At 59.9% G+C, this 225478-nt stretch carries 214 protein-coding genes, 1 other RNA gene and 1 riboswitch (1 of these 216 cut by a window edge); of the genes, 119 read left to right on the top strand and 96 right to left on the bottom strand.

Annotation, left to right across the window (positions count from 1 at the left end; all coding sequences use genetic code 11):
- The 4 genes from F8N44_RS01095 to rsd form a co-directional block, all read left to right on the top strand.
- Nucleotides 1-459: the 3' portion of a uroporphyrinogen-III C-methyltransferase gene (locus F8N44_RS01095; protein ID WP_150648994.1), read on the top strand. The gene continues 684 nt to the left of window position 1, outside the view; the window shows 459 of its 1143 coding nt (coding positions 685-1143); its start codon lies beyond the left edge, outside the window; it ends in the stop codon at nt 457-459.
- A complete protein-coding gene (locus F8N44_RS01090) occupies nt 456-1694 on the top strand; it encodes a heme biosynthesis protein HemY (protein WP_150648993.1) in 1239 nt (412 codons plus the stop codon). The genes F8N44_RS01095 and F8N44_RS01090 overlap by 4 nt, the downstream gene beginning before the upstream one ends.
- 218 nt (nt 1695-1912) lie before the next feature.
- Nucleotides 1913-2464: a disulfide bond formation protein B gene (locus F8N44_RS01085; protein ID WP_150648992.1), complete on the top strand. Its 552-nt coding sequence runs from the start codon at nt 1913-1915 to the stop codon at nt 2462-2464.
- A gap of 183 nt (nt 2465-2647) precedes the next feature.
- On the top strand, nt 2648-3106 hold the full coding sequence (rsd, locus tag F8N44_RS01080; protein ID WP_150648991.1) for a sigma D regulator: 459 nt from the start codon (nt 2648-2650) through the stop codon (nt 3104-3106).
- Between the two features lie 59 nt (nt 3107-3165).
- Here rsd and F8N44_RS01075 read toward each other — a convergent pair whose 3' ends face one another.
- The gene (locus F8N44_RS01075; protein ID WP_150648990.1) at nt 3166-3831 is read right to left on the bottom strand and encodes an FKBP-type peptidyl-prolyl cis-trans isomerase; all 666 of its coding nucleotides are present in this window, start codon (nt 3829-3831) and stop codon (nt 3166-3168) included.
- A gap of 192 nt (nt 3832-4023) precedes the next feature.
- On the opposite strand from F8N44_RS01075, the gene F8N44_RS01070 reads away from it, so the two are divergent.
- A complete protein-coding gene (locus tag F8N44_RS01070; protein ID WP_150648989.1) occupies nt 4024-5256 on the top strand; it encodes an AlgP family protein in 1233 nt (410 codons plus the stop codon).
- On the opposite strand, the gene F8N44_RS01065 is transcribed toward F8N44_RS01070, so the two are convergent.
- A complete protein-coding gene (locus F8N44_RS01065; RefSeq protein WP_150648988.1) occupies nt 5253-5714 on the bottom strand; it encodes a TIGR02444 family protein in 462 nt (153 codons plus the stop codon). The genes F8N44_RS01070 and F8N44_RS01065 overlap by 4 nt on opposite strands.
- A 50-nt stretch (nt 5715-5764) precedes the next feature.
- Between F8N44_RS01065 and F8N44_RS01060 the strand changes: the two genes are divergently transcribed.
- The 3 genes from F8N44_RS01060 to rhtB all read left to right on the top strand — a co-directional run bounded on the left by F8N44_RS01060 (nt 5765) and on the right by rhtB (nt 9095).
- Nucleotides 5765-7675 (top strand): ATP-binding cassette domain-containing protein, encoded by a 1911-nt coding sequence (locus F8N44_RS01060; RefSeq protein WP_150648987.1) that lies wholly within the window; start codon nt 5765-5767, stop codon nt 7673-7675.
- Nucleotides 7675-8256, top strand: a complete 582-nt coding sequence (locus F8N44_RS01055) for a mechanosensitive ion channel family protein (RefSeq protein ID WP_016985893.1) — start codon at nt 7675-7677, stop codon at nt 8254-8256. The genes F8N44_RS01060 and F8N44_RS01055 overlap by 1 nt, the downstream gene beginning before the upstream one ends.
- Before the next feature lie 206 nt (nt 8257-8462).
- Complete coding sequence (gene rhtB / locus F8N44_RS01050) at nt 8463-9095, top strand: homoserine/homoserine lactone efflux protein (RefSeq protein ID WP_034152015.1); 633 nt, start codon at nt 8463-8465, stop codon at nt 9093-9095.
- A gap of 80 nt (nt 9096-9175) precedes the next feature.
- Here the strand turns inward: rhtB and F8N44_RS01045 are convergent, their stop codons facing one another.
- The 5 genes from F8N44_RS01045 to F8N44_RS01025 all read right to left on the bottom strand — a co-directional run bounded on the left by F8N44_RS01045 (nt 9176) and on the right by F8N44_RS01025 (nt 13948).
- A complete protein-coding gene (locus tag F8N44_RS01045) occupies nt 9176-9919 on the bottom strand; it encodes a penicillin-binding protein activator LpoB (RefSeq protein WP_150648986.1) in 744 nt (247 codons plus the stop codon).
- Nucleotides 9920-9922: 3 nt separating this feature from the next.
- Nucleotides 9923-10510, bottom strand: a complete 588-nt coding sequence (gene lpoB, locus F8N44_RS01040) for a penicillin-binding protein activator LpoB (RefSeq protein WP_016772610.1) — start codon at nt 10508-10510, stop codon at nt 9923-9925.
- Between the two features lie 36 nt (nt 10511-10546).
- Nucleotides 10547-10921: a YcfL family protein gene (locus F8N44_RS01035; RefSeq protein WP_150648985.1), complete on the bottom strand. Its 375-nt coding sequence runs from the start codon at nt 10919-10921 to the stop codon at nt 10547-10549.
- 15 nt (nt 10922-10936) lie between these two features.
- Nucleotides 10937-12331 (bottom strand): COG3014 family protein, encoded by a 1395-nt coding sequence (locus F8N44_RS01030; protein ID WP_150648984.1) that lies wholly within the window; start codon nt 12329-12331, stop codon nt 10937-10939.
- A gap of 210 nt (nt 12332-12541) precedes the next feature.
- On the bottom strand, nt 12542-13948 hold the full coding sequence (locus tag F8N44_RS01025) for a COG3014 family protein (RefSeq protein ID WP_150648983.1): 1407 nt from the start codon (nt 13946-13948) through the stop codon (nt 12542-12544).
- A gap of 66 nt (nt 13949-14014) precedes the next feature.
- Here F8N44_RS01025 and F8N44_RS31240 point away from each other — a divergent pair, with 66 nt between their 5' ends.
- The 3 genes from F8N44_RS31240 (at nt 14015) to F8N44_RS01015 (ending at nt 16678) form a co-directional block, all read left to right on the top strand.
- Complete coding sequence (locus tag F8N44_RS31240) at nt 14015-14179, top strand: hypothetical protein (protein ID WP_191630838.1); 165 nt, start codon at nt 14015-14017, stop codon at nt 14177-14179.
- 27 nt (nt 14180-14206) lie between these two features.
- Entirely contained in the window at nt 14207-16102 is a 1896-nt protein-coding gene (locus F8N44_RS01020; protein ID WP_150648982.1) for an FTR1 family protein, read from the top strand.
- Nucleotides 16103-16222: 120 nt separating this feature from the next.
- Nucleotides 16223-16678 carry a YaiI/YqxD family protein gene (locus tag F8N44_RS01015; RefSeq protein WP_150648981.1) on the top strand — a complete coding sequence of 152 codons (456 nt, stop codon included), beginning with the start codon at nt 16223-16225 and terminating at the stop codon, nt 16676-16678.
- Nucleotides 16679-16806: 128 nt separating this feature from the next.
- On the opposite strand, the gene elbB is transcribed toward F8N44_RS01015, so the two are convergent.
- Together elbB and F8N44_RS01005 are read right to left on the bottom strand one after the other, a co-directional pair.
- The gene (elbB, locus tag F8N44_RS01010) at nt 16807-17475 is read right to left on the bottom strand and encodes an isoprenoid biosynthesis glyoxalase ElbB (protein WP_016985900.1); all 669 of its coding nucleotides are present in this window, start codon (nt 17473-17475) and stop codon (nt 16807-16809) included.
- A gap of 290 nt (nt 17476-17765) precedes the next feature.
- A complete protein-coding gene (locus tag F8N44_RS01005) occupies nt 17766-18416 on the bottom strand; it encodes a DedA family protein (RefSeq protein ID WP_150648980.1) in 651 nt (216 codons plus the stop codon).
- A gap of 207 nt (nt 18417-18623) precedes the next feature.
- Between F8N44_RS01005 and hemB the strand changes: the two genes are divergently transcribed.
- Nucleotides 18624-19637: a porphobilinogen synthase gene (gene hemB / locus F8N44_RS01000; protein WP_150648979.1), complete on the top strand. Its 1014-nt coding sequence runs from the start codon at nt 18624-18626 to the stop codon at nt 19635-19637.
- An 18-nt stretch (nt 19638-19655) separates the two neighbouring features.
- Complete coding sequence (gene ppk1 / locus F8N44_RS00995; RefSeq protein WP_150648978.1) at nt 19656-21881, top strand: polyphosphate kinase 1; 2226 nt, start codon at nt 19656-19658, stop codon at nt 21879-21881.
- 256 nt (nt 21882-22137) lie between these two features.
- Here ppk1 and ppx read toward each other — a convergent pair whose 3' ends face one another.
- From ppx to F8N44_RS00970, 5 genes are all read right to left on the bottom strand, one after another.
- The gene (gene ppx, locus F8N44_RS00990; RefSeq protein ID WP_150648977.1) at nt 22138-23640 is read right to left on the bottom strand and encodes an exopolyphosphatase; all 1503 of its coding nucleotides are present in this window, start codon (nt 23638-23640) and stop codon (nt 22138-22140) included.
- A gap of 207 nt (nt 23641-23847) precedes the next feature.
- Nucleotides 23848-24585 (bottom strand): amino acid ABC transporter ATP-binding protein, encoded by a 738-nt coding sequence (locus tag F8N44_RS00985; RefSeq protein WP_122594583.1) that lies wholly within the window; start codon nt 24583-24585, stop codon nt 23848-23850.
- Nucleotides 24572-25222, bottom strand: coding sequence for an amino acid ABC transporter permease (locus F8N44_RS00980; RefSeq protein WP_150648976.1), 651 nt, complete (start codon nt 25220-25222; stop codon nt 24572-24574). The genes F8N44_RS00985 and F8N44_RS00980 overlap by 14 nt, the downstream gene beginning before the upstream one ends.
- Complete coding sequence (locus tag F8N44_RS00975) at nt 25219-25887, bottom strand: amino acid ABC transporter permease (RefSeq protein ID WP_007911165.1); 669 nt, start codon at nt 25885-25887, stop codon at nt 25219-25221. Before F8N44_RS00975 ends, F8N44_RS00980 begins: the two co-directional genes overlap by 4 nt.
- Nucleotides 25888-25908: 21 nt before the next feature.
- Nucleotides 25909-26694, bottom strand: coding sequence for a transporter substrate-binding domain-containing protein (locus tag F8N44_RS00970; protein WP_150648975.1), 786 nt, complete (start codon nt 26692-26694; stop codon nt 25909-25911).
- Nucleotides 26695-26950: 256 nt separating this feature from the next.
- Here F8N44_RS00970 and F8N44_RS00965 point away from each other — a divergent pair, with 256 nt between their 5' ends.
- The 7 genes from F8N44_RS00965 to F8N44_RS00935 all read left to right on the top strand — a co-directional run bounded on the left by F8N44_RS00965 (nt 26951) and on the right by F8N44_RS00935 (nt 35087).
- Entirely contained in the window at nt 26951-27658 is a 708-nt protein-coding gene (locus F8N44_RS00965; protein WP_150648974.1) for a FadR/GntR family transcriptional regulator, read from the top strand.
- Between the two features lie 120 nt (nt 27659-27778).
- Nucleotides 27779-28108 carry a thioredoxin TrxA gene (gene trxA / locus F8N44_RS00960; protein ID WP_008150340.1) on the top strand — a complete coding sequence of 110 codons (330 nt, stop codon included), beginning with the start codon at nt 27779-27781 and terminating at the stop codon, nt 28106-28108.
- A gap of 249 nt (nt 28109-28357) precedes the next feature.
- Entirely contained in the window at nt 28358-29617 is a 1260-nt protein-coding gene (rho, locus tag F8N44_RS00955) for a transcription termination factor Rho (protein WP_003229334.1), read from the top strand.
- Between the two features lie 127 nt (nt 29618-29744).
- Nucleotides 29745-31706, top strand: a complete 1962-nt coding sequence (locus F8N44_RS00950) for an acyltransferase family protein (RefSeq protein ID WP_150648973.1) — start codon at nt 29745-29747, stop codon at nt 31704-31706.
- An 80-nt stretch (nt 31707-31786) separates the two neighbouring features.
- A complete protein-coding gene (ubiD, locus tag F8N44_RS00945) occupies nt 31787-33253 on the top strand; it encodes a 4-hydroxy-3-polyprenylbenzoate decarboxylase (protein WP_008081413.1) in 1467 nt (488 codons plus the stop codon).
- Nucleotides 33253-34221: a CDP-6-deoxy-delta-3,4-glucoseen reductase gene (locus F8N44_RS00940; RefSeq protein WP_016985911.1), complete on the top strand. Its 969-nt coding sequence runs from the start codon at nt 33253-33255 to the stop codon at nt 34219-34221. Before ubiD ends, F8N44_RS00940 begins: the two co-directional genes overlap by 1 nt.
- A 197-nt stretch (nt 34222-34418) precedes the next feature.
- Nucleotides 34419-35087, top strand: coding sequence for a gamma-glutamylcyclotransferase (locus tag F8N44_RS00935; protein WP_127930181.1), 669 nt, complete (start codon nt 34419-34421; stop codon nt 35085-35087).
- Here F8N44_RS00935 and glpT read toward each other — a convergent pair.
- The gene (glpT, locus tag F8N44_RS00930; protein ID WP_007911178.1) at nt 35063-36412 is read right to left on the bottom strand and encodes a glycerol-3-phosphate transporter; all 1350 of its coding nucleotides are present in this window, start codon (nt 36410-36412) and stop codon (nt 35063-35065) included. The genes F8N44_RS00935 and glpT overlap by 25 nt on opposite strands.
- A gap of 223 nt (nt 36413-36635) precedes the next feature.
- On the opposite strand from glpT, the gene F8N44_RS00925 reads away from it, so the two are divergent.
- Complete coding sequence (locus F8N44_RS00925) at nt 36636-37265, top strand: flagellar basal body-associated protein FliL (RefSeq protein ID WP_150648972.1); 630 nt, start codon at nt 36636-36638, stop codon at nt 37263-37265.
- Between the two features lie 176 nt (nt 37266-37441).
- On the top strand, nt 37442-38056 hold the full coding sequence (locus F8N44_RS00920) for an energy transducer TonB (protein WP_150649216.1): 615 nt from the start codon (nt 37442-37444) through the stop codon (nt 38054-38056).
- Between the two features lie 44 nt (nt 38057-38100).
- Here the strand turns inward: F8N44_RS00920 and F8N44_RS00915 are convergent, their stop codons facing one another.
- The 3 genes from F8N44_RS00915 to F8N44_RS00905 form a co-directional block, all read right to left on the bottom strand.
- Nucleotides 38101-38376: a bacteriocin immunity protein gene (locus tag F8N44_RS00915; RefSeq protein WP_150648971.1), complete on the bottom strand. Its 276-nt coding sequence runs from the start codon at nt 38374-38376 to the stop codon at nt 38101-38103.
- Nucleotides 38373-40628, bottom strand: coding sequence for an S-type pyocin domain-containing protein (locus tag F8N44_RS00910; RefSeq protein WP_150648970.1), 2256 nt, complete (start codon nt 40626-40628; stop codon nt 38373-38375). The genes F8N44_RS00915 and F8N44_RS00910 overlap by 4 nt, the downstream gene beginning before the upstream one ends.
- 177 nt (nt 40629-40805) lie before the next feature.
- Nucleotides 40806-41783: an NADPH:quinone oxidoreductase family protein gene (locus F8N44_RS00905; RefSeq protein WP_150648969.1), complete on the bottom strand. Its 978-nt coding sequence runs from the start codon at nt 41781-41783 to the stop codon at nt 40806-40808.
- Between the two features lie 150 nt (nt 41784-41933).
- Between F8N44_RS00905 and F8N44_RS00900 the strand changes: the two genes are divergently transcribed.
- Nucleotides 41934-42341: a flagellar basal body-associated protein FliL gene (locus F8N44_RS00900; protein ID WP_026000663.1), complete on the top strand. Its 408-nt coding sequence runs from the start codon at nt 41934-41936 to the stop codon at nt 42339-42341.
- 141 nt (nt 42342-42482) lie between these two features.
- On the opposite strand, the gene F8N44_RS00895 is transcribed toward F8N44_RS00900, so the two are convergent.
- Complete coding sequence (locus tag F8N44_RS00895; protein ID WP_150648968.1) at nt 42483-42935, bottom strand: EVE domain-containing protein; 453 nt, start codon at nt 42933-42935, stop codon at nt 42483-42485.
- 198 nt (nt 42936-43133) lie between these two features.
- On the opposite strand from F8N44_RS00895, the gene F8N44_RS31235 reads away from it, so the two are divergent.
- Nucleotides 43134-43289 (top strand): hypothetical protein, encoded by a 156-nt coding sequence (locus F8N44_RS31235; RefSeq protein ID WP_016985917.1) that lies wholly within the window; start codon nt 43134-43136, stop codon nt 43287-43289.
- Between the two features lie 36 nt (nt 43290-43325).
- On the opposite strand, the gene F8N44_RS00890 is transcribed toward F8N44_RS31235, so the two are convergent.
- The 4 genes from F8N44_RS00890 to F8N44_RS00875 all read right to left on the bottom strand — a co-directional run bounded on the left by F8N44_RS00890 (nt 43326) and on the right by F8N44_RS00875 (nt 44745).
- The gene (locus tag F8N44_RS00890; RefSeq protein WP_150648967.1) at nt 43326-43931 is read right to left on the bottom strand and encodes a 5-formyltetrahydrofolate cyclo-ligase; all 606 of its coding nucleotides are present in this window, start codon (nt 43929-43931) and stop codon (nt 43326-43328) included.
- Nucleotides 43932-44012: 81 nt separating this feature from the next.
- Nucleotides 44013-44191, bottom strand: a non-coding RNA gene (gene ssrS, locus F8N44_RS00885) — 6S RNA.
- A gap of 30 nt (nt 44192-44221) precedes the next feature.
- A complete protein-coding gene (locus tag F8N44_RS00880) occupies nt 44222-44539 on the bottom strand; it encodes a cell division protein ZapA (protein ID WP_034151990.1) in 318 nt (105 codons plus the stop codon).
- Nucleotides 44536-44745, bottom strand: coding sequence for a TIGR02449 family protein (locus F8N44_RS00875; RefSeq protein WP_016985919.1), 210 nt, complete (start codon nt 44743-44745; stop codon nt 44536-44538). Before F8N44_RS00875 ends, F8N44_RS00880 begins: the two co-directional genes overlap by 4 nt.
- A gap of 118 nt (nt 44746-44863) precedes the next feature.
- Between F8N44_RS00875 and F8N44_RS00870 the strand changes: the two genes are divergently transcribed.
- The 10 genes from F8N44_RS00870 (at nt 44864) to gcvP (ending at nt 57585) form a co-directional block, all read left to right on the top strand.
- Entirely contained in the window at nt 44864-45424 is a 561-nt protein-coding gene (locus tag F8N44_RS00870; protein WP_016985920.1) for a YecA family protein, read from the top strand.
- Nucleotides 45425-45451: 27 nt separating this feature from the next.
- On the top strand, nt 45452-46786 hold the full coding sequence (pepP, locus tag F8N44_RS00865; protein ID WP_150648966.1) for a Xaa-Pro aminopeptidase: 1335 nt from the start codon (nt 45452-45454) through the stop codon (nt 46784-46786).
- Nucleotides 46783-47970 carry a 2-octaprenyl-6-methoxyphenyl hydroxylase gene (gene ubiH / locus F8N44_RS00860; protein ID WP_150648965.1) on the top strand — a complete coding sequence of 396 codons (1188 nt, stop codon included), beginning with the start codon at nt 46783-46785 and terminating at the stop codon, nt 47968-47970. Before pepP ends, ubiH begins: the two co-directional genes overlap by 4 nt.
- Nucleotides 47963-48448, top strand: coding sequence for a DUF4442 domain-containing protein (locus F8N44_RS00855; protein ID WP_127930175.1), 486 nt, complete (start codon nt 47963-47965; stop codon nt 48446-48448). The genes ubiH and F8N44_RS00855 overlap by 8 nt, the downstream gene beginning before the upstream one ends.
- Nucleotides 48449-48457: 9 nt before the next feature.
- Nucleotides 48458-49675, top strand: coding sequence for a 2-octaprenyl-3-methyl-6-methoxy-1,4-benzoquinol hydroxylase (locus F8N44_RS00850; protein WP_191630845.1), 1218 nt, complete (start codon nt 48458-48460; stop codon nt 49673-49675).
- 246 nt (nt 49676-49921) lie between these two features.
- Nucleotides 49922-50926: an extracellular solute-binding protein gene (locus tag F8N44_RS00845; protein ID WP_150648963.1), complete on the top strand. Its 1005-nt coding sequence runs from the start codon at nt 49922-49924 to the stop codon at nt 50924-50926.
- 244 nt (nt 50927-51170) lie between these two features.
- A complete protein-coding gene (locus F8N44_RS00840; RefSeq protein WP_150648962.1) occupies nt 51171-52787 on the top strand; it encodes an ABC transporter permease in 1617 nt (538 codons plus the stop codon).
- Nucleotides 52788-52943: 156 nt separating this feature from the next.
- Nucleotides 52944-54026, top strand: a complete 1083-nt coding sequence (gene gcvT / locus F8N44_RS00835; RefSeq protein WP_150648961.1) for a glycine cleavage system aminomethyltransferase GcvT — start codon at nt 52944-52946, stop codon at nt 54024-54026.
- Nucleotides 54027-54074: 48 nt separating this feature from the next.
- Nucleotides 54075-54458, top strand: coding sequence for a glycine cleavage system protein GcvH (gene gcvH / locus F8N44_RS00830; protein ID WP_122596654.1), 384 nt, complete (start codon nt 54075-54077; stop codon nt 54456-54458).
- Nucleotides 54459-54711: 253 nt separating this feature from the next.
- Nucleotides 54712-57585: an aminomethyl-transferring glycine dehydrogenase gene (gene gcvP / locus F8N44_RS00820; RefSeq protein ID WP_150648960.1), complete on the top strand. Its 2874-nt coding sequence runs from the start codon at nt 54712-54714 to the stop codon at nt 57583-57585.
- A gap of 188 nt (nt 57586-57773) precedes the next feature.
- On the opposite strand, the gene F8N44_RS00815 is transcribed toward gcvP, so the two are convergent.
- The 3 genes from F8N44_RS00815 to F8N44_RS00805 form a co-directional block, all read right to left on the bottom strand.
- Nucleotides 57774-58094, bottom strand: a complete 321-nt coding sequence (locus F8N44_RS00815) for a DUF2388 domain-containing protein (protein ID WP_171057234.1) — start codon at nt 58092-58094, stop codon at nt 57774-57776.
- Nucleotides 58095-58160: 66 nt separating this feature from the next.
- A complete protein-coding gene (locus F8N44_RS00810) occupies nt 58161-59945 on the bottom strand; it encodes a GspE/PulE family protein (protein ID WP_150648959.1) in 1785 nt (594 codons plus the stop codon).
- A gap of 92 nt (nt 59946-60037) precedes the next feature.
- The gene (locus tag F8N44_RS00805) at nt 60038-60376 is read right to left on the bottom strand and encodes a hypothetical protein (protein ID WP_150648958.1); all 339 of its coding nucleotides are present in this window, start codon (nt 60374-60376) and stop codon (nt 60038-60040) included.
- Nucleotides 60377-60502: 126 nt separating this feature from the next.
- Here F8N44_RS00805 and F8N44_RS00800 point away from each other — a divergent pair, with 126 nt between their 5' ends.
- A complete protein-coding gene (locus tag F8N44_RS00800; protein WP_016983809.1) occupies nt 60503-60967 on the top strand; it encodes an Lrp/AsnC family transcriptional regulator in 465 nt (154 codons plus the stop codon).
- 89 nt (nt 60968-61056) lie between these two features.
- Here the strand turns inward: F8N44_RS00800 and F8N44_RS00795 are convergent, their stop codons facing one another.
- Nucleotides 61057-62427 (bottom strand): inorganic triphosphatase, encoded by a 1371-nt coding sequence (locus F8N44_RS00795; protein WP_077574965.1) that lies wholly within the window; start codon nt 62425-62427, stop codon nt 61057-61059.
- Between the two features lie 156 nt (nt 62428-62583).
- Between F8N44_RS00795 and argE the strand changes: the two genes are divergently transcribed.
- Nucleotides 62584-63738, top strand: coding sequence for an acetylornithine deacetylase (gene argE / locus F8N44_RS00790; protein WP_150648957.1), 1155 nt, complete (start codon nt 62584-62586; stop codon nt 63736-63738).
- A gap of 265 nt (nt 63739-64003) precedes the next feature.
- Nucleotides 64004-65302: an amino-acid N-acetyltransferase gene (gene argA, locus F8N44_RS00785; RefSeq protein WP_150648956.1), complete on the top strand. Its 1299-nt coding sequence runs from the start codon at nt 64004-64006 to the stop codon at nt 65300-65302.
- 84 nt (nt 65303-65386) lie between these two features.
- On the opposite strand, the gene tauA is transcribed toward argA, so the two are convergent.
- Nucleotides 65387-66376 (bottom strand): taurine ABC transporter substrate-binding protein, encoded by a 990-nt coding sequence (gene tauA / locus F8N44_RS00780; RefSeq protein ID WP_150648955.1) that lies wholly within the window; start codon nt 66374-66376, stop codon nt 65387-65389.
- Nucleotides 66377-66740: 364 nt separating this feature from the next.
- Between tauA and F8N44_RS00775 the strand changes: the two genes are divergently transcribed.
- The 8 genes from F8N44_RS00775 (at nt 66741) to F8N44_RS00740 (ending at nt 74051) form a co-directional block, all read left to right on the top strand.
- The gene (locus F8N44_RS00775) at nt 66741-68141 is read left to right on the top strand and encodes an OprD family porin (protein ID WP_150648954.1); all 1401 of its coding nucleotides are present in this window, start codon (nt 66741-66743) and stop codon (nt 68139-68141) included.
- A 295-nt stretch (nt 68142-68436) separates the two neighbouring features.
- On the top strand, nt 68437-69075 hold the full coding sequence (locus F8N44_RS00770; protein WP_122604481.1) for a peroxiredoxin: 639 nt from the start codon (nt 68437-68439) through the stop codon (nt 69073-69075).
- Between the two features lie 315 nt (nt 69076-69390).
- Nucleotides 69391-69984, top strand: a complete 594-nt coding sequence (gene ssuE / locus F8N44_RS00765; RefSeq protein ID WP_008085340.1) for an NADPH-dependent FMN reductase — start codon at nt 69391-69393, stop codon at nt 69982-69984.
- A 90-nt stretch (nt 69985-70074) separates the two neighbouring features.
- Nucleotides 70075-71040: a sulfonate ABC transporter substrate-binding protein gene (locus F8N44_RS00760; RefSeq protein WP_150648953.1), complete on the top strand. Its 966-nt coding sequence runs from the start codon at nt 70075-70077 to the stop codon at nt 71038-71040.
- A 25-nt stretch (nt 71041-71065) separates the two neighbouring features.
- The gene (gene ssuD, locus F8N44_RS00755; RefSeq protein WP_018928626.1) at nt 71066-72214 is read left to right on the top strand and encodes an FMNH2-dependent alkanesulfonate monooxygenase; all 1149 of its coding nucleotides are present in this window, start codon (nt 71066-71068) and stop codon (nt 72212-72214) included.
- Between the two features lie 8 nt (nt 72215-72222).
- Entirely contained in the window at nt 72223-73005 is a 783-nt protein-coding gene (gene ssuC, locus F8N44_RS00750) for an aliphatic sulfonate ABC transporter permease SsuC (RefSeq protein ID WP_003229260.1), read from the top strand.
- Nucleotides 73002-73808, top strand: coding sequence for an aliphatic sulfonates ABC transporter ATP-binding protein (gene ssuB, locus F8N44_RS00745; protein ID WP_150648952.1), 807 nt, complete (start codon nt 73002-73004; stop codon nt 73806-73808). Before ssuC ends, ssuB begins: the two co-directional genes overlap by 4 nt.
- Before the next feature lie 27 nt (nt 73809-73835).
- A complete protein-coding gene (locus tag F8N44_RS00740) occupies nt 73836-74051 on the top strand; it encodes a TOBE domain-containing protein (protein ID WP_003229256.1) in 216 nt (71 codons plus the stop codon).
- Nucleotides 74052-74204: 153 nt separating this feature from the next.
- On the opposite strand, the gene F8N44_RS00735 is transcribed toward F8N44_RS00740, so the two are convergent.
- Together F8N44_RS00735 and F8N44_RS00730 are read right to left on the bottom strand one after the other, a co-directional pair.
- A complete protein-coding gene (locus tag F8N44_RS00735; protein ID WP_150648951.1) occupies nt 74205-74843 on the bottom strand; it encodes a TetR/AcrR family transcriptional regulator in 639 nt (212 codons plus the stop codon).
- Nucleotides 74844-75118: 275 nt separating this feature from the next.
- Nucleotides 75119-76495, bottom strand: a complete 1377-nt coding sequence (locus F8N44_RS00730; protein ID WP_007913842.1) for a glutamine synthetase family protein — start codon at nt 76493-76495, stop codon at nt 75119-75121.
- 278 nt (nt 76496-76773) lie between these two features.
- Between F8N44_RS00730 and F8N44_RS00725 the strand changes: the two genes are divergently transcribed.
- From F8N44_RS00725 to F8N44_RS00690, 8 genes are all read left to right on the top strand, one after another.
- Nucleotides 76774-77130, top strand: a complete 357-nt coding sequence (locus tag F8N44_RS00725; RefSeq protein ID WP_150648950.1) for a glutamine amidotransferase — start codon at nt 76774-76776, stop codon at nt 77128-77130.
- Nucleotides 77131-77225: 95 nt separating this feature from the next.
- Nucleotides 77226-78584: a glutamine synthetase family protein gene (locus tag F8N44_RS00720; protein WP_034151968.1), complete on the top strand. Its 1359-nt coding sequence runs from the start codon at nt 77226-77228 to the stop codon at nt 78582-78584.
- Nucleotides 78585-78640: 56 nt separating this feature from the next.
- Nucleotides 78641-80005, top strand: coding sequence for an aspartate aminotransferase family protein (locus F8N44_RS00715; RefSeq protein WP_150648949.1), 1365 nt, complete (start codon nt 78641-78643; stop codon nt 80003-80005).
- 172 nt (nt 80006-80177) lie between these two features.
- On the top strand, nt 80178-81290 hold the full coding sequence (locus F8N44_RS00710) for a polyamine ABC transporter substrate-binding protein (RefSeq protein ID WP_127930163.1): 1113 nt from the start codon (nt 80178-80180) through the stop codon (nt 81288-81290).
- A 188-nt stretch (nt 81291-81478) separates the two neighbouring features.
- Entirely contained in the window at nt 81479-82576 is a 1098-nt protein-coding gene (locus tag F8N44_RS00705; RefSeq protein ID WP_150648948.1) for a polyamine ABC transporter substrate-binding protein, read from the top strand.
- Between the two features lie 67 nt (nt 82577-82643).
- The gene (locus F8N44_RS00700) at nt 82644-83786 is read left to right on the top strand and encodes an ABC transporter ATP-binding protein (RefSeq protein WP_007913856.1); all 1143 of its coding nucleotides are present in this window, start codon (nt 82644-82646) and stop codon (nt 83784-83786) included.
- A 35-nt stretch (nt 83787-83821) separates the two neighbouring features.
- Entirely contained in the window at nt 83822-84703 is an 882-nt protein-coding gene (locus tag F8N44_RS00695) for an ABC transporter permease subunit (RefSeq protein ID WP_177412532.1), read from the top strand.
- Entirely contained in the window at nt 84700-85590 is an 891-nt protein-coding gene (locus F8N44_RS00690; RefSeq protein ID WP_141125851.1) for an ABC transporter permease subunit, read from the top strand. The genes F8N44_RS00695 and F8N44_RS00690 overlap by 4 nt, the downstream gene beginning before the upstream one ends.
- Nucleotides 85591-85739: 149 nt before the next feature.
- Here F8N44_RS00690 and F8N44_RS00685 read toward each other — a convergent pair whose 3' ends face one another.
- A complete protein-coding gene (locus F8N44_RS00685) occupies nt 85740-86378 on the bottom strand; it encodes an HD domain-containing protein (RefSeq protein WP_150648947.1) in 639 nt (212 codons plus the stop codon).
- Nucleotides 86379-86604: 226 nt separating this feature from the next.
- Between F8N44_RS00685 and F8N44_RS00680 the strand changes: the two genes are divergently transcribed.
- The gene (locus tag F8N44_RS00680) at nt 86605-87570 is read left to right on the top strand and encodes a GlxA family transcriptional regulator (RefSeq protein WP_150648946.1); all 966 of its coding nucleotides are present in this window, start codon (nt 86605-86607) and stop codon (nt 87568-87570) included.
- 181 nt (nt 87571-87751) lie between these two features.
- Here F8N44_RS00680 and F8N44_RS00675 read toward each other — a convergent pair whose 3' ends face one another.
- Together F8N44_RS00675 and F8N44_RS00670 are read right to left on the bottom strand one after the other, a co-directional pair.
- A complete protein-coding gene (locus tag F8N44_RS00675) occupies nt 87752-90160 on the bottom strand; it encodes a penicillin acylase family protein (RefSeq protein WP_150648945.1) in 2409 nt (802 codons plus the stop codon).
- 102 nt (nt 90161-90262) lie between these two features.
- Nucleotides 90263-90841 (bottom strand): DUF6436 domain-containing protein, encoded by a 579-nt coding sequence (locus tag F8N44_RS00670; RefSeq protein ID WP_150648944.1) that lies wholly within the window; start codon nt 90839-90841, stop codon nt 90263-90265.
- 99 nt (nt 90842-90940) lie between these two features.
- Between F8N44_RS00670 and F8N44_RS00665 the strand changes: the two genes are divergently transcribed.
- On the top strand, nt 90941-91888 hold the full coding sequence (locus F8N44_RS00665; RefSeq protein WP_150648943.1) for an alpha/beta hydrolase: 948 nt from the start codon (nt 90941-90943) through the stop codon (nt 91886-91888).
- Nucleotides 91889-92020: 132 nt separating this feature from the next.
- On the opposite strand, the gene F8N44_RS00655 is transcribed toward F8N44_RS00665, so the two are convergent.
- Nucleotides 92021-92752 carry a DUF2059 domain-containing protein gene (locus F8N44_RS00655; RefSeq protein ID WP_150648941.1) on the bottom strand — a complete coding sequence of 244 codons (732 nt, stop codon included), beginning with the start codon at nt 92750-92752 and terminating at the stop codon, nt 92021-92023.
- Between the two features lie 108 nt (nt 92753-92860).
- On the opposite strand from F8N44_RS00655, the gene F8N44_RS00650 reads away from it, so the two are divergent.
- Nucleotides 92861-93493, top strand: a complete 633-nt coding sequence (locus F8N44_RS00650) for a 2OG-Fe(II) oxygenase (RefSeq protein WP_007913869.1) — start codon at nt 92861-92863, stop codon at nt 93491-93493.
- Between the two features lies 1 nt (nt 93494).
- On the top strand, nt 93495-93980 hold the full coding sequence (locus F8N44_RS00645; RefSeq protein ID WP_150648940.1) for a DUF523 domain-containing protein: 486 nt from the start codon (nt 93495-93497) through the stop codon (nt 93978-93980).
- A 239-nt stretch (nt 93981-94219) separates the two neighbouring features.
- Here the strand turns inward: F8N44_RS00645 and F8N44_RS00640 are convergent, their stop codons facing one another.
- Complete coding sequence (locus F8N44_RS00640) at nt 94220-94783, bottom strand: transporter substrate-binding domain-containing protein (RefSeq protein ID WP_150648939.1); 564 nt, start codon at nt 94781-94783, stop codon at nt 94220-94222.
- 135 nt (nt 94784-94918) lie between these two features.
- Between F8N44_RS00640 and F8N44_RS00635 the strand changes: the two genes are divergently transcribed.
- The gene (locus tag F8N44_RS00635) at nt 94919-95344 is read left to right on the top strand and encodes a DUF4399 domain-containing protein (protein WP_150648938.1); all 426 of its coding nucleotides are present in this window, start codon (nt 94919-94921) and stop codon (nt 95342-95344) included.
- Nucleotides 95345-95406: 62 nt separating this feature from the next.
- On the opposite strand, the gene serA is transcribed toward F8N44_RS00635, so the two are convergent.
- Complete coding sequence (serA, locus tag F8N44_RS00630) at nt 95407-96636, bottom strand: phosphoglycerate dehydrogenase (RefSeq protein ID WP_095121592.1); 1230 nt, start codon at nt 96634-96636, stop codon at nt 95407-95409.
- Nucleotides 96637-96840: 204 nt separating this feature from the next.
- Between serA and F8N44_RS00620 the strand changes: the two genes are divergently transcribed.
- The 4 genes from F8N44_RS00620 to F8N44_RS00600 all read left to right on the top strand — a co-directional run bounded on the left by F8N44_RS00620 (nt 96841) and on the right by F8N44_RS00600 (nt 101247).
- A complete protein-coding gene (locus F8N44_RS00620; protein WP_064116316.1) occupies nt 96841-98235 on the top strand; it encodes an FAD-binding oxidoreductase in 1395 nt (464 codons plus the stop codon).
- 41 nt (nt 98236-98276) lie between these two features.
- Nucleotides 98277-98942: a fumarylacetoacetate hydrolase family protein gene (locus F8N44_RS00615; protein ID WP_008085293.1), complete on the top strand. Its 666-nt coding sequence runs from the start codon at nt 98277-98279 to the stop codon at nt 98940-98942.
- A gap of 268 nt (nt 98943-99210) precedes the next feature.
- Complete coding sequence (locus tag F8N44_RS00605) at nt 99211-100134, top strand: SdiA-regulated domain-containing protein (RefSeq protein WP_150648936.1); 924 nt, start codon at nt 99211-99213, stop codon at nt 100132-100134.
- A 195-nt stretch (nt 100135-100329) separates the two neighbouring features.
- Nucleotides 100330-101247: an SdiA-regulated domain-containing protein gene (locus tag F8N44_RS00600; protein WP_150648935.1), complete on the top strand. Its 918-nt coding sequence runs from the start codon at nt 100330-100332 to the stop codon at nt 101245-101247.
- A gap of 145 nt (nt 101248-101392) precedes the next feature.
- On the opposite strand, the gene rpiA is transcribed toward F8N44_RS00600, so the two are convergent.
- Complete coding sequence (gene rpiA, locus F8N44_RS00595) at nt 101393-102067, bottom strand: ribose-5-phosphate isomerase RpiA (RefSeq protein WP_007913886.1); 675 nt, start codon at nt 102065-102067, stop codon at nt 101393-101395.
- A gap of 147 nt (nt 102068-102214) precedes the next feature.
- On the opposite strand from rpiA, the gene ilvA reads away from it, so the two are divergent.
- Both ilvA and F8N44_RS00585 read left to right on the top strand, forming a co-directional pair.
- A complete protein-coding gene (ilvA, locus tag F8N44_RS00590) occupies nt 102215-103729 on the top strand; it encodes a threonine ammonia-lyase, biosynthetic (protein ID WP_150648934.1) in 1515 nt (504 codons plus the stop codon).
- A gap of 40 nt (nt 103730-103769) precedes the next feature.
- Entirely contained in the window at nt 103770-104183 is a 414-nt protein-coding gene (locus F8N44_RS00585; RefSeq protein ID WP_150648933.1) for a DUF2269 family protein, read from the top strand.
- Nucleotides 104184-104288: 105 nt separating this feature from the next.
- Here the strand turns inward: F8N44_RS00585 and F8N44_RS00580 are convergent, their stop codons facing one another.
- Nucleotides 104289-104945: an HAD family hydrolase gene (locus F8N44_RS00580; RefSeq protein ID WP_150648932.1), complete on the bottom strand. Its 657-nt coding sequence runs from the start codon at nt 104943-104945 to the stop codon at nt 104289-104291.
- A 143-nt stretch (nt 104946-105088) separates the two neighbouring features.
- On the opposite strand from F8N44_RS00580, the gene F8N44_RS00575 reads away from it, so the two are divergent.
- Both F8N44_RS00575 and ptsP read left to right on the top strand, forming a co-directional pair.
- On the top strand, nt 105089-105568 hold the full coding sequence (locus F8N44_RS00575; protein ID WP_003229203.1) for an RNA pyrophosphohydrolase: 480 nt from the start codon (nt 105089-105091) through the stop codon (nt 105566-105568).
- A 22-nt stretch (nt 105569-105590) separates the two neighbouring features.
- Entirely contained in the window at nt 105591-107870 is a 2280-nt protein-coding gene (gene ptsP / locus F8N44_RS00570; protein ID WP_007913900.1) for a phosphoenolpyruvate--protein phosphotransferase, read from the top strand.
- Between the two features lie 235 nt (nt 107871-108105).
- On the opposite strand, the gene F8N44_RS00565 is transcribed toward ptsP, so the two are convergent.
- The gene (locus tag F8N44_RS00565) at nt 108106-108852 is read right to left on the bottom strand and encodes an NRDE family protein (RefSeq protein WP_150648931.1); all 747 of its coding nucleotides are present in this window, start codon (nt 108850-108852) and stop codon (nt 108106-108108) included.
- 132 nt (nt 108853-108984) lie between these two features.
- Between F8N44_RS00565 and F8N44_RS00560 the strand changes: the two genes are divergently transcribed.
- The 3 genes from F8N44_RS00560 to F8N44_RS00550 all read left to right on the top strand — a co-directional run bounded on the left by F8N44_RS00560 (nt 108985) and on the right by F8N44_RS00550 (nt 111684).
- Nucleotides 108985-109767, top strand: coding sequence for a sulfite exporter TauE/SafE family protein (locus F8N44_RS00560; protein ID WP_122604460.1), 783 nt, complete (start codon nt 108985-108987; stop codon nt 109765-109767).
- Nucleotides 109768-109846: 79 nt separating this feature from the next.
- Entirely contained in the window at nt 109847-110662 is an 816-nt protein-coding gene (gene lgt, locus F8N44_RS00555; protein ID WP_007913003.1) for a prolipoprotein diacylglyceryl transferase, read from the top strand.
- 50 nt (nt 110663-110712) lie between these two features.
- A complete protein-coding gene (locus F8N44_RS00550) occupies nt 110713-111684 on the top strand; it encodes a thymidylate synthase (protein WP_034153704.1) in 972 nt (323 codons plus the stop codon).
- Between the two features lie 125 nt (nt 111685-111809).
- Here F8N44_RS00550 and cadR read toward each other — a convergent pair whose 3' ends face one another.
- Nucleotides 111810-112259 carry a Cd(II)/Pb(II)-responsive transcriptional regulator gene (gene cadR / locus F8N44_RS00545; protein ID WP_016983204.1) on the bottom strand — a complete coding sequence of 150 codons (450 nt, stop codon included), beginning with the start codon at nt 112257-112259 and terminating at the stop codon, nt 111810-111812.
- Between the two features lie 84 nt (nt 112260-112343).
- Here cadR and F8N44_RS00540 point away from each other — a divergent pair, with 84 nt between their 5' ends.
- The 7 genes from F8N44_RS00540 (at nt 112344) to F8N44_RS00510 (ending at nt 121501) form a co-directional block, all read left to right on the top strand.
- Nucleotides 112344-114653 carry a heavy metal translocating P-type ATPase gene (locus F8N44_RS00540; protein ID WP_150648930.1) on the top strand — a complete coding sequence of 770 codons (2310 nt, stop codon included), beginning with the start codon at nt 112344-112346 and terminating at the stop codon, nt 114651-114653.
- 13 nt (nt 114654-114666) lie between these two features.
- Nucleotides 114667-115530, top strand: a complete 864-nt coding sequence (locus tag F8N44_RS00535; RefSeq protein ID WP_064116303.1) for a LysR family transcriptional regulator — start codon at nt 114667-114669, stop codon at nt 115528-115530.
- Between the two features lie 234 nt (nt 115531-115764).
- On the top strand, nt 115765-116841 hold the full coding sequence (locus F8N44_RS00530; RefSeq protein ID WP_150648929.1) for a putative 2-aminoethylphosphonate ABC transporter ATP-binding protein: 1077 nt from the start codon (nt 115765-115767) through the stop codon (nt 116839-116841).
- Nucleotides 116841-118565, top strand: coding sequence for a putative 2-aminoethylphosphonate ABC transporter permease subunit (locus F8N44_RS00525; protein ID WP_150648928.1), 1725 nt, complete (start codon nt 116841-116843; stop codon nt 118563-118565). Before F8N44_RS00530 ends, F8N44_RS00525 begins: the two co-directional genes overlap by 1 nt.
- 26 nt (nt 118566-118591) lie before the next feature.
- Nucleotides 118592-119617 carry a putative 2-aminoethylphosphonate ABC transporter substrate-binding protein gene (locus tag F8N44_RS00520; RefSeq protein WP_150648927.1) on the top strand — a complete coding sequence of 342 codons (1026 nt, stop codon included), beginning with the start codon at nt 118592-118594 and terminating at the stop codon, nt 119615-119617.
- Between the two features lie 190 nt (nt 119618-119807).
- On the top strand, nt 119808-120941 hold the full coding sequence (locus F8N44_RS00515) for a TIGR03364 family FAD-dependent oxidoreductase (RefSeq protein WP_150648926.1): 1134 nt from the start codon (nt 119808-119810) through the stop codon (nt 120939-120941).
- A complete protein-coding gene (locus F8N44_RS00510) occupies nt 120941-121501 on the top strand; it encodes a phosphonate degradation HD-domain oxygenase (RefSeq protein ID WP_150648925.1) in 561 nt (186 codons plus the stop codon). The genes F8N44_RS00515 and F8N44_RS00510 overlap by 1 nt, the downstream gene beginning before the upstream one ends.
- A 171-nt stretch (nt 121502-121672) precedes the next feature.
- Here the strand turns inward: F8N44_RS00510 and F8N44_RS00505 are convergent, their stop codons facing one another.
- Nucleotides 121673-123058 (bottom strand): GTPase/DUF3482 domain-containing protein, encoded by a 1386-nt coding sequence (locus tag F8N44_RS00505; protein WP_150648924.1) that lies wholly within the window; start codon nt 123056-123058, stop codon nt 121673-121675.
- A complete protein-coding gene (locus F8N44_RS00500; protein WP_150648923.1) occupies nt 123051-124424 on the bottom strand; it encodes a DUF2868 domain-containing protein in 1374 nt (457 codons plus the stop codon). The genes F8N44_RS00505 and F8N44_RS00500 overlap by 8 nt, the downstream gene beginning before the upstream one ends.
- An 85-nt stretch (nt 124425-124509) precedes the next feature.
- Here F8N44_RS00500 and F8N44_RS00495 point away from each other — a divergent pair, with 85 nt between their 5' ends.
- Nucleotides 124510-125022, top strand: a complete 513-nt coding sequence (locus tag F8N44_RS00495; protein ID WP_122842276.1) for a dihydrofolate reductase — start codon at nt 124510-124512, stop codon at nt 125020-125022.
- Between the two features lie 88 nt (nt 125023-125110).
- Here the strand turns inward: F8N44_RS00495 and F8N44_RS00490 are convergent, their stop codons facing one another.
- Entirely contained in the window at nt 125111-126502 is a 1392-nt protein-coding gene (locus F8N44_RS00490; RefSeq protein ID WP_041063642.1) for an L-cystine transporter, read from the bottom strand.
- A 241-nt stretch (nt 126503-126743) separates the two neighbouring features.
- Between F8N44_RS00490 and F8N44_RS00485 the strand changes: the two genes are divergently transcribed.
- Complete coding sequence (locus F8N44_RS00485; RefSeq protein ID WP_150648922.1) at nt 126744-127805, top strand: haloacid dehalogenase-like hydrolase; 1062 nt, start codon at nt 126744-126746, stop codon at nt 127803-127805.
- 192 nt (nt 127806-127997) lie between these two features.
- On the opposite strand, the gene ilvD is transcribed toward F8N44_RS00485, so the two are convergent.
- From ilvD to F8N44_RS00455, 6 genes are all read right to left on the bottom strand, one after another.
- Nucleotides 127998-129839 (bottom strand): dihydroxy-acid dehydratase, encoded by a 1842-nt coding sequence (gene ilvD / locus F8N44_RS00480; protein WP_150648921.1) that lies wholly within the window; start codon nt 129837-129839, stop codon nt 127998-128000.
- 268 nt (nt 129840-130107) lie between these two features.
- On the bottom strand, nt 130108-131340 hold the full coding sequence (locus tag F8N44_RS00475) for a multidrug effflux MFS transporter (protein WP_150648920.1): 1233 nt from the start codon (nt 131338-131340) through the stop codon (nt 130108-130110).
- Nucleotides 131333-132310, bottom strand: a complete 978-nt coding sequence (locus tag F8N44_RS00470; RefSeq protein WP_150648919.1) for a diiron oxygenase — start codon at nt 132308-132310, stop codon at nt 131333-131335. The genes F8N44_RS00475 and F8N44_RS00470 overlap by 8 nt, the downstream gene beginning before the upstream one ends.
- Nucleotides 132307-133380 carry a SagB family peptide dehydrogenase gene (locus F8N44_RS00465; RefSeq protein WP_150648918.1) on the bottom strand — a complete coding sequence of 358 codons (1074 nt, stop codon included), beginning with the start codon at nt 133378-133380 and terminating at the stop codon, nt 132307-132309. The genes F8N44_RS00470 and F8N44_RS00465 overlap by 4 nt, the downstream gene beginning before the upstream one ends.
- A 435-nt stretch (nt 133381-133815) precedes the next feature.
- Complete coding sequence (locus tag F8N44_RS00460; RefSeq protein WP_150648917.1) at nt 133816-135012, bottom strand: class I SAM-dependent rRNA methyltransferase; 1197 nt, start codon at nt 135010-135012, stop codon at nt 133816-133818.
- A 188-nt stretch (nt 135013-135200) separates the two neighbouring features.
- Nucleotides 135201-135740, bottom strand: coding sequence for a type 1 glutamine amidotransferase domain-containing protein (locus F8N44_RS00455; RefSeq protein ID WP_150648916.1), 540 nt, complete (start codon nt 135738-135740; stop codon nt 135201-135203).
- A gap of 227 nt (nt 135741-135967) precedes the next feature.
- Here F8N44_RS00455 and F8N44_RS00450 point away from each other — a divergent pair, with 227 nt between their 5' ends.
- From F8N44_RS00450 to F8N44_RS00440, 3 genes are all read left to right on the top strand, one after another.
- On the top strand, nt 135968-136780 hold the full coding sequence (locus tag F8N44_RS00450) for an HDOD domain-containing protein (protein WP_191630843.1): 813 nt from the start codon (nt 135968-135970) through the stop codon (nt 136778-136780).
- A 12-nt stretch (nt 136781-136792) separates the two neighbouring features.
- Entirely contained in the window at nt 136793-137605 is an 813-nt protein-coding gene (gene mutM / locus F8N44_RS00445; RefSeq protein WP_007913582.1) for a bifunctional DNA-formamidopyrimidine glycosylase/DNA-(apurinic or apyrimidinic site) lyase, read from the top strand.
- 69 nt (nt 137606-137674) lie between these two features.
- Entirely contained in the window at nt 137675-137998 is a 324-nt protein-coding gene (locus F8N44_RS00440; protein WP_150648914.1) for a multidrug transporter, read from the top strand.
- A gap of 131 nt (nt 137999-138129) precedes the next feature.
- Here the strand turns inward: F8N44_RS00440 and F8N44_RS00435 are convergent, their stop codons facing one another.
- The 5 genes from F8N44_RS00435 to F8N44_RS00415 all read right to left on the bottom strand — a co-directional run bounded on the left by F8N44_RS00435 (nt 138130) and on the right by F8N44_RS00415 (nt 142831).
- On the bottom strand, nt 138130-138381 hold the full coding sequence (locus F8N44_RS00435) for a YfhL family 4Fe-4S dicluster ferredoxin (protein ID WP_003195146.1): 252 nt from the start codon (nt 138379-138381) through the stop codon (nt 138130-138132).
- A 102-nt stretch (nt 138382-138483) separates the two neighbouring features.
- Nucleotides 138484-138963, bottom strand: a complete 480-nt coding sequence (gene coaD, locus F8N44_RS00430) for a pantetheine-phosphate adenylyltransferase (protein WP_003229157.1) — start codon at nt 138961-138963, stop codon at nt 138484-138486.
- A gap of 115 nt (nt 138964-139078) precedes the next feature.
- The gene (locus tag F8N44_RS00425) at nt 139079-140674 is read right to left on the bottom strand and encodes a GMC family oxidoreductase (RefSeq protein ID WP_150648913.1); all 1596 of its coding nucleotides are present in this window, start codon (nt 140672-140674) and stop codon (nt 139079-139081) included.
- A 133-nt stretch (nt 140675-140807) separates the two neighbouring features.
- A complete protein-coding gene (locus F8N44_RS00420) occupies nt 140808-141353 on the bottom strand; it encodes a twin-arginine translocation pathway signal protein (protein ID WP_150648912.1) in 546 nt (181 codons plus the stop codon).
- A 29-nt stretch (nt 141354-141382) separates the two neighbouring features.
- Complete coding sequence (locus F8N44_RS00415) at nt 141383-142831, bottom strand: coniferyl aldehyde dehydrogenase (RefSeq protein ID WP_224794722.1); 1449 nt, start codon at nt 142829-142831, stop codon at nt 141383-141385.
- A gap of 128 nt (nt 142832-142959) precedes the next feature.
- On the opposite strand from F8N44_RS00415, the gene F8N44_RS00410 reads away from it, so the two are divergent.
- Nucleotides 142960-143631, top strand: coding sequence for a TetR/AcrR family transcriptional regulator (locus F8N44_RS00410; protein WP_007913599.1), 672 nt, complete (start codon nt 142960-142962; stop codon nt 143629-143631).
- A gap of 33 nt (nt 143632-143664) precedes the next feature.
- Nucleotides 143665-144519, top strand: coding sequence for a sulfurtransferase (locus F8N44_RS00405; protein ID WP_150648910.1), 855 nt, complete (start codon nt 143665-143667; stop codon nt 144517-144519).
- A 102-nt stretch (nt 144520-144621) separates the two neighbouring features.
- Here F8N44_RS00405 and F8N44_RS00400 read toward each other — a convergent pair whose 3' ends face one another.
- The 7 genes from F8N44_RS00400 to F8N44_RS00370 form a co-directional block, all read right to left on the bottom strand.
- The gene (locus F8N44_RS00400; RefSeq protein ID WP_150648909.1) at nt 144622-145464 is read right to left on the bottom strand and encodes an AraC family transcriptional regulator; all 843 of its coding nucleotides are present in this window, start codon (nt 145462-145464) and stop codon (nt 144622-144624) included.
- Complete coding sequence (locus F8N44_RS00395; RefSeq protein WP_224794711.1) at nt 145461-146468, bottom strand: hydrolase; 1008 nt, start codon at nt 146466-146468, stop codon at nt 145461-145463. The genes F8N44_RS00400 and F8N44_RS00395 overlap by 4 nt, the downstream gene beginning before the upstream one ends.
- A gap of 67 nt (nt 146469-146535) precedes the next feature.
- Nucleotides 146536-148029, bottom strand: coding sequence for a M16 family metallopeptidase (locus F8N44_RS00390; RefSeq protein WP_150648907.1), 1494 nt, complete (start codon nt 148027-148029; stop codon nt 146536-146538).
- Entirely contained in the window at nt 148022-149365 is a 1344-nt protein-coding gene (locus F8N44_RS00385) for a M16 family metallopeptidase (RefSeq protein ID WP_150648906.1), read from the bottom strand. The genes F8N44_RS00390 and F8N44_RS00385 overlap by 8 nt, the downstream gene beginning before the upstream one ends.
- Nucleotides 149366-149467: 102 nt before the next feature.
- Nucleotides 149468-150070: a 16S rRNA (guanine(966)-N(2))-methyltransferase RsmD gene (rsmD, locus tag F8N44_RS00380; RefSeq protein ID WP_150648905.1), complete on the bottom strand. Its 603-nt coding sequence runs from the start codon at nt 150068-150070 to the stop codon at nt 149468-149470.
- Nucleotides 150070-151557: a M16 family metallopeptidase gene (locus tag F8N44_RS00375; RefSeq protein ID WP_150648904.1), complete on the bottom strand. Its 1488-nt coding sequence runs from the start codon at nt 151555-151557 to the stop codon at nt 150070-150072. Before F8N44_RS00375 ends, rsmD begins: the two co-directional genes overlap by 1 nt.
- Complete coding sequence (locus F8N44_RS00370; RefSeq protein WP_141126259.1) at nt 151550-152905, bottom strand: M16 family metallopeptidase; 1356 nt, start codon at nt 152903-152905, stop codon at nt 151550-151552. The genes F8N44_RS00375 and F8N44_RS00370 overlap by 8 nt, the downstream gene beginning before the upstream one ends.
- 344 nt (nt 152906-153249) lie before the next feature.
- Here F8N44_RS00370 and ftsY point away from each other — a divergent pair, with 344 nt between their 5' ends.
- The 4 genes from ftsY to rpoH all read left to right on the top strand — a co-directional run bounded on the left by ftsY (nt 153250) and on the right by rpoH (nt 157451).
- Nucleotides 153250-154791 carry a signal recognition particle-docking protein FtsY gene (gene ftsY, locus F8N44_RS00365; RefSeq protein ID WP_150648903.1) on the top strand — a complete coding sequence of 514 codons (1542 nt, stop codon included), beginning with the start codon at nt 153250-153252 and terminating at the stop codon, nt 154789-154791.
- On the top strand, nt 154788-155459 hold the full coding sequence (ftsE, locus tag F8N44_RS00360; protein WP_008065082.1) for a cell division ATP-binding protein FtsE: 672 nt from the start codon (nt 154788-154790) through the stop codon (nt 155457-155459). The genes ftsY and ftsE overlap by 4 nt, the downstream gene beginning before the upstream one ends.
- Nucleotides 155456-156481 (top strand): permease-like cell division protein FtsX, encoded by a 1026-nt coding sequence (gene ftsX / locus F8N44_RS00355; protein WP_150648902.1) that lies wholly within the window; start codon nt 155456-155458, stop codon nt 156479-156481. The genes ftsE and ftsX overlap by 4 nt, the downstream gene beginning before the upstream one ends.
- Before the next feature lie 115 nt (nt 156482-156596).
- Nucleotides 156597-157451, top strand: coding sequence for an RNA polymerase sigma factor RpoH (gene rpoH / locus F8N44_RS00350; RefSeq protein ID WP_007913617.1), 855 nt, complete (start codon nt 156597-156599; stop codon nt 157449-157451).
- 199 nt (nt 157452-157650) lie between these two features.
- On the opposite strand, the gene mtgA is transcribed toward rpoH, so the two are convergent.
- Nucleotides 157651-158373, bottom strand: coding sequence for a monofunctional biosynthetic peptidoglycan transglycosylase (mtgA, locus tag F8N44_RS00345; RefSeq protein ID WP_150648901.1), 723 nt, complete (start codon nt 158371-158373; stop codon nt 157651-157653).
- A gap of 74 nt (nt 158374-158447) precedes the next feature.
- On the opposite strand from mtgA, the gene F8N44_RS00340 reads away from it, so the two are divergent.
- From F8N44_RS00340 to trmB, 4 genes are all read left to right on the top strand, one after another.
- Entirely contained in the window at nt 158448-158828 is a 381-nt protein-coding gene (locus tag F8N44_RS00340) for a DUF423 domain-containing protein (protein ID WP_150648900.1), read from the top strand.
- Nucleotides 158829-158899: 71 nt separating this feature from the next.
- Nucleotides 158900-159100 carry a sulfur carrier protein ThiS gene (thiS, locus tag F8N44_RS00335; protein ID WP_191630837.1) on the top strand — a complete coding sequence of 67 codons (201 nt, stop codon included), beginning with the start codon at nt 158900-158902 and terminating at the stop codon, nt 159098-159100.
- A 60-nt stretch (nt 159101-159160) separates the two neighbouring features.
- Nucleotides 159161-159955, top strand: coding sequence for a thiazole synthase (locus tag F8N44_RS00330; protein ID WP_007913621.1), 795 nt, complete (start codon nt 159161-159163; stop codon nt 159953-159955).
- Between the two features lie 9 nt (nt 159956-159964).
- Nucleotides 159965-160690, top strand: coding sequence for a tRNA (guanosine(46)-N7)-methyltransferase TrmB (gene trmB / locus F8N44_RS00325; protein ID WP_150648899.1), 726 nt, complete (start codon nt 159965-159967; stop codon nt 160688-160690).
- Between the two features lie 131 nt (nt 160691-160821).
- On the opposite strand, the gene F8N44_RS00320 is transcribed toward trmB, so the two are convergent.
- The 10 genes from F8N44_RS00320 to F8N44_RS00275 form a co-directional block, all read right to left on the bottom strand.
- Entirely contained in the window at nt 160822-161145 is a 324-nt protein-coding gene (locus F8N44_RS00320) for a DUF3392 domain-containing protein (RefSeq protein ID WP_007913629.1), read from the bottom strand.
- Nucleotides 161146-161167: 22 nt separating this feature from the next.
- Nucleotides 161168-162373 (bottom strand): radical SAM family heme chaperone HemW, encoded by a 1206-nt coding sequence (gene hemW, locus F8N44_RS00315; RefSeq protein WP_150648898.1) that lies wholly within the window; start codon nt 162371-162373, stop codon nt 161168-161170.
- Entirely contained in the window at nt 162370-162966 is a 597-nt protein-coding gene (gene rdgB, locus F8N44_RS00310) for an RdgB/HAM1 family non-canonical purine NTP pyrophosphatase (RefSeq protein ID WP_150648897.1), read from the bottom strand. Before rdgB ends, hemW begins: the two co-directional genes overlap by 4 nt.
- The gene (locus tag F8N44_RS00305) at nt 162963-163397 is read right to left on the bottom strand and encodes a DUF4426 domain-containing protein (protein ID WP_122604428.1); all 435 of its coding nucleotides are present in this window, start codon (nt 163395-163397) and stop codon (nt 162963-162965) included. Before F8N44_RS00305 ends, rdgB begins: the two co-directional genes overlap by 4 nt.
- Nucleotides 163398-163423: 26 nt before the next feature.
- A complete protein-coding gene (gene metW, locus F8N44_RS00300; protein ID WP_008083798.1) occupies nt 163424-164044 on the bottom strand; it encodes a methionine biosynthesis protein MetW in 621 nt (206 codons plus the stop codon).
- A 7-nt stretch (nt 164045-164051) separates the two neighbouring features.
- Nucleotides 164052-165191 (bottom strand): homoserine O-succinyltransferase MetX, encoded by a 1140-nt coding sequence (gene metX, locus F8N44_RS00295; RefSeq protein ID WP_007913641.1) that lies wholly within the window; start codon nt 165189-165191, stop codon nt 164052-164054.
- A 327-nt stretch (nt 165192-165518) separates the two neighbouring features.
- The gene (locus tag F8N44_RS00290; RefSeq protein ID WP_016985982.1) at nt 165519-165815 is read right to left on the bottom strand and encodes a DUF167 domain-containing protein; all 297 of its coding nucleotides are present in this window, start codon (nt 165813-165815) and stop codon (nt 165519-165521) included.
- Entirely contained in the window at nt 165812-166402 is a 591-nt protein-coding gene (locus tag F8N44_RS00285) for a YggT family protein (RefSeq protein WP_007913643.1), read from the bottom strand. Before F8N44_RS00285 ends, F8N44_RS00290 begins: the two co-directional genes overlap by 4 nt.
- Before the next feature lie 10 nt (nt 166403-166412).
- A complete protein-coding gene (proC, locus tag F8N44_RS00280) occupies nt 166413-167231 on the bottom strand; it encodes a pyrroline-5-carboxylate reductase (RefSeq protein ID WP_150648896.1) in 819 nt (272 codons plus the stop codon).
- 23 nt (nt 167232-167254) lie between these two features.
- On the bottom strand, nt 167255-167941 hold the full coding sequence (locus F8N44_RS00275; protein WP_150648895.1) for a YggS family pyridoxal phosphate-dependent enzyme: 687 nt from the start codon (nt 167939-167941) through the stop codon (nt 167255-167257).
- Nucleotides 167942-167997: 56 nt separating this feature from the next.
- On the opposite strand from F8N44_RS00275, the gene F8N44_RS00270 reads away from it, so the two are divergent.
- A complete protein-coding gene (locus F8N44_RS00270) occupies nt 167998-169032 on the top strand; it encodes a type IV pilus twitching motility protein PilT (protein ID WP_095049465.1) in 1035 nt (344 codons plus the stop codon).
- 143 nt (nt 169033-169175) lie between these two features.
- Here F8N44_RS00270 and F8N44_RS00265 read toward each other — a convergent pair whose 3' ends face one another.
- A complete protein-coding gene (locus F8N44_RS00265) occupies nt 169176-169793 on the bottom strand; it encodes a C40 family peptidase (protein WP_150648894.1) in 618 nt (205 codons plus the stop codon).
- A 248-nt stretch (nt 169794-170041) separates the two neighbouring features.
- On the opposite strand from F8N44_RS00265, the gene F8N44_RS00260 reads away from it, so the two are divergent.
- Entirely contained in the window at nt 170042-170473 is a 432-nt protein-coding gene (locus F8N44_RS00260; protein WP_007913651.1) for an NINE protein, read from the top strand.
- Between the two features lie 83 nt (nt 170474-170556).
- Here F8N44_RS00260 and F8N44_RS00255 read toward each other — a convergent pair whose 3' ends face one another.
- The 7 genes from F8N44_RS00255 to gshB form a co-directional block, all read right to left on the bottom strand.
- Nucleotides 170557-171828, bottom strand: a complete 1272-nt coding sequence (locus F8N44_RS00255) for a dihydroorotase (RefSeq protein ID WP_134176071.1) — start codon at nt 171826-171828, stop codon at nt 170557-170559.
- Nucleotides 171825-172829, bottom strand: coding sequence for an aspartate carbamoyltransferase catalytic subunit (locus tag F8N44_RS00250; protein WP_007913665.1), 1005 nt, complete (start codon nt 172827-172829; stop codon nt 171825-171827). The genes F8N44_RS00255 and F8N44_RS00250 overlap by 4 nt, the downstream gene beginning before the upstream one ends.
- Nucleotides 172830-172856: 27 nt before the next feature.
- Complete coding sequence (gene pyrR, locus F8N44_RS00245) at nt 172857-173363, bottom strand: bifunctional pyr operon transcriptional regulator/uracil phosphoribosyltransferase PyrR (protein WP_150648893.1); 507 nt, start codon at nt 173361-173363, stop codon at nt 172857-172859.
- An 80-nt stretch (nt 173364-173443) separates the two neighbouring features.
- Nucleotides 173444-173881 carry a Holliday junction resolvase RuvX gene (ruvX, locus tag F8N44_RS00240; protein WP_008077844.1) on the bottom strand — a complete coding sequence of 146 codons (438 nt, stop codon included), beginning with the start codon at nt 173879-173881 and terminating at the stop codon, nt 173444-173446.
- Entirely contained in the window at nt 173881-174453 is a 573-nt protein-coding gene (locus F8N44_RS00235; RefSeq protein WP_016985971.1) for a YqgE/AlgH family protein, read from the bottom strand. Before F8N44_RS00235 ends, ruvX begins: the two co-directional genes overlap by 1 nt.
- A 172-nt stretch (nt 174454-174625) precedes the next feature.
- A complete protein-coding gene (locus F8N44_RS00230) occupies nt 174626-175525 on the bottom strand; it encodes an energy transducer TonB (protein ID WP_150648892.1) in 900 nt (299 codons plus the stop codon).
- Nucleotides 175526-175632: 107 nt separating this feature from the next.
- The gene (gene gshB, locus F8N44_RS00225) at nt 175633-176604 is read right to left on the bottom strand and encodes a glutathione synthase (protein WP_150648891.1); all 972 of its coding nucleotides are present in this window, start codon (nt 176602-176604) and stop codon (nt 175633-175635) included.
- Between the two features lie 225 nt (nt 176605-176829).
- Between gshB and pilG the strand changes: the two genes are divergently transcribed.
- The 7 genes from pilG (at nt 176830) to F8N44_RS00185 (ending at nt 187682) form a co-directional block, all read left to right on the top strand.
- Entirely contained in the window at nt 176830-177234 is a 405-nt protein-coding gene (gene pilG, locus F8N44_RS00220) for a twitching motility response regulator PilG (RefSeq protein WP_007913673.1), read from the top strand.
- A 60-nt stretch (nt 177235-177294) separates the two neighbouring features.
- Nucleotides 177295-177660, top strand: coding sequence for a twitching motility response regulator PilH (gene pilH, locus F8N44_RS00215; protein WP_007913674.1), 366 nt, complete (start codon nt 177295-177297; stop codon nt 177658-177660).
- 10 nt (nt 177661-177670) lie between these two features.
- On the top strand, nt 177671-178210 hold the full coding sequence (locus F8N44_RS00210) for a chemotaxis protein CheW (protein ID WP_007913675.1): 540 nt from the start codon (nt 177671-177673) through the stop codon (nt 178208-178210).
- A 154-nt stretch (nt 178211-178364) separates the two neighbouring features.
- Nucleotides 178365-180413, top strand: coding sequence for a methyl-accepting chemotaxis protein (locus F8N44_RS00200; RefSeq protein WP_150648890.1), 2049 nt, complete (start codon nt 178365-178367; stop codon nt 180411-180413).
- An 11-nt stretch (nt 180414-180424) separates the two neighbouring features.
- Complete coding sequence (locus F8N44_RS00195) at nt 180425-186322, top strand: Hpt domain-containing protein (RefSeq protein ID WP_150648889.1); 5898 nt, start codon at nt 180425-180427, stop codon at nt 186320-186322.
- Nucleotides 186315-186785 carry a chemotaxis protein CheW gene (locus tag F8N44_RS00190; protein WP_150648888.1) on the top strand — a complete coding sequence of 157 codons (471 nt, stop codon included), beginning with the start codon at nt 186315-186317 and terminating at the stop codon, nt 186783-186785. Before F8N44_RS00195 ends, F8N44_RS00190 begins: the two co-directional genes overlap by 8 nt.
- 531 nt (nt 186786-187316) lie before the next feature.
- A complete protein-coding gene (locus F8N44_RS00185) occupies nt 187317-187682 on the top strand; it encodes a DUF6124 family protein (RefSeq protein ID WP_150648887.1) in 366 nt (121 codons plus the stop codon).
- Nucleotides 187683-188106: 424 nt separating this feature from the next.
- Here the strand turns inward: F8N44_RS00185 and F8N44_RS00180 are convergent, their stop codons facing one another.
- Nucleotides 188107-188451: a hypothetical protein gene (locus F8N44_RS00180; protein WP_150648886.1), complete on the bottom strand. Its 345-nt coding sequence runs from the start codon at nt 188449-188451 to the stop codon at nt 188107-188109.
- A 387-nt stretch (nt 188452-188838) separates the two neighbouring features.
- On the opposite strand from F8N44_RS00180, the gene mdcA reads away from it, so the two are divergent.
- The 9 genes from mdcA (at nt 188839) to madM (ending at nt 196085) form a co-directional block, all read left to right on the top strand.
- Nucleotides 188839-190509 (top strand): malonate decarboxylase subunit alpha, encoded by a 1671-nt coding sequence (gene mdcA / locus F8N44_RS00175; RefSeq protein WP_007913685.1) that lies wholly within the window; start codon nt 188839-188841, stop codon nt 190507-190509.
- On the top strand, nt 190509-191381 hold the full coding sequence (locus F8N44_RS00170) for a triphosphoribosyl-dephospho-CoA synthase (protein ID WP_150648885.1): 873 nt from the start codon (nt 190509-190511) through the stop codon (nt 191379-191381). Before mdcA ends, F8N44_RS00170 begins: the two co-directional genes overlap by 1 nt.
- Nucleotides 191381-191680: a malonate decarboxylase subunit delta gene (locus tag F8N44_RS00165; protein ID WP_007913697.1), complete on the top strand. Its 300-nt coding sequence runs from the start codon at nt 191381-191383 to the stop codon at nt 191678-191680. The genes F8N44_RS00170 and F8N44_RS00165 overlap by 1 nt, the downstream gene beginning before the upstream one ends.
- The gene (locus F8N44_RS00160; RefSeq protein WP_150648884.1) at nt 191673-192524 is read left to right on the top strand and encodes a biotin-independent malonate decarboxylase subunit beta; all 852 of its coding nucleotides are present in this window, start codon (nt 191673-191675) and stop codon (nt 192522-192524) included. Before F8N44_RS00165 ends, F8N44_RS00160 begins: the two co-directional genes overlap by 8 nt.
- A complete protein-coding gene (mdcE, locus tag F8N44_RS00155) occupies nt 192521-193306 on the top strand; it encodes a biotin-independent malonate decarboxylase subunit gamma (RefSeq protein WP_150648883.1) in 786 nt (261 codons plus the stop codon). Before F8N44_RS00160 ends, mdcE begins: the two co-directional genes overlap by 4 nt.
- Nucleotides 193300-193920, top strand: a complete 621-nt coding sequence (locus tag F8N44_RS00150; protein ID WP_150648882.1) for a malonate decarboxylase holo-ACP synthase — start codon at nt 193300-193302, stop codon at nt 193918-193920. Before mdcE ends, F8N44_RS00150 begins: the two co-directional genes overlap by 7 nt.
- Nucleotides 193917-194837: a malonate decarboxylase subunit epsilon gene (gene mdcH / locus F8N44_RS00145; protein ID WP_150648881.1), complete on the top strand. Its 921-nt coding sequence runs from the start codon at nt 193917-193919 to the stop codon at nt 194835-194837. The genes F8N44_RS00150 and mdcH overlap by 4 nt, the downstream gene beginning before the upstream one ends.
- A 65-nt stretch (nt 194838-194902) precedes the next feature.
- Entirely contained in the window at nt 194903-195319 is a 417-nt protein-coding gene (gene madL, locus F8N44_RS00140) for a malonate transporter subunit MadL (RefSeq protein ID WP_038358777.1), read from the top strand.
- Nucleotide 195320: 1 nt separating this feature from the next.
- On the top strand, nt 195321-196085 hold the full coding sequence (gene madM, locus F8N44_RS00135) for a malonate transporter subunit MadM (RefSeq protein ID WP_064388097.1): 765 nt from the start codon (nt 195321-195323) through the stop codon (nt 196083-196085).
- Between the two features lie 190 nt (nt 196086-196275).
- On the opposite strand, the gene F8N44_RS00130 is transcribed toward madM, so the two are convergent.
- Complete coding sequence (locus F8N44_RS00130) at nt 196276-197196, bottom strand: LysR substrate-binding domain-containing protein (RefSeq protein ID WP_150648880.1); 921 nt, start codon at nt 197194-197196, stop codon at nt 196276-196278.
- Between the two features lie 141 nt (nt 197197-197337).
- On the opposite strand from F8N44_RS00130, the gene trhA reads away from it, so the two are divergent.
- The gene (gene trhA / locus F8N44_RS00125; RefSeq protein ID WP_007913708.1) at nt 197338-197955 is read left to right on the top strand and encodes a PAQR family membrane homeostasis protein TrhA; all 618 of its coding nucleotides are present in this window, start codon (nt 197338-197340) and stop codon (nt 197953-197955) included.
- A gap of 175 nt (nt 197956-198130) precedes the next feature.
- Here the strand turns inward: trhA and F8N44_RS00120 are convergent, their stop codons facing one another.
- Nucleotides 198131-198850 (bottom strand): 16S rRNA (uracil(1498)-N(3))-methyltransferase, encoded by a 720-nt coding sequence (locus tag F8N44_RS00120; protein ID WP_007913710.1) that lies wholly within the window; start codon nt 198848-198850, stop codon nt 198131-198133.
- Between the two features lie 143 nt (nt 198851-198993).
- A complete protein-coding gene (locus F8N44_RS00115) occupies nt 198994-200400 on the bottom strand; it encodes an adenosylmethionine--8-amino-7-oxononanoate transaminase (protein ID WP_007913711.1) in 1407 nt (468 codons plus the stop codon).
- Nucleotides 200401-200622: 222 nt separating this feature from the next.
- Here F8N44_RS00115 and F8N44_RS00110 point away from each other — a divergent pair, with 222 nt between their 5' ends.
- A complete protein-coding gene (locus F8N44_RS00110) occupies nt 200623-202392 on the top strand; it encodes a flavin monoamine oxidase family protein (protein ID WP_150648879.1) in 1770 nt (589 codons plus the stop codon).
- A gap of 371 nt (nt 202393-202763) precedes the next feature.
- Here the strand turns inward: F8N44_RS00110 and F8N44_RS00105 are convergent, their stop codons facing one another.
- Nucleotides 202764-203261 (bottom strand): hypothetical protein, encoded by a 498-nt coding sequence (locus tag F8N44_RS00105; protein WP_150648878.1) that lies wholly within the window; start codon nt 203259-203261, stop codon nt 202764-202766.
- A gap of 323 nt (nt 203262-203584) precedes the next feature.
- Between F8N44_RS00105 and F8N44_RS00100 the strand changes: the two genes are divergently transcribed.
- Nucleotides 203585-204136, top strand: a complete 552-nt coding sequence (locus F8N44_RS00100; RefSeq protein WP_150648877.1) for a cytochrome b — start codon at nt 203585-203587, stop codon at nt 204134-204136.
- A gap of 31 nt (nt 204137-204167) precedes the next feature.
- Nucleotides 204168-204743, top strand: coding sequence for a YceI family protein (locus tag F8N44_RS00095; RefSeq protein WP_007913714.1), 576 nt, complete (start codon nt 204168-204170; stop codon nt 204741-204743).
- Between the two features lie 256 nt (nt 204744-204999).
- Here F8N44_RS00095 and F8N44_RS00085 read toward each other — a convergent pair whose 3' ends face one another.
- The 4 genes from F8N44_RS00085 to ahcY all read right to left on the bottom strand — a co-directional run bounded on the left by F8N44_RS00085 (nt 205000) and on the right by ahcY (nt 210543).
- Entirely contained in the window at nt 205000-206886 is a 1887-nt protein-coding gene (locus tag F8N44_RS00085; protein WP_150648876.1) for a DEAD/DEAH box helicase, read from the bottom strand.
- 222 nt (nt 206887-207108) lie between these two features.
- Nucleotides 207109-207921, bottom strand: coding sequence for a substrate-binding periplasmic protein (locus F8N44_RS00080; RefSeq protein WP_150648875.1), 813 nt, complete (start codon nt 207919-207921; stop codon nt 207109-207111).
- A 193-nt stretch (nt 207922-208114) separates the two neighbouring features.
- Nucleotides 208115-208960: a methylenetetrahydrofolate reductase [NAD(P)H] gene (metF, locus tag F8N44_RS00075; protein ID WP_007913720.1), complete on the bottom strand. Its 846-nt coding sequence runs from the start codon at nt 208958-208960 to the stop codon at nt 208115-208117.
- Nucleotides 208961-209133: 173 nt separating this feature from the next.
- Complete coding sequence (ahcY, locus tag F8N44_RS00070; protein ID WP_123532525.1) at nt 209134-210543, bottom strand: adenosylhomocysteinase; 1410 nt, start codon at nt 210541-210543, stop codon at nt 209134-209136.
- Between the two features lie 23 nt (nt 210544-210566).
- Nucleotides 210567-210666, bottom strand: a riboswitch (S-adenosyl-L-homocysteine riboswitch).
- A gap of 198 nt (nt 210667-210864) precedes the next feature.
- Here ahcY and F8N44_RS00065 point away from each other — a divergent pair.
- Both F8N44_RS00065 and F8N44_RS00060 read left to right on the top strand, forming a co-directional pair.
- Entirely contained in the window at nt 210865-211272 is a 408-nt protein-coding gene (locus tag F8N44_RS00065; RefSeq protein ID WP_016984776.1) for an acyl-CoA thioesterase, read from the top strand.
- Between the two features lie 174 nt (nt 211273-211446).
- Nucleotides 211447-212334, top strand: a complete 888-nt coding sequence (locus F8N44_RS00060) for a formate/nitrite transporter family protein (RefSeq protein WP_150648874.1) — start codon at nt 211447-211449, stop codon at nt 212332-212334.
- Here the strand turns inward: F8N44_RS00060 and F8N44_RS00055 are convergent, their stop codons facing one another.
- Both F8N44_RS00055 and F8N44_RS00050 read right to left on the bottom strand, forming a co-directional pair.
- On the bottom strand, nt 212335-213600 hold the full coding sequence (locus F8N44_RS00055) for a cation:proton antiporter (protein WP_034153629.1): 1266 nt from the start codon (nt 213598-213600) through the stop codon (nt 212335-212337).
- Nucleotides 213601-213889: 289 nt separating this feature from the next.
- Nucleotides 213890-215059, bottom strand: coding sequence for an MFS transporter (locus tag F8N44_RS00050; protein WP_150648873.1), 1170 nt, complete (start codon nt 215057-215059; stop codon nt 213890-213892).
- 321 nt (nt 215060-215380) lie between these two features.
- On the opposite strand from F8N44_RS00050, the gene F8N44_RS00045 reads away from it, so the two are divergent.
- The gene (locus F8N44_RS00045) at nt 215381-216214 is read left to right on the top strand and encodes an EamA family transporter (protein WP_150648872.1); all 834 of its coding nucleotides are present in this window, start codon (nt 215381-215383) and stop codon (nt 216212-216214) included.
- Nucleotides 216215-216253: 39 nt separating this feature from the next.
- Nucleotides 216254-216637 (top strand): MAPEG family protein, encoded by a 384-nt coding sequence (locus F8N44_RS00040; RefSeq protein ID WP_150648871.1) that lies wholly within the window; start codon nt 216254-216256, stop codon nt 216635-216637.
- A gap of 121 nt (nt 216638-216758) precedes the next feature.
- On the opposite strand, the gene F8N44_RS00035 is transcribed toward F8N44_RS00040, so the two are convergent.
- Nucleotides 216759-217937, bottom strand: coding sequence for a murein transglycosylase A (locus F8N44_RS00035; RefSeq protein WP_150648870.1), 1179 nt, complete (start codon nt 217935-217937; stop codon nt 216759-216761).
- 128 nt (nt 217938-218065) lie between these two features.
- Between F8N44_RS00035 and F8N44_RS00030 the strand changes: the two genes are divergently transcribed.
- On the top strand, nt 218066-218515 hold the full coding sequence (locus tag F8N44_RS00030; protein ID WP_150648869.1) for a c-type cytochrome: 450 nt from the start codon (nt 218066-218068) through the stop codon (nt 218513-218515).
- Nucleotides 218516-218593: 78 nt separating this feature from the next.
- On the opposite strand, the gene F8N44_RS00025 is transcribed toward F8N44_RS00030, so the two are convergent.
- The 4 genes from F8N44_RS00025 to F8N44_RS00010 form a co-directional block, all read right to left on the bottom strand.
- Entirely contained in the window at nt 218594-218989 is a 396-nt protein-coding gene (locus F8N44_RS00025; RefSeq protein ID WP_150648868.1) for a DUF1090 domain-containing protein, read from the bottom strand.
- A 97-nt stretch (nt 218990-219086) separates the two neighbouring features.
- Nucleotides 219087-220763 (bottom strand): NAD-dependent DNA ligase LigB, encoded by a 1677-nt coding sequence (gene ligB / locus F8N44_RS00020; RefSeq protein ID WP_150648867.1) that lies wholly within the window; start codon nt 220761-220763, stop codon nt 219087-219089.
- A 214-nt stretch (nt 220764-220977) separates the two neighbouring features.
- Nucleotides 220978-222168 (bottom strand): methionine adenosyltransferase, encoded by a 1191-nt coding sequence (gene metK / locus F8N44_RS00015; RefSeq protein WP_034153622.1) that lies wholly within the window; start codon nt 222166-222168, stop codon nt 220978-220980.
- Between the two features lie 18 nt (nt 222169-222186).
- Entirely contained in the window at nt 222187-223182 is a 996-nt protein-coding gene (locus tag F8N44_RS00010; protein ID WP_150648866.1) for an ArsR/SmtB family transcription factor, read from the bottom strand.
- A 258-nt stretch (nt 223183-223440) separates the two neighbouring features.
- Here F8N44_RS00010 and tkt point away from each other — a divergent pair, with 258 nt between their 5' ends.
- On the top strand, nt 223441-225438 hold the full coding sequence (gene tkt / locus F8N44_RS00005) for a transketolase (RefSeq protein WP_150648865.1): 1998 nt from the start codon (nt 223441-223443) through the stop codon (nt 225436-225438).
- The last annotated feature ends 40 nt before the right edge of the window (nt 225439-225478 follow it).

Here is a 225478-nt window from a genome sequence, read left to right as displayed (position 1 = left end):
CTGCTGGGCCTGACCGCCGACGGTGACGGCGCCAGTCGCTGGGCGCAGTGGTGGGATCAGGTTTCGCGCTACATCCGCATCGATTTCAACGCTGACAAAAACGTGCGGCCACTGCTGGCCGGGCAGAGCCTGAGTCAGGTGCGTCTGGCCCTGAGCCTGGCGCTGGAGCAGGCGCAGTGGGCCGCTCTCAACGGGCAGGCGCCGGTCTACACCCAGGCCATGGCCGAGGCTCGCGATGTGCTCAAAGGCAATTTCAACCCGGACAATCCGCAAAGCAAAGTGATGCTGGAACAGGTCGGCGAGCTGAGCAAGGAGCCGGTTACGGTCGCGACGCCGGATCTGGCCGGCACGCTGAGTGCGGTGCAAGCCTATCTTGAGCGGCGCAACGTCAATGCCGAAGAATCGGTGAAACCCTTTGCCAGACCTGCCGCCAACACCGCGCAGGAGGCCACGCCATGAAACGCCTCTATGTGATCGTGTTTCTGGTGATCGCGGCGACGGCGGCGCTGGGCTTTGCAGTGGCACAGCATTCTGGCTACGTGCTGATTGCCTACAAGAGCTTCCGTTACGAAGCGAGTCTGTGGGCGACACTGGCGGTGATCGCGGTGTTGTGGCTGCTGATTTGGGGCATCAAGGTGCTGGTTGAGTTGGTGATGACCTCCAGCGGCGTGGTCAATCCATGGTCGCGCCGCAACCGCAGTCGTCGCGTGCAGGTAGCTATCGAGCACGGTCAACTGGATCTGGCCGAAGGTCGCTGGGCCAGCGCGCAGCGTCATCTGTATCGAGCGGCTGAAGCCGAGCGCCAGCCACTCCTGTATTACCTCGGCGCGGCCCGCGCGGCCAATGAGCAAGGAAACTACGAGGAATGCGATCGATTGCTGGAGCGTGCACTGGAGCGTCAGCCGCAGGCGGAACTGGCAATTGCTCTGAGCCATGCGCAGTTGCAGACCGACCGTGGCGATACCGACGGTGCCTTGGTGACCCTGCAAGCGATGCACGAGCGCCATCCACACAATGCGCAGACGTTGCGTCAGTTGCAGCGCTTGTATCAACAGCGCGGTGAATGGTCGGCGGTGATTCGTTTGCTGCCGGAATTGCGCAAAGACAAAGTCCTGCCGCGCGCCGAACTGGCCGAACTCGAGCGCCGCGCCTGGGGTGAAAACCTCTCGCTGGCTGCGCAACGTGAAGAGGATGGCAGCGTTGGTTTGCAGTCGCTCACGCGCGCTTGGGAACAGCTCACCTCGGCGCAACGGCAAGAGCCGCCGCTGGTATTGGCGTACGCCGAACAGTTGCGTCAGTTGGGCGCTCAGGTCGAAGCGGAAGAAGTCCTGCGCACCGCGCTCAAGCGCAAATACGACAGCCATCTGGCCCGTCTCTACGGTCTGGTGCGCGGTAGCGATCCGGCCCGCCAGTTGCAAACTGCCGAAGGCTGGCTGAAGGATCATCCGAACGATCCAAGCTTGCTGCTGACCCTTGGCCGCCTGTGCCTGCAAACCAGCCTGTGGGGCAAGGCGCGGGATTATCTGGAGAGCAGCCTGCGTGTGCAGCGCAATCCTGAAGCCTGTGCGGAACTGGCGCGTCTGCTCGCGCAGTTGGGCGATACCGAACGCAGCAATCAGTTGTTCCAGGAAGGCCTCGGTCTGCTGGACGAGCGCCTGCTGGCCGCGCCGTTGCCGGTTCCGGCTCACGCCTGAAGTGGCGGGGGAGTTCGCTCCCTCGCTTACCTTTTGTGGTTGAAATTTCAACTTCAGTGGGGGCCCGAAGCAAATTCCTACAGCTGGCTACACCGATTCCTCTCGAACCTGTCGGGTTTTCCCTACACCTCTGATGAACTGTCGGCAGGGCCTTGCCTTGAAAGGCTGACACGCTTTCCTCTACCGTAACCGTCTGTCTCTACTGTTACGGAAAAGCCATGTCGTTGGCCTGCTCACGCTCCTTGTTCTTCATGGCTTTCACTGCGGGGGCCTTTGCTCTGGGAGCTTCCTATTATCTTGAATATGCTGTTGGTCTGACGCCGTGCAGCCTGTGCCTGGTGCAGCGCCTGTTCCTCACGCTGCTGTGTGTGTCCAGTGGCCTGGCGGCGGTGCATGGCCCCAAGCGTGTCGGTTTGTGGCTCTACTGGCTGTTGGCGCTGGGCGCGAGTCTGGGAGGTACCACGGCCGCCTGGCGGCAGGTATTGATCCAGAGTGATCCGCTGCTGCAACTGCTCAATTGCACACCTGCCCCGGAGATGTTGTTCAGTGGTCTGCCCTGGATCTGTGCGTTGCAGAGGATGTTTAGCGGTGGTGCCGATTGTGCGGAAATTTCCTGGACGTTGTTCGATCTGAGCATCCCGGAATGGAGCCTGCTGTTCTTTGTCGCGGTATCTATTCTGGCGGTTTATCAATTGTTGCGGCTGGTCTGGAGTGCTCTGCAACGACCGCTCAGCGGCGAAGCGTCGCACCCGGTGCTGCTGCGGGATTAAACACTTGTATGAACTTTATCTCCTGCGTACCTTGAAGCCATAGGCGTGCGGGCATAATCTGGCCCGCACGTGTCATTGGATTTATGTTGCTCGATGACGCTCTGCCCGGCCGACCCCCTGGTCAAAATCAAAAGAGGGGCGCGGGTGTAGAGCAGCATGACCCACAAGGGAAGAGAGATCGCCATGCTCGAAAGTTGTCAGAATGCTCAGGAACGCTGGGGTGGAGTTCATCTGCTGATCGACCGCTGGTTGCAGGAGCGTGAAGATCTGATCGGTGCTTACGACAAGCTCGGCGCGGAGCCTGATTCGCTGTCCGAGAGCCGCAAGCCTTTGCAGGAATTCTGCGGCGTGCTGGTCGATTACGTGTCGGCCGGGCACTTCGAAATCTACGAACAGCTGACTGGCGAAGCCAAGGCGTTCAACGACAAACGCGGTCTTGAACTCGCCGAGACGATCTATCCGCGCATCGACGTCATCACCGAGAAGCTGCTCGCGTTCAATGACCTTTGCGATGAAGGCAAATGCGTGGCCGAGAAATTCAAGGAGCTCGGTGGTTTGCTGCACGAGCGCTTCGAACTCGAAGACTGCCTGATTGAAGTGCTGCATACAGCCCACAAGGCGGAAGATCCGGTTCAGGCCTGATCCCGAACCCTGAACAAAAAAACGGTGCGCCCGAAAGCGCACCGTTTTTTATTGCCTGCTCAACTCGTCGCGCCGCGCAATTCCACTTCAAATACCAGGGGTGTGAACGGTACGATAAGGTCGCCGGCACCGTCGGCGCCATAGGCCTGATCGGATGGAATCACCAGTCGCCATTTCGCACCCACTGGCATGTTCTGTAGCGCGGTGCGCCAACCGGCAATCACGCTGTCGAGATTGAACCATTGCGGCTGAGTGTTCTGGTCGAACACTGTGCCGTCGGGTAGTCGCCCGACATACAGCACCTGCACTTTTCCATCGGGACCGGCCTTGGTCCCCGTGCCAGGTGTCAGCTCGGTGAGCAGGATGCCATCGGCCAGTTCCTTCACGCCCGGTCTGGCTTTTTCAGCGGTGAGAAAACGTTGCTCGTTTTCCATCGCCGCATCGCTGGATGGCTGTGCAGAGTGTTCGGCATTTTGCGCTTCATGATCGGCCAGAATCTGTTCGATACGTGCTTCGCTCAGCGCCAGCGGCTTGCCTTGATAGGCTTGCTGCAAGCCATCGACCAGCGCCTGAATCTGCAGTTGCGGGACTTCCTGACGCAGCCGTTCACCGAGGCTGGCGCCGAGGCTGTAGGCCAGATCGTGAGCATCGTTCGCGGTGGTTTTTTCGTCAGCGTGAGCGGCCGAAACAAGCATGTAGAGGGATAAAAAAAAGTAGCGCGACATGGGCACACTCCGTCCTGAGATGCGGTGAATTATGCCAGCGCGAACGTCGGCAACGGTGAACTGCTTTTGCCTTCACGCAGAACATTTTCGATTCGGTGCAACGCAACGCAATCGATACTGTCAAGATGCCCTAGCGGCGGTAACTGCAGAGGTCTAGTATGAGCCGCACTCACGTCAGCCAGGAGGTAAACCATGTCGGCCACCAAGAAGCCTGTAAATACTCCGTTGCACTTACTCCAACAACTCTCGGGCAGCCTGCTCGAGCATCTGGAAAACGCTTGCTCCCAAGCCTTGGCTGATGCTGAAAAACTGCTCGCCAAACTGGAAAAGCAACGCGGCAAGGCGCAAGAAAAACTGCACAAGTCCCGCACCAAATTGCAGGACGCAGCTGCCGCCGGCAAAGCCAAGGCACAGACCAAAGCCAAAGGTGCCGTGAAAGAATTGGAAGACCTGCTCGATGCCTTGAAGGATCGTCAGTCCGACACTCGCAGCTACATTCTGCAACTCAAGCGCGATGCTCAGGAAAGCCTGAAGCTGGCGCAGGGTGTGGGCCGCGTTCAAGAAGCCGTGGGCAAAGTGTTGTCGACCCGCGCAGCCAAACCAGCGGCGGCACCGGCGAAAAAAGCCGCTGCCAAACCTGCTGCAGCCAAGGCTCCAGCAAAAACTGCAGCGGCCAAACCTGCTGCAAAAGCTGTTGCTAAAACGACCGCCAAGCCTGCTGCAAAAGCACTGGTGAAAGCTGCTGCAAAACCAGCTGCCAAAGCGGCCGCAAAACCTGCGGCGAAAAAACCGGCTGCGGCGAGCGCTGCAAAACCAGCGGCTAAAACCACGGCGGCAAAACCTGCTGCGCGTACTGCCGCTGCCAAGCCGGCTACCCGTGCCGCCGCTGCTAAACCAGCCGCCAAACCAGCTGCTGCAAAAGCTGCTCCAGCGAAAACCGCCGCAGCCAAACCGGCCGCTAAACCTGCTGCCAAAGCTGCCGCAAAACCTGCTGCTAAAACTGCTGCTGCAAAACCAGCTGCCAAGACTGCCGCTAAACCAGCTGCCGCCAAACCTGCTGCAAAAGCACCAGCTAAAGCTGCTGCCAAACCAGCCGTGAATGCCGCCGCCAAACCGGCAGCCAAGCCAGCCGCTAAACCGGCCGCTGCTGCCAAACCATCGACTGCTGCTGCCAAGCCTGTTGCTGCAAAACCAGCCGCCAAGCCAGCTGCCAAAGCTGCCGCAAAACCAGCCGTTAAAAAGCCAGCTGCTGCCAAACCAGCTGCCGTTAAACCGGCTACTGCGCCTGCCACTAAGCCTGCCGCACCGGCAGCGTCGGCTGCGCCATCGGCACCTGCTCCAGCCGCTACTACCTCGACCCCTTCGACTGCGCCATCGCCAGCCGCTGCGTCGAGCGTCAGCAACAACCCAACCAGCGCTTCCTAAGTGCCGGTAGCCGCGACGCGCAGAACTTGCAGCGCGTCGCGGTTCGGGTTGGCCGCTATGCCGGCCAATCCTTCAAGCCAGGTCATCGAACCTGCGTCGTTTCGCGTCCACTCCTGTGCCACACCTTCAAGCCGTGACAGCAGCGCTCGCTCAGCTTCCAGCTCGAGTGATTTGAGCTGCTCGCGCATGCCGTTCAATACCGCGTCATCCAGCGCACGCGCTTTCCATTGCATGCGCAGTGTTCGCAGCGGTTGCACCACTTCGATATCCCACGGCTCGGTCAACGCCTGAAGCACGCCAATGCGTTGTTCATCGCAGGTCACCCCGCGTTGTTCCAGCCATAAACCGCACAACAACAGGCACACATTGGCACCCGCCGTTTGCAGTTGCAGACAGGCATCTTCCACACCCGGGCGGGCGTAGGTGGCAAGGGAAAAGCTCCACAGGTCAGAGGACATCGTGCTACTCGCGCCAGTTGTGAGCGAAGCTGGTAGACTCCGCCGCCATTATGATCCGACTTCAGAACCTGACTTTACAGCGTGGCCCGCAACGTCTGCTAGAAGACGCCGAGCTGACCCTGCACGCCGGCCACAAAGCCGGCCTCATCGGTGCCAACGGCGCCGGCAAATCCAGCCTGTTCGCCTTGATTCGGGGTGAGCTGCACCCGGATTCGGGTGACTGCTACTTGCCGGCCGACTGGCGCATCGCTCACATGCGCCAGGAGATCGAGACGCTCGAGCGGCTTGCCGTCGACTATGTGCTCGATGGCGACCTGCGTCTACGCGAGGTGCAACGTGACCTCGCCGCCGCCGAAGCGGCGCATGACGGTGCCGCTCAGGCTCGTCTGCACGCCGAACTCGACAGCGCCGACGGCTACACCGCCGATGCGCGAGCGCGCAAGCTGCTGGCCGGTCTCGGTTTCACCAACGAGCAGATGGATCGCCAGGTAGGAGATTTCTCCGGTGGCTGGCGGATGCGTCTGAATCTGGCGCAGGCATTGATGTGCCCGTCGGACTTGTTGTTGCTCGACGAACCGACCAACCACTTGGACCTCGACGCGATCATCTGGCTCGAAGAGTGGCTGAAAAGCTACCCGGGCACCTTGCTGCTGATTTCCCACGACCGCGATTTCCTCGACGAAGTCGTCGATCACGTCGCGCATGTCGATCAGCGCAAGATCACTTTGTATCGCGGCGGCTATACCGCGTTCGAACGTGCTCGTGCCGAGCGTCTGGCCCAGCAGCAACAGGCCTACGAGAAGCAGCAGGCGCAACGTGCGCACATGGAAAGCTACATCGCCCGCTTCAAGGCGCAAGCGACCAAGGCCCGTCAGGCGCAGAGCCGGATCAAGGCACTGGAGCGGATGGAGGAGCTGTCGGCGGCCCACGTTGATTCGCCGTTCGATTTCGTCTTCCGCGAATCGACCAAGATCTCCAGCCCGCTGATCGATCTGTCGGATGCGCGTCTGGGTTATGGCGACAAAACCATTCTGGAGAAGGTCAAGCTGCAACTGACACCGGGCGCGCGGATCGGCCTGCTGGGTCCGAACGGCGCCGGTAAGTCGACCCTGATCAAGAACCTCGCCGGCGAGCTGTCACCGCTCGCCGGGCGCCTGACCCGTGGCGAGAACACCGTGGTCGGGTACTTCGCTCAGCATCAGCTCGATTCGCTGGACGCCAAGGCCAGCCCGTTGCTGCATTTGCAGCGTCTGGCGCCGACCGAACGCGAGCAGACCCTGCGCGACTTCCTCGGCGGTTTCGACTTCCGTGGTGCGCGCATCGACGAGCCAGTGCTGAATTTCTCCGGGGGCGAAAAAGCGCGTCTGGCCCTGGCGTTGATCGCCTGGGAACGCCCGAACCTGTTGCTGCTCGACGAACCGACCAACCACCTCGATCTGGAAATGCGCCTGGCGCTGACCATGGCGCTGCAGGAATTCAGCGGCGCGGTACTGGTGGTTTCTCACGATCGGCATTTGCTCAAGAGCACCACCGACAATTTCTACCTGGTCGCTGATGGCAAGGTCGAAGAGTTCGATGGCGACCTCGAAGACTACGCACGCTGGCTGGTGGAATACCGCCAGCGCAACGCGCCAGTCAGCAACACCCCGGTCAACCCGGACAAGACCGACAAGAAGGCCCAGCGTCAGGCCGCTGCGGCGTTGCGTCAGCAACTGGCCCCGCACAAGCGTGAAGCTGACAAGCTCGAAGCCGAACTGGGCAAGCTCCACGAGAAACTCGCCAAGGTCGATGCCAGCCTCGGCGACAGCGACATCTACGAGCCCGCGCGCAAGAACGAGCTGCGTGATCTGCTCGCCGAACAGGCCAAACTGAAGGTTCGCGAAGGCGAGCTGGAAGAAGCGTGGATGGAAGCCCTCGAGGTGCTGGAAAGCATGCAGGCGGAGCTGGAGGCGCTGTCCTGATGGAAGCGTTCAAGCTGCCGTTGCCGGCGGTGTGGGTCGAGCCGATCTGGTTTACGGTGCAGATTCTGCTGATCCTGCTGGCCGGTTACCTTACCCAGCGCTTCGTTGCCAAAGGCCTGACCCGGTTGGGCGAGCGCTATCCGTTCCCGCCGCAGTTGCTGATGCCGCTGCGTGGCGTGTTGCGCTGGCTGATCATGGGCAGTGCGCTGATCTTCGTATTGGAACGCCTCGGCGTGTCGGCCACTGTTTTGTGGACGGCGCTGTCGGGGTTCGTCGCGGTGGCGGCGGTCGCGTTCTTCGCGATGTGGAGTGTGCTGTCGAATCTGCTCTGCGCGATTTTGATCTTCACGGTCGGGCCGTTTCGGCTGGGCGATATCGTTGAGTTGGTCGACACCACGGACAAGCCTGGGGTGAAGGGCCGGGTGGTGGCGATCAACCTGCTCTACACCACGTTGATCGAGGCTGAAGAGCTGGGGACTGGCAGCGCGATGGTGCAGGTGCCGAACAGCTTGTTTTTCCAGCGCTCGGTGCGGCGTTGGCGCGGTACGGATGTGTTTCCGTCGAGCGGTTTCGAGAAATAAATTCTGCGGCGTCTGTTCTGACGCCTTCGTCGGAACGCCGCCCGGAGCAGGCTCGCTCCCACATTTGATCGCGGTCTACTGTGGGAGCGAGCTTGCTCGCGAAGGGGCCCTCAGCAGCACCTGCAACATTCAGCAAAAATTGGTAGTCATCCATTCAAACCCGCATTAGCTTAGGCATTTGTCACGAGCATGAGTCGAGGTGTGCGATGGAGCTTCAAACATGGCTGGCGTTTTTTGCCGCCTGCTGGGTGATCAGTCTGTCCCCGGGTGCCGGCGCCATTGCGTCGATGTCCAGCGGTCTGCAATACGGTTTCTGGCGCGGTTACTGGAACGCCCTCGGCCTGCAAATCGGCCTTGCCGTGCAGATCGCAATTGTCGGCGCCGGTGTTGGCGCGATCCTCACCGCTTCGGCCACGGCCTTCCACGCGATCAAGTGGTTCGGTGTGGCTTACCTCGTGTATCTGGCCATCAAGCAATGGCGCGCGCTGCCCATGGATATGAGCGATGACGCGGCGGTGCGGCCGATCGGCAAGCCGCTGGCGCTGGTGTTCCGTGGCTTTCTGGTGAACATCAGCAACCCCAAGGCCTTGGTGTTCATGCTGGCGGTGCTGCCGCAGTTCATCAACCCGCATGCACCGCTGTTGATTCAGTACGTGGTGATCGGCGTGACCATGGTTTGTGTCGACCTGATCGTCATGGCGGGCTACACCGGTCTTGCGTCGAAGGTGTTGCGTCTGTTGCGCACACCGCAGCAGCAGAAGCGCATGAACCGCACGTTTGCCGGGCTGTTCATCGGCGCGGCGGCGTTTATGGCAACGTTGCGCAAAGCGGCTGCATAAACATCGCGGACACAAAAAAAGGCGACCTTTGCGGGTCGCCTTTTTTGTGGCTGGAACGCGGAGCGTTCCGGAGCCAGTCATCAGCGCAAGATCACCGGCGCAGTATCACGCGGCAGATTGTTGCGTTGTGGCGCCTCACGCGGCTGCTCGTAACCGCCGCCACCAAGCTGCATGCTCAGTTGCCCGGCCACGTCTTCACCCAGCGCCTTCGACACGTCACGCACCACCCGAGGACGGTTCAGCGAGATCTTGATGTCGCGATGGTTCACCAGTTTGGTGTCCTGCGCTTCACCCATCGCCGTGAAGGCCGAGGTGATCTCGAAGGTCTTGGTGTTGATCAGGCTGAAATCCGCCACCAGCGTCAGGCCCAGTACCGCCGAATAGCTGTCGGTGTGCGCCAGCTCGTTGATGTCCTGAGTGAAGTCGATGTCCGACACGGTGCCGAACAACACATAGTCGGCGCCTTTGAAATTGCCGGCCTTGATCCGCTTGATCACATCAAAGACGTCGCCCTTGGACGACGCGGTGTACGGCGTGCCCTGCACCAGCTGGAACATGCCGGTACGCAAAATTTCACCCTTGATGTCGCCGGTGAATTTACGCAACTCGGTCTGTTCGATGTAGCTGGTCGTGGCTTCAATCTCGTTGTAGCTCGACGAGCCACTGGAGCTGTAGTAACCCTCGCGATGATTGCTCTGGGCCGAAACGATGTGGATGTATTGCTCCACACGTTCCTGATACGCCAGATCCGTCACCGCAACTTTCGGGGCCGCCTGCACGCTGAACGCGCAAGCCAGAGCCATCATGCCAATCCATGCGCGCATCAATTAACGCTCCGTGGTTTTGCGGATCTCTTTTTCGTCCATCCACTCGGCCAGACCGCTTTCAACGTCGATCAGTTGCAGGCTGAATTTGTAGAAGACGTCCTTGTAGTCGCTGCTGCGCTTGACGATCGAGCTGATCGAGCCTTCGATGCGGTACTTGGCGGCAACCATGTTGCCGGTCTTGGCCACGGTGCTCTTCTTGTACAGACCGCTCTGGTTTTGCAGCTTGAGCTGGTCAACCTGGCTTTGCATCGCGTTGTTGTCGCTGGCGAAACGGGCAACGCCGGTCTTCATCAGCTGAGTCTTGATGCTGGTGGTGATTTCGCGGGTGTCGATGTACTCGCTGGTCTTGTTTTTCACGTCGTAGACCTGAACCACCGGACGACCCTGCAGGATGCCGGACTGGGCCAGTGAGCGGGTCATCGATTCGGCGATCATTTGCAGGTCGGTCGAACCGAATTCATTGGTCACGGTTTCAACCGCTTTGGTGTCGCCGTAGCTGATGTTCTTGCTGCCCAGGGTCGGCGAAGTGTTGGCGCAACCGGAGGCCAGCAGGGCGATAACGGCGATGCAGGAAAAGCGTGCAAACATGGGAATGCTCTCTAAAACAGGAATAGGGTGACAGGCTTACGGCGTCTTGATTTCCAGACGGAAGTCCACGGCTTTCGGGGTCGGGGCAATTCCCTGAATGAAGTTGGTCTGGGCGCCGTACATCATTTGGCTTTTCCACACTTCTTCTTCGGCAATCGGGAAACCTTCCGCGCCGAGCCAGGCGAAGCGGTAGTAGAAAATCTTGTTGCTGTTGAGGGTGTTGCTCAACTGTACGTTGACCGTCATGAAGCCGTTTTCGCGGGCGACGCGCATGGCGCCGACGACGATGTGTTTCTGCGGGCCCATGGCCACGACTTTGCTCGCGGCGCTGCCCGGCTCTGGCGGTGGCGGGGTGGCGCAGCCGCTCGCCAGCAAGGCGAGGGCGGCGACGGCGATGAGTTTGAAGCGCATGCAAAGACTCCGTTCTTAAGGTTGTGTGAGGCTGGCGACGTTGGTCGCGCTGGCGCTCGGGATCACGTGGGCGGCGACACCACCGGCGAAGACCTGGTTGCCGACGGCGCGCAGGCTGATTACTTGATAGCGCTGATCGACGGTGACCTTGACCACCGAACCTCCAACGGCGCTCGGCAGACTGACCTGGTGCTCACCCTTTTTCAGACGCAGACGTACCACTTGGGTGTTGTCCGGCAGGGTGCGCCACGTACGGGTATCGGCACCTTCGAGCACAGCTGAAGAGATACCGACGGCGAGGCCGGCCAGCGGGTTGGTTTCATTGATCTGCTTTTGCGCTACACCTTTGGTGATTGCACGCACGGTAGTGCGCAGAATGATCCCCGGCATGTCGTCACGCAGGGCGCGGCGGGACATGGCAGTGGTGCTGTTGAGCGCGGTCAGATCGACTTGCTGACCGTCGACACCAATCTGCGCGAACGGCGCGGTGGAAGTGTCAGGCTTGATGATCGGGAACGACAGCGGCGTGATCACCACGTTGTTGGAGATTGGCAATGGCAACGGTACGCGGATCGAGTCACGGGCCGGCGCCAAACCGCTTTGCACCACGATCAGGATGTCGCTATCGTCGGACTTGCTCGGCTTGTCGAGGTTGACCAGCGCCTGCTCCAGCAGTGGAGTGTTCGGGCGCAGCTCGGCGGCCTTGCGGTAGCCCGGTGCAGCCAGGCCTTTCTCGCCCAGCGCTTCATAGACGAAACCGGACAGGTAATGGCTGAAAGCACTTTGGTAGCTGTTCTTCAGGCCAACCACTTCTGGCGCGTCGAGACTGGCGACAGGATATCCCTGCAGGTCCTTGTACTGAGTCTTGATGCCTTCTTTCTCGGCCTCTTCCTCGCTCTTGAGGTATTCCTTGTCGCGCAGCTCGGCGATCACTGCCTCACGTTCGTGAGTCTTCTTGATCGCGGTGCGCGCGCCGTCGAAATCGTTGACCGCCAGCAGGTTCAGGGCCATCTGGGTGGTCAGCATGACTTTTTCGTAGTCGTAACCTTCGTAGCGACGCACTTTATCGTTGACCAGGAAGCTGCCGAATTGAGCCAGGTACTTGTCGGTGTCGAGTTTGACCGAGTCTTCCCATTTGCCCACCACCTGGTCGGCGCTGGTCCAGGCATTCTGGCTGCCGGACAGGTCGCCCTTGGCGCGCAGCAATTCACCTTTCTCGAAGTAATACAGCAGGTCTTTGTCAGGGCCGTTGTTGTTCTTTTCCAGCAGTGTCAGCGCGGCGTCGACGTTGCCGGAGGCCAGTTGCTGATTGGTCTGGGCCAGTTCGGAGTCGTAGTTGCGAAACGCCGAACAGCCGGAGAGCAGAGTGACGGCGCTGAGCGCGATCAAGGTGGGAGCGCGGAAAACCATGGGGTACTTCTTCCCTGAGTAGCTGATTTAACTGCAGCCGCGTGTGCTGGTCGGGCTGATGTGACCCATCGACAGGGCGTTGGCCTCCTGCCAATTCCTCGTTACCGGAGGAGCTTTTGTGCCGGTTCGCATGGCGAGGGCGCGGCATTATAGGCGTGACGTAGTGGCTATGTAATTGCTTTTTGATTGCACTGGTTTGATGGTGTGCCATTACTTGGCAGGCGTCGGCGTTTTTTCCGGCAACGGAGTGGCCCGCGGGACGAAAGCCGAACCCACCGTATACGTCTGATCCCGGAACACTCGCAGATGCAGAATCTGGTGGTCATGGTCGACGCGTAATTGAAACGGGTAATCAGTCGGTGGGATTGGCAATCGAAACGTATGCAAACCTTTTTTCAGGCGCAGGCGGGCGATCAGTGTTTTGTCCGGCAGTGCCCGCCAGGTTCGCGTGTCAGCTTCTTCAAACGGGTCATGCTGGGTGACTGTCAGCGAAGCCTTGGCCGGATTGCGCTCGTTTTCCTGAGCCTGACTGATGGCGGCCATGTTGGCGCGGAACATCGCCCGCGAGATGATTGCCGGCATGTCATCGCGTAATGTGCGGATGGACATGTCGGTGACGCTGTTGATCATGGTCAGCGGCTGTTTTCGACCATCCACCGTGACATGACTGAAGCCTGGGGTCACGGTGTCCGGCACCATGACCGGAAAAGAAATCGGTGCGACGATGACCAGATTTTCGTTCAGGCGCACTGGAATAGGCACCTGCACCGAACTGCGGGCAGGTGCCAGGCCACTCTGAATAATGATCAACACATCGCTTTCATCGGTTTTCGCGATGGGCTTATCGAGATTGCGCAAGGCTTTTTGCAGAAAGGGCAGGTCCGGGCGCAATTCGATCGCTTGGCGATAGCCGGGCGCCGCGAGGTCTCGCTCGCCCAAGGCCTCGTAAGTGAAGCCAGCCAGATAATGGCTGAAAGCACTCTGATAGCCGTTCTTCAGCTCTACCACATTCGGCGCGTCAAGAATGGCCACGGGGTAGCCTTGCAGATCCTTGTAACGCAATACGATGCCTTGGGTCTTGGCCTGTTCTTCGGCTTCTTCGTATTGTTTTTCCCGCTGCCGGGCGATCAGTGCTTCGCGTTCGTGGGTTTTCTTGATGTCGGCGCGTGCCCCATCGAAATCGTTGATGGACAACTGATTGAGGGCCATTTGCGTGGTCAGCATGACCTTTTCGTAATCGTAGCCTTCGTAACGCCGCAACTTGTCGTTGACCAGCATGGTGCCCATTTCATCGCCGAACCGCGCCAGCAACTTCATGGCGCCTGACGGGTTGACCTCTTCGCGCTGGAAGATCATCCGGTCAGCACTGCGCCACGCTTGCTGACTTTCGGGCAGGGCGCTGCCAGCGCTGAGGATGGCGCCTGTTTCCAGGTAATACAGCAGATCCTTGTCTTCCCACGGGTTGTGCATCTCGACCAGTGCCAGTGCACCGGTGAGGTTGCCCTTGGTCATCTCGTCGGTGGTTTGCTGCATTTCCTGATCGTAATCGCGGTAAGCCGCGCAACCGTTCAATAAAGGAGCAGCGGCGAGCAGGACGAGCAACGGGATGATCCGCATAAACTGGGGTGTCTCCTTGAGCCGAAATGTTGAGGGCGCGCGCAGTATAGTGTCGGATGCTGGCCAATGGCTGCGATTCAGGTTGGGGGCCGATGTGCGCCGATCAAGAACCCTGTGACTGCGGCAATCCTCGGCGATATTGCGGTGTTCGTCTGCCGGGCATATCCGCCCAATAAAAGCGAAAAACCGACAAAGCTTGAGAGAAAAGTCCGCGAAGTGAACAATATGTAACTTCGCATTTCCATTTGAGATCCGTTCATGACTGCCTCGTCCCGAATTCTGGCCTGGCTGGTGTTCCCGTTGATTGCCCTGAGCAGCTTCAATCTGCTGGCCGATACCGTGGAAGGCGCGCCGCAAGCGCTGCACCTGCTCGATTACATCAGCGCGGATTACCCGCCGACGGTAGCGGCGGGCAAGGTTGTCGATGACGCCGAGTTCCGCGAGCAACTGGAGTTCACGCGGGCGCTGCAAGGCTTGATCGCCGGCATGCCGGTCAAACCGGAAAAGGCTGCGTTGGAGCAAGGTGTCAGCGCTTTGAAGGCGGCGATTACCACGAAGCAGGAGGGTGCCGAAGTGGCCCGGCAGGCGCGGCAACTGGGCGCGCAACTGGCGGTGGCGTATGAAGTCAGCCAGGCACCTATCATCACCCCCGATCCCACCCGTGGTGCGCCGCTTTATGCGCAGAATTGCTCGGTGTGCCACGGTGACAGCGGTGCCGGTGACGGCCCGGCGGGCCTCGGCATGACCCCGGCACCGGCCAATCTGCGTGATGCAGCGCGGTTGGATCACCTTAGCCTGTATGCGATCTACAACACCCTCGGCCAAGGCGTCGAAGGCACCGACATGCCGGCGTTTGCCGATCAGCTTGACGATCGTCAGCGCTGGGATCTGGCGACTTACATCGCCGGCTTCAGCGCCGATCCGGCGGCGGCCAAGTCCGAGAAGACCTACAACATCGCCGATCTGGCGCGCCAGACTCCGGCCGAAGTGCAGGCCGCCGATGGCCCGCAAGCGGCGGCGACCTTCCGTGCGCAACGCGCGCAGCCGCCGCAGGTCAAGCGTGGTCCGGCACAGTTGCTCGACTACACCGCCGCGACGTTGGACAAGAGCCTTGCCGCGTACCGCGCCGGTGAACATGATCAGGCTTACGACCTGTCGGTCGCGGCGTATCTGGAAGGCTTCGAACTGGTCGAAAGCTCGCTGGATAATGTCGACGCCAATGTGCGCAAGGACACCGAAAAATCCCTGATGGCTTACCGGCAATCGTTGCAGGACGGCTTGCCGGTTGCGCAGGCCGAGCAGCGCCTGGACGCCGCCAAGGCCAAACTCAAGGAATCTGCCGGATTGCTCGGCAGTGACGGCTTGAGCTGGTCGCTGAGCTACATCTCCGGTCTGCTGATTCTGCTGCGCGAAGGTCTGGAAGCGATTCTGGTGCTGGCGGCAATCCTCGCCTTCCTGCGTAACACCGGTCAGCAATCGGCGGTGCGCAGCGTCAACGTCGGTTGGGGTCTGGCGCTGCTGGCAGGTTTGGGCACCTGGGCATTGGCGGCGTACGTCATCGATGTCAGCGGTTCGCAGCGTGAATTGCTTGAAGGCGCGACGGCGCTGTTTGCCAGTGTGATGGTGCTGTGGCTCGGCGTGTGGATGCACGACCGCCGTCATGCCGCAGCCTGGCAGGATTACATCAAGAGCAGTCTGGTCGGTGGGGGTGGGCGTTTCGGCTTCGCGATTCTGGCGTTCTTTTCGGTGTACCGCGAGTTGTTCGAAGTGATTCTGTTCTACGAAACCCTGTGGTTGCAGGCCGGCCCGGCCGGACATGACGCGGTGCTCGCGGGTGGCGCAACGGCGCTGGTGTTGCTGGTCGGTCTGGCGTGGGTGATTCTGCGCGGTTCGGCGAAGCTGCCGCTGACGCTCTTCTTTAGCATCAACGCTGCGCTGCTGTGCGCGTTGTCGGTGGTGTTTGCCGGGCATGGCGTGAAGGCGTTGCAGGAAGCCGGGATCTTCGGCACGCGGCCGGTGGCGTTCTTTGAATTCGATTGGCTGGGGATTCATGCCGATGCGTATTCTTTGACGGCGCAGGCGGTGGCGATTCTGGCGATTGTTGTGTTGTATGGGCGTAGTTGGGTGGCGGAGAAGCGACGGCTAGTCGCTTAACAGCATTCGCTGCGCTCACATTCGCGAGCAAGCTCGCTCCCACAGGGTTTACGCGTAATCTGTGGGAGTGACGGTGCGACGATTCGACCTGCTCGCGAATTGTTTTTGGAGGTTAGAAAAATGCGTGTATGGATCGATGCGGATGCCTGCCCACGGGCGGCGAAGGATCTGGTGGTGAAGTTCGCCCTCAAGCGTCAGTACGAAGTGGTGCTGGTGGCCGGGCAGCCGCAGATCAAGCCGGGACTGGCCATCGTCAAACTGATTGTGGTGCCGAGCGGGCCGGATGCGGCGGACGATTATCTGGTCGAGCACGCGGTGCCGGGTGAACTGGTGATTTGCAGCGATATTCCGTTAGCCGATCGCTTGGTGAAGAAGGGTGTCGCGGCGCTGGATCCGCGCGGCAAGGAGTTCGATGCGCAGAACATGGGCGAGCGTCTGGCGGTGCGCAACCTGTTTACCGATTTGCGCGAACAAGGCCAGATGAGCGGCGGACCTGCGCCGTTTGGCGATCGCGAGAAACAGGCGTTTGCCAATGCGCTGGACCGCATCCTCACCCGACTATCGCGCCAGTCTTGAGCGGTACACAAAACCTGTGGGAGCGAGCTTGCTCGCGAAGGCGCCAGATCAGGCAACGCTGTGTTGAATGACACACCGCTTTCGCGAGCAAGCTCGCTCCCACATTGGGATTTGTGTACTGCGGGGAATCAGGCGTCGTTTTCGTGGGTCAGTTCGAGCACGCGGTCGACCAGTTTGTTGATCCCCGAAGCCGCCTCGCTGATGTTCTGCGCCAGCATGTAAGCCGGGGTCGTCACCAGTTTGCGCGCCTTGTCTTCGATGATTTCCGTCACCGCGCAGTCTTCGTGGGTGGCGCCCATCTTGTTCATCGCCGTGGCTGTATCGGCGTCGTTGCCGATGGTGCAGGTCACGCCCGGGCCGTAGATCTTCGCCGCCAGTGCCGGCGAGATGCACATCAGACCGACGGGTTTGCCCGCTTCGGCAAACGCCTCGGCCAAGGCCAGCACCTCAGGCTGCACAGTGCAACCGGCGCCTTCGACGGCAAAGTTCGAAAGGTTCTTCGCCGCACCAAAACCGCCCGGCACGATCAGCGCATCGAAGTCGTCGACGTCGGCTTCGCGGATGTCCTTGATGTTGCCACGGGCGATGCGCGCCGATTCCACCAGCACATTGCGCGACTCGGGCATTTCTTCTCCGGTCAGGTGATTGATCACATGCAATTGCGCGATGTTCGGGGCGAAGCACTGTACCTGGGCACCGCGTTGGTCGAGGCGCAGCAGGGTGATGACACTTTCGTGGATCTCGGCGCCGTCGTACACGCCACTGCCGGACAGGATCACTGCAACTTTTTTGCTCATGGGTTTCTCTCCAGATTCATGGCGCTAAATGTCCACTAAATTGTCGCGCGTTGCCATAGGCTCAAGTGGTGGCGGCACTTGCATGGAACGCTTTCTACATGGATCGCAACAACGGCGGGGTGTTCATTATTTGCGGTTGCCTGCTGCGTAACGAACGGGAGATTTCTGGCGTGAGAACGCGGCTGGCGAACTTGAATGCGCCAGAGCAGCGGGGATAAAAGTGACGTATCTGACTGAAAGGGTCGGCCAGCCCGCTCAGTGTCGACGGGCTGTAGCCAGTCGCCAGCGAGTTACTCGGCTGGCGTCTTCGGTTCGGCAGGCTTGGACTCTTCGGCTTGATTCAGCAGTGCCGCTTTCGCGGCTTGCTCGTCGGCGTAAACCTGCTTGGCCAATCGCGCATTCTTGAAGCGGCGGCGCAGCCACAGACCAACGCCGAGCACCAGCAACGCGCCCAATACCCACAACTCGTACTTCTTGATGCTGCCGAGCATGCCTTCCAGCACCGCACCGAAGTGGTAAGCCGCAGCAGCCAGCGCGGTCGCCCAGATCGCAGCGCCAATGCCGTTAAGCAGCAGATAACGTCCCGGCGGATAGCCCGACAGGCCGATCGCCACCGGCATCACCGTGCGCAGCCCGTAAACGAAACGGAAGCTCAACACCCAGATGTCCGGGTGCTTGCGAATGTGCTCCAGCGCGCGATCGCCCATCATCTGCCAGCGCGGTTTGCGCGCGAGTAACTTGCGCCCGTGCTTGCGGCCGAGGAAGTACCACAGCTGATCGCCGGCATAGCTGCCGCAGAACGCCACGACCACCACCAGGTTGATGTCCATGTATCCACGGAACGCGAGGAAGCCCGCGAGCACCAGGATGGTTTCGCCTTCGAAAAACGTGCCGAGGAACAAGGCAAAGTAGCCAAAGTCATGCAGAAATTGTTGGAGCATTGTCTGGGTGCTGGCGAAATGAACGCGCAGCCTAACCCTTCGGACACATTCATGAAAGTGTCCAAATGTGTCTCGACGTGAACAATTCCTACACTGAGAATGGAATGCGGCTACATGTCGCGGGTCTCACACAACTGTCATCTGTTCGTCATAATGGCCGTCTATAACTGTCACGCTCGCCCGTTTGCGCGGGCTCAGGAGTCTGCCGTGAGCTTTACCCCTGCCAATCGCCTGTTCCCTGCCACACGCCTGCGCCGCAATCGTCGTGATGATTTTTCGCGCCGGCTGGTGCGGGAAAATGTGCTGACGGTCGATGACCTGATCCTGCCGGTGTTCGTGCTCGACGGTGAAAACCGCCGCGAAGCCGTGACCTCGATGCCCGGGGTAGAGCGGCTGACTATCGACCTGCTGCTCGAAGAAGCGGCCAAATGGGTCGAGCTGGGGATTCCGGCGCTGGCGCTGTTCCCGGTTACCCCTCCCGAACTGAAATCTCTCGACGCCGCTGAAGCCTGGAACCCCGAAGGCATCGCCCAGCGCGCCACCCGCGCGCTGCGTGAGCGCTTCCCGGAGTTGGGTGTGATCACCGACGTCGCGCTTGACCCGTTCACCACCCACGGCCAGGACGGCATACTCGATGAAGCGGGCTACGTGCAGAACGACATCACTGTCGACGCACTGGTCCGTCAGGCGCTGTCCCACGCCGAAGCCGGTGCTCAGGTTGTCGCGCCGTCGGACATGATGGACGGTCGTATTCAGGCGATCCGCGAAGCGCTGGAAATCGCCGGTCACGTCAACGTGCGGATCATGGCCTACTCGGCCAAGTACGCCAGCGCTTATTACGGCCCGTTCCGTGATGCGGTCGGCTCGGCATCGAACCTCGGCAAGGCCAACAAGGCCTCCTATCAGATGGATCCGGCCAACAGCGACGAAGCGCTGCACGAAGTCGGTGCGGACTTGTCTGAAGGCGCGGACATGGTCATGGTCAAACCGGGCATGCCCTACCTGGACATTCTTTTCCGGGTAAAAGATGCCTTCAAAGTGCCGACCTTCGTCTATCAGGTTAGCGGCGAATACGCCATGCACATGGCGGCGATCCAGAATGGCTGGTTGAGCGAGGCGGTGATTCTCGAATCACTGACCGCCTTTAAACGTGCCGGCGCTGATGGCATCCTGACTTACTTTGCTGTCCGCGCCGCTCAATTGTTACGAGAGCAGAAATAGCCCTCCCAGGAACATTCAATGAATACCGAAGGACTCACGGAAGTTGCAGTAAAAGAAGCTCAACCGGTGGTCGAGCAAATCACCGAGACCCCGCCGGAACTGGAGCCTGCGCCACCCGCGCCGGCGGCCGAACCTGCGGCGGCGGTGCCGGCGATTACAATTCCGGGCCTGGATGACAGCAGCCTGTACATCCATCGCGAGCTCTCGCAACTGCAATTCAACATCCGCGTGCTGGAACAGGCGCTGGACGAGTCCTATCCGTTGCTGGAACGCTTGAAGTTCCTGCTGATCTTCTCCAGCAACCTCGATGAATTCTTTGAAATCCGCGTCGCCGGCCTGAAGAAACAGATCACCTTCGCCCGTGAACAGGCCGGTGCCGATGGTCTGCAGCCGCATCAAGCGCTGGCGCGGATCAGCGAGCTGGTCCACGGTCACGTTGACCGTCAGTACGCGATCCTCAACGACATTCTGTTGCCGGAGCTGGAAAAGCATCAGGTGCGCTTCATCCGTCGCCGCAACTGGACGGTCAAGCTCAAAACCTGGGTGCGCCGTTATTTCCGCGACGAGATCGCACCGATCATCACCCCGATCGGCCTCGACCCGACGCACCCGTTTCCGTTGCTGGTGAACAAGAGCCTGAACTTCATCGTCGAGCTCGAAGGTATCGACGCCTTCGGTCGCGATTCCGGTCTGGCGATCATCCCGGCGCCGCGCTTGCTGCCACGGATCATCAAGGTGCCGGAAGAAGTCGGCGGCCCCGGCGACAACTATGTATTCCTCTCGTCGATGATCCACGCCCACGCCGATGACCTGTTCCAGGGCATGAAGGTAAAAGGCTGCTACCAGTTCCGTCTGACCCGAAACGCCGACCTGGCGCTCGACTCCGAAGACGTCGAAGACCTGGCCCGCGCCCTGCGTGGCGAGTTGTTCTCGCGTCGCTACGGTGATGCAGTGCGTCTGGAAGTCGCCGACACTTGCCCGAAACATCTTTCGGACTACCTGCTCAAGCAGTTCAACCTGAGCGAGAGCGAGCTGTATCAGGTCAACGGCCCGGTCAACCTGACGCGGCTGTTCAGCATTACCGGTCTGGACAGCCATCCGGAGCTGCAATACACGCCGTTCACCCCGCAGATCCCGAAACTGCTGCAGAACAGCGAAAACATTTTCAGCGTGGTCAGCAAGCAGGACATCCTCTTGCTGCACCCGTTCGAGTCGTTCACTCCGGTGGTCGATCTGCTGCGTCAGGCGGCGAAAGATCCGCATGTGTTGGCCGTACGCCAGACGCTGTATCGCTCCGGCGCCAACTCCGAGATCGTCGACGCGCTGGTGGATGCCGCGCGTAACGGCAAGGAAGTGACGGCGGTCATCGAGCTGCGTGCGCGGTTTGACGAAGAATCCAACCTGCAACTGGCCAGCCGTCTGCAAGCGGCCGGTGCGGTGGTGATCTACGGCGTGGTCGGCTTCAAGACCCACGCCAAGATGATGCTGATCCTGCGTCGCGAAGCCGGCGAGATCGTCCGTTACGCGCACCTCGGCACCGGTAACTACCACGCCGGCAACGCCAAGCTGTACACCGACTACAGCTTGCTGACCTCCGACGACGCTTTGTGCGAAGACGTCGGCAAATTGTTCAGCCAGCTGATCGGCATGGGTAAAACCCTGCGCATGAAGAAGTTGCTGCATGCGCCGTTTACTCTGAAGAAGGGCATGCTCGACATGATCACCCGCGAGACGCAATTTGCGCTCGACGGCAAACCGGCGCACATCATCGCCAAGTTCAACTCGCTGACCGATCCGAAGATCATCCGCGCGCTGTACAAGGCCAGCCAGTCCGGTGTGCGCATCGATCTGGTGGTGCGCGGCATGTGCTGCCTGCGTCCGGGGATTGCCGGGGTTTCGCACAATATCCATGTGCGCTCGATCATCGGCCGCTTCCTTGAGCACACGCGGGTGTTCTACTTCCTCAATGGCGGCGACGAGCAGATGTTCCTCTCCAGCGCCGACTGGATGGAGCGCAACCTCGACAAGCGCGTCGAGACTTGCTTCCCGGTGGAAGGCAAGAAGTTGCTGACCCGGGTGAAGAAAGAGCTGGAGTTGTATCTGACTGACAACACTCATAGCTGGAGCCTGCAGTCGGATGGCCGTTACATCCGCAATACGCCGACCGGGAACCAGAACCCGAGGAGTGCGCAGGCGACGTTGCTGGAGCGGTTGGGTAGCCCGATTTTGCCGGTGAGCAGCTAAAGCCAAGAGCAAGAGCCCCTCATCGGAACGCCGCCCGCCTAACCCTCTCCCAGAGGGAGAGGGGACTGACCGAGGTGTCTTACGCTGTACCCCGACCTGAGAAATCGAGTCGAACTCAGGCTTCGAAACCAACGGAGATCGGCTCCCTCTCCCTCCGGGAGAGGGCTGGGGTGAGGGGGAAGGCCCACCTCCAATTTCAAGCCGAACCCAATAAAAAAGGCGATCCTGTGGATCGCCTTTTTTGTGCCTGCCCGACTCAGTGGACGCTAAGAACGATGCCCACCCGCGTCAACCAATCCGCCTCAAGCCCGAAATCCGCCTGAGTCAGCTGATTCTCATCCAGCCAGTTCTCCGGGAATTCCACATCCAAAGTATTGCCCTTAGCATGCAACACCACCTGCGGCATCGCCTGGGTGCCACGAATGTGATGGAACAGAATCGCAAAGCGCAGCAGCACGCACAGACGAATCAGCTTGTCACCGTCGTCACCGAAATCGGCAAACTTGTCCTTGGGAATATTACGGCGATGGCCGCGCACCAATAGCGCGAGCATCTGTTGGTCTTCGCGGGAGAACCCGGCAAGGTCCGAGTGCTCGATCAGATAGGCGCCGTGCTTGTGGTAGTGATAGTGCGCGATATCGAGGCCGACTTCGTGCACTTTCGCCGCCCAGCCAAGGAGTTCGCGCCAGATACCGTCATCCAGCTCCCAATCCACCGCGACCTGATCGAACGCGTGCAAGGCTTTGCGCTCCACCCGCGCCGCCTGTTCCAGGTCGACGTGATAGCGCTCCATCAGCGAGGTCAGGGTGCGTTCGCGCACGTCTTCGTGGTGATGACGGCCGAGCAGGTCGTAGAGCACGCCTTCACGCAGTGCGCCGTCGCAGTGGTCCATGCGTTGCAGTTCGAGGGCGTCGAAAATCGCTTCGAGAATCGCCAGTCCCGCCGGAAAGATTGTCCGGCGATCAGGCTTGATGCCTTCGAAATCGATCTTGTCGACATCGCCGAGCTTGAACAGCCGACGCTTTAGCCACGCCAGACCTTCGGCATTCACTTCGCCAGTGCCATGGCCGCCGGCCTTCAGGGCCAGGCCGATCGCGCGGATGGTGCCCGAGGAGCCGATGGCCTCATCCCAGGTCAGGCGGTGCAGGGCGTGTTCGATGCTCATGATCTCCAGCCGCGCCGCCGTGTACGCCTGGGCGTAGCGGGCCGGGGTGATCTTGCCGTCCTTGAAGTAGCGCTGGGTGAAGCTGACGCAGCCCATCTGCAGGCTTTCGCGCAGCAGCGGCTCGAAGCGCTGACCAATGATGAACTCGGTACTGCCGCCGCCGATGTCGGCGACCAGACGTTTGCCCGGGGTGTCAGCGAGGGTGTGCGACACGCCCAGATAGATCAGACGCGCTTCTTCCCGACCGGAAATGACTTCCACCGGGTGGCCGAGGATTTCTTCGGCGCGGTGAATGAATTCGAGGCGGTTGCGCGCTTCACGCAAAGCGTTGGTGCCGACGATGCGCACGGCGCCGAGCGGCATACCGTTGATCAGTTGGGCAAAACGCTTGAGGCAATCGAGGCCGCGTTGCATCGATTCTTCGTTGAGCTTGCGCTCATCGTCGATGCCGGCGGCTAGCTGAACCTTCTCGCCGAGGCGCTCGAGAATGCGGATTTCGCCGTTCTGGGCCTTGGCCACGACCATGTGAAAGCTGTTGGAGCCCAGGTCGATTGCGGCGATCAGGGACAGATTCTTGGCTTGGGATTGCGGCATGGTCAGGGGGTCTCGGTCGATAACCTCGACATCGTGCCACGATCAAACGCTGGCGCCAACGCGCATGGTTCAAACCGTTGATTCAGCGCAGAAAAGCTTGAGACCGCAGCGCGACCATTCGCGAGCAGGCTCGCTCCCACAGGTGAGCGCATTCCAATGTGGGAGCGAGCTTGCTCGCGAAGAGGGCATCACTGCCTCAGAAGATCTTCAGGCTGTCGCTTCCACCGTACCAATGAAGTTCGCCAGCTCCGCCGTCTGCGGATTGGCAAACAACACCTTCGGATCCCCCACCTCATGCACCTTGCCATGGTGCATGAACACCAGTTTGTCGCCGACCTCGCGGGCAAAACGCATTTCGTGGGTGACCATGATCAGTGTCATGCCTTCCTTGGCCAGTTGCCGCACGACGCTGAGCACTTCATTGACCAGTTCCGGGTCGAGTGCCGAGGTGATCTCGTCGCAGAGCAACACTTTCGGCGACATCGCCAGTGCCCGGGCAATCGCTACGCGCTGCTGCTGGCCGCCGGAAAGTCGATCGGGGAATGCATCGAATTTCTCCCCGAGGCCCACGCGCTCCAGCATCTCGCGCGCCAACTCCGTGGCCTTGGCTTTCGGCACTTTCTGCACCACCTGCGGCGCGAGCATGACGTTTTCGCCCACGGTCAGGTGCGGGAACAGGTTGAACTGCTGGAACACCATGCCGACCTTCTGCCGCAGGCTGCGCAGATCGGCGCGGGCGGCGTCGAGGTATTCGCCATCGACTTCGATCACACCATCGTTGATCGATTCGAGGCCATTAAGCGTACGCAGCAGGGTGGATTTGCCCGAGCCGCTGCGGCCGATGATCGCCACCACCTGGCCTTCCTCGACGCTGAGGTCGATGCCTTTGAGTACGTGGTGATCGCCGTAGTATTTATGCAGGGCGGAAATTCTAAGCAGAGGCATGCAGTCTCCTTTCCAGGTAGCGCGCACTGAGGGACAAGGGGTAGCAGAGCAGGAAGTAGCCGAGGGCGACGAGGCCGTAGACCATGAACGGTTCAAACGTGGCGTTGGCGAGCATGCCGCCGGTCTTGGTCAGCTCGGTGAAACCGATGATCGAGGTGACGGCGGTGCCTTTGACCACTTGCACCGAGAAGCCCACGGTCGGCGCCACGGCGATGCGCAGTGCTTGCGGCAGGATCACGTAGCGCAGTTGCTCCAGCGGATTGAGCGCCAGACTCGCCGAGGCTTCCCACTGACCGTTGGAGATCGACTCGACGCAGCCGCGCCAGATCTCCGCCAGATAGGCGCTGGTGAACAAGGTCAGGGCAATCGCTGCGGCCATCCACGGCGAGATTTCAATCCCGGCCAGCGCCACACCGAAGAACACCAGAAACAACTGCATCAACAGCGGCGTGCCCTGGAACAGCTCGATCCAGGTGCGGGCGATGCTGCTTGGCAGAGAGTTTTTCGAGATGCGCATGATCAGGATCAGCAGCCCGACGATCCCGCCACCGATAAACGCCACCAGCGACAGCGCCAACGTCCATTGCAGGCCGGTGAGCAGGTTGCGCAGGATGTCCCAGAGGGTGAAATCGCTCATGCGCGGCTCCTGCTGATGTAGCGCCGGCCGATCCAGTTCAGCAGTTGGCGAATCAGCAGCGCCATGCACAGGTAGATCAGCGTGGTCAGCGCGTAGGTTTCAAAAGCGCGGAAGTTGCGCGACTGAATGAAGTTGGCAGCGAAGCTGAGTTCTTCGGTGGCGATCTGCGAACACACCGCCGAACCGAGCATGACGATGATGATCTGGCTGCTCAGCGCCGGCCAGACCTTGCCCAGCGCCGGTAGCAGCACCACATGGCGGAACGCCTCGAAGCGCGTCATCGCCAGCGCCGCAGCGGCTTCCAGTTGCCCGCGCGGAATCGCCTGAATGCCGGCGCGGATGATCTCGGTCGAATAGGCGCCGAGGTTGATCACCATCGCCAGCACCGCCGCCTGCCACTCGGAAATCTGCACGCCCAGCGACGGCAGGCCGAAGAAGATGAAGAACAACTGCACCAGAAACGGCGTATTGCGGATCAACTCGACGTAGACGCCGAAGATCGCCGAGAACGGGCGGATGTTCCACGCCCGCACCAACGCCCCGACAATCCCGACGCCGACCCCGAGCAACGCACCGATGGCTGTCAGCTCAAGGGTGAACAGCGCCCCGCGCAGCAACAGGTCGGTGTTTTCCACCACCGGCATGAAATCAAACTGATAAGCCATGAAGGTCTCCCGCGCAGTCGATCAGAGATCGGCCGGCAGCGGCTCTTTCAGCCAGGTCTGCGAGTTTTTCTCCAGCGCGCCGTCAGCCTTGGCGCTGGTCAGGATGTCGTTGACCTTGGCCAGCAGCGCAGCTTCGTTCTTGTTCACGCCGACGTAAACCGGCGAGTCCTTGAGCTTCACTTTCAGCGCCGGCACGCGCTTCGGGTTCTTTTCGCTGATCGCGACCATCACTACGTTGCCGCTGGCGATCAGGTCGACCTGGCCGGCGAGGTAAGCGGCGATGGTCGAGTTGTTGTCTTCGAAGCGCTTGATGGTCACGCCTTCGGGGGCAACTTTGCTCAGCTCGATGTCTTCGATGGCGCCCCGGGTGACGCTGATGGTCTTGCCCTTGAGGTCGTCGAGGCTGGCGATGGCGGCGTCTGGCGGGCCGAACACGGCGAGGTAGAACGGTGCGTAAGCGCGAGAGAAGTCGATGACTTTTTCGCGCTCAGGATTTTTGCCGAGGCTGGAAATCACCAGATCGACCTTGCCGGTGGTCAGGAACGGGATGCGGTTGGTGCTGTTGACCGGGGTCAGTTCGAGTTTGACCTTGAGCTGGTCGGCCAGCAGTTTCGCCGTGTCGATGTCCAGGCCGCGCGGCTTCATGTCCGGGCCGACCGAGCCGAACGGCGGGAAGTCCTGCGGTACGGCGACTTTCAGCGTGCCGCGTTTGACCACGTCGTCGAGACCGTCGGCGTGGGCGGGAGCCTGGCTGAGCAACAGAGAGGAAAACAGGGCGGCGAGGAGGGCGCTGTAACGCTTGGTCATGGACAATCTCCGGATCGGCGAGAAGTGATTTCTGCGTTCGGACAGAGCACGGGCCGTGCCAATACGCGGTTTTCGCCCCGGCAGGCCATGGTTTTAGCGGGTTTGTTCGGTCTTACTGGTCTGAACAGTCAGGTTGTTTTTCGCACTGCCATGGCGCACCGGCGTGGTTCGCCGAACCCCGCTCGGGCACGACTTGCCGGACTCGCCGAATAGCTTTACAACTAGCCGCACATTGGCCTGGCGCGTCCGAAAAACCATGAATTCGATTTCCCGTGCGGTACCCGAAGTGGCGCTGCAAGCGATCCGCAAACTGATCACCGAACAGGGTTTCGGTGCGGGTGATGCTTTGCCTTCGCAGCGGGACCTGGCGCTGCAACTGGGCGTCAGCCGGGCGTCTTTGCGTGAGGCACTGTCGTCGCTGAGTGCGTTGGGTGTGGTCAGTATTCAGCCGGGCAAAGGCGTGTTCGTGCAGTCGCCAGTGGAATTGTCGCGCGGCGATAGCGCGCCGGGGTGGTCATTTGCGGCGCAAGCGTCGCCGCTGGATATCTTTCAATTGCGCTATGCGCTCGAAGGGTTTGCCGCCGGGCTGGCAGCGGTGACGTTGAGTACTTTCGATCTGGATGCGCTGGAAGACAATGTCGCGGCCATGCGCGACCAGTTGAAGGCCGGCGACTTTGATGCCGCCGCGAAACTGGACTTCGAATTTCACCGACGGATCCTCCTGGCCAGCGGCAATCAGGCGATGCTGAGCATCCTCACCGCCAGCGCCGAGATGTTCCTGGAGAGTCAGAAACTACCGTTCATCCGTGCCGAGCGCGCCATGGAAACCTGGCAGGAACACCGCAAGATCCTGCGGGCCCTCGCGCGCCGGGCGTCCGGTGCGGCGCAAAAAGCCATGCAGGAACACGTGCGCAATGCCGCACTGCGCACCGGAATTTCCTTCATTGCTCCCGCCACCGCGTGACTTGAGCTATACCCAAACTCATCGAGTGCCATAGCAAGACTCAATCAACTGCGGCTTCCTGAACAGGGGAAGGGCGGCTATGATGGGCCACGTTTTTTTGCTTACAACCTGGAGAATTCCATGAGCAGCGATCTTATCAAACACGTCACCGACGCTAGCTTCGACGTTGACGTCCTCAAGGCCGAAGGCGCTGTCCTGGTCGATTACTGGGCTGAATGGTGCGGTCCTTGCAAAATGATCGCTCCGGTTCTCGACGAGATTGCCGAGACTTACAAAGGCAAGCTGACCGTTGCCAAACTGAACATCGACGAAAACCAGGAAACCCCGGCCAAGCACGGCGTGCGTGGTATCCCGACGCTGATGCTGTTCAAGAACGGCAACGTTGAAGCGACCAAAGTCGGCGCCCTGTCGAAGTCGCAACTGGCTGCTTTCCTCGACGCCAACATCTAAGCGTCGCTGTAAAGTGCCTGAAAAAAAGCCCCGCAAATAGCGGGGCTTTTTGCGTATTCAGGGCTAGACGCTCCGAAACTCAAGTGGTACATTCGGCCCCGCACTGGTTTCTCCATTGCCCCCTGCTAGCCGTCGCCGACGCACTCCTTTTCGAATTAGTTCGCGATCCTGTCGCCTTCTCCGCGGCGCGGCCTCATTAAGCCAAAAGCTTAATTTCCCCCCCTCCATAAATGATTACGTCATTCCTATATGAATCTGACTGAACTCAAGCAAAAGCCGATTACCGAACTGCTCGAATTGGCCGAACAGATGGGCATAGAAAATATGGCCCGTTCGCGCAAGCAGGACGTGATTTTCTCCCTGCTGAAAAAGCACGCGAAAAGCGGCGAGGAAATCTCCGGTGATGGCGTGCTGGAGATTCTCCAGGACGGCTTCGGCTTCCTGCGCTCCGCTGACGCTTCCTACCTGGCCGGCCCGGACGATATCTACGTCTCGCCGAGCCAGATCCGCCGCTTCAACTTGCGCACCGGTGACACCATCGTTGGCAAGATCCGCCCTCCGAAGGAAGGCGAGCGGTATTTCGCCCTGCTCAAGGTCGACACGATCAACTTCGATCGTCCTGAGAACGCGAAAAACAAGATTCTCTTCGAGAACCTGACCCCGCTGTTCCCGACCGTGCGCATGAAGATGGAAGCCGGTAACGGTTCCACCGAAGACTTGACCGGTCGTGTGATCGACCTGTGCGCCCCGATCGGCAAAGGCCAGCGTGGTCTGATCGTCGCTCCGCCGAAAGCCGGTAAAACGATCATGCTGCAGAACATCGCCGCGAACATCGCCCGTAACAACCCTGAAGTTCACCTGATCGTGCTGCTGATCGACGAACGTCCGGAAGAAGTGACCGAAATGCAGCGCACCGTGCGCGGCGAAGTGGTTGCCTCGACCTTCGACGAGCCGCCGACCCGTCACGTCCAGGTGGCTGAAATGGTGATCGAGAAGGCCAAGCGCCTGGTCGAGCACAAGAAGGACGTGGTGATCCTGCTTGACTCCATCACCCGTCTGGCCCGTGCCTACAACACCGTGATCCCGAGCTCCGGCAAGGTATTGACCGGTGGTGTCGATGCCCACGCCCTCGAGAAGCCAAAGCGTTTCTTCGGTGCCGCGCGTAACATCGAAGAAGGCGGCTCGCTGACCATTATCGCCACCGCGCTGGTTGAAACCGGCTCGAAGATGGACGAAGTGATCTATGAAGAGTTCAAGGGTACCGGCAACATGGAACTGCCGCTGGACCGCAAGATTGCGGAAAAGCGCGTCTTCCCGGCCATCAACATCAACCGCTCCGGCACCCGCCGCGAAGAGTTGCTGACCGCCGACGACGAACTGCAGCGTATGTGGATCCTGCGCAAGCTGCTGCACCCGATGGATGAAGTGGCTGCCATCGAGTTCCTGGTCGACAAGCTGAAGACGACCAAGACCAACGACGAGTTCTTCTTGTCGATGAAGCGCAAGTAATACACGCGCTGTAAAAAAGAACGCTCCCGAAAGGGGGCGTTTTTTTTTGTGTCCGTAACAAATAACTTTCGTAACGCGCTACTGTCCTTGTCTGGAGCGGTTTGTACCTACAAGGATAAGAAAGGTTATGCACACGTTTGGCAATCGCCGTGATATCGACGGATTACGGGCACTGGCGGTCATCCCCGTCGTGCTGTTTCATTTCGGCTTCAATACATTCAGCGGCGGCTTTGTCGGCGTCGATGTTTTCTTCGTCATTTCCGGCTTCCTGATCACCTCAATCCTTTTCCGTGAAATCAGCGCCCAGCGCTTCAGTTTCCTCGACTTCTGGGGGCGTCGCGCCCGGCGCATCCTGCCGGCGTTGACCGTGGTTGTGGTGGTGACGCTGGCATTAGGCTGGCTGTTGCTGACGGCCAAAGATCTGGCTGAGCTGGGACGGACGATTCGTTACCAGTCGCTGTTCATTTCCAACATCCTGTTCATGCGCGAAGACGGTTACTTCGAGCCCGCCTCGGAGCTCAAGCCGTTGCTGCATACCTGGTCGCTGGCGGTGGAGGAGCAGTACTACATCTTCTTCCCGCTGATGATGGTGCTGATGATGCGCTACGTCCGTCATTGGCGCTGGATGTTGTTCGCCGTGCTGCTGGTGTCGTTCGGCTTGAACATCATCTACATCGAGCGCCGGCCGGAGTTTGCCTTTTTTGCGTTGCCGACCCGCGCGTGGGAACTGCTCTGCGGGGCCATGCTGGCGGTCGTACCTGTGCCCAAACATGTCGCGCGGCCGTGGCTGCGTGAGTCCGTTGGCCTGGCAGGGTTGGCGGCGGTGCTGTTTGCCGTGTTTACCTACGACAAAACCACCGTGTTCCCGGGCTGGGCGGCGCTGTTGCCGGTATTGGGGACGACGGCGTTGATCTGGTCAGGCGCACAGGGCCCAACGTGGGCCGGCCGGTTGTTGAGTATCCCGGTTCTGGTGTGGATCGGCCTGCTGTCCTATTCGCTGTACCTGTGGCATTGGCCGGTTTACGTGTATGCCAATGCGATCTCCATCGACGGCATCCAGCCGCTGGAGGCGCTCGGCTGGATGGCCCTGGCGTTGGCGCTGGCCTGGCTGAGCCTGCGATACATCGAGCTGCCGTTTCGCGAGAAACGTGTGTTCGCCAGTCGTAATTCGGTGTTGGTCGGCGGTTTGGTGTCGATCACGGTTCTGGCGGTCACCGGCTCGGTGATTCGCTCGGCAGACGGTGTTCCGCAGCGTCTGACCGGCAAGGCGCTGGAATATGCGCAGTCGCGCGAGTGGAACGCCGGGCAGTCGAAGTGCATGCACTTGAGTACCGACAAGGCACTGACCAAATCCTGCCTTGTGGGCGGTGATCAACATATTACGGCGACCAAAATGTTCTGGGGCGACAGTCACGCCGCTGCATTGTTGCCTGCCATCGAAGGCAATGCCGGGCGCAACGTGCAGCCGGTGTGGTTGTACAGCCTGACGGGTTGCCCGCCGATCATCGATGACAGCCTGCGCCCGCAGTGCAAGGACTTCAACCAGCGCAACATGGACCGCGTCACCAGTCTGGGGATCAAGGACGTGGTGCTGGCGGCGAACTGGAGCCTGTACGTGTATGGCCGCGAAGACGGCGACGGGGATCGGCAATTCCTGCTTGATCGCAAGGACAACCCGCGCCAGGCAGAGCAGCGCATGGCCGTCGCCCTCAAGGCGCAAGTGGCCGAGCTGCGTGAGGCGGGTGTGCAAGTCTGGCTGTTCAAGGAGGTGCCGCTGCAGCACAAGAGCTTCATCGATCGTCTGACCAGTCTGGCGCGCATCGGCCGTTCGGCAGAAGGGCTCGGTCGTCCGCTCAATGAGCACTTGGCTCGCCAGCAGTTTTTCACGTCGTTGTTCGGTTCGATGAGCGCCGCTGATTCCGGCATTCATGTGATCGATCCGACGCCGCTGATGTGCAAGGATGGCTTGTGCGCCATCGATGTCGACGGCCACTCGCAGTACAAGGATGCCGATCATCTTTCGGACGTTGGCAGCGCCAGACTGAGCCCGTTGTTTGCGCCATTGATGCTGGGCACCAGCGACAATTGATTGATGCCAGGCTCTGACGGGCTGCTGTTTGCCCGTCAGAGCAGGTAGGATGTACGCCTATTTTGAGGGTGCCATCGTCAATGAAATTCAAGGATCTTCGGGATTTCGTGCAGCAGCTTGAGCAGCGCGGAGAGTTGAAACGCATCCAGATTCCCGTCTCGCCGGTGCTGGAAATGACCGAGGTGTGCGACCGCACGCTGCGGGCCAAGGGCCCGGCGCTGCTGTTCGAAAAGCCGACTGGCTACGATATCCCGGTGCTCGGCAACCTGTTCGGAACCCCCGAGCGGGTGGCCATGGGCATGGGCGCCGAGTCGGTCAGCGAGCTGCGCGAAATCGGCAAGCTGTTGGCGTTCCTCAAGGAGCCCGAGCCGCCGAAGGGCTTGAAAGATGCGTGGTCGAAGCTGCCGATCTTCCGCAAGATCATTTCGATGGCGCCGAAAGTCGTCAAAGACGCGGTGTGCCAGGAAGTGGTCATCGAAGGCGACGACGTCGACCTCGCGATGCTGCCGGTGCAGACCTGCTGGCCCGGCGACGTTGGTCCGCTGATCACCTGGGGCCTGACCGTCACCAAAGGCCCGAACAAGGAACGCCAGAACCTCGGCATCTACCGTCAGCAAGTGATCGGCCGCAACAAGGTGATCATGCGTTGGCTCAGCCACCGTGGCGGCGCCCTCGACTTCCGCGAGTGGTGCGAGAAGCACCCGGGTCAGCCGTTCCCGGTGTCCGTGGCTCTGGGCGCAGATCCGGCGACCATCCTTGGCGCCGTGACGCCGGTGCCGGACAGTCTTTCCGAATACGCCTTTGCCGGTCTGTTGCGCGGCAACCGCACCGAACTGGTCAAGTGCCGTGGCAATGACCTGCAAGTGCCGGCGACTGCCGAAATCATCCTCGAAGGCGTGATCCATCCGGGCGAAATGGCGGACGAAGGCCCGTACGGCGACCACACCGGTTATTACAACGAAGTCGACAGCTTCCCGGTGTTCACCGTCGAGCGCATCACCCACCGAATCAAACCGATCTACCACAGCACCTACACCGGCCGTCCGCCGGATGAGCCGGCGATCCTCGGCGTGGCGCTGAACGAAGTGTTCGTGCCGATCCTGCAGAAGCAGTTCCCGGAAATCACCGACTTCTACCTGCCGCCGGAAGGCTGTTCGTACCGCATGGCCATCGTGACCATGAAGAAGTCGTATCCGGGGCATGCCAAGCGCGTGATGCTCGGTGTCTGGTCGTTTTTGCGACAGTTCATGTACACCAAGTTCGTTATCGTCACCGACGACGATATCAACGCCCGCGACTGGAACGACGTGATCTGGGCCATCACCACGCGCATGGACCCCAAGCGCGATACGGTGATGATCGATAACACGCCGATCGACTACCTCGACTTCGCCTCGCCGATCTCCGGCCTGGGTTCGAAAATGGGCCTCGATGCCACCCACAAGTGGCCGGGCGAAACCACTCGCGAGTGGGGTCGCGTGATCGTCAAGGACGACGCCGTCACCCAACGGATCGATGCCATCTGGAATCAGTTAGGAATAGATTGATGCGTGTAACCCTGCAGCCCTCCGGAGCAGTGCTCGAGATACAGCCCGGTGAGCGGATTCTCGATGGCGCGCGGCGCCTGGGCTACGAATGCCCGCAAAGCTGCCGCAACGGCAATTGTCATGTGTGTGCGGCGCTGCTGGTTGAAGGTCGCGTTGCGCAGGACGGCAAGGTGCACGACCACGGCGAGTTCTACACTTGCATAGCCGAGCCGCTGGAAGACTGCATCCTGCTGTGGGATGGCGTGCTCGCGCTGGGAGAACTGCCGGTGCGCAGCCTGTCGTGTCAGGTCATCGAATGCCGCGATGTGGGGGGCGACACCTGGCGCGTGCGTCTGCGTGCGCCGGCCGGCAAGCCACCGCGCTATCACGCCGGGCAGTATTTGATGATCGAGCGCGAGAACGGCGAGAAGTCGGCGTTCTCCATGGCCTCGGCGCCGCACGGCGGGCGTGACCTGGAAATCCATGTGCTGGCGCGCGAAGCCAGTGCACTGAGCCTGATCGAACAGCTGCAGCGCAATGCGATGGTGCGCGTCGAATTGCCGTTCGGCGATACGCACCTGGCCGAGCTGCCCGATGGGCCACTGGTGCTGGTCGCTGCTGGCACCGGTATGGGCCAGATTCACGCCTTGATCGAGCACTGCCGCGCCAACGGCTTCAAACATCCGGTGCATCTGTACTGGGGCGTGCGTCGTCCGGAAGATTTCTATGAGATCGAGCACTGGGACGAATGGCTGAAGTTGCCCAATCTGTTCCTGCATAAAGTCGTTAGCGATCAATGCGGCTGGGAGGGGCGCTGCGGCATGCTGCACGAGGCGGTGTGTGAAGACTTCCCTGACCTGAAACCGCTGCACGTCTATGCCAGCGGCTCGCCGGCCATGGTCTACGGCACGCTGGACGCATTGGTCGAAGCCGGGATGGACGCCCATCAAATGCGTGCGGACGTGTTCGCTTACGCTCCCCGCTCCTGAATCCGTTATAACTCCCTATATAGCCGATCGGTATTTATGTAATTGCATAAATACCGCTAGGTTATATATCAATCAGGCAATCAATTAAGAACTGTGCCATGGCACTCAAATTGCCTTAAAACATATGTGCCTTATTGTTACAGCGGTGCGTTCTATTAAGTAATTCTTCACCCGCGGGGAGCTGAACGCTATTCGCCATGAGCGCCATTGAAAACGCTTTTCTGAATTTGAATTACCCTCCGCGGCTCGATCTTGGGCCGCAGCTGACGCACGAACAACTTCTCGCTTCCATGCAATCGACCATGGCGCGCCACAAGGGCGGGCCGGTGTGGCTGTTCGCCTATGGTTCGCTGATCTGGCGGCCGGAGTGTTCGGCAGTGGAGCGGGTGCGCGGACGCGTGCATGGCTACCATCGCGGCTTGTACCTGTGGTCGCACGAGCACCGCGGTACGCCGGAAATGCCCGGTCTGGTATTTGGTCTGGATCGTGGCGGTTCGTGCAGCGGCTTCGCCTATCGCTTGCCGGAAGACAATCTCGATGCGGCGCTGTACGCCTTGTGGAAACGCGAGATGCCGGTGCCATCCTATCGGCCACACTGGCTCAACTGCCGGCTCGAAGACGGCACTCAGGTGCAAGCGTTGGGATTCGTTCTGGAGCGACACCTGCCCAGCTATGCCGGCAACTTGCCGGATCATGTGCTGAGCCAGGTGTTCGAGAGCGCCAGCGGGCGTTACGGCACTACTCGCGATTATGTCGAGCAGACCGCACACGCCCTGCGCAGCCACGCCATGCCAGACCGCAATCTGGAGGCGCGGCTCAAGCGCTGTAAATCACAGTCGGATCAAGCGACCGCTTCACGGCTCTGACTGGCAACTTGCTTGTGCCACAGCGTCGGGGCCAGGAAGGCCATCGACAGCAGGCAAGCGCCGACCAGCAGGACAAAACCACCGTCCCAGCCGAAATGGTCAACGGTGTAGCCCATCGCCGCACTGGCCGCGACCGAGCCACCGAGATAACCGAACAAGCCAGTGAAGCCCGCAGCGGTGCCAGCGGCTTTCTTCGGCGCCAGTTCCAGTGCCTGCAGGCCGATCAGCATCACCGGGCCGTAGATCAGGAAGCCGATCGAGAACAGCGCGATCATGTCGACGGTCGGGTTGCCGGCCGGATTCAGCCAGTAAACCAGCGTCGCGACAGTCACCAGCGCCATGAACACCATGCCGGTCAGGCCACGGTTGCCACGGAAGATCTTGTCCGACATCCAGCCGCACAGCAGCGTGCCCGGAATCCCCGCCCACTCGTAGAAGAAATAGGCCCACGAGGTTTTATCGACGGTGAAACCCTTGGCTTCCTTCAGGTAGGTCGGCGCCCAGTCCAGCACGCCGTAGCGCAGCAGGTAGACGAAGACGTTGGCCATGGCGATGTACCAGAGCATTTTGTTGCGCAGCACATATTTGACGAAGATTTCCTTGGCGCTGAATTCGTCTTCGTGGCTGGCGTCGTAGCCTTCCGGGTAATCGTTCTTGTACTTCTCGATCGGCGGCAGGCCGACCGATTGCGGGGTGTCACGCATGGTGATGAAGGCGAATACCGCCACGCCCAGCGCTACCGCTGCCGGAACATAAAACGCCGCGTGCCAGTCGTTGAACAGACCCATGCCGAGCAGGAACAGCGGGCCGATCAGGCCGCCACCGACGTTATGCGCCACGTTCCACACCGACACCACGCCGCCGCGTTCCTTCTGCGACCACCAGTGCACCATGGTCCGGCCACTCGGCGGCCAACCCATGCCCTGGGCCCAGCCGTTGATGAACAGCAGGATGAACATCATGGTCACACTGGACGTTGCCCAAGGTGCGAAACCGAAAATGAACATCACCCCGGCCGACACCAGCAGGCCGAACGGCAGGAAGTAACGCGGGTTGGAACGGTCGGACACCAGGCCCATGAGGAACTTCGACAAGCCATACGCGATGGCGATCGCCGACATCGCCAGACCCAGATCACCGCGGCTGTAGCCTTCGTCGATCAGGTACGGCATGGCCAGGGAGAAGTTTTTGCGCAGCAGGTAATAACCCGCGTAGCCAAAGAAAATACCGGCGAAAATCTGCCAGCGCAGGCGTCGGTACGTGCTGTCTATTTTTTCTTCAGGCAATGGAGCCTGATGTGCGGCAGGACGAAAGAAAGCAAACATTCAAGAGCTCCAGATTTCTTGTTTTGACTGCGGATGCGAATGTTACAGTTTCGTTACCGAAAATAGCACCGGTTCGCATCGACCAAACAGCGGAAAATGTTGGAAGTCGCGCGTTCCTTTACGAACCTGTCGCTCAGCTGTAAGAACAGGGCGTTTTTGTCGCTCTATGAAGGTGGTGTCTTAGACTCACGCTCAGTGAATTAACTGATCGCAGAGATAAACGATGGCTCCGAATGTGCGCAGGTTATTGCCGAGGTTGTTGATGGTGGCCGTCGTCACCGTTTCGGTGCTGGTGCTGAGTTTCGCCCACGGAGCTGGCGCATCGGGACTGCGCAATACCACCGTACTGATCGTCCGCCATGCGGAAAAACCTGACGTGGGTCGAGAGCTCAACGCGCAGGGCCAGCAACGCGCCGCCGCGTACGCCGACTATTTCACCCCGCTGAAACTGGGTGACGAAACACTCACCCCGCAACGCCTGATCGCCACCGCTGACAGCGCGCAAAGCATCCGCCCCCGGCAAACGCTGATCCCACTGTCACAACGCCTGCAACTGCCCATCGAACAGCCGTTCGCCAATAACGACGTCGACCAACTGGTCAAGCAACTGCGCGCCAGCAATCAGGCGAAAACCGTGCTGATCGCCTGGCACCACGGCCACATCAATAAACTGATTGCCGCTTTCGGCGGCGATGGCCCGGCGCTGATCGGCCAGCCCAAGTGGCCGGTGGATGTTTATGACTGGCTGATTGTTCTGCGCTTCGATGACAAGGGGCAGTTAATCCAGTCGCGTAGCGAGAAGATTCAGGAGCATCTGATGCCGGGCGACATTGCGGACGCAAGTGGCGGCTAAACGTCCGTCAGAAAAGTTACCGGCGATCCTTCGTGCAGATTTTTTACCCAATTTACCGTTGGCAATTAGGAAATGTCCTGCGCCTAAAGGCGAAGCTGCGCCATTCAGTTAGAAGCCATTGCTCCGTAACCTTTGTGCTGTTGCCGGAAGAGGCTTTCAGTTGCGAAGGGGGGATCATGCGGTGGGCTTTTGTAATGTGTCTGTTGTGGGTCGATGGGTGGGTGCACGCATCCGAAGTTTTTTTGATACCTGAAAATAATCCGAAACCGACTTACCCTCTGGCTCTGTTCAGGGCGGGAGTCACCGGGGAGGTGCAGATCAGCTTCATTGCCCACGCCGATGGCTCGATCAGCAAGATCAATATTCTTAGCAGTGACCATCCGCAATTATCTGAAGCGGTCAGAGTCGCCGTTGCCCAGTGGCGCTTCAAGCCTTGGGCGATAGAGGGTGATAAACCCGCTGAAAAGACCATTATCGCGCCCATGGTGTTCAGGCTTGATCTGGATCAACCCATCCACGTCAACCAACAACTCAAAGCGTTGAAATGCCGCACCATCAACGAGAATCTCGCAAACATTGCCGAATATTCGTGGATCGATACAACGGTGTTCGTGCACACCCGGGCCTACCTTTCCAATATCTTCCACAAGTCTCAGCTACCGGATGAGCAGCGACTGGCGATGATTGCCAAATTGAACAAGCGCATTCCGGTTATTGTGCGAGGGTGCCGGGATAGCCCTTCGCGTAAGTATGTGAGTCTTTTGCCTTCGGAGATTCGTGATTTGTTTTGACCTTGATGCGAAACAGCGCCACTGTGTGGCGCTGTTTCGTCGCATTACTCTGGTTTAAAGCCGGATTTTCCGTTTGCTTTGCGCCATTCTTTGATTTCTTTTACGACTCCTGCGGGACTGTCTTCGCGGTCGGGTGTCGGGCGAAATATAACGGCGCGCTTTTTCGGGTGCTCAGTTATTTTTTCAAAATGAAGTGCGAGATTGCTTGTGTATGCACTTAGTGCGTCGCCGGTAAGTCCATTTGTATCTTCAAAAAATTCCGTCACAAAAAGCAGGAATTCAGCTTCGGTATAGTCTTCAAATTTATCTTTTAATTTCATGGCTTTATACCGTTCTTGTGCAGTTCTATATGCGCGCTAGGGGTTATTACAGTTAAATTGTCAATGTTATAAACTTCGCCGCCGTCTTTGATATGTTCTATGTGGTGAATTTCGTATTTGTCCCTTCGGCCAACAGAGTCTACCTCGTCAGTGCTGGGAGCCGCACCGTTCGTTAATAACTTGAGATCAGCTTTGCTGAATTGCTTGGAAAGTTTCGGATCAGCAGCGACCGAGCGCCAGAATTTCTCTCTGAATCTGTCAAAACTCCTGAAATCTTGACCACGCAACTGATCGGCAATCTGTGTAGGGACTGGGGAGCCATTTGGTTGTGTCGCGCCGGCCAACCAATTTTCGCCGACTTCTTGCCCCTTGCCTGTAGCCGTCCCCGGCTCATACCGAGGGCCACCACGAGTGGCCATCATGTAGATGGATTCGATCCCCGACTCTATCGGAAACTCCAGAATGTAATCATCCGGATCATCATGGCTACATGCAGGATGCTCATCCAGCCGGGCATCAACTTGTGTAACTCGAGCGCCAGGGTAAATCCGGATTGGGGATTGCGTGATCGGCAATTCGGTGCTGCTGGAGTTGGCAATCCCGGGAGGAGATTTCGGTGTCCAGGTCAGTGTGATCGGCACCAAACCTTCTGTCGTGAAGGTGTATTGATTTGTCGTGGAGTCCAGAACTGCCTGCCGAACTCTTACCGGAAAACTGTAATCAGTTGACTCAAGAATAAGCTGTGTATGGTCTCCTCGAATGGACGACGTCACGCGTCTGCTAATTCCATAGAGGGTTGCGGGGCGACCTATGCGCTCGTGGTTTTTGTCAGGGTCTAGTTGCGCAAGCGGGATGGTGAGGACTATAGGGTTGCGCTGAATCTCACCATTTCCCAATGATGGTGAGTAGAAAACCAACGCAAGAAATGTGCTTATAGGGCCACTTGTGATCGCTGTGCGTAAGCTGTTTAGAGTACTCAGCGCATTATTGAGAGAAAATGGCGACCCCTCAAACCCGGCAATCAGTCCGTCTGTGGTGCTAACCAGTGGTCGAACAGCGATGATTGCGCCGCTAGCTGGGGGTATTTGTACAATTTCGATCTTGTGTTTCAGACGAATTAACGTCTTGATTTCGTTCTGAACGTTATTCAAAGCGTTCCAGCGGTTTTCCTTTCCCGGTGCCCGGTAAAAACCTCCGACCGCGTTCTCGGCTTTGGACACTTCGAGGTATTTGGCTCGGAGCCCTTGGTATCGGTCTTTCATCCACAGCAGCTTCTCGTCGATATCCTCTGGCCGGTTCTGAGTGAATTGGTTCAGCATCGAGTCAAAGTCAGCGGCAACCTTTGACGCTACCTCTATTTTTTTTCGCCGCTCGGCCTGTTTTTTCGCTTCACGCTTTCTCACTCGCTCTTTTGCTTTCTTTTTTTCCGCTTCCCACAGTGCTTCTTCCCTCGCTTCGTGTTCAGCCTGCGCAATCTGTGCCGCGATTCTGGCTGCATACTCAGCATCGGCTTTTGCTTTCGCAGTCTGCGCCGCGATGCTGGCCGCGTACTCAGCATCGGCCTTTGCTTTCGCAATCTGCGTTGCGACTCTCGCCGCATGCTCGGCCTCGGCTTTTGCTCTCAAAGCCAGAGCTGCGGCTTGCGCTTGTCGTTCTGCTTCCTGACGAGCAAGTGCACTCATATAAGCAGCACCAAGCTGATGAGACCGCTCATTCAATAAACGGATGGACTCGGAATAAAGTTTCGCCGTATAGCCGGCGGAGTAGGCTCTTACCCAATGTTGGTAAGTCTCACCCGGGCGGCGGTCCTGTTGGAGATAACTATTGAACGCGTTTATATATTCTTTTTCGGATTTATTGTGCGGGTCACTACCATAAAACGAGTTTGCTTCTGCCAGGCTATTTTGTAAAAGCTGAGACTTTTGTTGTGTCAGCCTGTCGATGATTACCTTGTCATGCGCGATACTTGCTGGATCTGTTGTGAGGATTGTCGTCGAGCGAATAGCGCCAGAGTTTGAGATCTCCATCTGGATCTGATCAGGAAGGTTGATCAGTTTTTGCTGGTAGTCGCTGTCTATTGGCGCTCGTTGTTTTAAAGAATCTCTGGCTGCGGTTGGTCTTAAGGTGTTGTTGCGTGCTCTTGCATCATATCCGCCACCATCATTGGTTGTAGAGTAGGTCTGTTTCTCGTTTGCTATGACGTGAGTTGTGGGTAAGTCTAAGTGGCCCGGACGCCAGTTTTGATCGCTCATACAGTTACTCCTTGTGTCTGTATGGCATCAAGTTATCGATATTTGCCGAAATGACTGCGGTATATAGTTACCGCCAAATTAATAAAGAGTGTTGCAAGGGGCGTCGAATTTGCTGTGCGCATAAAAAAGCCAGAGCTACCCAGTCGGATAGCTCTGGCTTTGTGACGAGGCAGTTACTCAGCGCACTTGCACCACCACCTTGCCCACAGCCTTGCGCTGGCCAAGATCATTGATCGCCTGCGCCGCATTGCTCAGTGGATACACCTGCGACACCAGCGGTTTCAACTTGCCCTCGGCGAACCAGCCGAACAACTGCTGGAAGTTCGCCGCGTTGTCCTGCGGCTGGCGCTGGGCGAAGGAACCCCAGAACACGCCGAGCACTGCCGCGCCTTTGAGCAGGGCGAGGTTGACCGGCAGTTCCGGGATGCGTCCGCTGGCGAAGCCAACCACCAGCAGGCGACCATTCCAGGCGATGGCGCGAATGGCTTGATCGAACAGGTCACCGCCGACCGGGTCGTAAATCACATCGGCGCCCTGGCCGTCGGTGAGGCGTTTGATTTCGTCTTTGAGGCTGGTTTCGCTGTAGTTGATCAACTCATCGGCGCCGGCAGCCTTGGCCACCGCGAGTTTCTCGGCACTGCTGGCGGCAGCAATCACGCGGGCACCCATGGCTTTACCGATTTCCACGGCAGCCAGGCCGACACCGCCGGAAGCACCAAGCACTAGGAGGGTTTCGCCTGCTTGCAGGTTGGCGCGCTGCTTGAGCGCATGCATCGAGGTGCCGTAGGTCATGCTGAAGGCGGCGGCGGTGTTGAAGTCCATCGACGGCGGAATCGGCAGCACGTTACAGCCCGGCACCGCGACCTGTTCGGCGAAACTGCCCCAGCCGGTCAGGGCCATGACCCGGTCACCCACCTTGAGGTGACTGACTTTTTCGCCGACTTCGCGCACTACGCCTGCCGCTTCACCACCGGGCGAGAACGGGAAGGGCGGCTTGAATTGGTACTTGCCCTCGATGATCAGCGTGTCCGGGAAGTTGACCCCGGCGGCGTGCACGTCCAGCAGGATTTCATTCTTCTTCAGGGCGGGGCTGGCGACGTCTTCCAGCACCAGCGATTCGGCAGGGCCGAAGGCTTTGCACAGCACGGCTTTCATCAGGGCTATTCCTTTGGGAGTGATGGCCGATAAGTGTAGGTGTGTCAGTCAACCGGTCAACGAGCATGCCCGGCCCTGATAGTCAGCCATAAGCTTGTGCTTGCGCGGCGGGTCGTTATGCTAGGCCGCAAACCGGATAAGGAGCGAATTGTGAAAGCGTGGATCATGTTGTTGTTGGCCCTGTCTCTGCCTGTGGCAGCGCTGGCCGAAGAAGCCAAAGAAGGCGAGGCGCCGAAGGTAAGCTACATCACCCTGAGCCCGCCGTTCGTGGGCAACTACGGGCTGGACGGCACACCGAAGCTCAAGGTCTACAAGGCCGATGTGGCGCTGCGTGTGACCGGCGAAGAGGCGAGCAAACTGGTCAAGGCCAACGAGCCGCTGATCCGCAATCAGCTGGTGGCGCTGTTTACGCAGCAGACCACCGAGGCGATGGGCAGCATCGAAGGTAAAGAGAAGCTGCGTCAGGAAGCGTTGAAGCAGACCCAGCAAGTGATGAATGACGAGACCGGCAAGCCGGTGGTTGAAGATCTGCTGTTTAACAACCTGATCATTCAGTAAGTCATTTGTTGTCCGGGCGGGCCTCTTCGCGAGCAGGCCCGCTCCCACAGGGTTATTCGGTGAATGCAAAAATGTGCATCACCACAAATCCACTGTGGGAGCGAGCCTGCTCGCGAAAGCGATTTATCAGGCGCAAATGAATCAGGGTTTGAGCGCTATGACAGCAGTCCACTGCTCCAGCGTCACCGGCATCACCGACAATCTCGAACCCTTCTGCACCAACGGCATCTCGGCCAACGCGGTCTGCTGCTTCAGATAATCCAGCTTCAACACCCGGGCAAACGTCTCGACGTGTTCAACGTCAATCGCACTCCACGCGTTCTTCTCCCGCGTAGCCTTCGGATCAAAGTAATGACTCTCCGGCTCCAGTGCGGTGGGATCCGGGTACGCCGCCTCGATTATCTTGCCGATTCCGGCAATTCCCGGCTCCGGGCAGCTGGAGTGATAGAAAAAGAACTCATCGCCTACTGCCATCGAGCGCAGAAAATTGCGCGCCTGATAGTTGCGAACCCCGTCCCAGCGCGCTGTGCCGAGTTTTTCCAGACCTTTGATCGAGAGTTCGTCGGGCTCGGACTTCATCAGCCAATAGGCCATGGTTTTTTGCTCCTGAAGCGGTCATTGGGCAGGTTGTCGGGCAATTTTATGACAAACCGACAGTCGGTTGACGTCAGCGTTTGCGCGCAGGTTCACGTTGTCGCAAAATGCCCGCCTTTAAAGCTTGACGCTGCTGCACGGCCTACGAACGGAAACCGCTGCTGTCATCGTGATGATGTGCCTTGAGGGGGGCAATCGATGAAACGCAAACCGGATTTGCTATGGACTTTGGTCATTTTGTTTGGTCTGGGCGTTGTGACCACCGGTTACGCGCAGAGCCTGTGGTCGAACAAGGCAGACGCGCCGATTGAAGTCGCGCAACAAGTACAACAGTCGACAGCCTTCAAGCGCTGACACTGGTTTTTCGACGCCGCTGATCTGCGCGGCGTCCTATCCTGCGAAATACCACGCCTTGTCGCTGACCGTGCCTTGTAACGGTACATCCCAACTCGCCTGCGCCAAGCGTTCGACCTTCTGACATTCATGGGCCAGGCCCAGCAGCGTCGGCTTGCGCCAGCTTTTGCGCCGCGCCAGATACGCCAGGCTGCGATCGTAGAAGCCGCCGCCCATCCCCAGTCGCCCTCCAACATCGTCAAAACCCACCAGTGGCAACAACACCAGATCCAGCGCCCAGACCTTGCGTTGCTGCGCCAGATTGGCGCTCGGCTCGAGAATGCGGAAGCGATTGGGTTTGAGTTTTTCGCCGGGACGAATGCGCTGGAAAACCATCTTGGTTCGCGGCCAGGCGCTGAGCACCGGCAGGTATGTTGCTTTGCCCCGACGCTGTGCTTCACGCAGCAACAGACGCGGATCGATTTCACCGTCGGTGGGCAGGTACAGAGAGATATGTTTGGCCCGGCGAAAATGCGGGTCTTGCGCCAATTGCCGGTACAAGCCTTTGGCGGCCTGGCGTTGCTCGCTTTTGCTCAGTGAGCGGCGTGCCTTGCGCAGCAGGCGGCGGAGTTGCGGGCGGGGCAGCAGCGCGGGTTCGGTCATGGTTCGGCTTCGGCAGGATGGATGCAAAAACGTACGCATAAAAAATCCGATGGCGGTTTTCACCGACATCGGATTCGAATCAGGCTCCCCGGATGAACCGCTGTCAACTTAGCCCTTGAACCCGAAAGTTCAAGGTGGAAGATGCAGTAGACTTTAAGGCTTTCCGTCTAGCGGACATGCACACCAGCCCAACGTGCAACTTCCAGGGTAGTGCGAATCGGCTCAGGGACATCGTCAACTGGCAAGCACCCCAGGGAGTGCCGCGAGTATACCGCAAGCGGCCGGTTGAATCAGCCCTTGGTGGTGTTCTGATCGTCGGCGAGGACCAAATCGACACGATCGAGCAAGTCACGCACCTGTTCACGGGTCGAACCGCTGGCCTGGATATCCGGGCGCTCTTCTTTGTGCAAGAGGTCATGGGTGATGTTCAGCGCGGCCATCACAGCAATGCGATCGGCACCGATGACTTTGCCGCTGCTGCGGATTTCGCGCATCTTGCCATCGAGGTAGCGGGCGGCGCTGACCAGATTGCTGCGTTCTTCCTGCGGGCAGATGATCGAATACTCTTTATCGAGGATCTGCACGGTGACGCTATTGCTTGAACTCATGAGTCTTGCTCCAGGGCCTTGAGGCGCGAAATCATCGATTCGACCTTACGCCGGGCGATTTCGTTTTTTTCAATGAGGTGAGCGCGTTCCTCGCGCCAGGTTTTTTCCTGAGCTAGTAAGAGTGCGTTTTGACTCTTTAGTTGCTCGACTCGGCCAATCAGCAGTTCGAGTCTGGCCATCAGCGCTTGCAGGTCGTTGTCTTCCATTGGTTTCACTGTCTGATGGGTTAGCTGGCGGACAGCCTTTAATAGTCTTGGCGAGTCTGTCGATGTAGGATACAAGGCCTTCATTCTAGACATAGCGCCGTCTGGCGCCTAGCTGCCCATGACCATTGCGAATTCCCCGTACCAAGCCTTTGCCACCCTGCTGACCTCCAGCGGCCACAACGTCTCGCCTGCCGAACTGCACGGCGTGCTGCTCGGGCGCAGTTGCGCCGGTGCCGGCTTCGATAACGAAGGCTGGTTGATCGACGCCGCCGAACTGCTCGAAGGCGACATCCAGGACAACGTCCGCAACGCCCTGATCGGCCTGCAAGAGATGGTCAAAGGCGAGCTGACCGGCGACGACGTCACTGTCGTTCTGCTGCTGCCGACCGATGACGCCCCGCTGGCCGATCGCGCCGCTGCACTGGGCGAGTGGTGCCAGGGCTTCCTCAGCGGTTTCGGCCTGAACTGCCGCGACAGCAGCATGCTCAGCACTGAAGCCACCGAAGTGCTGCAGGATCTGGCTGCCATTTCCCAGGTGCAAGACGCCCTCGAAGAATCCGAAGACGGCGAGACCGACTACATGGAAGTCATGGAGTACCTGCGCGTTGCGCCGCTGCTGCTGTTCTCGGAAACCAAGAAAACCGACGTGCCGCCAGCCGCCAAGCCGTCGCTGCATTAATCGCGTGCCAGGGAAAGCCATCTGCCCATGACCCATATCCCGAAAGCGGAATACAGCCGTCGCCGCAAGGCCCTGATGGCGCAGATGGAACCCAACAGCATCGCGATCCTGCCGGCCGCCGCGGTCGCTATTCGCAACCGCGACGTCGAGCATGTCTACCGTCAGGACAGTGATTTCCAGTACCTCAGCGGGTTTCCCGAGCCGCAGGCTGTCATTCTCCTGATGCCCGGCCGTGAGCATGGCGAGTACGTGCTGTTCTGCCGTGAGCGCAATGCCGAACGCGAATTGTGGGACGGCCTGCGCGCAGGGCAGGAAGGCGCGATCCGCGACTTCGGCGCCGACGACGCCTTCCCGATTACCGACATCGACGACATCCTCCCGGGCCTGATCGAAGGCCGTGACCGGGTGTATTCGGCGATGGGCAGCAACCCCGAATTTGATCGTCACCTGATGGACTGGATCAACGTGATCCGCTCTAAAGCGCACCTTGGCGCCCAGCCGCCGAACGAATTCGTTGCCCTGGATCATCTGCTGCACGACATGCGCCTGTATAAATCGGCGGCAGAAGTGAAGGTGATGCGCGAAGCCGCACGGATTTCGGCGCAAGCCCACATCCGCGCGATGCAGGCCAGTCGTGCCGGGCTCCACGAGTACAGCCTCGAAGCCGAACTCGACTACGAATTCCGCAAGGGCGGGGCGAAGATGCCGGCCTACGGTTCGATCGTCGCCGCCGGGCGCAACAGCTGCATCCTGCATTACCAGCAGAATGACGCGGTGCTCAAGGACGGTGACCTGGTGTTGATCGACGCCGGTTGCGAGATCGACTGCTATGCCAGCGACATTACCCGCACCTGGCCGGTCAACGGCAAGTTTTCACCCGAGCAGAAAGCGATCTACGAGTTGGTGCTAGCCTCGCAGGAAGCCGCATTCGCCGAAATCGCCCCGAACAAGCACTGGAATCAGGCGCACGAAGCCACGGTTCGAGTGATTACCACGGGGCTGGTGAAGCTTGGATTGCTGCAGGGCGAGGTCGACGAGTTGATCGCCAGCGAAGCCTACAAAGCTTTTTACATGCACCGCGCCGGTCACTGGCTGGGCATGGATGTGCATGACGTTGGCGAGTACAAGGTCGGCGGCGAATGGCGCGTGCTGGAGGTCGGCATGGCGCTGACCGTGGAACCGGGCATCTACATCGCCCCGGACAATCAGAGCGTCGCGAAGAAATGGCGCGGCATTGGCGTGCGCATCGAGGACGACGTGGTCGTGACCAAAACCGGTTGTGAAATCCTCACCAGCGGCGTGCCGAAAACCGTCGCTGAAATCGAAGCGCTGATGGCGCAAGCAAGGACACACGCGGCATGAGTCGAGTCAATCTGGCAATCATCGGTGGCGGTCTGGTCGGCGCCAGTCTGGCGTTGGCCTTGCAGGCCGGGGCCAAGGCGCGTGGCTGGAAGATCGTGCTGATCGAGCCGTTCGCTCCCGGCGACAGCTGGCAGCCGAGCTACGACGCACGCTCGTCGGCGCTGTCCTTCGGTTCGCGGCAGATTTATCAACGCTTGGGCGTGTGGCAGGAAATCTCCCGCCGTGCCGAGCCGATCAAACAGATTCACGTCTCCGACCGTGGGCGTTTCTCCACCGCGCGTTTGTCAGCGATGGAAGAGGGTGTGCCAGCGCTCGGTTATGTGGTGGAAAACGCCTGGCTCGGCCAGTGCCTGTGGCAGCACATCGATAAAGACGTGATCAGCTGGCGCTGCCCGGCGGAAGTCACGCGCATGGAACCGCTGCCCGACGGCTATCGCCTGACCCTCAACGATGAGACCACGCTCGAATGCGACCTTGCAGTGCTCGCCGATGGCGGTCGCTCCGGTCTGCGCGAGCAGTTGGGTATCAACGTGCGCAAGCGTCCGTACAACCAGAGCGCGCTGATCGCCAACATCACCCCGAGCGAAGCGCACAATGGCATGGCCTTCGAACGCTTCACCGACGAAGGGCCGATGGCGCTGCTGCCACTGCCGGAAAACCGCTGTGCTCTGGTCTGGACCCGTTTGGGCATGGACGCGCAGCGTCTGGCCGATTTGAGCGAGCGCGATTTCCTCAGCGAATTGCAGGGCGTGTTCGGATATCGCCTCGGCACGTTGAAACAGGTTGGCGCGCGGCATCTTTATCCGCTGACGCTGGTCGAGGCCGAAGAGCAGGTGCGCTCGCATCTGGCCGTGCTCGGCAATGCGGCGCACAGCCTGCACCCGATTGCCGGCCAGGGTTTCAACCTGTCGCTGCGGGATGCCGATGCCTTGGCCGCTGCATTGCTGGCGAGTGACATACCTTTGGGCGACTTCGCCACATTGCAGGCTTATCGCGAGCGTCAGCGTCTCGATCAGGATCTCACCGTCGGTTTCTCCGATCAGGTCACGCGCCTGTTCGGCAGCACGCAGCCGCTGGTTTCGCTGGGCCGTAATATCGGCCTGCTCGGCCTTGATCTGCTGCCACCGGCCAAGCGCTGGTTTGCCCGTCAGGCCATGGGCTTGGGAACGCGTCCGGATGCTTAAGTGGCTGACCGCTAAATTCGGCAAGGCGCGGTTGATGCGCTGGGTCATGACGTTCTACCCGCCGTACCTCGGCGCCGGGGTGCGGGTTCGGCACATCAGCGATGATTTCCGCGACGTCCAGGTGTCGATGGGGCTGGGCTGGTACAACCGCAACTACGTCGGCACACAGTTTGGCGGCAGCCTGTATTCGATGGTCGATCCGTTCTTCATGTTGATGCTCATGGAAAACCTCGGCTCGCGTTACATCGTCTGGGACAAGGCTGCCGACATCGATTTCATCGCGCCGGGCAAAGGCCCGGTGTTCGCTCGTTTCAATATCGACGAGACCTTGCTCGCCGAGATTCGCCGGCAGACCGCCAATGGCGAGAAATACCTGCCGCAGTTGCAGGTCGACATTCATGACGGCGCCGGCAATCTGGTGGCGCGGGTCGGTAAAACCCTTTACGTGCGGCTCAAGCCGCAAGCGAGACAGGCTTAAAGCATGGAAATGCGCGCAGATCTGCTGATTGTCGGGGCCGGAATGGTCGGCAGCGCTTTGGCGCTGGCGTTGCAGGACAGCGGGCTCGAAGTCCTCCTGCTTGACGGCAGCCCGTTGAGCGTCAAACCGTTCGACGCCCAAGCCGCGTTTGAGCCGCGAGTGAGCGCCTTGTCGGCCGCCAGTCAGCGAATCCTCGAACGCCTTGGCGTGTGGGAAGGCATCGCCAAACGCCGTAGCAGCCCGTACACCGACATGCACGTGTGGGACGGCAGCGGCACCGGGCAGATCCATTTCTCGGCGAGCAGTGTGCACGCCGAGGTGCTTGGCCATATCGTCGAGAACCGTGTGGTGCAGGACGCCTTGCTCGATCGCTTGCACGATTGTGATCTGGGCATGCTGGCCAATGCGCGGCTGGAACAGATGCGCCGCTCGGGCGATGACTGGCTGCTGACGCTGGCCGATGGTCGTCAGTTGCGCGCGCCGCTGGTGATTGCCGCTGACGGTGCGAACTCGGCGGTTCGCCGTTTGACCGGGGTGGCTACTCGCGAGTGGGATTATCTGCATCACGCCATCGTCACCAGTGTGCGCAGCAGTAAACCGCACCAGATGACCGCGTGGCAGCGTTTTACCGATCACGGGCCGTTGGCGTTTCTGCCGCTGGAACGCGACGGGCAGCAGGATTGGTGCTCGATCGTCTGGTCGACCACGCCGAGCGAAGCCGAGCGCTTGATGGCGCTGGATGAAGCGGATTTCTGCCGGGAGCTGGAACGCGCTTTTGAAGGTCGTCTGGGCGAAGTGATCAGTGCTGATCCGCGCCTGTGCGTGCCACTGCGTCAGCGTCATGCCAAGCGTTACGTGGCCGAAGGCCTGGCGCTGATCGGCGATGCGGCGCACACCATTCACCCGTTGGCGGGGCAGGGTGTGAACCTTGGCTTCCTCGATGCGGCGGTGTTGGCCGAAGTGCTGTTGCAGGCGGCGGAGCGCGGTGAGCGTCTGGCCGATGTGAAAGTGCTGAGCCGTTACGAGCGTCGGCGCATGCCGCATAACCTCGCATTGATGGCGGCGATGGAGGGCTTTGAGCGGTTGTTCCAGGCCGACCCGTTGCCGGTGCGCTGGTTGCGTAATGCCGGGTTGAAGCTGGTGGAGCAGATGCCGGAGGCGAAGGCGCTGTTTGTGCGTGAGGCTCTTGGCTTGACCGGGGACCTTCCAGCCCTCGCCAAACCCTGACCTCTTCATTAAGGCTGATGGCCCCTTCGCGAGCAAGCTCGCTCCCACAGTGGTCGGTGTGAAACATCAATTTTGTGAACACCTCGAACTCTGTGGGAGCGAGCTTGCTCGCGAAGGCGTCAGAACCGACACCACAAATTTCAGGCTGTGCAACATCTGGTAACTCCTTCAAAAAGAGTTCGATTGAGGTGGTAAATGTGAGTCCTTATCATTTGGCCCACATTTCCCGACCGAGAGACCACTCCCATGTTGGCACCCAAGCGTCTTCTGACCGCACTGGCCCTGACCCTGATCGGTAGCACCACGGCCCAGGCCGCTGATGAGGTGGTGGTTTACTCGTCGCGCATCGATGAACTGATCAAACCGGTCTTCGATGCCTACACCGCCAAGACCGGGGTGAAGATCAAGTTCATCACCGACAAGGAAGCGCCGCTGATGCAGCGCATCAAGGCCGAAGGTGAAAACGCCACCGCCGACCTGCTGCTCACCGTTGACGCCGGCAACCTCTGGCAGGCCGAGCAGATGGGCATTCTGCAACCGTTCACCTCGAAAACCATCGACGCCAACATTCCCCTGCAATATCGCTCGTCGACTCACGCCTGGACCGGCCTGAGCCTGCGTGCGCGGACCATCGCCTACTCCACCGAACGGGTGAAACCGGGCGAACTGACCACCTACGAAGCACTGGCGGACAAGAACTGGGAAGGGCGCCTGTGCCTGCGTACGGCGAAGAAGGTCTACAACCAGTCGCTGACCGCAACCATGATCGAAGTCCATGGCGCCGAAAAGACCGAGAAGATCCTTAAGGGCTGGGTCAACAACTTGTCCACCGACGTGTTCTCCGATGACGTTGCGGTGCTCGAAGCGATCAATGCCGGGCAGTGCGACGTTGGCATCGTCAACACGTACTACTACGGTCGCCTGCACAAGCAGAAGCCGGAGTTGCCGGTAAAACTGTTCTGGCCGAATCAGGCCGATCGCGGTGTGCACGTGAACCTGTCGGGCATTGGCCTGACCAAACATGCGCCGCACCCGGAAGCGGCCAAGGCTTTGGTTGAGTGGATGACCACGCCTGAGGCGCAGAAGATTTTCGCTGACGTGAACCAAGAGTTCCCGGCCAACCCGGCGGTGGCGCCTTCGGCAGAAGTGGCGGCGTGGGGCAAGTTCATCGCAGATACCTTGCCGGTGGAAGTGGCGGGCAAGCGTCAGGCCGAGGCGATCCGCATGATGGATCGGGCGGGCTGGAACTGAATCGTTTCGAAAGATTTGTTTGATTCAAAAACCAGCCCCTCACCCCAGCCCTCTCCCAAGGGAGAGGGAGCCGACTTGTGTTGTTTTCGACACTTGAGTTCGGCTCGATAATTCAGGTCGGCGTAAATCGAAAGAGCACCTCGGTCAGTCCCCTCTCCCTCTGGGAGAGGGTTAGGGTGAGGGCAGCAATCTCAACCTGAAACACCTCATCCAAGAACACCCCATTCCCTCCAGAGACCCAAAAGTGGCCCACCCCGCCCAACGCCGCTGGTACCCCATCGTCTTCGCCATCGCCGCGCTGGTGCTGTTGCCCCTGAGCGTTCTACTGCTCTCTTGGCAAACCATCGATCAACAAATCTGGTCGCACCTGTGGGAAACCCAGATGCCACGCCTGCTGGGCAACACCCTGACGCTGGTCGTCGGCGTGGGTGTCGGTGTGACGCTGCTCGGTGTCAGCCTCGCCTGGCTCACCAGCCTCTGCGAATTCCCCGGGCGGCGCTGGCTCGACTGGGCGCTGATGCTGCCTTTCGCCATCCCCGCCTATGTGCTGGCCTTCGTTTTCGTCGGCCTGCTCGACTTCGCCGGTCCCGTACAGACCCTGCTGCGCGAATGGTTCGGCACCGGTCTGCGCCTGCCACGGGTACGCTCCACCGGCGGGGTGATTATCGTGCTGGTGCTGGTCTTCTATCCCTATGTTTACCTGCTGGCGCGCACCGCGTTTCTCGCGCAGGGCAAAGGCCTGATGGAAGCCGCGCGGGTACTTGGCCAGTCGCCGTGGCAAGCCTTCTGGCGGGTGGCGTTGCCCATGGCGCGTCCGGCCATCGGTGCAGGCGTGGCGCTGGCGCTGATGGAAACCCTGGCAGATTTCGGTGCCGTGTCGGTGTTCAACTTCGACACCTTCACCACGGCAATCTACAAGACCTGGTACGGCTTCTTCAGCCTGCCGAGTGCCGCGCAATTGGCCAGTCTGTTGTTGCTGGTGGTGATGCTGGTGCTGTACGGCGAACGTCGCGCGCGTGGCGCCAACCGGGCAAGTAACGAGCGACCTCGGGTGAAAGCGCTGTATCACTTGCGTGGACTCAAGGCTTTCGCGGCGATGAGCTGGTGCGGCCTGGTGTTCGCCTGCGCCTTCGTCATTCCGGTGCTGCAACTGATTGTCTGGTTCTGGCAGCGTGGGCGTTTCGATCTCGATGAACGCTACGCCGGGCTGATTCTGCACACCCTGTATCTGGGCGGCATGGCCGCGTTGATTACTGTCAGCGTTGCTTTGCTGCTGGCGTTTGCCCGGCGCTTGGCACCCACGCAGGCGATCAACTCCGGTGTTGGTCTGGCCAATCTTGGCTACGCCTTGCCGGGTTCGGTGCTGGCGGTGTCGATCATGCTGGCGTTCAGTTATCTGGATCGCGAGCTGGTGATCCCGCTTTCAGGCTGGCTCGGCGGTGCGGGCAAACCGTTGCTGCTCGGCAGTCTCGCGGCGCTGCTGATGGCCTATCTGGTGCGCTTCATCGCAGTTGCTTACGGACCCTTGGAAAGCAGTCTGGCGCGTATACGGCCATCTTTGCCTGAAGCGGCACGTAGCCTGGGTGTCAGTGGGCCGCGACTGTTTTTCAAAGTGTATCTGCCATTGTTGCTGCCCGGCACGCTGAGCGCAGCGTTGCTGGTGTTCGTCGATGTGCTCAAGGAAATGCCCGCGACCCTGCTGATGCGCCCGTTTGGCTGGGACACGCTGGCCGTACGCATCTTTGAAATGACCAGCGAAGGCGAATGGGCACGGGCCTCATTGCCAGCGCTGACCCTGGTTCTGGTTGGATTGTTACCGGTCATCGGCCTGATCCGCCGCTCTGCCCATCGAAACACTTAGTAGTGAGTCCTGAATCATGCGGCTACAATGCGCGGCATTCGGTGCGGTTCGTCTGACAGATCTTTTCGCTGAAACTGGCTGAAAGCCTTCTATAACAAGGCTTTCACGCTGTGCAGCGACTGTCCGCACCTTCGCCACGCCCGGAAGGAGAAACCCATGGGACAGCGTACGCCTCTCTATGACCTGCATCTCGCCCTCGGCGCGAAGATGGTCGATTTTGGCGGTTGGGACATGCCACTGCATTACGGCTCGCAGGTCGAGGAGCACCACGAAGTGCGCCGCGATTGCGGGGTATTCGATGTATCCCACATGACCGTGATCGATGTCACCGGTATCCAGGCCAAAGCCTGGCTTCAGCATTTGCTGGCCAATGATGTCGACCGCCTGCACCGCCCCGGCCGTGCGTTGTACAGCACCATGCTCAATGAGCGCGGCGGCATCGTCGACGACATGATCGTCTATCGTCTCGATGACTGTTATCGCCTGGTGTTCAACGCCTCTACCCGCGATCAGGATCTGGCCTGGATGAACGCGCAACTCGGCGCTTACGACGTGCAACTGCACGAACGTGCCGAACTGGCGATGCTCGCCATTCAAGGCCCGCAGGCCCGGCACAAGATTGCCGAACTGGTCACCCAGTCCCGCGCCACGCTGATCCAGCACCTCAAACCCTTTGAAGGCTATACCGACGGCGACTGGTTCATCGCCCGTACCGGTTATACCGGTGAAGATGGCCTGGAAATCTGCCTGCCGGCCAGTCAGGCGCCGGGTTTTTTCAACGATCTGGTCGGTGCCGGCATTTCCCCGATCGGCCTCGGTGCCCGCGACACCCTGCGGGTTGAAGCCGGAATGAACCTCTACGGTCAGGACATTCATCAGGACGTTTCGCCATTGGCTTCGAACATGGCCTGGAGCATTGCCTGGGAACCGGCCACACGCCAGTTCATCGGCCGTGTTGCACTGGAAGCGGAAAAAGCCGCCGGCGTTGCGCACAAACTGGTCGGTCTGGTGCTGGAAGAACGCGGTGTTTTGCGCGCTCATCAAGTGGTTCGTATCGCCGATGTTGGCGAAGGGGAGATCACCAGTGGTAGTTTCTCTCCTACGCTAAGCAAATCGATTGCCCTGGCGCGTGTGCCGATGGCAACTGCCGACCGCGCCGAAGTGGAAATCCGTGGCAAGTGGTACCCGGTACGGGTGGTCAAACCGACCTTCGTACGCCATGGCAAAACTTTGATCTAACCTTTTCCGGCGGGCATGACCGCTGACCCAATTCCGAGGACACCGAAGATGAGCAATATCCCCGCTGAACTGCGTTTTGCCGAAAGTCATGAATGGGCACGTCTGGAAGCTGACGGCACCGTCACTGTGGGCATCAGCGATCACGCGCAGGAAGCGCTGGGCGATGTGGTGTTTGTCGAGCTGACTGAAGTGGGCAAGGTGTTCGCCGCTGAAGATCAGGCTGGCGTCGTTGAATCGGTGAAAGCTGCTTCCGACATCTATTCGCCGATCAGCGGTGAAGTGATCGCAATCAACGAAGAGCTGGGCGGCTCGCCTGAGCTGCTGAACTCCGACCCGTACGGTGCGTGGATCTTCAAGCTCAAGCCAAGCGACAAGGCTGAGCTGGACAAGCTGCTGGATGCTGCAGCGTACAAGGCTGCCATCGGCGAGTAAGCTTTAAGCAATACCCAAAGCCCCGACTCTTCGGGGCTTTTCTATGGGCGATGAAAAATCCAATGTGGGAGCGAGCTTGCTCGCGAAGGCGGGTTTACATTCAACATCTTCCGCGACTGACACACCGCTTTCGCGAGCAAGCTCGCTCCCACAGGGTCAGTGTTGATCTTGAAAATTTAGCCGTGGTATGGGCTGCTATGCTGGTTTGACCGTGTTGCATTGACGCCGAGCGCCAGCCAAGAGAGAGCCCGTCATGTCCCAGTTGCCGTCCCTGAGCCAGTTACGCGACCCCGATGCCTTCCTGCGCCGCCACCTCGGCCCCGATGCTGCCGAACAACAGGCGATGCTCGACAGTCTCGGCCTCGGTAGTCGAACCGAACTGATCGAGCAAACGGTGCCGCCAGGCATTCGCTTCAATCGTGCGCTCGACCTGCCACCCGCGCTGGATGAACAAGCCGCGCTGGCCAGACTGCGCAGTTACGCCGAGCAGAATCAGGTCTGGACCAGCCTGATCGGTATGGGCTACCACGGCACCCTGACGCCAACCGTCATCCTGCGCAATGTGCTGGAAAATCCCGGCTGGTACACCGCGTACACGCCGTATCAACCCGAGATCGCGCAGGGCCGACTCGAAGCGCTGCTGAATTTTCAGCAACTGACCATCGACCTCACCGGTCTGGAGTTGGCCAACGCCTCGCTGCTCGATGAAGCCACGGCAGCGGCGGAAGCCATGGCGCTGGCCAAGCGCGTCGCGAAGTCGAAGAGCAATCTGTTTTTTGTCGATGAGAACTGTCATCCCCAGACCATTTCCGTGGTGCAGACCCGCGCGGAAGGTTTCGGCTTCGAGCTGATCATCGACGCTGTGGATAACTTGAAACAGCATCAGGTGTTCGGTGCGTTGTTGCAGTATCCCGACACCCACGGCGAGATCCACGATCTGCGGCCCTTGATCGATCATCTGCATGCGCAGCAGGCGCTGGCCTGCGTCGCGACGGATTTGTTGAGTCTGTTGTTGCTGACGCCGCCGGGCGAGTTGGGCGCGGATGTGGTGTTCGGTTCGTCTCAACGATTCGGCGTGCCCATGGGTTACGGCGGCCCGCATGCGGCGTTCTTTGCCAGCCGTGAGGAATACAAACGGGCGATTCCCGGGCGGATCATCGGCGTGTCGAAGGACGCCCGGGGCAATGTGGCGCTGCGCATGGCCCTGCAAACCCGCGAGCAACATATCCGGCGCGAGAAGGCCAATTCGAACATCTGCACTGCGCAGGTACTGCTGGCCAACATTGCCAGTTTCTACGCGGTCTATCACGGGCCGGAAGGGTTGAAACGGATCGCCCAGCGCGTCCATCGACTGACCTGCATTCTGGCGGCGGGACTTGAGCGAAAAGGCATCAACCGGGTCAATGCGCAGTTTTTCGACACGCTGACGCTGGACGTCGGCGGTGCGCAAACGGCGATCATCGAAAGCGCTCAAGCCGCACAGATCAACCTGAGGATTCTGGGGCGCGGACGAGTGGCGCTAAGCCTCGATGAGACATGCGATGAAATTACCGTGACCAAGCTGTTCGATGTGTTGCTCGGTGCCGATCATGGATTGAACGTCGACGAACTTGATGCTGAAGCACTTGTTTCCGGCATTCCCGACAGCCTCCAGCGCAAAACACCCTACCTGCGCCATCCGGTCTTCAACGCCCATCACAGCGAAACCGAGATGCTGCGCTACCTCAAACAACTGGAAAACAAGGATCTGGCGCTCAACCAGTCGATGATCCCGCTGGGCTCCTGCACCATGAAACTCAACGCCACCAGCGAAATGATCCCGATTACCTGGCCGCAATTCGCCAACCTGCATCCGTTCGTGCCGCGTGAGCAGGCGGTCGGTTATACGCTGATGATCGAGGAGCTGGAGCGCTGGCTGTGCGCAATCACCGGGTTCGATGCGATCTGCATGCAGCCCAACTCGGGCGCGCAGGGTGAATACGCCGGGCTGCTGGCGATTCGCAAATATCATGAGAGCCGCCAGCAGGGCGGGCGCGATGTGTGCCTGATTCCGTCCTCGGCCCACGGCACCAACCCGGCCTCGGCGCAGATGGTCGGGTTACGGGTGGTGATCGTTGAGTGCGACGAGGCCGGTAACGTTGATCTCGATGACTTGAAAGCCAAGGCCGCCGAGGCCGGGGCGAAACTGTCCTGCCTGATGGCGACCTATCCTTCGACCCACGGCGTGTACGAAGAGGGCATCAGTGAAATCTGCGAAGTTATCCACCAGCACGGCGGCCAGGTGTACATGGATGGCGCCAACCTCAATGCGCAGGTCGGTTTGGCACGCCCGGCAGATATCGGCGCCGATGTTTCGCACATGAATCTGCACAAGACCTTTTGCATTCCCCATGGCGGCGGTGGACCGGGTATGGGACCGATTGGCGTGCGCGCGCATTTGGCACCCTTCGTGGCCAATCACCCGGTGGTGCCGATTGACGGGCCGCAACCGCAGAACACGGCCGTCAGCGCAGCGCCATGGGGCAGTGCGAGCATTCTGCCGATCAGCTGGATGTACATCGCCATGATGGGACCGCAATTGGCCGATGCCAGTGAAGTGGCGATCCTGGCGGCGAATTACCTGGCTCAGCATTTATCCGGTGCGTTCCCGGTGTTGTACACCGGGCGTAACGGGCGCGTAGCCCACGAATGCATTCTCGACCTGCGACCGTTGAAGGCGCAGACCGGCATCAGTGAGGAAGACGTTGCCAAGCGTCTGATGGATTACGGCTTCCATGCGCCGACCATGTCATTCCCGGTACCCGGGACGTTGATGGTCGAGCCGACCGAGAGTGAGTCCAAGGCTGAACTGGATCGGTTTATCGGCGCCATGCTGAGTATTCGCGCAGAAATCACTGAAGTGCAAAACGGCAACTGGCCTGCGGAAGATAATCCGCTGAAACGGGCGCCGCATACCCTGGCGGATGTCACTGGGGTTTGGGAGCGGCCCTACAGCATCGAGCAGGGCATTACCCCGGATGCGCACACCAAAGCGCACAAGTATTGGCCAGCGGTGAACCGGGTGGATAACGTTTACGGGGATCGCAATCTTTTCTGTGCCTGTGTCCCGGTGGATGATTACCGCTGACATTCAGACTGTATCCAGTCCTTGTGGGAGCGAGCTTGCTCGCGAAGGCGGGGTATCAGTCGCCGTAGATTGTGAATGTGAAATGGCCTTCGCGAGCAAGCTCGCTCCCACAGGGTTTTGTGCTGGGCCAAGAAGACAGGCAAAAGAATGCCGCTCGATTGAGCGGCATTTTTGCTTCTGCGAACGGCTTACTCGGAAGCCACGGCATTCTTCGCCAGAATCGCATTCGCCAGTTCCATGTCTGTCGCCTGCAGGCCCGGATTGTCGGCGCGGACTTTCTGCATCGCGGCTTCCAGATACGGCCCACGAATACCGCCGTCGCTGGCAACGAAACTGCCGGCATCGTCCTGCGCGGCGATGATCAGCTTGTGATCCTTGAAGGTCAGGTAGGTCGAACCGGTGGTGGCACCGGACGAAATGACGTTACGCCAAAAGCTGTCCGCCATGGCCGAACCAACGGGAAGGGACAGCAAGGCCAGAGTGGCGACAGCAAGTTTGAGACGCATGATGAGATGACTCCTGGGGGTTAACTGTGGCGTTGGATTGCCAATCCCCCAATCCAGTTCCGTGACGGGCTATTTCTGCTCGCTCTGCGGCGTCACCCGTAGCACTTCCTCTACCGTCGTCAGCCCTGCCGCAACCTTCTGCGCGCCGGACAAACGCAAACTGCGCATGCCTTCCTTGAACGCCTGCCGGCGAATCGCCGTGAGTTCGGTGTCCGGGGTGATAAAAGCCTTGAGGCTGTCGCTGAGTTGCATGATTTCGTAGACCCCGGCGCGGCCGCGATAGCCGGTGTCGCGGCATTCCACGCAACCGATGGCACGTTGCGCGTTGCCCGGCAGCGGCGCTTGCCACGGGCGTGTCAGGGTTTGCCAGTCTTCTTCTTCGAGGGTCAGCGGTGCCTTGCAATGCGGGCACAAGGTGCGCACCAAACGCTGAGCCATGACGCCGAGTACGGTGGCTTTGATCAGGTAATGCGGCACGCCGAGTTCGAGCAGGCGGCTGATCGCGCTGGGGGCGTCGTTGGTGTGCAGCGTCGATAGCACCAAGTGCCCGGTGAGCGCCGCCTGAATCGCCATTTCAGCAGTTTCCAGATCACGGATCTCGCCGATCATGATGATGTCCGGGTCTTGCCGCATCAGTGCGCGCACCCCGGCGGCGAAGCTCAGGTCGATGTTGTGCTGCACCTGCATCTGGTTGAACGCCGGCTCGACCATTTCGATCGGGTCTTCGATGGTGCAGAGGTTGACCTCCGGCGTCGCCAGTTTTTTCAGCGTGGTGTACAGCGTGGTGGTCTTGCCCGAACCGGTCGGCCCGGTGACCAGAATGATGCCGTTGGGCTGACGGGTCATGTCTTGCCAGCGGCGCAAGTCGTCGGCGCTGAAACCCAACTGGTCGAAATCCTTGAGCAGCACTTCCGGGTCGAAAATCCGCATGACCATTTTTTCGCCGAACGCGGTGGGCAGCGTTGAAAGCCTCAGCTCGACTTCGCCGCCATCCGGGGTCTTGGTCTTGACCCGGCCGTCCTGGGGTTTGCGCTTCTCGGCGACGTTCATCCGCCCAAGGCTTTTCAGGCGACTGACAATCGCCATGGTCACCTGCGGCGGGAATTGATAGACGTTATGCAACACGCCATCGATGCGGAAACGCACGGTGCCTTGCTCGCGCCGGGGTTCGATGTGGATATCACTGGCGCGCTGCTGGAAGGCGTACTGGAACAGCCAGTCGACGATGTTGACGATGTGCGCGTCGTTGGCGTCCGGCTCCTGATCGCTGGCGCCAAGATTGAGCAGTTGCTCGAAATTGCCGAGGTTGCCGCTCTGGGCGTCGGCATTGCTTGCGCCGCTCACCGATTTGGCCAGACGAAAGAACTCGACGCTGAAGCGCTGGATGTCCACCGGGTTGGCCACCACCCGTTTGATCGGCAGCTTCAAGACATGGGTGAGATCCGCCTCCCAAGCAGTGACGTAAGGCTGGGCACTGGCCACGGTGACCGAGTCACGATCGACTGCCACGGCGAGAATCTTGTGCCGTTGCGCAAAGGCGTAAGACATCAGCGGCGTAATCGCGGCGACGTTGATTTTCAGCGGGTCGATACGCAGATACGGCTGACCGGCCTGTTGCGCCAGCCACAGGGTCAGGCTTTCCAGGTCGAGGTGTTTGCCTGGCCGACTGAGGTCGTCGAGTTGCTGACTGGCGATGAACTCCAGTGGGTGCATCTGACCGTGGGCGGCGTGGCGACGGCGCGCATTCAGCGCCTGTTCCGCCGAGTCCTGGCCGATAAAACCTTGGGCGACCAGTTCACGCAACACCTCGTTGAGTTCCAGCCAGCGGTCCTGAGTGGCGAGTTGAACGGACATGCGGGCTTCCTTTTGAGCGACAGTGCGCAAAAGGATAGTCGCGGCCCGGTAGACCGTTGGGCCACTACCCGACGAAGCCGTTGACGGATTTGTCAGCCAGCCGCTTGCGCTGGCGCATCCCAAGCGCTGTCGGCGGTTTGCAGATTGACCGAGCAGACGCTGATCAGGTTACGAAGTTTTTCTGCGATCACTTGCGCGCGATGCCAGCTGAAACCGCCCATGACGATGTCGATCGACATCAAGTCGTCCATCCGCTGCACGTTGACCTGCTCGGGCGTGAGGAATTGCAGGGCGAACAGGTTGAGCACCCGCACCAGCAAGTCCGGCTCATCCTCGGCGAGAATCTGATACTGCGCCAGGCAATGGGCGTTGCTGACGTTCCAGACATCGGCGCGGGTTGGTGCGGTGGTTACGGCTTCGAGGTGCGGCATGACGAGTCTCCAAAATCTCTGGAGAAATTTTTACATTCGGCGTGGGGTATTTCTTGGCTATGATCGGCGTTAATGACGGCTGATCGAAAAGATCAATTCGTATAATCCGGTTATTGAGGTTTTTCTATGCACAGCGAGCTGGACAGCTACGACCGCAAGATTCTCGCCCTGCTGCAGGAGGATGCTTCCCTGTCGAGCGCGCAGATCGCCGAGCAGGTCGGCCTGTCGCAATCGCCGTGCTGGCGGCGGATTCAGCGGATGAAGGAGGAGGGGATCATTCGTGGCCAGGTGACCTTGCTCGATCGCAAGAAGATCGGCCTGAACACGCAGATCTTTGCCGAGATCAAACTCAACGCGCACGGGCGTTCGAACTTCACCGAGTTCACCGAGGCGATTCGCGGCTTTCCGGAAGTGCTGGAGTGTTATGTGCTGATGGGTGCGGTGGATTTTCTGTTGCGCATCGTCGCGGCGGACATCGAGGCGTATGAGCGGTTCTTTTTCGAGAAGCTGTCGCTGGTCCCGGGGATACAGGAAGTGAATTCGATTGTGGCGTTGTCGGAGATCAAATCCACCACCAGCCTGCCGGTTTGAGGCAACGCAGCTGGCCTCTTCGCGAGCAGGCTCGCTCCCACAGGGGATTGCATTCCAATGTGGGAGCGAGCCTGCTCGCGAAAGCAGTTTTACATGCGCAGCAGCATCTTCCAGGCGCGATTCTGGTAAACCGCAATCGCCTGCTGCTTGCGTGCGTCGAGCAGTTCGTCAGTGATCGTCGGTTCGTTGGCCAGTTGCGCCAGTTTGTTCAGCTCGCCGTACAAGCGATCCATTTCCGGAATCTCCAGCACGTTACGGGCGTGGTGCAGCCAGACCTGAATGCGTTCGATACGCGGCAGTTGTTCGGCCAGATCTTCCGGTTGTTGCTGATAGCGCTGCAATTGCAGGGCCGTGGCTTCTTCGCCCAAGGTGCGCGGCAACCAGCTATGCAATTGCGCGCCGCCCTGACGGTTGCCACGCACGTTGCGCTCGGCGGTCCAGGTGCGGGCCAGTAACCAGCGCGAGGTGCTCAGCGAGAACAGGCCCCAGCGCGGGTCTTCGAGTTCTTCGAGGAATTGCTCCGGCGCGGCTTTGCGCACGTCTTCGTCTTCGATACCGGCCTGCACCAGCGGGCGCCAGTCTTCCAGCAACGCATCCAGAGCTACGCGCAAATCGTGGGTCGACTGACGCGGCGCGGCCTGGCCGAGGCTGCTGAGCAGGGCGCGCATTTCGGCGAGGTTCTCGACCCAGTCGAGCAACAGGCGCCAGTGGCCATTGAAACGATATTGTTCAGCCAGACGCTGGCTGCTGCCGAGCAAGTGCCAGCTCAGCGCGGCGAAGGCGTCGTCGAGCTGGGTTTCCGCGGTCAGCTCCGGCGCCGGCAGGCTCAGCGAGTAGCTGTTGGCGTCATACAGACGATAACCGCGCTCAGCCTTGCTGATGTCGCACGGCATCAGCGCCAGGGTTTCCGCCAGTTCGGCAGCCAGTTCCAGCAGCGCGGCAGGTTCGCCTTCGCGCAGTTCCAGTTCCAGTTCGCAGATTTCTTCTTTCTGTTTGCCGACCACTACGTGACCGAGATCCAGCGCGGCTTCGATAACCACTTTGGATTTGCCACGGCCCCAGGCGATTTCCGCACGTTCACGGACGAAATCGGTGGTGAAGATCGGCTTGAGGGTTTTCTTGTCCAGCTCGGCCAGCGACTCGGGCCAGCATTCGCCGTCGAGTTTCTTCACGTCGAGCTTGGCTTTGGGCAATTTCCAGTCGTATTCATTACGCTCGGACAGACCGGCGACGCTCTGGCCACGAGTCTTGAGGGTCTGAATCACTTCGTCACCGTCCTTGCGCAGGCGCAGGGCGACTTTGGCCTGAGCCAGATCGCGCTCGGGGGTGTCGAAGTACTGGTTCATCAACTCACGGCGTTCCCAGCCACTTTTGTTGCGTTTTTTCAGTAGCGGGTGCTCGCGCAGGGCAGCGAGGGTTTCGCGACTGACGCGGAGTTTGATTTCGGTTTCTTTCTGCATGGCCGGAAAATCCAGGATCGGGAGCGCAGCCGGGGGAATGTGTGGCTGCCAAGGCCGTGCAGTGTACAGGACTGATTCGTCCTACGCCCTGCGGCGGTTTATTCCTGACGCCGGATGGCTCTATGATGGACTTCAAATCGGGAGTTGGAGTCAGCGATGCCTTTGCCGTCCATGCAAGACCAGTTCGCTGCGCTGATCGCCGCGCCATCGGTCAGCTGTACCCAACCGAACCTCGACCAATCCAACCGTGCGGTGATCGATTTGCTCGCCGGTTGGCTGGGCGACCTGGGTTTCAGCTGCGATATCCAGCAAGTCAGCCCCGGCAAATTCAACCTGCTCGCCAGTTTCGGCAGCGGCCCCGGCGGGCTGGTGCTGGCCGGGCACAGCGACACGGTGCCGTACGACGATGCGTTATGGCAGACCGATCCGCTGAAGCTCACCGAGGTCGATGGCCGCTGGGTGGGGCTGGGCAGTTGCGACATGAAGGGCTTCTTCGCGCTGATCATCGAAGCGGTGCTGCCGCTGCTCGATCAGCCGTTCAAGCAGCCGTTGCTGATCCTCGCCACCTGCGATGAAGAAAGCTCGATGTCCGGCGCCCGCGCACTGGCCGAGGCGGGGCGTCCGCTGGGCCGCGCGGCGGTGATCGGCGAGCCGACCGGCCTCAAGCCGATCCGCATGCACAAAGGCATCATGATGGAGCGCATCGATATCCTCGGGCAGAGCGGCCATTCGTCGGATCCACGCCTGGGCCACAGCGCACTCGAAGCGATGCACGATGCGATCGGCGAACTGCGCGGTTTGCGCCTGTTGTGGCAGCGTGAATTCAACAATCCGCAGTTCAGCGTGCCGCAGCCGACGATGAATTTCGGCTGCATTCATGGTGGCGATAATCCCAACCGCATTTGCGGCCAGTGTTCGCTGGAGTTTGATCTGCGGCCGTTGCCGGGCATGGACCCGAAAGTCCTGCGCGCAGAGATCTTGCGCAAGCTCAACCCGGTCGCCGAGCGGCATCAGGTGAAGATCGATTACAAGCCGCTGTTCCCGGAAGTGCCGCCGTTTGAGCAGTCGGAAGACGCCGAACTGGTGCGCATCGCCGAAAAGCTCACCGGTCACCGCGCCGAAGCAGTAGCGTTCGGCACCGAAGCGCCTTATCTTCAGCGCCTTGGCTGCGAAACCATTGTGCTCGGCCCCGGCGACATCGCCTGTGCGCATCAGCCCGGGGAGTACCTTGAAATGTCACGTTTGCAGCCTACCGTGCATCTATTACGGCAACTGATTGAACATTACTGTCTGACCCCGGACAAACCCTGATGCACCTTGTGGGAGCGAGCTTGCTCGCGAATGCGTCGGCTCAATCGACATTGATGTATCTGACACAACGCTTTCGCGAGCAAGCTCGCTCCCACAAGGGATCTGTGTTTTGCCTGATCAAACGCTGTAAATTGCCATCATCCCAACCCGTATTCATGAGGAGAGCGCGCGTGTCGCCAAGCCTGTTCCGACGATAACCATCAGCCCGCTGTGCGTTTTCCGTTTCGCCCCTTTTTAGGCTGCTATTTATTACAGGCCCAGGTTCATGCCCGAATACGTCAATTGGCTTCGCCACGCGTCTCCTTACATCAATGCCCACCGCGACTGCACCTTCGTCGTCATGCTGCCTGGCGACGGCGTTGAGCATCCGAATTTCGGCAACATCGTTCACGACATCGTCCTGCTGCACAGCCTTGGCGTGCGGCTGGTGTTGGTACACGGTTCGCGTCCGCAGATCGAAACCCGTCTCGCCGCCCGTGGCCTGACCCCGCATTACCACCACGGCATGCGCATCACCGATGCTGCAACCCTGGAATGTGTGATCGATGCGGTTGGCCAATTGCGCATTGCCATCGAAGCACGTTTGTCGATGGACATGGCTTCGTCGCCGATGCAGGGTTCGCGTCTGCGCGTAGCCAGCGGCAACCTCGTTACCGCGCGGCCGATCGGCGTGCTGGAAGGCGTCGACTATCACCACACCGGCGAAGTGCGCCGGGTCGACCGCAAGGGTATCAACCGCCTACTCGATGAGCGTTCGATCGTGCTGCTGTCACCGTTGGGCTACTCGCCGACCGGTGAAATCTTCAACCTCGCCTGCGAAGACGTCGCCACCCGCGCCGCCATTGACCTCGGCGCAGACAAACTGCTGCTGTTCGGCGCCGACCTCGGCCTGATCGACGAGAACGGCAAGCTGGTGCGCGAACTGCGTCCACAACAGGTGCCTGCACACTTGCTGCGTCTGGGCAGCAACTATCAGGCGGAACTGCTCGATGCCGCCGCCGAAGCTTGCCGTGGCGGCGTGGCGCGCAGCCATATCGTCAGTTACGCCGAGGATGGCGCGCTGCTGACCGAACTGTTCACCCGTGACGGTGGCGGTACGCTGGTCGCGCAAGAGCAGTTCGAACTGGTCCGTGAGGCGGCGATTGAAGACGTCGGCGGTTTGCTCGACTTGATCAGCCCGCTGGAAGAGCAGGGGATTCTGGTGCGTCGTTCGCGCGAAGTGCTGGAACGCGAGATCGAACAGTTCAGTGTGGTCGAGCGTGAAGGCATGATCATCGCCTGTGCGGCGCTGTATCAGATTGCTGATTCCGATGCCGGTGAGCTGGCGTGTCTGGCGGTGAATCCGGAGTACCGCCATGGCGGTCGCGGTGATGAACTACTCGAGCGCATCGAGACCCGAGCGCGGGCGCAGGGTTTGAAGACCTTGTTCGTCCTCACCACGCGCACCGCGCACTGGTTCCGCGAGCGTGGATTCGAACCGAGCAGTGTCGAGCGCCTGCCAGCGGCGCGGGCGTCGCTGTACAACTTTCAGCGTAATTCGAAGATCTTCGAAAAGACCCTATAAACCTCGTCGCTCCATTCGCGAGCAGGCCCGCTCCCACAGGAAAATGCATTCCAAAGTGTGGGAGCGAGCCTGCTCGCGAAGCTTTTATTGCGCCACGAATTTCGCGCTGACGTACGGCGAATAATCCGGCAGCACCGTTTCAACCTTGCCCTGTTCCTTCAAAAACTTCGCCGTCTCGCCAATCGCCTTTGCCGTGCCGCCCTCCAGCAGCGCCGTGGTTTGCTGCGCCTTGGCATCCGGGAACGCTGAACCCGCGAGCAATTCCGGCACATCGGCGGCATTGGCACCGGTCAGTTTGGCGATTTTCTGTACCGGCACCGAGTCGGCCGTCCAGCTGTCTTTATGCGCCGCGTAATCGGCGAATGAGTCCAGCGTAACCTTGGCGAACTTCGCTACGACGTCAGGATGCTTCTCGGCAAAGTCTTTGCGCGCCACCCAGACTTCAAAGGTCGGCGCGCCCCACTGACCGACCTGTGCTGCATCGGTCAGGGTCTTGCCGGTCTTGCGGATTTCCCCCAGCGCCGGTGACCAGACAAACGCCCCATCAATATCGCCGCGTTTCCACGCCGCTGCGATCTCTGCCGGTTGCAGGTTCACCACTTTGACTTTCGAGCTATCCAGCCCCCAGTGCTTGAGGGCACCGAGCAGACTGTAGTGGGAGGTGGAAACGAAGGGAGTAGCGATGGTCTTGCCGACCAGATCCTGCGGAGTATTGATGCCGCTGCCATTACGCACCACCAGTGCTTCGGCGGCATTGATCTGCGCTGAAACGATGAACGCCACAATCGGCAGATTGCGTGAAGCGGCGGCGGCCAACGGGCTGGAACCGAGATTGCCAATCTGCACATCGCCGGATGCAATGGCTGTCACAACTTCCGGGCCACTGTTGAAGCGACGCCAGTCGATTTTCTCGCCGATGGTTTTCTCGTAGACGCCGTCGGCCTGGGGGACTTTGCTCGGGTCGATACCGGTTTGATAACCCACGGTGAGGTTGGCGGCATGGGCGGAAAAACTAATCACCGCCGACACACAAACTGTAACAAATTGACTAGATAGTGCGCGTTTGGCCATCATGGCGTCGCCTTTTCGATAGGGTTTGACGATTTGGGGTTGCGCCAAAGCTAATCGATATAAAAAAAGGCTAACAAATACCATTTAGGAATGAGCTTAGTCGCCGATACGCTGTTTCCCGGCGGAGGTGGCAAGATACTGGCCATATTCCGAAATGATATGAAAAAGAATGAATAAATTCTTTTTGGGTTTATCAGGAAATCTTTACTCTGCACGGACCAAATCACTGCGATTAGACCTTGGTCGTAGACATACAAGGTTACGATTGACTTGTCAGTCACGGTCTGGCGCTAATCGCGCATCTTAGGACCCGGGGCATCAGACCCAGGGCCAGGAACACAAGAATTAGAAACGAGAGGAGCTTTACATGAACAAGTCCACCTTGGCCCTGGCTGTGGCCGTAGGGGTTATGGCGCAGCAGGCAGGCGCCGCCGGTTTCATCGAAGACAGCAAAGCTACTTTGGGGCTGCGTAACTTCTACATCAACACTGATAACCGTGACGGCGACGTCAACGCTCCTGCCAACAAGCGCGCCCGTGTTCAGAGCAAGCAAGAAGAATGGGGCCAAGGCTTCGATCTGCGCTTCATCTCCGGTTACACCCAAGGCACCGTAGGTTTCGGTATCGATGCTATCGGCCTGTTGGGCGTGCGTCTGGATTCCGGTGGCGGTACTAACGGTGCTTCGCCAGCGACCGCAACCAACTACGGTTCCTATGGCGGCACTGTTTTCCCAAGCAAATCCAATGGTGAAGCGGTTGATAACTTCTCCAGCCTGGGTCTGACTGCCAAGGCCAAGATCTCCCAGACCGAATTGAAGCTGGGTACTCTGCAGCCTAAAAACCCGGTCATCATCACCAACGATGGTCGTCTGCTGCCACAAACCTTCCAGGGTGGCCAGATCACCTCGGCGGAAATCAAGGATCTGACCCTTGTTGGTGGCCAGATCGAGCACGTCAAAGGTCGTAACTCCAGCAACAACGAAGAACTGTCGATCGCAGGCGCCAACGGTCGTACTGCGACTGGCCGCGACAGCAACAAGTTCATCTATGCCGGTGGTGACTACAAGATCAACAAGGATCTGACTGCTCAGTACTACTACGGCAATCTGGATCAGTTCTACAAGCAACACTTCCTGGGCCTGGTTCACAACTGGGCAATCGGCCCGGGCGTGTTGAAGTCGGACTTCCGCTACTTCAACAGCCGTGACGACGGTGCCAACGGTCACGATGCCAACTATTTCACCTCCGGTGACTACGGCACTGGCATCACCAAAGGCAAAGTCGACAACAACCTGTACAGCGGCTTGTTCCTGTACACCGTTGCAGGTCACACCTTCGGTGGCGGTTACCAGGTCAGCAACGGCAACAGCGACTTCCCGTGGCTGAACCAGGGTGACGGTTCGTCGAACTACACCATCACTGACATGCAAATCCAGAAGTTCGGCCGTGCTGGCGAGCGTACCTGGCAGGCTCGCTACTCGTATGACTTCGCCAAAGTCGGCATCCCGGGCCTGACTGCTGGCCTGGTTTACCTGCGTGGCGATAATATCGACACTACCGGCCGCGTCGGTTTCAACCAGGTCAGCGTCAACGCCACCGGCCGTTCCGAGTGGGAACGCGACCTGACCGTTGGTTACGTCGTACCTGAAGGCCCATTGAAAAACCTGGGCCTGATGTGGAAAAACGCTACCTGGCGCAACGACATCCCAGGTCAGCGTGACCAGGATGAAAACCGCCTGATCGTCAGCTACTCGATCCCGCTGCTGTAATAGCGCGTCTCGATTCGTTGATGTAAAAAAGCCCCGTCCGGCATCGCGCCGGACGGGGCTTTTGCGTTTTCGAGTCAGGCCCACCCCCGTAAGCCCTCCCCGAATTTCCCTCTTTACAGCAACTCAAGGCCTTCTCGAACCTTGCGAGCGATGTTCGTCGGGATGCCGTCGAGCGTCCAGTGAACAGAAGTTTAATATTCACTAATGATCTAGATATCTAGTTATTTATTCTTTTTCATGATGGCAAATCCCGAGCTACAGTTGACGTCTCGAACAACTCATCAGGAGCAGCACCATGAGCCTCAGACTCGGCGACATCGCCCCCGATTTCGAACAGGACTCCAGCGCCGGCAAGATTCGTTTCCACGAATGGCTGGGCGATAGCTGGGGCGTGCTGTTCTCCCACCCGGCGGACTTTACCCCGGTGTGCACCACTGAGCTGGGCTTCACCGCCAAGCTCAAGGATGAGTTCAGCAAGCGCGGCGTCAAAGCCATTGCGCTGTCGGTCGACCCGGTGGACTCGCACCACAAGTGGATCGAAGACATCAACGAGACCCAGAACACCATCGTCAACTTCCCGATCCTGGCCGATGCCGATCGCAAGGTGTCCGATCTGTATGACCTGATTCACCCGAACGCCAACGACACGCTGACCGTGCGTTCGCTGTTCGTGATCGATCCGAACAAGAAGATTCGTCTGACCATCACCTATCCGGCGAGCACCGGGCGTAATTTCCACGAGATTCTGCGGGTGATCGATTCGCTGCAGCTCACCGATAACTACAAGGTGGCCACCCCGGCCAACTGGCAGGACGGTGAGGAGGTGGTGATCGTGCCTTCGCTCAAGGATGAAGACGAAATCAAAAAGCGCTTTCCGAAGGGCTATCGCGCGGTGAAACCGTACCTGCGCCTGACGCCACAGCCGAACAAGTGAGATTTGCGGTGTAGTCACCACCCTTTCGCGAGCAGGCTCGCTCCCACATTTGAAACACGATTCCCTGTGGGAGCGAGCCTGCTCGCGAAGGCGTCAGTCCGGGCAGCACAGAATTCAGAACCACTAAGCAGGGGATTTCGGGCCGTTTCGACGGCCTTTTTTTTCGCCCGCAGTTTATTAAACTGCATATCTCCAAAACGCATAACCAAATGAATAAATATGATTTATGGATATATAAATCTGCTGATAAGGTCACTCCCATCGAAGCGAGATCGCAACCCGCGAATCGCCTGTAACGCTTAAGGAATTGTCTCGATGCTGGTCGTCTCACTCGGTGGCAGTCCCAGCCTGCGCTCCCGTTCCGGGGTGCTGCTGGAGCGCTCGCAACGTTGGTTGCAGCAGCAAGGCGTGGAAGTGGTGAGTTATCAGATTCGGGATTTCCCGGCCGAAGATTTGCTTCACGCCCGCTTCGACAGCCCGAAGGTGCTCGACCTGCTGCAACAGATCGAAAATGCCGACGGCCTGTTGATCGCCACACCGGTTTACAAAGCGTCGTTCTCCGGCGCGTTGAAGACGCTGCTGGATCTGCTGCCCGAGCGCGCCCTGAACCACAAGATTGTCTTGCCGATGGCCACTGGCGGCAGCATCGCCCACATGCTGGTGGTCGATTACGCGCTCAAGCCTGTGTTGTCGGCGTTGAAAGCCCAGGAAATGCTCCAGGGGATTTTCGCCGAGGACAGCCAGATCGCTTACGGCGAAGGCAGTGCCGCCGCGCAACTGGCCCCGGCGCTGGAGCAGCGTCTGCACGAAGCGCTGGATCAGTTTGTCGGCGCCATGGCTCGTCGGCCAAAACCGCTGGAACCTGGCCTGTTGAACGAACGTTTGTTGAGTGCTCGCTGGAGCATTTAAGCCACACCCGAACTTGATGTAACTCACCTTACTCAGCCGCTAACGGCCAAGCAGGTGCAGCCAAAACCCAACAGCAAAAAGGAGAGCGCTATGCGCACTATATTTTTGCGTCGTGGTCTGGTCGCTCTGTTTGCTGCGGCTGTCACCTTCGGCGCCATCACTCAAGCTCAAGCCGAGACGCTTCGGATCGGTTATCAGAAGTACGGCACGCTGGTGCTGCTCAAAGCCAAGGGCACTTTGGAAAAACGTCTGGCTGCCCAAGGCGTCGACGTGCAATGGACTGAATTCCCCGGTGGCCCGCAACTGCTGGAAGGCCTGAACGTCGGCTCGATCGACTTCGGCGTCACTGGCGAAACTCCACCGGTGTTCGCTCAGGCGGCCGGCGCCGATCTGCTTTACGTCGCCTACGAACCGCCAGCGCCGAACAGCGAAGCGATCCTTGTGCCGAAAGACTCGCCGATCAAATCGGTGGCCGATCTCAAGGGCAAGAAAGTCGCCCTGAACAAAGGCTCCAACGTTCACTACCTGCTGGTGCGTGCGCTGGAAGACGCCGGCCTCAAATACACCGATATTCAAACCGTATTCCTGCCGCCGGCCGATGCCCGCGCTGCGTTCGAACGTGGCAGCGTCGACGCCTGGGTCATCTGGGATCCGTACCAGGCTGCCGCCGAGAAACAGCTGCAAGCGCACACCCTGCGCGACGGCAAAGGCATCGTCGACAACCACCAGTTCTATCTCGCGACCAAGCCTTACGCGCAGAAAAATCCTGAGGTGATCAAAGCCCTCGTTGAGGAAGTGCGCGCCGTTGGCGAGTGGTCGAAAGCCAATCCTGAAGACGTGACCCAACAGGTTGCGCCACTGCTCGGCCTGCCGGCGGACATCACTCTGACCTCGGTGAAACGTCAGGGTTACGGCGCGCTGTTCCTGACTCCGGAAGTGGTCGCCGCGCAGCAGAAAATCGCTGACACGTTCTTTCAGCTCAAGCTGATTCCCAAGCCGCTGAGCATCAAGGATGTGATCTGGACACCACCGGCCGCTGTGGCTAAAGCGCAGTAATTCGAATTCCTAAGGAGACCACTCCATGAGCCTCAATATCTTCTGGTTCCTGCCTACCCACGGCGACGGCCATTACCTTGGCACCGCCGAAGGCGCTCGCGCCGTTGACCACGGTTATCTGCAACAGGTCGCACAAGCGGCGGATCGTCTAGGTTTCGGCGGCGTGCTGATTCCTACCGGCCGCTCTTGCGAAGACTCATGGCTGGTGGCGGCATCGCTGATCCCGGTGACCCAGCGTCTGAAGTTCCTCGTTGCCCTGCGCCCCGGGATCATTTCCCCGACGGTCGCAGCGCGGCAGGCCGCCACGCTGGATCGTCTGTCCGGCGGCCGTGCGCTGTTCAACCTCGTGACTGGCGGTGACCCGGAAGAATTGGCTGGCGACGGTCTGTTTCTCAGCCACGAAGAACGCTATCAAGCCTCGGTGGAATTCACCCGCATCTGGCGTCGTGTGCTGGAAGGCGAAACCGTCGATTACGACGGCCAGCACATCAGCGTGAAGGGCGCGAAATTGCTCTATCCGCCGATCCAGCAACCGCGTCCGCCGCTGTACTTCGGCGGCTCCTCGGAAGCGGCGCAGGACTTGGCTGCCGAACAAGTGGAAATGGTCCTGACCTGGGGCGAGCCGCCAGCAGCTGTGGCCGAGAAGATTGCACAGGTTCGCGCCAAAGCCGCAAAGCTCGGCCGCACCGTGCGCTTCGGCATTCGTCTGCACGTGATCGTCCGTGAAACCAACGCGGAAGCGTGGCAAGCGGCGGATCGTTTGATCTCGCACCTGGACGACGACACCATCGCTCGCGCTCAGGCTTCTCTGGCGCGTTTCGATTCGGTCGGCCAGCAACGTATGGCCGCGCTGCACGGTGGCAGCCGCGACAACCTCGAAGTCAGCCCGAACCTCTGGGCCGGTGTTGGTCTGGTGCGCGGCGGTGCCGGTACGGCGCTGGTTGGCGATGGCCCGACCGTGGCCGCTCGCGTGAAGGAATACGCCGATCTGGGCATCGACACTTTTATCTTCTCCGGTTATCCACACCTCGAAGAGTCGTATCGCGTCGCTGAACTGCTGTTCCCGCACCTCGACATCGAGCGTCCGGAACTGCCGAAAAGTGCCGGTTATGTCAGCCCGTTCGGCGAGATGGTCGCCAACGACATTCTTCCCAAAGCCGCGTCGCAGAGCTGAGGCGCGCCATGAAGAAAATCATCCACAGCCTCGCGCCTTGGGCGTTGCCGGTGTTGTTGCTGGCGGTGTGGCAGTTGTCGGTGTCGGCGGGTTGGTTGTCGACACGGATTCTGCCGGCACCGGTGGCGGTGATCGAAGCCGGCGTGAGCCTGGTGCGCAGCGGTGAAATCTGGACGCACCTGGCGATCAGCGGTTGGCGTGCGGCACTGGGTTTCACCATCGGTGGCAGCATCGGTCTGGTCTTGGGCTTTATCACTGGCCTGTCGAAGTGGGGCGAACGCCTGCTCGACAGCTCGGTGCAGATGATCCGCAACGTGCCGCATCTGGCGCTGATTCCGCTGGTGATCCTGTGGTTCGGGATTGACGAGTCGGCGAAGATCTTTCTGGTGGCGCTGGGTACGTTGTTCCCGATTTACCTGAATACCTATCACGGCATCCGCAACGTCGACCCGGCGCTGGTGGAGATGGCGCGCAGTTATGGCCTGTCCGGTTTCAGCTTGTTCTGGCAGGTGATTTTGCCGGGGGCGCTGCCTTCGATTCTGGTCGGCGTGCGCTTCGCCCTAGGCTTTATGTGGCTGACGCTGATCGTCGCCGAAACCATTTCCGCCAGCTCCGGCATCGGCTATCTGGCGATGAACGCCCGGGAGTTTTTGCAGACCGATGTGGTGGTGCTGGCGATCCTGCTTTACGCAGTGCTCGGCAAACTCGCCGACCTCGCCGCCCGTGGACTTGAACGTGTGTGGTTGCGCTGGCACCCGGCCTATCAGGTTGCCAAAGGAGGTGCAGCATGACTGCTCAACAACCTCCACGCCTGCTGCGCGGGATTCCGCTGGCGGTGCGCAATCTGCAGAAAACCTTCGGCGCGCGGCAGGTGCTGCGTGACATCGATCTGCACATTCCGGCAGGGCAATTCGTCGCTGTGGTCGGTCGCAGTGGTTGCGGCAAAAGTACCTTGCTGCGCTTGCTCGCCGGCCTCGATCAACCGACTGGCGGTGACTTGCTGGCCGGCTCTGCACCGCTCAGCGATGCGCGGGAAGACACCCGACTGATGTTCCAGGAAGCACGCCTGCTGCCGTGGAAAAAGATCATCGACAACGTCGGCTTGGGCCTTAAAGGCAACTGGCGCCCGAAGGCTCTCGAAGCACTGGAAGCGGTGGGTCTGGCGGATCGCGCCAATGAATGGCCGGCAGCGTTGTCTGGCGGACAGAAGCAGCGCGTCGCGCTGGCTCGGGCGCTGATCCATCAACCGCGCCTGCTGTTGCTCGACGAACCGCTCGGCGCGCTGGATGCGCTGACCCGCATTGAAATGCAGCAACTGATCGAGCGTCTCTGGCAGCAACACGGCTTCACCGTGCTGCTGGTGACCCACGACGTCAGCGAAGCGGTGGCGATTGCCGACCGGGTGATTCTGATCGAGGACGGCGAAGTCGGCCTCGATCTGCATGTCGAACTGCCGCGGCCGCGAGTGCGTGGTTCGCACAGACTCGCAGCGCTGGAAACCGAAGTGCTTAACCGTGTTCTCTCCCTGCCCGGCGAACCGCCAGAGCCGGAACCTGTTTCACCACTGCCTACGCAACTGCGTTGGGCTCAATAACTCAAGCAAACGACAGGAATCATTGCCATGACTATCAAAGCCATCAACGTCCGTAACCAGTTCAAAGGCTCGATCAAGGAAATCGTCCTCGGTGACGTGCTGTCGGAAATCGACGTGCAGACCGCTTCCGGTATCGTCACTTCGGTGATCACCACCCGCTCGGTCAAGGAGCTGGAACTGGTGGTCGGCAGCGAAGTGATCGCCTTTGTGAAATCCACCGAGGTGTCGATCGCCAAGTTGTAAGCCGGTGAGTAAAAAACAACCCCGGAGGGCGTGAGCCCTGCGGGGTTTTTTGTGCCTGATCTGAGAACTGCGGTGCGGCCTTCGCGAGCAGGCTCGCTCCCACAGGGGATCGCATTCCAAATGTGGGAGCGAGCCTGCTCGCGAAGAGGTCAGTCAGATCACTAGAGATCTTTTGGGTAGATACGGCGGTAGATACAGGCCGATATAGGCATCAAACACCCGCATCCCTTCCTCGGCCATGCGCGGCGTGATCTGCCCATGTTGCTGCACCGAGCGCGCATACACGCGGTCGCCCAGTTCCATCGCCAGGGCGAACACATCGACATCTTCCGGCAGCCTCGGCAATTCGAAGTGATGATCGAACAGCTTGTGCATCAGATCGCCCAGTTCTATGTCGTGCTGACGGTCAGCCTGAGTCACTTCGGTCAAGCCGTGTTGGGCGAGGATCAACTGGCGCGCCGCCGCGTCTTCATCGTAGATCTCCAGCATCCGTTGCTCGACCAGCCGCGATAAATCGCGCCAGTCACGCAGCGCGTCATGATCGATCGGCGCTTGCAGGCAGGCACGAAATGCAGCGTGCACATCCGCCGTCAGAGCCTCAAGCAACGCCGGGACGCTGGCGAAGAAGTGGTACACGGAGGAGGGCGGGATTTGCGCGCGCTCGGCAACGCTGTAGATCGACAGACTGGCCACGCCCTCGGCGGCCAGCAGCGTGCGTGCGGCGTCGAGTATCGAGTCGATGCGCGCCTGACTGCGGGCACGGGGTTTGCGGACGGGGGCGGGTCGCGTCATGGAAGTCTCCTGCGGGGCAGCGGGCATTGTACGAGCCGGCTTGTGTGTTGTCTTGTCGACCGCGTTCGTCGGAACGCCGCCCGGAGCCGGCTCGCTCCCACAGGGAATCTCTGTGGACGCAGCATTCATGTTCACTGAAGATCAACTGTGGGAGCGAGCCTGCTCGCGAACCGCCGCAGGCGGCCATTCACCCCACCCTAGGGATCTGAGACCGGCCATAAAAAAACGCCGTTGGCTGCGAGAGCCAACGGCGTTTTTCCTGAAGCTACAACCGCTTAAACGGTATGCAGATACCAGTTGTACTCAAGGTCAGAGATGGAGTGTTCGAACTCCTCCAGCTCGCTTTCCTTGCAGGCGACGAAGATATCGATGTATTTCGGATCGATGTACTTGGCCATCACCTCGCTGTCGTCCAGCTCACGCAGGGCATCGCGCAAGTTGTTCGGCAGGCTTTGCTCGTTCTGCTCGTAGCTGTTGCCTTCGACTGGCGCGCCCGGCTCGATCTTGTTGGTCAGACCGTGGTGCACGCCGGCCAGTACCGAAGCCATCAGCAGGTACGGGTTGGCATCGGCACCGGCGACGCGGTGTTCGATACGCACGGCATCGGACGAGCCGGTCGGTACGCGAATCGCCACGGTGCGGTTGTCCAGGCCCCAGCAAGGCGAGTTCGGCACGTAGAACTGTGCGCCGAAACGACGGTAGGAGTTGACGTTCGGGCAGAGGAAAGCCATCTGCGCGGGCAGGGTCTCGAGCACACCGCCGATCGCGTGACGCAGCGCGGCGTTCTGCTCGGGATCCTCGCTGGCAAAAATGTTTTTGCCTTCTTTATCCAGAATCGAAATGTGTACGTGCAGACCATTACCCGCCTGGCCCGGATATGGCTTGGCCATGAAGGTGGTATCCATTTCATGGTCGTAGGCGATGTTCTTGATCAGACGCTTGAGCAGTACCGCGTAGTCGCACGCCTTGATCGGGTCAGCGACGTGGTGCAGGTTCACTTCGAACTGCGCCGGGGCACTTTCCTTGACGATGGCGTCGGCCGGGATGCCTTGCTCTTTGGCACCTTCCAGAATGTCCTGGAGGCAGTCGACGTATTCGTCGAGGTCGTCGATGAGGTAGACCTGCGTCGAATGCGGGCGTTTGCCGGAGATCGGCGAGCGTGGCGGCTGAGGGCGGCCGTTCACGTTTTCCTGGTCGATCAGGTAGAACTCGAGTTCGAATGCGGCGCAGATGGTCAGGCCCAGCTCGTCAAACTTTGCAACAACTTGACGGAGCACTTCGCGCGGATCGGCGAAGAAAGGGTCACCTTCGAGTTCGTGCATGGTCATCAACAGTTGCGCGGTCGGGCGCTTCTGCCATGGCTCGTTGCACAGCGTATCGGGGATTGGATAGCAGATACGATCGGCGTCGCCGATGTCCAGGCCCAGGCCGGTGCTTTCCACCGTAGAACCGTTGATATCCAGAGCAAATAGAGAGGCCGGCAGGTTGATGCCTTTCTCGTAAACCTTGTGGAGGCTGGTGCGTTCAATGCGCTTGCCGCGCACCACACCATTCATATCCGCAATCAGAAGGTCAACGTACAGAACCTCAGGATGTTCCTTAAGGAACGCGTTCGCTTCGTTAAGCTGAACGGCACGCGGGGGTACCGACATGATGCAACACCTTTGTTGTTAAAAATATCAATCATTGATCTTTTCTGGTTTCAGTCAACCCGAACGGCCTGCCGAAGTCAAGCGAGGCCTTTTTTGCCCTAAAAAAGCGCTGTGAGGGCATTTATGGGGCACTTTCGGGCGTTTTTTTGTCCTTGGGGGACTCTGCACCCGCGGGCTTGAGCAGGCCGTGTTGTATTTTTTACGGGGGTGTTGTGTAAAAAAATGAACAAGGCTAAGCTCCGAACAAACCCATAACAGCAATAATACCGGGGTGCTTCATGTCTCGCCTGCCGTTAATCGGCATCACCGACTGCTCGCAACAGTCCGGTCTGCATGCTCATCACATCAGTGGCGACAAATCCGTCGATAGCGCAGCCAGCATGGCTCGCCCGTTAGCGACGATGTTCCCGTCCATGGCCGTTCAAGTGCCAGCGTCCGATATTCTGGACGTACGGGAAAGCATCCTGTTTATGGCGTCTCCCTCCACTATAGATCGCTTTCATTTCCAAAGCCTGTGCCGCTGCCCCAGCCGTGCTCATGATTCTGCACGCCTTGAGTGTGCACAGGAAATGCAACGCCAGCGTAAAGGGCAGGTAAGCTCCTCTTTCATTGTCTATGCGCGGTGCCAGGCGTAAGCCGGCACTGCGCGAGCAAGCCCCCCTTTAACGCGACGCTGCAAGCGTCAAACTTTGCCTGACATCACGTCAGGAGACTCAGCCCAGAGGCATTTATGAGTAACAACCTCGACCAGCTCACCGATTGGTTGAAAGACCACAAGATCACAGAAGTCGAATGCATGATCGCCGACTTGACCGGGATTACCCGGGGCAAGATTTCGCCGACCAACAAGTTCATCGCCGAAAAAGGCATGCGCCTGCCAGAAAGCGTGCTGTTGCAGACCGTGACCGGCGACTACGTCGAAGACGACATCTATTACGAACTGCTCGACCCGGCCGACATCGACATGATCTGCCGCCCCGACCAGAACGCCGTGTACCTGGTGCCGTGGGCCATCGAGCCGACTGCGCAGGTGATCCACGACACCTACGACAAGCAAGGCAACCCGATCGAGCTGTCGCCGCGCAACGTCCTCAAGAAAGTCCTCAAACTCTATGCCGATAAGGGCTGGCAGCCAATCGTGGCGCCGGAAATGGAGTTCTACCTGACCAAGCGCAGTGACGACCCTGACTATCCGTTGCAGCCGCCGATTGGTCGCTCGGGTCGTCCGGAAATCGGTCGTCAGTCGTTCTCCATTGAAGCGGCGAACGAATTCGACCCGCTGTTCGAAGACGTCTACGACTGGTGCGAACTACAGGAACTGGATCTCGACACGCTGATCCACGAAGACGGCACGGCGCAGATGGAAATCAACTTCCGTCACGGCGACGCACTGTCGCTGGCCGACCAGATCCTGGTGTTCAAACGCACCATGCGCGAAGCCGCGCTCAAGCACGACGTCGCTGCGACCTTTATGGCCAAACCGATGACCGGCGAGCCGGGCAGTGCGATGCACTTGCACCAGAGCATCATCGACATCGAGACCGGCAAAAACGTCTTTTCTAATGAAGACGGGACCATGAGCCAGTTGTTCCTGCACCACATCGGTGGTTTGCAGAAGCTGATTCCGGAATTGCTGCCGCTGTTCGCGCCGAACGTCAACTCGTTCCGCCGCTTCCTGCCGGACACCTCGGCACCGGTGAACGTCGAGTGGGGTGAAGAAAACCGTACCGTCGGCCTGCGCGTACCGGATGCCGGCCCGCAGAATCGTCGCGTCGAAAACCGTCTGCCGGGCGCCGACGCCAACCCGTATCTGGCGATCGCCGCGAGCCTGCTCTGCGGTTACATCGGCATGGTCGAAGGCCTCAACCCGAGCGCGCCGGTGGTGGGCCGTGGTTATGAGCGCCGCAACCTGCGCCTGCCGCTGACCATCGAAGACGCGCTGGAGCGCATGGAAAACAGCGCCACCATCGAGAAGTACCTGGGCAAAACCTTCATCACTGGCTACGTCGCGGTAAAACGGGCCGAGCATGAAAACTTCAAGCGCGTGATCAGTTCCTGGGAGCGTGAGTACCTGCTCTTCGCCGTCTGATACGCCGGGCGCGGCCCTCAGCGGCCGCGTCTTCACCGATAACAAGGAGAATTGGCATGACCAGCAACAACCCGCAAACCCGCGAGTGGCAAGCACTCAGCAATGATCACCACCTGGCCCCGTTCAGCGACTTCAAGCAGCTGAAAGAGAAAGGCCCGCGGATCATCACCAACGCCAAGGGCGTTTACCTGTGGGACAGCGAAGGCAACAAGATCCTCGACGGCATGGCCGGTCTTTGGTGCGTGGCCATTGGTTACGGTCGCGATGAGCTGGCCGATGCGGCCGCCAAACAGATGCGCGAACTGCCGTACTACAATCTGTTCTTCCAGACCGCGCACCCGCCGGCGCTGGAACTGGCCAAGTCGATTGCCGACGTGGCACCGGAAGGCATGAACCACGTGTTCTTCACCGGTTCCGGCTCCGAAGGCAACGACACCATGCTGCGCATGGTCCGCCACTACTGGGCGATCAAAGGCCAGCCGAACAAGAAAGTCATCATCAGCCGCAAGAACGGTTATCACGGTTCGACCGTGGCCGGCGCGAGCCTCGGTGGCATGACGTATATGCACGAACAAGGCGACTTGCCGATCCCGGGCATCGTCCACATCGCGCAACCGTACTGGTTCGCCGAGGGTGGCGACATGTCGCCGGAAGAGTTCGGTATCTGGGCGGCCAATCAGTTGGAAGAGAAGATTCTCGAAGTCGGCGTCGACAACGTCGGTGCCTTTATTGCCGAGCCGATCCAGGGCGCCGGCGGCGTGATCATTCCGCCCGACAGCTACTGGCCGCGCATCAAGGAAATCCTCGCCAAGTACGACATTCTGTTCGTCGCGGACGAAGTGATTTGCGGTTTCGGCCGTACCGGTGAGTGGTTCGGCAGTGATTTCTACGACCTCAAGCCCGACATGATGACCATCGCCAAAGGCCTGACCTCCGGCTACATCCCGATGGGTGGCCTGATTGTTCGCGACACCGTGGTTGCGGTGCTCAACGAGGGTGGCGATTTCAACCACGGCTTCACCTACTCCGGTCACCCGGTGGCGGCAGCGGTGGGCCTGGAAAACATCCGCATCCTGCGCGATGAAAAAATTATCGAGAACGCGCACTACGAAACGGCACCGTATTTGCAGAAACGTCTGCGGGAACTGAACGATCACCCGTTGGTGGGTGAAGTTCGCGGCGTCGGTCTGTTGGGCGCGATCGAGCTGGTGCAGGACAAGGCCACGCGCAAGCGTTACGAAGGCAAGGGCGTCGGCATGATCTGCCGCCAGTTCTGCTTCGACAACGGCCTGATCATGCGCGCTGTGGGCGACACCATGATCATCGCGCCGCCGCTGGTGATCAGCAAAGCCGAGATCGATGAGCTGGTTACAAAGGCACGCAAGTGTCTGGACCTGACCCTCAGTGCATTGCAGGGCTAAGTGCTAGGCTTTGAGCGGGGGAGCCGTGGCGCTCTCGCTCAAAGCTGTCAGAAAGGCTGGTCTTTTCTTGAAAGACCGCCTCGGATCTTGCCAGACTAGCCGCGGTTCCAGTTGTCCGGGTTCGGCCGCTGAACAAAGTGGTTCAAAAAAGAAAAATTTGGAGCATTAACGCATGAAGGCATTAGGCAAAAAGCTCGCTGGCAAGACTCTGCTCGCCATGTCCCTGATGGGAATCATGGCGACTGCGGCTCAGGCGGACGACAAGGTGTTGCACGTCTACAACTGGTCCGACTACATCGCCCCGGACACCGTGGCCAACTTTGAAAAAGCCACCGGGATCAAAGTCGTCTATGACGTCTTCGACAGCAACGAAACCCTGGAAGCCAAGCTGCTGGCCGGCAAGTCCGGTTACGACATCGTGGTGCCTTCCAATAACTTCCTCGCCAAGCAGATCAAGGCCGGTGTTTACCAGGAGCTGGACAAGTCCAAGCTGCCGAACTGGAAGAACCTCGACGAAGACCTGCTCAAGGCTGTTGGCGATGCCAGCGACCAAGGCAACAAGCACGCGTTCCCGTACATGTGGGGCTCGATCGGCATCGGCTACAACCCGGCCAAGGTCAAGGCTGCGCTGGGCATCGACAAGATCGATTCTTGGGACGTGGTGTTCAAGCCTGAAAACATCGAGAAGCTCAAAAGCTGCGGCGTAAGCTTCCTCGACGCACCGACCGAGATGATTCCGGCGGCGTTGCACTATCTCGGCAAGCCGACCAACAGCAAGGACAAGGCTGACCTGAAGGCCGCCGAAGACCTGTTCCTGAAAATTCGTCCTTCGGTTGCCTACTTCCATTCCTCCAAGTACATCTCCGACCTGGCCAACGGCAACATCTGCGTCGCCGTCGGTTACTCGGGTGACCTGGAACAATCCAAGACCCGCGCCCAGGAAGCCGGTGACAAGGTCAAGCTGGCCTACACCATTCCAAAAGAAGGTGCTGGCACGTTCTACGACATGGTCGCCATTCCCAAGGATGCCGAAAACGTCGAAGCCGCCTACAAGTTCATGAACTACCTGCTTGAGCCGCAAGTGATGGCCGGCATCACCAACGCCGTGCGTTTCCCGAACGGCAACAAAGCTGCCACGCCACTGGTGGACAAGGACATCACCAGCGATCCGAGCATCTACCCGTCGGCTGAAGTGAAGAAGCAGCTCTACGCGATCAGCGATCTGGACGCAGCGACCTTGCGCCTGATCACTCGCAGCTGGACCAAGATCAAATCCGGTAAATAAGCCGGTTTGACGCAACAACCGCTGGCCGTCATGCCCCGTGCGGGCGGCCAGCGGATCAATTAAATGACAGGAAGTTTTGCAGGAACGGTTTTTCGAGGGTAAGTTGCGCGCCGGTTTTGTTGCCGGGCAGCCATCGCTGTCATGCAGCGCTGGGCAACTTGGGCCCAACTAATTTAGAGGACCTCCACTTGCCTATTTTTTCTTCTTTGCGCAAAGCCCTGCTGGCCACTGCCGGCCTGACGATTGCTGTCGGAGCCCAGGCCGCCGGTACGGTGCATATTTATAACTGGTCCGATTACATCGGCGAATCCACGCTGGCCGACTTCCAGAAAGAGACCGGGATCAAACCGGTCTACGACGTCTTCGATTCCAACGAAACCCTTGAAGGCAAACTGCTGGCCGGGCGTACCGGTTACGACGTGGTCGTGCCGTCGAACCACTTCCTCGGCAAGCAGATCAAGGCGGGCGCGTTCCAGAAGCTCGACCGCTCGCAGCTGCCGAATTATTCCAATCTCGACCCGGCGCTGCTCAAGCGTCTGGAGCAGAACGATCCGGGCAACCTTTACGCCGTGCCGTACCTGTGGGGCACCAACGGCATCGGTTACAACGTCGATAAAGTGAAGGCTGTACTGGGTGTCGACAAGATCGATTCGTGGGGCGTCTTGTTCGAGCCTGAGAACATCAAGAAGCTGCAAAGCTGCGGCGTGGCATTCCTCGATTCGGCGGATGAAATGATGCCGACCGTGCTCAACTATCTGGGCCTGAATGCCAACAGCACCAATCCGAAGGACTACGAAAAAGCCACCGACAAATTGCTCGCGGTGCGTCCTTACGTGACCTACTTCCATTCCTCGAAATACATCGGTGATCTGGCCAACGGCGACATCTGCGTGGCCATCGGTTTCTCCGGCGATATCTTCCAGGCGAAGAACCGCGCAGCCGAAGCCAAGAAGGGCGTGAACATCGCCTACACGGTGCCGAAAGAGGGCGGCGCATTGTGGTTCGACATGCTGGCAATCCCCAAGGATTCGTCGAACGTGAAGGAGGCCCATGCCTTCATCAACTATCTGCTGAAACCTGAGGTGATCGCCCAGGTCAGTGATTACGTCGGTTATGCCAACCCCAATCCGGGTTCGGACAAGCTGATGGAACAATCCATCCGCACCGATGCGTCGGTGTACCCACCGCAGGCCGTTATCGACAAGGCCTACGTATCGACCGAGTTGCCACCGAACATTCAGCGCCTGATGACCCGCAGCTGGACCAAGGTCAAGTCGGGGATGTAAGGCACACACTATCCTGGGTTCGCCTTGCGGGGCGAACTGCACTTGTTTTTTTCTGGGAGTTTCGTAAATGGCAGTTGCCTCCGGCGCCTATAAGAAAGCCCTCGAGGGCGACCAGACACCGAAACAGGTGTTGGTCAAAATCGACCGGGTCACGAAGAAGTTCGACGAGACGATTGCCGTGGACGATGTGTCCCTGGAAATCAAGAAAGGCGAGATCTTCGCCCTGCTCGGCGGTTCGGGATCGGGCAAATCCACTCTGCTGCGGATGCTGGCAGGGTTCGAACGGCCCACGGAGGGGCGCATTTTCCTCGACGGCGTCGACATCACCGACATGCCGCCGTACGAGCGTCCGATCAACATGATGTTCCAGTCGTACGCCTTGTTCCCGCACATGACCGTGGCGCAGAACATCGCCTTCGGCCTCAAGCAGGACAAGATCCCGGCGGCTGAAGTCGATGCTCGCGTGGCCGAGATGCTCAAGCTGGTGCAGATGAGTCAGTACGCCAAACGCAAGCCGCATCAACTGTCGGGCGGTCAGCGTCAGCGTGTCGCGCTGGCACGTTCGCTGGCCAAGCGGCCGAAGCTGTTGCTGCTCGACGAACCGATGGGCGCACTGGATAAAAAACTGCGTTCGCAGATGCAACTGGAGCTGGTCGAGATCATCGAGCGCGTCGGTGTGACTTGCGTGATGGTGACCCACGACCAGGAAGAGGCCATGACCATGGCCGAGCGCATTGCGATCATGCACCTGGGCTGGATCGCCCAGATCGGCAGCCCGATCGACATCTACGAAACCCCGACCAGCCGCTTGGTCTGCGAATTCATCGGCAACGTCAACATCTTCGAAGGCGAAGTGATCGACGATGCTGAGGGCCACGCAACCATCACCTGCAAAGACCTCGACCGGCAGATCTACGTCGGCCACGGCATCAGCACCTCGGTGCAGGACAAGTCCGTGACTTACGCGATCCGTCCGGAGAAGCTACTGGTCACCGCCGATCAACCGACCTGCGAATACAACTGGTCGAGCGGCAAGGTGCACGACATCGCCTACCTCGGCGGGCACTCGGTGTTCTACGTTGAATTGCCGAGCGGCAAACTGGTGCAGTCGTTCGTGGCCAACGCCGAGCGGCGTGGCGCGCGTCCGACCTGGGGCGATCAGGTTTACGTTTGGTGGGAAGACGACAGCGGCGTGGTACTTCGCTCATGAACATGCGCAAGTTCAAACGCCGCATCAACCGAATAATCCCCAATGGCCGGCAGTTGGTCATCGGGGTCCCGTTCATCTGGCTGTTCCTGTTCTTCATGCTGCCGTTCTTCATCGTTCTGAAGATCAGCTTCGCCGAAGCCGACGTGGCCATTCCGCCGTACACCGAGATCTACACGTACGCCGAGCAGAAGCTGCAACTGCTGCTGAACCTGGGCAACTACGCGATGCTGGCGGGCGACGAGTTGTACATCGCCGCTTACCTCGGCTCGCTGAAGATGGCGCTGATCAGCACCATCCTCTGTCTGGTGATCGGCTATCCGATGGCCTACGCCATCGCCACCGCCCGTAAAGAACTGCAAACGGTGCTGGTGCTGCTGATCATGATGCCGACCTGGACGGCGATCCTGATCCGCGTTTACGCGTGGATGGGCATCCTCAGCAACAACGGTTTGCTCAACGGTTTCCTGATGAGCATGGGTTTCATCGACGAACCACTGCAGATTCTCAACACCAACCTTGCGGTGTACATCGGCGTCGTTTACTCGTACCTGCCGTTCATGATCCTGCCGCTGTACGCCAACCTTGTGAAGCACGATCAAAGCTTGCTGGAGGCCGCTTCCGACCTCGGTTCGAGCACCTTCAACAGCTTCTGGAAAATCACCATTCCGCTGTCCAAGAACGGCATTATTGCCGGCTGCATGCTGGTATTCATTCCGGTGGTCGGCGAGTTCGTGATCCCGGAGCTGCTCGGCGGTCCGGAAACCCTGATGATCGGTAAAGTGCTCTGGCAAGAGTTCTTCAACAACCGTGACTGGCCGGTGGCATCCGCGCTGGCGGTGGTGATGCTGGCGATCCTGATTGTGCCGATCATTCTGTTCAACCGCAGTCAGGCCAAGGAAATGGAGGGTAAAGAATGAAGCGCTTCCGTTTCTCCAGCCTGATGCTGGTCATCGGTCTGTTGTTCATCTACCTGCCGATGCTGATCCTGGTGATCTACTCGTTCAACGCCTCGAAACTGGTGACGGTGTGGGGCGGTTGGTCGATCAAGTGGTACGTCGGCCTGCTCGACAACACCCAACTGATGGGCTCGGTGCTGCGCTCGCTGGAAATTGCCTGCTACACCGCGGTCGCCGCGGTGGCGCTGGGCACGCTGGCAGCCTTCGTGCTGACCCGCATCACGCGCTTCAAGGGCCGCACGCTGTTCGGCGGCCTGGTGACGGCGCCGTTGGTGATGCCGGAAGTGATCACCGGTCTGTCGCTGTTGCTGCTGTTCGTGGCCATGGCGCAGATGATCGGCTGGCCGCAGGAACGTGGCATCGTCACCATCTGGATCGCCCACACCACATTCTGTGCGGCGTATGTGGCAGTGGTGGTGTCGGCGCGTCTGCGTGAGCTCGACCTGTCGATCGAAGAAGCGGCGATGGATCTGGGCGCGCGGCCGTGGAAGGTGTTCTTCCTGATCACCATCCCGATGATCGCGCCATCGCTGGCGGCGGGCGGCATGATGTCGTTCGCGCTGTCGCTGGATGACCTGGTGTTGGCCAGCTTCGTCTCCGGTCCGGGTTCGACGACCCTGCCGATGGAAGTGTTCTCGGCGGTGCGTCTGGGCGTGAAGCCTGAAATCAACGCCGTGGCCAGTCTGATTCTGCTGGCGGTATCGATCGTGACCTTCATGGTCTGGTTCTTCAGCCGCCGCGCCGAAGAAGCGCGCAAGAAAGCCATCCAGCAAGCCATCGAAGAAAGCGCTGCCGATTCGTGGAAGCAACCGGACGTGCGCCGGGCGCCAAGCCCGGAGGCTGCGTAAGCCAATGGGGTTGATCACAGATCTGTGATCAACCCAAATCCATGTGGGAGCGAGCTTGCTCGCGAAGAGGGCGTGTCAGTCGACGGAAATGTTGCCTGACCCACCGCATTCGCGAGCAAGCTCGCTCCCACAGTTGTTTCTGGTGATCTTCAAATCCAGGGAGAATTGCGGATGACCTCAACGAAGTTCATCGGCTTGAACCCCGGCTCCTGATCCTTCAGCACATCGGTATTCACGTTGCCAAACGTGGTCTGCGGACGATGCCGCAAGCCGTCGGCAAACGCGCAGATGATGCACTCCTTGAAACCTTCCCCACGCGGGTGCGCATGCACCACCGCCTCACGCTGCACGGTGCTGAACGCTGCGTAATCCATGCCCAGCACATCCATCTCCACGCCTGCGGTCACCAGCGCCACCGTCGGACGCAGATGCTTCGGCACACCCGGCGTGGTGTGCAGGGCAATCGACAGCCAGACCTGCTCGATGTCGTCATCGCTCAACCCGTAAGGTTTGAGAAACGCTGCTGCCGCGTTGGCACCGTCCACTTCAAAACGCTCGTCATCACTGCGATGGCCTTCGACCAGACCGATGTCATGGAACATTGCGCCGACGTACAACAACTCCGGATCGTATGCCAGTTGCTGGCGTTCACCGCTCAGCGCGCCGAACAGAAAGACCCGGCGCGAGTGGTGGTAGAGCAGGTCGGATTCGATGTCGCGGATGTACTCGGTGGTGGCCCGGGCGAGGGCGCTGTCGGGAATTTTGATGCCGGCGATGGTCGCGGTCATGGGGAGTTTCCTCACTGAAACGCCGTTGTGGCGCTGATGGGGATAGTCTGTTCCTGGCGCTGAAAGCGAACAATCGACCCATGGCTGCGATCCTTGCCATTCGACGCGCAAATCGTGCCAAGCTAAAAAGATCGCAGCCTTCGGCAGCTCCTACATGGGAACGCGGACACCTGTAGGAGCTGCCGAAGGCTGCGATCTTTTGCTCTTAAAGGGGGAATCCACAGCCATGAACAAAACCGTCGCCATCGTCGTGTTCGCAGGCGTGCAGTCACTGGATGTCAGCGGCCCCATGGATGTGTTCGCCGAGGCCAATCGCTTTCTGGCGGCCGAGGATCACTATCGGCTCGAAGTGATCGGCGTCGAACGCGGCCCGATGGCCTGTTCCAACGGTTTGAACCTGAATGCCCATTGGCATTTCAGCGAAGCACTCGACGCCTACGACCTGCTGCTGGTCGCCGGTGGGCCGCAACTGCCGTTCATGGATTTTGGCGCTACGTTTGATGATTGGCTGCGCGGGGCGTGTTCACGGGCGCAGCGCTTCGGTTCAATCTGCAATGGCGCGTTCATGCTCGCGCGGGCAGGGTTGCTGGAGGGGCGCACCGTCACCAGGCACTGGAACGATGCCGAGGCGTTGGCGCAGTTGTGCCCGACCACGCAGGTCGAGGCAGATCGCTTGTATGTCGAGGATGACACGCTGTACACCTCGGCCGGGGTCACGGCGGGGATCGATTTGTCGCTGTATTTATTGGCACGTGATCACGGCGCGGAAGTGGCGCTCAGTGTGGCCAAGCGGCTGGTAGTGTTCACCCAGCGTTCGGGTGGGCAGTCGCAGTTCAGTCCGTTCCTCACGCCGCACGCGGAACCGACGTCGGCGGTGGCGATGGTGCAGTTGTATGTGCTGGCCAATCTGACTGGTGATCTGGCGATTGCCGATCTGGCCAATGCGGCGAACATGAGTGCGCGCAATTTCTCCAGAGTGTTTGCTCGGGAAGCCAAAGTCACCCCGGCGGAGTTCGTCGAGCGGGCGCGGGTGGATGCGGCGCGGGTGATGCTGGAAAGCACGGCGGCGCCGTTGAAGACGGTGGCGTATCAGTGTGGGTTTCGGGATGCGCAGCATATGCGTGGGGTGTTTAACCGGCGGTTGGGGGTGACGCCGCAGCAGTTTCGGCTGAATTTTGCGGTGATGCTTTAACCCTCACCCCAGCCCTCTCCCAGAGGGAGAGGGGGCCGATTGGGGGATATTGAGGAGATACGCCGACCTGAGTGAGCGGTTGTGAATCCATAATCGACACCGCTCTTTCAGGTCGATGTATGGCAAAAGACACCTCGGTCAGTCCCCTCTCCCTCGGGGAGAGGGCTAGGGTGAGGGGCTTTTAAGGTGCCCGCGCCGGCAACAGCTTCAACGTACTGCGCGTATTCGCCGTCACCTCTTCGGCATTGAAATGCGCCTGCACATAGATCCCGTCGACATACGCCTCAGCCTGATCGTCATAGTGACTGTCGAACGGCACACCACTCTGCCCAACCGGGTTGATCGTCAACCCATGCGCCGGATCAGCAAAATCCACCAGGCGCCGCGTCGACGGCCCGTAAGTCACCGGCCACGGCGCCGGGCCGATCCTCGCCGAAAGGTTGTTCGGCACTTCATGACTGCCCGGTGCCGCAAACGGCCCGACATTGAAAATCCGCTCCAGTGGCTTCTGCTGTCCCAACGGATGGCCGTGAGTCAGCGTGTGCGCAGCGCCCCATTTCCACTCGGCAGAGTTATCGCCCAGGGTCAGCTTCAAGTGCTGCATGCTCGCCTGCCACGCCGCGCGGACGATATCGGCGCGGGTCTCCTTGTTCGGCGTGCTGCGGTTGTCCCACCACGGTGAATCGGCATTCACGGCCAGCCTCGGCAGCGCCGCATCGATCACTCGCGTCGACAGCAATGTCTCGAAGAAATCATTGCCCAACTCATCGCGCATCGCCGCATCGGCCAGGTCATAGAGGAACTGGTTGAACACTGTCGCACTGACCGAATCCAGCGGATAGTCGCCTGGCCACTGCGCCAGTTGCTCGACCAGTTTCAGTTGCGCCGGATCGCTCACTACCTCACGCAGCACCGGCAGCAACGGTGCCAGCAAGCGCGGGCCGTAACCGGTCGCCGTGCCCAGCTGCAGTTTCTGGTTGGCTTCGTTGGTCCACTTCACGCTCTTGTCGCTGAGCTGACGATTCAGTTGCTGACCGCGATCGGCGAGGTTGTAGTAACCGGGAATCTCCATGCCCGTCGGCGACAGCGGCTGGAAGTTGGCCGAGACGATGTAGCCGCGCGCCGGGTTTTCTTCCTGCGGGTTGGCGCTGAACGGGTAGAAACCATCCTTGTCGGCCTGATTGCTGCTGCCGTCGAGCATGAATTCCGCTCTGACCCCGGCCGGGCGCTTGGGCAGCAACGCTGAAGCCCACCAGGCGATATCGCCCTTGGCGTTGGCGTAGACGAGATTCAGCCCAGGCGCCTGTACCTTGGCCGCTGCGGCGCGGGCCTTGGCCAGGGTGTCGGCACGGTTGAGCTGGTAGAAGCCTTCGAGGATCGGGTTCGGTGTTTCGAGAAAAGCCCACCACATGGCGATCGGCGTCTTGCCGGCAGCGGTGCCGAGGGCATCGTTGACGATCGGGCCGTGGGGCGATTGGCGCAGGGTCAGGGTCACCGGCGACTGGCCCTTCACATTGATCTGCTGCTGCGTGACGAGCATGTCGGTCCACTGGCCGCGATACCAGACCTGATTCGGGTTATCCGGATTGACCTTCTCGGCGATCAGGTCCAGATCGTCGTTCTGGAACATGGTCAGGCTCCAGCCGAAATCGAGGTTGTGGCCGAGGAAGGCGAAAGGCACCAGCGCCTGATGATGGCCGTACAACTCAAAGCCCGGCGCCGACAGTTGCGCCTCGTACCACACCGACGGCACCGAGAAGCGAATATGCGGGTCACCGGCCAGCAGCGGTTTGCCGCTCTGGCTGCGGCTGCCCGCGATGACCCAGGCGTTGCTGCCTTCGAACTGCGGCAGGCCGTTGTCGATCAGCGCTTGTTCGCTGAGGCGGGCGAGGGCGTTGAGGTCTTTCCAGTCGCCGGCAGCGAGAACCGGCGTCGGTTTGGCGTGACCGTTGACCAGCACGCCTTTGGGCTGCCAGTCGAGGTCGAAGACCTTGAGGTAATCGGCGCCGAGCTGATCGCGCACGTAGGTCAGCAGCGGTTCGGTGCGAAACGCCGCGGCAAAGCTATAGGCCATGTAACCCGCGACGCTGATGCTGTCTTGCGCCGTGAACGGCCGCTTGGGGATCCCCAGCACATCGAACTCGATCGGCGCGGCGTGGCTGTCCTGATATTGGTTGATGCCATCCAGATAGGCTTGCAGGCCCTTCCACGCCGGCGACTGCTTATCGAGACTGGCGACGTAACTGGCGGCGCGCTCACGGATGCGCAGGCTGCGAAACAGTTTGTCGGTGTCGAGCAGTTTCGGCCCGAGCACTTCGGCCAGTTCGCCCCGGGCGAGGCGGCGCATGGCTTCCATCTGGAACAGCCGATCCTGGGCATGCACATAGCCGAGGGCGCGGTAGAGGTCGGTTTCGTTCTCGGCGCGAATGTGCGGCACGCCGCGTTCGTCGTAGCGCACGGTCACTGAACCCTGCAGGTTGCGCAGCTCGACCTGACCTTGTCGCGTTGGCTGTTTGCTGTAGACGTACCAGCCTGCGCCGGCAAGCAGAACAACGATGAGCAGGCCAAGTACGGTGAACACGCGCTTCATGGTGACTCCTTGTGCAAGCGGGATTGCCGCCCGTCGGGCTGCAAACAATTAGCACAGACCTTCTGTGCCGTGCAGCGCTGTCCTTGAAAAGTCCGGAATGCCTTACGGCGTTTCCACCGGCCACGGGCAGTAACAACCGACCGCCAGGGTGTGTGTGGCGTTGACCGGGCGATCTTCCGTCAGGGCATTCAAAATCGGTTCGATAAAGCTGTTGCTGGAGTTGCAGGTCAGGCCTTCGCTGTACGGGCCGAAGTACGCCAGTTTGCCGCTGCGATCCCAGATCGCCACGGCCGGGCTGGCGGGCACCTGTTCGGAACCGGGCAATATGGTGATGGTTTTCAGGCTGCTGAGGGTTGCCGGCAACTGACCGCGACTGCCGGTTTTTTGCACGGCGAAGAACTCGACGCCCCTGGCGCTGAACTGCTCGACCATCTCGGTCAGGTGTTGTTGATTGCCGACGTTGCACGGGCAGGCCGGGTCCCAAAAATGCACCAGACGAATCTTGCCCGGGCCGGCGAGGTTGTCCGGCAGGCGCAGCGGATCACCGGAAAACACCGCCGTGTGTTCGCTGAACGCACGCAGATAACGCCCCTGAAACCAGTCGTACGCCGCCCATAACACCCCGGCGCAAATCAGCGCGAGCAGGCTGGCAAACAGTGCGGTGCGGTAGGGCGAACGCATGGTTTTCGTTCCAGAAGAGGTGGGCTAGCTTGCCATGCTTGCTCCGACAGATGAATATCGCAGGCCGATAAAGTCTGTTTACCGTTTTGGAATTCCCGCATGCCTGCCACTTTCGACCCCGATCAGATTCGCGCCAGCCTCAAGCCTTTGGCCGAGTGGCAGCCGTTGTCGGACGAGGCCAAGGCTTATCAGCGTTTCTACCAAACCGACTTTCCCGAGCGAGATGTCTGGCGTGGCATGGGCCGTTTCGAAGTCGATGGCTATGAAGTGGTCAGCCATTGCTGGTGGCCGGAGAAGGTCAAGGCGACGCTGTTTCTGCTCCACGGCTACTACGATCACGTCGGGCTGTATCGGCATGTGATCGAGTGGGCGCTGGATCAGGATTTTGCGGTGATCGCCTGCGACTTGCCGGGCCATGGCTTGTCGAGCGGGCCGCGCGCGAGCATTCGCGATTTCTCCGAGTACCAGGACACCTTGCAAGCGCTGTTTGCCGAAGCGCAGTCGATCTCCCTGCCGCAACCGTGGCACTTGTGCGGGCAGAGCACTGGCGGGGCGATTGTGGTCGATCACCTGCTCAACCATTGCGAAAACAGCCCGGCGCAGGGACAGGTGATTTTGATGGCGCCACTGGTGCGTCCGCGAGCGTGGGGCTGGTCGCAGCTGAGTTATTACTTGCTCAGGCCTTTTGTCAGAGGGGTCACGCGGCGCTTCAGCGAGAACTCCAACGATCCGGATTTCCTGCCTTTTCTGCAGGCCGATCCGTTGCAGCCGCGACGCTTGCCGACGAAATGGGTCGGGGCGCTGTCACGGTGGATCATTCGCGTCGAGCACGCAAAAAAAAGTCCGCGACGGCCACTGATCATTCAGGGGCAGGCGGACATGACGGTCGACTGGCAGCACAATTTGCAGGTGATGAAGTGGAAGTTTGATCGACCGCAGATTCTGCTGCTGGCCGAGGCGCGGCATCATCTGGCGAATGAGACGGCGGAAATGCGTGAGGAGTATTTCGAATTCTTGAGCAAGCGGATCAGGGGCCGGAATCTCTAGAGCTTGTGAGGGCCCCTTCGCGAGCAAGCTCGCTCCCACAGGGGAGTCGGGGTGTTCACAAATGTTGTTTCCACTGAAGATCCAGTGTGGGAGCGAGCTTGCTCGCGAAGGCGGCTTATCGGGCGACGAAGATCATTGCCCGACCGCCAACCCTGCGCGAATCGCCGCCAGCGCTGCCTGATAGTAGGCCTTGCCCTCAGCCGATTCAGCAAACGTCGCAAACTCTTCCAGCTCTTCATCCGACAAGTCGCGATAGACGTAAAGCAGCGTGTTGTTCATGTCCGCGCCAATCTGCTCCATCAAACGCTGGCGCTGACCATTCAACATGCCTTGCGCCTGACCGCCACCCAGCAGCCCGGGGATCATCGAGCTCAAACTGTCCGCCGCCACACCAGCAATCGCCAGGCTGACTTCGGCGCCAGCTTCACGCGCTGGCAGCGCCTGAGCGAGGTGGCCAATGATCAGCAGACGGCTGTCGCTGGCCTGCATCTTCGGCAGGCCCTTGGCATTTTTCGCCAGTTGATCGCGTCGGGTCGCCAGCAATTCAGCCGCGACGATTTTCTTGCCCAACGGTGATTGGAAGAAGGTCAGCGCCGGTTTCGGGTCGGCAAGCTTCTGCCGCAGTTGCGCTTCGGCACGTTGATCCACAGCCTGCGGGGCAAAGCGCTGATTGCTGTTGTTCACCAGCGCCTGAAACACCGCAGGCGGCAGGCTGTTCTGGTAGCGCTGCTGCGCGGCACTCAGGGCGTCATTGAAATGCGCACGTTGATCTGGCCAGCCGGCGACCTTGTACAACTGATCGTGGCCGTCCGCCCAGGCGGGCAACACGCAGAACATCAACAGTGAAAAAAGCAAACGGCGCATAGGGACTCCTGTCAGCAGCCGACTATTCTCCGTGCGGTGCCGGTACTTGTCGAGAATTCGTAGCAAGCCGCCGCGTGGCTCTGTCGGATTTCTTGCCGCCGACATACTATGCGCGCCATGCAAATATCCTCTGAACACCCACTGCTGTTACGCATTGTCGACGACCTGGCCGAACACGGCTGGTCGCAGCAGAACATATTCCTGCCCGCCGGTTTGACCCGCGAGCTGGCGGCCGAGTGCCGTAAACGTGAGGCCGAAGGTGAGCTGGCGCCAGCGGCGGTTGGCCGTGGGCCGTTTTCAGAGATTCGCGAGGGTATTCGTGGCGATCACATTCAGTGGATCGACCCCGGTCAGGCCGAGGCCAGCGACCGCTATCTGAACCTGATGGAGAGCCTGCGCGAGGCGCTCAACCGTGGCCTGTTTCTGGGTCTTGAAGATTTCGAATGTCACTTCGCGCTGTATCCGCCGGGCGCGTTTTATCGCCGACATGTCGACCGCTTTCGCGACGATGACAAGCGCATGGTCTCGGTGGTGGTGTACCTCAATGACGCGTGGCTGCCGGAGGACGGTGGTCAGTTGCGCATGTACCTGAACGATGAACGCGTGCATGACGTGCAGCCTACCGGCGGTTGTCTGGTGGTGTTTCTCTCTGGTGAAGTGCCTCATGAAGTGCTGCCGGCGAACCGCGAGCGCCTGTCGCTGACCGGCTGGTTCCGCCGCCGTGGCAACGAGCCGTTCTGAGATGGACAGGATTCTGGTCAGTCGCTGCCTGCTGGGGCATCGCGTACGTTATGACGGCGGTGCGAGCGGGCCGTTTGTTCTGCTGGAGCAGTGGATTGCCGAAGGGCGGGTGGTGCCGTTGTGTCCGGAGGTCGCGGGAGGGTTGCCGACGCCGCGGGCGGCGGCGGAAATCCCGGGCGGGCAGGGTGGTGAAGTGCTTGATGGTGTCGCGGCGGTGATCACCACTGAGGGCGAGGATGTCAGTGCGCAGTTTCTCGATGGCGCGCGGCAGGCGCTGGAGCTGGTGCAGAAGCACGGGATTCGCGTGGCGGTGCTGAAGGCCAACAGTCCATCTTGCGGGAATCTGCTGACGTATGACGGGACGTTCAGTGGCGTCAAAGTCAATGGCGAAGGGGTGACGGCCGCGTTGCTCAAGCGCCATGGTGTGCAGGTTTTCAGTGAACTGGAATTGCCGCAGGCCGCGCTGGCACTGGCTGCTTTGGACTGATCCTGAATCGTTACCCTCACCCCAGCCCTCCCGAAACGTCGGACCGCCCGTAGGGAGAGGGGGCCGACCGAAGTGTCTGGCGCTATTCATCGACCTGAAAGACCTTGTCGACTATGAATTCAACACAGCCATGACCGGTCGATTTCGGATTCGGCACATCCATTTCAGGTCGGCGTACCTCTAAAGCATCTCCAGATCAGTCCCCTCTCCCTCTGGGAGAGGGCTAGGGTGAGGGGCTTTTAAGGCTTCAACCACTTCTCGGTCAACGCCGCCAAACGCCCATCCGCCCTGATCCGCTGCATCGCACTCTCAAGGCTGGCCTGAAACGCCGGATTACCCTTCTGAAACGGAATCGCCAAATCCACTGGCTCCGCCGCTTTCGGCTTCTCTTCAGTCAACGCCTGCACCAGCACCATCGGCCGTGGTGTCTCGTCTTTCTTCGCCAGCAACTGCGAATCGACCTTGCCGTAAGGCTCGCTGAAGTCGAAACGATCCTTGAGTTCGGGTGTCAGTGCTATGTGGTTGAGCGCGACGTCGTACTTGCCGCTTTCAACGCCCTGGAGCAGATCGGCCTCGTCGGTGACGATGAAGTCGGCGCGCACATCCAGCTCGTTGGCCAGCAGTTGCCCAAGCTCGACCTCGAACCCCGTGAGTGTGTCGCCTTCCTTGAAATTGAAGGGCGGTGTATTAGCCTCAAGGGCTATGCGCAGCTCGCCACGGTCGTTGACGTCATCAATCAGTTCGGCGTGAGCCAAAGGGCTCAAAAGGGGTAGCAGGCAGATCAGGCCAGGCAGAAAACGCATGGTCACTCCTTTGAAATCATTATCGCGACGCTCTGATTCAGGCTCGCTTTGCTATGGTTGTCGAGTGCCTTCGACAACGAATGGTCATGAAGTTGTCATGACCGTGCGGATTTTACGGAAAAACTGGAGAAGAAAATGAAAAGCTTTATGTCACGTGCAGCGTTCGCGGGTGTGCTGATGGGCGTTTCGGTGCTGGCCAGTGCCGCCACACCGGCCCCCAAAGGCGCCGAAGTGTTCATCGTTTCTCCCGAAGACGGGGCCACGGTTTCGCAGACCTTCACCGTCAAGTTCGGTACCAAGGCCGTCGCACTGGCACCAGCCGGTGATGTCACCAAAAACACCGGTCACCATCACCTGCTGATCGACGCCAAGGAAATTGTTCCTGCCGGTTCGGTCGTTCCTACCGATGCCAACCATATGCACTTCGGCAAGGCGCAGACCCAGGCTGACATCAAGCTCGCCCCGGGCAAACACACCTTGCAGCTGGAACTTGGCGACAGCGGTCACATGGCATTCGACCCGCCAATCGTCTCGAAGAAAATCACCGTCAACGTCGAATAACCTTTTCGCCGTGCATGAAAAAGGGAGCCCAAAGGCTCCCTTTTTTGTCGCTCAACGCTGAATCAGAACAACACGCGGCTACGGATAGTGCCGTTGACGTGCTGCAGCTTCTCTTGCGCCAGCTCCGAGTACTCGGCGTCGACGTCGATCACCACGTAGCCAACCTTCTCGTTGGTCTGCAGGAACTGACCGGAGATGTTGATGCCGTTTTCGGCGAAGACCTTGTTGATCTCGCTCATCACACCCGGGATGTTCTCGTGGATGTGCAGCAGGCGGTGCTTGCCAGGGTGAGCCGGCAGGGCCACTTCCGGGAAGTTCACCGACGAAACGGACGTGCCGTTGTCGCTGTACTTGACCAGTTTTTCTGCTACTTCCAGACCGATGTTGGCTTGCGCTTCGGCGGTCGAGCCACCGATGTGCGGAGTCAGGATCACGTTGTCGAGGCCACGCAGCGGGCTTTCGAACTCTTCGTCGTTGGAGCGTGGCTCCACCGGGAATACGTCGATGGCCGCGCCGATCAGGTGCTTGTCCTTGATCGCGTCCGCCAGGGCGTCCAGTTCGACCACGGTGCCGCGCGCCGCGTTGATCAGGATGCCGCCCTTTTTGATGGCGCGGATTTCCTTCTCGCCGATCATCCACTGGGTCGCAGCGGTTTCCGGAACGTGCAGGGTGACGATGTCGGACATGCCCAGCAGCTCGGTCAGGCTACCGATCTGAGTGGCGTTGCCCAGTGGCAGTTTGGTCACGGTGTCGTAGAAGTACACCTGCATGCCCAGACCTTCAGCCAGAACCGACAGCTGAGTACCGATCGAGCCGTAGCCGACGATGCCGAGTTTCTTGCCACGGATCTCGAAGGAGTTGGCTGCGGATTTGATCCAGCCGCCACGGTGGCAGGAAGCGTTTTTCTCAGGGATGCCGCGCAGCAGCAGGATCGCTTCGGCCAGCACCAGCTCGGCAACGGAGCGGGTGTTGGAGTACGGCGCGTTGAACACGGCGATACCGCGCTCGCGGGCAGCACTCAGGTCAACCTGGTTGGTGCCGATGCAGAAACAGCCGACCGCGACCAGCTTCTTCGCGTGATCGAAGATCTCTTCGGTCAGTTGGGTGCGCGAACGAATGCCGATGAAGTGAGCGTCAGCGATCTTTTCCTTGAGCTGGGCTTCCGGCAAGGAACCTGTCAGGTATTCGATGCTGGTGTAGCCCGCCGCCTTGAGGACGTCGACAGCCGATTGGTGGACGCCTTCGAGAAGAAGGAACTTGATCTTGCTCTTATCGAGAGAAGTCTTGCTCATCTGCGTAAACCTGTATCCCGGAGAAAAATGGCAGGAAATGGTCAACAGACGCTGACCCGGACGACAAGAAAGTCGTCTCCGCGGATCTGGCCTTGGGCACTGTCCTGCGGGGTCGATATGCTAGCATAGCCTCCCCGCTAAACACTCATTCCTGCGACGTGAAGCGTTCTCAGGATGACCATGAATTGTTCGAGAGTTCTGTCGATGACCAATCCTGCCCTGATTGATGAACTGAAGACCCTGGTCGAGCCTGGCAAGGTCCTGACCGACGCCGACTCCCTGAATGCGTATGGCAAGGATTGGACCAAGCACTTCGCCCCGGCGCCAAGCGCCATCGTGTTTCCCAAGACCATCGAGCAGGTGCAGGCGGTGGTGCGTTGGGCCAACACGCACAAGGTGGCGTTGGTGCCATCGGGTGGGCGCACCGGACTTTCCGCCGCTGCCGTGGCCGCGAATGGCGAAGTGGTCGTCTCGTTCGATTACATGAATCAGATTCTCGACGTGAACCTCACTGACCGCACCGCCGTTTGTCAGCCGGGCGTGGTCACCGAGCATTTGCAGAACGTCGCTGAAGAAAAGGGCCTGTACTACCCGGTCGACTTCGCCTCGGCCGGTTCCAGCCAGATTGGCGGCAATATCGGCACCAATGCCGGCGGGATCAAAGTTATTCGCTACGGCATGACCCGTAACTGGGTGGCCGGCATGAAAGTCGTCACCGGCAAGGGCGACGTGCTCGAACTGAACAAAGACCTGATCAAGAACGCCACCGGCTATGACTTGCGCCAGTTGTTCATCGGCGCTGAAGGCACCCTCGGTTTTGTCGTCGAAGCGACCATGCGCCTTGATCGCGCGCCGAAAAATCTCACCGCGATGGTGCTTGGCACCGCCGATTTCGACTCGATCATGCCGGTGCTGCACGCCTTCCAGGGCAAACTCGATCTGACTGCGTTCGAATTCTTCTCCGACAAAGCCCTGGCCAAAGTCATGGGCCGTGGCGACGTACCGGCGCCGTTCGAAACCGATTGCCCGTTCTACGCATTGCTGGAATTTGAAGCGACCACTGAAGAAGTGGCTAACAGCGCTTTGGAAACCTTCGAGCATTGCGTCGAGCAGGGCTGGGTGCTGGACGGCGTGATGAGCCAGAGCGAAACCCAGCTGCAGAATCTGTGGAAGCTGCGCGAATACATCTCCGAAACCATCTCGCACTGGACACCGTACAAGAACGACATCTCGGTCACCGTGTCGAAAGTGCCGGCATTTCTTAAGGAAATCGACGCGATCGTCGGCGAACACTATCCGGACTTTGAAATCGTCTGGTTCGGCCACATCGGCGACGGCAACCTGCACCTGAACATCCTCAAGCCGGATAACCTGAGCAAGGACGAGTTTTTCGCCAAGTGCGCGACCGTCAACAAGTGGGTGTTCGAAACCGTCGAGAAGTACAACGGTTCGATCTCCGCCGAGCACGGCGTCGGCATGACCAAGCGCGATTACTTGACCTACAGCCGCTCGCCGGTTGAGATCGAGTACATGAAAGCGGTGAAAGCGGTGTTCGACCCGAACGGCATCATGAACCCGGGCAAGATTTTCGCGGTTTGATCGACAATCTTTGATGAATCAATGAAGGCAGGAGTCGGTAAATGAGCTATCAGCACCAGTACGTCGACGGCACGCGCATTCACTTCCCGATCGGGAAAGTCGTGTGCATTGGCCGCAATTACGCCGAACACGCCAAGGAACTGGACAACCCGGTGCCTACCGAGCCGTTGCTGTTCATCAAGCCGGGCAGTTGCGTGGTTGAGCTGGAAGGCGGTTTCGCCATTCCGACCGAGCGCGGTTCGGTGCACTACGAAGCCGAAATCGCCGTTTTGATCGGCAAGCCGTTGTCGACCAAGCCGAGCCGTGAAGAAGTCCTCGACGCCATTTCCGGTTTTGCCCCGGCGCTGGACCTGACCCTGCGCGACAAGCAGGCGGAGCTGAAAGCCAAGGGCCTGCCGTGGGAAATCGCCAAATCGTTCGACGGCGCGGCGGTGATCGCCCCGTTCGTGGTCGGCAGCACCTTTGCTGACCTGACGGACATCGGCATTCGCCTGACCATCAACGGCGAAGTCCGTCAGGACGGCAACAGCAGCGCGATGCTCAACCCGATCGTGCCGATGATCCAGCACATGGCCGGCTGCTTCTCGCTGCAGGCCGGTGATGTGATCCTCACCGGCACGCCAGTCGGCGTTGGCCCGCTGAACGTGGGCGATGACATCGTCCTCGAACTGGTCGGCGCGAGCAGCTTCACCAGTAGCGTGCGCTAACCGCCACGCCGCAAATCCCCTGTGGGAGCGAGCTCGCTCGCGAAAGCATTTTGTCAGTCAACATAGATGTCGACTGACACTGCGCCTTCGCGAGCAAGCTCGCTCCCACATTGTTTTGTGGTGCCCTGGAGATCGCTGACAACACACGACAATCCCGCCATTTGCCGTTTTTTTCACATCCTGTACGGATAATTCCTTTCATTCTGGCGTCTGAGCCGGCCTCTTTGTGCTATTACCCTTAGCCTGAATTTTCGGAACGCGTCCCTCGATGTCATCTCAAACTCAGCTCAAACCCACCCGCCGTTCACGTTTCGCCCTGCGCTGGTATGTCTGGCTGTTGCTGGTGCTTGCCGCGGCATATGCCTTGGCGTTTGCCATGCATTGGGATGATCGCGGTGTGCTTTGGCTGCAGGAGCGCTTTGAAAGCCAGGCCGAGCAGAAAGAAAGCATCTGGCTGCCGGACTATCGCGTGGTGATCGATGCCAAGCCGCTGAAGGGGATGGAGAAGGACGAGGCTTCGGATCTGGCGTACAACCCGCAGACCAAAACGCTTTTCTCGGTGATGGGCAAGAACCCGTTTCTCGCTGAACTGACTTTACAGGGCGAGGTGCTGCGCAAGATGCCACTGGTGGGCTGGAGCAATCCGGAAGGCCTGACGATGATGGAAAACGGCCTGATGGCCATCGTCGATGAGCGCCAGCACATGCTGTCGATCGTCAAAGTCGATGCCGACACTCGCGAATTGAACATCGCCGACTTCCCGAAATACGACCTCGGTCCGTCGAAAGACCAGAACAAAGCCTTTGAAGCCATCACCTGGGACCCGCACAACCAACAAATACTGTTGGGCGAGGAGCGCCCTCCGGCGCTGTTCACCTGGAAAAGCGATGGCAGCCAGACCCTCAAGGGCGACAAGCAGAAACTTGCCAGTGATGAACTGGACATTCGCAACCTCTCGGCCTTGGCGATTGACCCGCGCACCCAACACACTCTGGTGCTGTCCGCTGATTCGCACCTGCTGCTGGAACTGGACGAGAAGGGCGAACAGGTCAGCTTCATGACCCTGCTTGGCGGCTTCAACGGTCTGAAAAACACCATTCCCCGCGCCGAAGGCGTGACCATGGACGAGGCGGGTACGCTGTACATGGTCAGCGAGCCGAACCTGTTTTATCGCTTCGAAAAACAGCAATAGCAGCCTTTACCGATTCCAATGTAGGAGCTGCCGAAGGCTGCGATCTCTTGATCTTTTGAACAGCAACATCAAAAGATCGCAGCCTGCGGCAGCTCCTACAGGGGTTGGCTTGTGGTTTGAGGCAAGTGGCCATTAAGCTTCAGTTCAGACGGGCGTGATATTTCATCCGCCTGTTTTGATCCCGAGCTCATCCGAATGCGTCGACTTGCCCGTCCCAAACCCCTGATGATCATCCTGTCGGTGATTGCCCTGATCGCGTTGATCGCGATCGGCCAATACATGCGCCTGTTCGAGCGCGCCTGGTTTAACTTGCACACCCTGTGGCAACCGCAGAGTAGCGAGTCGATCGGGCTGGATCAGTATCGCGTCGAGATTGAGGCGCGGGTGATTGACGGGCTGGACGACGATGTTTCGGCGCTGACCTTCGATCCGGTGCGCAAAAGCCTGTTCACCGTGACCAACAAGAATTCCGAACTGGTCGAACTGTCGCTCGAAGGCAAGATCCTGCGGCGCATCGCCCTGATTGGTTTCGGCGATCCGGAAGCCGTCGAGTTCATCAGCGCCGACACCTACGTGATCACTGATGAACGTCAGCAGCGGCTGATCAAGATTCACCTGGAAGCAGACACCACGTTCCTCGACGCAGCTGATGCGGAGCAGATGACCCTTGGCGTGCATATGGCCAGCAACAAGGGTTTTGAAGGCCTGGCGTATGACTCGGTGGGCAAGCGCCTGTTTGTCGCGAAAGAACGCAACCCGATGCTGATCTACGAAGTGCACGGCTTTCCGCACTTCAATCCGGAAAAGTCCTACGCCGTGCACGTGATCAATGATCCCAAACGCGATGCCGGGATGTTTGTGCGAGATTTGTCGAGCCTGCAATACGACGAGCGCAGCGGGCATTTATTGGCGCTGTCGGATGAGTCGAGATTGATTCTGGAACTGGATGTCGGTGGACGGCCGTTGAGTACGATGTCCATCAGCGGCGGCCGGCAGGGTTTGAAGAAAACCGTGCCGCAGGCGGAAGGCATTGCCATGGATGATGACGGGACGTTGTATCTGGTGAGTGAGCCGAACCTGTTTTACGTCTTCAAAAAACCAACACCGAACTAATCAACACCACAAAACACTGTGGGAGCGAGCTTGCTCGCGAAGGCGTCGGGTCAGCCAATGAAGATGTTGGCTGATCCACCGCATTCGCGAGCAAGCTCGCTCCCACAGGTTTATTTGTCTGCCCATAAATTTCGGGCAGTCTGGCTTACTCAGCCTTGAGGGTTTTCACGCCTTCGCTAGTACCCAGCAACAGCAAGTCCGCCGGACGCGCCGCGAACAAGCCGTTGGTGACCACGCCGACAATCGCGTTGATCTGCGCTTCCAGCTCCACCGGGTTGGTGATCTGCAGGTTGAACACATCGAGAATAATGTTGCCGTTGTCGGTCAAAACGCCCTCGCGGTACACCGGGTCGCCGCCCAGTTTCACCAGTTGGCGTGCGACATGGCTGCGCGCCATCGGGATCACTTCGACCGGCAGCGGGAATTCGCCCAGCACCGGCACCAGTTTGCTGGCGTCGGCGATGCAGATGAAGGTCTTGGCCACGGCCGCGACGATCTTCTCGCGGGTCAGGGCGGCGCCACCGCCCTTGATCAGGTTCAGGTGCGCGTCGCTTTCGTCAGCTCCGTCGACGTAGAACTCCAGGTCGCTGACGGTGTTCAGCTCATACACCGGAATCCCGTGGCCCTTGAGGCGCGCGGCGGTGGCTTCGGAACTGGCGACCGCGCCATCGAACGCGCCCTTGTGCTGGGCCAGGGCGTCGATGAAGCAGTTGGCGGTGGAGCCGGTGCCGACCCCGACGATGCTCTTGTCGTCGAGTTTCGGAAGGATGAAGTCGACGGCGGCCTGAGCCACTGCCTGTTTGAGTTGATCCTGGGTCATGCGGGCTCCGGAAGCGGGCAAGGTGAGAACGGAAAGGCCGGCATTATAGCCGCAAGCGTGGCTAAAACCTCTGGATTCGTGTGGTCGTGCGGGCAAAAGCCGGGTTAGACTCCCCGGTCCCGCTCAACCGCTCAGTGATGCTTTCCGATGCTCGAACAGTACGTCAAAAAGATCCTCACCTCGCGCGTTTATGACGTTGCCGTAGAAACCCCGCTGCAGAACGCTCGCCAGCTCTCCGAGCGGCTGGGCAATGACATTTGGCTCAAGCGCGAAGACTTGCAGCCAGTGTTCTCGTTCAAGATTCGCGGCGCCTACAACAAGCTGACACAACTGAGCGATGAAGAGCGCGCCCGTGGCGTGGTCACCGCGTCGGCGGGCAATCACGCGCAGGGCCTGGCCCTGGCGGCGAAAGTGCTGGGCGTGAAAGCCACCATCGTCATGCCCAAGACCACCCCCGAGATCAAGGTCGAAGGCGTGCGTTCGCGCGGCGGCAAAGTGGTGCTGCACGGGGATTCGTTCCCGGAAGCGCTGGCCTACTCGCTGAAACTGGTCGATGAAAAAGGCTACGTCTACATCCATCCGTATGACGATCCGCACACCATCGCCGGGCAGGGCACCGTGGCGATGGAAATCCTGCGCCAGCACCCGCAGCCGCTGGACGCGATCTTCGTGCCGGTCGGTGGCGGCGGTCTGATCGCCGGTATCGCCGCGTACGTGAAATACCTGCGCCCGGACATCAAGGTCATCGGCGTCGAGCCTGACGACTCCAATTGCCTGCAAGCGGCGATGGCCGCCGGCGAACGCGTGGTGCTGCCGACCGTGGGCATCTTTGCCGACGGCGTGGCCGTGGCGCAGATCGGCCAGCACACCTTCGACATCTGCAAAGACTATGTCGATGAAGTGATCACTGTCAGCACTGACGAGATCTGTGCAGCAATTAAAGATATCTACGACGATACCCGCTCGATCACCGAACCAGCCGGCGCGTTAGGCGTGGCCGGGATCAAGAAGTACGTCGAGCAACGCGGCGTCAGCGGCCAGACCTTTGTGGCCATCGACTCCGGCGCCAATGTCAACTTCGACCGCCTGCGCCACGTCGCCGAGCGCGCCGAACTGGGTGAGGGCCGTGAAGCGATCATCGCCGTGACCATCCCCGAGAAGGCTGGCAGCTTCAAAGCGTTCTGCGAAGCGATCGGCAAGCGCCAGATCACCGAATTCAACTATCGCTATAACACCGGCAGCGAAGCGCACATCTTCGTCGGCGTGCAGACCCACCCGGACAACGACCCACGCAGTGCATTGCTGGCGAGCCTGACCGAGCAAGGTTTCCCGGTCACTGATCTGACCGACAATGAACTGGCCAAGCTGCACATCCGGCACATGGTCGGCGGCCGCGCGGCGCAGGTGGTCGATGAAGTGGTGTTCCGCTTCGAATTCCCGGAGCGTCCGGGGGCGCTGTTCAACTTCCTTAATAAGCTCGGTGGGCGCTGGAACATTTCGATGTTTCATTACCGCAACCACGGCGCCGCCGATGGCCGCGTGGTCGCCGGCCTGCAAGTGCCGCACGACGAGCGTCATCTGGTGCCGGCGGCGCTTGCGGAAATCGGTTACCCGTACTGGGATGAAAGCGAGAACCCGGCCTATCAGCTGTTTCTTGGCTAAACGGCTACGCTGATGGGCATGGCCCAAGGAAGAGAAATTCATGGAAACCCTGACCACCCTGAAAGTACTTCACGTCGCGGCGACCGTGGTCATACTCGCGAGCGGGTTGGGGCTTGCTGCTCTGACCTGGCGTAATCGCAGCGAAGGGCCGGCCAGCACGATGCAACGTCCCTGGCTGTTTATCTGGTGTCTGATGCTGATCGGTATGCTCAGCATGCCTTTCACCGGCTGGTGGTTGGTACACCTGATCGGCTGGCCACTGGGGCAGTTCTGGATTCTGGGTTCCAGCGTGATCTATGCCGTGGCCACGTTGAGTGCAGTGTGGCTGTTGGTGCGGCTTAATCGGCTGTGGACTAGCGGGGTTGGTAACTGGAAATTCACGTTGACGCTGGCGATTGTCAGCGGCATCGGATTTCTCGCCATTGCGGGGTTGATGGGGGCCAAGCCTGTTTAAGGCTTGAGACCGAGTTGACCCCATTCGCGAGCAAGCTCGCTCCCACAGGGGATTTGTGAACGACACAGATCCAATGTGGGAGCGAGCTTGCTCGCGAAGGCGTAATCAGCCGCGCAACGAAATAACTGGCCAGCCACGCTTCTCGGCTTCAGCGCGCAGATTCGCATCCGGATCGACAGCAACGGGATTCGCCACCTGCTCCAGCAACGGCAAATCATTCATCGAATCGCTATAGAAATAGCTGTCATCCAACGAATACCCGGTCTCTTCCAGCCAACGGTTCAGGCGCGTCACCTTGCCTTCGCGGAAGCACGGAATATCAGTGCTGCGCCCGCTGTAACGGCCATCGACCATTTCGCATTCAGTGGCAATCAGGGTTTCAACGCCCAAACGCACAGCAATCGGCGCGGTAACGAAGCGGTTGGTCGCAGTGATAATCACCAGTTTGTCGCCGGCATCACGGTGCTTTTTCAGCAGCTCCAGCGCCTTCGGCAACACGATCGGCTCGATGCAGTCGCGCATGTAATCGTTGTGCCATTGCTCGAGCACGGCCATTTCGGTGCGGCCGAGGATCTCCAGGCAGAAGTTCAGGTACGCGGCGTTATCCAGTTTGCCGGCCAGGTAATCCTGATAGAACTCGTCGTTGCGCGCTTTGTACGCAATCGGGTCGAGGAAGCCGCGTTCACACAGATAGTCGCCCCAGGCGTGATCGCTGTCGCCGCCCAGAAGGGTGTTGTCCAAATCGAAGAGTGCCAGGCGCATTGCAGTTACCCGCTGATAAGTCTGTAAAAAGGCGACAAGAATACGGTCTTTTCACAAGAGTGCACATAAGGTAGGAAGCTTCGTTGCCGCCTTATCAAGCTTTGTGGAACAATGCGGCGACATGCGTTTGCGAGGTTGTTGCCGTGATCGACCCCGATGGTTTCCGTCCCAATGTCGGGATCATTCTGACGAATGACGCCGGCCAGGTGCTATGGGCTCGCCGTATCAATCAAGATGCCTGGCAGTTTCCGCAAGGGGGAATCAACCCTGAAGAGACGCCGGAAGACGCCTTGTACCGCGAGCTGAACGAAGAAGTTGGCCTGGAACGTGAAGATGTTGAAATACTGGCCTGTACTCGGGGCTGGTTGCGCTATCGTTTGCCGCAACGTCTGGTGCGTACCCACAGCCAACCGCTGTGCATCGGCCAGAAACAGAAATGGTTTCTCCTGCGCCTGATCTCCAACGAGCAGCGGGTGCGGATGGATTTGACCGGTAAACCGGAGTTCGATGGCTGGCGCTGGGTCAGCTATTGGTATCCGTTGGGCCAGGTGGTGACATTCAAGCGCGAGGTGTATCGCCGCGCCCTCAAAGAGCTTGCCCCGCGCCTTTTAGCGCGCGACTGACGACGGAGTTCGACCCCGAGCCATGCTCAATACGCTGCGCAAGATCGTCCAGGAAGTTAACTCCGCCAAGGATCTCAAGGCGGCGTTGGGGATTATTGTGTTGCGCGTCAAAGAGGCCATGGGCAGCCAGGTCTGCTCGGTCTACCTGCTTGATCCCGAGACCAATCGCTTCGTCCTGATGGCCACCGAGGGCTTGAACAAGCGCTCGATCGGCAAGGTCAGCATGGCACCCAACGAAGGTCTGGTCGGTCTGGTCGGCACGCGTGAAGAACCCCTGAACCTTGAAAACGCTGCGGATCACCCGCGCTACCGCTACTTCGCCGAAACCGGTGAAGAGCGATATGCCTCGTTCCTCGGCGCACCGATCATTCACCACCGCCGCGTCGTCGGCGTGTTGGTCATCCAGCAAAAAGAACGCCGTCAGTTCGACGAGGGTGAAGAAGCCTTCCTCGTGACGATGAGCGCGCAGCTCGCCGGGGTTATCGCCCACGCCGAGGCCACCGGTTCGATCCGCGGTCTGGGCCGTCAGGGCAAGGGCATTCAGGAAGCCAAGTTCGTCGGCGTGCCTGGTTCGCCGGGTGCGGCGGTCGGTACGGCGGTGGTCATGCTGCCGCCGGCCGATCTCGACGTGGTGCCGGACAAGACCATCACCGACATCAACGCCGAGCTGGCGCTGTTCAAGACCGCCATCGAAGGCGTGCGCGCCGACATGCGCGCGCTGTCCGCCAAGCTCGCGACCCAGCTGCGCCCGGAAGAGCGCGCACTGTTCGACGTCTACCTGATGATGCTCGACGATGCCTCGCTGGGCAGCGAAATCACCACCGTGATCAAGACCGGCCAGTGGGCCCAGGGCGCGTTGCGTCAGGTGGTCACGGAACACGTCAACCGTTTCGAACTGATGGACGACGCCTACCTGCGTGAGCGTGCGTCGGATGTCAAAGACCTTGGTCGCCGTCTGCTCGCCTATTTGCAGGAAGAGCGCCAGCAGAACCTGGTTTACCCGGAAAAAACCATTCTGGTCAGCGAAGAGCTGACGCCGGCGATGCTCGGCGAGGTGCCGGAAGGCACTCTGGTCGGTCTGGTTTCGGTGCTCGGTTCGGGTAACTCGCACGTGGCGATCCTCGCTAGAGCGATGGGTATTCCGACGGTGATGGGTCTGGTCGACTTGCCGTACGCCAAGGTCGACGGCATCGAGATGATCGTCGACGGCACCCGCGGCGAGGTCTACACCAACCCGAGCGAAGTGCTGCGCAAGCAGTTCGCCGAAGTCGTCGAAGAAGAGAAACAACTGGCGCTGGGCCTCGACACCCTGCGCGACCTGCCATGCGTGACCCTTGATGGCCACCGCATGCCGCTGTGGGTCAACACCGGTTTGCTCGCCGATGTGGCGCGGGCGCAGAAGCGCGGCGCCGAAGGTGTCGGTCTGTACCGCACCGAAGTGCCGTTCATGATCAACCAGCGCTTCCCGAGCGAGAAGGAACAACTGGCGATCTACCGTGAGCAGCTCGCCGCGTTCCACCCGCAACCGGTGACCATGCGCAGCCTCGACATTGGTGGCGACAAGTCGCTGTCGTACTTCCCGATCAAGGAAGACAACCCGTTCCTCGGCTGGCGCGGCATTCGCGTCACCCTCGACCACCCGGAAATCTTCCTGGTGCAGACCCGCGCGATGCTCAAGGCCAGCGAAGGCCTGAACAACCTGCGGATTCTGCTGCCGATGATCTCCGGCACCCACGAACTCGAAGAAGCCCTGCACCTGATTCACCGGGCCTGGGGCGAAGTGCGCGACGAAGGCACCGACGTGCCGATGCCGCCGATTGGCGTGATGATCGAGATTCCGGCCGCGGTGTACCAGACCAAGGAACTGGCGCGGATGGTCGACTTCCTGTCGGTCGGTTCCAACGACTTGACCCAGTATCTGCTGGCGGTGGACCGTAACAACCCGCGTGTGGCTGACCTTTACGATTACCTGCATCCGGCGGTGCTGCAAGCTTTGCAGACCGTGGTTCGCGATGCCCATGCCGAAGGTAAACCGGTAAGTATCTGCGGCGAGATGGCCGGCGATCCGGCGGCGGCGGTGCTGTTGATGGCGATGGGTTTTGACAGTTTGTCGATGAACGCCACCAACTTGCCGAAGGTGAAGTGGATGCTGCGCCAGGTCAATCTGAGCAAGGCCCAGGAGTTGCTGGCGGAGCTGATGACCATTGATAACCCGCAGGTTATCCACAGTTCGCTGCAATTGGCGCTGAAGAATCTTGGGTTGTCGAAGATGCATCCGCCGGCGGTGGTCAAAGCCCTCTGAAGATCAAAAGCCCCTCACCCTAACCCTCTCCCAGAGGGAGAGGGGACTGATCGGGGGTTGCTGCAGAGCTCCGCCGACCTGAAGCTGCCTTGCTGAATCCATAATCGATTCACGCTGGGATGAAAGTGCTGCGCTAAAGCCATAATCGACTCGGTCTTTCAGGTCGATGTATGGCTCAAAACACCTCGGTCGGCCCCCTCTCCCTCTGGGAGAGGGCTGGGGTGAGGGTCTGCTCTTAAGCTGTTATCTCCACTTCGCCCAAATGCCCGCCATACGGCCCAAAACTCCGCTCGACCATCCGCCGCGCCCCATCCGCCTGCACAATCAACGCCGTACTCGCCCGCGTCCCGTAACTCTGGCTGGCAATAAACACACTCGACAACAGTGATTCCGTGGCCAGACCCACCCCGGTATCCGGCAATTCGGCAGATGGGGCCGTCTGCGTATCACTCAACAATGCCAACAGCTGCTCAGGCTGAGGATCATCCAGCACCGCACTCAACCCAGCCTTGGCCTTCAGCAACTTCGGCCACGGCGTATCCAGCCCCGCATTGGACAAGCCATAGACGCCCGATTCCAGCATCACCGGTTCCGACAACCGCGCATTGAAGTGCCAAAGCTCATGACTGTTGCCGAGCAACAGATTAAACCCGGCATATTCCGCCGAACGCCCGACCACATCGCTCAAATAATCATCAATCGACGCATCGCCGGTCAGAAACCGCGCCACCAGCTCCCCCCGCGACTTGCGCGCTGGCGCCTGCTGCGGATCGCGAATATTGGTCAACGCAGCAAAGCGGCCGTTGGCGCCAATCCCCAGCCAGGTGCCGCCGGCCTCAAGATCACGCCCGGCATGTACGTGCGGCGCTTCCGGCCATTGCGCCAGCGGCAGGCTTGGCCGTGCGTAGAACTCGTCACGGTTGGCCGCGACGATCAGCGGCTGGGCATGGCCCGGCCGCCAAGCGAAAACAATCAGGCACATAAGGTGGTCCTTGTGTGTTTTTTGTCCACTGTACGCATCCGGCGTCCGTGCATCCATCGCCAGTGGAGCCAAAGGGGGTGCATCCGTTACCATGCCGCTCCGGTTTTGCGGATGCGGTCTGGGGAGACGGTCATGGAATTTCTGCTCTATCTGGCGCTGGGCGCCTGTGCGGGCGTGCTGGCCGGGCTGTTTGGCGTCGGCGGCGGGATCATCATCGTCCCGGTGCTGGTGTTCAGTTTCACCTTGCAGGGCTTTGATCAGTCGATCCTCACCCATCTGGCGGTCGGCACGTCGCTGGCGACGATCATCTTCACCTCGGTCAACGCCGTGCGTGAGCATCATCGACGCGGCGCGGTGCGCTGGCCGATCTTCATGTGGATGGCCGTCGGCATTCTGCTCGGTGCAGGTTTCGGTGCACTGACTGCCGAGGCGATTTCTGGCCCGCACCTGCAAAAGATCATCGGCGTGTTCGCCTTGATCATCTCGGTGCAACTGGCGCTGGACATCAAGCCCAAGGCCAGCCGAACCGTGCCGGGTAAACTCGGTCTGACCGTGGCCGGCAGTGTGATTGGCTGGGCCTCGGCGATTTTTGGTGTGGGCGGCGGTTCGTTGACCGTGCCGTTCCTGACCTGGCGCAGCGTGCCGATGCAGCAAGCGGTGGCTACGTCATCGGCCTGCGGGCTGCCAATCGCGCTGGTCAGTGCATTAAGTTTCATGATTCTGGGGTGGCACGATCCGTTGTTGCCACCGCATAGTCTCGGTTTTGTTTATTTACCGGCGCTGCTGGGCATCGCCCTGACCAGCATGGTCTTCGCCCGCATCGGCGCGCGTTTGGCGCATCGATTGTCGCCGCGCTTGCTGAAACGGCTGTTCGCCGCTTTGCTGTTCAGCGTGGGTGTGAGCTTTCTGCTTTAACCGCGTCGCAATCCTGGCTTAATCCTGTGGTGGCAGCGTCGCCCGGGAATTTTGGTTTCAACTCTAACGAGGAGTCGCAATGCTGCCTTACCCGCAGATCGACCCGGTGGCCCTGGCCATCGGTCCGCTGAAAATCCACTGGTACGGTCTGATGTACCTGATCGGCATCGGCGGTGCGTGGCTGCTGGCGTCGCGCCGGCTCAACCGTTTCGACCCGACCTGGACCAAGGAGAAGCTCTCCGACATGGTCTTCTGGATGTCGATGGGCGTGATCGTCGGCGGACGTCTGGGCTATGTGCTGTTCTACGATCTGAGCGCTTATCTGGCCAACCCGACGCTGATTTTCGAAGTGTGGAAGGGCGGCATGTCGTTCCACGGCGGGTTCATTGGCGTAATGCTCGCAGCCTTGTGGTTCGGCAAGCGCAACGGCAAGTCGTTCTTCCAACTGATGGACTTCGTTGCGCCAATGGTGCCGATCGGTCTGGGCGCCGGGCGTATCGGTAACTTCATCAACGCCGAGTTGTGGGGCAAAGCCACCGACGTGCCGTGGGCCATGGTCTTCCCGCCGTTCAGCGACCCGGCGCAGCTGCCGCGTCACCCGTCGCAGCTGTATCAGTTCGCACTGGAAGGCGTGGCGCTGTTCCTGATCCTGTGGATTTTCTCGCGCAAACCGCGTCCGACCATGGCCGTCTCCGGGATGTTCGCGCTGTTCTACGGCATCTTCCGTTTCATCGTCGAATTCGTTCGCGTGCCGGATGCGCAACTGGGCTATCTGGCGTGGAACTGGCTGACCATGGGCCAGGTGCTCTGCGTGCCGATGATCGTCGGCGGGCTGTTCCTGATCTGGCTGGCCTATCGTCGCGCGCCGGCAGCACCGCTCGCACCGACGGCTTAAACTACGAACCCCGGCGCGCGACGCCGGGGCTCAAAGGACACAGGTAACTCATGAAGCAATATCTCGAACTGGTCTCGCACGTTATTCAGAACGGCACCAAGCAAGCCAACCGCACCGGCATCAACACCATCAGTTTCCCGGGGGCGATGCTGCGTTTCGATCTGCAGGAAGGTTTTCCGGCGATCACCACGCGCAAAATGGCCTTCAAATCGGCCATCGGCGAGATGTGCGGTTTTCTCCGTGGCGTGAACAACGCGGCTGAATTCCGTGCGCTGGGCTGCAAGGTCTGGGACCAGAACGCCAACGAAAACGCGCAATGGCTGGCCAACCCGTTCCGTCAGGGCGACGACGACCTCGGCGAAATCTACGGCGTGCAATGGCGCAAATGGCCGGCGTACAAGCAGATCCCGCTGAGCAACACCGCCGCCATCGAACAAACCCTGAGCAACGGCTACAAGCAGATCGCTCAGGGCGAAGAAGACGGCCAGGCTTACGTGGTGCTGTACAAAGCCATCGACCAGGTGCGCCAGTGCGTCGACACGATCATCAACGATCCGGGCAGCCGGCGTATTCTGTTCCACGGCTGGAACGTCGCGCAGCTGGATGAAATGGCACTGCCGCCGTGCCATCTGCTGTACCAGTTCCACCCGAATGTCGAGACCAAGGAAATCTCCCTGACCCTCTACATCCGTTCGAATGATCTGGGCCTGGGCACGCCGTTCAACCTCACCGAAGGCGCCGCGCTGCTGAGCCTGATCGGTCGCCTGACCGGCTACACGCCGCGTTGGTTCACCTATTTCATCGGTGATGCGCACGTCTACGAGAACCATCTGGACATGCTCAACGAACAGCTCAAGCGCGAGCCGTTCGCCATGCCGAAACTGAAAATCTCCGATCGCGTGCCGGAGTTTGCCAAAACGGGCGTGTACCAGCCGGAATGGCTGGAGCTGGTCGAGCCGAGCGATTTCTCGCTGGAAGGCTATGAGCATCACGCGCCAATGACCGCGCCAATGGCGGTCTAAGCCGTTGCATAAAACCCCTGTGGGAGCGAGCCTGCTCGCGAAGAGGGCATGTCAGTCATAGAAATGTCGACTGATACACCGCTTTCGCGAGCAGGCTCGCTCCCACATTTGGTTTTGCGTGAGTCTTAATGGCCGTGGCTGCGGCCGACGTGGGAGTGTTCCACTTCCGTCGCAACAACCCCGCCACTCACTTCCAGCCGCTGCAAAATCCCGCATTGATCGGCCATCGGCCCTTCGCCACAGCGTTGGCGCAGGTCGAGTAACTGCGTCTGCAACGCCAGCAGCCCATCAATCCGCGCCTTCACATGCTGGATATGCTCGTCGATCAGCGTATTCACGCTTTCACACTGATCCTGCGGGCTGTCACGCATGGCCAGCAGGCTGCGAATCTCTTCGAGGGTCATGTCGAGGGTGCGGCAGTTGCGGATGAAGGTCAGGCGTTCGGCGTGGGCCTGGGTGTAGACGCGGTAGTTGCCGTCGCTGCGTGCCGGCTCTGGCAGGAGGTTTTCGCGCTCGTAATAGCGGATGGTTTCCACGGCGCAGTCGGTCAACTTGGCCAGTTCTCCGATCTTCATGACGGCAATCTCCAAAAGGGTGCTTGACCCTATAGTGGCTACAGGGTCTTTACTTGGCAACAGGCACCTTCATGGACGCGACCAATGAGCGATTCCCAGCACACCCACAAGCCCGGCGACGGCCACGATCACAGTCATAAATTGCAGCCTGTGCATAAGCACTCACATGGCGGCGATTCCTGCTGCGGGTCGAAAGTCGCGGCACCGGCACCGGTTCATGCGCACGAAGATTCCTGCTGCTCGTCGAAAACGGCTGTCCCTGCGTTGGTGCAACTGAGCGAGAAAACCAGCGCTGATGCGCGGCTGAGCAGCTTCCGCATCGAGGCGATGGACTGCCCGACCGAGCAGACGCTGATCCAGAACAAGCTCGGCAAGCTCGCCGGCGTGCAGCAACTGGAATTCAATCTGATCAACCGTGTACTTGGCGTGACCCATAACTTGCCGGGCACCGAGCCGATCACGGAAGCAATCAAATCCCTCGGCATGCACGCCGAACCGCTGGAGGCGGGCGTCGAAGCGCCGGCCCCGGCGCCAGTGAAAAAACACTGGTGGCCGCTGGCGCTGTCCGGTGTCGGCGCGCTCGCCGCTGAAGTCATTCACTTCACCAATGCCGCACCGACCTGGGTGGTGGCGATCATCGCGCTGGTGTCGATCCTCAGCGGTGGCCTGACCACCTACAAAAAGGGCTGGATCGCCCTGAAGAACCGCAACCTCAACATCAATGCGCTGATGAGCATCGCCGTCACTGGTGCCATCCTCATCGGTCAGTGGCCGGAAGCGGCGATGGTGATGTTCCTGTTCACCGTCGCCGAGTTGATCGAAGCGCGCTCGCTGGACCGTGCGCGCAACGCGATCAGCGGCTTGATGCAGATGACGCCGGAGCAAGCCACGGTGTTGCAGGCTGACGGCAGCTGGATTGAACAGGATGTGAAAAGCGTCGAGCTCGGCGCCCGTGTGCGAGTGAAGCCCGGCGAGCGCATTGCGCTGGACGGCGAAGTGGTCAGCGGCAGTTCGACCATCGACCAGGCACCGATCACCGGGGAAAGCCTGCCGGTAGAAAAAACCGTCGGCGATAAAGTCTTCGCCGGCACCATCAACCAGGCCGGTTCGCTGGAATACGTGGTCAGCGCAGCGGCGAACAATTCGACTCTGGCGCGGATCATCCACGCCGTCGAACAGGCCCAGGGTGCGCGCGCGCCGACCCAGCGCTTCGTTGATCAATTCTCGAAAATCTACACGCCCGTGGTGTTCGTCTTTGCCTTGGCCGTGGCGATCATTCCGCCGCTGTTCATGGGCGCCGTGTGGTTCGACTGGATCTACCGCGCGCTGGTGTTGCTGGTGGTCGCGTGCCCATGTGCACTGGTGATTTCCACCCCGGTGACCATCGTCAGCGGCCTCGCGGCAGCGGCGCGCAAAGGCATTCTGGTCAAGGGCGGCGTGTACCTCGAGGGTGGTTTCAAGCTCGATTATCTGGCGCTGGATAAAACCGGCACGATCACCCACGGCAAACCGGTGCAGACCGATTACCTGTCGCTGGACCCGACTGCCGATGCCACGGCTCCGGCAATTGCGGCGGCGTTGGCAGGGCGTTCCGATCACCCGGTGTCTCTGGCCATCGCCAACGCCGCTGTGGATAAAAACTTCCAAGCGCTGATTGTGGATAACTTCGAAGCATTGGGCGGGCGTGGCGTCAAAGGCGAAATCAACGGCCAGACTTATCACTTGGGCAACCATCGTCTGGTCGAAGAGCTGGGCCTGTGCTCGCCAGCACTGGAAGAGAAACTCTTCGCACTGGAGAAGCAGGGCAAATCCGTGGTGCTGCTGCTCGACAGCTCCGGCCCGCTGGCGCTGTTCGCGGTGGCCGACACGGTCAAGGAAACCAGCCGCGAAGCGATCCGTCAGCTGCATGAACTCGGGGTGAAAACCCTGATGCTCACCGGCGATAACGTCCACACCGCTCAAGCGATTGCCGCGCAGGTCGGCATCGACGAGGCCCGTGGCGACCTGTTGCCGACCGACAAGCTGCAAGCCATCGAAGACCTTTATGCACAGGGCCGGCGAGTCGGCATGGTTGGCGACGGCATCAACGACGCCCCGGCACTGGCCCGCGCCGAGATTGGTTTCGCCATGGCCGCTGCCGGCACCGATACGGCGATTGAAACCGCCGATGTCGCCCTGATGGACGACGATCTGCGCAAGATCCCGGCGTTCATCAGCCTGTCGCGCAACACCGCGAGTATCCTGAAACAGAACATCGCGCTGGCTCTGGTGATCAAAGCTATCTTTCTTGCGGTAACCTTCGCCGGACTCGCCACCATGTGGATGGCGGTGTTCGCCGACATGGGCGTGAGCCTGCTGGTGGTGTTCAACGGTTTGCGCCTGCTGCGCAAATAGATGAGGAAAGGTTGTGCTGAGTGCCGAGCTGAAAGCGTTTTACATGGTCGCCCGCCTGGGCAGCATCACGCTGGCGGCGAAAAAGCTCGGCCTCAGCCAACCGACCGTGACCACGCAGATCCGTAATCTGGAAAGCCAGTATTCGGTGGAGCTGTTCTACCGTGGCGGCCGACGCCTGAGCGTCAGTGATGAAGGCGCGCGGTTGCTGCCGATGGTTAAGACGCTGTTGCAGCAAGAGGCCGATATCGAGTTCTTCCTGCGCAACAGCGGCCAGGTGCAGGGCACTTTGCGCATTGCGGCGACGGCGCCGTATTACATCCTCGATCTGGTGAAGACCTTTCGCGAGCGCTTGCCGCAGGTGGAAGTGTCGGTGGAAATCGGTAATTCGCAGCAGGTGCTCGAGGCGCTGGAGGATTATCGGGTGGACATCGCTGCATCGTCGCAATTGCTGGATGACGCGCGGTTGATTCGCCGGGTGCTCGGCACTGATCCGCTGGTGCTGGCGGTGCATCGCAATCATCCGCTGGCGGCGCAGGAGCATGTGGCGTTGAGCGCGCTGGCCGGGCATACGTTGTTGATGCGCGAGTCGGGTTCGACCACGAGGCGGCTGACGGAAGAGTTGCTCGCCAGTGCCGGGGTGAGCTTCGGGCCGCTGTTGGAGATTGGCAGCCGTGAGTCGATCCGTGAGGCGGTGTTGCGCAATATTGGCATCAGCATCATTGCCCGCCAGGAAGTGCCGCATGACCCGCAGTTGCGCGTGCTGACGATCGAGAATGCGCCGCAGATTCCTGAATATCTGTATTGCCTGAAAGAGCGCAAGGGCGCGCGGTTGCCGGCGGCGTTTCTTGGCTTGGCCCAAGAGATGTCCCCGGCCTGAGATCTTCAGTGTGCGAGCTGGCCTCTTCGCGAGCAGGCTCGCTCCCACATTGGATTTGGGTTGTGAACACTATCCCCTGTGGGAGCGAGCCTGCTCGCGAAGGCGTCAGCTCAGGCAACACAAAATCTGAACCAAAATCCCCGAATACCACTATCACCAGTTTTTGCCTCGTTGCCACATGACGGACGCATTACAACTCTAGGATTGGCCCCATCTGCTTGATGAGGTCTGTCCATGAATCCTGCCATCGCAACTGCCCTGACCAACCCCGGTGCGCCGATGAAAGTGCGCGGCGTGCAGAAACGCTTCGGCGCGTTTACCGCACTGGATAACGTCTCCCTCGACGTCGCCGCCGGTGAACTGGTGTGCCTGCTCGGCCCCTCGGGCTGCGGTAAAACCACGTTGCTGCGCTGCATTGCCGGTCTGGAAAAGCAGGACAGCGGCGAGTTGTACCTCGGCGAGCGCGACGTCTCGCACCTCGCCCCGCAAGCCCGTGATTACGGGATTCTGTTCCAGTCTTACGCGCTGTTTCCCAATCTGACCGTCGAAGCGAACATTGCCTACGGCCTCGCCGGCAGCGGCCGCGACGAAGTACGTCGCCGTGTCGGACAGATGCTGGAACTGGTTGGCCTCACCGGCAGCGAGAAAAAGTACCCCGGCCAATTGTCCGGCGGCCAACAGCAACGTGTAGCGCTGGCCCGCGCGCTGGCGCCGGCACCGTCGCTGCTGTTGCTCGACGAACCGATGTCGGCGCTCGACGCCCGCGTCCGCGAGCATCTGTGCACCGAGTTGCGCCAACTGCAGCGCAACCTCGGCATCACCACCCTGATGGTCACGCACAATCAGGACGAAGCCATGCTGATGGCCGACCGCATCGCGGTGATGAACAACGGCCGCGTCGAGCAGTACGCCACCCCGCAGGAAATCTACAACCGCCCGGCCACGCCGTTCGTGGCCGAGTTTGTCGGGCAGGGCAACTGGCTGCCGTTCCAGCGCAGCAGCGACACTCACGCGCAGGTCGGCGGGATGAACCTGCGCCTCAGCGACGGCAGCATTCAGCGCGCCTCGGGCCGTTTGTTCTGCCGCCCGGAAGCGATCAACGTCAATCCGCCGGTGCACGAAGAAAACCTGTTCCCGGCCAAAGTCCGCGAAATCACTTTCCTCGGCAACCGCTGCCGCATGAGCTTCGAACTCGATCAACTGCCGGGCCACGCACTGCTCGCCGAACTCGCCCCGGAAGCCATGCTGCGCCTCGGCGCCCAGCAAATCATGGTCGCCTTGCCGCCGCGCAGCCTGCAGGTGTTTGCCTGATGAACAGCAACCTCGCGCTGCCGCTACCGCACAAGCAGGTGCGACAGTCCTCGAAAGCCGAGATCGGCGATCGCATCTTTGTCGTCGGCGGCAAAGTCCTTCTGCTGCTGTTGCTCGGCGTCGCGGTGTTGCTGCCGTTGCTGGCGATCTTCTGGCGTGGTTTCAGCAGCGAGGCCGGGCAGGGCGGTGGCTGGCTCGCGGCGAAGGAGTTGGTGAGCAGCGAGAATTTCCACTGGCTGCTCGGCAACAGCCTGAAAGTGTCCCTCAGCGTCGCGGCCATAGTCGTACCGCTGGCCTATCTGTTTGCCTACGCGCTGCAACGCACGCTGATTCCGGCGAAAGGCATCTGGCGCGGCATTTCCCTGCTGCCGCTGATGGCGCCATCGATGCTGCCGGGGATTGCACTGGTTTATCTGTTCGGCAATCAGGGCATGTTGCGCGGACTGCTCTCGGACAACATCTACGGGTTCTGGGGGATTGTGCTGGGTGAGGTGATTTACACCTTTCCGCATGCGTTGATGATTCTGCTCTCGGCATTGTCGCTGGCCGATGCGCGCTTGTTCGACGCGGCGTCGAGCATGGGCGCCAGTCCGGCCAAGGCGTTTCGCAGCATCACTTGGCCGGCCACTCGCCAAGCAGTATTCGCCGCGTTCTGTCTGGTGTTCACCCTGACCATCACCGATTTCGGTGTGCCGGTGGTGGTCGGTGGCGACTATCAAGTGCTGGCGCTGGAGGCCTACAAAGCCGTGGTCGGCCAACAACAATTCGGTCGCGGCGCATTGATCGGCATGGTGCTGTTGCTGCCGGCGCTGTTCAGCTTCGGTGTCGATGCCTGGCTGCGTCGGCGTCACGGCGACTCCATGAGCGGGCGGGCGCAGGTGTTTAAACCGACGCCGTCGAAGCTGCGCGACGGCTGCTATTTGGCGATTGTCTTGTTGATCAGCGCCGCGTTGATTCTGGTGTTCGGCATGGCGGTGTTCTCGTCGCTGGTGAAGTTCTGGCCGTACAACCTGTCGCTGTCGCTCAACCATTACCAGTTCAACGAAACCGCTGGCGGTGGCTGGCTGGCTTACAGCAACAGTTTGAAAATGGCGTTGGGCACGGCGTTGATCGGCAGCGTGCTGATTTTTACCGGCGCCTATCTGATGGAGAAAACCCGCAGTCAACGCGGCCTCAATCTAGCCCTGCGCATGCTCAGTTTCGTGCCGATGGCGGTGCCGGGGCTGGTGCTGGGTTTGGGTTACGTTTTCTTCTTCAACCTCACTGGCAACCCGCTGCATGTGCTCTACGGGACGATGACGCTGCTGATCATCTGCACCATTGCGCATTATTTGACCACCGCACAAATGACCGCGACCACCGCGTTGCGCCAACTCGACGCCGAGTTCGAAGCCGCAGCGCTGTCGCTCAAAGCCCCTCTGTATCGGCACTACCTGCGCGTCACCGTGCCGATCTGCCTGCCAGCGTTGCTGGACATCGTGCGCTACCTGTTCGTCTCGGCGATGACCACGGTATCTGCGGCGATCTTCCTCTACAGCCCCGACACCATTCTTGCGGCGGTCGCAGTGCTGAACATGGACGACGCCGGCAACGTCGGCGGCGCGGCAGCGATGTCGACCCTGATTCTGTTCACCTCGGCGGGCGTGTCCTTGCTGCTGGCGTGGGCTTCGCGCGGCTTGCTGCGCCGTTCTCAAGCCTGGCGGCAAACCGCGCCCGGTCACTGATTCAACTCACTTACAGGAAAACGATCATGTTCAAGCCTATGGCCCTGGCCGCTGCTGTGCTCGCTACTTTCAGCCTGAATGCCTTTGCGGCAAAAACCGAGTTGACGGTGTACACCGCCCTCGAGGCCGAGCAACTGAAGTCCTATAAAGAAGCGTTCGAAAAGGCCAACCCGGACGTCGAAATCAAATGGGTGCGCGATTCCACCGGGATCATCACCGCCAAACTGCTCGCCGAAAAGGCCCGTCCGCAGGCTGACGCGGTGTGGGGCCTGGCCGCTTCGAGCCTGGCGATTCTTGATCAGCAAGGCATGCTGCAAAGCTACGCGCCGAAGGATCTCGGCAAGATCGGCGCGAACTACCGCGACGCCGCCAACCCGCCCGCGTGGGTCGGTATGGATGTGTGGGCCGCGACGATTTGCTTCAACACCGTTGAGGCTGAGAAGCAGGGTCTGACCAAACCAGTGAGCTGGCAGGATCTGACCAAGCCTGAGTACAAAGGCAAGATCGTCATGCCTAACCCGGCCTCGTCCGGCACCGGTTTCCTCGACGTCAGCGCCTGGCTGCAAACCTTTGGCGAGAAACAGGGCTGGGCCTACATGGACGGTCTGCACCAGAACATCGGCCAGTACGTTCACTCCGGTTCCAAGCCTTGCAAGTTAGCAGCGGCGGGCGAGTTCCCGATCGGGATTTCCTTTGAATATCCAGCGGTACAGCTGAAGCGTCAGGGTGCGCCGCTGGACATCATCCTGCCGAAGGAAGGTCTGGGCTGGGAAATCGAAGCGACTGCGGTGATCAAGGGCACGCCGCATGAAGAGGCGGCGAAGAAACTGGCTGACTTCTCGGCGAGTGCCGAGGCGATGCATCTGTACAAGGAGAACTTTGCTGTTCTTGCGCAGCCGGGGATTGCCAAGCCGCAGACCGAATTGCCGGCGGATTATGAGCAGCGTCTGATCAAGAACGACTTTGCCTGGGCCTCGAAGAATCGTGACGAGATCCTGACCGAGTGGCGCAAGCGCTATGACGGCAAGTCCGAGAAAGTGGCGGCCAAGTAAGATCTTTATCGACTGAAAGGGCCCCTTCGCGAGCAGGCTCGCTCCCACATTGGACCGTGTTCACAACACAATTCTCTGAGGGGGCTGACACATTGGATCTCCAGTGAACGCAAATTCTGTGGGCACTAAAAATCCCCTGTGGGAGCGAGCCTGCTCGCGATAGCGGTCTTTCATTCAGGAAATCATCCAGATGACACAACACCAAGACCTGCTCATCGTCGGCGCCGGCATTCTGGGCCTATCGCACGCCTACGCCGCCGCCAAACGCGGCCTCAAGGTCGCCGTTTTCGAACGCACCGCCACGCCGCTGGGCGCCTCGGTGCGCAACTTCGGCCAGGCGCTGGTCACTGGCCAGCCACCCGGCCCGATGCTCGAACTGGCCAAGGCCAGCCGCGAAATATGGGGCGACTGGGCGCAACTCGCCGGGCTGCAAATCAAACGCAACGGCTCCTACTTGTTTGCCCGCACCGAAGCCGAAGAACACCTGCTCGAAGCCTTCTGTAACGGTCGCGCCGTGGAGCACGGTTACAACATCCAATTGCTGCGCGGCGCTGCTTTGCGCGATCTGTATCACGGCCGGTTCAGCCACCACCGCGCCGCGTTGCACGGCATGGACGATCAACAACTGTATTCGCGTGAAGCAATCCCGGCGCTGATCGATTACTTGCGCCGCGACCTCGGCGTCGAGTTCCACTTCTCCACACTGGTACGCGACGTCGAGCCGGGGCACCTGCACAGCACCGCCGGCAGCTTTACCGCGAAGCAGATCATCGTCTGCTCCGGGCACGATTATCAGACCTTGCTCGCCGAGCCGATCGCTGCGCTCGATCCGCAAATCTGCCGCCTGCAAATGCTCCGCGGCAAACCTGCGACCGAGCTGAATCTGCAACACGCCTTGCTCACCGGCCTGAGCTGCGTGCACTACGGCGCCTTCGCCGATCTGCCGGAAGCAGCGGCGGTGCAGGCGCAGATCCTGCGTGAGCAACCGCACCTGCACGACAACGGCATTCACCTGCTGATCAGCCCGACACCGTACGGCGAGCTGATCATCGGTGACTCGCACCATTACGGCAGCGACGCTTCACCGTTCAACGCCGAGCAAGTGGATAACTGGATGATCGAGCTGGCCGAGCAGACTCTGGGCTGCAAGGTGCAAGTGGTCGAGCGCTGGCAGGGGGTCTATGGTTCTCGGGGGCCAGGGCCGTTTTCGTTGCTGCGCCCGGCAGCGGGGTTGAGTGTGGCGCTGATGCACACCGGCGTCGGCATGAGCGTCGGCCCGGCGATGGCCGAGCGCAACATTGCGCAGTTGCTGGAGGAAATTTGATGGCCGCTCACGAGCAAGTCGTTACTCGAGTATTCGGGTTGTATGAGCGCTTCGGCACCAGCGATTACATTGGCGAGCCGGTGTCGCAGATCGAACACATGTCCCAGGCTGCCGAACTGGCGATGGCCGAGGGCTTTGATGACGAGGTGGTGTTGGCAGCGTTCTTTCATGACATTGGCCATCTGTGTGCCGAGGGCGCGGAGAACATGGGCGGCTTTGGCGTGGTCAGTCATGAGCGCTTGGGCGCGGATTATTTGCGTGAGGCCGGTTTCAGCGAGCGCTTGGCACGGCTGGTGGAATATCACGTGCAGGCCAAGCGGTATCTGACGTTGCGTGAGCCGGGGTATTTTGATCGGCTGAGTGAGGCGAGTCGGCGGACGCTGGAGTATCAGGGCGGGGTGATGACCGAGGCAGAAGCAGAGGTGTTTGAGCGGGATCCGTTGTGTGCGGTCAGCCTGCGGATGCGGCAGTGGGATGAGTTGGCCAAGGAGAGGGCGGTGCCGGTGATTGATTTGGCGGTGCTGAAGCGTAAGGCTGAGGTTTTGTTGTCGGCCGGGTGATTGCAACCCTCACCCCAGCCCTCTCCCGGAGGGAGAGGGAGCCTACGGAGTTGCTCTCAGGTGATACATCGACCTGAAATATCCAGCCGAACTCAGGTTTGAAAAGCCAGGAGATCTGCTCCTTTTCCCCCTTTACCCCTTGGGGGAGAGGGCTGGGGTGAGGGTCGGCGTCTACACCTCAAGCACCTTCCCTACCAACGCCTCAATCTGCTCCTGCCTTTCCCCCTGATTCAACTTCGCCTGCGGATTCAGCGACGACCACTGCGGATGCGCCCGCGCCTTGTTCAGTGCTTCCGGCAACTTGCCCTCTCGCCAGGTCTTGTCCTGTGGCGTCGCCACCTGAACGGCGTCCATCGCCGCATGCCCACGCTGGTCCAGCGCCAACACCAGTTGCCGCTGGCGCAACGCCAACAGCCGCAACACCCCGTCATCCACCGTCAGCTCACGCTGCCCTTTGATCTTGCCGAGCAACCGGCTGCCATAACTGCGCGCCGTCTGCAGCGCGCCGCCAGCAATCGCGCCTGCCAGCGCCGCCGCGCCGAGGGTAATCCCGCCAACCAGCAAATCCACACCAGCCCCGGCCGCTGCCCCGGCAGCAATGCCGCCGCCCACGCGTACGCCGAGTTGCTTCAAGGTTTCCGGGTTGAACAAGTCATCGCCCCAACGCCCATCGAGCAACGGCAAATCACTCGCCGCCGCATCCTGTGGCCGGAACGCGTAGAGCTTGAGCAACGCCTCAACACACTTCTGCTCGCGCTGGCGCACGGCTTTGCGCAGTTCGCTGATGGCTTGCTGTTCCTGCGCCGCCTCGCTGACCACACTGCGCCGACAAGCCGCACAGTCGATCAACAATTCAGCGATCAAACGCGCCGCACTTTGCTGACGCGCGAGGCGTTGAGCCTGTTGATCGGCAATCAACCGCTCCAATTGCGGACGGGCATTTTCCAGCAGCAACGCCAGACTTTCATACAGCCGCCGCTCGCCATCTTCAGGCGGCGCCACACTGTCGAAACGCACCAGCGCATGCAGCCCGAGCCGCGCCAACGCCTCGCGCCAATCCGGCTCGCGATGGTTGGCGCTGCTGACGAAATTCAGCACCGGCAGCAGCGGTTTTCCACAACTGGCGAGCACTTCCAGTTCGTCGCGGTACTTGGCCAGCACCGGCTCGCGCGCATCGATCACATACAAACCGGCATCCGAGGCGAGCAGTTGCCGCAGCACTTTCGCCTCCTGCTCGAAACGCTGTCGCGCTTCGCTACCATCCAGAAACCGTGCCAGTCGCGCCGGGCCATCGAGGCGTTCGCCGGGGCGTTCCAGGCGTTCGAGAAAGTCGAGCAGGGCGATGGCGTCTTCCAGCCCCGGCGTATCGTAGAGGTCGAGCAACGGCTCGCCGTCCACCGATAAGCGTGCGCCTTCGACATGCCGCGTAGTGCTCGGGCGATGGGAGACTTCGCCGAAGCCGACATCGCGGGTCAGCGTGCGCAGCAGCGAGGTCTTGCCAACGTTGGTGTGGCCGACCACTGCAAGTTTCAGCGGCGCTTTCCAGGCATCAGTCATGGCCAGTCTCCAGCCAGTTCAACGGCGCGCAATCGGCGAACGGCAACTCCAGTTGTTGCAGCGCTATGTGCCAGTCGCCGAGGCGTTCGGCGTCCAGCGCTTCGCCGGGCGGCGCTTGCAGCAGCCAGACGCGGGTTTCTCCGGCGTTGCGCGCCAGCTCGGCGATCAAGGCGAGGCTGCCGCGATCCGGCGAACGCCGTGGGTCGCAGGCAATCGCCAGACGCGCCGGCGGAAAGCGGCTCAACTGTTCGAGGAGTTTGTGCCGCGATTCGCGGCTGTCGAGGATGCCGGCGTTGCTGACGCTTTTCGGCAGCGCGGGCGGCCATGGACGCTGCTCATCGAGTTCAATCGCGACCAGCAACGCGCCTTCGCTGACCAGTTCGCCAACGCCGCTTTCGACACGGTGCAATTGCGCAGGCTCAGGATCGTTGACGCCGAGGCGTTCGCTGGTCGGCATCAGACGTTCGCGCAACTGCGCGTAGCCGGGCAGATTCAAGTCCAGACGCAGCGCGGCTTTGCCGCTGTTCCAGCGCCAGAAACACAACAGTGCGAGCAGCAGTCGCGGCAGCACGCCGTACACCACCAACACCCCAACCAGCCAGGTCGCCCAGGCCTGACGAGCGCTTTCGATATCGAGCGCGCCGTCGCCGCTGGCACGGATCATCTCCACCGTTGGCACATTGAAACCAAGCAGCGACGGCAAGTAACCGAGCGCATGGGTGACGTGAATAAACGTGTCGGCGCTGAGAATCGTGGTTTCCCAGACGAAGCCGTAGCGCCGGGTCGCCATGAGCGTCAGCAACAGAATCAGCGCGCTGAGCATTGCCAGCAACCACAAACCGTTGACCAGCGTACCGAGTGCCCAGCGATTGAGTTTCTTGCGTTGCAGCATCAACAGCAGGGCCGGTGCCAGTTGCGCGGCTTTGGCATCGCGGGCCATTTTTTCGCTGAGCCATAACCACAATCGTCCGAGCATGGCGCCGTGTTCGCCGGCAAAGATCAAGCCCAGCAACCAGCTCAGCAGCAGAATCAGATTCAGCCCGAGCAGACTGCCCAAGGCCCAAAACACATTGACCGGCGTTTGGCCGAGTGCGGCGAAGGCCAGACCGGCGCCGCTCAATACCGCGAAAATCATCAGCAGCACCAGCGCCAGACGCGCGCCTTGCAACCAGTGTTTGAGAGCGGCAGTCAGCCCGTCACGCTCGGCCAGCCACAACGCCCGGCGTTGAATGCGGCTCGGCAGATCACCGCCGGCGGTGCGCGCCAGACGATTGGCTTCCAGATCATCCAATGGGCCCGCGTGTTCTTCGCGCAGGCGCACGGTCTCGGTGAGCCAGAGGTTTTGCAGTGGAGTCAGTTCAGTCACGCAGCGTCCCGTCGCTTAATTGAGCGCTGAGCATAACCGCTGTGGCGCTTATCGGGGTAAGCGCGGCTCTGGTATCCTCGCCGGCATGACTAAATCACTCCCCCTCAGCCTGATCGCAGCCCTCGGTGAAAACCGCGTGATCGGCGTCGACAACAGCATGCCCTGGCACCTGCCGGGGGACTTCAAATACTTCAAGGCGACGACCTTGGGCAAGCCGATCATCATGGGTCGCAAGACCTGGGATTCGCTCGGTCGGCCATTGCCGGGGCGCCTGAACATCGTGGTCAGCCGTCAGGCTGGTCTGGTGCTTGAAGGTGCCGAGGTTTATCCGTCGCTGGAAGCTGCCGTGGTTCGCGCCGAAGAGTGGGCGAAAGCGCAGGGCGTCGATGAGCTGATGCTGATTGGTGGTGCGCAGTTATATGCGCAAGGGCTGGCGCAGGCGGATCGTCTGTATCTGACCCGCGTGGCGTTGAGCCCGGAAGGGGATGCGTGGTTTCCGGAGTTTGATTTGAACCAGTGGAAGCTGGTGTCGAACGTTGAAAACCCGGCGGTTGAAGATAAGCCGGCGTACAACTTCGAAGTTTGGGAAAAAGCTTAAAAGATCGCAGCCTGCGGCAGCTCCTACACGGTATCCGCGTTCCCTGTAGGAGCTGCCGAAGGCTGCGATCTTTTGATCTTGCTTTACATCACGCTTGAGCCAGCTCCGCATGCTCATCCGCATCCAGCAACGCTTTATCTGTCTGCTGCATCACCTGACTGGTAATCGCGCCAGCCGTGATCGAACCACTCACGTTCAACGCCGTCCGCCCCATATCAATCAGCGGCTCAACCGAAATCAACAACGCCACCAGTGACACCGGCAAGCCCATCGCCGGCAGCACGATCAGCGCCGCGAACGTCGCGCCGCCACCGACACCAGCCACACCGGCCGAACTCAGCGTCACAATCGCCACCAGCGTCGCGATCCACAGTGGATCCAGTGGGTTGATGCCCACGGTCGGCGCAACCATCACCGCCAGCATCGCCGGGTACAGACCGGCGCAACCGTTCTGGCCAATCGTCGCACCGAACGATGCAGCAAAACTCGCCACCGACTGCGGAATCCCCAGACGCCGGGTCTGCGCTTCAATGCTCAGCGGAATGCTCGCGGCACTGGAGCGGCTGGTGAACGCGAACGTCAGCACCGGCCAGATCTTGCGGAAGAAACGCAGCGGGTTGATCCCGGCCGCCGACACCAGCAAACCGTGCACGACAAACATCAGGCCCAGACCGAGGTACGACACCACGACGAAGCTGCCGAGTTTGATGATGTCTTGCAGGTTGGAACCGGCGACCACTTTGGTCATCAGCGCCAGCACGCCGTACGGCGTCAGTTTCATCACCAGACGCACCAGACGCATCACCCAGGCTTGCAGCGTGTCGATGGCGTTGATCACTTTCTGACCTTTCTCGACGTCATCCTTGAGCAGTTGCAGCGCCGCAACCCCCAGGAACGCAGCGAAAATCACCACGCTGATGATCGACGTCGGCTTGGCCCGCGCCAGGTCGGCGAACGGGTTCTGCGGGATGAACGACAGCAGCAGTTGCGGCACATTCAGGTCGGCAACCTTGCCGGCGTAGTCAGTCTGAATGGTTTGCAGACGGGCCATTTCCTGAGTGCCGGCGACCAGACCTTCGGCGGTGAGGCCGAACAGGTTGGTCAGGCCGATGCCGATCAGCGCCGCAATCGCGGTGGTAAACAGCAGCGTACCGATGGTCAGGAAACTGATCTTGCCCAACGACGAAGCGTTATGCAGACGCGCGACGGCGCTGAGGATCGAGGCGAACACCAGCGGGATAACGATCATTTGCAGCAACTGCACGTAACCGTTACCGACCAGATCGAACCAGCCGATCGAGGCTTTCAGCACCGGGTTGCCGGCACCGTAAACGGTGTGCAGGGCCACGCCGAACGCGACGCCCAGCACCAGCGCGAGCAGGACTTTTTTCGCCAGGCTCCACGTAGTGTGGCGGGTTTGCGCCAGACCGAAGAGCAGGGCGAGGAACACCAGCAGATTGAGGATCAGCGGCAGATTCATGAAAACTCCGATAAGACTTGTGCCAGTCGCATTCTTGGGCAACTGCGAACCGGCAAGCCTAACAGTTTGATTTGCAATGAATTAATACCAAAATCGCAGGTCGTCCGTCGTTTTTGGAATAAGCCCGTGTCGCTCTCGGCAATGCATCTGGCGCAATAGGGACGCGGGCGGTCGCTGACAGACGAGGACTGTCACACATATTTGTTAGCGTCGATCTCTTTGAATCAGGGAGAAGAGGCGTATGAAGTTCGCACCGAAATTTCTGGCTGTCGCACTGGCTGTGGGCATGGGTCTGGCTACTCAGGCCTTCGCCACCGACCTGAAACACTGGCCGGCCGATCAGGCCAAGGCGCTGGACGCGATGATCGCCGCCAACGCCAACAAGGGTAACTACGCGGTGTTCGACATGGACAACACCAGTTACCGCTACGACCTCGAAGAGTCGTTGCTGCCGTTCATGGAAAACACGGGCCTGATCACCCGCGACAAACTCGATCCCTCCCTGAAACTGATGCCGTTCAAGGACACCGCCGACCACAAGGAAAGCCTGTTCAGTTACTACTATCGCCTCTGCGAAGTCGACGACATGGTCTGCTACCCGTGGGTGGCGCAAGTGTTCTCCGGTTTCACCCTCAAGGAACTCAAAGGCTACGTCGATGAGCTGATGGCTTCGGGCAAACCGGTGCCGGCGACTTATTACGAAGGCGATGTGGTGAAGAAGCTCGACGTCAATCCGCCGAAAATCTTCACCGGCCAGCAGGAGCTGTACAACAAGCTGATGGAGAACGGCATCGAGGTTTACGTGATGACTGCCGCCTCTGAAGAACTGGTGCGCATGGTCGCGGCGGATCCGAAGTATGGCTACAACGTCAAACCGCAGAACGTCATTGGCGTGACCACGCTGCTGAAGAACCGCGAAACCAACGAACTGACCACCGCACGCAAACAGATCACCGCCGGCAAATATGACGAGAAGGCCAACCTGGGTCTTGAGCTGACGCCGTATCTGTGGACGCCGGCAACCTGGATGGCCGGCAAACACGCGGCGATCCTCACTTACATCGATGAGTGGAAAAAGCCGGTACTGGTGGGCGGTGATACCCCGACCAGCGATGGTTACATGCTGTTCCACGATGTTGACGTGGCCAAGGGCGGGATTCACTTGTGGATCAACCGCAAGGACAAGTACATGACGCAGTTGAACGGCATGATGGCCAAACACGCAGCGGCGCAGGCGAAGGAAGGGTTGCCGGTGACGGCGGACAAGAACTGGGTGATCGTTAAGCCTGAGGAAATCCAGTAACCCACACCGATCCAATGTGGGAGCGAGCCTGCTCGCGAAAGCGTTGTGTCAGTCGCCATCTCTGTTTCTGACGTACCGCATTCGCGAGCAGGCTCGCTCCCACAGTTTGATCTGCTGTGACTTTGGGATTTCGCTCAGACACAAAAATGCCCCGCACTCAGGCGGGGCATTTTTTTATTCGACGCTTAAGCCTTACAACCCGTCAAGCATCGCTTTGTTACGCACAGCACCTTTGTCGGCGCTGGTCGCCAGCAGGGCGTAGGCCTTGAGGGCGGTGGTCACCTTACGCGGACGAATCTCCACCGGTTTCCAGCCTTTCTTGTCCTGCTCGGCACGGCGTGCCGCCAGTTCTTCGTCGCTGACCAACAGGTTGATCGAGCGGTTCGGAATGTCGATCAGCACTTTGTCGCCGTCCTGCACCAGACCGATCGCACCGCCGGCGGCTGCTTCTGGTGAAGCGTGGCCGATGGACAGACCAGACGTACCGCCGGAGAAGCGACCGTCGGTGAGCAGTGCACAGGCTTTGCCCAGGCCTTTGGATTTCAGGTACGAAGTCGGGTAGAGCATTTCCTGCATGCCCGGGCCGCCTTTCGGGCCTTCGTAGCGAATGATGACGATGTCGCCAGCCTTCACTTCGTCAGCGAGGATGCCGCGTACGGCGCTGTCCTGGCTTTCAAAGATCTTCGCGTTGCCTTCGAAGACGTGGATCGATTCGTCGACACCGGCGGTTTTCACCACGCAGCCGTCGAGGGCGATGTTGCCGTACAGCACGGCCAAGCCACCTTCTTGCGAATAGGCGTGTTCGAAACTGCGGATGCAGCCGTTTTCACGGTCGTCATCGAGTGTTTCCCAACGCGTCGACTGGCTGAACGCCGTCTGGGTCGGGATACCGGCAGGACCGGCCTTGAAGAAGTGATGCACCGCTTCATCGGTGGTCTGGGTGATGTCCCACTTGGCGATGGCTTCTTCCATGCTGCGGCTGTGCACGGTCGGCAGGTCGGTGTGCAGCAGACCGCCACGGGCCAGCGAGCCGAGGATGCTGAAGATGCCGCCAGCGCGGTGCACATCTTCCATGTGGTACTTCTGGATGTTCGGCGCGACTTTGCACAGTTGCGGAACCCTGCGCGAAAGACGATCGATGTCGCGCAGGTCGAAATCGATTTCGGCCTCTTGGGCGGCAGCGAGCAAGTGCAGGATGGTGTTGGTCGAACCGCCCATGGCGATGTCGAGCATCATCGCGTTCTCGAACGCCTTGAAGTTGGCAATGTTGCGCGGCAATACCGATTCGTCGTTCTCGCCGTAGTAGCGCTTGCACAGCTCGACAATGGTACGGCCAGCCTGCAGGAACAACTGTTCGCGATCACTGTGGGTGGCGAGGGTCGAACCGTTGCCCGGCAATGCCAGGCCCAGTGCTTCGGTGAGGCAGTTCATCGAGTTGGCGGTGAACATGCCGGAGCACGAACCGCAAGTCGGGCAGGCGCTGCGCTCGTACTCAGCGACTTTCTCGTCAGAAGCGCTTTCGTCGGCGGCGATCACCATGGCGTCGACGAGGTCGAGGCCGTGGGACGCGAGTTTGGTCTTGCCGGCTTCCATCGGGCCGCCGGAAACGAAGATCACCGGAATGTTTAGGCGCAGGGCCGCCATCAACATGCCCGGGGTGATCTTGTCGCAGTTGGAAATGCAGACGATGGCGTCGGCGCAGTGGGCGTTGACCATGTACTCGACGGAGTCGGCGATGATCTCGCGGCTCGGCAGCGAATACAGCATGCCATCGTGGCCCATGGCGATGCCGTCATCCACGGCAATGGTGTTGAATTCTTTCGCTACACCGCCGGCGCGTTCGATTTCGCGGGCGACCAGTTGGCCGAGATCCTTCAGGTGCACGTGGCCCGGTACGAACTGGGTGAACGAGTTGGCAATGGCGATGATCGGCTTTTTGAAGTCGTCATCTTTCATCCCCGTGGCGCGCCACAGTGCGCGGGCCCCGGCCATGTTGCGGCCGTGGGTGGATGTTTTCGAGCGGTAATCTGGCATGGAGCACTCCGGGCGGCTAATCACTTACTAATCAGGTGCAAAAGGGGAGTGAGCTTCTATTGACGTCTGGAACACTCAGAAATGGCCGTGTGTCCGTGATGTTGCCGATGACGTTGCGGGATCGCCGCTGGTCTCAGCCTGAGCTCATAAACCCGCCGGGGGATGAATGGCGATGAATCAGCCGATTCTACACCGCTGGCGTCTGGAGGGAATGGCGCAAAGCGTTGTTCCAGTGCAGACGGCGTGTATGGAATGACGGCCGGCAGATTTAATCACCACCGGACCGCACTGCGGCATTGGCTTCATGCTCTCTGGCGCGACGGCTGAGCTTGTTGTTGAGTACCAGCGCTATTGCGCTCAGCAGCACAAAACTGTAGCCCAGCGTTGATTGCAGATTGACCGGACTGAGGCTGATCAATGCGCTGATAAGTCCTCCACAAATAAAGATGATCGTGCTGCCCGCCGAGGCCGAAGTCCCGGCGTTTTCAGGAAACAGGCCCATGGCCCGCGAGGTGGCGGCAGGTCGTGCAATGGTGGTGCCGGCGGTGCAGATCAGCATCGGGATCAGCACGGTGACGGGGGCCAATGCATGGTTGGCCGACAGATATAGCATCGCCATTCCCGACAGCAGTATCAGGCTCAGCCCGGCGAAGATTTGCTGAACAGGTGCAATGCGTCGATTCAATACGGCAGCGAGGATGCCGCCGACAACATAGGCAGCTCCGTAAACCAGCAGAATCAATGAAAAGTCATAAGGCGCGAGTTGCAGTTGATCCATGAAGATCAGCGGCGAAATAACGATGAACGAGAAGTGGCAGGCAAATGCAAACGCCGAGATCAGCCAGTAGCCGACGAATTCGAAATCCCCCAGTACCCGTCGGTACGACTGAATGAAACCGAGTCGCGCAGCACTGTAGGTCGGACGGCTGTTGTGCAAAAACAGCCAGGCCTTGATCAGCACCATGGCGGACAACGCGGTAAACACCCAGAAGCTGCCGCGCCAGCCGAGTGTGGCTTGCAGAAAGGTCCCGGCCAGCGGCGACACCGAGATGAAAATCCCGGTAGCCGTGACCATCAGGATACGCAAACGGTCGCGCTCCTCGCCTTCGAACAGATCCTGTACCAGCGCCTGGGACAGCACGAAACAGCCACAGCCCAAGGCCTGCATCACCCGGAATACAAGGAATAGCGTGTAATCGGAGGTCATGACGCAACCGAGCGCTCCCAGCATCGACACGCTCATGCCGGCGAGTAACAAGCCTTTGCGCCCGATCACGTCCGAAAGCGGGCCGATCAGGACCTGGGCAAATGCGATCCCCACGGCGAACAGGCTGATGGACAGTGCGATATCCGCCGGTGAGCTGCGAAAGTGTGCCGCCAATGCTGGAAATGAAGGCAGCAGAACATCCAGTGGAAACACGCCTAGCAGCACCATGGCCAGCAACAGGCTGACAGCAGCGCGGCGCTGCGTTGTGGTTGCCACGGGTTGTCCTTTATCCATCGATCAGTCCTGCCTTGGCAAAAAGTTTCTGGTTATGAGGAAGTGCGAAAAAACCGGCCTTGCGCAGTGCGTCCAGCGTTGCAATGGAGCCTGATCGTGCGCGTGCACGATTGGCGTGCGCCGTTGCCATGCCGCCGATGATGTCCCTCACATCGCTGTCGGCAATGCCTGCTCCTCGCAAACTCTGTTGCAGCCAGTGTTCGTCGACCTCGAAAAAAATCCCGATGATCTCCAGCAGTGTTTTGCTGACAAACAGGCGCTGGCGGCTGTTCATGGACAGCCAGAAGTAATGGAACACCTCGGCGAAGTAACGACTGTGGCGGGCTTCATCAGTCAGGTGGTCGCGCAGCATGTCACTCACGCTGGACACCAGGCTGTCGCGACAGACGTCCAGCAGCTCCCGGGCGATGATGGTCTCCGAGACGAAACCGAGCAGAAACCATGCCAGTGGTCGGTTCTTCTCCGGTGTGCGAGCGATCAATGCGTTAAGGCGGGTGATGCGCTTTGGAATCGCCGGACGTCCGGTGATCCCGTAAAAGCTGGCGATCTGCTCAGCGAGTCGATTGGAGAACAGTGCGTGGTAACCCTCATCGGTGTAGAGCTGCAGCGCCGCGTGTTTCATTGCCAGAGGCACGTAGATGGGCAGTTCACGGTGCACGATGACTTCCACTGCACGATTGACGATGCGGTGTTCGAGCAGGGTGGTGTAATCGAGAAAGTGCACCAGATGGTTGGCTGACAGCCGGTGCAGCACATCACGCCCGGCGGCTTGAATGGCCGGATGTGCCAGATAGGGCAGAAACGCAGGTGGAAACCAGTGGCGGGTTTGCAGTTGCAGCGGCACATCGTCGGGCAATTGATAATCATGGGTACTGCTGCGCACGGAAGCACGGCTCGCCCAATCGCCCAAGGTGAATTTGAGTGCCCATGACACTGGCGCTTCATCCGGGTCCGCAATTGACTGGCTCATGCCTGCCCCTCGCGCAACAGTTCGCGCATCTCACTGCACATCACCTGTCCATCGCTTTCTCCGCAGCCAACAAAAAACAGTGGTTGTTCAGCGCTACCCTCGAGATTGAGGAGCGCTTCGACCTGACGGTCGGCAAATGCCCCGGTCAGCCAGGTGTTGAGGCCCAGTGCCGTGGCGACCAGTTGAAAGGTTTGCGACAGGTGGCCGGCTTCAACGAAGGCCATGCGATAGGCCCGCGAGTGTTCATATTTCCACCAGAGCCGGTCAAAACGGGCAGTGATGAACAACCCCAGTGGCAGGTTGTTGATGAAGTGTTGGCCGCCGAGCAATTGGCCCAGGGCGGATTCAGGCAGCGAATTGACCCGGCTCAGGGAATGATCGACCGGATGGTAGGCATAAATGCCGGGCTCCAGGTCAACGACATTCCGGGCCAGCAAGAAGCCTTCGCAGGCGTTCAGGCCTCCACCGGAAGGGCTGCTTCGACGAGCACCAAGGCCTGTGGCGATGCTGTCGTCGCTATCCTGTTCGCGTTCGTGCAGATAGCCGAGAGAAAGGTAGAGCAGAGTGCCGACGTCATTGAGCGTCATCGCTGCACCGGTGTAGCTGCGACAGGTTTTGCGCTGGAGCAGTGCACTTTGCAGGCTGTCATTACCCAGCGCGCACGGAGCAGGTAGGGCAATGCGTTGCTCAGGTTCAAGCTGCGGGCAGTCGTTTGCGGGAGGAGGAGTGGCCAACACCTCATTGCAGTGCGCCAGATATTGTCTGGCCCACTCATGGATGTTCTGGGGGGGATGTTCGCAGGGAATATTTTGCGTGCCGATATGATAAATCTTTGACAGTTCGTCCCAGCCCCATTCTGGAGTGTCTATTTTTGAAACGGTTAGTATGTCCGCGTTTAATAATCGTATGTCTATTATGTTATCGGTGTCGAAGAGGTCTGGCTTGTTTATTAGTTGGGCGAGGCGAGAGGCGTAGTTCAGGTCGAGCTCGTGTTGAGTATGGTTTTTATAGTTCCATACAATTTGTCCAGGCGAACGCGGCAATATAAACAGATAAGGATTGATGTGCATGTGGGTCGATTCACTCTGGATAAAGTCGAAAGGACGCCGGGTTGCCGGCACTCCCCGGCGTCCTGACTCACTTAGCGGGCTTTAGGGGCAACCAGAAAAGCCAGGTTTGCGATTTTTTTACTTTCCAGAGAAATACTTTTCATGATGTGAACTCCTTGTTCATTGATAGTTGAAGTCACCTTGTGGTGACAACTTCATAATAGTTTGTAATGGATTATTGGCAAGAGGATATTAAGTAGGAAATTTCCAGTAATTTTGTCGGAGTAGTCTTTAGTCGGAAATAAACTTGTAGGGAAAGTTTCGGTAATTAAAAGGCGTAAGGAAATATCCTGCACGTTAACGCGAAAATAATTGTAGGAAGTGTTGGGGAATAACGAAGGGAGGCATCGCGAAAAACAAACGGGGAGCCTGCTGGCTCCCCGTCAACCGCATGAATCAGCTGTTGGGCAGCAGGCGGCAGGTGATGCTCTTGATGTAACGGGTTTCGGCAATGGCCGGGTGTACCGGATGATCCGGGCCCTGACCGCCACGCTCCAGCAACTGGATGTTGCGATCCAGGTGACGGGCGCTGATCAGCAGGATGTTCTGCAGGTCATCTTCCGGCAGGTGCATCGAGCATGACGCGCTAACCAGGATGCCGTCCTTGTTGAGCAGGCGCATGGCTTGTTCGTTAAGGCGGCGGTAGGCGCCTTCGCCGTTCTTCATGTCTTTCTTGCGTTTGATGAACGCTGGCGGGTCGGCAACGATCACGTCGAAGCGCTCTTCGCTGGCCTTGAGCTCTTTCAGGGCTTCAAAGACGTCGCCTTCGATGCAGGTCATCTTGTCGGCGAAGCCGTTCAGTGCAGCGTTGCGCTCAACACCATCGAGGGCGAAAGCCGACGCATCGACGCAGAACACTTCGCTGGCGCCGAATGCGGCAGCCTGTACACCCCAACCACCGATGTAGCTATAGAGGTCAAGGACGCGTTTGCCTTTGGCGTAAGGGGCCAGGCGTGCGCGGTTCATGCGGTGATCGTAGAACCAGCCGGTTTTCTGGCCCTGAATGACCGGGGCTTCGAACTTCACGCCGTTCTCTTCCAGCTCCACCCACTCCGGCACCAGGCCGAACACGGTGTCGACGTAGCGATTGAGGCCTTCGGCGTCGCGCGCGGCGGAGTCGTTCTTGAACAGGATGCCGCTTGGCTTGAGCACTTGGGTCAGCGCGGCGATCACGTCTTCTTTATGCGCTTCCATGGTGGCCGAAGCGATCTGTACGACGAGGATGTCGCCGAAACGGTCGACGACCAGGCCTGGCAGCAGGTCGGAATCGCCGTAGACCAGACGGTAGAACGGCTTGTCGAACAGGCGCTCGCGCAGCGACAAGGCCACGTTCAGGCGGTGCACCAGCAGCGATTTGTCCAGTTGTACCTTGATGTCGCGCGACAGCAGGCGAGCGCAGATCAGGTTGTTCGGGCTCATCGCCACGATGCCCAGCGGTTTGCCGCCAGCGGCTTCGAGGATGGCCTGGTCGCCGGCATTGAAGCCGTGCAGTGGCGTGGCGGCTACATCGATTTCGTTGCTGTAGACCCACAGATGACCGGCGCGCAGGCGACGGTCGGCGTTGGCTTTGAGGCGCAAGCTAGGCAGGGACATGACGTCGCTCCGGAAAAAAGAGCGGGAGTATAACGTGTTGCGACTTGTGTCGGGTTTGATGAGCGATGAAACGCTGATGGCCCCTTCGCGAGCAAGCTCGCTCCCACAGGTGATTTGTGGCGGACACAAGACCAGTGTGGGAGCGACGGTGCGACGATTCGACTTGATCGCGAAAGCGGTTGTGAATGCTACGCCGTCAGTGCGTCGATCAATTCTCGACTGAACGCCGGAATATCATCCGGCTGCCGGCTGCTGATCAAGTGACCGTCCTTGACCACTTCTTTGTCGACCCAGTTGGCCCCGGCATTCACCAGGTCATCCTTGAGCGTCTTGTAACTGGTCATGGTTTTGCCGTTGACCAGCCCCGCCGAGATCAACAACCAGCCGCCATGGCAGATCACTGCGATCGGTTTGCCGGCAGAGGCGCCGGTCTTGACCAGGTGCTGGGCGTCCTGATCGATGCGGATGGTGTCGGAGTTCTGCACGCCACCCGGCAGGACGATCGCGTCGTACTGCTCGCTGCTGGCGCCCTGGAACGTCTGGTCGACCTGGAAATCGTCCGCCGGTTTGTCGTGGTTCCAGCCTTTGACCTTGCCGGCCTCGGCCGAAAGGATGTCGACCTGCGCGCCAGCCTGCTCCAGCGCTTGCTTGGGACCTGTCAATTCAACCTGTTCGAAACCATCGGTTACCAAAAAAGCGACGCGCTTGCCGTTGAGGGAAGTGGCCATCGATAAGCTCCTGAGTCTGTGGGAATTTGTTGCCGCGTCAGACAGAAACTGCCCATCGCGCCATACAAAATCCGAAGCCTGAGCTTGAATGAAAGTTCCTCCGATATGCCCGTCGGTGTGTCGCCCTGCGATTTCACCGGTTAGAATCGCCGCCTGTCCCAGAGTGTGTACTTATGTCCCAAGAGCTGACCACCGAACAGATTCAACAATCGCTGCAAGGCATCAGTGTGCCGGCGCAACCGCAGATCATGGTGGATCTGCAAATGGAGCAGTACATGCCCGACCCGGACCTGGAGGTGATCGCCAGGCTGATCGCCCAGGATCCCGGCTTGTCCGGTGCGCTGCTGAAAATCGTCAACTCGCCGTATTACGGCTTGAGCAACAAGATCACCTCGATTCAGCGCGCGGTGAACCTGCTGGGCAGTCGTTCGATCATCAACCTGATCAACGCGCAGTCGATCAAGGGCGAGATGAACGATGACACCATTGTCACTCTCAACCGCTTTTGGGATACCGCCCAGGACGTGGCGATGACATGCCTTACGCTGGCCAAACGCGTCGGCACTCAGGCGGGTGACGAGGCGTATGCCTTGGGCCTGTTCCACGATTGCGGCGTGCCGTTGATGTTGCAGCGGTTCCCCAATTACATGACGGTGCTGGAAACGGCTTACGCCAACGCCAGCGCCGAATGTCGGGTGGTTGACACCGAGAACAGCGAGTTCAACACCAACCATGCGGTGGTCGGTTATTACACCGCCAAGTCGTGGCGCCTGCCGGAACACGTCAGTGCGGCCATCGCCAATCACCACAATGCCCTGGCGATCTTCAGCGATGAATCGTCGCGCAACAGTCAGCTGAAAAACCTGCTGGCGATCCTGAAAATGGCCGAACACATTTGCGCTTCGTATCGGGTATTGGGCAACCAGACCGAAGATTTCGAATGGAACGCCGTCGGGCCGCTGGTACTCGACTATGTAGGACTGTCGGATTACGACTTCGAAACCCTCAAACAAACGATCCGCGACCTCGGCGCGCATTGATCCGGGAACGCCATGCCTGAACTGCCGGAAGTCGAAACAACCCGTCGCGGGATTGCCCCGCACCTGGAAGGCCAACGTGTCAGTCGGGTGATCGTGCGCGATCGGCGATTGCGCTGGCCGATTCCCGAGGATCTCGATGTGCGCCTCTCGGGGCAGCGCATCGTACTGGTCGAACGTCGTGCCAAGTATCTGTTGATCAACGCCGAGGTTGGCACGCTGATCAGTCATTTGGGCATGTCGGGCAATTTGCGTCTGGTCGAGGTCGGGTTGCCGGCGCTCAAACACGAACACGTCGATATCGAGCTGGAGTCGGGACTGGCGCTGCGCTACACCGACCCGCGACGTTTTGGCGCGATGTTGTGGAGCAATGATCCACTCAATCATGAACTGCTGATTCGTCTCGGCCCGGAGCCGCTGACTGATCTGTTCGATGGCGAGCGCTTGTTTCAGCTGTCGCGCGGGCGGTCCATGGCGGTCAAGCCGTTCATCATGGACAACGCAGTGGTCGTGGGCGTCGGTAATATCTATGCGACCGAAGCGCTGTTTGCTGCCGGGATTGATCCGCGCCGCGAGGCAGGAGGGATTTCCCGGGGGCGATACCTGAAGCTGGCGATCGAGATCAAACGCATTCTTGCCGCTGCCATTGAGCGTGGCGGTACGACATTGCGGGATTTCATTGGCGGTGACGGTCAGCCGGGCTATTTCCAGCAGGAGCTGTTTGTCTATGGCCGTGGCGGTGAACACTGCAAGGTCTGTGGCACAGGCTTGCGTGAAGTGAAGCTGGGTCAGCGTGCCAGTGTGTTCTGCCCGCGCTGCCAGAGCTGAGGCAAATAGCTGAAAAAGTCCTACGGTCTATAGTGAGTTGTCTCACTGTTAAGCCCGAAGGATCGTGCCATGAAGTCCTTGCAAGTCCTCGTTGTTACGCTGCTGCTGTGTTCCAGTCTGGCTGTTCAGGCCACGGAAAACGGCAGCGGCGATCCGCGTTACACCATCCAGAATCCCCCGGCCTACGCGATGATCGGCGACTTGCTGATTGCCCGACCTTTATTGGTGGTGGCGACGGTGATCGGTGCGGGCGCGTTTGTCGTGTCGTTACCGTTTACCGCGCTGGGTGGCGGGATCGGCGATGCCGGGCAGGCGCTGGTGGTGGATCCGGCGAAAGCCGCTTTCGTGCGGTGCCTGGGGTGTACGGGGGAGGGGTTTGAGCAGCGTGAGTAAGCTGATCAGGATTCTGCAGTGAAGCTGACGGCCCTTTCGCGAGCAAGCTCGCTCCCACATTCGAACGCATTTCAATGTGGGAGCGAGCTTGCTCGCGAAGAGGCCCGAAAGAGCACTACATATCCGGCGGATCAGGCCTTGCCGGTAATCTTGCGGTATTTCTCCATCAACTGTTCTTCAGTCTCCGGATGCGCTTCGTCCAGCGGAATGCAATCCACGGGGCAAACCTGCTGGCATTGCGGTTCGTCGTAGTGGCCGACGCACTGGGTGCACAGGTTCGGGTCGATCACGTAGATCTCTTCGCCTTGGGAAATGGCGGCGTTCGGGCACTCGGGTTCGCAGACGTCGCAGTTGATGCAATCGTCGGTGATGATCAGGGACATGCTAACTCCAGCCGGGGCGGCAGGCCCGGGCGCAATAAACCAATGCGCGCAATTGTGCCGCATTGGCGCCCGCAGTGCACGCGGGCGCCGTTTGAACGGTCGTTACTTCTTGAAGCGCAGGGTCAGCGCGTCAGCCACGGCCGGGTGGACGAATTTGCTGATATCGCCACCCAACGCGGCAATTTCCCGCACCAGCGTCGAGGAAATGAACGAATAACGCTCGGACGGCGTGAGAAACAGGCTCTCCACATCCGGGGCCAACTGGCGGTTCATGTTGGCCAGCTGGAATTCGTATTCGAAGTCCGACACCGCGCGCAGACCACGCAGGAACACATTGGCGTTCTGCTCTTTGGCGAAATGCGCGAGCAGCGTCGAGAAACCGACCACTTCCACGTTCGGCAGGTGTTTGGTGACCTCGCGAGCCAGTTCGACCCGTTGTTCCAGCGGGAACAGCGGGTTTTTCTTCGGGCTGGCAGCGACCGCGATAATCACGTGATCGAACAGGCGCGAGGCGCGTTCGACCAGATCGCCATGGCCCTTGGTAATAGGGTCGAAGGTACCTGGGTACAACACTCGGTTCATCGCGTCGTCCTGGCGGGAGTCCGTTGGGGAGTCGGATGGTATCGCAGCCGTCCCGGTCGGCCAAGTCGCCTGTTGGGTAAGAAAGCACTATAGACGATCGCGATAATGGGTTTTTTCACGGGTTTCTCAGCCGATCGGCGAGGGAAGTCGCCAGTTGCGCGGTCAGGCCATACACCGACAGCTGCGGGTTGGCGCCGATGCTGGTGGGGAACAGTGAGCCGTCATGGATCGACAGATTAGCCAATTGATGATGCCGGCCGAGACTGTCGGTGACTGCGTTTTTCGTCTCTTCGCCCATCGCGCAACCGCCCATGACGTGAGCGCTGCCCAACCGAGTGCGGTACAGCTCAAGGCTCAAACCGTCGATCAGCGTGCGCGCTTCGGCCAAAGTTTTTACGTAACGGGCGTCGGCGTGCATCGGCATTACCGATTTCGCACCGCCGGCGAACTGGATTTCGGCCATGACATGAAAGGCCCGGCGCAGGCCGTCCCAGGCGTAGGGCGAAACATGATAGTCGAGCACTGGCGAACCATCGCCCCGCAACTCGACTGCACCGCCCGTGCTGTCCGGGTGAAAGCCGTCGCGCAGCAAGGCCAGCATGGCGTGGGTGTGCGGCAGGTCAGCCATGTGTTGCGCACTTTCCTCACCAAAGCCGCCGAGCAGGGTGGCCGCCAGTGCCGGGTGCAGCGGTGGTACCTCAAGCTTGAAGGCCATCGGCCCGGTGGTGCCGTCCTTCCATTGGAAATGATCGGAATAGATCGACTGCGGCGCCCCGTAGAAAGGGTTGATGACGTCATCGAAGCGCGCGGCGGACATGTTCACCGGGTGCAGGAAGGTGCGTTTTCCCAGGTTTTCGTGCGGATCCGGCGCGTCCGAACGCAGCAACAGCGCCGGGCTATTGATGCCACCGCCGGCAAGCACGTAATGCCGCGCCTTGACGCTGATCTTGCGCCCGGTCGGTTCAACACAGCGCTCATCCATCGCCACGCATTGCAGGCCAGTGACTTTGTCGCCGCTGATCAGCAGCTTCTCCGCGCGGGCCAGATAAAGCAGCTCGCCGCCCTTTTCCAGGGTCGCCGGAATCGTGGTGACCATCATCGATTGTTTGGCGTTGGTTGGGCAGCCCATGCCGCAATAGCCAAGGTTCCAGCAGCCGCGCACGTTGCGCGGGATCACGTGCCAGCTGTAACCGAGCTGTTCGCAGCCTTTGCGGATCACGTCGTTATTGGCGTTGGGCGGAACCATCCACGGTGCGACGCCGAGGCGTTGTTCCATTTTCTCGAACCACGGTGCCATCTCGGCGGGGCTATGGCCTTTGACGTTGTGTTCCTTGGCCCAGTGTTCGAGTGTCGGCTCCGGGGTGCGAAAGCTCGATGTCCAGTTGATCAGCGTGGTGCCGCCGACCGCGCGTCCTTGCAGGATGGTGATTGCGCCGTCCTTGCTCATGCGACCGATGCCTTCCTGATAGAGGCTGCTGTAGGCCTGGTCTTCAAGCATTTTGAAATCGGAACTGGTTTTCAGTGGGCCTTCTTCGATCAGCAGCACTTTGAAGCCGGCGGCGCTGAGGATTTCGGCGGTGGTGCCGCCACCGGCGCCGCTGCCGATGATCGCCACGTCGGCTTCCAGGGTCAGGTCGTCGCTCAGTTGTGCGCCGTTGTAGGTTTTCCAGCCTCGGGCGAGGCCTTCGCGGAACGGGTCGGGTACGGGCATCGATCAGGTTCTCTTTATTATTTTTGGATGCGGCGGTGTGGCGGCCGACCACTTCGCGAGCAGGCTCGCTCCCACATTTGAAATGCATTTTCCTGTGGGAGCGAGCCTGCTCGCGAGGGTCGCGCCACTAATCTCAAACGGCAGGCGGGCCGGGATAACCGCAATGGGCCCACGATTCTGCGCGGGTGTACCAGGCCATCATCACCATCTGCTGCAACGAGCTATGCCCCATGCGCAGCAGGCTCAACGAGCTGTTTTCCCAGCGATCAAGAAAATGCTGCATCGCTTCGGCACTGGCATTTTCCCAACTGCCCCAGATCCCGGTAAGTGGCCCGCGCGTCACGGTCATGCCGAGGACGTCGAATAGTTGCCGGATGAGCTTGAGCATTTCCGGCGACAGGTGATCGAGGCTGTAGTCCAGCGAGTTGAGCGTGCCTTCAACAGCGCCCGGCATCTTCTCGGCCGCCACGGCGCCGTCGAGCATCACCGGAATCAGTGCGCGCAGAAACAGCAGATCGCCGTCGCGCAACGACACAAAACCGTTGGCCGCGACGCTCGACGAGCAGCCGCTGAGGCTGGCGCCGAGTCCGGCAGTGGCGAGGAATGCCGTGGCGCCGAGGCTGAATTTCAGCAGGCCACGGCGTGACAGGGCAGGTGTTTCGGTCAGGCTTGGGTGCATTGTTTTTATTACCCGGCGGTCACGAATGTTTAGCGAATGAACAGTTTCTGGATCAGTTTCTGAATCGATTTGCCGTAGGGCGGGTAAATCAGTCGGGCTGCGTTGAACCGCTGTTTGATCAGCACGCCTTTGGCTTTACTGAAGGTCAGGAAGCCTTCGTGGCCGTGGTAATGGCCCATACCGGAAGCGCCGATGCCGCCGAACGGCATGTCGTCCTGCGCCACATGCAGCAACGTGTCGTTCAGGCACACGCCGCCGGAATGGGTTTCGTGCAGCACGCGGTTCTGTTCGCGTTTGTCGTAGCCGAAGTAGTAAAGAGCCAGAGGTCGTGGCCGCTGATTGATGTAAGCAAATGCCTGCTCCAGATCCTGATACGGCACGATCGGCAGCAGCGGGCCGAAGATTTCGTCCTGCATCACGGTCATCTCGTCGCTGACATTCAGCAGCACGCTGTGCGGCATGCGCCGACCCTGACCCTGCTCGAACAGCGGAATCAACAGCGCACCCTTACTGGTCGCGTCGCTGACGTAGCCGTTGAGCCGCGCCAATTGGCGTTCGTTGATGATCGCCGTGTAGTCCGGATTGTCGGTGAGTGTCGGATAAAAACCCTGAACGGCCTGGCGATAGGCTTCGACGAAAGCGCCGACCCGATCTTCCGGCACCAGCACGTAATCCGGGGCAACGCAGGTCTGACCGGCGTTGAGGGTTTTACCGAAGGCGATGCGCTCGGCAGCATCCTTGAGCGGCACATCGCGGGAGACGATGGCCGGCGACTTGCCGCCCAGTTCCAGGGTCACCGGCGTCAGGTTTTCGGCAGCGGCGCGCATCACGTGTTTACCGATGCTGGTGGCGCCGGTGAACAGCAAGTGATCGAAGCGCAGGCGGGAGAACGCTACGCCGATGTCGGCTTCACCGAGCACCACGCAGACCAGGTCTTCGGGGAAAATTCGCGCGAGCAGTTCTTTAAGCAGCTGGCCGGTGGCCGGGGTCGATTCGCTGAGTTTGAGCATCACCCGGTTGCCCGCCGCCAAGGCGCCGACCAGCGGGCCGACGGCCAGATACAACGGGTAATTCCACGGCACGATGACGCCGACTACGCCAAGGGGTTGATATACCACTTTCGCCGAGGCCGGCTGGAACGCCATACCGACCTTGCGTCGCGAGGCTTTCATCCAGCCTTTGAGATGACGGCTGGCGTAATGAATGCCGTGCAGGCTCGGCATCAGCTCGGCGAGCAGGGTTTCGTCGGCGCTGCGATGACTGAAATCGGAGCTGATCGCTTCGATCAAGGCCTGACGCTCGTTGCTCAGCAAATCACTCAGTGCCTTGAGCCATTGCTGGCGCTGAGCGGCGGGCGGCATCGGATTGGCGGCATACGCAGCCCGCTGCGCCTCGAACAACCGGTCCAGCTCGGCCAGGGGTTGTTGCAGCGTTTGCAGGTAGGCAATGTCGGCAGTCATGGTCTGCTCCGGATTTATTGTAGTGATGAACTTTTTAGAGTCTATGCTCTAGAAAGTCAAATGACTTCCTTGCACAGCAGTGTTTTATCCATTTCCGGTTAGGTCGTAAGATGCCCCCCAACGCACTCTGAATTAAAGCTCAAGCCATGGCCCCACGAATAAAAACCAGCGAGCGTATCGTGCTGAACAGCCTTGAACTGTTCAATCAGCAGGGCGAGCGCAGCATCAGCACCAATCACATTGCTGCCCACATGGAGATTTCTCCGGGCAACCTGTACTACCACTTCCCCAACAAGCAGGCGATCATCGCCGTGTTGTTCAGTGAGTACGAAAGCCTCGTCGACAGTTTTCTGCGCCCGCCGCAGGGGCGTGCGGCGACCGTCGAAGACAAGCGTTTCTATCTCAAGGAACTGCTCTCGGCGATGTGGCGCTACCGCTTTCTGCACCGCGATCTCGAGCATCTGCTCGACAGCGATCCGGAGCTGGCGGCCCGTTATCGGCGCTTTTCCCAGCGCTGCGTGATCCAGGGCGCGGCGATCTACGAAGGTTTTGTCGCCGCCGGGATTCTCGATATGGATCGCGTGCAGATCGAATCGCTGACCCTCAATGCCTGGATCATCCTGACGTCGTGGGTGCGCTTCCTGTGCACCACCCGCGAAAACTCCAACCACCTCAGTGAGCAGGCCATTAAACGTGGCGTGTACCAGGTGCTGGTGCTGGAGGCCGGGTTTGTCACCGAGCAGGCGCGTGACGAGGTCAATGCGTTGTTCGAGGAGTTCTACGTACCGCTGGCCCAGGCCCTCGAAGACGTGAAATAAACCGTTCTGTTGAAATCCCTCAGGAGCCCCGTTATGCCGATTGCGCAACTGATCAGCCCCCAAGCACTGGATGCCCGCAAGGCGCAGCCGGGGCTGGTGATTCTCGATTGTCGTTTTGCCCTCGAAGATCCGGACTACGGGCAGCGCAGCTATGCCGAAGGGCACATAGCCGGGGCGAGCTTCGCTGATCTTGAGCGTGACCTCAGCGGTAAAGCGATCAAAGGCGTGACTGGCCGTCACCCGTTGCCCGAGTCGGCGGCGTTGATCGAGCGACTGCAAACGTGGGGCATCAATAATGACAGCGACGTGGTTTTGTACGACGACGGCCCCGGTGCTTACGCAGCGCGGGCGTGGTGGTTGCTGGCGTGGCTGGGCAAGCTCGAGGGTGTGTTCATTCTCGATGGCGGGCTCAAGGCTTGGCATGCGGCGGGGCTGCCGCTGAGCCTGGATGCGCCGACGGTCAGTCGCGGCACTTTCAGTGGTCAGCCGGATATGAGCCTGCTGATCAGCGCCGAAAAATTGCAAAAGCGTCTTGGCCAACCTGCGTTGACCTTGATTGATGCTCGGGCTTTGCCGCGATTCAAGGGTGAAGTCGAGCCGATTGATCCGATTGCCGGACATATTCCCGGCGCGCAATGCGCGGCGTTCACCGACAACCTCGGCAGCGATGGGCGATTCCTGCCGGCGGATCAACTCCAGCAGCGTTTTGCCGAGAAGCTCGGTGAACGTTCGCCAGCGGATCTGGTGGCTTATTGCGGTTCTGGCGTGACGGCGTGTCACAACCTGTTTGCGTTGTGTCTGGCGGGTTATCCGTTGGCGTCGTTGTATGCCGGATCGTGGAGCGAGTGGATCAACGAACCGGCTCGCGGCATCGCCACCGGCGAATAATCAATACCTGTGGGAGCGAGCCTGCTCGCGAAGGCGTCGGATCAGTCGACATTAATGTTGAATGAACAACCGCTTTCGCGAGCAGGCTCGCTCCCACATTGGTTATTCGTTGTCTGAAGGAAATTGTCGGGCGCTGCGGTACGCGGCGGGCCCGACGCCATAAGCCTGCTTGAACTGCCGGCTCAAATGGCTCTGGTCGGCAAAGCCCAGTTGCGTGGCGACCTCCACGGGCAGGCAGCCGTGTTGCAGAAGTGCGCGAGCCTGGGCGATGCGTTGCTGCATCAGCCAGGTATGCGGCGGCATGCCGGTGGCGCGGCGGAACACCCGGGCAAAATGGAAGGGTGACAGGTTGACCGCCGACGCCAGCTCTTCCAGTGACGGTGGCGCCGTCAATCGCGCGTGCAACAATTCCTTGCCCAGCAGCACCGCGCAGTGTTCCTTGCCGGCTCGACCGGGCACCGGCACTGCCGCATGGCGCTGCAACAGCAGCAACATCATCTCGCGCCACACCGTTTGCTGTTGCAGCGCGGTGGCCGGGCTTTCGAGCAAACGATGCAATTGCGCAAAGCCGTTGACCAGATCCGCATCGCGATACAGCGTGGCGCCGAACGCCGGCAGGTTGGTGGTGGACAGCTCCAGCTCATCCAGCAATGAAACGATTTGCGAGGTATCGGGATAAAACGCCCGATACAGCCAGCCGTCCTCAGTGCCTTTGTGCCCGGTGTGCAACTCGTCCGGATTGATCAACACCAGCGTGCCGCTGCCGGCCAGATGTTCGGCGCCGCGATAGCGATAACGCTGGGCGCCGGCCATGATCATGCCGATCACGAATCCGTCGTGCACATGCGGGGCGAAACGATGCTCGATGTAGCGCGCCGACAACAACTCGACCCCGGCCAGTGGCGCGGTTTGCCAGAAATGGATCGACTCGCCCTGATCGCTCATGCAGGCACGCGCGCCAGCCACTGTGGGATGCGTCGTTCCAGATAATAACCGGGCTGGCGCAGCGAGCCATCGACGAAGCCAACGTGCCCGCCGCGCATCTGCAATTCAAATGCAGTCGAGGCCGACAGCTCACTGGCCTGCGGCAAACTGTGCGGGAACACGAACGGATCGTCCGCCGCCTGAATGATCAGGGTCGGCGTGCGGATCTCACCGAGGAAATAGCGGCTCGAGGCGCGACGATAATAATCCTCGGCATCATTGAAACCGTGCAACGGCGCGGTCACCCGGCCATCGAAATCCCAGAAGGTGCGCATGTTATCCAGCGAACCGAGGGCCGCCAGCGCGGCAAGTCCGTCTTCACGCCCGTCATGCTGAAACTGCCGCTGCTTGTTCTTGATGTAGGCGACCATTTCGCGCATGAAGTGTGCTTGATAGACCTTGGAAAATCCCTGGCCGATGCGGTCGGCGCATTGATCGAGGCGAAACGGCACGGACACCGCCACAGCGCCGAGTACGCCACTGGCGCTACCGGTTTCGCCCAGATGTTTGAGCAGCACATTGCCGCCCAACGAATAGCCAACGGCATACAACGGTGCCAACGGTCGCTTGGCGCGCAGGTGTCTGATGGTTTCGGCGAGGTCTTCGCTGGCGCCGGAATGGTAGCTGCGCGGCAGCAGATTCGGTTCGCCCGAACAACCGCGCCAGTTCAGCGCAACACTGGCCCAGCCTTGATCGGCCAGCGCCTTCTGGATTCCAGCGACATACGGCGAATTGGAGGATCCGGTCAGGCCATGCAGCACCAGTACCAGTGGCGCATCCGCCATGTGCGGGCCGTGCCAGTCGAGGTCGAGAAAGTCGCCATCCTCAAGCCACAGGCGCTCGCGCTCACGTTCGATATGCACGGTTTTGCGCCACAGCGGTCCCCACAAGGTTTGCAGATGCGGATTGCCCAAACCGAAGGCGGGATTGAAGCGTGTGTGGGGCGTAGGAGGCGATGGTTGCACGGCGGATCTCGACAGGTCTTGCATAAAGCACAGAGCGCTCGGGCGGCGAACGCTCTGGATGGAAGAACTAACTTGCCACAAAGCCCGGATTGACGCGACACATGCCCTTGTCGGTCTGACCGGAAGGCAAGGTCACAGGTGGCGGCAATGGCTGTTGCTCGACACTCGCCCCGGCAGTGACAGATAACCAACGGTCTGTCGACAAATGCCGGTTGAGGGCGAGCTTGATGTCCTCGCGGGTGAGTCGCTGTACTTGTTGCAGGGTGTAGTCCAGATCGAGGGGCAGGTCGTAGCGATTGATTTGCACCAGCCTGGCCAGTATCTGCCGATTGCTGGCGCTGTTCAGCACATGCTTATTGGCCAGTCTGTGCTGGAGTTGTCTGAGTTCCTCCCGGGTCGGCCCCTCTCGCAGGAAATCGTTCAACAGGACGCGCACCTCAGCGACGACCGCCTCACTGAACTGACTGCCAGTTTGCAAGTTGATGGTCAGTATTCCCGAGCCTTGCGCCCAGTCCTTGCCTTCGCTGTAGACGTCATATACCAGGCTGCGCTTGTGTCGCAGTTCAGTCATCAGCCGGCTGTTGCCGCCACCGCCGCCCAGTATTTCGCTGGCGGCATACAGCGCGGCGTAATCGGAATGCCGTCGCGGTACGCTCGGTTGAGCGAAGACAATGTGGGTTTGACGTTGCGCGAGCTCGATATGACTGCTCATGACGGTGCCGGGCGTTGTTTCTGCGGAGGCTGTGAAGGTGTCGGCGGCTGAGGGCAAGGCGTTACTGATCTGCAGGCTGATCTCCTGCGCTTGTTCCACGGACAGATCGCCCACCAGCGTGATCTGCGCATGGTTTGCGGCATAGTAACGGCGGTGGAAATCCTGCACGGCAGCGCGAGTCACAGCGCTCAACCCCGCCTCGGTGCCATAGACCGAATGGCTGAAAGGGCTGTCCGGCGCCAGCATTGCCTTGATCCCTTGCTCCGCCTGTAGCCCGGCATTTTTCCTCTGTTCGGCGAGAGCGGCACGCAATTCGTTTTTGACGGGTGTCAGGCGCTCTTCGCTGAGCAGCGGCTCGCTGAATACCTGCGTCAGCAAATTGAGCGCCGGCGTTCTTTTGGCGGGATCGCTCAGGCTACGCAAAGAGAAATCGGCGCGATCGTGATCAATGTCCATTTCCAGTTGCGCGCCAAGACCGTCGAAGGTTTCGATGATCGCGGACAGATCCTTGCCAGGCACACCTTCGTTGAGCAGGGCAAACGTCGTGGCGGCCAGGCCGGGCACGGCGCCATCCCGAGCACTGCCCGCGGCGAAGCTGATGTGGATATCGAACATCGGCAGAGCGGCGGTACGAACGAACAGCACTTTAGCGCCTGTCAGGGTCTTCCAGGCTTTGATCTCCAGAGCGCGTGGCTTGAACGCAAGCTTTTTGACTTCAACGAGTGACTGCAGGCGCGCCGTTTGCACCTGCGCAGGCCTTTCATCGGCCCAGGCCACAGTCGCGGTCAGGCAAATCATCAATTTCAGGCTGGGCAGCGCCAGGCGGAAGGGGAGCCAAGACTTATTCATTGGCAGATCCCTTCAATACATGCGCAACGCTCATGCGCTTACGGGTCAGCCAGGTGGCGGCGGCCTGGCGGATGTCCTGCGGAGTGACTTGTGCAAGTGCAGCGGCATCTTCATCGAGCAAGCGCCAAGGCACATCAATGGCCTGTAAGGTAGACAGCCTTCGGGCCTGCTCTTCGATCGAATCCTGTGCGTAGACTTGCTGCGCGATCAGTTGGGTGCGCGCCCGTTCAAGGTCTTCCAGCGAGGGTGGCGTCGTGTGCATCTCCTCGATCAATTGCCAGACTCGCAGCTGCGCGCCATCGAGATCGGTCAGCGGCGGATCGGCGAGTTCGGCCGTCAACAGCAGCAGGCTGTCGCCTCGGGTCCGTTCGTCGTATTCAGTGTTGATCCGGTTGAACAGGCGCTCGGTAAACTGGAATTTCTTTTGCAGTCGCGCACCCTGGGCGCTACCCAGAATCACATTGATCAGACGCAATGCCTGCACGGTACGCGGATCTTGCGCCGTGGCCAGGCCGGGGATGTTGAATGCCATGAGCAGGCGCGGGGTGTGGACGGGCGCGCGCAGGACCAGTTTACGTTCGCCGGGTTGCTTGAGTTCCACCGGCCTCAGAAGACGTGGGACGGCGCGCTTGGCGAGTGCGCCAAAATAACGTTCGGCAAGTGGTTTTACCTGCTCCAGCGTGACGTCCCCGACGATCACCAGCACTGCATTGCCCGGGGCGTATCGGCTCTGATACCAGTGGCGCAGTTCGCCGACGTCCCCGGTTTGCAAATCGTGCATCCAGCCGATGGGGGGCGTGCGATAGCTATTGGCGAAGTGAGCCAGTGCGGTGAAATGTTCCAGTACGGCGGCGTCGACATTGTCGTCGGTACGCAGATGGCGCTCTTCACGAATGATCGCCATTTCTGCTGCCAGGTCTTCGGCGTTCAGCCGGGCAGTAGACATCAGGTCGGCCATCAACTCGAAGGCGACCCCGAGATAGTGCGGTGCGAGGGTCTGGTAGTAGCCGGTGAAGTCGCGGGTGGTAAAGGCGTTTTCCACTGCGCCCAGCGACTCAAGAATGACTGAGGCTTCTTCGGCGCAGGTTTTGCTGCTGCCTTTGAAGAGCATATGTTCGAGGGTGTGCGAGAGTCCGGTCTGCCCAGGCGCCTCATCACTGGAGCCGACCTTGAAGAGCAGATGCGCAGTGGCGAGCGGGGCGCGGTGATCTTCGCGCACGAGCACTTGCAGACCGTTGTCCAGAGTGAATTGATGAGTCGGCGGTGGCGAGGCTGCCAGAGACAACAAGGGGGTCAGACAGAGAAATAGCAGTATCCGACTGCAGAAGGTGTCCATACGTGAATTGTCCTCAGTGGTTAACGCAGGTTGCGACAACCACTGTGGCGATCTTCGATGGACAAGGTGCGGTAACTATCTACCGCACGTGACGCGGATTTTTCAGGCGTTGCGCTGCCACAACGCGTAATACACGCGACCAGACTTCTGTTCGCGGTGCAGGCGCCAATTGGCAGGCAGGCCGAGGGTCGAAGGTGCTGTTTCGCTTTCGGTGTACACCCACGCGTCGTCAGCCAGCCATAGCCGCTCCTCAAGCAGGGCGCAAACCGCCGGCAACAGGTTCTGGTTGAACGGCGGATCGAGGAACACCAGGTCGAACGGTGTTGCGGTCTGGGTTTCCAGATAACGCAGCGCGTCGGCGGTCTGCACCTGACCGTTGGTGCAGCGCAGGGTGCCGAGGTGTTCCTTCAGGCTGGAGACGGCGATGTTGCTGGCGTCCAGCGCCTGACCCATGGCCGCGCCGCGGGACAGTGCTTCGAGAAACAGCGCGCCGCTGCCGGCGAACGGGTCGAGTACCTTGGCCCCTTCAACGTACGGCGCCAGCCAGTTGAACAGGGTTTCACGCACGCGGTCCGGCGTCGGGCGCAGGCCCGGCGCGTCGGGGAAGCTCAGTTTGCGGCTGCGCCATTGGCCGCCAATGATGCGCAACTGGTTCACACCGTTGTGGACGTTTTGCGCAGGTTTTTTAGGCGATCGGGTAGCCATTAGTGCTCCGGAACCCCGAGCGGTTGCTCGGCAGGTTTATCAGATGGGGCCGGTAACGGCTTTTGCAGCACGGTCGGGCCAGCGGTGACGATGACCATTTTGTCCGTGCTCAGGTGTTTGTTCAGGGCGTCGCGGACTTGCTCCACAGTCAGGCTCTGCGACTGACGCATGAAGTCGTCCAGATAGCTCAACGGCAGATTATAGAAGCCCATGGCGCCAAGTTGGCCAACGATATCGGCATTGCTTGCGGTCGATAGCGGGAAGCTGCCGGCCAGCTCGCGTTTAGCGTCGTCGAGCTCCTTCTGCGTCGGGCCGGTTTTCAGGTAGTCGGCGAGCACGTCCTGCACCAGTTTCAGGGTGCCTTCGCTCATTTCCGCGCGAGTCTGCAGATTGATCATGAACGGCCCACGTGCCTGCATCGGGCTGAATGCCGAGTACACGCCGTAGGTCAGGCCGCGTTTCTCGCGCACTTCGCTCATCAGGCGCGTGCCGAAACCGCCGCCACCGAGGATCTGGTTGCCCATCGACAGCGCCGCATAATCCGGATCGTCACGATCGATGCCCAACTGCGCGAGCATCAGGTTGGTCTGCTTCGACGGGAACTCGATGTGGTTGATGCTGGCCTTCGGTTCCTGCGGCTGAGCGATCTTCGCCAGCGCCGGGCCTTTCGGCAGCGCGGAGGAGACCTGATTGGCAATCGCCTCGGCTTCCGTGCGAGACAAGTCACCGACCAGCGCAATCACCACATTGCCAGCGGCGTAAGCCTTGGCGTGGAACTCACGCAATTGCTCTAGGGTGATTTTCGGAACGCTCTGCGGATTGCCGTCGCTGGAATGCGCGTACGGGTGATCGCCGTACAGGCGCTTCATCAGCTCGAGGCTGGCGAGTTTGCCGGGGTTCTGTTTCTGGTATTCGAAACCGGCGAGCATCTGGTTCTTGATGCGCGCGAACGAGTCGGCCGGGAAGGTAGGTTTGCCGATGACTTCCGAGAACAGCTTCAAGGCCGGTTCGCGTTTGTCGGCAGCACTCAGGCTGCGCAGCGAGGCCAGCGCCATGTCCTTGAACGCACCGTTGCCGAAATCCGCCCCCAGGCCTTCAAAGCCCTGAGCGATGGCGCCGACGTCTTTGCCGGCGACACCTTCGTTGAGCATGGCGTTGGTCAACACCGCCAGACCCGATGCGCTGCCGTCCTGGCTGCTGCCGGCGGCGAAGATCAGGCGCATGTCGAACATCGGCAGCTCATGCGCTTCGACGAACAGCACTTTGGCGCCTTCGGCGGTGTTCCAGGTTTGCACATCAAGCTTGCGGCTGGCCGGGGCCTTGCCGTCGAGCTCAGCCAGTGATTGCAGCTTTTGGCTGGTCTTGGCGTTGTCGAGGGCTTCGCTGGCATTGCTGTCAGCGCCTGGCGTCAGGTACAGCGCGGCAGAGCCGATTACCGCCACGGCGATCAGGCCGAGTAGCAGGCGTGGGGATTTGCGCTTACTCATGAGTCGTCTCCAGTGGCAGGACGTGGGCGACGCTGAGACGTTCGCGGGTGAAATACAGCTTGGCGGCGTTCTGGATGTCTTGCGGGGTCACGCTTTCCAGATCGGCCAGTTCGGTGTCCATCAGTTTCCATGACAGACCGACGGTTTCCAGTTGGCCGATGGCGGTGGCCTGGCTGGTGATCGAATCACGTTCGAAGACCAGGCCGGCAATCACTTGTGCACGCACGCGCTCCAGTTCTGCGGCGGACGGCGCGGTGGTTTTCAGCTGCTCCAGCAACTTCCACAGACCGGCCTCGGCTTGCGCCATGGTCTTTTTCTTTTGCGTATTCGGGGTTGCCGACAAGGTGAACAGGCTGTCGCCACGGGTGTAGGCGTCGTAGCTCGACGAACCGCCGGAAACCAGCTCTTCACCGCGCTCCAGTTGCGTCGGAATGCGCCCGCTGTAACCGCCGTCGAGCAGCGCCGAGATCAGGCGCAGGGCGTTGACCGAGCGTTTGTCTTCAGCCGTGGCGATGCTTGGCACGTTGAAACCGAGCATCAGGCTCGGTAGCTGAGTCTGCACGTGCAGGGTGATCTGGCGTTCGCCGGGCTCGGCCAGTTCCAGCGGTTTTTTCGCCGGTGGTACGTCGCGCTTGGCGATCGGGCCGAAATAGCGTTGAGCGAGGGTTTTCACCTCGTCCGGGGTCACGTCGCCGACCACCACCAGCGTGGCGTTGTTCGGCACATACCAGGATTGATACCAGTGGCGCAGCTCTTCGACCTTCATGCGGTCGAGGTCGGCCATCCAGCCAATGGTTGGCGTGTGGTAGCCGCTGGCCGGGTAGGCCATGGCCTTGTAGCGCTCGTAAGCCTTGGACATCGGCTTGTCATCGGTGCGCAAGCGGCGCTCTTCCTTGATGACTTCGATTTCCTTGGCGAACTCGTCGGCCGGCAGGCGCAGATTGGCCATGCGGTCGGCTTCCAGTTCGAAGGCTACGCCCAGACGGTCGCGAGCCAGCACCTGGTAATAAGCGGTGAAGTCGTCGCTGGTGAAGGCGTTCTCTTCGGCGCCCAGATCACGCAGGATCAGCGACGCTTCGCCGGGGCCGACTTTCTCGCTGCCCTTGAACATCATGTGCTCAAGCGCGTGGGATAGACCAGTCTGGCCCGGGGTTTCGTAGCTGGAACCGACCTTGTACCAGACCTGCGAAACCACCACCGGCGCGCGATGGTCTTCGCGCACAACGACCTTGAGGCCGTTGTCGAGGGTGAATTCGTGGGTTGGTTGCGGGTCGGCCGCCAGGGCCGAAAGGGGCAGGCAGACTGTGCTGAGCAGCAGGCCTGCAGCGCGGCGGGCTAGAGCATTCATTCGTTTTTTAACCTGTTGGGCTGCCCGCTTGGTCTTAGCCTAGGCGGGCGAGGAGGTGCTAGGATACTGATCCGTTTTACCGGCGACCACGCCTATCAGGTTTTGGAACTTGATCAGGCTGAATGGGTTCGCGGCGCAAAGCAGTGTTTTACTTACTAAACTCCGCGTTTTCGCCGATTTTTACCGGTTTAGACCTTCGTGAAAACGACCTTTGAGGTGCCTGTGGCACCTCGACAAAATGTTGCGCGTGAACAAGCTGGATGAAACACAGTCTGTTCTGCATCGAATATTTATTTGCCGGGGCGCCCTTATGGCGCGTCGCTACCGTGAGATAGCCGTCCTCCATGTTTGGTTCCAACGACGACAAGAAGACCCCAGCTGCGGCTGGCGAGAAGAAAAGCCTGTTCGGATGGCTGCGTAAGAAACCGCAGGAACCCGTCGTCGAACAGCCGCCCGCGATTCCTGAGCCTGCGCCGGAACCTGCTCCGGTTATAGAAGAAGAGCCGGCACCGATCGTGCTGCCGATTGCCGAGCCGGTGTTGCAGCCGGTTGAGCCAGAGCCTGTGCCCGAGCCGGAAGTGCCAGTGGCGGCGGAATTGCCGCTGACCCCGGCGGCCGAGCCGTGGCTGACCTTACCAGTGGCGGAAGAGCCGGTCGCGTTGGTTGAAGAGGCGGCGCCGCACATCACCCCAGAGATTCCTGCGCCTGCTGCATTCGTTCCAGAGGTTGCTCCGGCGCAGGTGGTTGAGCCGGTTGTCGAGCCTGCGCCGGTTGTTGTCGAGCCTGTTGCGCCCGTGTTTGTTGCGCCAGCTGTCCAACAGCCCGAGCCGGAGCCGGAGCCGGAGCCCGAGCCCGAGCCTGCATCTGCACCTGCACCGGTTGTCGCTGCTCCTGTTACTCCAGTTGAAGTGATTGCCGAGGCCCCAGTCGAAGCCCCGCGCACCGAAGAAACCAAAGCCGGTTTCTTCGCCCGCCTCAAGCAAGGTCTGTCGAAAACCAGCGCCAGCATCGGCGAAGGCATGGCCAGCCTGTTCCTCGGCCGCAAAACCATCGACGACGATCTGCTCGATGACCTCGAAACCCGTCTGCTGACCGCCGACGTCGGCGTCGAAGCCACCACGCAAATCATTCAGCGTCTGACTCAGAAGGTCGCCCGCAAAGAGCTGGCCGACGCCGACGCGCTGTACAAGTCCCTGCAGGCCGAACTGGCCGCGATGCTCAAACCGGTCGAACAGCCGCTGAAAATCACCTCGCAGAACAAGCCTTTCGTGATTCTGGTGGTGGGCGTCAACGGCGCCGGCAAGACCACTACCATCGGCAAACTGGCGAAAAAGCTGCAGCTGGAGGGCAAGAAAGTCATGCTGGCCGCCGGTGACACCTTCCGCGCCGCTGCCGTGGAACAGTTGCAGGTCTGGGGTGAGCGCAACAAGATCCCGGTGATCGCCCAGCACACTGGCGCCGACTCGGCTTCGGTGATCTTCGACGCCGTGCAAGCTGCCAAAGCTCGCGGTATCGACGTGTTGATCGCTGACACCGCCGGTCGTCTGCACACCAAAGACAACCTGATGGAAGAACTGAAAAAGGTTCGCCGCGTAATCGGCAAACTCGACGCCGATGCGCCGCACGAAGTGCTGCTGGTGCTCGACGCCGGTACTGGCCAGAACGCCATCAACCAGGCCAAGCAATTCAACCAGACCGTCGAACTGACCGGCCTGGCGCTGACCAAGCTCGACGGTACCGCCAAGGGCGGGGTGATCTTCGCCCTGGCCAAGCAGTTCGGCCTGCCGATCCGCTACATCGGCGTCGGTGAAGGCATCGACGATTTGCGTACCTTTGAAGCCGAACCCTTTGTCCAGGCACTGTTTGCCGAGCGGGAGCGTTCATGATTCGTTTCGAACAGGTCGGTAAACGCTACCCGAACGGTCACGTCGGCTTGCATGAGCTGAGCTTTCGAGTCCGTCGTGGCGAGTTCTTGTTTGTCACCGGCCACTCCGGTGCCGGTAAATCCACGTTGTTGCGCCTGTTGCTGGCGATGGAACGTCCGACCAGCGGCAAGCTGCTGCTGGCCGGGCAAGACCTGAGCACCATCAGCAACGCGCAGATTCCGTTCCTGCGCCGGCAGATCGGCGTGGTGTTCCAGAATCACCAGTTGCTGTTCGATCGCACGGTGTTCAACAACGTCGCCTTGCCGCTGCAGATTCTCGGGCTGTCCAAGGCCGAAATCGCCAAGCGTGTCGATTCGGCGCTGGAGCGCGTGGCACTGTCGGATAAAACCGATCTGTATCCGGGCGATCTGTCCACCGGTCAGCAACAGCGCGTCGGCATTGCCCGCGCCATCGTTCACCGCCCGGCCTTGCTGCTGGCGGACGAACCGACCGGTAACCTTGACCCGCGTCTGGCGGCCGAGATCATGGGCGTCTTCGAAGACATCAACCGTCTGGGCACCAGCGTGCTGATCGCCAGTCACGACCTGGCACTGATCGCGCGCATGCGTCACCGCATGCTGACCCTGCAACGCGGCCGATTGATTGGCGACGGGGAGGCCGGAGAATGAGTGCGACACGCAGTCCGAAGGTTTCCGAGCGCGTGGCCCCGAAAGCCGCCGATCCGCAGCCGCCGAAGAAGAAAAAACACGACGAAGACGATGGCCCGGACTTCGCCACGCTGTTCCGTGCCTGGGTCGAAAGCCATCGCGCCAGCCTGCTCGACAGCCTGCGCCGTCTCGGCAAGCAACCGATCGGCAGCTTCTTCACCTGCATGGTGATGGCGGTCGCGCTGAGCCTGCCGATGGGCCTTTCGCTGTTGCTCAACAACGTCGAGCGTCTCGGCGGTTCGTGGCAGCGTGCGGCGCAGATCTCGCTATACCTGCAACTCGACGCCAGCCCGGAGCAGGGCGAGTCGTTGCGTGAACAGATTAAAGACATGCCCGGCGTAGCTGATGCTGAATATGTCGGCCGTGATCAGGCGCTGGAAGAGTTCCAGCAACAGTCCGGACTGGGCGAAGCCCTGCGCGAGCTGCCGGAGAACCCGTTGCCGGGCGTAGTGCTGGTGACGCCGAACGAAGTCGACAAGCCAACCCTGGAAGCATTAAGACAAAAACTTTCCGAGCTGCCCAAGGTACAACAGGCGCAACTTGATCTAGTCTGGGTCGAGCGTCTGGCCGCCATCCTCAAGCTTGGCGATCGTTTTGTTTTCGGTCTGACGGTGCTTTTGGTTTCTGCATTACTTTTGGTGATAGGCAATACCATTCGTCTTCATATTGAAAACCGCCGCACCGAGATAGAAGTGATTAAACTCGTCGGCGGCACTGACAGCTATGTGCGTCGTCCCTTCCTTTATATGGGCGCGCTATATGGCTTCGGTGCGGGACTGTTGTCCTGGGGTGTATTGGCGTTCGGCCTGAACTGGCTGAACGATGCGGTGGTTGGGCTGGCCGGCTTGTACGGCAGTGATTTCGCGCTGGCCGGAGTGCCAGTTGCCGACGGTCTGTCGCTCTTGCTTGGCGCGGTGCTGTTGGGTTATATCGGTGCATGGATTGCAGTCGCACGCCATCTCAGGGAGCTGGCGCCGAAGTAGAATCTTTTTTGCGCGTGATTGACCTCGCGGTTTTTTTGGGAACTTGCACTTGAATTCCCGGTCAATTTTTCGCAGTGCCGAGAGGCACGAGTATGTAAGTGGGAGGTTTTTTCGTATGACCAATTCTTTGCAACCTGCGTATGCGTTGGTTCCGGGTGCGAACCTGGAAGCCTACGTGCACACCGTCAACAGCATTCCATTGCTGACGCCGGAGCAGGAGCGTGAACTGGCCGAGAGTCTCTACTATGAGCAGGATTTGGGGGCGGCTCGGCAGATGGTGCTCGCCCACCTGCGTTTTGTTGTACATATCGCCCGTAGCTATTCCGGCTACGGTCTGGCTCAGGCTGACCTGATCCAGGAAGGTAACGTCGGCCTGATGAAGGCCGTAAAGCGCTTCAACCCGGAAATGGGTGTGCGTCTGGTGTCGTTCGCCGTGCACTGGATCAAGGCGGAAATTCACGAGTTCATCCTGCGCAACTGGCGCATTGTGAAAGTCGCGACCACCAAGGCCCAGCGCAAGCTGTTCTTCAACCTGCGCAGCCAGAAGAAACGTCTGGCGTGGCTGAACAACGAGGAAGTCCACCGTGTGGCGGAAAGCCTCGGCGTTGAGCCACGGGAAGTGCGCGAGATGGAAAGTCGTCTGACCGGCCATGACATGGCCTTCGACCCGGCTGCTGAAGCCGACGACGACAGCGCTTTCCAGTCGCCGGCCAACTATCTGGAAGACCACCGGTACGACCCGGCGCGTCAACTGGAAGATGCCGACTGGAGCGACAACTCCAACAGCAACCTGCACGAAGCCCTGGAAGTGCTGGACGAGCGCAGCCGTGACATCCTCTACCAGCGCTGGCTGGCAGAAGAGAAAGCCACGCTGCACGACCTGGCGCAGAAGTACAACGTGTCAGCCGAGCGGATCCGTCAGCTCGAGAAGAGCGCGATGAACAAGCTCAAGTTGTCGATTGCCGCATAACCGGCGAGCAGGCAATAAAAAACGCCCCGATCAGCGATGATCGGGGCGTTTTCATTTGTGCGGACATACTGGCCCCTGTGGGAGCGAGCCTGCTCGCGAAAGCGGTGTGTCAGTTTGCATTGATGTTTCTGGTACACCGCTTTCGCGAGCAGGCTCGCTCCCACAGGGGGTCTTCAGGGTTTGGAAGATTCGTGACTGGTTATCGAGACCACGGTGCCCGGCGCGAATCGTTGAGCCCCAACAGATAACTATCCCCACCCAACTGACTCATCTGCTGCCGAATCCACCCGGCCCGCCGCGAGACATAAGCGGTCGGATGGCTGGCACTCCAGACACGCGGATTGGGCAGAACAGCCGCCAGATAACTCGCCTGCTGCCGTGACAACGACTTCGCGCTCACACCAAAGTGATGGCGGGCTGCGGCTTCGGCGCCAAACACCCCGTCATCCCACTCGACGCTGTTGAGATACACCTCAAGAATCCGCTGCTTGGGCCATAACACCTCGATCAGTGCGGTAAACCACGCCTCCAGGCCTTTGCGCAGATAGCTGCGCCCCGCCCACAAGAACAGGTTTTTCGACACCTGCTGACTCAAGGTGCTGGCGCCGCGAATCGATCCACCGAGCTCGTTGTGCGCCAGTGCTGCTTGGATTGCGCTGAAATCAAAACCCCAGTGCTCGGGGAATTTCTGATCCTCTCCGGCCATGACCGCGACTTTAAGATCGTCGGAGATCTCGTCCCACGGCTTCCACGTACGCTGCAGGTCAATCGGCTCGCCGTCGACCCACGATTCAATCTTGCGCTCGACCATCAGCGCCGTGCCCGGCGGCGGCACGAAGCGAAACACCAGCACCAGCAAGACGCTGCCACCGGCGAACCAGAGCAGGGCCTTCGTGAGACGACGGAAAATAGTACGCAGCATAGAGATGGCTTGGCCGAACCGGTGGAGCGGGCCATTATACAGACCCTGCCGATCGCGTCTGACTGGAGTTCCCAATGCTGCGTGGCTTTTTGATGCTGGCTGCTTTTTTCGGTTTCACCGGGGTCGCTTTGGGTGCGTTCGCCGCCCATGGCCTGAAAAACCGCCTGACACCCGAGTACCTGACGATTTTCCACACGGGCGTGACCTATCAACTGGTGCACACCTTGGCGCTGTTTGGTGTGGCGCTGTTGGCCACGCAGATTCAGGGGCGGCTGGTTGCTTGGGCCGGCGTGTCGTTCACCATCGGAATTCTGCTGTTCTCGGGCAGTCTGTACGTGCTGACCACCACCGGCATCAGCAAGCTCGGCATCATCACCCCGTTCGGTGGCCTGGCATTTCTGGCCGGTTGGGTTTGCCTTGGGCTCGCCGCCTGGCGCTTGCAACCAACCGCTTGACGCTTGGTGCTGACCTTTAGGTCATGATCGGGCTAGAATGCCAGCCCCTAAAAACGATGGCGGCGTTGCGCATGCGCATTCAGTTGAACGGCGAATTCCTTGAACTGCCCGACGGTGAAACCGTTGCGGCCCTGATCACCCGTCTGGAACTGACCGGACGCCGGGTGGCAGTCGAACTCAATCTGGATATCGTCCCGCGCAGCCAGCATGCCGACACCACGCTCAATGACGGTGACAACGTCGAAGTGGTGCACGCCATCGGCGGCGGCTGATCGCCCGCCCCGCGAGGGCACAGAATTCTGCAAGACCCTCACCCTTAAAGAGGATTCCCCATGAGCATCGTTCGTAGCGACAAGCCTTTTGTGCTGGCCGGTCGTACTTACCAGTCGCGTTTGCTGGTTGGTACCGGCAAGTACCGTGACATGGAAGAAACCCGTCAGGCCATCGAAGCCTCGGGTGCCGAGATCGTCACCTTCGCCGTGCGCCGCACCAACCTGGGCCAGATCGAAGGCGAGCCGAACCTGCTCGATGTGCTGTCGCCGGAGCGCTACACCTTCTTGCCGAACACCGCCGGTTGCTACGACGCCATCGAAGCTGTGCGCACCTGCCGCCTGGCCCGTGAGCTGCTCGACGGCCACAACCTGGTGAAGCTGGAAGTACTGGCCGATCAGAAAACCCTGTTTCCCAACGTCATCGAAACCCTCAAGGCTGCGGAAACGCTGGTCAAAGAAGGCTTCGACGTGATGGTTTATACCAGCGATGACCCGATCATCGCCCGGCAACTGGCAGAAATCGGCTGCATCGCAGTGATGCCGCTGGCCGGTCTGATCGGTTCCGGTCTGGGGATCTGCAACCCGTACAACCTGCAGATCATCCTCGAAGAAGCCAAGATTCCCGTGCTGGTCGATGCCGGTGTCGGCACTGCGTCCGACGCAACCATCGCCATGGAACTGGGTTGCGATGCGGTGCTGATGAACTCGGCCATCGCCCACGCCCAGCAGCCGGTGATGATGGCCGAAGCCATGAAACACGCCATCGTTGCAGGCCGCTTGGCCTACCTCGCTGGCCGTATGCCGAAAAAACTCTATGCCAGCGCCTCTTCGCCGCTGGATGGTCTGATCAAGTAAGAGCCATTGATGACTGAATCGAACGACACGCCTATCCAGACGGAAGAAGGCGACGAGCGCCAACACCGCCGCATCAAGAGTTTCGTGATGCGCGCCGGGCGCATGACCGAAGGCCAGCAACGCGGTCTGGATCAGGGCGCGCCGCTGTACGTACTGCCGCTGGCCGACGCGCCGGTGGATTACGATCAAGTGTTCGGCCGTTCGGCACCGCGCTCGCTGGAGATCGGTTTCGGCATGGGCCACTCGCTGCTGGAAATGGCTGCGGCGGCGCCGGAGCAGGATTTCATCGGTGTCGAAGTTCACCGTCCGGGTGTTGGCGCGCTGCTCAATGGCGTGCTGACTCAGGGCCTGACCAACCTGCGGGTCTACGATTGCGACGCGATCGAAGTGCTCAACCGCTGTATCGCCGACAACAGCCTAGATCGCCTGATGCTGTTTTTCCCGGATCCGTGGCACAAGAGTCGTCACCACAAGCGTCGCATCGTTCAGGCCTCGTTCGCTGAACTGGTGCGCAGCAAGTTGAAGGTTGGCGGGATTCTGCACATGGCCACCGACTGGGAGCCGTACGCCGAATACATGCTGGAAGTGATGAACGTCGCCCCGGGCTACAGCAACCTCGCCGAAGACGGCAAGTGCGTACCCCGCCCTGCCGAACGCCCGATCACCAAGTTCGAACGCCGCGGCGAACGTCTTGGCCATGGCGTGTGGGACCTGAAGTTCGAAAAACTCGCTTAAGCATCACGCAATAAAACCTGTGGGAGCGAGCCTGCTCGCGAAAGCGGATGTTCATTCAACACTGATGTTGACTGACACACCGTATTCGCGAGCAGGCTCGCTCCCACAGTTGTTTTGGGGTGTTTGCGGAGTCAGCGGCGGTCGGCGACTACGCCGATGAGCACGAGGACTACCAGCAGCACTGGCGCCAGGCTGTAGTTGTTGAACTGGCTCAAACCCTTGATCACCCACGGCGTTGCATAGATCAGCGCCGCGCCGCTGCCGATCACGCAGAGCAGCGCCATCAATGGCACGCGCAAGGCACCGGCGATGCTGCCCAGGCGTTGCTCGACCCAGCCTTTGAAATCAGCGCCGAACAGCACCAGCAGGCAGCCCACCAAGGCCAGGGCAATTTCCGAGAGGTTGCTGCGGCTCCAGCGGGAGACGGTGGCGAGCAGGTCGAGTATCAAATCCATGCGTTTTCCCTTAGCACTGAAATCAGTTCAGAAATTGTTGCAGCAAGTCGTTGAGAAACAGCTGTCCGCGCTCGGTGGCCGCCAGACGTGACGGTTCGACCCGCAACAGACCGCTTTGTTCTGCCGCCGCCCGGCCTTCGGCGAGGCTTTCCAGCGACAGGCCAGTGCGCTCCGGATACAGGCGCGATTCGACGCCAGCGGTCAGGCGCAAAGCGTTCATCAGAAACTCGAACGGCATCTCGTCGTTAGTCAGCGCTTTTTCACCAGCCTGAAAGCTTTTTTCCGGGTTGAGATAGTCCTTCGGCAGCCGCGTCTTCCACGTACGCACAATGCGCCCGTCCGGATGGCTCAACTTGCCATGCGCACCCGCGCCGATGCCGATGAAGTCGCCGAAACTCCAGTAATTGAGGTTATGCCGCGCCGGGCGCCCGGACTGTGCATAAGCCGAGACTTCGTATTGCGCGTAACCGTGCTCGGCCAGCAGCGCCTGCCCGGCCTCTTGAATGTCCCACAATGTGTCGTCTTCCGGCAGAACTGGCGGTTGGTTCCAGAACACCGTGTTCGGCTCCAGCGTCAGCTGATACCAGGAGATGTGCGTCGGATTCAATGCGATGGCCTGGCGCAGATCGCTCAAGGCATCGTCCAGCGACTGATCGGGCAAACCGTGCATCAAGTCGAGGTTGAAGTTATCGAACCCGGCCTGCCGCGCCATCCCGGCCGCGCGCACTGCTTCGTCACCGTTGTGAATCCGCCCCAGCGCCTTGAGTTTTTCCTGCTGAAAGCTCTGGATCCCGATCGACAGGCGATTGATCCCCAGCTTGCGGTAGGCGACGAACTTCTCTTGTTCGAACGTACCGGGGTTGGCTTCCAGAGTGATTTCAATGTCTTCAGCAAACGGAATGCGTTGTTCGACGCCTTCCAGCAAACGCCCAAGCGCTTCGGCACTGAACAGGCTCGGCGTGCCGCCACCAAAAAAGATCGAGCTGATTTCGCGGCCGTAAACCGCGTGCAGGTCCTGATCGAGATCGGCCAGCAAGGCGTCGACGTATTCCTGCTCCGGCAAAACCGGGCTGGCAGTGTGCGAGTTGAAGTCGCAATACGGGCATTTGCGCACACACCACGGGATGTGGATGTACAGCGCCAAGGGCGGCAGCGTTGGCAACGGCGCCCGAGGCGAAGAGGCGGCGCCGCCGACAATCAGCGACGACGCGGAAGAGTCACGGGTCATTTCAAGCCCAGACGCTGGCGCAGCAGATCCATTGCACGGGCGCGGTGGCTGATCTGGTTCTTATCGGCAGGGCTCAGTTCGGCGCTGGACACGTCGCGTTCCGGCACCCAGAACAGCGGGTCATAACCGAAACCGTGCTCGCCGCTGGCAGCCGTCAGAATCCTTCCACGCCACAGGCCTTCGCAGAGAATCGGCAGCGGATCATCGGCGTGACGCACCAGCGCCAATACACAAACGAACTGCGCACCGCGCTCGGCTTGCGGCACATCCTTCAGCGCATCGAGCAGTTTGGCGTTGTTCGCCGCATCGCCCTTGCCGTCGGCATAGCGCGCCGAATAGATGCCCGGCGCGCCGCCAAGGAAATCCACCGCCAGACCGGAATCGTCGGCCAGCGCCGGAAGCCCGGAAATGCGTGCGGCGTTACGCGCCTTGAGAATCGCGTTCTCGACGAACGACAGACCGGTTTCTTCCGGTTCGACCTTGCTCCACTCGCCAATCGAGCGCAGTTGCACCGATTCGCCGAGCATGGCCTGGAGTTCTTTGAGTTTGCCGGCGTTATGGCTGGCCAGTACGAGCTGCTTGATGTTCATCATTCGCCGGGAAAGAGTTCTTGGTTGAAATTGATGGTGTTGATCTTGTCGCCGTTCTGCACCTTGATCTCAAAGGTGCGGGTTTCCTGCTGTTCCACCGGGTACTGGGCGATGTAGTAGATCGCGCCTTGTTCGGTGACTTGGCGGAATTTCAGCGGCACGCTTTGGCTGGTCAAGTCTTTGACTGTGCCAGTGACGTTGGCGACCAGCGGTTTGCCGTCCTTGATCACCGATACATTGATCACGCCCTGGTTCTTGCTGCGGATCAACTCCGCGGCTTTGGCGATGTCCGGTTGCAGGAACGTCGAGTTGAAGGTGTTGTAGTGCACCGTTACGTCGCCAAAGGTTTCCTTGCGCTCACCCTTGATGACGTCGGCCGCCAGAGCGCTGGCGCTCAGGCAGGCAGTCAATAACAACAACGCTAAACGACCCATGATCGTGCTCCTCGAAATGACGGGATTCAGACCGCGACTTTGTGGTCTGCAAGCTGCGGGCTGCTGACGCGGTAGATACCGATCTCACCTAACAGATTAGGCCATAGCTTACTGGCCCACCCGTGACGGTGCTGTTGATCCACGGCAAGCCGATCAATGACCTTCGCATCACGTTCGCGGCAAAGTTCTTCAAAGTCCTCGAAGGTGCAGAAGTGGATGTTCGGTGTGTTGTACCAGGTGTACGGCAGAAACTCGGACACCGGCATGCGGCCCTTGCTCGCCAGATACCAGCGGCAGCGCCAGTGGCCGAAATTGGGGAAGGTGATGATGCACTGACGGCCGACGCGAAGCATTTCGTCGAGGATCTTGTCCGGGTAGTGCACGGCTTGCAGGGCCTGGGTCATGACGACGATGTCGAAACTGTTGCTGGCGAAGTTGCCCAGCCCCTTGTCCAGATCCTGCTCGATGACGTTGATGCCTTTGGCCACGCACTCGGCGATGTTGTCGGCGTCGTTTTCCAGGCCATAACCGGTGACGTTCTTGTTGTCGCGCAGCCAGGTCAGCAGTTCGCCGTCACCGCAACCAAGGTCGAGGACGCGGCTGCCGGCGGGGATCCATTCCTGGATGATTTCCAGATCAGCTCTCATGGCTTTCTCACAACGTGATGCGGTTCATGTAATTACCGAACGCCTGCAAGTAGCGCGGGATCGGAATCAGGAAGGCGTCGTGGCCCTGCGGTGCGTCGATTTCCAGATAGCTGACGTCTTTGCGCGCCGCCATCAATGCATCCACTAGTTCACGCGAACGGGCCGGGGAGAAACGCCAGTCGGTGGTGAACGACATCACGCAGAACTTGGCCGTGGCGTTTTCAAAGGTTTTCGCCAGGTTATCGTCGAAGTTCGCCGCCGGATCGAAGTAATCCAGCGCCTTGGTCATCAACAGATAGGTGTTGGCGTCGAAGCGTCCGGAGAACTCTTCGCCTTGATAGCGCAGGTAGCTTTCGACCTGGAACTCTACGCTGTGGAAGTCGTAGTTGAGCTTTTCGCTCTTCAGGCCGCGGCCGAATTTCTCGCCCATCGAGTCGTCGGACAGATAAGTGATGTGCCCGACCATCCGCGCCAGCATCAGGCCGCGTTTGGGGATCACGCCTGCTTCCTGGAACGAACCGCCGTGGAATTCCGGATCAGTGAGGATCGCCTGACGTGCGACTTCGTTGAAGGCGATGTTCTGTGCCGACAACTTCGGTGCCGAGGCGATAGCCAGGCAGTGGCGCACGCGATCCGGGTAAGTGATGGTCCATTGCAGCGCCTGCATGCCGCCGAGGCTGCCGCCGATCACTGCCGCCCACTGGCCGATGCCGAGCAGGTCAGCGAGACGCGCCTGGCTGTGCACCCAGTCTTCCACGGTGAGTACCGGGAAGTCGGCACCGAACGGTTTTCCGGTCTCCGGGTTGATACTGCTCGGGCCGGTGGAGCCGTTGCAGCCGCCGAGGTTGTTCAGGCTGACCACGAAGAACTTGTTGGTATCGATCGGTTTGCCGGGGCCGATGCAGCTGTCCCACCAACCGGGCTTGCGGTCGTCGACGCTGTGATAGCCGGCCGCGTGATGGTGGCCGGACAAGGCGTGGCAAATCAGTACGGCGTTGCTCGCTTGTGCGTTCAGCGTGCCGTAGGTTTCGTAGATCAGGTCATAGGCGGCCAGCGAGCGGCCACAGGCCAGCGCCAGCGGTTCGCTGAAGTGCGCGGTTTGCGGCGTCACCAGACCAACAGAATCGGGGGGAAAGGCAGTTGGCATCGACCCTGCTCTCGTTGAAATGAGGCGTAAGTCTAAAGACCGGGGGGGTTAGCGGCAAGCGGCCCTCACCCTAGCCCTCTCCCAGAGGTAGAGGGGACCGACCGAGGTGTTCTTTTGAGCTACGCCGACCTGATCTATCGAGTCGAACTCAGGCCTTGAAAACCACCAGAATCGGCTCCCTCTCCGGAGGAAGAGGGGACTGATTGGGTGGATGTTCGAGATACGCCGACGAGGGATAACGAGTTGAACTCAGGTTCGAAAACACCATAGATCGGCTCCCTCTCCAGGGGGAGAGGGCTGGGGTGAGGGGTACAGGCGCCGCAAAACTCAAGACAAGCGCCCAACCAACCCCGGCAAATCCGGCAACTTCTTCGGCGAACAAATCTTCACCCGTTTCTGCCGGTTCAACTCACCACTGAGCAAACTGACCTGGCTCTTGGAAACCCCAAACGCCTTGGCCAGAAAGCCCAGCAGATAAGCATTGGCTTTGCCCTCGACCGGCGGCGCGGTCAGGCGGATTTTCAGGCGATCCCCATGCAGCCCGGCGAAGTCATCGCTGCGGGCTGCCGGTTGCAGGTGACACTCGAGGATCAAGTCGTCACCGTCCCATCGAAACCAGCTCACATCAGCAGACGGAGGATTTCCGGCATCATCGTCATCGCCGCCAGATTGTTGATCACCAGCATGTCGATCAGCTTGAGCGCGAGGAAGGCGAAGATCGGCGACAGATCCAGACCGCCGAGATTCGGCAGAAAGCGGCGGAACGGCGCCAATGCCGGCTCGCAGATCTGGTTGACCAGCTCAGCGCCCGGATTGTGGCTGCCCGGTGCGACCCACGACAGAATCACGCTGATGATCAGGGCGAAGAAGAAGATCTTCAGGAACAGCGCGGTCACGCCGATCAGCGACCAGATAAACAGTTGCAGCGGATTGCCGGTGGTGCCGTAAGTCAGCAGCAGGGTCAGCGCCATCAGCGCCAGTTGCACCAGAATCGCCAGCACCAGCGACGACATGTCCAGACCGAACAGGCTCGGAATGATCCGCCGCAGTGGTTTGAGCAGTGGCTGGGTCGCTTTGACGATGAACTGGCACAGCGGGTTGTAGAAGTTTGCCCGTACCAGTTGCAGCACGAAGCGCAGCAGCACGATCAGCAGGTACAGACTGCCGAGGGTTTGCAGCACGTAAACCGCTGCGGTGTTCAATCCAATCATGTAAGGCTCCTTATTTGCCCAGTTGTTCGGCCATTTCGGCCGAGCGGTGCGCGGCGGCGCCGAGTGCGGTTTCGACCAGGGCTTCGAAGCCATTGGCCTGGAATGATTTGATTGCAGCTTCCGTGGTGCCATTTGGCGAGGTCACGCGGCGGCGCAGTTCGGCGGCGTCAACGTCGCTGGAAACAGCCATGTGCGCGGCGCCCAGCGCCGTTTGCAGGGTCAGTTGCTCGGCGATTTCCTTCGGCAGGCCGAGTTTGACGCCGGCGGCAGTCATCGCTTCGATCAGCAGGAAGAAGTAGGCAGGGCCGGAACCGGACACAGCGGTGACGGCGTCCAGTTGCTGTTCTTCATTCAGCCACAGGGCAATGCCGACAGCGGACAGCAGTTCTTCGGCTTGCTGACGTTGCTCGGCAGTCACTTCGCTGGTCGCGTACAAACCGCTGACGCCTTGGCGCAGCAGCGCCGGGGTATTGGGCATGCAACGCACGATCGGCTGCTCGCCAAGCCACGCGGTCATGCTGGCGCAGGTGATACCGGCAGCAATCGACACCACCAGTTGATTCGGTTTCAGGCTTGGGCGAATCGCTTCGCACACGGTTTTCATGGCCTGCGGCTTGACCGCCAGCACGATCACATCGACGCCGTCGATGGCCTGAGCATTGTCGGCGAAAGTTTCGATGCCGTGTTCGGCACTGACCTTGGCGCGGGTTTCTTCACCCGGGTCGCTGGCACGGATCTGCCCGGCTTCCAGTCCCTTGGCGCGCAGGCCGCCAATCAGACTGGCCGCCATGTTGCCCGCACCGATAAACGCAATACGTGTGTTGCTCATGTGTGGTCCTTATCTGGAATCGTTCAAGACTGGGAATAATCACGGGCGCCAAACAGGGCGGTACCGATACGCACCCAGGTGGCGCCTTGAGCAATGGCCGACTCGAGGTCGTGGCTCATGCCCATGGAAAGTGTGTCGAGCGGCAGATCGAGGCTCGCCTGCAATTTCTGCACGGCGGCGAAGGCCGCGTCCTGCTCGGCGCGGTCGTCGGTTGGCTCGGGAATCGCCATCAAGCCACGCAATTTCAGGCGCGGTAATGCGTTGATGGCCTCGGCCAATGCCGGCAGATCGTCAGGCGTGCAGCCGGACTTGCTGGCCTCACCGCTGACGTTGACCTGAATACAGATGTTCAGCGGCGGCAGTTCAGCCGGGCGCTGTTCGGACAGACGTTGAGCGATTTTCAGGCGATCCACGGAATGCACCCAGTCGAAATGCTCGGCGATGGCGCGAGTCTTGTTCGATTGAATGGGGCCGATGAAGTGCCAGATCAAGGGCAGGTCGGCCAGTTCGAGCTGTTTGCCCAAGGCTTCCTGCAGGTAGTTCTCGCCAAAGTCGCGCAGGCCGGCGGCATATGCTTCGCGCAGGGCCTGAGCGGGTTTGGTCTTGCTGACCGCGAGCAACTGGACGCTGTTTTCAGCGCGGTTTGCAGCTGTTACCGCTGCCTGGATGCGCGAACTAACCAGTTGGATGTTGTCTGCTATCGTGGACATCAAGAGGCGCCAGCGGTCTGAAGGTTCGCGGCATTCTACTGGAATTGAGGAGCGCTATGGATATCACTGAATTGCTGGCCTTCAGCGCCAAACAGGGCGCTTCCGACCTGCACCTGTCGGCCGGCCTGCCGCCGATGATCCGTGTCGATGGCGATGTGCGGCGGATCAATCTGCCGGCGCTGGATCACAAGCAAGTGCACGAACTGATCTACGACATCATGAACGACACCCAGCGGGTCGACTTCGAGAAACATCTGGAAACCGACTTTTCCTTTGAAGTGCCGGGTGTCGCGCGGTTCCGGGTTAACGCCTTCAACCAGAACCGTGGCGCCGGGGCGGTGTTTCGTACCATTCCGTCGAAGGTGTTGAGCATGGAAGATCTGGCCATGGGCGATGTCTTTCGCAAGATCACCGATGCGCCGCGCGGGCTGGTGCTGGTCACCGGGCCGACCGGTTCCGGCAAATCGACCACGCTGGCGGCGATGATCGATTACCTCAATACCCATCGGCATCACCACATTTTGACCATTGAAGATCCGATCGAATTTGTTCACGAATCGCGTAAATGCCTGATCAATCAGCGCGAAGTTCACCGTGATACTCGCAGTTTCGCCACCGCATTGCGTTCAGCGTTGCGCGAAGACCCGGATGTGATTCTGGTCGGTGAGATGCGCGATCTGGAAACCATCCGCTTGGCGCTCACCGCTGCGGAAACCGGTCATCTGGTGTTCGGCACGCTGCACACCACCTCCGCGGCGAAAACCATCGATCGCGTGGTCGACGTATTCCCCGGTGACGAGAAGTCGATGGTGCGTTCGATGCTGTCGGAGTCGTTGCTGGCGGTGGTCTCGCAGACGCTGATCAAGAAGATCGGCGGCGGGCGGGTGGCGGCGCACGAGATCATGCTGGGCACGTCGGCGATCCGTAATCTGATCCGTGAGGACAAGGTGGCGCAGATGTATTCGGCGATTCAGACCGGTGGGTCGTTGGGGATGCAGACACTGGACATGTGCCTGAAGGATCTGCTGACCAAGGGTTTGATCAGTCGCGAGCATGCACGGGAGAAAGCGCGTACGCCGGATAATTTCTGAGGAGGAGTTGTGTTGCTATTACCGGCCTCTTCGCGAGCAGGCTCGCTCCCACAGGGGATTTGCGTCGTTCACAAATCAAATGTGGGAGCGAGCCTGCTCGCGAAGGGGCCAGTACTGCTTGAGCAGATTACGGATCAGTCAGCTCAGCGCTGAACCACGCGCATCTGGCTCTGTTCTTTCGGCAACACACGCTTGGCCACCACGTAGTGCTGCTGCCAGTACGGCTTGTTCAACGTATCGATGCTCACCGCTTTGCCACGGCGCGGTGCGTGGATGAAGCGGTCGTTGCCCAGGTAAATGGCAACGTGGTTGACCCGACGGCTCTTGATGTTGAAGAAAATCAGATCGCCCGGCTTCAGATCCTTGCGTTCGACTTTCTCGCCGTGGCCGCTGGCCATGGCATTAGAGGTGCGTGGCAGGTCGAACGTAGCGTCGTTGAACGCGTATTTCACCAGACCGCTGCAATCGAAGCCTTTACTTGGGCTGCTGCCGCCCCAACGATAAGGTGTACCGAGGACGTTCACAGCACGGCTCAGCACATTGCTGCTTTCCTTGCTCGCCATCGGTGGCACCAGCTTGCTGTGGCTCTTGGTGCTCAGCGTGACGGTTTTGCTTTTGCTGCTTTTGCTCGAAGGAGCCGAAGCATGGGATTTAGGGGTGAAGCCGTTAACGTTGGGAAGACGTTGCTCACGATTGGTGGCGTGGGCGGCCAGTGGCATTAATAGGCAGATGGTTAGCCATGTCTTGAAAAATGGTCGCATTAGGCGTGGCTCTTAAGTGATAGCGCGCAACTTTATAACAGAGTTTTTTTTCATTCCGAGTCCGTTGGTCGATTCACTTGGCAGCCTACGGAACCAAATAAGCGGCAAATGGACGCAATTGTCGGACAGAAGTCAGGTGCTATAAGGCTTTGACGGTGGCAACGGTAACATTTGCCGTACGTCGGCTACCTGTAAAAAAGTCACAAAGAATTCAAGAATATTTATCTATCGAGTGAATCGAGGTCTTCATGAACCCCTATCAACAATTTGTTCAGCAGCAAGATACGCACAGCAAAATCATTGGTTATCTGCTGTGGATTTTCGGTTTTACCGGTGCTCACCGCTTCTACTACGGTAAACCGGTGACCGGGACGATCTGGTTCTTCACCTTCGGTTTGCTGGGCATTGGCTGGTTGATCGACCTGTTCCTGATCCCGGCGATGGATCGCGAGGCGGATCTGCGTTTTACCGCAGGGCCGATCGAATACAACGTGGCGTGGATTCTGCTGACGTTCCTTGGCGCGCTGGGCGTGCACCGGATGTATCAGGGCAAGTGGATCAGTGGCCTGATCTATCTGCTGACGGGCGGGTTGTTCTTTCTAGGGGTGCTGTATGACTTCTGGACGCTGAATGATCAGGTCTCGGTGCGTAACGCTGAAGGCAGAGGCGCCTTCCAGTAAAGCTTCGCGAGCAAGCTCGCTCCCATAGGGTTCGCGGTGATCCTTGTGGGAGCGAGCTTGCTCGCGAAAGGGGCGACGCGGTATCAAGCCTGGTGACTGATCCGCCCATCCACCAAGGTGTAGCGAACCACACCCGGCAATGTGTGCCCAATGAACGGGCAGTTCTCACCCTTCGACAACCAGTTCTCACCGGCCACCGTCGAAGCCTGCGGGTCGAACAGCACGATATCCGCCGCCCCACCCACCGCCAGTTTGCCAGCCGGCAGGCGCAGCGCTTCAGCCGGGCCTGCGCTCAGACGTGCCAGCAAGGTCGGCAGATCGAGCAACCCATCCTCAACCAGCGTCATCGCCAGCGGCAGCAGCAGTTCAACACTGCTGATGCCCGGCTCTGTCGCGCCGAACGGCGCCAGTTTGGCATCGCGTTCGTGCGGCTGGTGATGGCTGGAAATCGCCGACACCACGCCGGATTTCACTGCTTCACGCAAACCGTCGCGATCCGCACGAGTGCGCAGCGGCGGTTGCACGTGATAGAGGCTGCTGAAGTCGATCAGCGCTTCGTCGGTCAGAATCAGCTGATACAGCGCGACATCCGCCGTCACCTTCAAACCACGCGCCTGCGCCTGAGCGATCAGGGCAACGCCGCGAGCGCTGGTCAACTGGCTGAAGTGCGCGCGCACGCCAGTCTGCTCGACCAGCAACAGATCACGGGCCAATGCCACGGTTTCAGCGGTTTCCGGAATCCCCGGCAGGCCGAGGAAACTGGCGACGGCGCCTTCGTGGGCCAAGCCACCTTCAGCCAGATCATGATCCTGCGAGTTGAAAATCACCGTCAGGTCGAACGTTGCCGCGTATTCCAGCGCCCGGCACAGGGTGCGGGTGTTGCGGAAACTCTCCAGACCGTTGCCGAACGCCACACAACCGGCGTCGCGCAGCGCCACCAGCTCAGCCAGTTGCTCGCCGTCCAGACCTTTGCTCAGCGCGCCAATCGGGAACACCTTGGTATTGCCGGCTTCGCGGGCGCGGTCGAGGATCAGCTCGGCCACAGCGGAGGTGTCGAGCACCGGTTTGGTCTTCGGCGGGCAGCACAGGCTGGTCACACCGCCGGCAGCCGCTGCGCGGGTTTCGCTGATGATCGAACCTTTGCGGCTGTAACCCGGCTCGCGCAGGGCCACGTTCAGATCGACGAGGCCCGGAGCGGCGACGAGGCCTTGGGCATCAATGGTTTCTACTGCTGTGAAACCCGCTGGGGCGGCGCCGAGGGCGACGATCTTGCAGGCTTCAACGTGAATGTCGGTAACTTGATCCAGGCCGCTGCTTGGATCGATGACGCGTGCGCCGAGAATGCTGAGCTTCACTGGGCGTTCTCCTGCTCGAATTGACGCTGCGCGGTTTGCCCGCTCATGGCCATGGACAGCACGGCCATACGAATTGCGATGCCGTAGGTGACCTGATTGAGGATCACCGAGTGAGGGCCGTCGGCCACTGCGGACTCGATCTCCACGCCACGGTTGATCGGCCCCGGGTGCATGACGATGCAATCCGGTTTGGCCCCGGCCAGACGCGCGGTGGTCAGGCCGAACAGGCGGTAGAACTCGCCTTCGCTCGGCAGCAGGCCGCCGGTCATGCGTTCACGCTGCAGGCGCAGCATGATCACCACGTCGACGTCTTTCAGGCCTTCGGTCATGTCGGTGTAAACCTTCACGCCGTATTGCTCGATGCCGATCGGCAGCAGGGTTTTCGGCGCGATCACACGGATGTCCGGGCAACCGAGGGTTTTCAGTGCGAGCATGTTCGAGCGCGCCACCCGCGAGTGCAGGATGTCGCCGACGATGGCCACCGAGAGGTTTTCGAAACCGCCCTTGTGCCGACGGATGGTGAGCATATCGAGCATGCCCTGCGTCGGGTGCGCGTGACGGCCGTCGCCGCCGTTGATGATCGCCACTTGCGGGCACACGTGCTCGGCGATGAAGTGCGCGGCACCGGAATCACCGTGGCGCACGACGAACATGTCGGCGGCCATGGCTTCGAGGTTGCGCAGGGTGTCGAGCAGCGTTTCACCCTTGCTTGCCGACGAGGTCGACACGTTCAGGGTGATTACGTCCGCCGACAGCCGCTGGGCCGCCAGTTCGAAGGTGGTGCGGGTGCGCGTGGAGTTTTCGAAGAACACGTTGCACACGGTCTTGCCGCGCAGCAACGGGACTTTCTTCACCGCCCGGGCACCGACTTCGAGGAACGAGTCGGCAGTGTCGAGGATTTCCGTCAGCAACTCGCGGCGCAGGCCGTCGAGCGAGAGGAAGTGGCGCAGCTGGCCCTGATCATTGAGCTGCAGCGGGCGCTTGGTATCTAGAGGCGTCATCGCGAAGGGGACTCTCAATAGGGCGGATTAAAGGGACATGTCTTGCAGTTCGAGCGTCAACGGCTCGGGGCCGGACAGCTTTACCCGTTCGTGAGCGGCCAGCGACAGCGTCGCGCCGACCACGTTGGGGCGGATCGGCAGCTCGCCGGCATCCAGGTCCAGCAGGCAGACCAGGGTCACGCTGGCCGGGCGGCCGTAGTCGAACAATTCGTTCATGGCGGCGCGGATGGTGCGGCCGCTCATCAATACATCGTCGATCAGCACCAGATGCTGGCCTTCGATCTCGAAGGGCAGGGCGGACGGGCGCACTTGCGGGTGCAGACCGTTCTGGCTGAAGTCGTCGCGGTAGAAAGAAACATCCAGCGTGCCCAGTGGCGCATCGCTGCCCAATTCCTTGAGCAAGGCCTGCGCGACCCAGATGCCGCCAGTGCGAATGCCGATGTAACGCGGTTCAGTGATTTCACGCTGGGCAAGGTGCGCCTTGAGGCGGTTCGCCATCTGGCTGATCAGATCGGCGGGATTTGGCAGGCTCATGGTTGCTCCTTGTTAGGGGCGAGTCGGGTCCTTGGACACGACTCGGTTTTTCACTCAAAAGAAAAGCGCCGAAGCGCTTGTCAGGATTCAAACAATGCAGTGTTTTCATCGAGCCAGCCCTGCAACAGCAGAGCGGCGGCGATGGCGTCCACCGGGTTGTCGCGGTAACTGCCCTTTTGGCCGCCACGGACCAGACGCTCGCCCTTGGCCTCGAAGGTGGTCAGGCGTTCGTCGTGGGTATAGAAGGGCACGTTGAAGCGGCCATTGAGGCGGCGGGCGAATTTTTCCGCGCGCAGGCACATTTCGCTCGGCGTGCCGTCCATGTTCAGCGGCAGGCCGACGACCACGGCGTCGGGCTTCCATTCTTTTATAAGGGCTTCGACCTGGTTCCAGTCCGGCACACCGTTTTGTGCCTTCAAGGTGCACAGCTCGCGGGCCTGACCGGTAATCACCTGGCCGACCGCGACGCCGATCTGTTTGGTGCCGTAGTCGAAGCCGAGAATCAGGCGCAGGGCCATCAGGCGTGACCTGCCTGGCTGGTCAGCAAGCTGAGGTTGATCCCCAAGTGCCGGGCCGCCGCTTCCAGACGCAGTTCGCTGCTGGTGTTGAACAGGATGTCGGCGTCGTACGGGCAGTTCAGCCAGGCGTTGTCGGCGAGTTCCGCTTCCAGTTGCCCGGCTTCCCAACCGGCGTAACCGAGGGCAATCAGGCTTTTCGCCGGGCCGACGCCGTCCGCGATGGCGAACAGCACATCCTGCGAAGTCGACAGGGCCAGATCGCCGTCCAGCTGCGCGGTGGCCTGGAAGGTTTTCCCCGCTGGATGCAGGACAAAACCGCGATCGGTCTGCACCGGGCCGCCGATAAAGATCGGTACGTGTTGGCACAGTGCTGGCGGGTCGATGTCCGGGCGCAGCTGCTCAAGGATGTCGGCCAGATTCAGCTCTTGCGGCCGGTTGACCACAATCCCCATAGCGCCATTGGCCGTGTGCTCGACGATGTAGGTCAAGGTGTGGGCAAAGTTCGGGTCGGCCATGTGTGGCATGGCGATCAGGAATTGATGCTTGAGGTAACTGGGGCTGACGTTTTTCATGTGCGCTAGTGTGGCGTTCGGGGGGCAAACTGACAAGCTGGAGATGCAGGTGACACACCGATCCAATGTGGGAGCGAGCCTGCTCGCGAAAGCGGTGGATCAGTCACATCAATGTTGAATGACACACCGCATTCGCGAGCAGGCTCGCTCCCACAGGGGATTTGCGGTGTATTCAATTGCTCGAGAGCTTGTCGCCGCGAGCAAATTTCCACGTGCGGATGATTTCCAGACGGTCGATATCCGACAAGTCCCCGGTAAACGGGGCAAACGGTGCCGCCAGTCGAACAATGCGCTGCGCCGCCTGATCCAGCAGCGGCTGGCCGGAAGACTCCAGCACCAGCACTTCATACAGCGAGCCGTCGCGATTGATCGAGACCATCAGGCGCAAATTGCCGTAGATCTGCTTGCGCCGTGCTTCTTCGGGGTAATTGAGGTTGCCGATGCGCTCGACCTTCTTGCGCCAGTCGTCTTTGTACCAGGCGCCCTTGTCGCGCATGGTCGACGCCGCGCTCAAGCGGTGAATACGCGGACGCTTGGCGTACAGCTGTTGTTCCTTGGCCAGTTCCGCTTCGAGGCTGGCGATGTCGCTGGACAGCTGCGAGCTGTCGAATTCCGGCGCATCAACCGTCGGTTTGACCTCGGTCTTGGCTTCTTCTTTCTTGGTCGGTGCTTTTTTCGGCTTCGGCGCGACGGTGGTCACCGCTGCCTTGGGCGCGGCTTCCTGCACTTGCGGCTTGGCGGCCGGTGGCGGGGTAACTTTCTTGACCTGATTGTCCTGGAACGGCGCCACTTCGGTAGTCTTCGGGATCGCCTTCTTGTCCAGCGTGCCGCTACCTTCCTGATTTTCCTGCGCAAGAAAGTCAGCCTTCTCCGGCTTCTTTTCGCTCTTGAAGGTAGCGAGGGTGATTTCCAGGGTTTTGCTGATTTGCTTGGGCTCGACCATCGTGAAGCCGACGCCGAGCAGCAGCGCCAAATGGATCAGCGCTGCGAGGAACAGGGTAAATCCGAGGCGATCGGCCGGGCGCACGCCACGGTGGGCGAGTTCTGCGGGCAGATCGGACGGGAGGGTCATGACAAGAAAACCAACATCGCGTTTTTCAGAGGCTGCGCATGATAACGCAATGTTGGTTTCACGCCTTGGGCTTCACGCTTCAAGCGACAGACTGCATGTGACGTGCATCAAGCTTGTGGCTTTTTGCCGGCGGCTTGCAGCTTCTTGGCGATCGCGTCCATCAGCAGGCCGCCAATGTCAGTGCCGAAGGCATTGTCGATTTCACGGATGCAGGTCGGGCTGGTGACGTTGATTTCGGTCAGGCTTTCACCGATCACATCGAGACCAACGAACAGCAGACCTTTCTCACGCAAGGTCGGGCCGACCTGAGCAGCGATCCAGCGATCCTTGTCAGTCAGCGGGCGCGCTTCGCCACGACCACCGGCAGCGAGGTTGCCACGGGTTTCGCCCTGCGCCGGAATCCGCGCCAGGCAGTAATCCACCGGCTCGCCGTCGATCATCAGGATGCGTTTGTCGCCGTCCTTGATCGCTGGCAGGTAGGCCTGGCCCATGATCTGCTGGCCACCGAGGGCGGTCAGGGTTTCCAGAATCACCGACAGGTTCGGATCGCCCGCACGGTGACGGAAGATCGAGGTGCCGCCCATGCCGTCCAGCGGCTTGAGGATCACGTCGCCGTGCTTGGCAGCGAATTCACGCAGCACGTCGGCGCGGCGGCTGACGATGGTCGGCGGCGTGCACTGCGGGAACAGCGTGGCGAACAGCTTTTCATTGCAGTCGCGCAGGCTCTGCGGCTTGTTCACCACCAGTACGCCAGCGGTTTCGGCCTGTTCGAGCAGGTAGGTGGAGTAGACGAACTCCATGTCGAACGGCGGATCCTTGCGCATCAGGATCACGTCGAGATCGCTCAGCAGGTTGTCCTGCTCGGCGTCCAGTTCGAACCATTTTTCCGGGTTGGCGAAGACTTTCAGCGGCTTCATCCGCGCCCGTGCCTGACCTTCGCCCTGATACAGGTCGCGCTGTTCCATATAAAACAGTTCCCAGCCACGCTTTTGCGCGGCCAGCAGCATGGCCAGCGAGCTATCCTTTTTATAGGAGATGCTGGCGATAGGGTCCATGACAATCCCGACGCGAACGCTCATTGGGTTTTCCTCGAAAATTGGCTACCGGATCGGTATTGAAAAAGTGCCGCCAGAGTGGCGCCGGGCGGGTTTTCGGTCAAGGAAAAACCCGTCGATAGATTGCATCTGGAGACTGTGCTAAAAAGGCTGCCATGCCGTGCTGGCCCTTGAGCATCAAGGGTTTCCAGCCATCAGTCATCGCAAAACGGACAATTTGATTCGCAAAGGCGACGGTAGAGCCCTCTTATGGAACAGCAGTCCAGCGCCTTGAAGGTCATGGTGATCGACGACTCGAAAACGATTCGTCGCACCGCCGAAACCTTGTTGAAGAATGTCGGGTGCGAAGTCATCACGGCGATCGATGGTTTCGATGCTTTGGCGAAGATCGCCGACAACCATCCCGGGATCATTTTTGTCGACATCATGATGCCGCGTCTGGATGGTTATCAGACCTGCGCTTTAATCAAGAACAACAGTGCGTTCAAGGCCACGCCGGTGATCATGCTGTCATCGCGTGACGGGCTGTTCGACAAGGCCAAGGGGCGGATTGTCGGTTCTGATCAATTTTTGACCAAGCCTTTCAGCAAGGAAGAACTGCTCAACGCGATCCAGGCCCATGTTCCGGGCTTCGCCGCCGTTTTGCCGCAGTAAGACACGTACAGTGACGCTCGGCCAGCGGGCCGGGCGTCGACAAGAAAAATGGGGAAAACCATGGCACGTATCCTGATCGTCGATGATTCGCCGACTGAAATGTACAAACTGACCGGCATGCTCGAAAAGCACGGCCATGAAGTGCTCAAAGCCGAAAACGGCGCCGACGGCGTGGCCCTGGCCCGTCAGGAAAAACCCGACGCGGTGCTGATGGACATCGTCATGCCCGGCCTCAACGGTTTTCAGGCGACCCGCCAGTTGACCAAGGATGCCGATACCAGCCACATCCCGGTGATCATCATCACCACCAAGGATCAGGAAACCGACAAGGTCTGGGGCACCCGTCAGGGCGCCAAGGACTACCTGACCAAACCGGTCGACGAAGACACCCTGATCAAGACCCTGAACAACGTGCTCAAAGGCTGATCGCGCAACCATGAGCGAATCGCTGACCGCGTTCGAACTGCTCTGGCAAATCGACCAGCGCTGCCGCTTGCTGGCGGCGGACCTGCCGTCGCAACCGGCGCGCCAGGATCGCTGGAGCGGCATCGGCTTTCGCCTCGGCGAGCATTGGTATGTGGCGCCGATGGGCGAAGTCAGCGAAGTGCTGCACGAACCGCGCTTCACTCAGTTGCCCGGGGTCAAGCCGTGGGTCAAAGGCGTGGCTAATCTGCGCGGGCGGCTGTTGCCGATCATGGATTTGTGCGGATTTTTCGGCCATGAACTGTCGCCGTTGCGTAAACAGCGGCGGGTATTGGTGGTCGAGCATGGCGATGTGTTCGCCGGGCTGATGGTCGATGAGGTTATTGGCTTGCAACATTTCGAGCAGGACAGCTTCGAACCGATCTCGATCAGCAAACGCCAGGGCTCCAAGGCCGAGTTCGTCAAAGGCTACTTCCGCCGCGAGCAGAACTGGCGAGTGTTCAGCCTGTTTGCCCTGGCGAAATCCCCGGTGTTCATGAGCGTCGCGATATAACAGATTCAACACCGTCCCCTGTGGGAGCGAGCCTGCTCGCGAAGAGGGCGTGTCAGGCAAGATAAATATTGGCTGACCCAGCGCTTTCGCGAGCAGGCTCGCTCCCACAGGGATTGCAGCAGGCCTCAAAGGTGTGGGTAAAGGGCGAGGACCGATGACAAAAGCAAAAACAGGCAAGCCGGCGGAAGGCTCGCGCAGTCGCTCGCAGATCATCGTGCTGTTCATCGCACTGATCGTGTTCATCATGCTGCTGTTCGCCAACTTCGCGTACCTCAACACCCAGGCGAACTACGACAAACAGTACATCGGCCACGCCGGTGAGCTGCGCGTGCTGTCGCAACGCATTGCCAAAAACGCTACCGAAGCCGCCGCCGGCAAGGCTGCCGCGTTCAAGCTACTCAGCGATGCGCGCAACGATTTCGCCCAGCGCTGGAGTTACCTGAAAAAAGGCGACCCAACCACCGGCCTGCCGCCAGCGCCGGCCACCGTGCGCCCGGAAATGCGCGCCGTGCAGCTGGACTGGGAGCGCCTGCTGAAAAACACCGACGCTATTCTTTCCAGCGAGCAGACCGTGTTGTCGCTGCATCAGGTCGCCGCAACCTTGGCCGAAACCGTGCCGCAGTTGCAGATCGAATACGAAAAAGTCGTCGAAATCCTCCTGCAACGTGGTGCCCCGGCCGCGCAAGTAGCGATGGCCCAGCGTCAGTCGCTGCTGGCCGAACGCATTCTCGGCGCGGTCAACACGGTGCTCGCCGGCGACGAAAACTCGCAGCAAGCCGCCGATGCCTTCGGCCGCGACGCCACCCGTTTCGGCCAAGTGCTCAACGGCATGCTGCAAGGCAACCCGGCGCTGAAAATCAGCCAGGTCGAAGACCGCGACGCCCGTGCGCGTTTGAGCGAAATCTCCGAGCTGTTCCAGTTCGTCTCCGGCTCCGTTGATGAAATCCTCGAAACCTCGCCGGAGCTGTTCAAGGTCCGCGAGTCGGCGAGCAATATCTTCAGCCTCTCGCAAACCCTGCTCGACGAAGCCTCGCACCTGGCCACTCGCTTCGAGAACCTCGCCGGCGGACGCAATACCGACACCATCGGTGGCTACGTCCTCGGTTTGCTGGCGCTGGCCTCGATCATCCTTATCGGTCTGGTGATGGTCCGGGAAACCAATCGCCAGTTGCGTGAAACCGCCGAGAAGAACGAGCGCAATCAGAACGCGATCATGCGCCTGCTCGACGAAATCGAAGACCTCGCCGATGGCGACCTCACCGTGACCGCCTCGGTGACCGAAGACTTCACCGGCACCATCGCCGACTCGATCAACTATTCCGTCGACCAACTGCGCGATCTGGTCGCGACCATCAACCTCACCGCCGGCCAGGTCGCCGCTGCGGTGCAGGAAACCCAGGCCACCGCCATGCACCTGGCGCAGGCCTCGGAGCATCAGGCCCAGCAGATTTCCGAAGCCTCGACCGCGATCAGCGACATGGCCGAATCCATCGATCAGGTCTCGGCCAACGCCGCCGAGTCTTCAGCGGTCGCCGAGCGTTCCGTGGAGATCGCCAACAAGGGCAACGAGGTGGTGCACAACACCATCCACGGCATGGACAACATTCGCGAACAGATTCAGGACACCGCCAAACGCATCAAGCGTCTGGGCGAGTCGTCGCAGGAAATCGGCGACATCGTCAGCCTGATCGACGACATCGCTGACCAGACCAACATCCTCGCCCTCAACGCGGCGATTCAGGCGTCGATGGCCGGTGATGCCGGGCGCGGTTTTGCCGTGGTCGCCGACGAAGTGCAGCGCCTCGCCGAGCGCTCGTCCGCTGCTACCCGGCAGATCGAAACCCTGGTGCGGGCGATTCAGACTGACACCAACGAAGCCGTTATTTCCATGGAACAAACCACCACCGAAGTGGTGCGCGGCGCGCGACTGGCGCAGGATGCCGGTGTGGCCCTGGAAGAAATCGAAGGCGTGTCGAAGACTCTCGCGGCGCTGATTCAAAGTATCTCCAACGCGGCGCAGCAGCAGACCTCGTCGGCCGGGCAGATCTCGCTGACGATGAACGTGATCCAGCAGATCACCTCGCAGACTTCGTCCGGCTCCACCGCCACCGCAGAAAGCATCGGCAACCTGGCGAAAATGGCCAGTCAGTTGCGGCGTTCAGTGTCCGGGTTCACCTTGCCGGCGGCGACAGATAAAGCGTGATTGGAGTGGTTATGGGTGATCGGCACGACTACGTGGCCCTCGAATGGGTCAAAGGCGAAATTGCCGAAACGCTGAGGCTGGCGCATCAGGCGATTGAAGCCGTGCTCGATGATCCGCAGGCCTTTCCCGGGCTGGACGAGTGTCTGGATTACATCCATCAGGTTCACGGCAGCCTGCAGATGGTCGAATTCTACGGCGCAGCCTTGCTCGCCGAAGAAATGGAGCATCTGGTCGAAGCCTTGCAGCACGAGCGCGTCAGCTATCGCGACGAAGCGCTGCACTTGTTGCTGCAAGCCCTTGGGCAACTGCCGATCTACCTCGACCGCGTGCAGAGCGCCCGGCGTGATTTGCCGCTGGTGGTGTTGCCGCTGATCAACGATCTGCGCAGCGCCCGTGGCGAAAGCCTGCTCTCGGAAACCAGTCTGTTCAGCCCGCAACTGCCCGAGCTGGCGCCATTGAACGTGCAAGCGCTGGCGTTGCTGGAACCGGCAGAACTGCCGAACGTGCTGCGCAAATTACGGCAGATGCTGCAAATGGCTTTGGTCGGTTTGCTGCGCGAACAGGATGACCAGACGCATCTCGACTATCTGGCGAAAGTCTTCACCCGCCTCGAAGCACTGAGCGGTGATGCGCCCCTGAGCCCGTTGTGGCAAGTCGCTTCGGCGCTGGTCGAAGGCATGCGCGAAGGCGTGATCGCCAACAGTCCGGCGCTGCGCAGCTTGTTCAAGGACGCCGACAAAGAACTCAAACGCCTGCTCGATCAGGGCATGGCCGGCCTCAACCAGCCGCCACCGGCGGAGCTGCTGAAAAGCCTGTTGTTCTATATTGCCAAAGCCGAACATCCCACCGGGCAGATGCTGACCATGAAAGATCGCTACTCCCTGGACGACGCGTTGCCCGACAGCGCGATGGTCGACGAAGAACGCGCACGCCTGGCCGGCCCCGACCGCGATGCGATGCGTTCGGTGCTGGCGGCATTGTGTGAAGAACTGGTGCGGGTCAAGGAACGCCTCGACCTGTTCGTGCGCAGCGACCGCCAGCACACTTCGGATCTGGAAAGCCTGCTGGCGCCTTTGCGGCAAATCGCCGACACCCTCGCCGTGCTCGGTTTCGGCCAGCCGCGCAAAGTCATCATCGATCAATTGGCCGTGGTACTGAGCCTTGCCCAAGGCCAGCGCGAACCGAATGACGCGATCCTGATGGACGTTGCCGGTGCGCTGCTCTACGTCGAAGCGACGCTGGCCGGCATGGTCGGCACCGTCGAACCGGAAAGCCCGGAAGACGCGCGCCTGCCGACCACCGACCTGACGCAGATCCATCAGATCGTCATCAAGGAAGCACGCATCTGCCTGCAACAGGCCAAGGACATGATCGTCGACTACATCGACGCCGATTGGGATCGCCAGCACCTGCAACCGCTGCCGGCGCTGCTGACTCAGGTGCGCGGTGCGCTGGCGATGATTCCGCTGAATCGCGCGGCGAGTCTGGTCGAGGCCTGCAATGGTTTTATCCGCGAGCATTTGCTGCTCGATCCGCACGAGCCGGGCTGGGAACAACTGGATCATCTGGCCGATGTCATCAGCAGCCTCGAGTACTACCTCGAACGATTGAGCGATGACCCGCAGGCAGCGGGCGAACAGCTGCTGGATGTTGCGCAGAAATCCCTCGCCAGTCTGGGTTTCTTTCCAAATGAGCCGCATGTGCCCGTGCTCGACGACGTGCTCAGCCCCAGCGAAGCGCTGGTGATGCAGGACATGCAGGCGCTCGACGATCCGGAAACCGTACAGTCGCTGGCCGACGTTCTGGCCAGCCCGGTTTCGGCGCTCAACCCGCCGGCCCTGATTACTCCCGGCAGCCTGATGCCGCCGCCGGCAGATGAAGAGCCGGTCGACGATGAACTGCGCGAAGTGTTCCTCGAAGAAACCGATGAGGTCCTCGAAGTTCTCCACGAATACCTGCCGCGCTGGATCGCCAATTCGCAGGATCGCGACGCGCTGACTGAACTGCGCCGCGCCTTCCACACTTTGAAGGGCAGCGGGCGCATGGTTCGCGCGCTGATCCTCGGTGAACTGGCGTGGTCGGTGGAAAACCTGCTCAACCGTGTGCTCGAACAAAGTGTCGAACCCGGCTCGGTGGTGCCACAACTGCTCACCGACACGGTGCTGTTGCTGCCGGAACTGATCAACGAATTCGCCACCAACAGCCAGCGTCAGCGCAGCGATGTCGATCAACTCGCTGCCCGCGCGCATGCCTTGGCCAAGGGTGATGAACCGCTAGCGGCCGAAGACGTCGACGATGTCGCGGCGCTCGATCCGTTGTTGCTGGAGATCTTCCGTAACGAAGCGGAAACCCACCTGGCCAGTCTCAATCGTTTTCTCGATCAGGCCGCCGAGCATGTGCCGTTGCAAGCCAGTGACGAGTTGCAACGCGCCCTGCACACGCTCAAGGGCAGTGCGTCGATGGCTGGCGTATTGCCGATTGCCGAACTCGCTGCACCGCTCGATCAACTGGCCCGAGAGTTCAAGGCGCACCAGTTGCCGCTGGACCTCGACGAAGTGGAATTGCTGCTTGAAGCCGAGGGGCTGTTCCGCGTCGGCTTGCGTCAGCTCAAGCATGATCCGCTGGCACCGATTGTCGGCGCGCAGTCGCTGATCAAACGCTCGGGAACCCTGCTCGCCGAGCGTCTGGCGTCGATCCTCGATGCGCCCAATACCGGCCTGCGGATCAAGCGCGATCCGCGACTGATCAACAACTTTCTCGCTCAAGGCATGGATATCCTGCTGGATGCTGAGAGCCTGCTACAGCGCTGGCAGCAACACCCCGGCGAGCGTCAGGAACTCAGCGCCTTGCTGGATGAACTGACCACCCTTGGCGAAGGCGCGCATTTGGCGGATTTGCTGCCGGTGGATGTGTTGTGCGAAGCCTTGCTCGATCTCTACGGCGCCGTGGAAGAAAGCAGCCTGGCGGTCAGCGAGCAGTTTTTCCAGGAAGCGCAGAACGCCCATGAAGCGCTGATCAACATGCTCGACGAACTGGCCGCCGGGCAGGAAGTCACGCCACAGCCAGAGCGGATTCGTGCCTTGCATGATCTGCTCGATGAGAGTCTCGATCCGTCGTCGATGGGCCTGATTCGCAGCGATGGCAGCCGTACTTTGAGCATCCGTGAACTGGGCAACGCCACTGCTGAGTTGCAGCAAAAGGCAACGGCGCTTGAACCCGATGACGAGATCGTCGAGATCTTCCTTGAAGAGGCCGTGGACATTCTCGACAGTTCCGGCCAAGCCCTGCAGCGCTGGCTGAGCGACCCGGACAACGTTGCGCCACTGTCCTCGTTGCAGCGCGATTTGCATACGCTCAAGGGTGGCGCGCGGATGGCCGAAGTCGAGGCCATTGGCGATCTGGCCCAGGAGCTGGAAAGCCTTTACGAAGGTCTGGTCGATCGTCGCTTCAACTACAGCGAAACCTTGAGGCGTCTGCTGCTCAAGAGTCATGAGCGTTTGGCGCTGCTGCTTGAACAACTGCAACAACATCAGCCACTGACCCCGGCGCAGGATTTGATCGAAACCCTGCGTCAAGTGCGTCAAGGCCAGGCCGTCAGCGAAACGCCCCAGCCAGCGGCCGATCATGACAGCGCTGGCCACGACCCGGAGTTGCTGGAAATCTTCCTCGAAGAAGGTTTCGACATCATCGAAAACTCCGGCGCCGCGCTGCTGCGCTGGCAGGCCGAGCCTGGCAATCGTCAGGAAGTGGAAACCCTGCTGCGCGATCTGCACACCCTCAAGGGCGGCGCGCGAATGGTCGAAATCGGCCCGATCGGCGACCTCGCCCATGAGCTGGAATACCTTTACGAAAGCCTTTCCAGCGGCGCGTTGCAGCCATCGACGGAACTGTTTGCGCTGGTGCAGCGTGGGCATGATCGCTTGGCGCAAATGCTCGATGGCGTGCGCGCCGGACAACCGTGTCCACCGGCCGATCGGCTGATCAACGCGATTCAGAATTTCAGTCATCCGGTGACGGTAGAAACGCCGCCAGTGCCACCTGTGCCGGTCAAAACTGACGCGGCGCCGCCGGCTGCCGACGCTGGTGCGGACATGGTCAAGGTCTCCGCCGAACTGCTCGACGAGTTGGTCAATCTGGCCGGGGAAACCTCGATCTTCCGGGGCCGTATCGAACAGCAAGTCAACGATGCACAGATTGCCCTGAACGAGATGGAAACCACCATCGAACGCATGCGTGATCAGTTGCGCCGGCTCGATACTGAAACCCAAGGGCGGATTCTCAGCCGTCAGCAAGTCGATGCCGAACGCCTCGGCTACGAAGAATTCGATCCGTTGGAAATGGATCGCCATTCGCAGTTGCAGCAACTGTCGCGGGCGCTGTTCGAATCCGCCTCCGACTTGCTCGATCTCAAGGAAACCCTCGACCGCCGCAATCACGACGCCGAGAACCTGTTGCAGCAACAGGGCCGCATCAACACCGAATTGCAGGAAGGCCTGATGCGCACGCGCATGGTGCCGTTCGAGCGCATGTTGCCGCGCCTCAAACGCATCGTCCGTCAGGTCGCTGAAGAGCTGAACAAAGACGTCGCGTTTGTCGTCGGCAACGCCGAAGGCGAGATGGATCGCAACGTGCTGGAACGCATGGCCGCGCCGTTGGAACACATGCTGCGCAACGCCGTCGACCATGGTCTGGAGTCTGCCGAAGTGCGGCTGGCGGCGGGTAAACCGGCGCAGGGCACGATAAGCCTCGACCTGTCGCGCGAGGGCGGCGACATTGTTTTCGACATTCGCGATGACGGCGCCGGGGTGCCGCTGGAAGCCGTGCGCAAGAAGGCAATCAAGCGCGGCATGCTCGCGCCGGAAGCCGAGATCAGCGACCGCGACGTGTTGCAGTTCATTCTTCAGCCGGGGTTTTCCACGGCGGAAAAGATCACCCAGATTTCCGGACGCGGCGTCGGCATGGACGTGGTCCACGAAGAAGTGCGGCAACTCGGCGGCAGCATGAGCATCGACTCGGTGCCGGGGCAGGGTGTGCATTTCCGCATTCGGCTGCCGTTCACCGTGTCGGTCAACCGCGCGTTGATGGTGCAGTGTGGCGAGGATCAATATGCGATTCCGCTGAACACCATCGAAGGCATCGTCCGCGTGCTGCCGAATGATCTGGAAGCGCACTTCCGGGTTGATCCGCCGCGTTACCAGTACGGCGGCCAGACCTATGAACTGTGCTATCTCGGCGAACTGCTGAAGACCGCGCCACGGCCGAAACTGCTCGGCCAGAACTTGCCATTGCCGGTGCTGCTGGTGCACTACAACGACCGGCGCATCGCGGTGCTGGTCGATACCATGGCCGGCACCCGCGAGATCGTAGTCAAGAGCCTCGGCGCGCAATTCGCAGCGGTGCAGGGCGTGTCCGGGGCGACGATTCTCGGCGATGGCCGGGTGGTGCTGATTCTCGATCTGCTCGCGCCGATCCGCGCGATGCAGGCGCGGGTTGCACAGCCGCCGTCACTGCCGGAGATCGACAGCGAACCGCACAAACCGCTGCTGGTGATGGTGGTCGACGACTCGGTCACCGTGCGCAAGGTCACCAGCCGTTTGCTCGAACGTCACGGCATGAACGTGCTCACGGCCAAGGACGGTGTCGACGCGATGCTGCTGCTCGAAGAGCACATGCCCGACCTGATGCTGCTCGACATCGAAATGCCGCGCATGGACGGCTTCGAAGTCGCCACCCAGGTGCGCAATGACGAACGCCTGCAACACCTGCCGATCATCATGATCACCTCACGCACCGGGCAGAAACACCGCGACCGCGCCATGGCGATTGGCGTCAACGACTACCTCGGCAAGCCGTATCAAGAGTCGGTGCTGCTTGAAAGCATTGCCCAGTGGAGCAAGAAACATGCATGAGCGCCGGCATAATCAGCGCAGCAGCCAACTCACTGGTCTGTTGTTGCCGTTGGCGGATCGCAATTTGATCCTGCCTAACGTTGCTGTCGCTGAGTTGATTGATTACCAGGCCAGCGCCTTCGATCTGGACACGCCGCCGTGGTATCTGGGGCGCGTGAAGTGGCGTGAGCGGCAGATTCCGTTGCTGAGTTTTGAATCGGCGTGCGGGCAGAAAATCGTCATTGGCGAGCGCGCGCGGATCGTGATTCTCAATGCGCTGGGTGGATTGCCGGAGTTGAAGTTCATTGCGCTGCTGGTGCAGGGAATTCCGCGCTCTTACAAGCTTGATAGTCAGTTGAGTTATGTCGATGTGCCGTTGTGTGCGCTGGAGCAGGCGGCGGTGCAGGTCGGGGAGCAGGTGGCGAAGGTGCCGGATTTGTTGGGGCTGGAGAAGTTGTTGGTGGAGGCGGGGCTCGTTCACTGATCCAAGATTTGCGGTGACCAGACTGGACTCTTCGCGAGCAAGCTCGCTCCCACAGTAGGTTTATGTCGTATACAAAATCTGCGATCTCTGGAGATTTCCTGTGGGAGCGAGCCTGCTCGCGAAAGCGCCAGTCGCCACACCTCAATCCGACAGACAAATCCTCAATCTCTGTGAGTAATAAACACCATTTAGCTCAGCCGTTTAAAGACACCCGGTGTTACGGCTCCCTAGCCTACAAATCCTTGCGCCGCTGCCTACGCATGCACCAGAATCCGCCGGCTTGTGCGCCTTTGGCATGCTGCGTAACTTGATTCCGTCACTGATTTCCAGTGATCGGGTTTAGCAGCCCGTGGTTAATCTAAGGGTGCACATACATCATCGTCAGGCTCAGCGCCTGCATTCGATGGCGGCTGTGCGCAGGGCGCTTCGGCGCGCCGGCTTCCTTAGGTTCCCCGGTCTGCTAACCTGCGTTCAGCTGCCACCCCTTCTTTTAGCAGAGAAGCGGTTCCAGCTTAATTTCGGAACCTGAAGATGATTAAACCTACGCCTAACCCTCCGCTCACCGACCCGGCATCCCCCTACGAATCCCCCGACTCAAAGAAATTCCACGAAGCCGCCGAACGCGCCCTCGACCATTACCTTGGCCCGACCAACGCCGATCTGATGGCCACGCCTTACACCCCCAACACGCTGTACATGGCCAACCCCAATGCCGACACCCAATCCCTGCTGGCTGACGCCAGCGAAACCCTCGGGTCGGCTACGGTGATGCTCAACAACCATGCGGCAATGGTGGAAGGTACGCACCGCAAGACTGTGCAAGGAATTGCGCAGGTGGTGATGGTGGCGGAGATGGCGGTCAACCGTTTGTTGGACAGGTTGGTGCCCACTGACTGATCCATTGGTCACGGATGATCGTTCCCACGCAGAGCGTGGGAACGATCATCGGCGGAGTTATCCAGACCTTGCGCTGCTTCGGCTGGCCTCTTCGCGAGCAAGCTCGCTCCCACAGTGGGCTTATCTCGGACACAAAATCTGCGATCTCTGGAGATCTCCTGTGGGAGCGAGCCTGCTCGCGAAGGCGTCAGTTGCATTTACCAAATTCCTAAATGGTGGCCCACAGATTGACCCAGTATTACTCGATGATTTGCCGACTTTGATGACCATTTCGCGTAGAGCGTTAGAACGATTATCGGCAGACGGATCGAGCCTCTACGGTGACTTTGCGGACGAATAACCCGCTGACACTTGGTTGTGGCGTGCTCTAACTGAATGTGTGCAGCGGGCCATGTCGGATTTTGGTGAAGTAAAAATTTCAGGCTTACTGGCACGACTTGTAGGTAAGTTTGCCGTTACAGTTATTCAAGCCCTCGTTAAGAATGGTTTGTACCGAAACGCTTTCTTTGTTGTGTACTGAAATAGGGACTTCTTTAGCGTTCATGTTATGCGGGATGCTGGAGTCCATGCCTTTGCTGCCGCAGTCAGCTTCTATTGTGCAAATAGCAGCCCCTCCTGCGTAATATTTCGTAAGTGTGATTAGCGTGCATGTCTGGGCAGCACTTGTGGCATCCCACAATTGTTTACATCCTGGATCGATCTCTGCAAATGCGGTATTGGTGCCAGTCACCGATATTGCCGCCATAATTAATATCTCAAATTTTGTCATTTTAATAACTCCATTTTAATTACTTGGATTCTGCTTCTGAGCAACCTGCTACAGCAGCATCATTACCTTTTTAAGTAGGTGGGCCAACTGTCATAAATGACAGGTTCTAATAATAAAAAGAGATAAAAGTGCGCAAGGATATATGATCTGGATTGCGACTTTGGACCGGTCTCAGGTAATCACTTACATATGTTTGGGTATTATTCTAAAAGACCTGGATGTGCCGAGGTGATCAAGTCATCAGCACATTAGAGCTTTCGTCGTGCTGAGTACTGCGCCGAGATTCAACCGTTACTTTGAGCGTAACGATTCACCACCTAGCTTGATTGATGCCCCCACCCCACACGCCTACCTTAGCTCCACGACAGCGAACCCCGTGGAGTGAGCATGACAACAACAATTTCCCCCGACTCGCGCTGGACGCGGCGGCGCGATGAGAAGCAGCGCCGCCTCGACAAAGTGCGCGGGTTGGCCGACGGTGTGGTGTTGCCCACCGACAAGATCGTCGCCGCGCTCGAAGCGCTGATTCATCCCGGCGACCGTGTGGTACTCGAGGGCAACAACCAGAAGCAGGCGGATTTCCTTTCGCGCTCGCTGGCCAAAGCCGACCCGGAAAAGCTCCACGACCTGCACATGATCATGCCCAGCGTCGGTCGCTCCGAGCACCTCGACCTGTTTGAACGCGGCATCGCTCGCAAGCTTGATTTCTCCTTCGCCGGCACCCAGAGCCTGCGCATCAGCCAATTGCTCGAAGACGGCCTGCTGGAAGTCGGCGCGATCCACACCTACATCGAACTCTACGCCCGACTGGTGGTGGACCTGATCCCCAATGTCGTGCTCTCGGCCGGGTTTATGGCCGACCGCGCCGGTAACATCTACACCGGCCCCAGTACCGAAGACACCCCGGCACTGATCGAACCGGCGGCGTTCAGCGACGGCATCGTCATCGTCCAGGTCAACCAATTGGTCGACGACGTCAGCGAGCTCCCTCGCGTGGACATCCCCGCGTCATGGGTCGATTTCGTCGTGGTTGCCGACAAGCCGTTCTACATCGAACCGCTGTTCACCCGCGATCCACGTCACATCAAGCCTGTGCACGTGCTGATGGCGATGATGGCGATTCGCGGGATCTACGAAAAACACAACGTGCAGTCGCTCAACCACGGCATCGGTTTCAACACCGCCGCCATCGAATTGATCCTGCCGACCTACGGCGAATCCCTCGGCCTCAAAGGCAAGATCTGCCGCAACTGGACGCTCAACCCGCACCCGACGCTGATCCCGGCGATCGAGAGCGGTTGGGTCGAAAGCGTGCATTGTTTCGGCACCGAACTGGGCATGGAAAACTACATCGCCGCGCGCCCGGACGTGTTCTTCACCGGCCGCGACGGTTCGCTGCGTTCCAACCGGATGTTCTGCCAACTCGCCGGGCAGTACGCGGTGGATCTGTTCATCGGCGCGACGTTGCAGGTCGACGGCGACGGGCATTCCTCGACCGTAACCCGTGGTCGCCTCGCCGGTTTCGGCGGTGCGCCGAACATGGGCCACGACCCGCGCGGTCGGCGTCACGGCACCCCGGCGTGGCTGGATATGCGTCATGACGATTCGCAGCAACCGATGCTCGAACGCGGCAAAAAGCTTGTGGTGCAAATGGTCGAGACCTTCCAGGAGGGCGGCAAACCGACCTTCGTCGAAACCCTCGACGCCGTGGAAGTGGCGAAGAAAAGCGGCATGCCGCTGGCGCCGATCATGATTTACGGCGACGACGTCACCCACCTGCTCACCGAAGAAGGCATCGCTTACCTGTACAAGGCACGCTCGCTGGAAGAGCGTCAGGCGATGATCGCCGCGGTTGCCGGCGTCACCGCCATCGGCCTGCGCCACAACCCGAAAGACACCGAACGCATGCGCCGTGAAGGCCTGATCGCCTTGCCCGAAGACCTCGGCATCCGCCGCACCGACGCCACCCGCGAACTGCTCGCGGCGAAGAGCGTGGCCGATCTGGTCGAGTGGTCCGGCGGCCTGTACAACCCGCCCGCCAAATTCAGGAGCTGGTAATGCACGCATTTAACCTGCAAGCGAAACCGCTGTCCCTGGCTGATCGATTGGCCGATCTGGCGGTGGACGCCTTGATCGACGAAGCGGACCTGTCGCCGAAACCGGCGCTGGTCGACCGTCGCGGCAATGGCGCGCACACCGATCTGCACCTGGGGCTGATGCACGCTTCGGCGCTGTCGTTGTGGCCGGCGTTCAAGGAAATGGCTGAGGCGGCGGTTGCTATCGGCGAAGTCGATTTAACGTTGCGCGAAGCGATTGGCCGTATCGGTCGTGAAGGCGAGCAAGCCATGCTCACGACCACCAACGGCGTGAACACGCATCGTGGGGCGATCTGGGCCTTGGGATTATTGGTGACCGCCGCTGCGCTGGAGCCGCAATCTTCCAGCGCCAACGCCGTAACCCTGCGCGCCGCACGTCTGGCCTTGCTGGATGATCGCCACGCACCCAAACCGTTGAGCCACGGCGCCCAAGTCGCCCTGCGTTTCGGCGCACGCGGTGCTCGTGAAGAAGCGCAACTCGGCTTCCCTTCGGTGCTGCAACGCGGTCTGCCACAACTCAAACGCAGCCGTGCCCAAGCAAGCGGCGAACAGAACGCCCGGCTCGACGCCTTGCTCGCAATCATGACGAATCTGGCCGACACCTGCGTGCTCTACCGCGCCGGTGAAGAGGGCCTGCACGCCATGCAGTCCGGCGCGCAAGCGGTGCTCGATGCCGGTGGCAGCGTCAGCCTCAGCGGTCGCCGCCGGCTGCACGAACTGGATCAACAACTCATCGCATTGAATGCCTCGCCCGGTGGCGCCGCCGACTTGCTCGCCGCCACGCTGCTGCTCGACCGTATCGAGCGCGACGGCATCCTTCAGGGAGCGTTTTGATGGAAACCCTATCGTTTGAATTCCCCGCCGGGCAGCCGCCACGCGGTCGTGCGCTGGTCGGTTGTGTTGGCTCGGGTGATCTGGAAGTGCTGATCGAACCGGGCCTGGCCGGCAAGCTGACGATCAATGTGCAGACCTCGGTCAACGGCGCGCAGCTGCGTTGGCAGCATTTGTTTGCGCGGATGTTCGACGGCACCACGCCACCGGCGATGGCCATCGATATCCACGATTTCGGCGCGACGCCGGGGGTGGTGCGCTTGCGTCTGGAACAAGGTTTCGAGGAGATCGGCCATGACTGACAGCGCCGCGTTGCTCAACAAACACAGCTTCGTCGAACTCGGCGCGCGGCAACGGGCGAAAGCCTTGCTCGATGCCGGCAGTTTTCGCGAATTGCTCGACCCGTTTCAACGGGTCATGTCGCCGTGGCTGGAACGCCAAGGCGTGGTGCCGCAGGCCGATGACGGCGTGGTGATCGCTAAGGGCAGTCTTGATGGTTTGCCGGTGGTGATTGCCGCGATTGAAGGTGCATTTCAGGGCGGCAGCCTTGGCGAAGTCGGCGGGGCGAAGATTGCCGGCGCGCTTGAGCTGGCGGCTGAAGACAACCGCAAAGGCATCCCGACCCGCGCGGTGCTGCTGCTGGAAACCGGTGGTGTGCGCTTGCAGGAAGCCAATCTTGGGTTGGCGGCGATTGCTGATATTCATGCGGCGATTGTCGATTTGCAGCAGTACCAACCGGTGGTTGGCGTGGTCGCGGGTAGCGTTGGATGCTTTGGTGGCATGTCGATTGCGGCGGCGCTGTGCAGCTATTTGCTGGTGACTCAGGAAGCTCGCCTCGGTTTGAACGGCCCGCAAGTGATTGAGCAGGAAGCCGGGATCGAAGAGTACGACTCGCGCGACCGGCCGTTCATTTGGAGTCTGACCGGTGGCGAGCAGCGGTTCGCCAGTGGTCTGGTGGATCGTTATGTCGCCGATGACGTGGCGAAGATTCGTCAGCAGGTCGGTGAATTACTGCAGCAGGGTTTGCCGACACAGCCACGCAGCCAGCGCGCCGAATGGTTTCTGCAACGCCTCGGCAGTCTGAACACTGACCCGCAAATCGAACCGTCGGTGGTTCGCGATCTGTATCAAGGAGAGCGCTCATGAGCGGTTATTCATTGCGCGGTTTGAACTGGTTCAACGCCTTGAGCGCGGGCGCTGTCGCGGTCGAAGGGCTGCCGGCCTCGTTGAAGGTTGCTGACGGTGAGCTCGGGCGTTTTATCGCTGTGGTGGCTGATCCGGACAATCGTTTCCCGCGCGCTCGCAATGGCGAAGTCGGTTTGCTCGAAGGCTGGGGCCTGGCCAAGGCTGTGGATGATGCGATCAGCGCTGACCGCGATAAAGCGCAGAAGCGCCCGATCATCGCCATCGTCGATGTGCCGAGCCAGGCTTATGGTCGGCGCGAAGAAGCGCTCGGCATTCATCAGGCTCTGGCCGGTGCGGCGGACAGTTATGCCCGCGCACGGTTGGCCGGGCATCCGGTGATTGCGTTGCTGGTCGGTAAGGCAATGTCCGGGGCGTTTCTGGCGCATGGTTATCAGGCCAATCGTTTGATCGCGCTGCGTGATCCGGGGGTGATGGTGCATGCGATGGGCAAGGCTTCGGCGGCGCGGGTGACGTTGCGCAGTGTTGAAGAGTTGGAAGCGCTGGCCGCCAGCGTGCCGCCGATGGCCTATGACATCGACAGTTATGCGAGTCTCGGATTGCTCTGGGAAACCCTGTCGGTGGAGCAGATTGAACAACCGACGGCAGAGGATCTATCACGGGTTAACGAATGCCTCAAACAGGCCATCAGCGATATCTCCAGCACTGATCTGAGCAATCGCCTCGGCGCGAAAAATCGTGCTGCCTCCAGCCGTGTGCGCGAATTGCTGAGGGCGCAGTGGTGAACACGCCTCTGGCCCACGATCTGCTCTGGGGCATGACCCCGGCGCAGTTGCCGGCGGATGCGCCGTTGTGGGCAATCGAGTCGCTGGCCGCCGGACAACCGGTGGTGGTGCGGCGGGCGTTGAGCGATGAGGGTTCTATCGCGGTCGGCGTGCGCGGTGTGTTGCGCGAGCAGCGGTTGGCGGCGTTTATGGCGGTCGATTCGATTGCCTGTCGCGTCAGTCCCGAAGCGCTTTGTCACGTGGACAGCGAGCGCGATCTGCCGGTCATGCACGCGCTCAAACAACTGCGGCCGATGCTCGATGACTGCGGTTGGGTCTGGGGTGTCAGTGGCAGTGTCGGGTTTGAATTGGCCAGTGGTTTTAAAGTGATGCACGCGGCCAGTGATCTCGATCTGATTCTGCGTACACCGCAACTGATCTCGCGTAATCAGGCTCGTAAATTCGTAGCGATTTTTGATCAAGCCGAGTGCCGGATCGACCTGCAGTTGCAGACGCCGTTCGGTGCGGTCGCATTGCGCGAGTGGGCCAGCGGATCGGCACGCGTGCTGCTGAAAAACGAGTATCAGGCCTGTTTGGTGACTGACCCGTGGAACCCGCAGGAGCAGGCAGCGTGAGCAGTCTGCTGGTGTTCCCCGGCCAGGGTGCGCAGCAAGCGGGCATGCTGCAGCGTTTGCCTCGGGAATCGTTGGTCGAGGCCAGTGATGTGCTCGGTGAAGATGTATCGCTGCTGGATTCCAGCGCAGCGTTGCGCACGACAAGGGCGGTTCAGCTATGCCTGCTGATCGCCGGAGTCGCTGCTTCGCGGCAGTTGTTGCAGGACGGACTGACGGCGGACTACGTCGCCGGCCTGTCCATCGGCGCTTACCCGGCAGCAGTGGTTGCCGGCGCTTTGAGCTTCAGCGATGCGTTGCATCTGGTCAGCCTGCGCGGTGAGTTGATGCAACAGGCTTATCCACAAGGCTACGGCATGACCGCGATCATCGGCCTGCAATTATCCACAGTCGAAACGTTGCTGGCGCAGGTGCACAGCGAAGATTCGCCGGTGTATCTGGCCAACATCAACGCCGACAATCAGGTGGTGATTGCCGGCAGTGACAAGGCCATGCAAGCGGTGGCTGAACTGGCGCGCAGTCGTGGCGCCGGTCTGGCAAAACGTCTGGCGGTAAGCGTGCCGTCGCACTGCCCGCTGCTGGAAAAACCGGCGCAAACCCTCGCCGAAGCCTTCGCCAAGGTCGAACTGAAAACCGCGAAAATCGCTTACCTGAGCGGCAGCCGCGCACGTCCTGTGAGCAAAGTAGAAGCCCTGCGCGACGACCTCGCCTTCAACATGTGCCGCGTGGTGGATTGGCGCGGCACCGTGCAAAGCGCCTACGAGCGCGGCGTACGTTTACAGATCGAACTGCCGCCCGGTGCGGTGCTGACCGGGCTGGCGCGCCGGGTGTTCGAGCAAGGCACGGTCACTGCCTTCGACAGTGCTCGCCTCGACACCTTGCAGGCGCTGTTGCGTGAGGAGGGTGGCCGCCAACCTTAAAACCGCCGACTCAAGCTTCGAACAACAAAAACAACATTCGACGATGCACTTTGAGGACTACAACAATGATTATTTACGGTGTGGCGCTGCTCGCGATCTGTACGCTGGCAGGGGTGATCATGGGTGACATGCTCGGCGTGTTGTTGGGCGTCAAATCCAATGTCGGCGGGGTCGGCATCGCCATGATCCTGTTGATCTGCGCGCGGTTGTGGATGCAGAAACGCGGCGGCATGACCAAGGAATGCGAGATGGGCGTCGGCTTCTGGGGCGCGATGTACATTCCGGTGGTGGTGGCGATGGCTGCGCAACAGAACGTTGTCACTGCGCTGCACGGTGGCCCGGTGGCGGTGCTGGCGGCAATCGGTTCGGTGGTGGTTTGTGGCTGCACGATTGCCTTGATCAGCCGCACGCATAAAGGCGAGCCATTGCCTGATGAACCGGCGGAAATTTCCCCGGTCGGCACGCCAGTAGGAGGTCGCTGATATGTGGGATCTCATCGAGAAAGGTCTGGAACATAACGGGCTGGTTACTGCCTTCGCTTTTGTCGGCGTGATCATGTGGGTGTCGGTGGTTCTGTCCAAACGCCTGACGTTCGGACGCATTCACGGTTCGGCGATTGCCATTGTTATTGGGCTGGTATTGGCGTGGGTCGGCGGCACCATGACCGGCGGCCAGAAAGGTCTGGCGGACCTGACGTTGTTCTCTGGCATCGGCCTGATGGGCGGGGCGATGCTGCGTGACTTTGCGATTGTCGCCACGGCGTTTGAAGTGCAGGCGACCGAGGCGAAGAAGGCGGGGATGATTGGTGTGATTGCCTTGCTGCTGGGCACGATCCTGCCGTTCATTGTCGGCGCGTGCATGGCCTGGGCGTTCGGTTATCGCGATGCGGTGAGCATGACCACCATTGGCGCGGGTGCGGTGACTTACATTGTTGGGCCAGTGACTGGCGCGGCGATTGGCGCGACCTCGGATGTAATGGCGCTGTCGATTGCCACCGGGTTGATCAAGGCGATTCTGGTGATGGTCGGCACGCCGGTGGCGGCGCGCTGGATGGGGTTGGACAACCCGCGTTCGGCGATGGTGTTTGGTGGCTTGGCCGGGACGGTGAGTGGGGTGACCGCCGGGCTGGCGGCGACGGATCGGCGGTTGGTGCCTTATGGGGCGTTGACGGCTACGTTCCACACCGGGCTTGGGTGCTTGCTGGGGCCATCGCTGTTGTTCTTCATCGTTCGCGGGATTGTGGGCTGAAGATCAAAAGCCCCTCACCCTAGCCCTCTCCCGGGGGGAGAGGGGACTGACCGAGTTGGATGTTGGAGGTACGCCGACCTGAAATTCCTGAGTCGAACTCAGGTCTTGAAACCCACGAAGATCTGCTCCCTTTCCCCCTCGCCCCCTTGGGGGAGAGGGCTGGGGTGAGGGGGTTGCTCTTGATCTTGATCTAAACCCCAGCCTGCCGATTGGCATACATCCGACACTCCGCCAACAATGCCAACAAATTCGGATCCCTCTCCTTGGCCTTCAAAAACACCACCCCAATGTGTTGCTGCAACCGATACTTCTCCTGCAGCGGAATCAGCTTCACCCGGTTCTCATACACCGCCGCAATCCTTCCCGGCAGCAACGCATAACCCACCCCCGAACTGACCATACTCAGCAGCGTGAAAATATCATTCACCTGCATCGCCACCTTCGGCTCGAACCCCGCCTGCTTGAACACCCGGTTACCGTCCTGATGGGTCGCGAAGCCCTGAGTCAGGGTGATGAAGGTTTCATCGCGCACTTCGGCCAGATCCACTTCATTGCGCTGGGCGAACTTTGAATCTGCCGGGGTGGCGAGGAAGATGTCGTCGGAGAACAGCGCAATCTGCTCGCAGTCCGGGTCGTTGATGCTGTCGTCCAGCGACACCAGAATCGCGTCGACCTCCATATTTTTCAGCTTGTAGAGCAGGTCGATGTTCGAGCCGAGGATCAGGTCGATATTGAGTTCGCTGCGGCGGATTTTCAGGCCCATGATCAGTTGCGGCACGGTTTTCACTGTCAGCGAATACAGCGAGCCAAGCTTGAAGCGTTCAGCGGAGAACCCGGCCGCTTCGCGGGTCAGGCGCACGCTTTCGACGACGTCGTTGATCAGCTTCTGCGCGCGTTCTTCCAGCACATAAGCGCTTTCCAGCGGTGTCAGGTTGCGGCCTTCGTGTTTGAACAGCGGGCAGCGCAGGGCGCTTTCCAGTGAATGAATCGCGCGGTGCACGCTGACGTTGCTGGTCTGCAACTCGGCAGCAGCGCGGGCGAGGTTGCCGGTGCGCATGAAAGCGAGGAACACCTCGAGTTTTTTCAGGGTCAATTCTTCGTCGATCAGCATGGCGCGGACTCTTTTTGGTATCGGCCGATTGTGCCCAATTACCACGACGTGTGCAGGCTGGTGTTGAACAGAAACATTGCGCTTTTACGCTCAAGGCCCGAGCCTTGCGCGCTGCGGTAACGAATGTGAGGTGAGCAATACATGTATCACGGAGAACGATTGAACGCCTGGACCCATCTGGTCGGGGCGGTGGCGGCTTTTGTTGGCGGCGTGTGGATGTTGGTGATTGCCTGTCTGGATGGCAGCCCGTGGAAGATTGTCAGTGTGGCGATTTACGCGTTTACCTTGCTGGTGCTCTACAGCGCCTCGACCGTGTACCACAGCGTGCGCGGGCGCAAGAAAGCGATCATGAAGAAGGTTGATCACTTTTCGATCTACCTGCTGATTGCCGGCAGCTACACGCCGTTCTGCCTGGTGACCCTGCGCGGGCCGTGGGGCTGGACGTTGTTCGGGATTGTCTGGGGACTGGCGCTGATCGGTATTCTGCAAGAGATCAAACCGCGTTCGGAGGCGCGGATTCTGTCGATCGTGATTTACGCGGTGATGGGCTGGATTGTATTGGTGGCGGTCAAGCCGCTGATTGCGGCGCTGGGTACGACAGGTTTTGCCTGGCTGGCGTCGGGCGGGGTTTTGTATACGGTGGGGATTATCTTTTTTGCCTTGGATCACCGGCTGCGGCATGCGCACGGGATCTGGCATTTGTTCGTGATTGCCGGGAGCTTGCTGCACTTTGTGGCGATCTTGTTTTATGTCCTGTAAATGCAATCACTGTGGGAGCGAGCCTGCTCGCGAAGGCGTCAGTCCAGCTGATGCTGATGTTGGCTGATACACCGCTTTCGCGAGCAGGCTCGCTCCCACAGTAGATATCCAGTGAACACAACATTTGTGCGAACTCAGGATCTCTTGTGGGAGCTGGCTTGCCAGCGATGAGGCCTTAGAAATCACCCCAAAGCTGCTGGGCCACCGCCAGTGCAACCACCGGCGCAGTCTCGGTACGCAACACGCGTGGGCCGAGGCGGGCGGCGTGGAAACCGTTGCCTTTGGCTTGCTCGACTTCGGCGTCCGTCAAACCGCCCTCAGGCCCGATCAAGAACGCCAAAGTTGCCGGTTTGGCATGACTCACCAATGGTTCCGCCACCGGATGCAAAACCAATTTCAACTCGGCTTCGGTCTGCTTGATCCAGTCCGCCAGCAATACCGGCGGATGAATTACCGGCACCCGCGAACGCCCACATTGCTCGCAAGCGCTGATCGCCACCTGACGCCAGTGCAGCAGGCGTTTGTCGGCGCGTTCGTCCTTGAGGCGGACTTCGCAGCGATCACTGAAGATCGGCGTGATTTCATTCACGCCCAGCTCGGTGGCTTTCTGAATCGCCCAATCCATCCGCTCGCCACGGGACAAGCCCTGGCCGAGGTGGATGTGCAGCGGCGACTCGACCTGGCCGGCGAATTGCTCGTCGATCTGCACGGTCACGCGCTTCTTGCCGACTTCCAGCAGAGCGCCGCGAAACTCATGCCCGGAGCCGTCGAACAACTGCACCGCATCGCCCTCGGCCATGCGCAGCACGCGGCTGATGTAATGCGCCTGGGCCTCCGGCAATTCGTGTTCGCCGGTGCTCAGGGGGGCGTCGATAAAGAAGCGGGACAGTCTCATTTCGGGTCTCTGGAAAGATGTGAATCAGGTGGATCGGTGTCGACTTCATTCGCGAGCAGGCTCGCTCCCACAGTTGAAATGCATTCCCCTGTGGGAGCGAGCCTGCTCGCGAAAGCGGCAGTTCAGGCGCCACAAATTTTGGATCAGCCTGGATCGCGGAACCCCGGGTGGAAGTCTTTTGGCACGGCGACGCTGACGCTGTCACGGGTGGCAATGTCGATGCCTTCGCTAGCCACTTCGGCGAGGAAGTCGATCTGCTCCGGGGTGATCACGTACGGTGGCAGGAAATACACCACGCTACCGAGCGGGCGCAGCAACGCGCCACGCTCCAGCGCATGCTGGAACACCTTCAAACCACGACGCTCCTGCCAAGGGTAGGCCTCTTTGGTGGCTTTATCCTTGACCATCTCGATGGCCAGGACCATGCCGGTCTGACGCACTTCGGAGACGTTCGGGTGATCGACCAGATGCGCCGTCGCCGAGGCCATGCGCTGGGCCAGGGCCTTGTTGTTCTCGATAACGTTGTCCTGCTCGAAGATATCCAGCGTTGCCAGTGCCGCCGCGCACGCCAGCGGGTTGCCGGTGTAGCTGTGCGAATGGAGGAAGGCGCGCAGGGTTGGATAGTCGTCGTAGAACGCGCTGTAGACCTCGTCGGTGGTCAGGCACGCGGCCAGCGGCAGGTAGCCGCCGGTCAGGGCTTTCGACAAGCAAAGGAAGTCCGGACGAATGCCAGCCTGTTCACAGGCAAACATGGTTCCGGTGCGACCAAAGCCAACGGCGATTTCGTCGAGGATCAGATGCACGCCGTAACGGTCGCAGGCCTCGCGCAGCAGCTTGAGATAAACCGGGTGATACATGCGCATGCCGCCAGCGCCCTGAATCAGCGGCTCGACGATCACTGCCGCGACGCTGTCATGGTTCTCGGCCAAGGTCTGTTCCATGGCGGCGAACATATTGCGCGAGTGTTCTTCCCAGCTCATGCCTTCGGGGCGCCCGTAGCAATCCGGGCTCGGCACTTTGATGGTGTCCATCAGCAGCGCTTTGTAGGTTTCAGTGAACAGCGGCACGTCGCCGACCGCCATCGCTGCCATGGTTTCACCGTGGTAGCTGTTGGTCAGGGTGACGAAGCGCTTCTTGTTCGGTTGGCCGCGATTGAGCCAGTAATGAAAGCTCATTTTCAGCGCGACTTCGATGCAGGACGAACCGTTATCGGCGTAGAACACCCGGTTCAGGCCTTCCGGCGTCATCTTAACCAGGCGCTCGGACAGCTCGATAACCGGTTGATGGCTGAAGCCGGCCAGAATCACATGCTCCAACTGATCGACTTGATCCTTGATGCGCTGGTTGATGCGCGGGTTGGCGTGGCCGAACACGTTGACCCACCACGAGCTGACCGCGTCGAGGTAGCGCTTGCCTTCGAAGTCTTCAAGCCAGACGCCTTCTCCGCGCTTGATCGGGATCAGCGGCAGCTGTTCGTGGTCTTTCATCTGGGTGCAGGGATGCCACAACACCGCGAGGTCGCGTTGCATCCACTGGTTATTCAGGCCCATTTACAGTCTCCTCGAGGCGGCTCGCGACAAGCGCGGGCAAACAATCGCGCAAGCCTATGCAATGCATCGCGCGGGAACAACCCATTGTGTCGATTGAGCTACTTTGTATGAGCCGATAGACGTCGCTGGCGGCGTTTTGATGGCTAACGTATTCTTCGCGGTTCTTTGGGTCGTCTGACCCGCACAACTGCTTTTTTCTGTGGTATTTCCGGAGTTCGCTGAATGTCTGTCGGTTGGCTGCGCGCCTGTGCGCTGGTGATGTTGGGGCTGTTCAGCGTTACGGCGCTGGCCAAGGATAAAACTGCAATCGTGATCGGTGGTGGCCTGTCGGGCCTGACCGCTGCTTATGAGCTGCAAAACAAGGGCTGGCAGGTCACGCTGCTGGAAGCCAAGCCGAGCCTGGGCGGTCGCTCCGGTATGGCCACCAGCGAGTGGATCGGCAACGACAAGACGCAGCCAGTGCTGAACAAGTACGTGTCGACCTTCAAACTCGGCACCACGCCAGCGCCAGAGTTCGTGCGGACCCCGGGCTACCTGATCGACGGCGAGTATTTCTCCGCCGCCGATCTGGCAACCAAGCAGCCGGCCACCGCCGATGCCTTGAAGCGCTATCAGAAAACCCTCGATGATCTGGCGCGTTCGATCGACGATCCGCAGAACCCGGCGGCGACCAGCACCCTGCACGCGCTGGACCAGATCACCGTATCGAGCTGGCTCGACAAGCAGAACCTGCCGGCCACCGCGCGTCAGTTGATCAACCAGGACATCCGCACCCACTACGACGAGCCTTCGCGTCTGTCGCTGCTGTACTTCGCGCAGCAGAACCGCGTCTATCGCGGCATCTCCGACCGTGACCTGCGCGCTTCGCGTCTGGTCGGCGGCAGCCAGGTGCTGGCGCAGGCGTTCGTCAAACAGATCAAAACCATCAAGACCAACTCGCCGGTGTCGGCGATCAATCAGGACAAGGACGGCGTGACCGTCAAGGTCGGCAGCGTTGGCTATCAGGCTGACTACGTTGTGCTGGCCGTGCCATTGCGTGCGCTGAACAAGATTGCCCTGACCCCGGCACTGGATGCCCAGCATCTGGCGGCGATCAAGGGCACCAACTACGGTTGGCGCGACCAGATCATGTTGAAGTTCAAAACGCCCGTGTGGGAAAGCAAGGCGCGCATGTCCGGCGAGATTTATAGCAACACCGGTCTTGGCATGCTCTGGATTGAACCTGCGCTGAAGGGCGGCGCCAACGTGGTGATCAACCTGTCCGGCGACAACGCTCGCGTGATGCAGGCGTTCGGCGACAAGCAGATGGTCGATCAGGTGCTGATCCGTCTGCACGCCTTTTATCCACAGGCCCGTGGTTCGTTCACCGGTTATGAAATCCGTCGCTACAGCACCGACCCGTCGATGGGCGGCGCGTACCTGGCTTACGGCCCAGGCCAGATCAGCAAGTTCTGGCGCCTGTGGGAACGTCCGCTGCAACGCGTGACGTTCGCTGGCGAACACACCGACACCTTGTACCCGGGCACGCTGGAAGGCGCACTGCGCACCGGTCAGCGTGCGGCCAGCCAGGTTGAAGATCTGGCGGCGGGCAAATCGTTCGAACCAGCAAAAGTGGTACCGGCCGCAGCAGCGGCAGGCGCGGCGGGTGCCGTGGCGGCGAAGAAGGGCAACTTCTTCAGCAACCTGTTTGGCGGTTCGGATGACGAGAAGAAGCCTGAGCCTGTGAAAGCGCCAGAGCCGACTCCTGCTCCGGTAGCTCCAGCGCCTGCGCCAACCCCGGCACCCGCGCCAGCTCCGGTGGAAGCACCGAAACCAGCGACCCCGGTGAAAGCTGAACCGGCGAAGAAAGCAGCGGCCAAGCCAGCGGCAAAGAAGCCGGCTGCGAAAACCGAGGCGAAAAAACCTGCGGCCAAACCGGCAGCAAAAAAGGCTGAACCGGCGAAGAAACCAGCAGCCAAGCCGGCAGCCACTACTGAGACCAAGGCGCAGTAAGCCTTTGCTTCAATAAAAAACGCGGCCATACGGGCCGCGTTTTTTTTGCTGGAAGCGCGCACTTCAATCCTGCCCGGTGCAGTCTCAAGGCTTACCTTTGCGCAGGACACTTCCCACAAAACAATCAGAACGAAACGATAGCGGGTGCTTGATCTCCAACTTTATGCTTGAAGAAATTGGAGGCGCGTGATGAAAAGGCTAACGGCAATACTTCTGTTGATGACACTTTCTGGTTGTGCCAATGAGCGTTTCTTTCCTGGGGGTTATGGCGCTGAACTTGCTCATCAATGCAAGATAGATCCATATAGCGCGGATTGCTTGCAGCCGCCGGCGGTGTTCACCAACTAATCAATAAAACTAACTAACGCTTGTTAAAAGTCCCATTTGAAGAACTCCGTGCCGTTCGGTAATTTTCGGAGCCATCGTTGCTTGGGTTTTCGAATGCGCCCGGGGACAAAACCGAAGCGGGCCCAGCGCAGATTCCCGTTGCGCTGATCGTAGATTACCAGGTTGCCATCGTCCTGAAGCGTCATGTACGTGTTGTACCAGAGCGATTTGTCGAGGCTGTGAGTGCTTTCAGCAATCCACAGGCGCCGTCTGGAAGGATCGTAGAGAAAGCCGTTGTTGCTGATGACAAATTGCAGTGGCTCACGCATCTTTTTTGGATGCAAAGTTAAACTGTAAGGCTGATGGTTATCGGCGATCCACACTACTGCTTCACCTTCTTTGATCAGCAGATCTCCATCGGCCTGCAATATAAGGCGGAATTGGCCGTTCTCGGATTGCAGATATTGGCCTGGGGTCAAGGTTTGGTTTGGCGGTAACTCGGAAGTTCCACTTGCTTGAAATGGGGTGTAACGAAGAGCCATGTTGTTCACCGTTTCAAAGAATGATTGAGTCATCATTTGATCAGGTACAGACGTACAACCAGCGATACATAGTTATCGATTGAGAATTTCTCTGGCGACGACTTTCCTGCGATCGCCATCTGCTCCGTGGAGCGCCGGATCAGCCAGCGAGAATCGAGCACCATGGTCCGAGCGCTGTGCGGAAAAACCGCCTTTAATCTTTCCTTAACACGTCACTTCCAGACTCTTGATCGTATTTCTCGATATTTCAAAGCAAAATTTTCCGCTTTAATTCGATAGATAACTCGCTAGTCTTGGTTCGCAGTTCTCACAGGATTTGGGCAATGCAGCTACGTAACTCTTCTTCGCGCTATGGTTGGGTCAGCATCTTCATGCACTGGGGCGTGGCGCTGGTGGTCTTCGGGCTGTTCGCGCTGGGCTTGTGGATGGTCGGGCTGGATTACTACAGCAGCTGGCGCAAAGAGGCGCCGGATCTGCACAAGAGCATCGGTCTGGTGCTGTTGGGTCTGATGGTGTTGCGGGTGCTGTGGCGCTTTATCAGCCCACCGCCGCCGCCGCTGCAAAGCTACAGCCGCATGACCCGTATCGGCGCCAAATTCGGCCACGGGTTTCTGTACGTTGCGCTGTTCGCTGTGATGCTTGCCGGTTACCTGATTTCCACCGCAGACGGTGTCGGGATCCCGGTGTTTGGCCTGTTTGAAGTTCCTGCACTGGTTTCCGGGCTACCGGATCAGGCAGATACCGCTGGGGTGATTCATCTGTGGCTGGCGTGGGCACTGGTAATTTTTTCCGGTCTCCATGCGTTGGCAGCATTGAAGCACCACTTTATCGATCGTGATGCGACCCTGACGCGAATGCTCGGTCGCAAAGCCTGAAATTCAACCTCGACTCAAAGGAAAAGAAAGCATGTTGAAAAAGACTCTGGCCGCTCTGGCAATCGGTTCTGCACTGCTCTCGGCCCAGGCCATGGCAGCGGACTACAAAATCGACAAGGAAGGTCAGCACGCCTTCGTTGACTGGAAAATCAGCCACCTGGGTTACAGCTTCATCCACGGTACTTTCAAAGATTTCGACGGTACGTTCTCGTGGGATTCGGCCAAGCCTGAAGCCAGCAAGATCTCGGTTGATGTGAAAACCGCCAGCCTGTGGTCCAACCACGCTGAGCGTGACAAGCACATCGCCAGCAAAGATTTCCTCGACGTGGGCAAGTTTGCTGACGCCAAGTTCGTCTCCACCGCCGTTAAGTCGACCGGTGAAAAGACGGCTGACGTGACCGGCGACCTGACCCTGCACGGCGTGACCAAGCCTGTGACCTTCAAGGCCACGTTCAACGGCGAAGGCAAGGATCCATGGGGCGGCGAGCGTGCTGGCTTCAACGCCAAGACCACCCTGAACCTGAACGATTTCGGGATCAAGGGCCCAGGTCCTACCTCGCAAACTGCGGATCTGGACATCTCGCTGGAAGGCGTGAAGGTTAAGTAACTTTCGCCCCGACAGACAAAAACGCCCCCGGTTGAAAGACCGGGGGCGTTTTTTATTGTCCGTCACACACATCCCCTGTGGGAGCGAGCCTGCTCGCGAAGGCGGCGGGTCAGTCAGCAATGATGTTGGCTGAATGACCGCTTTCGCGAGCAGGCTCGCTCCCACAGTGGGTTTGCGGTGATTCAGGGGGGGTTGTGGCGGCATAAAAAATGCCCCGGCTCTTTCGAGGCGGGGCATCTTTTATGGCGGCGTTAACTCAGCGATTGCGGGTCAGCAGCGCTGGTTTCTCGCCACGCGGGCGGCTTGGCAGTTGATCGAGCTGCTCAGGCGTCGGGAAGCGGTCGGCTTTCGATTCCTTGTGCATGATCTTCGGGCCGTTGCTGCGCGGGTTCTGCACGGCTGGCTCGCTGCGAGGCTGATCGTCACGGGCTGGACGACGGTTGCGCGAGGACGAGGCGGAGTCGTCGCGACGACCCGACTGACCGTCACGCGGTGCGCCGCTGCGCGGGCCACCGCTGCGTTTGGCTGGCGGAGTGCCGGTGCTCGAGCCGTTGCTGTTGCGCGGGCCGTTCTGACGACCCTGCGACTGACCGCCGCGTGGTGCGCCCGAACCTGCGCCTGCGCCCTGAGCCGGTGCGCCTGGACGACGACCACGGCCGCCAGCAGGAGCCGGCTTCGGCACGTAGTCAACGCGGTTACCGAAGTTATCGATATCGTCGTCGAGGAATTCGTCCGGTGCACGATCTGCCGCCGCACGTGGCGGCTGGCTCGGACGCTGTTCACGGCTCGGGGTGCCTTCGCGCGGCTTCTGCTGACGGGCAGGGCGCTCGCCACGTTCACCGGCCGGTTTTTCCTTGCCCTTGTCTTTGCCTTTGTCTTTGCGACCGCCGCCACCGCCGCCGCCATTCGGGCCGTCGCCGCGTGGGCCACGTGGGTTGCGCGGGTTACGCACGTCCGGACGTTCACGCACTTCCGGCTTCTCGGCTTCAATGGTGCTCGAATCGAAGCCCATCAGGTCGCCGTCGGCGATTTTCTGCTTGGTCATGCGTTCGATGCTTTTCAGCAGTTTTTCTTCGTCCGGCGCGACCAGCGAGATCGCCTCGCCCGAACGACCGGCACGGCCGGTACGGCCGATACGGTGAACGTAATCTTCATCGACGTTCGGCAGTTCGAAGTTGACCACGTGTGGCAACTGATCGATGTCCAGACCGCGTGCGGCGATGTCGGTCGCGACCAGGATGCGTACCTGGTTGGCCTTGAAGTCGGCCAGCGCTTTGGTCCGCGCGTTCTGGCTCTTGTTACCGTGGATGGCCACAGCCGGCAGGCCGTGCTTGTCCAGGTACTCGGCCAGACGGTTGGCGCCGTGCTTGGTGCGAGTGAACACCAATACCTGTTCCCACGCGCCGGCGGTGATCAGGTGCGCCAGCAGCGCACGTTTGTGGCTGGCCGGCAGACGGAAGACGCGTTGTTCGATGCGCTCGACCGTGGTGTTCGGCGGCGTCACTTCGATGCGTTCCGGGTTGTGCAGCAGCTTGCCGGCAAGGTCGGTGATGTCTTTGGAGAAGGTCGCCGAGAACAGCAGGTTCTGACGCTTGGACGGCAGACGCGCGAGGACTTTCTTCACGTCGTGCACGAAGCCCATGTCGAGCATGCGGTCGGCTTCGTCGAGGACGAGGATTTCCACGTGGGACAGATCAACGCTGCCCTGGCCGCACAGATCGAGCAAACGACCGGGGCAGGCAACGAGCACGTCGACGCCACGGGACATGGCCTGAACCTGCGGGTTCATGCCGACGCCGCCGAAGATGCAGGCGCTGACGAATTTCAGGTCACGGGCGTAGATCTTGAAGCTCTCGTGTACCTGGGCCGCGAGTTCGCGGGTCGGGGTCAGGACCAGTACGCGCGGTTGGCGCGGGCCATGACGCTGGGATTTGTCCGGGTGACCGTTGGGGAACAACCGCTCCAGGATCGGAAGGGCGAAACCGCCGGTTTTACCGGTACCTGTCTGTGCCGCAACCATCAGGTCGCGACCTTGCAACACGGCGGGAATGGCCCGCTGTTGCACCGGAGTAGGCTCGGTATAGCCCGCATCTTCGATGGCGCGGACTAAAGCCTCGGAGAGACCGAGGGAAGCAAAGGACATGAGTAATCCTGTTTTAGTTAGGGCTTGGCCCAATGGGAGTCTTGCCTGGCGCGAATGGCGTTTAAGAGGACGCAATCCCGTCCGGTCCTGCTGCGGTTCCGAAGGCACGTCTGGAGCGCTCGCGCGGGCTGCAAAGCTGCGCTGTAGCGGGTCGAGAGGCCTGTTACGGTTCCGGGCGTCCGGGCGTGAGCCTGGCGGGAACGCCGGAGTATAACAGAGCAATCACTGCGCGCTGCTTTCCTGCTGCTCAACGGTTTTGCTGTTGGCCGTGGCTGAGTTCAGTGAAGGGCTGCCGACGGGTGCGGCGCCGTAGCGTGCGCTGAGCTCGGCATACGCCGGTTCGCGCTTGAAACGTTTGAGTTCGGCACCGAAACGTTGCACCAATAAATCCATGCCGGCATTGCGCCGAACCGCGAGAAACTGGCTTTGGCGGCTAATGACGGTGGGGTTCTCAGTGATCTGATCGCGGATATTCAGTTCATCGAGCAAATGCTGACCGACACGGCGATCGGTGATCAGCAAATCGATTCGACCGCGCACCAGTTTGCCGAAGTTGGCCTCGTGGGTCGGGGCCGGTTCACGGGCAAACAGGGTCGATTCGCGGAAATCCGGACTGTAGAGATAACCCGGCGAGGTGCCGATGGTCAGGCCTTTGAGTTCTTCGAGTTTGCGAAACGGGTGTGGCCGGTCGTTGGCGTAGAACATCACGAACTCGACATCTGACAGTGGTTCGCTCGGGTAGAGCAGGGTGGCGTCGCGTTCATCGCTATGGAAGATATCCAGCGCCCCATCAGCCATGCCAGTTTCAAGCATCGACAGGCAACGCTTCCACGGCAGGAATTGCCATTCGACTTCAATGCCCAGACGCTTGAAGACGATGGCCGTGGTTTCGTAGTCCAGCCCGAGGTTCTTGCCGCCTTCTTCATATATGTAAGGCGCCCACGGTTCGGTGACAATACGCAGCTTCTCGCCTCGAGCGGCGAAGCTCAGGCAAGCAAAAACCAGCACGGCGAATAACTGCGTGATCAAAGGCATGGCTTGAGATTACGACGAGAAACGCGAAAGAGCCAGAAAGTGCCTGCACAAGCTCTGTTTCGGGCCTTTAAAAGCAAAAGATCGCAGCCTTCGGCAGCTCCTACACGGGATACGAAATCTCAACGTAGGAGCTGCCGAAGGCTGCGATCTTTTGATCTTGCTTGTAGCTTTCAGCTTGAAGCTTGCTGCTGCTTCAGCGCGGCAACTTCAGGTTATTCCAGATCGCCAGACTAGGCTCAGCCTGATTCATGGAATAGAAGTGCAGCCCCGGCGCGCCGCCCTGCAACAGGCGCTCGCACATCTCGCTGACGACTTGCTCACCAAAGCGCTGAATGCTTTGTGTGTCATCGCCGTAGGCTTCCAGTTGCTTGCGGATCCAGCGCGGGATTTCCGCACCGCAGGCATCGGAGAAGCGCGCGAGCTTGCTGTAGTTGGTGATCGGCATGATCCCCGGCACGATCGGCAGATCGACACCCTGCGCCTGCAAACGGTCGACAAAGTAGAAGTAGCTGTCGGCGTTGAAGAAGTACTGGGTGATCGCGCTGTCGGCGCCGGCGCGAGCCTTGCGCACGAAGTTGGCCAGATCGTCTTCGTAGTTGCGTGCTTGCGGATGCATCTCCGGGTAAGCGGCAACTTCGATGTGGAAATGGTCACCGGTTTCTTCACGAATGAATTCAACCAGCTCATTGGCGTGACGCAGCTCACCGCTGGTCATGCCCATGCCGGACGGCAGGTCACCACGCAGGGCAACGATGCGCTTGATGCCGGCAGCCTTGTACTCGTTCAGCAGGCCGCGCAGGTCGTCCTTGCTGTCGCCGACGCACGACAGGTGCGGTGCGGCCGGGATTTTGACTTCGCTTTCCAGTTGCAGAACGGTGTTGAGGGTGCGATCACGGGTCGAACCACCAGCGCCATAGGTGCAGGAAAAGAAGTCAGGGTTGTAAGTGGCCAGCTGACGGGCAGTGGCGAGCAGTTTTTCATGCCCAGCATCGGTCTTGGTCGGGAAGAACTCGAAGCTGTAGCGACGGTCTTGGGACATGGTCATACCCTTGGAAACACGTAAGCCGGACGCTGCACCCTGTAGGAGCTGCCGCAGGCTGCGATCTTTGCAGATCAACAGATCGCAGCCTGCGGCAGCTCCTACACAGAGCGGTCAGCAGCGCCAGTCAGGCAACGCGGTGCGCCAGGCACACCGGGTCGACGCTCAGCCAATCAGTAGCGGTAAGCGTGCGGCTTGAACGGGCCTTCGACGGTCACGCCGATGTAGTCAGCCTGTTGCTTGGTCAGTTGGGTGACCACGCCGCCGAAGCCGCGAACCATTTCCAGGGCCACTTCTTCGTCGAGTTTCTTCGGCAGTACTTCAACGGTCAGGCGCTCGGCTTTCTGGGCTGGCGACAGGTCGGCGTACTTCTGGCCGAACAGGAAGATCTGCGCCAGTACCTGGTTGGCGAACGAACCGTCCATGATGCGGCTTGGGTGACCGGTGGCGTTGCCCAGGTTCACCAGACGGCCTTCGGCCAGCAGGATCAGGTAGTCGTCGTTCTGAGCGTCGAAAGCGCCCGGGCCGGTACGGTGGATCTTGTGTACCTGTGGCTTCACTTCTTCCCATGCCCAGTTCTTGCGCATGAAAGCGGTGTCGATTTCGTTGTCGAAGTGACCGATGTTGCAGACCACGGCGCGCTTCTTCAGGGCTTTGAGCATGTTCGCGTCGCAAACGTTGACGTTACCGGTGGTGGTCACGATCAGGTCGATCTTGCCCAGCAGCGCTTTGTCGATGCTTGCTTCGGTGCCGTTGTTGATACCGTCGATGAACGGCGAAACCAGTTCGAAACCGTCCATGCATGCTTGCATGGCGCAGATCGGGTCAACCTCGGAGACTTTAACGATCATGCCTTCCTGACGCAGGGACTGAGCCGAGCCCTTGCCCACGTCACCGTAACCGATGACCAGCGCTTGCTTGCCGGACAGCAGGTGGTCGGTACCGCGCTTGATCGCGTCGTTCAGGCTGTGACGGCAGCCGTACTTGTTGTCGTTCTTGGACTTGGTCACCGAGTCGTTGACGTTGATGGCCGGGATTTTCAGCTCGCCCTTGGCCAGCATGTCCAGCAGACGGTGTACGCCGGTGGTGGTTTCTTCGGTCACGCCGTGAACGCGATCCAGCACCTGTGGGTACTTGTCGTGCAGCAGCTGAGTCAGGTCGCCGCCGTCGTCGAGGATCATGTTGGCGTCCCATGGCGCGCCATCCTTCAGGATGGTTTGTTCCAGGCACCACTCGTACTCTTCTTCAGTCTCGCCTTTCCAGGCGAAAACCGGGATGCCGGCAGCAGCGATAGCGGCAGCAGCCTGATCCTGAGTCGAGAAAATGTTGCACGACGACCAGCGTACTTCGGCACCCAGGGCAACCAGGGTTTCGATCAGCACGGCAGTCTGAATGGTCATGTGGATGCAGCCGAGGATCTTGGCGCCTTTCAACGGCTGTTCGCCGGAGTACTTGCGACGCAGACCCATCAGAGCCGGCATTTCCGATTCGGCGATGATGGTTTCGCGACGGCCCCAGGCAGCCAGGGACATGTCGGCAACTTTGTAATCGTTAAAATCTGCAGGCGTGATAACAGCGCTCATGAAGAGCCTCCATTCGTAATGTATGCGAATGGGCGCCGTTGTGCGTTTAGTGTCCAGCCTAAGGCCGGTCAACGCCCCATCCGAGCCTGACAGGTTGAACCTGCTGCAGCGCCCCTCGGACAGGTGGCGGGAAAACGGTAGCAAGTGAACGTTACCGTTTTGAAACGGTGGCGATTATAGCCGTCTAGACTGATCTTCCAAAGGGTTTCTGTCGGCCAGATGAAGATCGTTAATGACGACCATAGTCGAAGCCGCATGGAGCCTGACCGCTCAGTCTGCCAAGATACCGTCCATCGTTCGGCAAGACACTCAGGAGTGAAGATGAATTTCCACACCCGCAAATGGGTAAAACCCGAAGACCTCAACCCCAACGGCACCCTGTTCGGCGGCAGTCTGTTGCGCTGGATCGACGAAGAAGCGGCGATTTACGCCATCGTGCAGTTGGGCAATCAGCGCGTGGTGACCAAGTACATTTCCGAAATCAACTTCGTCAGCGCCTCGCGCCAGGGCGACATCATCGAACTGGGCATCACCGCCACCGAGTTCGGCCGCACCTCGATCACCCTGACTTGTGAAGTGCGCAACAAGATCACTCGCAAGAGCATTCTGACCGTTGAGAAGATGGTGTTTGTGAACCTCGGTGAAGACGGTTTGCCGGCACCGCATGGCCGCACTGAAATCAAATATGTGAAAGATCAGTTCCAGGAAGATGAGTTGGTCACCAAATAACATCGGCGGTGCTTTCTTCGCGAGCAAGCTCGCTCCCACATAGATCACGCTGTACCTGTGGGAGCGAGCTTGCTCGCGAAAGCGGTTGTTCAGTCAGCGAAGAATCATCTGGCCACTGAACAGCCATGAACCGCCGGGGTCGTAGGTAAACACCACCCCCACGGTTCCCACGCCATGACCACTCCCACCGACGGCAAGACCCCCGATCTCTCGGCCAAAGAACAGCACGAAGTCGAGAAAAACCAGCCGCCCCGCGCGGCCGTCCTTCATGAAATCATCCGTAGCCAAGGCGATCAGGAACTGGAGCGCAGCATCGCCGCGCTCTGGTGGTCGGCATTGGCAGCTGGGTTGACCATGGGCCTGTCGCTGATGGGTATGGGCCTGCTCAATTCGCGCCTGCCCGAGGGCGATGAATTCAAGGTGATCGCCAGCTTCGGCTATTGCGCGGGTTTTCTCGCGGTGATCCTCGCTCGTCAGCAACTGTTCACCGAAAACACCCTGACCGCTGTGCTGCCGGTCATGACCAAACCGACCCTGCAAAACTTCGGCCGGCTGATCCGCCTGTGGACAGTGGTGTTGGTCGGCAACCTGTGTGGCACGATTCTAGTGGCATACGTGATGCTCGAACTGCCGATCTTCGACACAAAGACTGACCACGCCTTCCTCGAAATCGGCCGCAAAGTCATGGAAAACCATGCCAGCCAGATGTTCGCCAAAGGCATCGTGTCTGGCTGGATGATCGCCACCATGGTCTGGATGATTCCGTCCATGGAGAGCGCGAAGATGTGGATCATTATCCTCATCACCTACCTCATGGCGCTCGGCGATTTCACCCACATCGTCGTCGGTTCGGCCGAGGTGTCGTATCTGGTGTTTGCCGGCGAATTGCCGTGGAGTGATTTCTGGGCGGTATTCGCAGGACCCACGCTGGCGGGGAACATCATTGGCGGCAGCTTTATCTTCGCGCTGATCAGCCATGCGCAGATCCGTAGCGAGAGCGGTGCGCCGAAGGAATCTGCGGATCAGGCCGGGAAACCTGATCCGCAGCAGATCAAAAAATGATCAGTGGTGAGCGGGTTCGCTGGTGGTCGCGGGCTCGTTGCGAGTCGCGTGCTTGACCAGTTTGCCGATGGTCAGCCCCTGCAACAGGATCGACGACAGCACCACGATGTAAGTGATGCTCAGCAGCAGATCGCGCTCCGGGCCCAGCGGCAGAGCCAGCGCCAGTGCCACCGAAACACCGCCGCGCAAACCGCCCCAGGTCAAAATCCGGATGGTGCCGGCCGGCACTGTCCGCCAGCGGCGCAGCAGCAGAATCGCCGGGGCCACAGTGAGCAGGCGCGACAGCAGAATGGCCACCGCCAATACACTCGCCGCCGCTACGTGCAACCAGTTGAACGGCAGCAGCAACAGCTCCATGCCGATCAGCGCGAACAGCAGCGCGTTAAGCATGTCATCGAGCAATTCCCAGAAACCGTCGAGATAACGGCGGGTCATGTCGTTCATCGCCAGATTGCGGCCGAGGTTGCCGATGATCAGGCCGGCGACCACCATCGCAATCGGTGCCGAAACATGAATCTCGGTGGCCATCGCCGAACCGCCAATGACCAGCGCCAAGGTCAGCATCACAGTGATCTGATGCTGCTCGACGCTCTTGATCATGCGATAAACCAGATAACCGATCAGCCCGCCGAACAGCACACCGCCAATCGCTTCATGAACGAACAACATCGCGGTGGCGCTGACGGTCGGGGTTTCGCCGAGTTGGGCGATGCCCAGCAGTACGGTGAACACCACTACGGCCGTGCCGTCGTTGAACAGTGATTCGCCGACGATGGTGGTTTTCAGCGGCTTCGAGGCGTTTGCGGTACGTAGCACACCGAGCACGGCAATCGGGTCGGTCGGTGAAATCAGCGCGCCGAACAGCAGGCAATACAAGAAACTCACGTGCCAGCCGAACAGGGCAAAAATGTAATAGGCGAGGCTGCCGATCACCGTGGTGGCAATCAACACGCCGAAGGTCGCCAACAGGCCGATGGGCCAGCGGTAGCTGCGCAGGTCGTTCAGGTTGACGTGCAAGGCGCCGGCGAACAGCAGGAACGACAGCATCCAGTTCATCAAGAGATCGCCGAAGTCGATCTGGCCGATCAGTTGCTGCACGCGTTCTTCGAGACCGGGGTAGCCGAGCACGCTCAGGCCTTGCAGGATCAGCGAGAACAGCAGCGCGGTGACCATCACGCCGATGGTCGGCGGCAGGCCGATGAAGCGGAAGTTGACGAAGGTCAGGAGGGTGGTGAGGCAGATGAAAGCGGCGACAAGTTCAAGCATCCGGGGTCCTTTGGATGAGGGGGTGAAAGATAGCGCACCGAATCTTTGGTGCAGGGATTGGATGGGTTGAGTCAGGATCGGGACACAGTTGATGGTGTGATGAGATCAAGAGCCCCCTCACCCCAGCCCTCTCCCTTAGGGAGAGGGGGAAAGGGAGCAGATCTCAAGTCTTTCAGGGCCTGAGTTCGGCTCGAAATTTCAGGTCGATGTAACTCGAACATTCAACACGGTCAGTCCCCTCTCCCTCTGGGAGAGGGCTAGGGTGAGGGCTTTTGCAGGCTAAACCCGATTAGCCGGACACATTGACCGCAGCCGCTTCGCGACGTTGCAGATAGATGAAAAACAGCGCCGTCAGCACGGTCAATACGCCAACAAGCGCACCGGTCCATGGCAAGTCCGCCAGATCAGCGCCACTGGCAACCACCAGCCCGCCGATCCACGCACCCGCCGCGTTACCGAGGTTGAAAGCGCTCTGGTTCAATGTCGAACCGAGGTTCGGTGCTTCATGGGCCTGATCGATGATCAGCAGTTGCAGAATCGGGCACAGCGCAAAAGCAAAAATCCCCCACAGCACCAGCGTGATCGCCGCCGGCACCACCGAACGACTGGTCTGACTGAACGCCGCCAGAATCACCACCACCGCCAAGGCCACTCCGACCAGCGACGGCAACAAACGGCTATCAGCCAGACGCCCGCCGAGCATGCTGCCGCCGGTCAGGCCTACACCGAATAACAGCAGCATCACCGTGACGCCGTGCGGGCTGACGCCGGTGATGTCTTGCAGGATCGGCGCGATGTAGGTGAACACGCTGAACAGGCTGGTCGATGCCAGCACACTCATGCCCAGCGCCAGCAACACGTTGATCTTGCCCAATACCTTGAATTCGCTGGCGAGGTTGGCCTTGTCCATCGGGATGTGTTTCGGCAGCCAAAACCACTGCGCGAGGGCTGCGATCACACCGATCACCGAAACCGCCCAGAAGGTCGAACGCCAGCCGGCGTACTGACCCAGCGCCGTGCCCAGCGGTACGCCGAGGACGTTGGCCAAGGTCAGGCCGGTGAACATCATCGCAATCGCCTGTGCGCGTTTGTTCGGCGCGACCAGTCCGGCGGCGACCACCGAGCCGATGCCGAAAAACGCGCCGTGGCACAGTGCGGTGACCACGCGAGCGGCCATCAGCGTCGCGTAGTTCGGCGCCAGGGCGCAGAGCACGTTGCCGAGGATGAACATCAGCGTCATTCCCAGCAATGTTGCTTTGCGCGGCATGTTTGCGGTGCCGATCGCCAGGATCGGCGCGCCGAATACCACGCCCAACGCATAACCGGTGATCAACAGGCCCGCGTGAGGAATGCTCACGGCAAGGTCGCGGGCGACATCGGGCAACAAGCCCATGATGACGAATTCGGTTGTGCCGATGCCGAATGCGGCAACAGCGAGGGCAAGCAAGGCGAGTGGCATGCGCAAGGTCTCTGTCGGTAGTCTTGACGCTTTGATCAGGCATACGCAGGCCGACGACCGATCTCGAAGGAGGGCGGTGCAGGCAGGAATTATTGGTATTTTTCTGTGCGCAACTGAGTGCGGCGTGGTCGCTTGCAGTATAAACAGCTGCTGACACATCGCGAATCAATAATCTGACTATTCGAGGATTCACTGTAGGAGCTGCCGCAGGCTCGGGCCGCGTTCGGACGATCTTTTGATCTTTTTGTTAAAAATCAGAATCAAAAGATCGCAGCCTGCGGCAGCTCCTACATGGGGACTCATAAAAACAAGGGGTAAGACGTGCTGGCGACGGGGTTGGTATTGATGGCGGCGCTGTTGCATGCGACGTGGAATACATTGATCAAATTCAGCGCCGAACGGCTGCTGGTGGTGGCGTGCATGGACACCGTGGCGCTGCTGGTCGTGGCCATCGCGCTGCCGTTCGTGAGCTTGCCACCCATGGAAATCTGGCCATGGATTCTGGCGTCGGCAGCCTTTGAACTGCTGTATCGCTACCTGCTGATTCAAGCCTACCGGGTCGGCGATCTCGGGCTGGTCTATCCACTGATGCGTGGTTTGTCGCCGCTGGTAGTGCTGGCGCTGACCCTGATCTTCGCCGGTGAAGTGCTCACCACCCAGCAGATCTTCGGCATCATGCTGATCCCGTTTGGTATGGCTTGCTTGCTGTGGCAGGGCGGTGGCGGAAAGCATTTGCCTTGGTCAATGTTGCCCGTGGTTGCGCTGATTGGTCTGTGCATAGGTTGCTACACCTACATCGATGGCCAGGCACTGCGTCGTTGGTCGCACCCGCTCGATTATCTGGTCTGGGTCACGCTGCTCAGTGCCTGGCCATTCCCGTTGCTGGCATGGGTCGCCAAGCGTCCGGCGTTCATGCAGTTCTGGCGTGAGCAATGGAAGCTGGGGCTGGCCGTCGGGTTCTGTGTGTTGTTCAGCTACGCTCTGGTGCTGTGGGCGATGCAATTGGGCTCGATTGCAGAAGCGGCGGCATTACGCGAAATCAGCGTGATTCTGGTGGTGCTGTTCGGTATGCGCTACCTCAAAGAACCTTTTGGCCGGCCGCGGCTCTTAGCCTGTGGGCTGGTGCTGATCGGCATGCTGGTGATGAAGTTCTGACCGCTCGCGAATTTTATAACTCGAAAAAAGGACGGCGTTATGACGGTGGCTCTGTGGTGTGTGTTGGTGGCGATTTTTCTGCCGTATGTCTGCACTGGCGTGGCGAAAGCCGTGGGCGGCTACCGGTTGAGTGACAACCACGATCCGCGCGATTTTCTCGAAAGCCTCAACGGTGTGGCTCGTCGGGCACACGCGGCGCAGTTGAACAGCTTTGAGGTGATGCCGGCGTTTGCAGCGGCGGTGATCGTCGCGCACCTGGTGGGAACCGCGCAGTTGGTGACGGTCAATGTGCTGGCGGTAATGTTTATTACCAGTCGCCTGCTGTACATCATTTGCTATCTGGCGGACTGGGCGATCTTGCGGTCGCTGGTGTGGTTTGTGGGGATGGGGCTGATTGCTTCGTTCTTCTTTGTGTCGGTCTGATGCTCGGGTGTTGCTGATGGCCTCTTCGCGAGCAGGCTCGCTCCCACATGGATATGCAGTCCAACTGTGGGAGCGAGCCTGCTCGCGAAAGCCATTGTTCAGACGACAAAGATCCTAAGGGTTACTTCTTTTCCGTATCAGCCACCTGCGGCACTTGTGGCAGCGCTGCACCTTTAGGCCAAAGCATCCAGATCTGCCCCTGCTGCTTCATGTCCCCGGCCAATTGCCCGGCCGCATCACCGGTGCCCCAGAACAGATCCGCACGCACCTCGCCGGCAATCGCGCCGCCGGTGTCCTGTGCCGCCACCGGGCGCACCAGTGCCGTGCCGTCCGGTCGCGTGGTCGATAGCCACAACAGGCTGCCCAGCGGAATTACCTTGCGATCCACTGCCGCACTGTAGCCCGCAGTCAACGGCACGTTCAGTGAGCCGCGCGGGCCTTCGTTACTGTCCGGGTTGCGGGTGAAGAACACATAGCTCGGGTTGCTGCCCAGCAGTTCAGGAATCCGCGATGGATTGGCTTTGGCCCAATTGCTGATCGCGCTCATCGTCACGTCTTCTTTCTTCAACTCACCTTGCTCGACCAGCCAGCGGCCGATCGGCCGATACGGATGGCCGTTCTGATCGGCGTAGGCAATGCGCAGCTGTTTGCCGTCCGCGGTCTGAATTCGCCCCGAACCCTGGATCTGCAGGAATTGCAGATTCATCGGGTCGGTCAGGTAGGCAACCACTGGCGCTTTCACACCTTTGGATTCGATGGTCGCAGCATCGTCGTAAGGTTTGAGTACTCGACCTTCAAGGCGACCACGCAGGCGTTTGCCTTTGAGTTCGGGATAAATGCTGTCGAGCGAGACAATGATCATGTCCTCCGGCACGCCATACACGGGCACATTGGCCGTGTCGGTGGGCGTCAGGCTGCCGGGGTAGACCGGTTCGTAGTAGCCGGTGATCAAGCCGTTGGGGTTGTCGTTTTCAGCGCGCAGGCCGTAGACGTCGAGGTATTGCTTAAGGAACGCGCGGATCTCGCCAGCACTTTGCGGCACGTTGGCCGCAGCGGCGCAGGTTTGGCCCCACACGGCGTCAGCTTTGAGTCGGGTGCAGGCGCTGCGCCACGAACCGAAACCGGCGACCAGATCGCTATCGGATACCGCCGGCAATGCCTCCCAGGTGGCGCTGGAATAAGTGGCCAGCGCGTGGGTTTTCGGCTTGGCGTTCTCGCCACCGGTGCAGCCGGCGAGTATCGCCAGCAGCGGCAGGGTTGCAATCAGCGGGTGACGCCAGGCCTTGAAACGGCTGTTCATGGAGTGATTCCTGTGTCGGTTGCCCGCGTGCTCCATGCGCTCGAACAACCCGTATTTTTAATAGGGCTATTGGTGTTTGGCGGTGACGCGAGGATACTGGCCGCCGAATTCCGTGACCTGAAGCCACCATGACTGTTAAAAGAATTGCTGTTGTATTGCTGGCCTGTCTGACCTTGTCCGCCTGTGGCGGTGTCGATCCGAATTCTCCTCTGGGCCAGCGCAAGGCCATTTTCAAACAGATGCTCAAGACCGGTGAAGATCTGGGTGGCATGTTGCGTGGGCGCATTCCGTTCGACGGGCCGAAATTCGCCGAGGGCGCGGTCAAGCTCGATACGTTGTCCCATGAACCGTGGAAGCATTTTCCGCAAGTTCGCGAGGAAGATCACACCAGCGCCAAGGACGATGTCTGGCAGAAGCAGGCGCAGTTTCAGGAAATGGCTCGCACCCTTGAAGCCGCTACCGGCGAGCTGGTCATTGCCAGTCAGGTTCAGCCGTACAAGGCCAGCAACCTGGCGCCGGCGGTGCAGAAAGTTGAGGATGCCTGCAGCGCTTGCCATAAACAGTTTCGCGATCATTGATATTTAAAAGATCGCAGCCAGCGGCAGCTCCTGCATTGATCAGGGCAGGAGCTGCCGCAGGCTGCGATCTTTTGATTTTTACTTATCGATTTCGTCCAGCGCGTCTTGCAGTTCTTTGCGCGACTCGGCGAGTTTGTCTTTGCGCTTGTTGATCTTCTCCGGATCGCCTTTCTTCATGGCTTTATCGAGATCGGTCTGACGCTGACTGACTTCGTGTTTGGCCTCAAGCACTTTGTTTTCGCGTTCTTTCTTCAGACCGGCGTCGGTGCAGTGTTCGGTCACTTCGCTCAGGGCTTTTTCCAGACCCGCCTGCTGATCGGCATTGCCGCGCGATTTCGCCTGTTCGATCTGGTTCATGATGCCCTGCTTTTTCGCAGCGCAGCCGGTCAGGCCGGGGGCATCTTCATCGGCCATTACGGGGGCGGCCATCACGCCGCAAAGGGTCAGCATGGCGAGCGGTGCAAGAAATTTCATAAAAGCTCCATGTGCAAAGGCAATCGGGTCGGTCAGGCACTGCGCTGTTGGAGCGCTTGGGCTACCGATGGGTTCCCGGCGCGCCGGGATTGCGTAGTCAGAAACCGTCGATTCCGGCGGCATGTAAGGTTTCGCTCAAGGCCAGTACCTGCGGATCGCGAAAGAATGCGCTCAATTGCGCTGCGCGTCCCGGGCCGATACCGGCTTCGGCCTGCCATTGTTCGGCGTCGCGTTGTGCCAGCGCCTGCCACGAATCAGGCAGTTGTGCCTGACCGGTTGGCGGCAAGCCCAAGGCTTTGAGCCATTGGGTGAACGGTCGCTGGCGGGCGCTGTGAAAGCTGTGCATCAGGCGTTCGCTTCTGCGCTCGCCGAAGCCGGCAATGTTAGCAAGCTCTGGCGCGTCGAGGGTCAACCAATCCAGCAGGTTGTTCACACGGCGTGTTTCGAGAAGTTTCTCCCAGGTACCACGACCGACATGCTGCATCGCCAGCCCTTGCTTACCGCTGAGCCAGGTCAAGCGCGCGAGAAACTGGCTTTCGCAGCCGGGCGTGGGTTGCCAGCAACTCAAGGTGTGGAACTCCTCGGCGTTAGGAATATCGATGTCTGCCCGTTCAGTGGCGCGCAACACAACACTGTCGAGTCGAGGAATGGTCAGGCCGGCGAGGCTGATTGCCACTTGGTCGCCGGGGCGGATATCCAGTTCTTGCCAGCGTTTGAAGGAACTGGCGCTGACCCGTTTGATTTCCCGGTCATCGAGCATGACGGGTTTGAGTTCGAGTACTGGCGTGATACGCCCGGTGCGCCCGATCTTGAAATTGACCTTGCGCACTTCGGCCAGCGCTTGAGCAAAAGGATACTTCCACGCAACTGCCCAATACGGAGCGCGAGCCTGCCAGCGTTCGGCGGGTGGTCTTTGGCTCTGGCGCAGTACCACGCCGTCAGTGGCAAAGGGCAGGGGTGAGCGATACCAGTGATCGCGCCATTTCTGTGCGGCAGTAAAGTCGGGGACAGGATGACTGTACGGTTCAATCGTGGCGAAACCCAGCGTCGCCAACGTGGCGACTCGCTCGGGCAATTGCGCTGGGCCTTGTGGCCAGTCCCAGACGAACAGTCCGATACCGGAGGCTTGCTCGGCATCCAGAGTTTTGCGTCCCATCAGTCCCGCGACGGTGGAGCGAGCGTTGACGCTGCCGGATCGAGCTTGCACGTGCTCGTTCAAGCGCCAGTAGAGTTCGCCCTGCACCAGCACATCCAGCGGTTGTGTCAGGCGTTGAGGAATGGCGCCGATCTTCTGCGCTGATGGCGTCCAGTCTTGCCCGCGAACCCCGTCACCGCGACTGATGACCTGTTGCAAAACGCCCGCGCGGTAAATCAGCGTCACTGCCACGCCGTCGACTTTGGGTTGTATCCAGACATCCTGGCGGTCGCGCAGCCATGTCTCCACGGCGGCTGCTTCGTGCAACTTGTCCAGGCCGGTGTGGGCGATGGGGTGTGCGATTGAGCCTGAGACAGTACTCAGTGGCGCGGGCGTGGATGGCAGATTAAAGCAGCGTTGCCATTCGCTTAAGTGCAGGCGTGACTGATCGTAGAGTTCGTCGGCAATCAGTGAGCGGCCTTCGCGGTGGTAGGCGTCGTCCCATTGGTTGATCTGGTTTTGCAGGGTAGCGATTTCGTTTTGCGCCGTGGAGGCAGGCCAGTCAGGGCAAGCGGCGTAAGCGATCAGGTGGGTGAAGCCCAGCAGAAGAACTGAAAAAAGGCGCAGCGTGGCAAGCATGTTGAGCGTCCTTGCTCAGGGGGAATGCTTGAAGGCTAGGCGAGGATTTTGAAGTGGGTTGGCGGGGTGTTTTGCCGGGTGTTTCGGTTGGAAAGTAATATTGTCTGTTCGGGCCTCTTCGCGAGCAGGCTCGCTCCCACAGGGTATTAGTCGCGCATGAAAAAGCCCCGCACGGCGCGAACCGTGCGGGGCTTTTTGTGCAGCCGGGAAAGGCTTACAGACCAGCAGCAGAACGCAGGGCGTCGGCGCGGTCGGTTTTTTCCCAGGTGAACGTGGTGAAGGTGTCTTCGCCAACGGTCTTGGTTTCTGGCGCGCGACCGAAGTGGCCGTACGCTGCAGTTTCCTGGTACATCGGGTGCAGCAGATCGAGCATGGTGGTGATTGCGTATGGACGCAGGTCGAACACTTCACGCACCAGTTTGATGATCTTGTCATCGCTGATCTTGCCGGTGCCGAAGGTGTTCAGCGAGATCGAGGTAGGCTGAGCCACACCGATCGCGTAGGAAACCTGAATCTCGCAACGCTCGGCCAGGCCGGCAGCGACGATGTTCTTGGCAACATAACGGCCAGCGTAGGCAGCCGAACGGTCAACCTTCGATGGATCTTTGCCGGAGAACGCGCCGCCGCCGTGACGGGCCATGCCGCCGTAGCTGTCGACGATGATCTTGCGACCGGTCAGACCGCAGTCACCTACCGGGCCGCCAATGATGAACTGGCCGGTCGGGTTGATGTGGAACTGGGTGTCTTTGCTCAGCAGTTCGGCAGGCAGTACGTGCTTGACGATCAGCTCCATCACGCCTTCGCGCAAGTCTTTGTACGACACTTCAGGGTTGTGCTGGGTCGACAGAACAACAGCGTCGATGCCGACAACCTTGCCGCCTTCGTAACGGCAAGTCACTTGCGACTTGGCGTCCGGACGCAGCCAAGGCAGCAGACCCGATTTACGGGCTTCGGCCTGGCGCTGCACCAACTGGTGCGAGAAGGTGATCGGGGCTGGCATCAAAACGTCGGTTTCGTTGCTGGCGTAGCCGAACATCAGGCCCTGGTCGCCGGCGCCCTGATCTTCAGGCTTGGCACGGTCAACACCCTGGTTGATGTCCGGGGACTGCTTGCCGATGATGTTCATCACGCCGCAAGTCGCGCCGTCGAAGCCGACTTCGGAGCTGGTGTAGCCGATGTCGCAAATCACGTCACGAACGATCTGCTCCAGGTCGACCCAGGCGCTGGTGGTCACTTCACCGGCAACGATGGCGACGCCGGTCTTGACCAGGGTTTCCACGGCAACGCGTGCGTGTTTGTCCTGGGCAATAATGGCGTCCAGCACCGCATCGGAAATCTGGTCGGCGATTTTGTCCGGATGTCCTTCGGACACGGACTCGGAGGTGAAGAGGGAGTATTCGCTCATCTCGATGTTTTCCTGAATTTACCGATGGTGAGTGTCGCCAGCCGGTCGCTGAAAATGGCGGACCTGGATCTGGAAACCATTACGTAAGCCTACATAGAGGCTTTCCCCGGGAACGAGTCCCGCAGCGGTGGCCCAACGGGCCAAATCGTCCTGTTCAAACCCCAACCACAGATCACCGCAGGCCTCCCTGGCCCAACTCTGGTTGTGGCTACATAACTCTGTCACGAGCAGACTACCGCCCGGTTGCAGCAGGTCGGCCATGTGCTTGAGCGCATCGGCCGGCGCGGCGAAATGGTGCAACACCATGTTCAACACTACGCAATCGGCCTGAAGGCTTGTGCCGTTCAATGCATCGGCCAATTGCAGGCTGACGTTAGCCAGCTGTTCACGTTCACATACCTGACGCGCCAGTTCGAGCATCGCCGGGCTGTTGTCCAGCGCGGTTACTGTGCCGAAGCGACGCGCCAGTTCCGGCAGAAAAGCACCATCGCCGGGGCCGACTTCAATGGCCGTGGCTGCACCATTGAAGTTCAGTTTGTCGAGCAGGGCCAGCACGCTGTCACGGTATTGCGGCAGGCCTGCGATCAAGTCTTGCTGGGCACGAAATTTCTCCGCCACCCGGGCGAAAAAGTCCTGACTGGCCGCGGCACGCTGGCCGTGAACCTGTTCGATGCGCGCTTGCACGTCGTCAGGCAGATCCAGGTTGTCGACTTCTTCTAACAATGCCGCGTGCAACTTGCCGCCGAGCAGTTCGCTGTGGGGCAGGGCGCGGCGATAGAAAATCGCGTTGCCTTCGCGGCGTGTCGCCACCAGGTCGGCTTGTGCCAGTACCTTGAGGTGATGACTCATGCCGGACTGGCCGATGCCGAAGATCTGCGCCAGTTCCAGAACACCGAACGAATCGTTGGCTAATGCGCGCAGTACATTCAGCCGCAACGGATCGCCGCCGGCCTTGCACAGGGCCGCCAGCTCGTCGCAATCGTCATGGCGAATGGAAGGCACGCGTAAATTCATAGGGCCGCAGTCTAGAGAGGGGGGGAATTCATCGCAAGGCCAATATCAAAAAGTTTTGATATTGCTCGATAAATGGCACTTCTCACGAGACGGTTAACTCTACAAACGAGTAGCGGAAAGGTTTCACCAAGCGAAACCGCCGCTAACCATGGGAAAAACGCCTCCGGATGACTATCTGTCATTGCCCCGAGGCGCTCCGGTGAGGGAAAATGCCCTCCTTTTTTCCGTTTCGACTTACCAGAACCCAGGAGATCAGCGATGCCTAGCCGTCGTGAGCGTGCCAACGCCATTCGTGCCCTCAGCATGGATGCCGTGCAAAAAGCCAACAGCGGCCATCCCGGTGCCCCAATGGGTATGGCAGATATTGCCGAAGTGCTTTGGCGCGACTACCTCAAGCACAACCCGAGCAATCCATCGTTCGCCGACCGTGACCGCTTCGTGCTGTCCAACGGCCATGGCTCGATGTTGATCTATTCGCTGCTGCACCTGACCGGTTACGACCTGTCGATCGAAGACCTCAAGCAGTTCCGTCAACTGCACAGCCGCACCCCGGGCCACCCGGAATTCGGTTACACCCCGGGCGTTGAAACCACCACCGGCCCGCTGGGTCAGGGTCTGGCCAACGCTGTAGGTTTCGCTCTGGCTGAAAAGGTTCTGGGCGCGCAGTTCAACCGTCCTGGCCACGACATCGTCGACCACCACACCTACGTGTTCCTGGGTGATGGCTGCATGATGGAAGGCATTTCCCACGAAGTCGCTTCCCTGGCCGGCACTCTGGGTCTGGGCAAGCTGATCGCGTTCTATGATGACAACGGCATCTCCATCGACGGCGAAGTCGAAGGCTGGTTCACTGATGACACCCCGAAGCGTTTCGAAGCCTACAACTGGCAAGTGATCCGCAACGTTGACGGTCACGATCCGGAAGAGATCAAGACTGCTATCGAAACCGCGCGCAAGAGCCCGCTGCCGACGCTGATCTGCTGCAAGACCACCATCGGTTTCGGCTCGCCGAACAAGCAGGGCAAAGAAGATTGCCACGGCGCTCCACTGGGTGACGCGGAAATCGCGCTGACCCGTCAGGCGCTGAACTGGAACCACGGTCCGTTCGAAATCCCGGCCGATATCTATGCCGAGTGGGATGCCAAGGAAAAAGGTCGCGCAACCGAAGCCGAGTGGGATCAGCGTTTCGCTGCTTACTCCGCTGCGTTCCCGACTGAAGCCAACGAACTGGTACGTCGCCTGAGCGGTGAGCTGCCGGCCGACTTCTCCGAAAAAGCCTCGGCTTACATCGCTGAAGTCGCGGCCAAAGGCGAAACCATCGCCAGCCGCAAAGCCAGCCAGAACACCCTGAACGCGTTCGGCCCGCTGCTGCCGGAACTGCTCGGCGGCTCCGCTGACCTGGCCGGTTCCAACCTGACCCTGTGGAAAGGCTGCAAAGGCGTCAGCGCTGAAGATGCCAGCGGCAACTACATGTACTACGGCGTGCGCGAATTCGGCATGACCGCAATCATGAACGGCGTGACCCTGCACGGGGGCCTGGTACCTTACGGCGCGACCTTTCTGATGTTCATGGAATACGCGCGCAACGCCGTGCGCATGTCCGCGCTGATGAAGAAGCAAGTGATCCACGTCTACACCCACGACTCCATCGGTCTGGGCGAAGACGGCCCGACGCACCAGCCGATCGAGCAGCTGACCAGCCTGCGTACCACACCGAACCTCGACACCTGGCGTCCAGCCGATGCCGTTGAATCGGCCGTGGCCTGGAAAAACGCTCTGGAGCGCAAGGACGGCCCATCGGCGCTGATCTTCTCGCGTCAGAACCTGCAGCACCAGGAACGCGATGCCGGCCAGATTGCCGACATCAGCCGTGGCGGTTACGTGCTGAAGGACTGCGCAGGCGAGCCTGAGCTGATCCTGATCGCCACCGGTTCGGAAGTCGGTCTGGCGGTTCAGGCTTTCGACAAGCTGACCGAGCAGGGCCGCAAAGTGCGCGTGGTTTCGATGCCTTGCACCAGCGTGTTCGATGCTCAGGACGCCGGCTACAAGCAAGCCGTGCTGCCGTTGCAGGTCAGCGCACGTATCGCGATCGAAGCGGCTCACGCCGACTTCTGGTTCAAGTACGTGGGTCTGGAAGGTCGCGTGATCGGCATGACCACTTACGGCGAATCGGCTCCGGCTTCGGCACTGTTCGAAGAGTTCGGCTTCACCCTGGAAAACATCCTGGGTCAGGCTGAAGAGCTGCTGGAAGACTGATCCAGAAAAGATGTCGCCTGAGCTGACGCCTTCGCGAGCA

This window comes from Pseudomonas fluorescens (assembly GCF_902497745.1).
In the GTDB taxonomy this organism is placed as follows: domain Bacteria; phylum Pseudomonadota; class Gammaproteobacteria; order Pseudomonadales; family Pseudomonadaceae; genus Aquipseudomonas; species Aquipseudomonas fluorescens_BM.
Note: the sequence above shows the minus strand (reverse complement) of the source record. Positions and strands in the feature narration are given on the sequence as shown.

What these genes read in the sequence shown, in the direction of transcription:
- F8N44_RS00260 (WP_007913651.1), top strand. Translation starts at nt 170,042, where the DNA reads ATGAACCCCTATCAACAATTTGTTCAGCAGCAAGATACGCACAGCAAA.
- ppx (WP_150648977.1), bottom strand. Translation starts at nt 23,640, where the DNA reads ATGCCGCAATCCCAAGCCAAGAATCTGTCCCTGATCGCCGCAATCGAC.
- tauA (WP_150648955.1), bottom strand. Translation starts at nt 66,376, where the DNA reads ATGATGGCCAAACGCGCACTATCTAGTCAATTTGTTACAGTTTGTGTG.
- F8N44_RS01065 (WP_150648988.1), bottom strand. Translation starts at nt 5,714, where the DNA reads ATGTCCTCTGACCTGTGGAGCTTTTCCCTTGCCACCTACGCCCGCCCG.
- rpiA (WP_007913886.1), bottom strand. Translation starts at nt 102,067, where the DNA reads ATGACCCAGGATCAACTCAAACAGGCAGTGGCTCAGGCCGCCGTCGAC.
- F8N44_RS00200 (WP_150648890.1), top strand. Translation starts at nt 178,365, where the DNA reads ATGACAAAAGCAAAAACAGGCAAGCCGGCGGAAGGCTCGCGCAGTCGC.
- F8N44_RS00910 (WP_150648970.1), bottom strand. Translation starts at nt 40,628, where the DNA reads ATGAGCGATCAAAACTGGCGTCCGGGCCACTTAGACTTACCCACAACT.
- F8N44_RS00115 (WP_007913711.1), bottom strand. Translation starts at nt 200,400, where the DNA reads ATGGGCCTGAATAACCAGTGGATGCAACGCGACCTCGCGGTGTTGTGG.
- rpoH (WP_007913617.1), top strand. Translation starts at nt 156,597, where the DNA reads ATGACCAATTCTTTGCAACCTGCGTATGCGTTGGTTCCGGGTGCGAAC.
- F8N44_RS00510 (WP_150648925.1), top strand. Translation starts at nt 120,941, where the DNA reads ATGGCCGCTCACGAGCAAGTCGTTACTCGAGTATTCGGGTTGTATGAG.
- F8N44_RS00810 (WP_150648959.1), bottom strand. Translation starts at nt 59,945, where the DNA reads ATGTCCGTTCAACTCGCCACTCAGGACCGCTGGCTGGAACTCAACGAG.
- ssuC (WP_003229260.1), top strand. Translation starts at nt 72,223, where the DNA reads ATGAAGAAAATCATCCACAGCCTCGCGCCTTGGGCGTTGCCGGTGTTG.
- F8N44_RS00320 (WP_007913629.1), bottom strand. Translation starts at nt 161,145, where the DNA reads ATGGATTTGATACTCGACCTGCTCGCCACCGTCTCCCGCTGGAGCCGC.
- ftsX (WP_150648902.1), top strand. Translation starts at nt 155,456, where the DNA reads ATGAGTGCGACACGCAGTCCGAAGGTTTCCGAGCGCGTGGCCCCGAAA.
- F8N44_RS00065 (WP_016984776.1), top strand. Translation starts at nt 210,865, where the DNA reads ATGAATTTCCACACCCGCAAATGGGTAAAACCCGAAGACCTCAACCCC.
- F8N44_RS01085 (WP_150648992.1), top strand. Translation starts at nt 1,913, where the DNA reads ATGTCGTTGGCCTGCTCACGCTCCTTGTTCTTCATGGCTTTCACTGCG.
- trhA (WP_007913708.1), top strand. Translation starts at nt 197,338, where the DNA reads ATGTATCACGGAGAACGATTGAACGCCTGGACCCATCTGGTCGGGGCG.
- F8N44_RS00025 (WP_150648868.1), bottom strand. Translation starts at nt 218,989, where the DNA reads ATGAAATTTCTTGCACCGCTCGCCATGCTGACCCTTTGCGGCGTGATG.
- F8N44_RS00620 (WP_064116316.1), top strand. Translation starts at nt 96,841, where the DNA reads ATGACCAATCCTGCCCTGATTGATGAACTGAAGACCCTGGTCGAGCCT.
- F8N44_RS00010 (WP_150648866.1), bottom strand. Translation starts at nt 223,182, where the DNA reads ATGAATTTACGCGTGCCTTCCATTCGCCATGACGATTGCGACGAGCTG.
- ilvA (WP_150648934.1), top strand. Translation starts at nt 102,215, where the DNA reads ATGCTCGAACAGTACGTCAAAAAGATCCTCACCTCGCGCGTTTATGAC.
- F8N44_RS00030 (WP_150648869.1), top strand. Translation starts at nt 218,066, where the DNA reads ATGACTGTTAAAAGAATTGCTGTTGTATTGCTGGCCTGTCTGACCTTG.
- F8N44_RS00520 (WP_150648927.1), top strand. Translation starts at nt 118,592, where the DNA reads ATGTTCAAGCCTATGGCCCTGGCCGCTGCTGTGCTCGCTACTTTCAGC.
- F8N44_RS00050 (WP_150648873.1), bottom strand. Translation starts at nt 215,059, where the DNA reads ATGCCACTCGCCTTGCTTGCCCTCGCTGTTGCCGCATTCGGCATCGGC.
- F8N44_RS00285 (WP_007913643.1), bottom strand. Translation starts at nt 166,402, where the DNA reads ATGATTGGATTGAACACCGCAGCGGTTTACGTGCTGCAAACCCTCGGC.
- madL (WP_038358777.1), top strand. Translation starts at nt 194,903, where the DNA reads ATGATTATTTACGGTGTGGCGCTGCTCGCGATCTGTACGCTGGCAGGG.
- metF (WP_007913720.1), bottom strand. Translation starts at nt 208,960, where the DNA reads ATGTCCCAAGACCGTCGCTACAGCTTCGAGTTCTTCCCGACCAAGACC.
- F8N44_RS00165 (WP_007913697.1), top strand. Translation starts at nt 191,381, where the DNA reads ATGGAAACCCTATCGTTTGAATTCCCCGCCGGGCAGCCGCCACGCGGT.
- F8N44_RS00935 (WP_127930181.1), top strand. Translation starts at nt 34,419, where the DNA reads ATGAGCGCCATTGAAAACGCTTTTCTGAATTTGAATTACCCTCCGCGG.
- F8N44_RS00270 (WP_095049465.1), top strand. Translation starts at nt 167,998, where the DNA reads ATGGATATCACTGAATTGCTGGCCTTCAGCGCCAAACAGGGCGCTTCC.
- F8N44_RS00850 (WP_191630845.1), top strand. Translation starts at nt 48,458, where the DNA reads ATGCGCGCAGATCTGCTGATTGTCGGGGCCGGAATGGTCGGCAGCGCT.
- F8N44_RS00490 (WP_041063642.1), bottom strand. Translation starts at nt 126,502, where the DNA reads ATGAATCTGCCGCTGATCCTCAATCTGCTGGTGTTCCTCGCCCTGCTC.
- ruvX (WP_008077844.1), bottom strand. Translation starts at nt 173,881, where the DNA reads ATGGCCCTGCGCCTGATTCTCGGCTTCGACTACGGCACCAAACAGATC.
- elbB (WP_016985900.1), bottom strand. Translation starts at nt 17,475, where the DNA reads ATGAGCAAAAAAGTTGCAGTGATCCTGTCCGGCAGTGGCGTGTACGAC.
- F8N44_RS00895 (WP_150648968.1), bottom strand. Translation starts at nt 42,935, where the DNA reads ATGGCCTATTGGCTGATGAAGTCCGAGCCCGACGAACTCTCGATCAAA.
- mtgA (WP_150648901.1), bottom strand. Translation starts at nt 158,373, where the DNA reads ATGCTGCGTACTATTTTCCGTCGTCTCACGAAGGCCCTGCTCTGGTTC.
- F8N44_RS00120 (WP_007913710.1), bottom strand. Translation starts at nt 198,850, where the DNA reads ATGAGACTGTCCCGCTTCTTTATCGACGCCCCCCTGAGCACCGGCGAA.
- F8N44_RS00800 (WP_016983809.1), top strand. Translation starts at nt 60,503, where the DNA reads ATGCACAGCGAGCTGGACAGCTACGACCGCAAGATTCTCGCCCTGCTG.
- F8N44_RS01045 (WP_150648986.1), bottom strand. Translation starts at nt 9,919, where the DNA reads ATGCGCGCATGGATTGGCATGATGGCTCTGGCTTGCGCGTTCAGCGTG.
- madM (WP_064388097.1), top strand. Translation starts at nt 195,321, where the DNA reads ATGTGGGATCTCATCGAGAAAGGTCTGGAACATAACGGGCTGGTTACT.
- F8N44_RS00180 (WP_150648886.1), bottom strand. Translation starts at nt 188,451, where the DNA reads ATGACAAAATTTGAGATATTAATTATGGCGGCAATATCGGTGACTGGC.
- F8N44_RS00735 (WP_150648951.1), bottom strand. Translation starts at nt 74,843, where the DNA reads ATGACGCGACCCGCCCCCGTCCGCAAACCCCGTGCCCGCAGTCAGGCG.
- ilvD (WP_150648921.1), bottom strand. Translation starts at nt 129,839, where the DNA reads ATGCCAGATTACCGCTCGAAAACATCCACCCACGGCCGCAACATGGCC.
- F8N44_RS00720 (WP_034151968.1), top strand. Translation starts at nt 77,226, where the DNA reads ATGAGTAACAACCTCGACCAGCTCACCGATTGGTTGAAAGACCACAAG.
- F8N44_RS00965 (WP_150648974.1), top strand. Translation starts at nt 26,951, where the DNA reads ATGAATTCGATTTCCCGTGCGGTACCCGAAGTGGCGCTGCAAGCGATC.
- F8N44_RS00495 (WP_122842276.1), top strand. Translation starts at nt 124,510, where the DNA reads ATGACTAAATCACTCCCCCTCAGCCTGATCGCAGCCCTCGGTGAAAAC.
- F8N44_RS00565 (WP_150648931.1), bottom strand. Translation starts at nt 108,852, where the DNA reads ATGTGCCTGATTGTTTTCGCTTGGCGGCCGGGCCATGCCCAGCCGCTG.
- F8N44_RS00230 (WP_150648892.1), bottom strand. Translation starts at nt 175,525, where the DNA reads ATGACCCTCCCGTCCGATCTGCCCGCAGAACTCGCCCACCGTGGCGTG.
- F8N44_RS00530 (WP_150648929.1), top strand. Translation starts at nt 115,765, where the DNA reads ATGAATCCTGCCATCGCAACTGCCCTGACCAACCCCGGTGCGCCGATG.
- F8N44_RS00485 (WP_150648922.1), top strand. Translation starts at nt 126,744, where the DNA reads ATGAAGTTCGCACCGAAATTTCTGGCTGTCGCACTGGCTGTGGGCATG.
- ftsY (WP_150648903.1), top strand. Translation starts at nt 153,250, where the DNA reads ATGTTTGGTTCCAACGACGACAAGAAGACCCCAGCTGCGGCTGGCGAG.
- F8N44_RS00760 (WP_150648953.1), top strand. Translation starts at nt 70,075, where the DNA reads ATGCGCACTATATTTTTGCGTCGTGGTCTGGTCGCTCTGTTTGCTGCG.
- F8N44_RS01035 (WP_150648985.1), bottom strand. Translation starts at nt 10,921, where the DNA reads ATGCGCTTCAAACTCATCGCCGTCGCCGCCCTCGCCTTGCTGGCGAGC.
- metW (WP_008083798.1), bottom strand. Translation starts at nt 164,044, where the DNA reads ATGAGAGCTGATCTGGAAATCATCCAGGAATGGATCCCCGCCGGCAGC.
- trmB (WP_150648899.1), top strand. Translation starts at nt 159,965, where the DNA reads ATGACTGAATCGAACGACACGCCTATCCAGACGGAAGAAGGCGACGAG.
- F8N44_RS01070 (WP_150648989.1), top strand. Translation starts at nt 4,024, where the DNA reads ATGTCGGCCACCAAGAAGCCTGTAAATACTCCGTTGCACTTACTCCAA.
- F8N44_RS00275 (WP_150648895.1), bottom strand. Translation starts at nt 167,941, where the DNA reads ATGTCCACGATAGCAGACAACATCCAACTGGTTAGTTCGCGCATCCAG.
- cadR (WP_016983204.1), bottom strand. Translation starts at nt 112,259, where the DNA reads ATGAAGATCGGAGAACTGGCCAAGTTGACCGACTGCGCCGTGGAAACC.
- F8N44_RS00730 (WP_007913842.1), bottom strand. Translation starts at nt 76,495, where the DNA reads ATGTCGGTACCCCCGCGTGCCGTTCAGCTTAACGAAGCGAACGCGTTC.
- F8N44_RS00710 (WP_127930163.1), top strand. Translation starts at nt 80,178, where the DNA reads ATGAAGGCATTAGGCAAAAAGCTCGCTGGCAAGACTCTGCTCGCCATG.
- F8N44_RS00975 (WP_007911165.1), bottom strand. Translation starts at nt 25,887, where the DNA reads ATGGCTTATCAGTTTGATTTCATGCCGGTGGTGGAAAACACCGACCTG.
- lgt (WP_007913003.1), top strand. Translation starts at nt 109,847, where the DNA reads ATGCTGCCTTACCCGCAGATCGACCCGGTGGCCCTGGCCATCGGTCCG.
- F8N44_RS00080 (WP_150648875.1), bottom strand. Translation starts at nt 207,921, where the DNA reads ATGCCTTTGATCACGCAGTTATTCGCCGTGCTGGTTTTTGCTTGCCTG.
- F8N44_RS00915 (WP_150648971.1), bottom strand. Translation starts at nt 38,376, where the DNA reads ATGAAATTAAAAGATAAATTTGAAGACTATACCGAAGCTGAATTCCTG.
- F8N44_RS00385 (WP_150648906.1), bottom strand. Translation starts at nt 149,365, where the DNA reads ATGGACACCTTCTGCAGTCGGATACTGCTATTTCTCTGTCTGACCCCC.
- F8N44_RS00725 (WP_150648950.1), top strand. Translation starts at nt 76,774, where the DNA reads ATGTCTCGCCTGCCGTTAATCGGCATCACCGACTGCTCGCAACAGTCC.
- gcvT (WP_150648961.1), top strand. Translation starts at nt 52,944, where the DNA reads ATGGGACAGCGTACGCCTCTCTATGACCTGCATCTCGCCCTCGGCGCG.
- F8N44_RS00160 (WP_150648884.1), top strand. Translation starts at nt 191,673, where the DNA reads ATGACTGACAGCGCCGCGTTGCTCAACAAACACAGCTTCGTCGAACTC.
- F8N44_RS00095 (WP_007913714.1), top strand. Translation starts at nt 204,168, where the DNA reads ATGTTGAAAAAGACTCTGGCCGCTCTGGCAATCGGTTCTGCACTGCTC.
- F8N44_RS00305 (WP_122604428.1), bottom strand. Translation starts at nt 163,397, where the DNA reads ATGGGTCGTTTAGCGTTGTTGTTATTGACTGCCTGCCTGAGCGCCAGC.
- F8N44_RS00665 (WP_150648943.1), top strand. Translation starts at nt 90,941, where the DNA reads ATGCCTGCCACTTTCGACCCCGATCAGATTCGCGCCAGCCTCAAGCCT.
- F8N44_RS00675 (WP_150648945.1), bottom strand. Translation starts at nt 90,160, where the DNA reads ATGAAGCGCGTGTTCACCGTACTTGGCCTGCTCATCGTTGTTCTGCTT.
- ftsE (WP_008065082.1), top strand. Translation starts at nt 154,788, where the DNA reads ATGATTCGTTTCGAACAGGTCGGTAAACGCTACCCGAACGGTCACGTC.
- pyrR (WP_150648893.1), bottom strand. Translation starts at nt 173,363, where the DNA reads ATGAGCCTGCCAAATCCCGCCGATCTGATCAGCCAGATGGCGAACCGC.
- F8N44_RS00905 (WP_150648969.1), bottom strand. Translation starts at nt 41,783, where the DNA reads ATGAAAGCCGTGCTGTGCAAAGCCTTCGGCCCTGCCGAATCGCTGGTG.
- ptsP (WP_007913900.1), top strand. Translation starts at nt 105,591, where the DNA reads ATGCTCAATACGCTGCGCAAGATCGTCCAGGAAGTTAACTCCGCCAAG.
- F8N44_RS00370 (WP_141126259.1), bottom strand. Translation starts at nt 152,905, where the DNA reads ATGAATGCTCTAGCCCGCCGCGCTGCAGGCCTGCTGCTCAGCACAGTC.
- F8N44_RS00600 (WP_150648935.1), top strand. Translation starts at nt 100,330, where the DNA reads ATGCGTCGACTTGCCCGTCCCAAACCCCTGATGATCATCCTGTCGGTG.
- F8N44_RS00420 (WP_150648912.1), bottom strand. Translation starts at nt 141,353, where the DNA reads ATGCACCCAAGCCTGACCGAAACACCTGCCCTGTCACGCCGTGGCCTG.
- F8N44_RS00435 (WP_003195146.1), bottom strand. Translation starts at nt 138,381, where the DNA reads ATGTCCCTGATCATCACCGACGATTGCATCAACTGCGACGTCTGCGAA.
- F8N44_RS00265 (WP_150648894.1), bottom strand. Translation starts at nt 169,793, where the DNA reads ATGCGACCATTTTTCAAGACATGGCTAACCATCTGCCTATTAATGCCA.
- F8N44_RS00060 (WP_150648874.1), top strand. Translation starts at nt 211,447, where the DNA reads ATGACCACTCCCACCGACGGCAAGACCCCCGATCTCTCGGCCAAAGAA.
- F8N44_RS00925 (WP_150648972.1), top strand. Translation starts at nt 36,636, where the DNA reads ATGGCTCCGAATGTGCGCAGGTTATTGCCGAGGTTGTTGATGGTGGCC.
- F8N44_RS00390 (WP_150648907.1), bottom strand. Translation starts at nt 148,029, where the DNA reads ATGAATAAGTCTTGGCTCCCCTTCCGCCTGGCGCTGCCCAGCCTGAAA.
- thiS (WP_191630837.1), top strand. Translation starts at nt 158,900, where the DNA reads ATGCGCATTCAGTTGAACGGCGAATTCCTTGAACTGCCCGACGGTGAA.
- F8N44_RS01015 (WP_150648981.1), top strand. Translation starts at nt 16,223, where the DNA reads ATGCGTGTATGGATCGATGCGGATGCCTGCCCACGGGCGGCGAAGGAT.
- serA (WP_095121592.1), bottom strand. Translation starts at nt 96,636, where the DNA reads ATGAGCAAGACTTCTCTCGATAAGAGCAAGATCAAGTTCCTTCTTCTC.
- F8N44_RS00805 (WP_150648958.1), bottom strand. Translation starts at nt 60,376, where the DNA reads ATGCCGCACCTCGAAGCCGTAACCACCGCACCAACCCGCGCCGATGTC.
- F8N44_RS00470 (WP_150648919.1), bottom strand. Translation starts at nt 132,310, where the DNA reads ATGAGCCAGTCAATTGCGGACCCGGATGAAGCGCCAGTGTCATGGGCA.
- F8N44_RS00640 (WP_150648939.1), bottom strand. Translation starts at nt 94,783, where the DNA reads ATGCGTTTTCTGCCTGGCCTGATCTGCCTGCTACCCCTTTTGAGCCCT.
- F8N44_RS01090 (WP_150648993.1), top strand. Translation starts at nt 456, where the DNA reads ATGAAACGCCTCTATGTGATCGTGTTTCTGGTGATCGCGGCGACGGCG.
- lpoB (WP_016772610.1), bottom strand. Translation starts at nt 10,510, where the DNA reads ATGTTTGCACGCTTTTCCTGCATCGCCGTTATCGCCCTGCTGGCCTCC.
- F8N44_RS01060 (WP_150648987.1), top strand. Translation starts at nt 5,765, where the DNA reads ATGATCCGACTTCAGAACCTGACTTTACAGCGTGGCCCGCAACGTCTG.
- F8N44_RS00580 (WP_150648932.1), bottom strand. Translation starts at nt 104,945, where the DNA reads ATGCGCCTGGCACTCTTCGATTTGGACAACACCCTTCTGGGCGGCGAC.
- F8N44_RS00475 (WP_150648920.1), bottom strand. Translation starts at nt 131,340, where the DNA reads ATGGATAAAGGACAACCCGTGGCAACCACAACGCAGCGCCGCGCTGCT.
- mdcE (WP_150648883.1), top strand. Translation starts at nt 192,521, where the DNA reads ATGAGCGGTTATTCATTGCGCGGTTTGAACTGGTTCAACGCCTTGAGC.
- F8N44_RS00455 (WP_150648916.1), bottom strand. Translation starts at nt 135,740, where the DNA reads ATGGCCACTTCCCTCAACGGCAAGCGCGTCGCTTTTTTGGTAACCGAT.
- argE (WP_150648957.1), top strand. Translation starts at nt 62,584, where the DNA reads ATGCCTTTGCCGTCCATGCAAGACCAGTTCGCTGCGCTGATCGCCGCG.
- F8N44_RS00105 (WP_150648878.1), bottom strand. Translation starts at nt 203,261, where the DNA reads ATGGCTCTTCGTTACACCCCATTTCAAGCAAGTGGAACTTCCGAGTTA.
- coaD (WP_003229157.1), bottom strand. Translation starts at nt 138,963, where the DNA reads ATGAACCGAGTGTTGTACCCAGGTACCTTCGACCCTATTACCAAGGGC.
- tkt (WP_150648865.1), top strand. Translation starts at nt 223,441, where the DNA reads ATGCCTAGCCGTCGTGAGCGTGCCAACGCCATTCGTGCCCTCAGCATG.
- gcvH (WP_122596654.1), top strand. Translation starts at nt 54,075, where the DNA reads ATGAGCAATATCCCCGCTGAACTGCGTTTTGCCGAAAGTCATGAATGG.
- F8N44_RS00085 (WP_150648876.1), bottom strand. Translation starts at nt 206,886, where the DNA reads ATGTCCTTTGCTTCCCTCGGTCTCTCCGAGGCTTTAGTCCGCGCCATC.
- F8N44_RS00645 (WP_150648940.1), top strand. Translation starts at nt 93,495, where the DNA reads ATGGACAGGATTCTGGTCAGTCGCTGCCTGCTGGGGCATCGCGTACGT.
- F8N44_RS00585 (WP_150648933.1), top strand. Translation starts at nt 103,770, where the DNA reads ATGGAAACCCTGACCACCCTGAAAGTACTTCACGTCGCGGCGACCGTG.
- F8N44_RS00775 (WP_150648954.1), top strand. Translation starts at nt 66,741, where the DNA reads ATGAACAAGTCCACCTTGGCCCTGGCTGTGGCCGTAGGGGTTATGGCG.
- ssuE (WP_008085340.1), top strand. Translation starts at nt 69,391, where the DNA reads ATGCTGGTCGTCTCACTCGGTGGCAGTCCCAGCCTGCGCTCCCGTTCC.
- rsd (WP_150648991.1), top strand. Translation starts at nt 2,648, where the DNA reads ATGCTCGAAAGTTGTCAGAATGCTCAGGAACGCTGGGGTGGAGTTCAT.
- ssuB (WP_150648952.1), top strand. Translation starts at nt 73,002, where the DNA reads ATGACTGCTCAACAACCTCCACGCCTGCTGCGCGGGATTCCGCTGGCG.
- F8N44_RS00550 (WP_034153704.1), top strand. Translation starts at nt 110,713, where the DNA reads ATGAAGCAATATCTCGAACTGGTCTCGCACGTTATTCAGAACGGCACC.
- argA (WP_150648956.1), top strand. Translation starts at nt 64,004, where the DNA reads ATGCCCGAATACGTCAATTGGCTTCGCCACGCGTCTCCTTACATCAAT.
- F8N44_RS00405 (WP_150648910.1), top strand. Translation starts at nt 143,665, where the DNA reads ATGCCGATTGCGCAACTGATCAGCCCCCAAGCACTGGATGCCCGCAAG.
- F8N44_RS00950 (WP_150648973.1), top strand. Translation starts at nt 29,745, where the DNA reads ATGCACACGTTTGGCAATCGCCGTGATATCGACGGATTACGGGCACTG.
- ubiH (WP_150648965.1), top strand. Translation starts at nt 46,783, where the DNA reads ATGAGTCGAGTCAATCTGGCAATCATCGGTGGCGGTCTGGTCGGCGCC.
- F8N44_RS00980 (WP_150648976.1), bottom strand. Translation starts at nt 25,222, where the DNA reads ATGAGCGATTTCACCCTCTGGGACATCCTGCGCAACCTGCTCACCGGC.
- trxA (WP_008150340.1), top strand. Translation starts at nt 27,779, where the DNA reads ATGAGCAGCGATCTTATCAAACACGTCACCGACGCTAGCTTCGACGTT.
- F8N44_RS00970 (WP_150648975.1), bottom strand. Translation starts at nt 26,694, where the DNA reads ATGACCAAGCGTTACAGCGCCCTCCTCGCCGCCCTGTTTTCCTCTCTG.
- F8N44_RS31240 (WP_191630838.1), top strand. Translation starts at nt 14,015, where the DNA reads ATGGCTGCGATTCAGGTTGGGGGCCGATGTGCGCCGATCAAGAACCCT.
- hemW (WP_150648898.1), bottom strand. Translation starts at nt 162,373, where the DNA reads ATGACCCGTGACTCTTCCGCGTCGTCGCTGATTGTCGGCGGCGCCGCC.
- F8N44_RS01025 (WP_150648983.1), bottom strand. Translation starts at nt 13,948, where the DNA reads ATGCGGATCATCCCGTTGCTCGTCCTGCTCGCCGCTGCTCCTTTATTG.
- F8N44_RS00540 (WP_150648930.1), top strand. Translation starts at nt 112,344, where the DNA reads ATGAGCGATTCCCAGCACACCCACAAGCCCGGCGACGGCCACGATCAC.
- F8N44_RS00605 (WP_150648936.1), top strand. Translation starts at nt 99,211, where the DNA reads ATGTCATCTCAAACTCAGCTCAAACCCACCCGCCGTTCACGTTTCGCC.
- F8N44_RS00875 (WP_016985919.1), bottom strand. Translation starts at nt 44,745, where the DNA reads ATGGAAGACAACGACCTGCAAGCGCTGATGGCCAGACTCGAACTGCTG.
- F8N44_RS00400 (WP_150648909.1), bottom strand. Translation starts at nt 145,464, where the DNA reads ATGAGCGATCAGGGCGAGTCGATCCATTTCTGGCAAACCGCGCCACTG.
- F8N44_RS00440 (WP_150648914.1), top strand. Translation starts at nt 137,675, where the DNA reads ATGAAGTCCTTGCAAGTCCTCGTTGTTACGCTGCTGCTGTGTTCCAGT.
- F8N44_RS00615 (WP_008085293.1), top strand. Translation starts at nt 98,277, where the DNA reads ATGAGCTATCAGCACCAGTACGTCGACGGCACGCGCATTCACTTCCCG.
- ssuD (WP_018928626.1), top strand. Translation starts at nt 71,066, where the DNA reads ATGAGCCTCAATATCTTCTGGTTCCTGCCTACCCACGGCGACGGCCAT.
- mutM (WP_007913582.1), top strand. Translation starts at nt 136,793, where the DNA reads ATGCCTGAACTGCCGGAAGTCGAAACAACCCGTCGCGGGATTGCCCCG.
- F8N44_RS00635 (WP_150648938.1), top strand. Translation starts at nt 94,919, where the DNA reads ATGAAAAGCTTTATGTCACGTGCAGCGTTCGCGGGTGTGCTGATGGGC.
- F8N44_RS01020 (WP_150648982.1), top strand. Translation starts at nt 14,207, where the DNA reads ATGACTGCCTCGTCCCGAATTCTGGCCTGGCTGGTGTTCCCGTTGATT.
- F8N44_RS00330 (WP_007913621.1), top strand. Translation starts at nt 159,161, where the DNA reads ATGAGCATCGTTCGTAGCGACAAGCCTTTTGTGCTGGCCGGTCGTACT.
- rdgB (WP_150648897.1), bottom strand. Translation starts at nt 162,966, where the DNA reads ATGATGAACATCAAGCAGCTCGTACTGGCCAGCCATAACGCCGGCAAA.
- F8N44_RS00130 (WP_150648880.1), bottom strand. Translation starts at nt 197,196, where the DNA reads ATGCTGATCGACGAAGAATTGACCCTGAAAAAACTCGAGGTGTTCCTC.
- F8N44_RS00195 (WP_150648889.1), top strand. Translation starts at nt 180,425, where the DNA reads ATGGGTGATCGGCACGACTACGTGGCCCTCGAATGGGTCAAAGGCGAA.
- F8N44_RS00920 (WP_150649216.1), top strand. Translation starts at nt 37,442, where the DNA reads ATGCGGTGGGCTTTTGTAATGTGTCTGTTGTGGGTCGATGGGTGGGTG.
- F8N44_RS00505 (WP_150648924.1), bottom strand. Translation starts at nt 123,058, where the DNA reads ATGACTGATGCCTGGAAAGCGCCGCTGAAACTTGCAGTGGTCGGCCAC.
- F8N44_RS00685 (WP_150648947.1), bottom strand. Translation starts at nt 86,378, where the DNA reads ATGACCGCGACCATCGCCGGCATCAAAATTCCCGACAGCGCCCTCGCC.
- F8N44_RS00985 (WP_122594583.1), bottom strand. Translation starts at nt 24,585, where the DNA reads ATGCCTCTGCTTAGAATTTCCGCCCTGCATAAATACTACGGCGATCAC.
- ahcY (WP_123532525.1), bottom strand. Translation starts at nt 210,543, where the DNA reads ATGAGCGCTGTTATCACGCCTGCAGATTTTAACGATTACAAAGTTGCC.
- proC (WP_150648896.1), bottom strand. Translation starts at nt 167,231, where the DNA reads ATGAGCAACACACGTATTGCGTTTATCGGTGCGGGCAACATGGCGGCC.
- F8N44_RS00235 (WP_016985971.1), bottom strand. Translation starts at nt 174,453, where the DNA reads ATGAAAAACGTCAGCCCCAGTTACCTCAAGCATCAATTCCTGATCGCC.
- F8N44_RS00525 (WP_150648928.1), top strand. Translation starts at nt 116,841, where the DNA reads ATGAACAGCAACCTCGCGCTGCCGCTACCGCACAAGCAGGTGCGACAG.
- rsmD (WP_150648905.1), bottom strand. Translation starts at nt 150,070, where the DNA reads ATGGCTACCCGATCGCCTAAAAAACCTGCGCAAAACGTCCACAACGGT.
- F8N44_RS01055 (WP_016985893.1), top strand. Translation starts at nt 7,675, where the DNA reads ATGGAAGCGTTCAAGCTGCCGTTGCCGGCGGTGTGGGTCGAGCCGATC.
- F8N44_RS00375 (WP_150648904.1), bottom strand. Translation starts at nt 151,557, where the DNA reads ATGAGTAAGCGCAAATCCCCACGCCTGCTACTCGGCCTGATCGCCGTG.
- F8N44_RS00890 (WP_150648967.1), bottom strand. Translation starts at nt 43,931, where the DNA reads ATGACCGAACCCGCGCTGCTGCCCCGCCCGCAACTCCGCCGCCTGCTG.
- F8N44_RS00460 (WP_150648917.1), bottom strand. Translation starts at nt 135,012, where the DNA reads ATGTCCCTGCCTAGCTTGCGCCTCAAAGCCAACGCCGACCGTCGCCTG.
- pepP (WP_150648966.1), top strand. Translation starts at nt 45,452, where the DNA reads ATGACCCATATCCCGAAAGCGGAATACAGCCGTCGCCGCAAGGCCCTG.
- F8N44_RS00770 (WP_122604481.1), top strand. Translation starts at nt 68,437, where the DNA reads ATGAGCCTCAGACTCGGCGACATCGCCCCCGATTTCGAACAGGACTCC.
- F8N44_RS00250 (WP_007913665.1), bottom strand. Translation starts at nt 172,829, where the DNA reads ATGACGCCTCTAGATACCAAGCGCCCGCTGCAGCTCAATGATCAGGGC.
- rhtB (WP_034152015.1), top strand. Translation starts at nt 8,463, where the DNA reads ATGGAGCTTCAAACATGGCTGGCGTTTTTTGCCGCCTGCTGGGTGATC.
- F8N44_RS00210 (WP_007913675.1), top strand. Translation starts at nt 177,671, where the DNA reads ATGAGCGAATCGCTGACCGCGTTCGAACTGCTCTGGCAAATCGACCAG.
- F8N44_RS00110 (WP_150648879.1), top strand. Translation starts at nt 200,623, where the DNA reads ATGTCTGTCGGTTGGCTGCGCGCCTGTGCGCTGGTGATGTTGGGGCTG.
- F8N44_RS00740 (WP_003229256.1), top strand. Translation starts at nt 73,836, where the DNA reads ATGACTATCAAAGCCATCAACGTCCGTAACCAGTTCAAAGGCTCGATC.
- pilH (WP_007913674.1), top strand. Translation starts at nt 177,295, where the DNA reads ATGGCACGTATCCTGATCGTCGATGATTCGCCGACTGAAATGTACAAA.
- gshB (WP_150648891.1), bottom strand. Translation starts at nt 176,604, where the DNA reads ATGAGCGTTCGCGTCGGGATTGTCATGGACCCTATCGCCAGCATCTCC.
- F8N44_RS00940 (WP_016985911.1), top strand. Translation starts at nt 33,253, where the DNA reads ATGCGTGTAACCCTGCAGCCCTCCGGAGCAGTGCTCGAGATACAGCCC.
- F8N44_RS00185 (WP_150648887.1), top strand. Translation starts at nt 187,317, where the DNA reads ATGATTAAACCTACGCCTAACCCTCCGCTCACCGACCCGGCATCCCCC.
- glpT (WP_007911178.1), bottom strand. Translation starts at nt 36,412, where the DNA reads ATGTTTGCTTTCTTTCGTCCTGCCGCACATCAGGCTCCATTGCCTGAA.
- F8N44_RS00845 (WP_150648963.1), top strand. Translation starts at nt 49,922, where the DNA reads ATGTTGGCACCCAAGCGTCTTCTGACCGCACTGGCCCTGACCCTGATC.
- F8N44_RS00870 (WP_016985920.1), top strand. Translation starts at nt 44,864, where the DNA reads ATGACCATTGCGAATTCCCCGTACCAAGCCTTTGCCACCCTGCTGACC.
- pilG (WP_007913673.1), top strand. Translation starts at nt 176,830, where the DNA reads ATGGAACAGCAGTCCAGCGCCTTGAAGGTCATGGTGATCGACGACTCG.
- F8N44_RS00700 (WP_007913856.1), top strand. Translation starts at nt 82,644, where the DNA reads ATGGCAGTTGCCTCCGGCGCCTATAAGAAAGCCCTCGAGGGCGACCAG.
- F8N44_RS00100 (WP_150648877.1), top strand. Translation starts at nt 203,585, where the DNA reads ATGCAGCTACGTAACTCTTCTTCGCGCTATGGTTGGGTCAGCATCTTC.
- F8N44_RS00795 (WP_077574965.1), bottom strand. Translation starts at nt 62,427, where the DNA reads ATGCAGAAAGAAACCGAAATCAAACTCCGCGTCAGTCGCGAAACCCTC.
- F8N44_RS00410 (WP_007913599.1), top strand. Translation starts at nt 142,960, where the DNA reads ATGGCCCCACGAATAAAAACCAGCGAGCGTATCGTGCTGAACAGCCTT.
- ppk1 (WP_150648978.1), top strand. Translation starts at nt 19,656, where the DNA reads ATGAATACCGAAGGACTCACGGAAGTTGCAGTAAAAGAAGCTCAACCG.
- ligB (WP_150648867.1), bottom strand. Translation starts at nt 220,763, where the DNA reads ATGCTTGCCACGCTGCGCCTTTTTTCAGTTCTTCTGCTGGGCTTCACC.
- F8N44_RS00170 (WP_150648885.1), top strand. Translation starts at nt 190,509, where the DNA reads ATGCACGCATTTAACCTGCAAGCGAAACCGCTGTCCCTGGCTGATCGA.
- ubiD (WP_008081413.1), top strand. Translation starts at nt 31,787, where the DNA reads ATGAAATTCAAGGATCTTCGGGATTTCGTGCAGCAGCTTGAGCAGCGC.
- F8N44_RS00715 (WP_150648949.1), top strand. Translation starts at nt 78,641, where the DNA reads ATGACCAGCAACAACCCGCAAACCCGCGAGTGGCAAGCACTCAGCAAT.
- rho (WP_003229334.1), top strand. Translation starts at nt 28,358, where the DNA reads ATGAATCTGACTGAACTCAAGCAAAAGCCGATTACCGAACTGCTCGAA.
- F8N44_RS00680 (WP_150648946.1), top strand. Translation starts at nt 86,605, where the DNA reads ATGAACAAAACCGTCGCCATCGTCGTGTTCGCAGGCGTGCAGTCACTG.
- F8N44_RS00425 (WP_150648913.1), bottom strand. Translation starts at nt 140,674, where the DNA reads ATGCCCGTACCCGACCCGTTCCGCGAAGGCCTCGCCCGAGGCTGGAAA.
- F8N44_RS00465 (WP_150648918.1), bottom strand. Translation starts at nt 133,380, where the DNA reads ATGCACATCAATCCTTATCTGTTTATATTGCCGCGTTCGCCTGGACAA.
- gcvP (WP_150648960.1), top strand. Translation starts at nt 54,712, where the DNA reads ATGTCCCAGTTGCCGTCCCTGAGCCAGTTACGCGACCCCGATGCCTTC.
- F8N44_RS31235 (WP_016985917.1), top strand. Translation starts at nt 43,134, where the DNA reads ATGAAACGCAAACCGGATTTGCTATGGACTTTGGTCATTTTGTTTGGT.
- F8N44_RS01075 (WP_150648990.1), bottom strand. Translation starts at nt 3,831, where the DNA reads ATGTCGCGCTACTTTTTTTTATCCCTCTACATGCTTGTTTCGGCCGCT.
- F8N44_RS00515 (WP_150648926.1), top strand. Translation starts at nt 119,808, where the DNA reads ATGACACAACACCAAGACCTGCTCATCGTCGGCGCCGGCATTCTGGGC.
- F8N44_RS00190 (WP_150648888.1), top strand. Translation starts at nt 186,315, where the DNA reads ATGCATGAGCGCCGGCATAATCAGCGCAGCAGCCAACTCACTGGTCTG.
- F8N44_RS00055 (WP_034153629.1), bottom strand. Translation starts at nt 213,600, where the DNA reads ATGCTTGAACTTGTCGCCGCTTTCATCTGCCTCACCACCCTCCTGACC.
- F8N44_RS00855 (WP_127930175.1), top strand. Translation starts at nt 47,963, where the DNA reads ATGCTTAAGTGGCTGACCGCTAAATTCGGCAAGGCGCGGTTGATGCGC.
- F8N44_RS01005 (WP_150648980.1), bottom strand. Translation starts at nt 18,416, where the DNA reads ATGCTCCAACAATTTCTGCATGACTTTGGCTACTTTGCCTTGTTCCTC.
- F8N44_RS00690 (WP_141125851.1), top strand. Translation starts at nt 84,700, where the DNA reads ATGAAGCGCTTCCGTTTCTCCAGCCTGATGCTGGTCATCGGTCTGTTG.
- metX (WP_007913641.1), bottom strand. Translation starts at nt 165,191, where the DNA reads ATGCCAACTGCCTTTCCCCCCGATTCTGTTGGTCTGGTGACGCCGCAA.
- mdcA (WP_007913685.1), top strand. Translation starts at nt 188,839, where the DNA reads ATGACAACAACAATTTCCCCCGACTCGCGCTGGACGCGGCGGCGCGAT.
- F8N44_RS00880 (WP_034151990.1), bottom strand. Translation starts at nt 44,539, where the DNA reads ATGAGTTCAAGCAATAGCGTCACCGTGCAGATCCTCGATAAAGAGTAT.
- F8N44_RS00650 (WP_007913869.1), top strand. Translation starts at nt 92,861, where the DNA reads ATGCGCGCCATGCAAATATCCTCTGAACACCCACTGCTGTTACGCATT.
- F8N44_RS00670 (WP_150648944.1), bottom strand. Translation starts at nt 90,841, where the DNA reads ATGCGTTCGCCCTACCGCACCGCACTGTTTGCCAGCCTGCTCGCGCTG.
- F8N44_RS00035 (WP_150648870.1), bottom strand. Translation starts at nt 217,937, where the DNA reads ATGAACAGCCGTTTCAAGGCCTGGCGTCACCCGCTGATTGCAACCCTG.
- F8N44_RS00040 (WP_150648871.1), top strand. Translation starts at nt 216,254, where the DNA reads ATGACGGTGGCTCTGTGGTGTGTGTTGGTGGCGATTTTTCTGCCGTAT.
- F8N44_RS00655 (WP_150648941.1), bottom strand. Translation starts at nt 92,752, where the DNA reads ATGCGCCGTTTGCTTTTTTCACTGTTGATGTTCTGCGTGTTGCCCGCC.
- F8N44_RS00560 (WP_122604460.1), top strand. Translation starts at nt 108,985, where the DNA reads ATGGAATTTCTGCTCTATCTGGCGCTGGGCGCCTGTGCGGGCGTGCTG.
- F8N44_RS01030 (WP_150648984.1), bottom strand. Translation starts at nt 12,331, where the DNA reads ATGGTTTTCCGCGCTCCCACCTTGATCGCGCTCAGCGCCGTCACTCTG.
- F8N44_RS00340 (WP_150648900.1), top strand. Translation starts at nt 158,448, where the DNA reads ATGCTGCGTGGCTTTTTGATGCTGGCTGCTTTTTTCGGTTTCACCGGG.
- metK (WP_034153622.1), bottom strand. Translation starts at nt 222,168, where the DNA reads ATGAGCGAATACTCCCTCTTCACCTCCGAGTCCGTGTCCGAAGGACAT.